The sequence below is a fragment of the Taklimakanibacter lacteus genome (genome assembly GCA_003576695.1).
GTDB lineage: Bacteria > Pseudomonadota > Alphaproteobacteria > Rhizobiales > Aestuariivirgaceae > Taklimakanibacter > Taklimakanibacter lacteus.
In genome coordinates, this window is record QOZQ01000014.1 from 1 (window position 1) to 178,942 (window position 178,942).

A 178,942-nucleotide genomic window follows, 5' to 3' on the forward strand; every position below is an offset into this window, starting at 1 on the left:
AGGTCAAGACTGCACCACAGGCCGTAGACATGACTGCATCCTGCGCACTGCCCACAAAAATCGCTTCGCAAACCTCTTGCCAACAGGGCGCCGTCCAGACATGACAGTGCATTTAATTCCGAGCGGTTTCGTGACAGCGCACTTGACATCTCTCCGACCACATAACCTCGCGATCTATGATCGCCTTCGCTCCTGTTGGCGTGCTCTGCCTGCTGCGTCGATATTTTGTGCACCGAAATCCTCCAACAAGAGCAGTGGCGTCTTGGTCCACGGTGAGCTTGACGTTCGTCAGGTCGTTCGTACTATGGCGGCCAGTCAGTGGCCGACGGCGACGAACGAGGGTGACCCGCGACTGACTTCCGATCCGGGCACCCATTGCCCAAGGGGTAACTGCGCTCGAGACGCAAGGGTCTGCGACGGAGGACATTGTTTTGGCAGGCGACCCACTTCCAATTGTTTTCAAGGGGACGTCGCGCCTCAAGCTGATTTTGCTCGCCTTTGGTATCGCGCTGATCGGGATTGGGATCATGATGATCTTCGATCAGGACGGCGGCTTGGTGGGTCCAGCAGGTCCATTCCGCCAGCAAACGCATCCGTCGGCGGTCGGGTGGATGGTCTGTGGCACCGGCCTCGCCTTTACGGTCCTCGCACTAGTGTACCTGGCGCGAGATTGCCCGCGGTTGGAACTCAACGACGAAGGCATTCTCTACAGTCGGTGTCTAGGCACCACACGCATTGCGTGGGGCGAACTCGACCGGGCCGAACTCCGGCGGCATACCGAGACGCGGGGGATCGGAGCCGAGATCGACTACCTGATGCTGGTGGCCACCGATGGCCGGGAGGTTGTGATTTCGGGACCGGTCGCTCCAACTAATGCTCAGGTTGCGCAGCTGCACGAGACTATCACCCGTCTCGCGGCAGGTTTCTGCCCGACGCGCCCGGTGCGTTGACCGCCACGCCGCCCGATTGCGGTGTGAGCGCATATTTTTCCGACGCTTTGAAGATAATGGACTCAAGCGGGAGTCCGAGAATGCGCGGATTTCACGCGCGACTCAGCGTTCCAAAGCGTGCCAGCCCGTCGCTTCGCAGTCTCCCGCTGCTCTTGACATTGCGTGCGCAAATGGCGTTTGGGAAATACCACGGTCGGAAACTGCGTCGGCTGCCGTGGACTATGACAACGCCTGGTCCAGAACAGTCGACAGGATCGGGCAAGCATCGAATTCCCTGATATTCCCTGCTCGGTCTGCTAAGTCATTGAAATAGCCGAGGCGAGATCTTTTTTGCGAAAATTCCCTGTAATTCCCTGTAAATTCCCTGTATCCGTTCAACGGCTCAAATCGCCGTCCCGTCAGGCCTGAAGCGGGAAATACCGGCTGTTCACCGGTGAAAAAATCGAACTTTTGCCAGGCCGATCAAGAAAATAAACGCCCCTGCTCTCTCCGAAGCCGATTGTGTGGATGATCCATCTTGATGATCGATCTTTTCCACCGCCTGCGCCTTCCTCTCCCCGTTGTCATCTGATCTTCATCCGCGCCTTCTCTAACTTCCCTTGGACGATTCCAACGGCACATCCATGGGGACATTCATGCTCACACCGATTATCCGCACGACACTCGCGGCGGCCCTGCTTTCCGGCACGGCGCTCGCTTCCAATGCCGCCGAGGTCTTCAACCGCATCGCCACCTTCCATGTGGTCGACAACCTGCCCAGGGACGCCGATCCGAAGAAATCGACCGTGGCCGAGATCATCACCGCCACCGCCGACGGCAATACGCTCGTCTATACCGACAGCCCGGGCGAGCGCATCGGCCTCATCGACATCACCGACCCCAAGTCGCCCAAGCCCTTGGGGACCGTGGCGCTGGGCGGCGAGCCCACCTCGACCGTCGTCATGGGCAATTATGCCCTCGTCGGCGTCGTCACCTCGAAATCGAAAGCCGAGCCCTCGGGCCATCTGGCGGTCGTCGATCTCGCCACGAAGGCGGTCGCCGGAACTTGCGATCTCGGCGGCCAGCCCGATTCGCTGGCCAGGAGCGCCGACGGCAAATTTCTCGCCATCGCCATCGAGAATGAGCGCGACGAGGACGTGAACGAGGGCAAGATGCCGCAGCTTCCCGGCGGCTTCCTGGTGAGCTTCGGCGTCGGCGCCGACGGCATGGTCGATTGCGCCGGCAGGAAGGTGATCGATGTCTCGGGCCTCGCCCGGATCGCGCCCGAGGACCCCGAGCCCGAATTCGTCGACATCAACGGCAGGAACGAAGTGGTGCTGAGCCTCCAGGAGAACAACCACATCGTCATCGCCGATCTTAACGTCGGCAAGGTCACGCAGAATTTCAGCGCCGCCGCCGTCGACCTGACAGGGATCGATATCAAGAAGGACGGTGTGATTTCGCTGACCAGCAAGATGGAAGCTGTCAAGCGCGAGCCCGATGCCGTGGGCTGGATCGATGACGAGCGTTTCGTCACCGCCAATGAGGGCGATCTCGAAGGCGGCAGCCGCGGCTTCACCATCTTCAGGAAGGACGGCACGGTCGATTATGACAGCGGCAATTCCTTCGAGCATGAGGTGGTGCGCCTCGGCCATTACCCCGACAAGCGCAACAAGAAGGGCAGCGAGCCGGAGGGCGCGGAAGTCGCGAGCTTCGGCGCCGACAAGCTGCTGTTCATCGGTTCGGAGCGCGGCTCGCTGGTTCTCGTCTACAAGGATGAAGGTGCGGGCAAGGCGCCGACCCTCCTGCAGGCTTTGCCGGGCGGCATCGGGCCCGAGGGCCTGCTGGCGATCCCTCAGCGCAAGCTCTTCGTCACCGCCGCCGAGACCGATCTGCGCGAGGATGGCCTGATCGGTTCCGTCGTCACCCTCTATGAACGCGGTGAAGGCGCCCTCGCCTATCCGACCCTCATCTCGGCCGATGACGCCAATGGCCTGCCGCTGCCCTGGGCGGCGATCTCCGGCACCGTTGCCGATGCGAAGGAGCCCGGCAAGCTCTTTGCGGTGACCGACAGCGCCTTCTCGCAAGGCCAGATCTACACGATCGATGCCACGAAGAAGCCTGCCGTCATCTCGGGCCGGATGATCGTCACCAAGGGCGGAGAGCCGGCGAAGCTCCTCGATCTCGAGGGCATCGCGCTCTCATCCGATGGCGGCTTCTGGCTTGCTTCCGAAGGCAATCCCGAGCGCGAGAAGGACAAGACCCGCTCCATGCTGGTCAGGACCGATGCAAAGGGCGCCATTCTCGAGGAGATCGCCATCCCCGAGACGCTCGCCGCTGAGGCGACGCGCTTCGGCTTCGAAGGTGTCACCGTCACGGGCTCGGGCGCCGAGGAGACCATCTGGCTCGCCGTCCAGCGCGAATGGAAGGACGATCCCAAGGGGCTGACCAAGCTTCTGGCCTACAAGCCTTCCGACAAGAGCTGGGGTGCCGTGCATTATCCGCTCGACAAGGCGGAAAAGGGCTGGGTCGGCCTGTCGGAAATCACCTCAGGCCCGGGCGGCCTCGTGGTGATCGAGCGCGACAACCAGGTCGGCCGCGATGCCAGGATCAAGAAGCTGGTCTTCATTCCCCAGGACAGCCTCAAGCCCGCTCCGCTTGGCGGCCCGCTGCCGGTCGTCGCCAAGAAGGAGCTGCGTGACCTCCTGCCCGATCTCGAAGCACCCAAGGGCTTCGTCCTCGACAAGGTGGAGAGCTTCGCCATCGACGCGGCCGGCGATGCCTATATCATCACCGACAATGACGGCATCGATGACCATTCCGGCGAAACCCAGTTCATCGGCCTGGGCAAGCTGAATCTTCCGATGTAGGGGGCAGCTCTCCTCTCCAAGACACTTCCCCTCTCCCGTCCGAAGGATGGGAGAGGGTGCCCGAGAGGGCGGGTGAGGGCTCTTTGGCTCAAGATGTTGGCCCACTTCGCGGGAAAAGAGCCCTCATCCGGCCTATCGGACGAGCGCTGTTTACCCTCCCCCTTGCGGGGAGGGTCGACGCGAAGCGGCGGGGTGGGGGTCGGGTGGTCTTTCAAGATCACCGGATAGCGATGCAGCAGATAGAACTCGTTTCTGCAAGACCACCCGACCCCCACCCCTAACCCCTCCCCGCAAGGGGGAGGGGAACTGTGCTTACGGCCCTCTCCTCGCTTCGCCGCGCGCCAGGGTGACGCCTTCGAGCTGGCCCTTGGCCTGCTTGATCTTGAGCTTGTTGAGCGCCGACACATAGGCCTTGGCCGAGGCGACCAGCGTGTCGGGATCCGCCCCCTTGGCGGTCACCGACTTGCCCTGCGCCTCGTCATCGAGCCTGATCGACACTTCGGCCTGCGCATCGGTGCCCTCGGTCACCGCATGCACCTGATAGAGGGCGAGCTTCACCTCATGCGGCACCAGCGCCTTGATGGCGTTGAAGATCGCATCGACCGGGCCGTTGCCGGTCGCCTGCCTGGTCACATGATGGCCGTCGATGTCGAGGGTGAGCGTCGCCGTCTGCGGTCCCATCGTGCCGGCGATCACGGTGAGCGACAGAACCTTGATGCGCTCATGCTGCTGCGCGATCTCGCCATCGACCAGCGCCTCGATATCCTCGTCATAGACATGCTTCTTGCGGTCGGCCAGCGCCTTGAAGCGCGCAAAGGCGTCCTCGAGCTGGTTCTCGCCCAATTCATAGCCCAGCTCCTTGAGCTTCTCCTTGAAGGCATGGCGGCCGGAATGCTTGCCCATGACCAGCGAGGTCTTGGTCACGCCGACCGAGGCCGGCGTCATGATCTCATAGGTTTCGGTGTTCTTGAGCATGCCGTCCTGGTGGATGCCCGATTCATGCGCGAAGGCGTTGCGCCCGACGATCGCCTTGTTGTACTGCACCGGGAAGGACGTCACCGCGGCGACAAGCTTCGAGATGCGGTTGAACACGGTGCTGTCGACGCCGGTATGGTAGGGCAGCACATCGCCCCGCGTCTTGATCGCCATCACCACTTCTTCGAGGGCCGCATTGCCGGCGCGCTCGCCGATGCCGTTGATGGTGCATTCGATCTGGCGCGCCCCGCCATGGACGCCCGCCAGCGAATTGGCCACCGCGAGACCGAGGTCGTCGTGGCAGTGGACCGAGAACACCGCCTTGCCGGCATTGGGCACGCGCTCGCGAATATCCTCGAACATCTTCTGATATTCCTGCGGAGTCGCATAGCCCACCGTGTCCGGCAGGTTGATGGTCGTCGCTCCCGCCTTGATCGCCGTCTCCACGCAGCGGCAGAGATACTCGATCGGCGTGCGCGTCGCGTCCATCGCCGACCATTCGACATTGTCGACGAGATTGCGGGCTCTCGCCACCGTCGTCGAGATGATGTCGAGCACCTCCTCCTGCGTCTTCTTCATCTGGTGCGCCAGATGGATCGGCGAGGTCGACACGAAAGTGTGGATGCGGGGCTGCCTGGCATGCTTCACCGCCTCGCCGCAGCGGTCGATGTCCTTGTTGATCGCCCGCGCGAGGCCGGCGATCACCGCCTTCTTGGCGCGCTTTGCGATGGCCGAGACCGCCTCGAAATCGCCGTCCGAGGCGATCGGGAAGCCGGCCTCGATGATGTCGACCCCCATCTCGTCGAGGATGTCGGCGACCGCGAGCTTCTCGTCATGGGTCATGGTGGCGCCGGGGGCTTGCTCGCCGTCGCGCAAGGTGGTGTCGAAGATGACGACCTGGTCGGAATTCATGGGTTTTGTCCTGTCATGGCGCCGGAATTATCCGGCTTGCGGCCTTAAGATCTGGTTTGGAAAACTGGCATCCCCTGAAGACCCGCCCGTGACAGGGCTGCCGGCATTCAGGGGCATCTAAGAAGAAGGCCAAGACCGAGCAGGCCGGCGCCGAGGCAGCCGGTCGGGGCAAGGGTCTGGGTGGATGCATGAGCCATGTCGGGGCTGTTGATAGCCTAAGCGCGGGCCCCGCGCAACCTCGCCTCTTCATCCCACCATTTCCCTTCTCCCGTCCGGAGGATGGGAGAAGGTGCCCAAAGGGCGGATGAGGGCTCTTTCTCGAAGCGTTCAAGAGTCCTGCATTTTGCAGGCAAAGAGCCCTCACCCGGCCTTCGGCCACCCTCTCCCATTGCTTCGCAACGGGCGAGGGGAAGACGGTAAGGAATACCCCTCCCCCGCCCGGCGTAGCTTGTAAGGGAGTGCAGTCCGGATGGACCGGGCAAAAAGGAGGATCCCATGAAGAAAGCCCTGATAATCGCCTCGTTCCTGGCTCTGGCGACGCCCGCTTTCGCCAGCCAGTGCCCTGCTTTGATGAACAAGATCAATGAAGCCATGAAGACGGCCCAGCTCGATGACGCCAAGAAGGCTGAGGTCATGGACCTCTACAACAAGGGCAAGGCCGCCCATGATGCGGGCGATCATCCCGCCTCCGAAGCGAGCCTGAATGAAGCGCTGAAGCTTCTCGGCATGTAATTTCTTCCGCTCCAGCCAGAGGCCCGGGCCCGTTCCCGGGCCTTTTGCTTGTGCGCCAGCTATCGGCTAAAAGCCTGCAAAGTTCCGACATGTTTGTCGGGCATCGTGCTGTCCAGTTGCTTTCCGGGGATATCGATCATGAGGCTGTCTCTTCTTGCGCTCGCTTTGCTGGCCGCCGCCGCGGCGCCGGCCTTTGCCGATCAATGCCAGGACGAGGTCAGGAAGATCGAGGCGGCGCTCGCCTCCAAGGATGTATCGAGCGACGATCGCGCCCAGCTCGAGGACATGAAGAAGCAGGCGGCCCAGCTCTGCGCCGCCGGCAACACCCAGGAAAGCCTGGACGTCTCGGCCGAAGCCAAGGCGATGCTCGATATCGATTGATCTCTTACGAACCCTCTCAGAATATCCCCCCTCGCCCGTTGCGAAGCAATGGGAGAGGGTGGCCGAAGGCCGGGTGAGGGCTCTTTGGCTACAAAGGGCATCGTGTTGGGATGTTTATAAGGTGTCGAGCAAGAGCCCTCATCCGCCCTCTTGCCTTCGCGAAGCCGAGGTTCCTCCCCGACAGAGCAGATAACGTCCGCTTCGGCGAAGCAAGGTCGGGCACCTTCTCCCATCCTCCGGACGGGAGAAGGGAAGAGAAGGAAATACCGTCACACCGTAATCACGCCGGCGCAGACGCGCACCGCCTGGCCGCCTACCCGCACCTCCGTGAGATCGCCTTCAGCGACATCGGCTTCGAGCACGAGGTCGCTTGGCCGCTTCATCTCATAGCCCTGCTCGATGACGAAACGGTGCTTGCCGTCCTTGAGCCTGTCGGAGATCAGGAGCTGGCGCGCCAGCAGCGCCGTCGCCGATCCGGTGGCGGGATCCTCGGGGATGCCGCCGCCCGGCGCGAACATGCGCGAGCGGAAGGAGGTCTCCTTGCCGTCGCCGCCCCTGGTATAGACATAGGCCGCATCGACCGCGGCTTCATGCTTGCCGAGGACGGACATGAGGGCGCCCCAGGCCGGCTCGCAGGGCCGCGACTTTTCGAGGATCTTGCGTGACGGCACCGGCACGAAGAAGAAGGTCGGTCCGCCTCTGAGCATGATCGGCGCATGATCGTCGAAGCCGATCTCGTCCGCCGCAATGCCGAGCGCCGCCGCGATATCAGCTTTCGCCGGACCGTCGGCCACTTTAACCGGCACGACGGGCGCCTTGAACATGCCATGCGGCACATCGCCGATGCGCGTGACCTTGACCGGCACCAGCCCCGCCACTTCCTCGAGCCTGATCTCGGTCTCGAACGAGCAGCCCGGCTTGTTCTTCATCTCGGCGAGCAGGATGGCGCAGCCCAGCGTCGGATGGCCGGCAAAGGGCATCTCGCCGCCGGGGAAGAAGATCCTGACCCGCGCGGTGTTGTTGGCATCGCTGGGCTTCATCACGAAGATCGTTTCCGAGAGATTGAACTCGCGCGTGATCGCCTGCATTTGCTCCGTCGACAGAGCATCGGCGTCATGCACGACGGCCAGCGGATTGCCGCCGAAGCGCCGGTTGGTGAAGACATCGAGGGTGTTGAATTTGAGATCCATGGGCGCGATTGGTAATCGCGGATTTGGGCCGCGGCAAGAGAAGTATTGCACCCTGACGAATTGTCGGGGTGCAATCCGTCAGGGCGCGCAGACCGTCACGACCGCGGGCTCGCCGGGCTTGCTGCCGATCGCCGCGCATTTGCCTGACGCGCACAGGGTCCAGCCGCCTCCCGTCGCGCCTGACGCGGCCAGCACCAGCTGGCGCTGCGGTTTGACCTGCGGAACATAGGACCACCAGCCGTCTTTCAGGATGGCGCCTTCAGGCGGCTCCATGCCGGCGCCCGAGCCCATGACGCGCGCCGCGACGACCTCGAGGCCGGAAGGCGTCGCTTTCCAGTCCTCCTCCCAGCGCGTCTTCTCCACCGAATGCGTCCAGCTCAGCGTGAAGGCGGCGCCGGCCAGCAGCGTGGTCGTCCCGCCGGCGAGGATGCAGATGCTCACAGCCCCGCCGTCGGTGTCGGAGCGGTGGCAGCACCTCGCATGCGGTACCAGTGGAGGGCGAATACGATCACGGCCAGCACGAAACCGATCTCGTCGGTCATCGGCAGTGTGGCGACGAGCGTGAAGGCCGACGCTGCCGCAAGCAGCCTTTCCCACCACGTCATCCGCCCCTTGAGGAAGCCGATGACGGCCGTGCCCCACAGGCCGATCGCCAGCGTGGTCTTGACCAGGACATAGGCCACGGCCGGCCAATAGCCGATCGTCGCGGCCAGCGGCCCGCCATCCTGAAGCATGAGCACCGGATTATAGACCGCCATGAACGGCACCACGAAACCGGCGGCAGCGACCTTGATGGCCTCGAACGAGATTCTGAGCCCGCTTTCCCTGGCGATGGGCGCGGCGGCGAAACAGGCCAGCGCCACCGGCGGCGTCAGATCCGCCAGGATGCCGAAATAGAAGACGAACATATGGCTGACGAGCAAGGGCACGCCGAGTTGCAGCAGCGCCGGTCCCGCGATCGACGATGTGATGATGTAGTTCGGGATGGTCGGTATGCCCATGCCGAGGACGATGCAGGTCACCATCGTCAGGAGCAGCGACAGGAGGAGGCTCGATTCCCCGACCGACACGATGAAGGCGCCGAAGGTAGTGGCGGCGCCGGTGAGCGTCAGGGTGCCGATGATGATGCCGACGACGGCGCAGGCTATGCCTACGGGCAGCGCGGTGCGCGCGCCTTCCGCCAGCGAGTCGCGGCAGTCGATCAGGGTCCGGCGTCCGCCGCTGACGAAGATGTTGATGAGTATCAGCGCCGCGCCGGCCACCAGAATGACATTGATGCCAAATCGGAAGAAGCTGGCGGCGATGAGGCCGAGGCCGATCCAGAAGATGACGCGCAGCACCGTCGACGGCAGGCCGAGCGCCACCGAGCCGCCGAGGATCAGGAGCACCGTGAGCGCAAGGCCGATCGTGCCGGCATAAAGCGGCGTGTAGCCGGAGAACAGGAGATAGACCAGCACGGCGAGCGGCAGGATCAGGTACCAGCCCCCGCGCAGCGCTTTGATGGGCGACGGCAGGTCGGCTTTCGCCATGCCGGTCAGATTGTGCTTGCCCGCCTCGAGATGCACCATCCAGAAAGCCGCGGCGAAATAAAGCAGGGCCGGGATCACCGCCGCCTTCACCACTTCATAGTATTCGACGCCCAGCGTCTCGGCCATGATGAAGGCGACCGCGCCCATGACCGGCGGCATGATCTGTCCGCCCATCGAGGCCGTCGCCTCGACGCCGCCGGCGAAGGCCGGGCGATAGCCGAAGCGCTTCATCAGCGGAATGGTGAACTGGCCGGTGGTCACGACATTGGCCACGCCGGAACCTGAGATCGTGCCCATCAGGGCCGACGCGATGACCGCGACCTTGGCGGCGCCGCCGCGCGCATGGCCGACGCAGCCGAGCGAGACATCGGTGAACAGCTTGATCATCCCGGCGCGCTCCAGGAACGAGCCGAACAGGATGAAGAGGAAGATATAGGTGGCGGAGACATAGATCGGGATGCCGTAGATGCCTTCGGTCCCGTAAGCCATCTGGTCGATGATCTGCGCGAAGTCGTAGCCGCGATGGTTCAGCGGCGCCGGCAGATACTGGCCGAGCAGCGCATAGGCCAGGAAGCCGCCGGAAATGATCGGCAGGGCAGCCCCCATCAGCGCATAGCCGGCGGCGAAGACGGTGATGAGCGCCACCACGCCGAAGACGATATCGAGCGTCGTCGGATCGCCCGCCCTGAGGATCAGCGGCTGATACTCGACATACTGATAGAGCGCGACGGCGAGGCCTGCGAACGCCAGCAGCCAGGCGCCGGCCTTTGCCGGCCGCGAAAGGCCATAGGCGCCGGCGACCAGCGGAAAGGTCAGCAACATCAGGAAGCCGAGATGAAAGGCCCTGAGGATCTGGCTCGGCACGCTGAGGATATGGGCTGCGGTCGCGATCTGGAAGAGCGCGAAGGCGACCGCGATCCAGAACAGCACACGGCCCTCGATCGTCGGCGCGAACCCGCCGCCGGTCGGGTCATGCGAAATATCGGTGGCCGGCGCGGTCGCCGCTTTGTCGGTGGTTGTCATGTGAGCTTCCGGAGAGAAGCGTCAATCACCTAAAGCAGGCCTTTTTCCTTGTAGTAGCGCTCGGCGCCCGGATGCAGCGGTATCGGAAGTCCCTTGGCCGCGCCCTCGGGCTTGATCGCCTTCGCCGCATTGTGCGCCGCGACCATCGTGTCGAGATGCGCGAACAGCTGGCTGGTCATCTGATAGGCCTGCTCGTCCGCGACATCGGCACGCGTCACCAGGATGTTGGTGATCGACAGCGTCGGCACGTCCTCCTTCTGGCCTTCATAGGTGCCCGCCGGAATGACGGCCGCCTGGAACGGCGCGCCAAGCTTCTGGGCGACCTCGGCCGGAACCGCGACGACCGTGATCGGCACCGATGTCGCCAGGTCCTTGATGGAAGCGACGCCGAGGCCGGCCGATTGCAATGTGGCATCGAGCTGCCGGTTCTTGATGAGCTCGACCGACTCGCCGAATGGCAGGTATTCGGTCTTGCCGAGATCGTCATAGCTCATGCCGAGCGCGCCGAAGATCGCGCGCGCATTGAGTTCGGTGCCCGATTTCGGCGCGCCGACCGACAGGCTCTTGCCCTTGAGGTCGGCGAAGGATTTGATCCCCGAGTCCTGGCTGGCGACGACCTGCACGAAATTCGGATAGATCGCGCCGATGGCCCGCAGCTTGTCGAGCTTCTTGGGGAAGCCCGCTTCCGCATCGCCGTCGGCCGCGGCCTTGACCGAGTCGCCCAATGCGAAGGCGATCTCGCCCTTGCCCTGCTGCAGCAGATTGAGATTCTCGACCGACGCCTTGGTCACCTGCACCTGCGTGCGCACACCCGCGATGTTCTTGCCATAGATCTCCGACAGGGCCACGCCAAGCGGGTAATACACACCGCTGGTGCCGCCGGTCAGGATATTGATGAATTCTTCCGCGCTGGCCGGCGTTCCGAGCCCTGGCGCGACGACAGCGCCGCCCATCAGCGCAAGGAGACTGCGGCGCGAGACTTGTGTCATGAGGTTCCTCCCTGTCGGTGTCTTCTGTTTAGTCCTGAGACTGTTCTCTCAAGGACAGCCCGTCAAGCGCAATCCTACTTTCGCCAGACATGTTTCCGTCACGGCGGCTTGATCAAATATCGTGCAAGCGCAACGGCATAGGGTGGGATTGCTGAATCGATTTGTGAGGACGACCGGATGACCTCTATGTCGCTGAGCTCGTCCTCATGGGCGCCGGGCAGATAGCTTCGCACGCGCTGCGCCAGCGCCGCGGCATCGCTGGCGAAATGAAAGACCTGGGCCACCGACAGACGCGGCCCATCGAAGATGGCCAGCAGCTCGCCGCGCTCGGCTTCTTCGGCCTTGAGGCCGGTCTCCTCTTCGAGCTCGCGGGTGATCGAGCCCATGATGTCGACCTCGCCGTCGGCGCCGACATCCTTCATTTCGAGCGATCCTCCCGGAGGATAGACCTTGCCCGCATTCAGCGTATGGCTCGCCATGCGCCCATAGAGCACCGCCCCATCGGCGCTCAGCACCGCCGCCGACCCGAAGACATTGCACACATCCTTGTCGGGCCAGCCCCAGTCGCGCCAGGCGACGAAGCTCGCATAGTCGGTCTTGATGAATTGTCCGGTGAGCGCTTCGCCCGTGATCGCGGCGCCGGAGCAGATCAGCACATCGCCATTCCAGATCCTGGGATTGCCATCGGCAAGCTTGCGCCAATGCGCGCCGATGCGTTGCTTTTCCGCCTCGGCAAAGGCCCAGCTGCCCGATTTCAGCCGGAGATCGAGGGATTTGATGGCAACGGGCTTGATCAGTTGGGGTGATTTGTCGTGCATCGGTGGGAATTGGTCCAGGGCTGGCGGAATTGGTTCGTCATTGGTACACAGTTGCTCCCTTCTTATCGAGACCACCATGACCCGCGATCCCCGCTACGACATCCTTTTCGAGCCCATCCGCATTGGCCCGGTCACCGCGCGCAACCGCTTCTATCAGGTGCCGCATTGCAATGGCATGGGCTATCGTGACGCTTCGGCGCTGGCCGCCATGCGCGGCATGAAGGCGGAAGGCGGCTGGGCGGTCGTCTGCACCGAGATGGTGGAGGTCCATTCCGGCAGCGACGTGGCGCCCTATGTCGAATTGCGCAACTGGGACGATCAGGACATCCCCACCCTCGCCCGCATCGCCGACAGGATCCACGAGCACAAGTCGCTCGCCGGCATCGAGCTCTGCCATTCGGGCTATACCGCCGCCAATCTCTATTCGCGCGAGACGCCGATGGCGCCTATGGCGATGAACGTCTCGACCTATCATTTCGACCCCGTTCATGCGCGCGCCATGGACAAGGACGACATAAGCAACTTGCGCAAGATCCACCGCGCCGCGGCATTGCGCGGCAAGAAAGCGGGCTACGACCTCATCTATGTCTATGCCGGCCACGGGCTTGGCATCTTCCAGCAATTCCTATCGCGCGCCACCAATGACCGCATCGATGAATATGGCGGCTCGCTCGCCAACCGCGCGCGCCTGCTGCGCGAGGTGATCGAGGATACCAAGGACGCGGTCGGCGACACCTGTGCCGTGCCGGTGCGTATCGCCATGAGCGAGTTTCTGGGCGCCGACGGTCTCGAGCCCAACGAGGTCGAGGATGCGATCGGCATGATGGCCGAGTTGCCCGATCTCTGGGACCTGTCGCTTGCCGCCTGGCCCAAGGATTCGCAGACCTCGCGCTTTTCGGAGGAAGGCTTCCAGGAGCCCTATATCAAGGGCGTCAAGAAGCTGACGACGAAGCCCGTCGTCGGCGTCGGGCGCTACACCTCGCCCGATACGATGGTGCGCGTCATCCGCCAGGGCATCATGGACATGATCGGCGCGGCCCGTCCCTCGATCGCCGATCCCTATCTGCCGAAGAAGATCGAGGAAGGCCGCATCGACGACATTCGCGAATGCATCGGCTGCAATATCTGCGTCACCGGCGACTATACCAAGACGCCGTTGCGCTGCACCCAGAACCCCTCCATGGGCGAGGAATGGCGCAAGGGCTGGCATCCCGAGCGCATCCGCCAGAAGGAGAAGGACGCGCAGATCCTCATCATCGGTGCGGGACCTGCGGGCCTCGAGGCCGGCCGCGCGCTGGGCCAGCGCGGCTATCAGGTGACGATCGCCGATGCCGCGCGCGAGGCCGGCGGCCGCGTGGCGCTTGAATGCCGCCTGCCCGGCCTTGCCGCCTGGGGCCGGGTGCGCGACTGGCGCCTCCTCCAGATCGGCAAGATGCCGAACGTCAATCTCTATCTCGAAAGCGAGCTCACCGCCGACACCGCCCTCGAATTCGGCGCCGATCATATCGTCTGCGCCACGGGCGCCCGGTGGCGGCGCGACGGCGCCGGCCATCACCAATATCTGCCGGTTCCGGTCGCTGCGGCGATCGAGGTCTTAACTCCCGACGATCTCATGTCGGGAATGAGGCCGCGCGGCAAGGAAGCCGTCATCTTCGACGACGATCATTATTACATGGCGAGCGTGCTCTGCGAGCTTCTGGTGAAGGAGGGCATCACGGTGACCTATGTCACCCCGGCATCGGTCGCCGCCGCCTATACCGTCAACACCATGGAGCAGAAGATCATCCAGGCGCGCCTGCTCGACATCGGCGTGAAGATCATCGCCGGACAGGCTTTGTCGGCAATCGAGGCGTCGGGCCCCGTCACCTCTTGCATCTATACCGGCAAGGAAGAGCGGCACGAGACGGCAAGCCTTGTCCTCGTCACCTCGCGCAAGGCCGATGACGCCCTCTATCAGGGCCTCAAGCAGATGGGCGCGCCGGTGACCGCGATTGGCGATGCCTGGGCGCCGGCGGCCATCGCCCATGCCGTCTATGCCGGGCGAAGGTTTGCCGAGGAATTCGAGGCAAAACCGACGGATGTGCTGGAAGTTCCCTTCCGCCGCGAAATGATCGCCTTGTCGGTCTAGAGCAAATCCCGCCAAAGTTGCAGACTTTGGCGATAAGGATTTGCTCAAAGATATTAATTTGGCGCGCGATCGGACGGAAAACCGGCTTCCACTTTTCCTGATCGCGCGCCGAATTAATCCTCGGTTTACCAAGATCGCCGAGTCTCAGGTTAAGACCTGGGACAGCTCCGATCATGACACGGCCTATCATCACTCTCGCTTTCCTCCTTTCCGCTGGATTTGCGGCACCCGCTTTTGCCCAGTCCAACGACTATACGGGCTCCATCGCCTCGCTCACCCGCCAGGCGCCGACGGGCAAGCTCGCCACCCAGACCGAGGTGCTGGCGGGCGAGGCCCAGGCGGCCCTGCTGACGCCCTCCTCGCCCCAGGCGATGGATGCGGCAGTCGCCATGTATGACCACATCACCCGCAATGGCGGCTGGCCGCGGATCACCGAGCGCAATCTCGAAAAGGGTGATTTCAGCGACCAGGTCGTGCGCCTGCGCCGGCGCCTGGTGGCCGAGGGTTATCTGCCACCCCACAGTCTCGAGGTCGACGAGCCGGAGAAATTTTCGCTCGAGATCCGCAATGCGGTGAAGGCCTTCCAGTCCAATCATGGCCTCGCCACGACCGGCAAGGTCGATGACCGCACCTTGGCCGAGCTCAATATCCCGGCCGGCGCCCGCTTGCGCCAGCTGCAGATCAACCAGCCGCGCGTCGCTGCCTATTCGGCCAGGCTCGGCCCCCGCTACATCCTCGTCAACATCCCCTCGGCCCAACTCGAGGCGGTGAATTTCGGCGCCGTCTATTCGCGCCACAATATCGTGGCCGGCAAGCTCGACCGTCCTTCGCCGGTGCTGATGAGCCGCATCAGCGACATCAATTTCAATCCCTATTGGACGGCACCCGATTCGATCGTCCAGCGCGACCTTCTGCCCAAGCTCGCCAAGGATCCCGACGTGCTGAGCAAGATGCGCATCCGCGTCATCGAGAAGGCGAGCGGCCGCGTGATCGACCCGCGCTATGTCGACTGGCAGGCGACGCCGAGCAATCTCTACCTGTTCCGCCAGGACCCCGGCGACCAGAATGCCATGGCGACCGTCAAGATCAACTTCCCCAACAAATATGCGGTCTATCTGCATGACACGCCGACCCGCGAATTGTTCGGCCAGAATGCCCGCTATCTGAGCTCGGGCTGCATCCGCGTCGATCGCGTCGATGTGCTGGTGAACTGGATCCTGTCCGGCCAGGATGGCTTCGATGCCGGCATGATCGAGACCATTGCCCATACCGGCGAGCGCCTCGACAAGCGGGTGAAGAACGGCCCCGATCTCAGGATCATGTATCTGACCGCCTGGGCGACCGAGGACGGCCGCATCCATTTCCGGCCCGACATCTATCATCTCGACGGCAGCGGCTTCGTCACCGGCCAGCCGCAGCCGCGCAGCGAATTCTAGCAAAATCCTCGTGCTGAGGTGCGAGCGCAGCGAGCCTCGAAGCACGATCCAGGAACACAGGTCGTGCCGCTCGCCACCCTTCGAGGGCCGCTACGCGGCCACCTCAGGGTGAGGGTCTAGTTAAGCGGCTTGCTGCTTCGATCCGCTGTCTCTAGCATCCGCTCGACTGTCACGGAGGCTTCGATGCGCGGTTCATTTCACATGCTGACTCGCTATGGCGTTTTCGCCCTGGTAATGATGGCTGCCTCGATCACCGCGCATGCCGACGGCGAGATCGGCAAGCTCATGACCGCTGCCGACAAGCAGCGTCTGGCCGCCTTTGACAAGACGAGGGCCGAAGCAATTGCCGAAGCGAAGAAAGGCGGCGCGCCGGAAGATGTCGCGACATTGGAGAAGATCCTCGCCGGCAAGGATCTCAGCTTTTCGGAAAGTTTTGATTTTACCGGCAATTGGCGCTGCCGTACGGTGAAGCTCGGCGGCAACCTGCCGCTCATCGTCTATGGTTGGTTCAAATGCCGGGTGACTGATGATGGCTCCGGCTGGAAGCTCGAGAAGCTGACCGGCTCGCAGCGCACTTCAGGCGCCTTCTATACCGACAGCGGCACAAGGCTCATCTATATCGGCGCGGCGCATTACGCAGACGAGAAGCCGAAGCGCTATGCGAGCGATCCCGACCGCGACGAGGTCGCCTATGTGCTGCGACCGGACGAGAACCGCGTCCGTCTCGAATTCCCCTTGCCCAAATATGAATCGAAGCTCGATATCATCGAGCTCATCAGGTGAGGCTGGAAAACCCGCTGGCTTTCTTCCGCCGGCACATGGCCGAGCTGCGCCATGCCTTGCGTGTCGTCATCGCCGTCGTCGCCGCTTTCGCGGTGGTGAAGCTTGCCGGACTTCCACAGGGCTGGTGGGCCGTCATCACCGCTCTCCTCGTCGTCCAGACCAGTGTCGGCGGCTCACTCAAGGCGGCGCTGGATCGTTTGTGGGGCACGATCGCCGGCGCGCTCTATGGCGCCCTCATCGCCATCATCGTCCCGCACGCGACCGACATTGGCCTGGCGCTGGCGATCGCGGTGGCGATCCTGCCGCTGGCCTATCTCGCCGCCGTGAACCCGATCTTTCGCGTCGCCCCGGTGACCGCCCTCATCGTCATGCTGCCGATCTACGGGCCGTCGTCCGATCCCATGCTGTCGGCCTTCGATCGCGTTCTCGAGATCGTCATCGGCAATATCGTGGCGCTGGCCGTCACTTTCGTGGTCCTGCCCACCCGCGCCCACAGCCAGCTGCGCGAAGCCGCCGCCAGGGTAGCGAGCCTCAATGCCGATCTCTTGGACAATCTGGTGGGCGGTCTCCTGAATGATGCGGGCCGCCAGGGCACCCCGCCCATCCATGCCAGGATCCGCGCCGCCCTGAAGCAGACCGAGACCGCCGCCGAGGAAGCAGCGCGCGAGCGTAAGATGCGGGTGAGCGACGAGCGCGATCCCGAGCCCGTGGTGCGCACGCTCTATCGCGTGCGCCATGACCTGGTGATGGTGGGACGCGCCGCGGTGAAGCCCCTCCCCACCGCCATTCTCGGCGATTTCAGCCCGCTTCTGACGACGCTGCGCAACGATGCGGGCGCCGTGCTCAGGGGAATATCGACGAGCCTTCTCGCCCGCACCGCGGCGCCGGCACTCGACAATTATCAGGCGAGCGCCCGCGCTTTGGCACAGGCGATCGAAGCTCTGGGCGAGGACCGGAAGCGGCTGCCGCGTGAGGAGACGGCGCGGCTCTTCACCTTGCGTTTCGCCCTGGAGCAGTTGGGCGATGACATGCGCGATCTCGCCTCACGGACGAGCGAGATGTCAAAAGGTCATTCTGGCCCGAGCGCCAGCCCCTCCAGCGGCTGATCGAGGACACCTGCCAGCGCCTCGACCACCAGATTATGGTCCTCGCGCTGCGGCAGGCCGGAGACCGTGATGGCGCCAATGATCCCGGCCCCCTCGACATGAATGGGGAAGCTGCCGCCATGCGGCGCGAAGTCCATGGGCGACACGCCGCGATGCGTATCGAGTGTGTCGTTCTTGGCGCTAAGCTCGCGCCCCACCCGGTATGAGCTCTTGAGATAGCGCAGCACCACATTGCTCTTGCGCCGCACCCAGTCGGGATTGTCGGGCGTGCTGCCAGCAAAGGCGCAATAGAACAGCTGCCGGCCGGCGAGGCGGATATCGATGACGATCGGCAGCTTGCGGGCCTCGCCCAGCTCGCGCAGTCTGGTTCCGATCTGCCAGGCGGTGTCTTCATCGAAGCGTTTGAAGCGCAGGCGCTGCTCCTGCACAACGATCTTCTCGATATCCTCATTGATGGCCACTGGAAACTCCTGCCCGGTCGAAAGACACCCGTGCCTTGCGCACCTTGTCGTGATTGCGGTCGGACCATTGCACGAGATGCTCGAGCGGGTCCATGAGCGATGTGCCGAGCTTGGTCAGCCGGTAGTCGACCGAGGGCGGCACGGTCGGATAGACGGTGCGCAGAATGAGCCCGTCGCGCTGCAGGTCACGCAAGGTCTGGGTGAGCATGCGCTGCGAGATGTCGCCGATCAGGCGCTTGAGCGCGCCGAAGCGCTGCGGCCCGTCCTCCAGGTTCTTGAGGATCAGCACGCTCCATTTGTCACCGATGCGGTCGAGCACGTCGCGCACCGGGCATTTGGCGATGAGTGCAGCCCCGGCACCCGCCGGCATGGGCGGAATACGGATGATGCCTTCGGCAGATCGCATGGGTGGTTACCTCCACATAACCAGGCGCGGGAAAAGTGCCGTCTTTCGCACCCACCCGGAACGCCCTATCTGAATGCAAGTCTCAAAAAGAGACTAGCACTCTACGCATCGGACCGAAAAGTGCCAAGCGGTTTTCGGATAATCCGATGCGAAACAAGGAACAGATCGCACGTTCCGATTCTGTCGGAACGGGCGATCGAACAGCATGATGGAGATTTCCATGTATTTCGTCACCGGCGCCTCCGGCAAGCTTGGCCAGCTTGTCGCCCATGAACTCGCGAAACTCACGGCACCGGGCAATGTGACACTGGGCTCTCGCGATCCGGCCAAGCTCGCAGCCTTTGCCGGCCAGGGCTTTCACACGGCAGCTTTCGACTTCGACAAGCCCGCGACCATGCAAGCGGCCCTCAAGGGCAGCAAGCGCCTGCTCCTGATCTCGGGTGACGCGCCGGTCGATGAGCGCATCCGCCAGCACAAGGCGGCCATCGATGCGGCCAAGGCGGCCGGCGTTGCGACCATCATCTATACGAGCTTCACCAATGCGCGGCCCGAAAGCCTGTTCACTTTCGGCAAGATCCACGCCGAGACCGAGGCCTGTATCAAGGCGTCCGGCCTCGCTTACATTTTCCTGCGCAACAACCAGTATGCCGAGAACATCGCCAGCGCCATCGCGCATGCCAGGGAGACCGGCGCCTATGCCGTCCATGGCGGCAAGGGCAAGGTCGCCTATATTCCGCGCGCCGACATCGCCTTCGCCGCAGCGACAGCCCTTCTCGCCGGCCCCGAGGCCAATGGCACCTATGAGATCACCGGACCTGAGGCCTATGACGCGGCTGCGGTCGCCCGGATCCTCTCCCGCAAATGGGGCAAGGAGATCAAGGTCGCCGAATTGCCACGCGAGGTTCTGGCATCCATCCTGACCGGCGCAAAGCTGCCAGCCTTCATGGTCGAGGCCCTGATCAGCATCCACGAAGCCAATGCCGCCGGTGAAATGGCTGGCATGACCGGTGATTATGAGAAGCTCACCGGCCGCAAGCCCGAAAGCCTGGAAAGCTTCCTCAACCGCACTGCGTAAACGACAAAGCCGCTGGATCAAACCAGCGGCTTTTCCATCTTCGGCAGTTTTCTTCCCGGAATGGAGCCGGAGGGCGACCAGCCGATGATCCGGCATCCCATCTTCTCATAGAAGCCGACGGCATGGGGGTCGGAATCGAGGCCGATGGCGCGGGCACCCGCGGCGCGGGCGCGTTCTTCGAGCTTGCGCCACAGAGCACGTCCGACACCGCCCTGCTGGAGATCGGGCTCGACAAAGATCGGATTGACCACCGACACGCCGTCTTCTGGCGCTTCGAGACCGAAGAAGCCGACGATGGTCCCCTCGATCTCCGCCACCCAGACATCGCGCTGGCTGAGCGTGCGCTCGGCGATGGCAAGCTCCTCGCGGCACATCGCCATGAAGGCTTCATCGTAGCCATGCGATGCCTTGGATCACATGGCCAGATCGGTCAGGATTTCGACATCGGACCACGCCGCCGGCCTTATGACAAGCGGCGCGGTCATGCCTGTTCAGTTCCGGGTCTTGTCGACGAGCTTGTTCTTGGCGATCCACGGCATCATGGCGCGGAGTTTCTCGCCGACCTCTTCGATCGGATGCGCGTCGTTGACGCGGCGGATCGCCTTGAAGCTCGGCTGGCCGGCCTTGCATTCGCGGATCCATTCCGAGGTGAATTTGCCGGTCTGAATATCCTTCAGCACACGGCGCATTTCCTGCTTGGTCTCGTCAGTGATGATGCGCGGGCCCGTCTGGTATTCGCCGAACTCGGCCGTGTTCGAGATCGAATAGTTCATATTGGCGATGCCGCCCTCATAGATGAGGTCGACGATCAGCTTCACTTCGTGCAGGCATTCGAAATAGGCCATTTCCGGCGCATAGCCCGCTTCCACCAGCGTCTCGAAGCCGCCGCGGATCAGCTCGACCAGGCCGCCGCACAGGACCACCTGCTCGCCGAAGAGATCGGTCTCGCATTCTTCCTTGAAGGTCGTCTCGATCACGCCGGAGCGTCCACCGCCGATGGCCGAGGCATAGGAGAGCGCCAGATCATGCGCATTGCCCGAGGCATCCTGGTGGATGGCGATGAGGCACGGCACGCCGCCGCCCTTCTGATATTCGCCGCGCACCGTGTGGCCGGGGCCTTTGGGGGCGATCATCAGCACATCGATCGTCTTCTTGGGCTCGATCAGGTTGAAATGGATGTTGAGGCCATGGGCAAAGGCGATCGCGGCGCCATCGCGGATATTGGGGGCGATCTCGTCCTTCCAGATATCGGCCTGGAGCTCGTCCGGGGTGGCCATCATCAGCATGTCGGCCCATTTGGCGGCCTCGGCGACCGTCATCACCTTGAGACCGTCAGCTTCCGCCTTCTTGGCGGTCTCGGAGCCCTTGCGCAACGCCACCGCGAGGTTCTTGGCGCCGGAATCCTTGAGATTGAGAGCATGCGCCCGGCCCTGGCTGCCATAGCCCACAATGACGACCTTCTTGCCCTTGATCAGATTAACATCGGCATCCCGGTCATAATAAACGCGCATGAGAACTTCCCTCGTTGCTGAAAATGAGAACGGGCTTGAAAAGCCCGCAAATCCGGGGCGCACAATAGACATCGGGGTTCCAAAGGCAAGCGCGTTCGGTGCATAGGTCGATCCCGCCCGGATTTGAGATCCGGCCTGAACCGACCCGGCTAAGAGACTCAAAACCTTAAGTTTTCAAGGGCTTCGGCTGAAGTCTCCAGCGACGATGCGGGCCAGGCCCTTGGCCGCCAGGGGCACCCGGCTCATGGGCGCGACGAGCCAGTCGCGCAAGCCGGGCAGGATCAGGCTGTCCGACTGGTAGAATGGCGTGAAGACGGCGCTCATGAGCTGATAGAGCCGGACATGGCACCGGCGCTTCTTCGCATAGAGGGCGAGGGCCTCGTCGAGCCCGGTCCGTTCGGTGAAAGCCTCCGCCAGGGCTTTGACATCGAGCAGCGCCATATTGGCGCCCTGCCCCAGCTGCGGGCTGGTCGAATGGGCGCTGTCGCCCAGGAAGGCGATGCGAGGACCAAAGGGCAAGGGCAGAGTGTGGTGGCCATAGCCGGCCAGGATCATCTGGCCGGGGTCGATGATCTGCCGGAGCAAATTCTCTGTATCCGGCCACAGACGCGCAACCCGGTCGCGCCAAGGCCCGAGCCCTTGCGCCTTCCACAGCGGATAATCCCCGGTCTTGAGGCTCCAGAAGAAGGTCGTCTGCAGGTCATCGCCCGAAAAGCGCCGGCCGACCGGCAGCACGCCGATCATGACGGAGGCCTTCTCATAGCGCTGCTCGAGCGCTCGCGCATCGAAAGGACCGTCGCACCAGGGCAGCGTCGTCCATAGCGCGCCATAGGCGAGGCTTGTGCGCCGCACAGGTGCCGCCGCTTCGCCCAGCAGCGGTGAGCGGCTGCCCAGCGCGTCGACGACGAGATCGAAGGCGCCGAATTGTCGTCCCTTCTCCGCAATAAGGAGCGGGCGCCGGTCCGCGGCACGAACGAGCGCCGCGATCTTCACACCGGTCTCGATCGGCAGGCCGACGGCCTGCACCTCATCGAAGAGCACGTTGAACAATGCCGCGCGATGCACCGCCAGACCGCGCCGGCCATTGCCGAGCGCCGCGTAGCGCACATCGAGCACGATGCGGTTGGAACGGATCTCGCGGCCATAGAGCCGGTCGATCGGCGCGCCGAGCTCGCGCAGGCGGTCACCGAGGCCGAGCCAGTCCAGCGCATCGAGACCGGCCGGCTGCATCATCAGGCCCGAGCCGAGCGGCTTGGGCGCATCGAACTGATCGAAGAGCGTGACCCTATGGCCGATCCGCGTCAGCGCCAGGGCTGCGGCGAGCCCTGCTGGCCCACATCCGGCTATCGCGATGTCGAGGCTCTTCACGCTGTTCCTCATGGGCGAAGCGCAGAACCCTCGCCATCTCGATCAGACCAGGGAGGAGCGAATCCGCGGTCATCCCATGGCCAATAGAAATTTCGCGCAAATCTGGCAATGGCATCTTCGTCATAGCGCGCCATTTACGGGCGCCCGGGCATTCCTATTCCCGAGATCAGGCGGCGTCGCGGGCCTGCCAGAGGATCCTGAGGCTCAAGGCGCCGAGGAAAATACCGGTCACGCGATCGATCCATGCCTTGGCGCCGAGATAAAAGCGCCGAACCGGACCTGAGCCAAAGCACAGCGACACCAGCGTGTACCAGACGACCTCATTGGTGGTGACGATGGCGACAAGGGCCATCATCATCCAGCCGGGCACATCCTGCGGCAGCATCGCCACGAAGATGGAGCCGAAGAAAACCGCGACCTTGGGATTGGAAATCTGCGTGAGGAAGCCGCGCAGGAACGGATTGCGCCGCGCCGCCTCGCCATTCTGCTCGCTCATGTCGATGGGCTGCCGGGCATGGCGGAAGATCTGGATGGCGATCCACAACAGGAAGACAGCACCCGCCACCTTCATGCCGACGAACAGCCAGTGATGCAGCCGGAACAAGGCATTGAGTCCGAGCAGAGCGGCGCTCGCCCACACCACGGTGCCGGCGCCGAGCCCGAAGGCGATCTTGATGCCATCGAGGCGCGAGCGCGCCACGGCTGTCTGGGCGGTGATGAGGAAGCTCGGTCCCGGGCTGATGACGGCGAGAAGCTGCACGAAACCGATCGTCACCAGCGTGATCAGGCTTGCTGTCATGATGTTCCCCAGGTCGGATGCGTCGATCTTAGGCAGCTTCGCTGCGCAAGTCACCACAGGCCTGACGGAACAAGCGCACCGTCTCGGCCATGCCGAAGACGAGCGCATCGGCGGTGATCGCATGGCCGATCGACACTTCGCGCAAGTTGGGCAGCGCCGCCACCAGTCGCGGCAGGTTTTCGCGTGTCAGGTCATGGCCGGCATTGAGGCCGATGCCCGCCTTCTCCGCCGCCTTGCCGGTCGCCACCACCTTGCGGAATTCGCGCTCCATCGCCAAAGGCTCGAGCGCGCCGCCATAGGGACCGGTATAGATCTCGACGCGGTCCACGCCGACCTCTCTGGCGAGATGCGCAAGCTCGGGCTCGGGATCGATGAAGACCGACACCCTTATGCCCTGACTTTTGAAGCGGCTGGTCACATCGGTGAGGAAGCCCCGATGCGCCGCGATGTCCCAGCCATGGTCGGACGTCGCCTGGCCGATATCGTCGGGCACCAGGGTGACCTGGTCGGGCTTCGCGGCGCTCACCAGCTTGATGAAGTCGGGATCGGGATTGCCTTCGATATTATATTCGCGGCCGGGAAACTCCTTGCGGATCATGTCGCGCAAGATACCGACATCGCTCCTGCGGATATGGCGCTCATCGGGCCGGGGATGGACAGTCAGCCCATAGGCGCCCGCCTGGAGCGCGATGCGTCCGAGGCCTTCGACGCTCGGCCACGGCACATGGCGGCGGTTGCGCAGGAAAGCGATGGCATTCACATTGACGGAGAGCTTGGCAGACAAGGCACACCTCGAAGGTCTGAAGACAGCCTTGTCTACCAATGGAGTGGACGGTCAAAAATGTCCGCTTTAGGACGATTTTTTCAGACCACTTGGCGGTAAAGTCCTAACCTGCTTTCGCCCCGGCGCGCGCGAGTCCGTGCGCCACCAGCCGATCGATGATTTCGGAATAGCCGACACCGCTTGCGGCCATCGCCTTGGAATACATGCTGATATCGGTGAAGCCGGGAATGGTGTTGAGTTCATTGATGAGCAACCGCATGTCCGGCGTCATGAAGAAATCAACCCGCGCCATGGCATCGCAGCCGAGCGCCCGGAAGGCTCTCGCAGCCATCGCGCGGATACTGCCCTCTGTCTCTTCCGGCAACTCCGCCGGCACTTTCAGAACCGCTCCATCCTTGTCGATATATTTGGCGTCGTAGCTGTAGAAGCCATGGCTTTCCGCCGGCACGATCTCGCCGGGTCGGGAAACAAAGAGACCGCCTCCCGCATCCTCCAGCACGCTGCATTCGATCTCCCGGCCGCGAACGAATTCTTCGGCCAGCAGTTTGCTGTCGTGCCTGAAGCCTTCGGCAAGCGCCGCCGCATAGTCTTGTTCGGTTGCGACTTTACTCACGCCGACGGAAGAGCCCTGTCGGGCCGGCTTGAGGAAAAGCGGAAGACCGAGGACGCCCTCGAGTTCCGCAAAGGCCGGCGCCGCATCAGGGCGGATCGTGACGGATCGCGCGGTAGGCAGGCCCGCTTCATTCAGCAGACGCTTGGCAATATCCTTGTCGAGCGCGGTCGCGGAACCGAGGATGCCGCAGCCGGCGAGTGGTACGCGCGCCACCTCGGCAAGCCCCTGCACCGAGCCGTCTTCGCCATGGAGTCCATGCAGCACAGGGAAGAGGATTCCGATGGCCGGCAACTCCTAAGGCGCGCCATTTGCCGGAACCGCCGTCATGCGCCCCTGCCCGCCCGGCACAAGGCAGACTTCTATGCCGCTCGACGGCTGCGCCAGGGCGCCATCCGTGACGCCGCTCAACAGCCACTGTCCTTCGCGAGTGATGAAGATCGGAACGGCATCGTATTTCGCCGGATCCAGCGCGCGCACGACATTGGTTGCCGAGAGAACCGAAACATCATGCTCGGCGGAGCGCCCGCCGAAAAGCACGGCGACGCGCAGTCTGTTCGAGGAAGTGTCCATTTCGCGCTATATCTTCATTCCCTCCGGCCCGCGTGAGATGGCGGCAATGCCGGTGCGCGATACTTCCACAAGTCCCAAAGGCTGCATCAACGAGATGAACTGATCGACCTTGCTGGTCTTGCCGGTGAGCTCGAAGACGAAGCTCTCGGTCGTCGCGTCGATGACGCGGGCGCGGAAGGCATCGGCGAGGCGCAACGCCTCCATGCGCTTCTCGCCCTTGCCCGCCACCTTGATGAGGGCCAGCTCGCGTTCGATGGCGTTGCCCTGCACGGTGAGATCGGCCACCGAATGCACCGGCACCATGCGGTCGAGCTGCGTCCTGATCTGCTCGATCACGTTGCGCGTGCCCGATGTCACGATGGTGATGCGCGAGACATGCGCCTCGTGCTCGGTCTCGGAGACGGTGAGCGAGTCGATATTGTAGCCGCGGCCCGAGAAAAGGCCGATGACGCGCGCCAGCACGCCCGGCTCGTTGTCGACCACGATGCACAAAGTATGCGTCTCGATCGCCTGCTTGCGGTCGTCGAGGAAATAGGCGGAAGCCGGTTGCGCTTGCATGTTCATTTTCTCTCTCCTCAGACCAGGACTTTGCCTTCGGCGCCGATCGCCTTCTCGATTTCCTCATCCGGCACGTCTTCGCCGAGCAGCATCTCATTATGCGCCTTGCCGGAGGGGATCATCGGGAAGCAATTGGCGAGGCTCGCCACGCGGCAATCGAAGATCACCGGCCAGTTGACCTCGATCATCGCCTTGATCGCGCCGTCGAGCTCGGCCGGCTTTTCGGCCCGCATGCCGACCGCGCCATAGGCTTCCGCCAGCTTGACGAAATCGGGCAGCGCCTCGGAATAGCTCTCCGACAGGCGGTTGCCATGCAGCAACTGCTGCCACTGCCTTACCATGCCCATATACTGGTTGTTGAGGATGAAGATCTTGACCGGCAGACGGTACTGCACCGCGGTCGAGATCTCCTGCATCGTCATCAGCACCGAGGCGTCGCCGGCAATGTCGATGACCAGGCTCTTGGGATGCGCCATCTGCACGCCGATCGTGGCGGGAAGCCCATAGCCCATCGTGCCGAGCCCGCCCGAGGTCATCCAGCGGTTCGGTTCCTCGAACTTGAAGAACTGCGCCGCCCACATCTGGTGCTGGCCGACTTCGGTGGTGATATAGACATCCTTGCCGCGGGTCAGCGCATAGAGCCGCTCGATCGCATATTGCGGCATGATGACTTCCTTGCGCGGCTTGTATTTGAGGCTGTCCTTCGCCCGCCACTGGTCGATCTGCTTCCACCACTGGGCGAGCGCTGCCTTGTCGACCTGGTTCTGCTTGGCCTTCCACACCCGAATGAAGTCTTCCAGCACATGGGCGCAGTCGCCGATGACCGGCAAATCGACGCGGACATTCTTGTTGACCGACGAGGGATCGATATCAACATGGATCTTGCGCGAGTGGGGCGAGAAGGCGTCGACACGGCCGGTGATGCGGTCATCGAAGCGCGCACCGATATTGATCATCACGTCGCAACCATGCATCGCCATATTGGCTTCGTAGGTGCCGTGCATGCCGAGCATGCCGACCCAGCGCTTGTCGGAAGCGGGAAAGGCGCCAAGCCCCATCAAGGTGGAGGTCACCGGGAATCCGGTGAGCTTGACGAATTCGCGCAAGAGCTTCGAAGCCGCCGGGCCCGAATTGATGACGCCGCCGCCGGTATAGAAGATCGGCCGCTTGGCGCCGGCGATCATGTCGATCGCGGCGCGCACGGCATTCTGGTCGGGCTTCACCTTGGGCCGGTAGGTCTTGTGCTGGATGTTGCTCGGGCCGACATAGGTGCCCTTGGCGAACTGGACGTCCTTCGGCACGTCGACCACGACCGGACCCGGGCGGCCATTGGTCGCCACATAGAAGGCCTCGTGCAGGATGCGCGCCAGGTCGTTGACGTTCTTCACCAGATAATTGTGCTTGGTGCAGGGCCTGGTGATGCCGACCGTGTCGCATTCCTGGAAGGCGTCATTGCCGATGAGATGGGTCGGCACCTGGCCGGTGATGCAGACGAGCGGGATGGAATCCATGAGCGCATCGGTGAGGCCGGTCACCGCATTGGTGGCGCCGGGGCCAGAGGTGACGAGGACGACGCCGGGCTTGCCGGTCGAGCGGGCATAGCCTTCCGCCGCATGGGTGGCGCCCTGCTCGTGGCGCACCAATATGTGCTTCACCTTGTCCTGCTGGAAGATCTCGTCATAGATCGGGAGCACGGCGCCGCCCGGATAGCCGAATATGTGCTCGACCCCCTGGTCTGCCAGCGCCTTGAGAATGATCTCGGCGCCCGTCATCTGCTCATCGCTTCGGCCAGCCATCGTCCAGTTCCTTCCTTGTCCTTGTCTCACGTCTTCGTTCCATCGCAGGCAATAAAAAAGGCCCCCGAGGGAGCCCTTTGCGCGTCAGCCAGTATCGCGGCAGCTTAGGCTGCCCCGGCGACGCGCATTCCTACGATAAGAACGAGAGATTGGTTCATGGCGAGCCTTGTAGTGGGCGAGGAGGAAAACGTCAAGCGCGTCTCTCTTCCCAGCCCGGCATCTGGTGCCGCCACCAGGTGAGCTGGCGCTTGATATACTGCCTGGTCGCCGTCTGGCCTGCCTTGACGGCCTCCTCCAGCGGGGTCTGGCCGGCAAGATAGGCCGCCATCTGCTTGACGCCGATCGCCTTCATGACCGGCATATTGGGACCGAGCCCCTGCTCCAGGAGCGACCTTGCCTCTTCTATCCCGCCTTCCTTAACCATGCGCTCGAAACGCGCATTCGCCCGGGCATGGAGGGTCTTGCGGTCGGGATTGAGGAAGATGCGCCGGGCCTCGACCCCGGCCAGCACGGCGGAACCCTGGGCCGCCCTTTGCCAGTGATCGAGCGGCTTGCCGGTCCCTTCGAAGACCTCGATGGCCCTGATGATGCGCTGGCGGTCATTGGGGTTGAGCCTGGCCGCGGCCCCCTTGTCACGCTTGGCGAGCTCGGCATGGAGATCGCCCTTGGCGGCCCGCCATTTCTCGGTGATGTCGGGCGGGATCAGCGGGATATCGGCCAGTCCCTGCTCCAGCGCCTTGAAATAGAGCCCGGTGCCGCCCACGATCACCGGCACACGGCCCGAGCGCCAGACGGCGTCGATCTCGGCTGACGCGTCCGCCAGCCAGCGCGCCACCGAATAGGCGCTCGCCCCCGGAACATGGCCATAAAGCCGGTGTGGAACCTGGGATTCGTCCTCTTCGCTGGGCCTGGCGGTGAGGATGCGCAGGTCGCGATAGACCTGCATCGCATCGGCATTGACGATGACGCCGCCCTCCTCCAGCGCCAACGCAATGGCGAGCGCCGACTTGCCGCTGGCGGTCGGTCCTGCGATAAGCACCGCTCGTTTTTCCGAAGGCATGGCCTCATGGACTCCGTTGTCATTCTCATAGCAGCCCCGGGCTCGCGCGCAATCGGTCCGGCGATGGTGAGCCGTCTGCGTGACCTTACGGGACATCCGCCGCAATGGCTGAGCAAGGGTGAGGTGCTTGAGACATTCGTCGCCACGGCCACCCCTGAGCTCCGCGCCGAGCTTGGCCTCCTCGTGAAGGACCATCCGATCGATGTCGCCATCGTACCGGCGCAGCATCGCAGCCAGCGCCGCAAGCGCCTGCTGATCGCCGATATGGATTCGACCATGATCGGCCAGGAATGCATCGATGAGCTGGGGGCGCTTGCCGGTGTCGGCGATCGCATCAAGGCGATCACCTTGAGCGCCATGCGGGGCGAGCTCGATTTCGAGCAGGCACTCAAGGCGCGCCTCGCTCTGATGAAGGACCTTCCCGAAGCCGCAATTGGCCGGGTCCTGAAGGAGCGCATCACCTTCACGCCGGGCGGCAGGACGTTGATCGCGACGATGAGGGCCCATGGCGCCTATGCCGCCCTCGTCTCCGGCGGCTTCGTCCAGTTCACCGGCCATGTGGCGACGGAACTCGGCTTCGACGAGCATCGCGCCAATGAGCTCCTCATCGAGGACGGAAAGCTCACCGGCGGTGTGCGCGAGCCGATCCTCGGCAAGGATGCCAAGGTTCAGGCGCTCACCGACCTGACCCACAGGCTGGGCCTCTCTCTCGAAGACACGATCGCGGTCGGCGACGGCGCCAATGACATCCCCATGCTGCAGGCCTCAGGCCTGGGCGTGGCGCTCCACGCCAAGCCCAAGGTGCGCGAAGCGGCCGCCGTCAGCATTGTCCATGGCGACCTCACTGCCCTCCTCTATCTGCAAGGCTACTGGCAGGAGGAGTTCGCATCTTAACCTTGCTTGCCAACGCCCTATCCCCAAGGGCAACAAGGCTTTTTTCGTCATCACCTTTTTGTTAAGTTGGGCCACTGATGCCTTGGCATCGATGGAGGCCTCTATGAATATGATTCGTCTCACCGCCCTGGCGGGTATCGCCTTGGCGGCCGCGTGCTTTGCTGCTGGTCCTGCCAGCGCTCTCACCACCAAGGAATGCAGCGCCAAATACCAGGCGGCCAAGGAAGCGGGCACGCTCGGCGACATGAAATGGAACGACTTCCGCAAGGCGCAGTGCGGACCGGACGCCTCTGCCGAGATCGACCAGCCGACGGCGAAGACAAAGACCAAGAAGACGGCGGCCAGCGACGATGATGAGGCGAAAGGCCTGACCTCGAAGCAGTGCGGCGCCAAATACCAGGCGGCCAAGGAAGCCGGAACGCTCGGCGACATGAAGTGGAACGACTTCCGCAAGGCGCAGTGCGGACCAGGCGCCTCGGCCGAGATCGACCAGCCTGCGGCGAAGAAAAAGACCAAGAAGGCGGCGGCCGGCAATGATGATGACGCGAAAGGCCTGACCTCGAAGCAATGCAGCGCCAAATACCAGGCGGCCAAGGAAGCCGACGCGCTCGGCGGCATGAAGTGGAACGACTTCCGCAAGGAGCAATGCGGCCCGGGCGCATCGGCCAAGTTCGAGGCGCCCAAGGTCACCAAGGCCTCGACCGCCTCGGGCGGCGGCCTGTCGATGAAGGAATGCAGCGCCAGATACCAGGCGGCCAAGGCTGACAATTCGCTCGGCAGCCTGAAGTGGAACGACTTCCGCAAGGCCAAATGCAGCGCCGATGCGGCGGACGATGAGACAGTGCCGGCCGAGGACGAGGCGACCTACACCAACGAGCCGGATCGCCCGACCACGGCCGCGCCCAAGGGCGTCAAGTTCCCGCGCGGCATTTCAAGCAAGTTCTCCAAAGAGCCGGAAGGCAAGGCGCGCATGCATACCTGCCTCCAGCAGTATTACGCCAACAAGGAGAGCAACGCGTTGGGCGGCCTCAAATGGATCCAGAAGGGCGGCGGCTATTACAGCCTCTGCAATTCGAGGCTCAAGGGCGAGACGAGCTAACCAATTCTCTTTACACGAACGAATAGAGCGCCTTTCGGCGCTCTATTTTTTGCTCGACCACTCCCTTGGGTAGGGAGTGCTCCGCTCGATCAGTCCTTCTTGATCCTGACGGCGATGAAGCGCATCTCGCTCTGCTTGCCGCCCTTGGCGACGAACAGCAGCACCGACTTCTTTTGCGCGCTCTCGGCATCCTTGACGCGCGCCGTCACGTCGCCCGGATTGGCGACCGTCTTCTGGCCGGCTTCGGTGATGACATCGCCCGGCTCGATGCGCTTTTCCGCCGCCGGCCCGTTGGGATCGACCTCGGTGACGATGGCGCCCTGCAGGCCCTCATCGATGTTGAAGCGCTTGCGCTGGTCGTCGGTGATGATCGAAAGCTTCATGCCGAGCGTGTCGGCCGTATCGGTCTGTGGGCTGCTCTCGGGATTGGCGGAGGCGACGATCTTCTCGCCATCCTCCAGCCGTCCGACTTCGGCGGTGATCTCGACCGGCTTGCCTTCGCGCATGACCTTGACGGTCACCTTCTTTCCGATCGGCGTGTCGGCGACGACGCGCGGCAGGTCCTTCATCTCGCGGATCGGCTTGCCGTCGAATTCGGTGATGACGTCACGCGGCTTGAGGCCGGCCTTCTCGGCAGGTCCCGTCGGCGTCACTTCGGCGATGAGTGCGCCTTGCGTCTTGCCGAGATCGAGCCCTTCGGCGAGATCATCGGTCAGCGACTGGATGCGCACGCCGAGCCAGCCGCGCCGCGTCTCGCCATATTGCTTGAGCTGGTCGACCACGCCCCTGACCGTGGCGGCGGGAACCGAGAAGCCGATGCCGACCGAGCCGCCCGACGGCGAATAGATGGCGGTGTTCACGCCCACCACTTCGCCCTGCAGGTTGAATAAGGGGCCGCCCGAATTGCCCTTGTTGATGGCGGCATCGGTCTGGATGAAGTCGTCATAGGGGCCGGCATTGATGTCGCGGTTGCGTGCCGAGACGATGCCCAGCGACACTGAGCCGCCGAGGCCGAAGGGATTGCCGATGGCGAGCACCCAGTCGCCGACCCTGAGCTTGTCCGAATCGCCGAAGCTGACCGCGGTCAGCGGCTTCACCGGCTTCACTCTGAGAACCGCGATATCGGTCTTGGCGTCGCGGCCCACCAGTTCCGCCTTGAGGTTCGTGCCGTCGGTGAACACGACGGTGATGTCTTCCGACTGCTCGATCACGTGGTTGTTGGTCACGATGATGCCGGAGGCATCGACCACGAAGCCCGAGCCTTGCGAATTGACGGTGCGCGGCTCAGGCCGCCCGCCCGGGCGCTGGCGCTTGAAGAAATCCTCGAACATGTCGCGGAAGGGAACATCGGGCGGCAGATCGGGAATCTGCAGCTGCACCCCGCCCGCGACCTTCTGTGTCGTGGCGATCGAGACCACCGAGGGCGAGAGCTTCTCGGCCAGGTCGGCGATCGAGGGAAGCTGTTGAATTTGTTGGGCTTGTGCAGGCGCCTGCGGCACGAAACCGTCGAAAGCCGCGAAAGCCAGCGGGGCGGCAACCGCCGCGGCCAGAACCCGTTTCACCGTTCCACTCATAATCCGAAATCTCCGTCAGTTCTTGGCTTGAGTAAGCGTCCAACGCACGTCACCTGCAAGCGATGCGCGATCACGATTTCATGATCCGAGCACCGAGCGGGCAAGCCAGACGAGCCCCACGCCGAAGGCGGCTGCGATGAGCCCGCCAAGCCGCAGGCTGTCATTCGGGGTGGTCTGCATCAGCGCGATCACCGTCTTCAGATGGCCCGGAACAAAGGCATAAACAAGGCCCTCGATCACGAAGACGAGACCGAGGGCCGTGATGAAATCGCTCATGGCCTGGCTCAGGGCACCGGCGGCTTGGCCTTGTCCATGCCGAGATATTTGAAGAAGTCCGAATCCGGCTTCAGCACCAGCGTGGTGCCGCTGCTCGACAGGCTCTTCGCATAGGCCTGCATCGACCTGTAGAAGGCGAAGAATTCGGGATCCTGCTGGAAGGCATCGGCGAATACCTTGTTGCGTTCGCCTTCGCCCTCGCCGCGGATGACCTCCGACTGGCGGCGGGCATCGGCAAGCTTCTCGGTATAGGCACGGTCGGCCTGCGCCATGATCTCGATCTTGCGCGCCTCGCCGCGACCGCGCAGGTCCTTGGCTTCGGCGATGCGTTCCGAGCTCATCCGCTCATAGGTGTTCTTCAGCACTTCATCCATGAGGTCGGTGCGCACGATGCGGACATCGACGATCTCGATACCGTTGTTGAGCGCTTCGGACCGAACCTGGTCACGGATCTCGCGCATCATGACGGCGCGATCCTTGGACAACGCCGCATCGAAGGTGCGCTTGCCGTATGTCTGGCGCAGCGCCGCATCGAGACGGGTCCTGATGCGGTCCCAGGCGCGCGAGATGTCGGCCGAGACGGTCTCGCGGAAGCGCTGGGCATTGACGATGCGCGCCATGGTCACGGCATCGACGAGATAACGCCGCCCGTCGACCACCTGGACGCTCATATTGTCGCTGGTCCACACGATCATGCGGTCTTCGATCGGCACCACGTCGTCGGCAACCGGGATCTTGAAATAGAGTCCGGGCTTCTCGACGATCCGGTTGATCTCGCCGAAACGCAGGACCAGCGCCTTCTCGCGCTCATCGACGATGAAGGTCGACGACCAGACGATCAGGCCGAGGACGGCAAGGACGATGATACCGGTTGATCTGAACAGGCTCATTGGTTGGCTCCCTGCGCCGGCGGCGGCGTCATGTCTTGGCGTTTCTGGATCTCGGGCAACGGCAGGTAGGGAACCACCCCCTGGCCTTCGCCGCCCTCGATGATCACCTTGTTCGACTGCGCGAGGATGTCTTCGAGAGTTTCGAGGAAGATGCGCTGGCGGGTCACGTCCTTGGCATTCTTGTACTGCTCATAGACCGAGAGGAAGCGCTGCGCCTCGCCCTGCGCTTCCAGCACGACGCGTGCCTTGTAGCCCTTGGCGTCCTCGATGACTTTCGCCGCCTCGCCTTCCACCAGGCGGCGGCGTTGATTGGCATACTGATCCGCTTCGTTGATCGAGCGCGCCTGATCCTGCTCGGCGCGCTGCACTTCCTCGAAAGCGTCGAGCACTTCCGCCGGCGGATCGGCCTTCTCGAGCTTGAGGCCGGTGACGAGAATGCCGGCCGAATAGCTGTCGAGTGTCGTCTGGGTGATCTCCATGACCTGGTCCTGCGCGGCAAGGCGGCCCGTGGTGCGCACCTCTTCGGCGGGCGTGCGACCGACGATCTCGCGCATGGCGCTTTCGGCCACCACTTTGACCAGCTTTTCCTGCTCGCTCACATTGAACAGATATTCTTCCGGATTCTTGATCTTCCACAGGACGGTGAAGCGGATATCGACCAGGTTCTGGTCGCCCGCCAGCATCAGCCCTTCATTGGCGACGGCACCGATCGAGGTCTGCCGCTCCGACTCGACCTGCACGGTTTCCAGCGTCTCGACCGGCCAGATGGCGAAATGCAGGCCCGGATTGACGGTGCGCGAATAGCTGCCGAGTCTCAGCACGACGCCGCGCTCGTCGGCCTGCACCTGATAGACGCTGTTGAAGGCGATGAGGGCGAGGGCGGCGAGGACAAAGATGACCCAGGTGCTGCGACCGCCGGTTCCGCCGGGAAGGATGTTCTTGAGGCTGTCCTGCCCCTTGCGGATCAGCTCGTCGAGATCGGGTGGCGTCGGGCCGCGATTGCCGCCACCCGACGGACCGCCTGGCCCCTGCCCCCAGGGTCCTTGTCCCCATGGGCCTTTACCGCCTCCGCCACCCCCATCCTTATTCCACGGCATCGACTCTCACCCTTGATTGTTGGTCGCGCTCATATAGGAATTTGCAGCGCGGAAGTCCAATCCGCTGATTTAAGCGGGAAGCGTTCGCTTCGCGCCTGTCGTCATGTGTCCCAGCGCCATTATAGCCTTTTCGGCGGCGAAGAGTCCGGTCTCGAAAGCCCCGTGCGCCGTCGCCTGGAACGTTGGATGCACATGCTCACCCGCGAGGAAGATACGTTCCTGGATCGGCGCCGCAAAAGCCTTGCGGGCAGCACCTTTGCCAGGCCTGGCGCAGGAATAGGCGCCATTGATGAAAATGTCGGAAGACCAATGGGTTGTAGTCGCTTTCTTGATTCGCTTTCTCAAGTCGGAACCGAACGCCCTGACGAGGGCTGAGACAGCGAAATCGATCATGCCCGCCTCGCCTTCCCGCTCCATGTCGCGGGCGAAGTTCCCGGCAATATGAGTCACGGCAATGGGCCTTCCGAAGGGATGCAGCTCGAAATTGAGCGGATGCGTCGTGGCGGCTACCGGATCGAAGATATCGGCATAGGGCACATCGAAACCATCGAACACTTTTCCGTCAAATGCGACGGCGATCTTCTCGTAATAGCCCATCGGCGCATCGGCAAAGGCCTGGGCGATCTCTGACGGCAGACCGTCGATGCCGAGCCTCCCCGTCTCGAGCATCCGGGCCGGGGTGGCGACGATCGCCGCCTTGGCCGTGATCGTGCCGTGATTGGTCTCGACCAGCACTTCCTTGCCGCGGGCACTTATTCTCGTGGCGGCGATACTGGTCCTGATCGGCAGGCCAGCCGCCAGCCTGGCGATCAACGCGCCATAGCCGTCCTCGACCGGCAGATTGAGACCGGTGTCGTCATAATTGCCGGCATCACGGGTGGAAATCTCCTCGGGCTCGACCGAATACATGAGGGCCAGCCAATGCTTCGCCATCGGATACCAGGGATGGTTCTGATCGAGCAGTGCTGCGGCCGGAATGTCTCGGCCGTCACGGCCCGCCTCCGCCACATCGCCGAGAACCCCCCAGACAAAATCCTCGCGCAGCCGGTCGTTCTTCCATTGGCCATCCATAAAGGCCCGCATCACGCCGGTACGCGGCTCGCTGCGGTATTTGTGGCCAACCTCCTCGGCGAGGTTGCGCAGGACGTTCTTGTCCGCCGAATGGAACCAATGGCAGCCATGATCCCACAAATGGCCAAGGCTCGTCGTGTCGGTGAAGGCCCGACCGCCGATGCGATCCTTCGCCTCGATGATAATGAAGGGGATTTTCGCCTTGGCCAAGGCACGTCCGGCGCCGATGCCGGCGGCACCGGCGCCGATGATGACGACATCAGGATTGAGGGGATATTGAATCATCATTCAATACTGCGGCGCGGCAGACTTCCGGTCAAGCACGCGCAGCACGAAGCCCGCATCATCGCCTTCCGCACGCTCATGGACTTCCCGCGACGTTTCCTGCCATTGCGCGGCATCAAGGGGAGGAAAGAACACATCGCCTTCCGGGACCAGATCGACCTCGGTGAGATAGAGGCGATCCGCCATGGGCAGGAACAGGTTGAAGATATCGCTGCCGCCGATGACGCAGATTTCCTCGGGCCGGACCTCACGCGCGCGCATGATCGCCTCATCGGCGCTCGCCACGACGATGGCGCCATCTGCCACATAATCGCGATGCCGCGTGATGACGATATTGAGCCGACCGGGCAAGGGACGCTTCGGCAGGCTCTCCCAGGTCTTGCGTCCCATGATCACCGGCTTGCCCATGGTGATCTGCTTGAAGCGCTTGAGGTCGGAGGAGACCCGCCACGGCAATCCGCCCTTGCGCCCGATCACGCCGTTGCGCGCTACCGCGACCACGAAGGCAATGCGCGGCGTCTTCATGCGGAGCTCTCCGCCAGCCGGACCAGCGCGTCATCCGCCAGGCGATAATAGCACAGGCCCTCATCGCATTCGGCCCCGGCTTCGGCATAGAGCGCCTTTGCCCGGTCATTCCATCCCTTCATCAGCCAGTAGATGCTGGGAAAACCGCGCTGGCGCGCTTCCACCGCCAATGCCTTCAGAAGCGCCCGCCCGATCCCTTTGCGCCGATGCTCGGGCAGCACCGAGAGGTCCTCGAGATACATCACCTCGCGCCCGCGCGATGTCGTGAAGCTCCGATGCCAGAAGGCGCAGCCTGCCGGCTCATCATTGTCGAAAGCCAGCAGACAGCCGACGATCGGATGCGGCGCGAACAGCGCCCGCTCCAGATCGGCTGCGGTGGCCGTGTATTTGTCGAGAAAGCCATGCGACTCCGCCAGCGCTCGCGTCATCTTCAGCAGCGCCTCGCCTTCGCCCGGCCGGATCGGCCTCACCTCGATCGTCATTGTTGTGCCAACAGATAGAGGGCAATTGCCTGGACGGAATTCCATGCCGCATGACAGGCAATCGTCACCCACAGGCTGCCGAAACGGACCAACAGCCAGCACAATACCAGGCCCATCAGGAACAACAGGCCGATGACATATGGTGGCGGTTGAGTCGTAGCATGCATAGCCGCCCACAGGGCGGAGGTTAGGACGGACGTGCCAACAATGCCTATCGGTGTTTGCGACAGCGCCGCGAAGATCTGTCCGCGAAAAATCAGCTCCTCGGCAAGGGGAGCACCGATGATGAGCCCGCCGGCGATCAGGAGGTAGAGTGGATCATCGCTCATTTGCATGACCATCTGCTCGACCATTCCGGTCGAAGTGAGATCCAGTCCAAACACCCAAACCAGAACATTGATCAGGAAATTCATTGTGATGAGAAATCCGGCGATGATCGCGGCCCAGCCGATGAGGCCCAGGGCCGGAACATGCAACGCCAGAACTTTTTTGGGATCGGCGCCGCGCTGGCGCGCCAAGAACCAGGCGAGACACGCCGTCAAGAGTCCTGCCGGAAGGATCGACAACAACGCACCGCGCGGCCGTCCCTCCTGAAAGGAAAGGTAATCAGAGGCACCGAAAGCCGCTATGGCGGCACCAAAGATACCCTGCAGGACAAGCTGATTGACAAGCACGAGCACGATGAAAATGCCGGTGGCCCGCCAAGGGCCTGTTGGATTGGAAGGCTGGTAAAGCAGGTGACGCAGCCCTGCGCTGAAGTCTGCCCCGAGCAAAACCATTGCGGGTTAGACCGCGACCGGTGCCGCGATATGCGGATGCGACTGATAGCCGGCGATCTCGAAATCTTCAAACCTGAACGCGTCGATCTCCTTCACGTCGCGCTTGATGACGAGACGCGGCAGCGGCAACGGCGTGCGCTTGAGCTGCTCGTTCGCCTGGTCGAGATGATTGAGATAGAGATGCGCATCGCCCAGCGTATGCACGAAATCGCCGGCCTTAAGCCCGGTCACATGCGCGATCATGTGGGTGAGCAGCGCATAGGAAGTGATGTTGAACGGAACGCCGATGAAGATATCGGCGGAACGCTGATAGAGCTGGCATGACAGCTTGCCGTTGCTGACATAGAACTGGAACAGGCAGTGACAGGGCGGCAGCGCCATCTTGTCCACATCGGCCGGATTCCACGCGGTCACGATCAGGCGGCGCGAATCGGGATTCTTGCGGATGCGGGTGATGACATCGGCGATCTGATCGATGGTCGACCCATCGCGTGCCGGCCAGGAGCGCCACTGGGCACCATAAACCGGCCCAAGATTGCCGTCCGCGTCGGCCCATTCGTCCCAGATGGTGACGCCGTTGTCGCGCAGATATCCGATGTTGGTGTCGCCCTTCAGGAACCACAGCAGCTCATGGATGATCGAGCGCAGATGCAGTTTCTTGGTGGTGAGCACCGGAAAGCCGCGCGCCAGATCGAAGCGCATCTGGTGGCCGAACACCGAGAGCGTGCCGGTTCCGGTCCGGTCATCCTTGCGCGCGCCATGGTCGCGCACATGGCGCATGAGGTCGAGATATTGCTGCATGGGGCGAATCTAGCCGATTCCGGTCCCCAATCTCAACGAAAACGGCGGGGCTGCCGCCCCGCCGTCAACAACATGGAAAATCAGGCAAGCTTGCCGAGCGTGCCGGTGTGCTCGGCCACCAGGTAATAGACCGTGACGCGGTGCTTGGTCTTGTCGGCTTTCATCTTCTCACCGACCGCCTTCACTGCGGCTTCGGCCGTCTTGGGGTCGAGGTCGAGCTTCTTGGCGCAGAAACCGTTCACCACGCGCTGGACCTCGGCGTCGTCCGTCATCGACACCCACTTGGAATCGGCGCCGCGCAACGCGATGCCGCAGAACTTCACGATGGCCGCCACGGCCTGGTCATCGACTTTGGCAGTGTATTTCCGGATGTCGGCAGCGTAGTCGTCACTCATGGTGCTTCCCCCAGGGTCCAGCGTTCCCGCCCAATGCGGTCTGTCATTAGGGTTCCGATTCGTGGCTATTTTGCGGAAAACTATGGCAAAAGCCACTTACCTCGACGTAATGAGCACCCTTTTCATCCGCCGCCCATGCGCCTATATTGAAGCCGCTACCCGCAAGGGCGGCTATGGCGATAAACGGCCATCGTAATAAACCCATCGGACCCGGGGGCGGTACCCGGCGCCTCCACCACGGACCGCGATGAGCTTCGCGGCCCCTGCTGGGGGCGAAATAGGATCGACGAGGGCGTAAAGGGTGTGCTTTTGCCCGAGATGGTACCGACGTAACGGGCCATTTTATAGTTGCCAATGACAACTATGCTCCGGCCGCTCTCGCTGCTTAATGCAGCGCGATAAGCCGAAATCAAAGCCCTTGGCCTTTGCCGGCTGAGGCGGGGTTCGCAGGCACCTGGCAACAGAAGCCTGCACTTCCATCCCCTTCAATTTAATGACTTCCGCCAGCGCCACCTTGTATATGATAGCCATGAATCGTTTGTGCTGCAGGAATCCGGGCAATGGCTGAAGATTTGATGCGTTACGACCTTCTGGCGCAGGAAGCGCTGCGTGGGGTCGTGCGCGCGTCATTGCGCAAGGTCATGAAGACGGGACTGCCCGGTGAGCACCATTTCTACATTGCCTTCGATACTCGCTATCCCGGCGTGCGCCTGTCGGAACGCCTCGACAAGAAATATCCGCGCGAGATGACCATCGTGCTCCAGCATCAATACTGGAACCTGCAGGTGCGCGATGATGAATTCGAGGTCGAGCTCTCCTTCGACAATGTCCCCGAGAAGCTTGTCGTGCCGTTCAACGCCATCAAGGGTTTCCTCGATCCCCATATCCAGTTCGGCCTGCAATTCGAGACCGTGAAAGTCGAGGATCAGGCCAGGGAGCCGGAAGCCGCCGCCGCAAAGCCGGCGGCGACAGTGGAGCCTGCTATTGCCGCGGCGGAAACCGCGCCCGTCGGCGAGGTTGATTCCGGACGCGTGATTTCCCTCGATTCATTCAGAAAGAAGTGAAGCCGTGCACCGATTGGCCGCCATCCTTCTGCTCCTGCTCGTCCCTTTCACCGCGGCGCTCGCCCAGAGCAAGGACTCAGCGACGCTCGCGGCAATCGCCAACCAGGCGATCAACGAGATTCCGGCCAAGAAGCTGTTCGGCGCGCAGAAGACGCCGGCGGCCAGCATGGCGGCGCGCTCTTTCGGCACCTATGCGAGGGGCTGCCTGGCAGGTGCGGCAGCGCTGCCGGTGAACGGACCGGCCTGGCAGGTCATGCGGCTGTCGCGCAACCGCAATTGGGGGCATCCGAAGCTCATCGCCCTGCTCGAGAAGCTGGCCGAGGACGCCAAGGAGAAGGACGGCTGGAACGGACTGATGGTGGGCGACATTTCGCAGCCGCGCGGCGGCCCGATGCTCACCGGCCATGCCAGCCACCAGATCGGCCTCGATGCCGATGTGTGGCTGATGCAGATGCCCGACCGCACGCTCTCCAACAAGGAGCGCGAGACGATCAGCCCCAAGCTGGTGGTCAAGGACCGCAAGACCATGGACTTCAGCGTGTGGACGCAAGCGCATGCCCGCCTCATCCGGCGCGCCGCCTCCAATCCCGAAGTGGCGCGCATCTTCGTCCACCCGCCGATCAAGAAGGAGCTGTGCCGCTGGGCCACGGGCGACCGCTCCTGGCTTGCCAAGGTGCGTCCCTATTATGGGCACAACTACCACTTCCACATCCGCATCAAATGCCAGAACGGCGGATGCAAGGACCAGTGGACGCCCAACCCCAAGGACGGCACGGGCTGCGGCGAAGAACTGGCCTATTGGTATAGCGACGCGCCCTGGAAGCCGCCCAAGACCAAGCCTGACGCGCCGCCGCCCAAGCCGCCCAAGCCCTTGACCATTACAGGCCTTCCTGCTGAATGCCGCTCCGTCGTAACGGTGGAGTGACCGGGCAGTGGCTATCGCCGGGGCAGGCCCTGACAGGGGCAAAGCATGAGTGACACACAATTGGCCGGCGATGAAAGCGGGCGGGCGGAATTCCGTCGCAAGCTGAAGCTCGCCTTTGCCAGCATCGGGGTGGTGTTCGGGGATATCGGAACGAGCCCTCTCTACGCCATGCGGGAGTCGCTCGCCCATATCGCGGGCAAGGGGGGCGATGTTCGCGAGGAAATCCTCTCCGTCGCATCACTCCTGATCTGGGCGCTCATCCTCATCGTCACCATCAAATATGTGCTGATTCTGATGCGTGCCGACAATAAGGGCGAAGGCGGCATCCTCACCCTTGTCGTCCTGGCCGAGCAGGCGCTCAGGCGGCGCCGCGGCTTCGTTCTCATCCTGGGAGTAGTCGGCGCCGCCTTCTTCTTCGGTGACGCAATGATCACCCCCGCCATTTCGGTGCTCTCCGCCGTCGAGGGCCTGGCCGTCATCAATCCGGCCTTCGAAACTTTTGTCGTCCCGGTCACCCTCTTCATACTGGCAACGCTGTTCGCCTTCCAGTTCCGCGGCACCGGCAGCGTCGCCTCCCTCTTCGCGCCCATCACCACGATCTGGTTCATCACAATCGCGGTGCTGGGTCTTATGCATATCGGCGATGATCTGACGGTCTTCCAGGCATTCAACCCGGTCTTTGGGGTGAGGCTGCTGGTCAGCGAGCCCGGCATGGCGCTTGTCATCCTTGGCGGCGTGTTCCTGGCCATAACCGGAGGTGAGGCGCTCTATGCCGATCTCGGTCATTTCGGCCGCACGCCCATCCGCATGGCCTGGGTTTTCATCGTGCTGCCGGCGCTGATCTTGAACTATCTGGGCCAGGGCGCCTTCATGCACGCCAATCCGGAGGCGGTCAGCAACCCGTTCTTCCTGATGGCGCCGTCCTGGGGGCTGATCCCGCTCGTCATACTCGCCACGATGGTAACGGTGATCGCCAGCCAGGCTGTCATCACCGGCGCCTTCTCCATCGCCCAGCAGGCCATATCGCTCGGCCTCCTGCCGCGCATGAACATCACCCATACAAGCGACACCGAGCAGGGCCAGATCTATATCGGCCAGATCAACTGGCTGATCTTCGCCGGCGTCATCCTGCTCGTCCTCCTGTTCGGGTCCTCCGCCAGCCTCGCTTCCGCCTATGGCATCGCCGTCAATATCTCGATGATCATCGATACCGCCCTCGCCCTCATCGTCTTCTGGCATGCACGGCATTTCCCGCCGGCGGTTGTGCTGCCCGTCCTCCTCATCATCCTGGTGATCGAGTTCACTTTCTTTGCCGCCAACAGCGCCAAGCTCATTGCCGGCGGCTATGTGCCCGTGCTGATCGGCCTCACCATCATCGTGACCATGCTGACCTGGCTGCGCGGCCGCTCTCTGCTGGCGGAGAAGCTGCGTCGCGACAGCGTCGAGCTGGAGGGATTGCTCGAGACGCTGGAGCGGCGCCCACCGACCCGCGTCGCCGGCGCCGCGGTCTTCCTGCAGACCGATCCGATCTACGCGCCCAGCGCGCTCATGCACAACCTGAAGCACAATCGCGTGCTGCACGATATACTGGTATTCATCTCGGTCGAGACGATGGAAGTGCCGCGCGTGCCCCGCGAAGATCGAGTCTCGGTAAGGAAGCTCGCTTTGGGTGCCTTCCTGGTCGAGGCGCGCTTCGGCTATATGGAGCAGCCCGACGTTCCCGCGGCATTGCGCATGTGCGAGCCCTTTGGCCTGTCGATCGACCCGCGCCAGGCTTCCTATTTCCTCGGCCGCCGCGCCATCCGCACCTCGCCCAAGGCGCGCATGCCTTTCTGGCAGCAACGGCTCTTCATCATGCTCGCCAACCAATCGGCCCGCGCCATCGAATTCTTCCGCATCCCGCCGGAACGCGTGGTCGAGCTCGGCATGCAGATGTCGGTTTAGCTCGCTTCAATCGAAGAACCAGCCCATGATCTTCATCGAGTGACGCTCGAACAACGGCTCTAGTTCGGCATCAATCGCGCGGGAATGTGCATCGTCCAGGACAAAAACTGCAGGGCCATAGGCTCTGCTTTCGATAAATTTGATGCGCGATCCAGTCGGCGGGTGCGATGAATCGACCCGCGATCTTTCCTTCTCATTGGTACGCCGGATACGCTCCAACTCGCGCTCGGGTACACTTTTGACAAAAGCACCGAAGGCATGGATTAACGATCGGCCGTCGGTATCGCCACCATAGTAGACTCGATCGACGACGGCCCTCAGATTGCTGCCGAGGCCGAGCTTGTGTAGTGATTTCACAGCCGCTTGCTGCCCTGCGATTTTCGCTTCCAGGTGGTCGGCGAGATATTCGGCGCGCTGGCTGTCGAGATAGAGGAGGCTGGCCAGGAGCGTGCGCAAGGCTCCCGTCACGCCGCCGAGCAGACCCATCATGAAATGAACAATGATCTCGAAGAAGCTTTGCGGGACCTGGTCCGTCGGATCCAGAAGATAGCACCAGCGATCAAGCGTCGCGACTCCACAAGCGACTACGGCGCCACGAGCTGGATCGTGGTTGGCGCGATGGGCCAGCTCATGCGCGACTAGGGACACGCGTTCCGTACTCGTGAGGCTGACCCAAAGGAGAAGTCCAATCGTCAGGATTGGTGTCCGCGACAGACCGACTTCGGCCATGGATGCATTGAATTCGGGGGTAATCCTGATCCGTTCAACAGGTTCGATCGCAAGCTTCGCAGCTATCGCATCGGTCATTTCGAAGAGTTTTGGAAACTCGCCGCGGTCGAGGCAATCTTTTGGCAGCGAGCCCAACCGCGGGCGCAGGAACCAGGCGACCACGAGCAGGATGATGCCGCCTATGATGAAGAAGGCATGGGGCCAGCCCGAAATGAGAAGATAAAGCCCTGCAAGCCCGATCAGGAGCGTGAGGCCGACGATCACCGCAGAAAGAGCATAGGCGATCAGGGTCGACAGCGAAGTTCGCGGGCGGAGTTCGGCTTCCGTTGCCTGAGAGATACGTTTGAGCAGCCATTCCCCATGAATCTCACCAAGAACATCCATCTTCCGGTCGAGCAGTCCACGTGGCCCTTCCGAAATTTCGCTGATATTCCAACCGCAAACGTCGCACCACGGCCGAATTAGATCGTGAACAGGCACTTGCGCGCCGCAGTCATCGCAGCTTCGCCAGCGCTCATGCGTTCCGCTCATGCGCCCCTCCCCCGACCGCCCTATTATGCATATTGAGCCTCCCTTGCGAATGGGATAGCGAGGATGTCCCATCCCGAGGCATCCATGACCGATCTCTCCCCCTTCTCGCTCCCCGGCCGCTTCTGGCGCGGTAATCTGCACACGCATTCAACCCTGTCGGACGGGGCGCTCGCGCCCGACAAGGTCGTCCAGGCCTACAAGGATGCGGGCTACGACTTCATGATGCTGTCGGATCATTTCATCGACCATTTTGGCTGGCCGGTCGCCGACACGAGGAGCTTCCGCTCCAACGACTTCACCACCATCATCGGGTCCGAATTGCACGCGCCGGAAACCTCGGCCGGCGAGCTCTGGCATATCGTGGCGGCCGGGCTGCCGCTCGACTTCGAGCCCTGTGCGCCGGAAGAGACCGGAGCCCAGGTCGCCCGCCGTGCCGCTGACGCCGGCGCCTTCATCGGCATCGCACACCCCGCCTGGTCGCAGCTCACCATCGAGGATGGGCGCGCCATCGATGTCGCCCATGCGGTCGAGATCTACAACCACGGCTGCGCCGTCGAATGCGACCGCGGCGAAGGCTTCTACCTGCTCGACCAGTTGCTGAATGAAGGCAGGCGGCTCTCGGCCTTTGCCACCGATGACGCGCATTTCCACCATGACGATCATTTCGGCGGCTGGGTGCATGTGAAGGCCGAGGCGAACGACCCCGACCTGCTGCTGGAAGCGCTGAAACAGGGGCACTATTATTCGAGCCAGGGCCCGCTCATCCATGAAGTGTCGCTCGACCGCAAGGAGCTCAGCGTCACCTCATCGCCGGTCAACACCATTGTCGTGGTCTGCGGTCATTCGCGCACCGTCATGCGCATCGGCAAGTCCATCACCTCGGCGACGCTTGATCTCAGCAAGCTGGAAAGAGGCTGGCTCCTCAACAAGCAGAGCCCGTGGTTCCGCGCCGTCGTCATCGACCAGGCCGGCAAGCGCGCCTGGAGCAACCCGATCTGGAAAGATGATCTCTAGGCATCGCCAGCCGATGCGCAATGCATAATGCCATTGTGGCGCGTCATAACGGCTCTCGGCATCACCCAGATCATCGGCTGGGGCACCACCTATTATGCCCTGGGCGCGCTTTCGATCGACATCGCCGCCGAGCGTGGCTGGTCGAAACTCCTCATCTTCGGCGCCTTCTCGCTGGCCCTTCTGATCAGCGGCTTCATCTCGCGCGCCGCCGGGCGCGCCATCGACATCCATGGCGGCAGGCGCGTGATGGCGGCGGGATCGGCTCTTGCCGCGCTCGGCTGCCTGATCCTCTCTTTCGCGACGCAACCATGGATCTATGTCTCGGGCTGGCTGGTGCTCGGTCCGGCGATGCGGCTCATTCTCTATGATGCCGCCTTTCCCTCGCTGGCCCAGGTGGCGCGCGAAAAATCGCGCCGCTCGATCTCCTATCTCACCCTCTTCGGCGGCCTTGCCTCCACCGTCTTCTGGCCGGTGTCGCATTATCTCTCGCAGGCGATCGGCTGGCAGAACACGTTCCTTGTCTATGCCCTGCTGCATCTCGTGATCTGCCTGCCCTTTCATCTGCTCGCGCTCGGACGCGGCGACGAGCATCTGGCTCTCGAGGAGGATGGCGCCACAAAGCCCACAGTCACCCCCATCCTTTCCGGCCCCGACCGCAACCGCGCGATGATCGCCTTTGCCGCCGTCCTGGCCCTCAACGGCATTGTCTTCTCGTCGATCTCGGCCCATGTGGTGCCGCTTTTCGAAGGCTTGGGTTTCAACGCGGGCAGCGCGGTGCTGCTCGCGGCCCTCATCGGCCCTTCCCAGGTCGCGAGCCGCATCGGCGACATTCTCGCCGGCCACCATGTAAAGACCATGACGCTCGGCCTCATCGCCGTGGGCTTGCTGCCCCTGGCCCTCCTCATCTTCGCCGGCGGCAGCTTCGCGCTGTGGGCGGCACTCGTCTTTGCCCTGCTCTACGGCATGTCGAACGGCCTCATGTCGATCATCAAGGGCATCGTTCCCTTGAGCCTCTTCGGCCGCCAGGGCTATGGCCTCGTCCTCGGCACGCTCACCACGCCGCAGCTGATCCTCAACGCCATCGCCCCCACCCTGTTCGCTCTCGTCCTCGGCGAGGTCGGCCCGCAAAACGGGTTGCTGGTCGGCTTGTTCTTCGGCCTCGCTTCATTTGCAGCGATGCTCTGGCTTGCCCGCAAATATCCACGTTAAATCCCTAATCGCTCCATTACCCAAGACTGAGAGCTGAGACAGACCTTCTCACTTCTTGCCGAGGAACAGCTTCTCGCAATCGGCAAGGGCCGCCATGGCGACGCCGGCGCCGCCGATCGAATATCGCGCTTCGACCTTGTCCTTGCCGCCGCCGAGCAGGACTTCCGAACCCTTGGCGATGCTAGCGATGAATTTGCGTCCACGCCGGACATCCGGCAGGACCAGCAGCATCAGATCCTTGACGCGCTGCACATGGGTGAATTTCCACGCCACTTTCTGGTCGACACGCAGCACGAGCCTGTCCGCATAGCCATTGCCGAAGGACCAGGCTCTGTCGCTGAAATTGACCCTGATCAATGTTTCGGCGACCTCGATGCTGAAGGCCTGCGTGTCCGTCTTCGCCTCGGCGATGCACCATTTCTCGCCGCCCTCGGTTTCCCAGCTGCGCACCTGCCAGTCCCTATAGGAGATGAGCGTTTCACGGACCTCGCAATGGGCGACGGAGGAAGGAGCGAGCAGCGCGGCCCACCAGACGGCTCCCATACGCATCGCCAGGCTGGATGTTCTGGCCATTGCTCATGCCCCCTTCAGCAATCCATGCGGCTGCTCCGATCTAGCAGCCGCCGGGAACCCATGCTAGACCGCCCACGCAATCCACAAGGCAGGACCAGATGAGCAAGACCCGCACCGAGACCGACACTTTTGGCCCCATAGAGGTCAGGGCCGACCGCTATTGGGGGGCCCAGGCGGAGCGGTCTCTGGGCAATTTCAAGATCGGCTGGGAGAAGCAGCCGAAGCCCGTCATCAGGGCGCTCGGCATCGTCAAGCTCGCCGCGGCGGAAGTGAACATGTCGCTGGGCAAGCTCGACCGCAAGATCGGCAAGACCATTGTCGCCGCCGCCCGCGAGGTCGTGGACGGCAAGCTCGACGAGCATTTCCCTCTCGCTGTCTGGCAGACGGGCTCCGGCACCCAGTCCAACATGAATGCCAATGAGGTGATCTCCAACCGCGCCATCGAGATGCTGGGCGGCACGCTGGGCTCGAAATCACCGGTACATCCGAACGACCATGTCAATATGAGCCAGTCGTCGAACGACACCTACCCGACCGCCATGCATATCGCCTGCGCCGAGCAGATCCACCACGATTTGCTCCCGGCGCTGCGTCACCTGCACAAGGCGCTCAACAAGAAGGCGAAGCTCTGGGCCAGGATCATCAAGATCGGTCGCACCCACACCCAGGATGCGACGCCCCTCACGCTCGGCCAGGAATTCTCCGGCTATGCCCAGCAGGTGAAGAACGGCATTGCCCGCATCGAAGAGACGATGCCGGCGCTGATGGAGCTCGCCCAGGGCGGCACCGCGGTCGGCACCGGCCTCAACGCGCCCAAGGGCTTCGACAGGAAGGTCGCGGCGCGCATTGCCGCCATCACCGGGCTTCCCTTCACCTCCGCCCCCAACAAGTTCGAAGCGCTCGCCGCCCATGACGCGATGGTGATGAGCCATGGCGCCATCAATACGGTGGCGGCCTCGCTGTTCAAGATCGCCAACGACATCCGCTTCCTGGGCTCCGGTCCCCGCTCAGGGCTAGGCGAGCTGTCGCTGCCCGAGAACGAGCCCGGCTCATCGATCATGCCGGGCAAGGTCAATCCGACCCAGTGCGAGGCGCTGACCATGGTCTGCACCCAGGTCTTCGGCAACCAGGCGACCATCACCTTTGCCGGCAGCCAGGGCCATTTCGAGCTCAATGTGTTCAACCCGGTGATGGCCTATAATTTCCTGCAGTCGGTCCGCCTTCTCGCCGACGCCGCCGTGAGCTTCACCGATCACTGCGTTGCGGGCATCATCGCGCGCGAGGACAATATCAAGGCGGCGCTCGACCGCTCCTTGATGCTGGTGACGGCGCTTGCCCCCAAGATCGGCTATGACCGGGCGGCCGAGATCGCCAAGACAGCGCATAAGCGCGGTACCACCTTGCGCGAGGAAGCCTTGCGCCTCAAATATGTGACGGCCGAGGAATTCGACAGCATCGTGCGGCCGGAGGACATGATCGGCCCCAAATGAGCGAGATCGTCAATCTCAAGCGCCACCGCAAGCGCCTGGCGCGGGCGGAAAAGGAGACCCAGGCGGAGGCCAACCGTCGCCAGTTCGGCCGCTCGAGGCTCGAACGCGAAAAGCAGGAAGCGGAAGCCAGGCGCGCCGGGCAGCACCTGGACAATCACAAGCGCGAGACCTGATGCCCAAGGAGTTCAAGCGCTCGCTCACCATTTCGGGGCATCGCACCTCGCTCTCGCTCGAGCCTGAATTCTGGACCGTGTTGAAGGACGCCGCCAAGACCGAGCACAAGTCGCTGGCCGCCCTCGTGGGCGAGATCGACCGAGGCCGGGGCGACCGCAACCTCTCGAGCGCCCTCAGAGTCTGGGTGCTGAACCGCCTTACCCGCCCACCATCAATTTGACGACCTCGTCATGGTTCGTCTCGGCGATCCGGCGCTCACCCGCCGGCGCTCTATGGCAGCTGTGCAATATTTTTAAGCAACCAGGCGCGAAACGATTCCGCTTTCGTGTTGCGCTCTCTTTCGGGGCTGACCAGATAGAACCGAAAGACGGGCCGGATGCCACGTTCCTCGCCAAACGGGCAACAGAGCTCGCCGGTAGCAAGCTCGCGCCCGATATGGGCGCGATGCACCAGCGAGAGTCCCTGGCCATCGATCGCGGCTCTGATGGCGAGCGCCTCGAAGGAGACGCTGGTGCGTCGACGGCGCTTGCCCGCCTCCATCCCGTTCAGCCTGAGCCAATTGTCCCAGCTTGGCACGTTGGGATCTTCGATCGGCCACTCGACATCGAAGACCGGCAGATCGCGCCATGTGTCGTCGCGAAACACGCCTGTCGCCGCGAGCGCGGGCGCGCAGACCACGACATAAAGATCATCCAGCAGAAGCTGCGAATGGCAGCCCTCATACACGCCCAGCCCCTGGCGTACCGCGAAGTCGACAGCCTCGACCTCGAAATCCACCAGATGGTTTGACGCCAGAACCCGCACCTCGGTCTGCGGAAACTCGGCATTGAACTGCGCCAGCAGCGGCAGCAGGCATTGCTCAGCAAAGGTTGTCGTCGTGCTGATCGTCAGCGCGCGCCCGCTGCGCGTCCGGTCGAGATCGGCGACGCCCTTGGCGATGATCCTAAGCGCCTCATCGACCTTCTGCGCCAGGGCTCTGCCATCCTCGGTGAGCAGCACTTTGCGGGTGAGGCGCTCGAACAAGCGCACCCCAAGCAAAGTCTCGAGCGCACGTACCCGCTGGCTGACGGCGGCCGGGGTGACATGCAGATCCGCCGCCGCGGCCTGGAAGCTCAGATGCTTCGCGGCGGAATGGAAATATCTGAGATGGTCAAGCGGCGGCAGACGGAGGGCCATGGCTCATGAAATAGTTTTTCTTATCTGTCGTCAATGAAATGATCGCTTGTCCACTCTGTCCCGCGCAGGCAAATTTCCCATGAAACTGCGGAAAGATATAAGAAATGACCGACACGACCGGATCCCTGAACTTCCTGTCCCCTGGTACAGAAAAGCCAGCCTTCATCGTTCAACCCCTGGGCACGCCTTCGGTTCGCAAAGGCGAGTATCAGGCCGTAAGCGTGCCGATCAGCGATGGCAGGCTTGCGCGACAGCCCTTCGCCCTCGACCGGAATGGCTTCGCGCTGCTCGCCCAGCCGACATCCCTTGCCGCCTTCGACAATGACGATGCCATAGCCGAGACCTACTATCCGGAGATCAGAAGCCTCGTCGGCTCCCTTCTCGGTCCGGCCGAAGTGCATGTCATCGATCACACGATCAGGACGAGCGAGACCGGCGCCAAGTCGCGTGGCGTCGTCACCCATGTCCATAATGACTACACGCGCAAATCCTGTGTGGCGCATGCTGTCCGCCTCACCGGCAACCCGGACATCGAGCGTGACACGCGCATCGTCCAGCTCAACATATGGCGGCCCTTGTCAGATCCCGTCCTTGTCGCGCCGCTTGCCATTGCCGACGCCTCGACGATCGCGCCGGCCGACCTCATCGCCTGCGACATCGTCTATCCCGATCGGGTCGGCGAGATCTATGAGTTGCGTCATCATCCCCGCCAGCGCTGGTACTATTTCCCCAAGATGAGGCCCTTCGAGGCGCTGGTCTTCAAGGGATATGATTCGGGTCTGGACGCCGCCGCGCGTTTCACGCCGCACACGTCATTCGCACATCCCGAGACCAGGCCCGATGACCCGCCGCGGCGCAGCATCGAGGTCCGGACCATCTCGTTCCTGCCGAAGGAGACCGTGCAATGACCGCGGTAAAGACGGGCGGGTGCCTGTGCGGCAGCATCACCTATCGCATCAGCGGCCCTTTGCGCCCGATCGTGGCATGCCACTGCAATCAATGCCGCAAGACCAGCGGGCATTATGTGGCGGCAACCCAGTGCCGGTCTTCGGACCTCGCTATATCCGGTTCGACGCTGACCTGGTTCAGATCATCCGAGGCCGCCGAGCGCGGCTTCTGCGGCCGCTGCGGCAGCAACCTGTTCTGGCGGCGTTTCGCCAGCGAGTTCACCTCTATCTTCGCGGGAACGCTCGACGGCGACACGGAGCTTGCCATGACATCGCAGATCCACACCGACTCGAAGGGCGATTACTACGCCCTCCCCGAGATTCCGGTGATCGCGCAGAACTCGCTTCGCTATTAGTCAGTCGAACAGCCGTTTGATACGCTGGATGAGATCGGGCTCCCGCCGGCGCGGTGGTGGCGCAACCTTCTGGGGCGGCACCAGAACCACGGGCGCGCCGGGATCCACCTTCGCTTGCGTCTTCGCCGGCTGGCGCTTCGGCTTCGGCTTGGGTGTCGGCGGCGTGATGATGCCGACATCCTGCTGCTCCGGCTGCGCCTTGATTGCCTCAGTCTGATCGGGCGGCGACAGCGGCTCTGCGCCGTCAGTGCCGGACTGATCGGGAGCTTGTGGACCGAAGATGGTATTGTCCGGCTGTATCGCGGGCAGTTGCGGGGCCAGGGGCTCAGGCTGACTTGCCTGCGCGGGATCGGCGCGCGCCGCCTTCGCATCTTGCTCGGCCTGGCGCGCCATATCCTCCAACGCCTTGCGATCCGCGTCCTCCTGCGCCTTGCGCTCGGCTTCCTCTTGCGCCTTGCGCTCGGCCTCCTGCTGGGCCTTCAGTATCGCTTCGGCCCGCGCCTTGCGCTCGGCCTCTTCTTTCGCCTGGCGTTCCGCCTCTTCTTGCGCCAGGCGTTCGGCCTCTTCCTTAGCTTGACGCTCGGCCTCTTGCTGAGCCTTCAATATCGCGTCTTCCCGCGCCTTCCGCTCGGCTTCTTCCTGAGCCTCTCGCGCCGCTTCTTCCTTCGCCTTGCGCTCGGCCTCTTCCTGAGCCTGACGCGCCGCCTCTTCCTTTGCCTGGCGTTCAGCCTCTTCTTGCGCCTTGCGGGCGGCTTCTTCCTGTGCCTGGCGCTCGGCCTCTTCCTTCGCCTTGCGCTCCGCTTCTTCTTGCGCCTGCCGGTCGGCTTCTTCCTTCGCCTTGCGTTCGGCCTCTTCCCGCGCCAGACGCGCCTTCTCCTCCTGGCGCCGGATGACCCGATGGACCTGCCGCTCGCGCACCCGGCGCAGCAGCTCTTCGCGGTTCAGTCCCCGCCCTTCGGCGACCGCCTGATCGAGCTCGATCTTCTTCTGCGCGGCTTCCGCCTCGCGCATCCGCTCATGCACATTCACCTCGCGCAGACGGCGCTGCAGCTCACGGCGCTGCTCATTGTAGGCTTCAAGCCGCGCCTCGTCCTCGCGCCGCGCCCGGTCTTCTTCGTCCATCGCCTTCTGTTGTTCGGCCTGCAGCCTCTCGAGCTCCTTGAGGGTGCGCTCGACCACCTTGAAGCCGAGCTCCGATTCGAGTGCGGCGATATCGACGAAGCGGGTGAGCGCATTGGGATGCCCGCTATAGGTGACGGCGAATTGCGGTTGGTCGTCGAGAGTCTTGAGCGTGACGCGCATCATCGCATCGAGCCGGCCGTCGGGCAGATCGATCTTGGGCGCCAGCGTCACATCCGCGACCGGTGAGACCTTGGCGAAATCAGGCAAGGTCACCGTGCCGTTCTCGACCTTGAGGACGCCCCGCGCGGGCGCGAAATCGAGCCCGCCATCCGCGGCGAGCGCCGTGAAGGCCGTCTTGAGCTCCTCGCCGGAATTCGCCGTCTTGACCAGCTCGACGAAACGCTCGGGGTTCAGATGCGCGATCCTGAGGCCGGCAACATCATAGCTGCCTGATCCGGCGAGGCTCGCCAGCACGGCACCTGGCGTGCGGCCGCTGCCCGCCGCCTTGACCGACAGCTTGACCAGGCCCTCCGCCACCCCCTCGCCATTGCCGTTCTTGAGGCTGTGGCCGAGATCGACCGGCAACACCAGCCGCCCGTCGAGCGCCTTGCCGCCGCCTTGCGGCTTGGCGGCGATCTCGATGGCGACATCGCCGCCCTGATCGCTCTTGCCGAAGGCGGCGAGACGGACCTCCTCAGGCGTGGCGCTGATGCCGATCTGCGTTTCCCTGACTCGCAAGCCGTCGAATACTTCGAGATATTCGGGCTTGATCCACAATTCGCCGGTGACGCCGCGCGGCGGTGTGACGGCGAAAGGCAGCTCGACATCGAGCGGCCGGCCGTCCCATGGCATGAAGGCGAGGCCGAACAGCCGAGTGAAGGACACCGGCCCCGTGGCGAATTCGCCCTTGAGGCGATTGCCGCTGTCGAGGGTGATCGAGCCGGAAAGCGGGGCTCCGGCCAGGAAGCCCTGCACATTCGGCAGGATCACCTTCGGCAGGGCGATTTCCACATCGGACTCGGCCGACAGCGTGCCGCCGGCATAATCGCTGATGCCTGCCGCCAGAAGCAGTTCGTTCGGGCGCTCGGCGAATATGCCGAGCCGGCCCGTTCCTGTAACGGCACCGTTGCTGCCCAGGAACTTGCCCTGGAACTGTCCCTTGGCGCCGAAGACATCGGCCTCAAGATCGGCCACCAGGCCATTGGCCAGCGATCCATTGAGGCTCACCGCGAGCCGCGCCGGGCCGCTCTGGTCGTTCACCGGGCTCATCCCGGCAAGCTTGGCGAGGCCGGTGCCGTTGGCGCTGCGCAAAGTGAAGCTTCCGCTCATCTCGCTGGCGAGCAGATCGCCCTGCCCCGCTGTCGCCAGCGTGCCTTCGATATCGAGATCGCCGCTCTTGCCGGTCACCCGGAAATTCGCCGCCTGGCCTTCTTCGTCGGGCTTGAGATCGGCCGCGATGATAAGATCGGTCTTGCCCAGGGCATCGGCCCAGATCGGGCTGCTATCCTTCGGATAGAAGCCGAGCAGCTGCAGGAGGCTCCTCGGATCATCCGCCGTCACGCTGGTCGAGATGGCCCCCTTATTGCCGGTCGGCGTCGGCGACAGGAGGCCCGCAATCTCGAGGTGCGCATTGCCGACATTGCCGATCTCGATCGTCTTGAGATCGATATTGCCGCCGATCGCCGCGATGTCGATCGCAACATCGCGCGCTCCGACGCCATTGAGCAAGGTTTCCCCCGACTGAACGGTAAGGCGCAGATCGTGGCTCGTCGCCCATTGCGAGATCATTTCCGCGGTTCCGATCCAGCTGCCGCTGCCGAAGCCATTGGGCGCGAACCGGTCGATATCGAGGGCCGTGGCATCGAGCCTCAGATCGAGCGTCGGCCGCTCGGCGAAGCCGATCGAGAGCCCGCCGCTGCCCAGCGATTCATCGATCTGGTAGTTCATGTCCTGCAGGCGCAGCTGGCCGTCGGTCGCATCGAGGCGGGTCTGCAGCTTGAAGCGGCCGCGGCTGCCGGTCCAGATCCTGGCGATATCGTTGCGCCCTTCGGGCCACGCCCAGGACACGAAATCGCGCAGGCTCCCGGCTTCGCCGGCCAGATCGCCGGCCAGCTGCGGACCGGAATCGGTGACCACGAAAGTGCCGGTAAACAGGCCGCGCGCCTGGCCCGGCATGCCGGCCGACAGCTCGGTAATGCGGATCTGGTCCTGGTTGAGCTCGAAGGCGAGCTTGGCATTGTCGAGCGCTTCGCCGCCCACCACCAGCGACGTGATGCCCAGCGATGCGCTGACATCCACATCGCCAGGCATGATCGCCATGGCGTTTTCGAGCAGCCCCAGGCCGCCCCCCTCCCGGATCAGGCCCTTCGCCTTGGCGCCGGCGACGGCATCGAGATCGAAGCGCGTCGCCTTGAGATTGGCCTTGAGCGCGACGCTGGTGCCGAGCTTCACTTCGGCGCTGCCGGTGAGCAGATTGGCGCCCTCGCTCGTTCCGTCGCGCGGCGTTATCTCGATCTTGTCGAGCGCCACCGTGTCGAAATCGGAGGTCACTTGCGCGGTCAAGACCAGGGGCCGCAACTGGCCTTCCGCATCGCTGCGCCCATCGACGCTTGCCGCCGGCTGAACGCGCAGATTGCCGGTCACGTGATTGCCGTCATTGGCGCCGTCGAACTGGTAGACGATGCCCGAGCCATCTCCGGAGCTGATCCGGAAGCCGAATTTGAACGGCGAATCGGGTGTCCAGCTGCCGGTATTGATGCTGAGCTCGACCGGCCGGTCGTGATAGTCGGCGGTCGCGCGCACCCGCCAGGGCCCGGCGAAATTCTGCGCCGCCAGCGTGGCATTGACGCCCGCGATCGTAGCGCGCCCGGCCCGGCGGTTGTCGACAAGGTGCACCACGCCGTCGGTCACCGATATTTGATCGAGGCGGATACGGTCGAGAAACCCGGTTTCCCGCTCGCTGAGCTCAGGCTTGAGATGCCAGCTGCCCTGCCCGCTCGCCAACCTTTCGAAAGACGCCACCGGGCGCACGACATCGATGCCCTCGACCCTGATCTCGCCGCCGAGCAGCCCGGCGAGCGTCATGCGCACATCCACTTGCTCGGCGGTGATGAAGTCCGGCACGAAGGCGCCCGGCGGATTGGCTACTTTCACATCGCGGATCGTAAGCTTGGGCCAGGGAAACAGGCGTCCGGATATGTCGCCCGCCACCGTCACCGGGCGGCCGGTGAGCTGGCGGCCATATTTCTCGATCGCCATGCGGTAGCTGCCCCAGTCGATGACATAGGGGGCGATAAAGGCCGCCACCACAGCCATGACGAGCGCTATCCCGAAATAGAGTACGGGCGATTTCCAGAGCTTCATACCGTTACCGGTCCAACCTGTCGCTGGGGTCCCCATGCCAGACAGACACGGCGATCATAAGGCGACAATCTTGCCTGGGTTAAGGATATTCTTGGGGTCGAGGGCCTGCTTGATCTGCCGCATCATGGCCACCCCCTGGGCGCCATGTTCCAATTCGAGAAAGGGCATCTTGCCGATGCCGACACCATGTTCGCCGGTGCAGGTTCCTTCCATGGCGATGGCCCGCCGGATGAGCCGGTCATAGAACCCCTTCACTCGGGCGAGCTCGGCCGCATCGCTGCGGTCGCAATAGAGCACGACATGGAAATTGCCGTCCCCGACATGGCCGACGATGGGCCCATAGAGATTGTTGGCCTTCAGGTCGTCCTGCGTTTCGTTCACGCATTGGGCGAGCCTCGAGATCGGCACGCAGACATCGGTGGCGAAGGATTCCTTGCCCGGCATCAGCGACTTGGTGGCCCAGAAGGCGTCATGCCGGGCCTGCCACAGCCGCTGGCGCTCCTCTTCCTTCCTGGCCCAGGTGAAGGGCCCGCCGCCCAACTCCTCGGCAATGCCGCCGAACAGCAGCGATTGCTCCTCGGTCCCGGCCTCGGTGCCGTGGAATTCGAGGAACAGGGTCGGCGCAATCTTGAGGTCGATCTTGGAATAGGCGTTGAACGCCTTAACATGCTCTTCATCGACGAGCTCGATCCGCGCCACCGGTATGCCGAGCTGGATGGTCTGGATCACCGCCTGGCAGGCGGCATCGACCGAGGGAAAGGGGCACACGCCGGCGGCGATCGATTCGGGGATGCCATAAAGCCTCACTCCCACCTCGGTGATGATGCCGAGCGTGCCTTCGGAGCCCACCAGCAGGCGGGTCAGGTCATAGCCGGCCGAGGACTTCTTCGCCCGCCTGGCGGTCTTGACCACCTCGCCATTGGCCATCACCGCGGTGAGGCTCAGCACATTCTCGCGCATCGTGCCGTAGCGCACCGCATTGGTGCCCGATGCGCGCGTCGCCGCCATGCCGCCCAGGCTCGCATCGGCCCCCGGATCGATGGGGAAGAACAGTCCCTTGTCGCGCAGATAGGTGTTGAGCGCCTTGCGCGTCACCCCCGCTTCGACCCTCGCATCAAGGTCCTCGGCATTAACCTCGAGCACATTGTTCATCGCCGAGACATCGACCGAGATGCCCCCGAAGGGCGCGGTAAAGTGCCCTTCGAGCGAGGTGCCGGTGCCATAGGCGATGACCGGCGTCTCGTAATTGGCGCAGATCCTGACGATACGCTGGACTTCGTCGGTTGATCTCACAAAGGCGACCGCATCGGGCGGCGCGCCCGGCGCCCAGGTCTGGTCCTTGCCATGCTGCTCGCGCACCGCCGGTGCGGTCGACAGCCGGTCGCCCAGGATGTCCCTGACCTCGGCCACCGCCTGCGCCACGCTGTTCTTGTTTCTGTTCGTCATTTCATCTGCCCTAGCGTTTCCCGGCGAGGTGGAAACACTTCGCCGATCGGGATTCGCGCAAAACCAATATATTGGAGCAAACCCTTATCGCCAAAGCCTTCAACTTTGGCGGTGTTTGCTCTAAGTGTCTGCTATTCCACCTTAACTAGCCAGATTTCACGGAAAAGACGATGGCTTTCCCCGCCCCTTTCGTAAGCTCTGTCCATAAGATCGAGGACCAGTGGATCGACTATAATGGCCACTTCAACATGGCTTACTACAATGTGCTCTTCGACCGGGCCGGCGATGAGGCCTTCGAGGCCATTGGCCTTGGCGCCGACTATGTGAAGAGAGCCAACTGCTCCTTCTTCACGCTCGAGGCCCATGTCACCTATCTACGCGAGCTGCAGGCCAGCGATACGGTCAGGGTCGATATCCAGTTTCTCGACTACGACGCCAAGCGCATCCACTATTTCGAGCAGATGCGCCATGCCGTCGACGGCTGGATCGCCTGCACCACCGAGCTCATCGTCATCCATGTCGATATGAGCGCGCGCAAATCCTCGCCTTTTCCGCCTGACGTGCTCGCCAACATCAAGGCCATGCATGAAGCACATGCTGGTTTGCCGATTCCGCCCCAGGTCGGACATCGGATCGGCATCCAAAAAAAGTAACTCTTCCCGCCAAATAAATTATCCGCGCCGCCACATTCTGCGCGCATTTCACCTTGATTCTTCGGCCCTTCCAGGGACGGCGCATTATTGATGGAGGCACAGCAATGCAAGCTCTCGAAATCCTGGACTATGCGCGTCAATTGCACGAAGTGCGCGGCGAACGGGCCGTTCTCGAAGCCGCCCAGCGCGCCACACAATGCGAGGCCAAGGGCGACAGTGAGGCGGCCGCCAATTGGCGCCGGATCCAGTCAGCCTTGACCACGATACAATCGCCCCACGCCAGCTAGCCCACCTCTTCCTTTGACGATATCAAAGCGTGCTGCAGTGCAGCGCGCTTTAATTTTGTCGATGCTGTCATCGCGGTCGGTAACATGTTGCTAAAATCTGAAGCATTAAAAATCGTCTCGCCTTCCGGCTGCAATATTATCGACTCATTCGCCCGGCATAAGTCGTCCCATCAACCGCAAACAGGGAGGTCGGCATGCAGCAGAACGCAACCATCATCGAATTCGCGCGCCAGCTTCTCGTCATTCATGGCGGGAAGGCGTGTGAAGAGGCAGAGCTCCATGAGCGCATTTGCGTGAAATATGGCGCCGAGCGCACCGCCGAGACCTGGCGCCATGTCCAGACCGCCCTCAGGGACATGAAGGGCAATTGCCTGCATTAACCTGTCCGAGTTGCTATATAGGGTGCGAAACCTTCAAGATTCGCACCCTATAATATGACGTCGCGTCCCGTTGATATTGGCGATTTTGATGAAATCCCCGCCCCGCAGAAGCCTGGCGGCCTGTCCCAGCGCGCGCTCGCCGGCGCCGAAGCCCCCTATCTCAAGGGCCTGAATCCCGAGCAGCGTGCCGCCGTCGAGACGACGGATGGCCCCCTCCTGGTGCTGGCCGGCGCCGGCACCGGCAAGACAAGGGTGCTGACCACGCGGCTCGCCCATATCCTCGCCACCGGCCGCGCCTGGCCCGGCCAGATCCTCTGCGTCACCTTCACCAACAAGGCGGCGCGCGAGATGAAGGAGCGCATCGGCCACCTGATCGGCGGCGTGGTCGAGGGCATGACCTGGCTCGGCACCTTTCATGCCATCGGGGTCAAGATCCTGCGCACCCATGCCGAATTGGCGGGGCTCAAATCCGGCTTCTCTATCCTCGACACCGACGACCAGATCCGCCTCCTGAAGCAGATCCTCGATGCCTCCGACATCGACGAGAAACGCTGGCCGGCCCGCCAACTCGCTTCCCTCATCGACAACTGGAAGAATCGCGGCCTGTTGCCGGCCAAGGTCCCGGCGGGCGAGGCGCACTCCTTCGCCAATGGCCGCGGGGCCGAGCTCTATGCCGAATACCAGGCGCGGCTGCGCGTGGTGAATGCGGTCGATTTCGGCGACCTCCTGCTCGAGGTCCTGCACATCTTCCAGGACCATCCCGACGTGCTGAAGGAATATCAGCGCCGCTTCAAATACATGCTGGTCGATGAATACCAGGACACCAATGTGGCGCAGTATCTGTGGCTCAGGCTCCTTGCCCAGGGCCACAAGAACATCTGCTGCGTCGGCGATGACGACCAGTCGATCTATGGCTGGCGCGGTGCCGAGGTCGACAACATCCTGCGCTTCGAGAAGGATTTTCCGGGCGCCAGGGTGATCCGGCTCGAGCGCAACTACCGTTCCACCCCGCAGATACTCGGCGCCGCCTCGGGACTGATCGCCAAGAACGAAAGCCGCCTCGGCAAGACGCTGAAGACCGAGCGCGAGGATGGCGAGCAGCTCACCCTGCGCTCGCACTGGGATGGCGATGAGGAAGCCCGCGCCATTGGCGAGGACATCGAGCAGCTGCAGCGCAAGGGCGAGAAGCTCAACGACATGGCGATCCTGGTGCGCGCGTCCTTCCAGATGCGCGCCTTCGAAGATCGTTTCATCACCCTGGGCATCCCCTATCGCGTCGTCGGCGGCCCGCGCTTCTATGAGCGCCAGGAAGTGCGCGACGCGCTCGCTTATTTCAAGGTGACCGCGTCACCCGACAACGACCTTGCTTTCGAGCGCATCATCAATGTGCCGAAGCGCGGCATCGGCGACACTTCCGTCAAGCGCATGCATGAACATGCCCGCAAGGAAGGCGTTTCGCTCTATCGCGCCGCCGAATTGCTGAGCCTGACCGACGAGCTGCCGGCCAAGACCCGCTCCGCCCTGCGCTCGCTGCTCGAGTCCTTCGGCCGCTGGCGCCAGCAGCTGACCGGCCTGCCCCATGTCGACCTCGCCGAGATCATCCTCGATGAATCGGGCTACACCACCATGTGGCAGAACGACAAGAGCCCGGAGGCGCAAGGACGGCTCGAGAACCTGAAGGAGCTGGTGCGCTCTATGGGCGAGTTCGAGACCATGGCGGGTTTTCTCGAGCACATCGCCCTCGTCATGGACACCGATGCCGGCGCCAGCGAGGACAAGGTCAACATCATGACCTTGCATTCCGCCAAGGGGCTTGAATTCGGCACCGTCTTCCTGCCCGGCTGGGAGGAAGGCCTGTTCCCGCATCAGCGCTCGCTCGACGAGAAGGGCCGCGCCGGCCTCGAGGAGGAGCGCCGCCTCGCCTATGTCGGCATCACCCGCGCCAAGCGCCGCGCCACCATTTCCTTCGCCCAGAATCGCCGCGTCCATAATCTGTGGCAGTCGAGCCTGCCGTCACGTTTCATCGACGAATTGCCGGAGGCCCATGTCGAGGTGGCGCCGATGGCGAATTCCTATGGCGGCTATGGCCTCGGCTCCTATGGCCAGAGCCGCTTCGAGGAGCGCACCACGCCCTTCTCCAACACCTATGACACGCCCGGCTGGCAGCGTGCCCAAAAGGCCTATGCGAGGGGCGATGCAATGCGCTCGGCGCCCCATATCATCGAAGGGCAGCTGGTGGCGCGCGAGACCGAGGGCCAGAATATCGAGCGCGGCGCGCGCGTCTTCCACCAGAAATTCGGCTATGGCCGCGTCACCCATGTCGACGGCAACAAGCTCACCATCGACTTCGACAAGGCCGGCGAGAAGCGCGTGCTCGATTCATTCGTCGAGCGGAGTTGATCTCACCACATCAGCTGCAGGCCGAGATTGCCTTCGACCGCTTCCTTCTTCTCGCCGCCGACATCGAAGAGATAATCGCCGGTGGCGAAGAAGCGAACATCTTCGGTGAGCGCGGCAACGACACCGCCGCCGACCTCGACCGCCGTCGTGCCGATCTCGGTCTCGACGTCATCGGCATCGAAGCTGATCTTGTCGGTCTCGGACGGCGAATACCAGAGATTGGCCTTGAGATAAGGCTGCCATGACGCGCCGCCATCGGCACCGAAGGTCCCGGTCAGGCGGGCGCCGATACGGCCGCTGAACGTATCGGGCGTGTCATAGCGGATCTCGGCGAAATCATCTTCGCCGTCGTCGATATCGACATGCTGCCAGATGACCTGGGCTTGCGGCTCGAGCGCGAATCCTTCACCGAGCGGGATGGGAAATCCGCCCTCCAGCGACGCGGTGACGACATCGCCATCCAGGTCGGAGGAAACACCGCGATCCGAATGCGGCTTGCCGTCGAGCAGCGTCCCCATGAGGACGCCGTCGAGATACCAGCCAGAAGGACCGATATGCACCACATTGGCGCCGATGCTGTAGCCGTCGACGGGCGCCCGGCCCGCGTCGAAATTCTCGATCGCCTGGGCGAAGCCTTCGACATCGCCATTGAGCCGGCCATAGCCGATGAACAGGCCGAAGGCCGTCACATGCCCGCTTTCGGTTTTCTTGCGATAGAGATCGGCGCCGGCCTGGAAGCCGAAGACCGAGCCTTCGAAGGAGGGATCGACCGTTCCGCTCCATGACATGTCGAGATACTGCGCGAAGCCGCGCATCCAGAAGCGGTTGTCCTTGCCGTCAGCGAACAGCGCCTGCTCGCCGCGCCGCTCATGGAACGTGCCGAGGATGGTCGTGGTGAGCTCGCGCACCAGGGGCGGCACCGCCGAGTGGACCGCCACTTCCGGCCGGAAGAGCGGGATAGGTGGTTCGGCATTGGGACCGGTATCGATGAGCTGCGAGCGCAGATACCAGTTGTTGGGCTCATCGCCCGCCAGATTGCCCTGATAGAGCAGATAGTCGAAAGCACCGGCGGCGGCCGGGCTTGCGAGATAGAAGGCAGCGCCGGCGGAAGCGCCGCCCTGCTCCTCGACGACCAGGATGCCGTCCGCGGTGGTGAGCGCACCCGGCCCGCCGAGATTGCGTATCTCGAGCCCGGTGGTGCCCGTCGCCGGCAGGGTTGCGAGAATGAGCCTGTCCGATGCCGAGCCATCGCTGCCCAGCACGGTGTCGAGAACGACACGACCGCCATTGCCGGTATATTGCCCGTTGACGGTGAAGGTGTCGGTGGCGCCGGCGCCATTGGTGAGGTCGATGGCGCCGGCATTGATGAGCATCGCCGGCGTCGCGGGATTCAATGCCGAGAAACTCGCATTGGCGGCGAAAAGCGTGCTCGATGAATCAATCTGCAGCGTACCGGTTCCGGTGCCGGCATCGCCGAGGGTGATGACGCCGGTCGCGGTCAGCGCCGTGCCGTCGTTGAGATTCACATTCTCCCAGTTCAGGAACCGCGCCGCCGTCCAGGTTGCCGTGGTCGCCTCGAAGGTGAGCGTATCGATGCCGGTCTGCCCATCGACAACCGTGGCGCCGATCATCGCATCGGTGAGGTTACGCAAGACGCCCATATCGTCGTTGTCGCCCAGCGTCACGCTGCCGCCGATCGTGCCGCCGCCATCCCATGTGAAGCTGTCGGTGCCCGTGCCGCTCTGCACATCGCCGCCGATGCTGCCGCCGGTGACCAAGAAAATATTGTTGCCGTTTCTGAAGTTCACCGTGCCGCCGATTGATCCGCCTGACATGATCAGCGTATCGGCGCCCTGTTGGGCGAGAACATCGGTGTCGATGGTGCCGCCCGACAGGCGCAGGATATTGTTGGCCTGTTCGAGATCGACGGTACCGATCTGCCCACCGGTCATGGTGACGTCATCGCCGGCGAAGAACAGACCTACGATGCGCCCGCCGCTGATCTGCGCCACATCGAGGCCCGATCCCTGATTGAGAGCGGCGATCTGCCCACCCGACATGACGAATGTGTCTATGTCGGCGCCCTGGATGACCGCACCCTGCACGGTCCCGCCGCTGATCTCGAACCGGTCGGCGCCGTCTTCCTGCCTGACGCTGACCGCGCCTATTCCAGGCTGACCGTCAATATCGCCGGCATCGACCGTGATCGTGCCGCCGGTGATCGTGACGCTGTCGGCACCGGCTCCCGTATTGAAGAACGCCGTGGGGTCGGGCGCATTGCCGTCGCAGACAATCGTATCCGGTCCCGCCGTTCCCGGCAGGCCCGAGCAGGCTGCCTCGGCTCTTTTCGACACACCTGGACCGAGCGCTACGAGCGCCGCTGCCGACACGCCCATCAGCAGGAATAGCTTCATTTGAGCCCCCTCAAATATCCACCGCTGCCCCACCCTACCCGCAATGTTCGTCGATTCACAGCGCACGGGCACACCGTCCTTAACGAAAACGCGGCGCGATGACGCTTTTTTGAAGTAGCAGCCGAACTACAGGGAAAATTCTGTACGGGAATGAAACAGTGTGACCTAAGGAAAACTCAAGTCGTCTCCTGCGCCTTCACGACGCCGCGGCCGGAAACTTCCGCGCCGGCATCGGGCGCAAGTTGCAGATGCGAGAACAGCGAGAAGGCGCTGATCAGCGCCACGGTGAAGAACGCGAAGGAGAAATCCGCCACCGTCAGCGTGAGATCGCCTCTCACATGCTGGGCAATCTCGAGCACCGAGGCCGCACAGACCACGCCCGCCGCGAGCGAGAGCTGCTGCGCCACGATGTAGAAGCTCGTCGCCGAGCCCATGTCGCGCGGCGGGATATCGGAATAGGCCAGCGCATTGAGCGATGTGAATTGCAACGAGCGGAAGAAGCCGCCGGCGAGCAGGACGGCAAGAATCAGGAGATGCGGCGTTTCCGGCGTGAACAGTCCCTGTATGGCGAGGAAGGCGGCCGCCACCACCGCATTGAACACCAGCACGCTGCGGAAGCCGAAGCGCTTCAGTATCCGTGCCGCCGAGAACTTCATGGCGAGCGCGCCGAGCGCCGCCGCGCAGGTGAGGCTGCCCGACTGGAACGGTGTCAGCTTGAAGCCGAGCTGCAGCATCAGCGGCAGGAGAAAGGGGATGGCGCCGACGCCGATGCGGAACAGGCTTCCGCCTATCACGCCGGAGCGGAAAGTCGGGAATTTGAGGAGATTCAGGTCGAGGATGGGTTTCGTCCTGCGTCTCGCATGCAGGATGTAGAGGCCGGTCATCACGACGCCGGTCGCGATCAGCGCCGGCGCGCCATAGACGGGCAGGATATCGCGCCCCACGATCGTCGCGCCGAAGACCAGCGTCGAAAGCCCGAGGCCGGAGAGGACGAAGCCGAGTGCGTCGAGCGGCGCCACCCCCTCCTCGCGGATATCGGGCATATGGATGGTCGCCAGCACGATGCCGAGCACGCCGAACGGCACATTGATCCAGAAGATCCAGCGCCAGTGGAAATAGGTGGTGATGAAGCCGCCGAGCGGCGGCCCGAGCACCGGCCCGAGCAGCGCCGGAATCGTGAGTGTCGCCAGCGCTGTCACCATCTCGCTCTTCGACACGGTCCTGAGAATGATGAGACGGCCGACCGGCACCATCATGGCGCCGCCGAGGCCCTGGAGGGCGCGCGCCGCGATCAACCCTTCGAGCGAGGTCGAGAGTCCGCAGGCGATCGAACCCAAAGTGAACACGGCGATGGCGGCACGGAACACGTTGCGCGCGCCAAACCGGTCGGCGCACCAGCCGCTGATCGGGATGAAGACGGTGAGCGCCAGAAGATAGGTGGTGAAAGCAAGCTTGAGGACGACGGGATCCTCGCCGAGATCGGCCGCCATGGCGGGCAGCGACGTCGCAATCACCGTTGAATCGGTGTTTTCCATGAAAAGGGCGGACGCGACGACGAGCGGGATGATACGCTTGTAGGAAGCCATGGCGAGTGCCTCGTTAGCATGGGTGCAAAAATCGAGGCACGCATTTATCCATGATCGGCCATGCCTATGTGACCGGCTTGCGACGGCTGGCCAATAATGATTTATGCTTATGATATAACTGGATTTTTTAATTCCATGAAAAGGGAACCTTACGTCGCCGGCGACGTTATCGGGGCATCGTCCATTTGATGGGAGACGAGAATGGATACGAATCCTCAATATCGGCAGAAGGACAAGGTCGATCCGAATCTGCAGTATAATGAAATCCGTTCCAGCAGCTCGAGCAGCACCGGCTGGATCATTGGCGGTCTGGTGGTTCTGGCCTTGATTGCAGCCTTCTTCCTGTGGGGCGGCAGTGGCACCCCGCCGTCGCCGACGACCGGCACGACCACGGAACAGCCGGCCACACCGGCGCCCGAGGAGCCGGCAACACCGACACCGACTCAGCCGCAGGGCAGCAGCGAGCAGCCGGCCCCACAGGGCAGCAGTGAGCAGCCCGCGACGCCGACGCCCGAACAGCCGGCCAACCCGGCCCCGCAGGACGGCACAGGAACCACCAACCAGTAATACGGTCGGTTCCGAGTTAGTTGAGTTACTTTGAGGAACCCCGTCGCTTCCTGCGGCGGGGTTCCTTCATGTGGCCGGGCCTGACCCGGCCATCCAGGCTTCCCGGATATGCCGATGGGGCAGCAAGCCCCGCTTCCCTCCCGATGTCCGCTCGGCTATAAGACCGCCACGAGTTTCCGGAGGGTGCAGCCTCCGGCTTGAACGCTTCTGGAGCCTTGGAGTGATCGCGCACTCTGAGGCGAAGCGTTTGTTTTTGGAGCAAAACCGTGTTCGAGCGTATTTTCAGCTGGCTGGAAAGCCGGACCGATACGTTTCCGCCTGTGAAACCCGAAAAGCCCGGCGACACGCTGTGGGGCTTCGTCTGGCATTACACAAGGCCGTTCTGGCCGATGATCCTGATCTGCTCGGCGCTCGCATCGGCCGTCGCCCTGATCGAGGTCGCGCTGTTCTCCTTCCTCGGCAGCCTCGTCGACTGGCTGAGCACCGCCAATCGCGAGACCTTCTGGCAAGACCATGGTTCGCGGCTGATCGTCATGGCCGTCCTCGTGCTCGTCGTTCTGCCGGTCCTGAAATTCTGGTATGAAGCCGTCGTCCATCAGGGGCTCATCGGCAACTTCGCCATGCGCATCCGCTGGCTGGCGCACCGCTATGTGCTGCGCCAGAGCGTCGACTTCTTCCAGAACGATTTTGCCGGCCGCATCGCCACCAAGGTCATGCAGGCGGCCATGGGCACGCGCGACACGGTGATGAAGATCACCGAAGTGCTGGTCTATGTCGGCGTCTACTTCACCGGCGCGGTCGTCGCCTTCGCCGCCAGCGACTGGCGCCTCGCGGTGCCGCTGGTCCTGTGGTTCGTGGCCTATCTTCTGATCATGCGCCATTTCGTGCCGTTGCTCGGCAAGGCGTCGAAGGCGCAGGCCGATGCGCGCTCCATGGTCACCGGCCGCATCGTCGACAGCTACACGAATATCGCCACCGTCAAGCTCTTCGCCCATGCCGACCGCGAGGATCTCTATGCCAAAGACGGCCTGAGCCACATGCTCGATACCGTCTACAATTCGCTGCGCACCACGACGCGCATGACGGTGGCGCTCAATGTCATGAACGCGCTGCTGCTGTTCTCGACCGGGACGCTCGCCATCTGGCTGTGGACGCTCGATGCGGTGACCACCGGCGTGCTCGCCTTCACCGTCAGCCTCATCTTGCGCATGCAAGGCATGGCCCACTGGATCCTGTGGGAAGTTGCCGGCCTCTTCGAGGATATCGGCACCGTGCAGGACGGCATCGAGACCATCGCGCGCGAGCGCAGCCTCGTCGATGCTCCTGACGCCAGGCCCTTGCAGGTGACCTCGGGCAGGATCAGCTTCGATGATGTGAGCTTCAACTACGGCAAGGCCGTCGAGGCGGATGGCCGCGGTGTGGTCGACGACCTCACCTTGACCATAGCGCCTGGTGAGAAGGTCGGCCTTGTCGGCCGTTCCGGCGCCGGCAAATCGACGCTCGTCAATCTCCTGCTGCGCTTCTACGACCTGCGCCAGGGACGCATCCTGATCGACGGCCAGGATATTTCCAGGGTCACCCAGGAGAGCCTGCGCGAGCAGATCGGCCTGGTCACCCAGGACACCTCCCTGCTGCACCGCTCGGTCAAGGACAACATCGCCTATGGCAAGCCGGAAGCGACGATGGACGAGATCGTCGATGCGGCGAGGCGCGCCCATGCCGATGAGTTCATCCCGCATCTCCTCGACCCGAAGGGCCGGCGCGCTTACGAGGCGCATGTCGGCGAGCGCGGCGTCAAATTGTCGGGCGGCCAGCGCCAGCGCGTCGCCATCGCCCGCGTGCTGCTCAAGGACGCGCCCATCCTCATCCTCGATGAGGCGACGAGCGCGCTTGATTCGGAGATCGAGGCGGCCATCCAGGAAAGCCTCTACAGCCTGATGGAAGGCAAGACCGTCATCGCCGTGGCGCATCGCCTGTCGACCATTGCCGCCATGGACCGCCTGATCATCATGGACAAGGGCCGCATCGTCGAGGAAGGCTCGCATGACATGCTCTTGCGCCAGGGCGGGCTTTATGCCGATCTGTGGCGGCGCCAGTCCGGCGGCTTCCTCGCCCGCGAGGCGGCTGAATAGTCAACGGGCGATAAGGAACATTTGCGTGCGCAAGGCTGATTTTCCTTCCTTCGGAGCATCGCCGCCAGCCGCCCCCAGGTCTGCGCCCAAACCAAACCTCGCAGCCGAGAATGCGCCCGAGGTCCTGCAGGCGCTGCAGCGCGGCGTCGATCTGCAGCGCCAGCGGAAATTCATCGAGGCCGAGCGCATCTATCAGGGCATCCTGCACCGTCTGCCCGAACATCCCGATGCGCTCCATCTCATGGGCACGCTGGCGGTCGAGGCCAACCAGATGGATGTCGCCGTCGACTATTTCGAGCGCGCCGTGAAGCGGCGGCCCAGGCATCCGCATTATCTCGGCAATCTCGGCACCGCCTATCTCGACAGCGGCAATATGGACGAGGCCATCGCGACCTTGCGCAAGGCTGTCGAGGCGGCACCCAGCCTCATCGAAGCCTTGTGCAATCTCGCCCGCGCCTATCGCCGCAACAGCAAGGCATCGAACGGCCTGCCCTTCCTCGAGCGCGCCGAACGCATCGCCGCCGATCATCCCCTCGTGGCGGTGGGCTTCGGCGAGACATTGCGTGATCTCGGCCGCATGGACGAGGCGGCGGCGCATTTCCGCCGCGCCATCGCGGCCGGCCATTCATTGCCCCGCGCCTATCAGGGCCTGTCCTCGACCCGGAAATTCAATGACGGCGATCCGGAACTGGCCGAGCTCGCGGCCATCATCACGCGCACCGGTCTTTCCGATGGCGAGCGCGAGAGCTTCCATCACGCGCTGGGCAAGATGTGCAATGACGCCAGGCGCTATGACGACGCCATGATGCATTTCCGCACCGCCAAGGAAATCAGCGGCCGGCGCTTCAACATCGTCCAGTACCGCAAGGCGATCGATACGCTCGCCGGCCTGTTCACCCCCCTCTTCTTCCATGAGCGGAAAGGTTTCGGCGATCCCTCCGAGCTGCCGGTCTTCATCATCGGCATGCCGCGCTCGGGCACCACGCTCACCGAGCAGATCGCCGCCAGCCACCCTGAGGTCCATGGCGCGGGCGAATTGTCCGACATCCGCCAGATCGCCAGCATGCTGGGCTTCGCCTATGCGCATCCGGAGAACTTCGTTGCCGGCCTGAAGGCGATGACCGCCGGACAGTCGCGCGAGATCGCGGGCCGGTATCTGCGCCGCCTCCGCAAGCAGTCGGTCCAGGCCGCGCGCGTCACCGACAAGATGCCGCATAATTTCGAGATGCTCGGGCTGATCGCACTCTTGTTTCCGAAAGCGCGCATCGTCCATTGCCGCCGCGACGCCATCGACACCTGCGTGTCGTGCTTCATGAACCAGTTCTCCGAGACGCATGGCTATAATGCCGATCTCACCAATGTCGGCCTCTATTACCGCGAATATGACCGGCTCATGGGCCATTGGCGCCGCGTCCTGCCGCTGCCGATCCTTGAGCATTCCTATGAAGAGCTGACCGACGCGCAGGAGCCCGCCTCGCGCCGGCTCATCGCGCATCTGGGCCTCGATTGGAATGACGCCTGCTTGAACTATCACGAGACCGACCGCACTGTCGGCACCATCAGCCGCTGGCAGGTGCGTCAGCCGATCTACAAGTCATCCGTCAGGCGCTGGGCCAATTACGAAGCGCATCTGGCGCCCCTCTTCACGGCGCTCGGCGATCTGGCGGTCCGCTAGCTCCTCCATGGGGACGCTGTGTCTCGGCGGCCTTCAGAAACCGAAGGTCACACCCGCCTGCACGTTGTGGGAATAGAGATCGCCGCCCTCGAAGTCTTGTGGCGCCCCAATGCCATTGTCGAAGTCGATGTCGAGAACGCCCTTGAACCGATAGCCGACATCCAGGCTGAGCTGGTCCGTGACGGCAAGCGCGATGCCGCCGCCCAGCTGGAAGGCGAAGCCCAGCTCGCCATCGGCATAACGGATATCCTCGCCCTCAAATCTCGTATCGCCGTCGGCCCAGGCGACACCGGCGCCGCCCCCGACATAGGGTGTGAAGGCCGAATCGGTCGGGATGTCGATCCATAGATTGCCGAGCAGGTAAGTGGCGCTCAGATGACCGCTCGCATCATAGGTCAGCGTGTTTTCATATTCGAAGCTCTTGGCCTTCCATCGCGCATGGGAAATCTCGACCTCGGCGCGCAACGGATCCCATATCCGCAGGCCGATGGCGCCGCCCAGCAGGTAGCCGGTCCTGGTGTCGACGCTGTAGCCACGGTCATAGGTGCCGAAATCGACTTTCGTGTCGACATCGTCAAGAATGCTCGCGCCGGCAAACAGACTGACATAGAAGACGGTCCTTTCCGCCTCGGCCACATCGGCGGCGCGCGCATTCACCACGAAGAGATTGAGCGCGAGGATCGCCGTCGCCGCAAGCAGGGACTTTTTCATGACGCTGGACCTTCAGTCTGCATGAGAGTGGATTGCCTGCAGTTTGCCTCATTATCCTTGCAGCAGCAGCGGACAATGGCCTGTCATTGCCGATTTCTCGTCCACTGCGGCAGGAGTGCCACAGATATCTTGGCGTAAGACAGGCACCTGCCTGCCTGAAATTTATGCGCGGGGCACGCCGATCGACCTGGGCTTTTTCTTTCCGGCGCGTCGCGCTACTTAGCCCTCATGCAGTTTACCTTGACCATAGAGAATCTCAGCGAGGGCCGGGCCAGTGAGCTGGCGTCACTCGTGGAAGATTTCGAGCCGGCGCCGCTTGCCGTCACGCTCAACGAGACGGATGAAGATCTCAAAATATGGAATGTCGTGGCCTATTTCGCCGAGGAGGCTGAAGCCGAGAGCGCGGCGGGCCGTCTCTCCGCTTTGCCCGGCCGGGTGAAAGGCTCGATCGCTCCCCTGCCAGATGTCGACTGGGTGCGCCGCTCGCTCGAAGGCCTGGCGCCGGTCGTCGCCGGGCGTTTCTTCCTCTATGGCTCGCATGACCGGGCGCGGCGCCGCGATGGCGGCATCGCGCTTGAGATCGATGCCGGGACCGCCTTCGGCACGGGCCACCACGGCACCACCTCGGGCTGCCTCCTGGCGCTCGACGATGTGCTCAAGCGCCGGCTGCCGCGGCGCATTCTCGATGTCGGCTGCGGCACGGGCGTGCTGGCGCTGGCGGCGGCAAAGGCGCTGCGCCGCGCCGTGACGGCAAGCGACATCGATCCGGAAGCGGTGAATGTCACGCTGGCGAATGCGCGCATCAACGGCGCCACGAATCTCGTCGCCGGCCTGACCGCGGCGGGTCTGCGGCATCGCCGCATCGCCGAGAAGGCGCCCTATGACCTGATCTTCGCCAATATCCTGGCACGGCCTTTGATCGCGCTCGCCGGCGATCTGAGTCTCAGCCTGGCTGTGGGCGGCGCGTTGATTCTGTCCGGCCTGACGCGCGACCAGGAACAGGCGGTGCGCGCTGCCTATCGCAATCGCGGCCTCGTTCCGCGCCCGCCCATACGCATCGGCAACTGGTCGACCCTCGTTTTCGAGAGGGCCGGAAAGACAAAACGCCCGCGGCGCAATCGCCACGGGCGTCTGGTTGGTACAACCGTTGGAGGCGGCTGGGAGCTTGGCTAGAGAAACTCCGGGGAGTTGCTCCGGAAAGTCCTTAGTTGCCCCAGACCATCCGGTGGATTTCCGAACGGCGCATGCCGATATCGGCCAGGAGACGGTCATCGAGGGCCTGCAGCTGGCGCTCGGCGCGGCTGCGCGAGACGTAGCTGACGACGCGGCTCGAAACGCGGGTCAGGAAGTCGGGGACAACGCGAGCGCCATTGCGGCTGGTTTCGCGGGTGAGAGTGGTCGTGGTCATGGTCTGCTCCTTGTTCGTCACACCGGACCAACGGCCCCTCGGCAATCGCACCCGGTGAGGTGTTAACTGATCTTGTGCACCGCACAAGCACGGGCCTTATATGTGAGGCCCCAGGTTCCACACCAGTGGCATCCTGTGAATGCAGGCATGCATAAAACTCATATCACCATTCATGTCTCGTTAATCACCCCCTTCCGGGTGTCGAAACAGAACGTATAATATTGAAAATACTAGATTTACCGTAAATAAGACACAGTCCGGACACAAATGGAAAGGGACAGTAAAGATACCGATCCGGCGCTTCTCAGGCGCAAATGAAGTCGTTGTGAAGAAAACGTCATGCCTATAGCGCATAAAGTCAGCTGGCTTGATCTTTTGCAGCGCACAATAACCCAAAGACACATGCCCTGGGTGCAGGATCGCTCATCTTGACAATCTGAGGTGGCGATTCAGTCCGCTTTGCCCTGCTCGTACCAGTATTCGACCGCCCTTATATGGGCGTTCATCGCCTGCCAGGCCCGCTCCGGCGCGTGATCCGCAATCGCTGCATAAATGGCCTCGTGATGCTTGAGCGCATCGGGCAGCGCCTCCGGCACCTTCAGCGACACACGCCGCTGCAGCGCCAGCCAGCCCACGATGGCGCGATGCATGGCGCTGAACACCTGGTTGCCGCCGATCTCGGCGATCGCCAGATGGAAGGCGACATCCGTTACCTCGAAGTCTTCGAGCGCCACAAGCGCCCGGCGGTTGGCTTCGAGCGCCCGCCCCAGCCCCGCAATCTCCTCTGCCGTCGCGACTTCCGCCGCATGGCGGGCAATGGCCGATTCGAACACCCGGCGGGCTTCCTGCAGCGAGCGCTCGCCCGCCGATGTCGCCAGGAAGTGGCGGGCCGAAGCCGATATCTGGTCGACGAGCCCGTCGATGGTGGGATGCACGACCCGCGCCCGCTCGCCGGCCGAAAGCTGCACCACACCGCTGCGCTCGAGCAGCAGCAGGGCTTCCCGCACCGCGGGCCTGCCGACCCCGAAGCGCTCCATCAGCTCGCGCTCGGGCGGCAGCTGGTCGCCTTCGGCATAGGTGCCCGAGATGATCGCCTGCTCGATCTGGGCGGCGACATCTTCATGGATCTTGCGGCGGCGGATGACGGTGAACGACATGGCGGCTGGACCTTTAGCGCTTGCCGGCTTCGGATACCACCGCATCGGCCTTGGCCTCGCTTGTCGCGCGGGCCCGGTAGCGGACGCGCTGCGCGTCGATGAACATGGCGAGCATGATGATGAGCCCCTGGATGACCTTGATCCAGAAGACCGACACCTTCATCAGATTGAGGCCACGGTCGATGGTCGAGAGCAGCAGGACGCCACCCAGCGCGCCCAGCATGGTGCCGCGTCCGCCCTGCAGGCTGACGCCGCCGATGACGGCTGCCGCCATCACCGTGAAGATATAGCCCTCGCCGAGATTGACCTGGATCGAGGCGACGCGCCCGGCCAGCATCCAGCCCCCTAAGGCGGCGAGCATGCCGCTGATGACATAGACCTGCCTGATGCGCTTGTCGGCGTCGATGCCGGAGGCGATGGCGGCGGCCTTGTTGCCGCCGATCGCATAGAGCTCGCGGCCGAAGCGGCGGTGGTTCAGCACCACATGGCCGGTGACGAACACCAGCGCGGTGGCGAGCACAGCGACCGGGATCTTGACGACGCCCGGAATGTCGATCGCGGCCGCGTGTCCCAGCCAGTAGAAGATGTCGGCGGGCGGGAAATTGAGACCGCTTGTCGCATTGCCCTGGGTGAAGGCCAGCATCGTGCCGCGCAGGATCAGAAGCATCGCCAGCGTCACGATGAAATTGTTCATCTTGCCCACCGTGATGAGAAGCCCGATCACCCAGCCGATGAGGGCGCCCATCGCGAGGATGATGACGATCGACAGATAGGGATTGAGCAGGAGGCCGCCGCCCCAGTTGGGTGCCAGCGCCGGCACGATCAGCCAGATTCCGAACAGCGCCGCGAGGCCGAGCGTCGATTCCGACGACAGGTCGAAATTCCCGGTGATGAGCACGAAGGTCTGCCCCACCACCAATATGCCCAGCACCGCCGCCGCCGAAAGGATGTTGGTGATGTTGACGGAGGTGAGGAAGAAGGGCGACTGGAAGATGAAGAACAGGAACACCGCCACCAGGATGAACCAGATCAGGTTCTCCAGGATGGCCGGGACATAATCGCGCTTCATTGCTGAGCCTCCATGAGATCGCCCTCGATTGCGGCCAGGAGCTTGCCGGTGGTGATCTCGTCCTTGCCTTTTCTGAATTCCCGCGCGATGCGGCCGCGATAGAACACGATGATGCGGTCACATATGTCCATGAGCTCACTGAGCTCGTCGGAGACGACGCCCACGGCGACCCCGCGCTTGCTCAGATCGTCGATGATGCGCAGGATCTCGACCTTGGCTTCGACATCGACGCCTTGCGTCGGCTCGTCGAGGAACAGCATGCGGGGTTCCGTCGCCGCGAGCTTTGCCACCACGACTTTCTGCTGGTTGCCGCCGCTGAGATTTTCCACATGCGTGCGGGCCGACGGGGTCTTGATGCCGAGATGGGCGATATAATCCCTGACCAGCGCGTCCTCGCGTCTTGCATCGATCAGGCCCAGCATGGATTGGAGCTTGGCGAGGATCGAGAGCGAGATATTGTCCCTGACCGAGCGGATGCCGATGATGCCGAGCCCATGCCGGTCGCGCGGCAGATAGGCAAGCCGCTGGCGCAGCGCCGCGACCGGGCTTTCCGCCGCATAGGGCCTGCCATCGATCGACATGCGGCCCTGCCCCTGAGGCTCCAGGCCGAACAGGCCGCGCACCAGGGCGCCCGGGCCGCTGCCTTCGAGGCCTGTCAGGCCCACGATCTCGCCCGAACGGAAGCTGATGTCGATATCGCTGTAGTGTCCCGGACGGCTCAAGCCCCGAAGCTCCAGCACCGCGGCGCCCGCGGCAGCGGGCGGCCTGCGGTAGCGCTCGACATCGACGCCGCTGATGAGCCGGATCAGCTCCGCTTGGGTGATATCGGCGATATTGGCGGTGCCGGTGACGCGGCCATTGCGCATCACCGTGACCCGATCCGCCACATCGAATATTTCCTCGAGATAGTGCGAGATATAGATGAAGGAGGCACCCTCGTCCCGGAGGCGCCGCACGAAGCCGAACAGCCTCGTCACGTCATGCTTGGGCAAGGGTGCCGTCGGCTCATCGAGGATGACGACGCGCGCATCGGCGAACAGCGCCCGGGCGATCTCGATCATCTGCCGCTCGGCGACGGAGGTCTCCTCCATGCGCCTCGTGACGTCGAGATCGAGGCCGAAACGCTCAAGCCGCATGGCGGCTTCGCGCTTCATGCGCGCCCAGTCGACGAAGCCGCCGCGCTTCAGCGGCAGGGCCCCGGCAAAGATGTTTTCCGCGATGGAAAGGCCCGGCACATATTTCGCATGCTGGGAAACGATGGCGATGCCGGCAGCCTTGGCCGCCGCCGTGGTGAGCCGGTCATGCGGCTTGCCGCGGAACAGGATCTCGCCCGAATCCGGCGCATAGAGGCCGGTCAGTATATGCATCAGTGTCGATTTGCCGGCGCCGTTCTTGCCGACCAGCGCATGGATCTCGCCGGGAGCGACCGTGAAGGACACATCGTCCAGCGCCCGCACGCCCGGAAAGTCTTTGATGATCCCGCGAAGCTCGACCTCTGGCGTGTCGCTCATGTCGCCGCCCTGTCTTGTGCGCTTGAGAAATCTGTATTCGATAAGCCGGCCGCGGTTCGGTGCAATTGGTCCATCCCGCTAGGTTTCGCAACGTTTCCCCCTCGCCCGTTGCGAAGCAATGGGAGAGGGTGGCCGAAGGCCGGGTGAGGGTTCTTCTTTGTATCTCTCAAGCAACGTAAAAGGTATACTGCATGCATCTGAATATTGCATTGATCCCGATCTGCAACGCGCAGCAGAAGAAAGAGCCCTCATCCGCCCTTCGGGCACCTTCTCCCACGCTACGCGCGGGAGAAGGGGAACGATTTTGAAGGCTTCAGTCGGTGGAGATTACTGCGCGCCCATCTTCTTCTCGATATTGCCCCACAGTCTTTCGTCATCGACATTCGCCTTGCCGACCGATGTGGTGGCGAGGAAGAGCTGCAGGCCGACATCGGCCTTCTCGAGGCGGGCCGGCGACCACAAGGCGCCTTCCTTCTCGATGGTCGAGGGGGCGACCGCCTCGCCCTTGAGCTTCTTCTCTATGAAGTCGGCGGCGAGCACGCCGAAATCGGGAATGGGCTGGTTGGAGGACTGATCGAACGAGCCTGAGCGGATGAGGTCGAGCGTGCCGAGGCAGCCATCGACGCCGGCCAGATAGATATGGGCCTTGTCGCCCGCCGCCGCGTCCTTGCCGACTTCCTTCAGCGTCTGCACCGTGCCCGCCGCATAGACGCAGTCCGAATGCATGTAGACCGCATCGAGATCGGCTTCGGTCGAGGCCACGTCGCGCACGATGTCGACGCCCTTGGCGGAATCCCAGTCGCCCACCTTGGTGATGACCTGGATATCGGGATATTGCTTCAGCACGTCATTGAAGCCGCCGCCGCGCAATTGCGCCACGTTCTGTGCCAGATTGCCGGTGATCTCCAGCACCTTGCCCTTGGCCGCGCCGTGCTTGCTCTTGAGATAGTCGACCGTCGCCTCGCCCGACTGCTTGCCGGCGAGATAATTGTCCGACAGCACCACCATGTCGATCTCGCAGCCCTGCGGCGCCCGGTCGATGGTGTAGAAGGGAATATTGGCTTCCTTCGCCGCCTTGACCGCCTGGCAGACGCCGGCGGAATCATCGGGAACGGCGACGATCGCGGCGACCTTCTGCGCGATGAAATCATTGATGTCATTGAGCTGCTTCTGGGCATCGCCGCCTGAGGTGGTGGTGATGACTTCCCAGCTCTTGGCCTTGCCGGCATTCACCAGCCCGGCCTGGATCTGCGCCTGGGCGCCGACGAGGCCCGGCGCCGAATAGCCGATGGTGACCTTGTCCTGGGCGAAGGCCGACATGGTCACTGCCGTCCCCAGCAAAAGGGCCGCGGCCGCTGCACGCGTCACGATTTTCATGGATTTCCTCCCAATTCGCCTATTTTGGCGTTCACCGGGATGTCCCCGGACCTGCAAAGCCTAGTTGACTTGGGGGTGTCTGGCAATCAGCATGTTAGGCTGTCATACCGCGGAAGAGGAGATCGGGCTGATGGGAGAGCGGAAAAATGTGGCTGTGGGCATTGTCGGCTGCGGCTTCTATGCCCAGAACCATCTCCATGCCTGGTCCGACCTCAGGCCGGAGGGCGCTCTCCTCAGCGCCGTCTGCGACCGCGATCCCGCCAGGGCGAAAGCGGCAGGCAGCCAGTTCGGCGTACCCTGGTTCACCGACATGGCGAAGATGCTGGATGAGGTGAGGATCGAGCTTGTCGACATCGCCACCCGCATGGACACCCATCAGGCGCTGGCCGCCATCGCGGCCGAGCGCGGTATCGGCGCCATCGTGCAGAAGCCGCTGGCGCCCAGCTGGGAAGAATGCGTCGCCATCGTCGACACGGCACGCCGGCACAAGGCCTGGCTCGCCATTCACGAGAATTTCCGCTTCGCCACCAGCATGCGCCAGGTGAAGAAGGTGCTGGATCAGGGAACGATCGGCCGGCCGACCTGGGCCAGGCTCTCCTGGCGCACCGGCTTCGACGTCTATCGCGGCCAGCCCTATCTCGCCGAGGAGGACAGGCTGGTGATCCAGGATGTCGGCATCCATGTCCTCGATCTGGCGCGCTATTTTCTCGGCGAAGTGGATCATCTGAGCTGCGAGACGCAGAAGCGCAACCCCAAGATCAAGGCCGAGGACACCGCCACCATCATGATGCGCCATGCATCGGGCGCTGTCTCGGTCGTCGAGGCGACCTATGCCGCCAGACGCGGCGATGATCCCTTTCCCGAAACGCTGCTCGAGATCGAAGGCGATGGCGGCTCGATCATCGTGACCAGGGGCGAGAAGATGACGGTCACCACCCATGGGCTGAGCTTTGAGGAAGCGATCGGCGGCCCCCTCCTCGCCTGGACCTCGAGGCCCTGGCACGTGTCGCAGGAAGCGGTGCTCCACACCAGCCGCCACATGTTCGAGCGCTTCCGCGACGGGCTGGCCGCCGATACGTCGGGCGAGGACAACCTCAAGACCTATGCTTTGGTCGAGGCGGCCTATGAATCCGCCAGGTCGCACAGATCAGTGAAGCCGGCGACCTGGACGTAACTCATGTGCTTTACTCCTTCGTCACGCCCGCTTTGGCCGAGATGTCCTTATAGGCCACTTCGGCATCGGCGACGAGCTTCGCCGTGTCGGCAGCATCGCGATAGGCATAGCCGATGCCGGCTTTGGCATAGCCCGCCTTGATGTCGGGATCCGCCATGGTCTGCGCCAGGATATTGCGCCACCCGGCCAGTATCTCCTCAGGCGTATCCTGAGGCATGACCAAGGCCCGCCAGATCTCAAGATTCACGGCAAGCCCGAAGGATGTGAAGCTTGGCACATCGGGCCAGCTTTCGAGCGGCGCACTGCCATTATGGGCCAGCATCTTGAGGGCGCCGGCGCTCACTTGCGCCTTGATCTCGGATGGATAGAGGGCGCCGGCATGCACATCGCCCGACAGCATAGACAGCACGATCTGACTCCCGCCCTTGATCGGCACGCGCAGGAACTTGGCGCCTGAGGCTTCCTCGATCTGAAAACGCGTATAGTCGTGATTGGTCCAGTTGCCGGAGACGCCGAAGGCGATCGCGTCGGGATTTTCCTTTGCCGCAGCAAGGAACTGCCGCACATCCATCTTGCCATATGGACCATCGGCCTTCACCACAAGGACATTCTGGTCGGCCGAAATCTGACCCAGATAGGCATAGGTGTCCTTGTTGTAGATGACGCCATTGATGCGGAACTGATCGGAGACGATCGAGACCGACACCTGACCGATCGTCAGACCGTCGGGCTTCGCCTTCATCATGTCATTATAGGCGACGACGCCGGCGCCCGCCGGCTGGTTGATGATCGTGATCACCTGCCCGGCATATTTCTCCATGACGCTCGCCAGGATGCGCGCATTGTTGTCATGGCCGCCGCCGGGAGCGGAGGGAACGATCAGCGTCACCGGGCGATCCGGCTTCCAGTCCTGCGCCTGGGCACCGCCCGCGGCCAGGGTCAGGAAGAATGTTCCCAGCATCGCGCTCGCATGGCGACGGGTGACTGGCAGTTTTTTGGCAATACTCATCTCATATCCTCCCTTGGATCGATCTTTGATGGTTCTCAGCCCGCCGCTGGCCTTCAGCCTTCCTGAAACGCTTCCCTTCTTTTGCGGCGGATGGTGGGAATGACGGCGATCAGGAGAAGCCCCGCCGCCAGGAACAGCATGAAGGCGCAAAGCGGCCGGGTTACGAAGACCGACGGATCGCCATGCGAGAGTAGCATCGCCCGACGCAGATTCTCTTCCAGCATCGGCCCCAGGATGAAGCCGAGCAGGAAGGGAACGGTCTCGCATCTGAGCTTGGCGAAAGCATAGCCCAGAAGCGCGAAGACGATGGCGAAGAAGATGTCGAAGACGGTGGTCTGGACGCTGTAGAGGCCGATGCAGCAGAACAGCACGATGGCCGGAAACAGGATGCGATAGGGAACGCGCAGCAGCCTGACCCAGATTCCGATCAGCGGCAGGTTGAGGATGACCAGGATGAGGTTGCCGAGCCACATCGAGGCGATGAGCCCCCAGAACAGGTCGGGCGACAGTGTCATCACCTGCGGGCCGGGCTGGATATTGTGGATGAGCATGGCGCTCATCATCATGGCCATGACGCCATTCGAGGGAATGCCGAGCGTCAGCAGCGGGATGAAGGAGGTTTGCGCCGCCGCATTGTTGGCGGATTCGGGCCCGGCGACGCCCTCGATCGCACCATGGCCGAAGCGGCCCGGATTGGTTGCGACTTTCTTCTCGACCGCATAGGAAGCGAATGACGCCATCGTCACGCCGCCGCCGGGAAGGACACCAAGCACGGATCCGAGCGCCGAGCCGCGCAGCATCGCTGGCGCCGCCTGCCGCAGCACCGCCCAGTCGGGCCACAGGCCGGTCAGTTTGTCCGACACCAGCCGCCGCTCTTCCGGATTTTCGAGATTGGTGAGGATCTCGGCGATGCCGAACAGGCCGAGCGCCACGACGACGAAATTGATGCCGCCGGACAATTCCGGCAAGCCGAAGGTGAAGCGGTCGACGCTCGAATTGATGTCGGCGCCGACAAGACCGAACAGCATGCCGAGGACGACCATCGACAAGGCGCGCAGCAAAGGTCCGGAGGACAGCACGATCGCCGCCACGAGTCCGAGAATCATCAGCGAGAAATATTCCGCTGCGCCGAACTGCACCGCGACCTTGGCGAGAAGCGGCGCGAAGGCGGCGAGCAGCAAGGTACCGACCGTGCCGGCGAAGAACGAGCCGATGGCGGCAATCGACAAGGCATGCCCGGCCTGCCCCTTCCTCGCCATCTGGTAACCGTCGAGCGTGGTGATGACGGCGGAAGATTCGCCCGGCAGCTTGAGCAGGATGGCGCCGGTCGATCCGCCATATTGGGCGCCATAATAGATGCCGGCGAGCATGATCAGCGCCGAGACCGGATCGAGCGCGAAAGTGATGGGCAGCAGCATCGCCATGGTGGCGATGGGACCGATACCGGGCAGGATTCCGACCAGCGTGCCCACCGTTACGCCGAACAGGCAGTAGAGAAGATTGATGGGCGAGACGGCGACGCTGAATCCGGTCGCGAGGTGGGAGAACAGATCCAACTAGAAACCCTCCGGCCACAGAGGCATCTGGACGCCCAGCGCCTTCACGAAGACGAGCGCGCTGAAGGCAGCCAAGACAACGGCGGTGATGGCAATCTCGAGCCGCCGCCCGGGAACCGCCAAGCCTGCTGCCACGACCAGCGCCAGGGTGGCGAGGATGAGACCTAGGCTGTTGAGCATCAGCGCGAACAGCGCCATGCCGCCAAGCACTAGGAGCGCGGGCCGCCAATGGAAATTGAGCCTCCCGGCAGCCTCGCGGCCTTGCGATTTTGCCGTGGCATGGATGATCTGCGCCAGGCCGAGGACGATCACCACGATGCTGAGCAGCCGAGGAAAATAGCCGGGGCCCATTTCGCGCGCAGTTCCGGCCTCATAGCCGGCCGAAACGGCTAGGAAGGCGCTGCCCAGAATGATGAACAGCAAGCCGGCCAGGACTTCCGGATGGCGCAAAAGTCTCATCATCTTCCGTTGTCCTTCAAACATGCGGGCGGCTGGCGCGCGGCCCGCCGCCGGCTCGGCCTCACGAATAGCGCTTACGATAGAGCGGGCGCAGCTCATCGAGCGGGCGCCTGGAGTTGATGAGATCGCGCATCGTCGCCTCCTCGGCCTCGACGGACTTCACTTTGGCGAGAACGGTCTCGACATGTTCGAGCGGAATGAAGCAGACGCCGGAATCATCGGCGACGACTAGATCTCCCGGATAGACCGCCACGTCATGGACCGTGACCGGGCCATTGAGCTCGACCGCTTCCATACGGAACTTGCCGGTGATCGGCGTCACCCCCGAGGACCAGACGGGATATTCGAGCGAGCGAATGGTGGAGACATCGCGCACCGCGCCATTGACCACCGCGCCGACGAAACCCATGGATTTCGCCACGGTGCAGGACTGGCCGCCCATGTTCGACACATCGAGATTGCCGCCGAAATCGCAGATGAGCACGTCGCCGGGCTCACCCAGATAATAGGATTCGCGCGTCGACATCTTGATGAAGTCCTTGTCGGCATAGCCCTGCGTCGGCGTCTTGCGTTCGGGAATGCTGCGCACGGTGACGGCGGTTCCAACCATGGTCTTGCCGCTCTGCAGCGGCTTCATGAAGGAACCCGCGACCGCGGCCCTCAGGCCAAGTGAATCGAGGATGTCGGAAACCGTCGTTGTCAGGTCATCGATCGCCTTGAATTCCTCGATGGCTTTCTTCGAGGCGCGCTCCAGCTTGATCTTGCTGATCCGTTCGAGCGGCACCTGCCCCCAGATGCGGCCGGCCTTCTTGTATTCTTCATATTCCTGCTCGAGGGGCTTCGACATTCTGCTGTCTCCATTGTTTGTCTGTTTCAGTCGATCTCGGAAATGATTCCGATATTCGCGATCAGCGGCTCCATCAGCAGCCCTTCTTCGCGCAGAAGGGCGACATGGCTTTCTGCCAGCGTGCCGGTCAGCTTGGTGAGCGGGCCTGCGATCGAAAGTGCACCCATCAGATTGCCGCCGACGATCACGGGCACGGACACCGCAAAGCCATGCGCCGTGGCCTCGCCGCGGCTGACCGCGAAGCCTGCGGCGGCAATGTCCTTCAGATCCGTTGCCAGCTTTTCGACATCGATCGATTTCGGCGTGGCAAGACGCGCCAGGACGGTCGCATCCAGTATTTGCCGGCGCAGGCTTTCCGGTCCGAAGGCCAGCAGCACCTTCCCCGTCGCGCCGGCATAGAGCGGCCGCACCTGTCCTTCCGGGATGACGAAGCGAACCCCTTCGGTCGATTCGCAATGCGCCAGCACCAGCCGGTCGAGGCCCTGCACCACCGAATAGAAGGCCGTGTCGCCGCTCGCTTGCGCGAGCCGGGTCAGGGACGGGCGAACCAGGTTGGCGATCTCGGCATAGCGGCTCTGCACCAGCCGGCCGAGACCGAACACCTTGGGGCCGAGCGTATAGCGGCCTACCGCCTCGCTGAACTCCAGATAGCCCTGCGCCTGCAAAGTGCCCCCGAAGCGCAAGATTCGGCTGCGGTTGAGGCCCGTGCGCTCATACAGATCTTTCAGCGTCAGCCCCTGATCGCGGTCGAACGCCTCGAGGATGCGCAGGGCCGAAGCCACCGACTGGACGTGACGTTCTGCTTCTTTTCCCATTTTCTACTCAGTAGAAATTATTTTCTATTTTTATGATAGTATCTTCAATGGCTTGCCGGGTCAAGCGCAAGCGTCGTTCCCGCTTCATCTGAGTGATGAAACCTGCCAGAAATGGGGACCGACCCGTTCATTGCACGGCCCAACTCACCCGGAGTCCCCCATGCGATCCCTGTCCAAGCTTGTATGTGCCATGGCGCTGATGTGTCTGGCCTCGATGACCGCCTTCGCCGAGCAGGTCACCATCACCTTCATCCAGACCAATGACATCGACAAATTCGAAGGCTCGGGCGAGCGCGGCGGCTTTGCCCGCCTCAATGCGGTGGTCAGCGCCGAGCGCGCCAAGGGCGGTCATGTCGTCTATGGCCATGCCGGCGACATGATCTCGCCCTCCCTCCTCTCCGGCCTCGACAAGGGCGAGCATACGATCATGCTCACCAATCTGGTGCCGCCCGACGCCTTCACGCCCGGCAACCATGAATATGATTTCGGCCCCGATATCTTCCTCAAGCGCATGAGCGAGGCGAAATTCCCGCTCATCGCCGCCAATTTGCGCGATGCCGAGGGCAAGCCCGTCAAGGACTTCACCGACACGCTGATGATCGAGCGCGGGCCGGTGAAGATCGGCATCGTCGGCTTGACGTCGGATGAGAGCTATCACGCCTCGAGCCCCGGCAATCTCAAGATCGCCAATGCGCTCGAGACAGGCCTCGCCAAGGCCAGGGAGTTGCGCGACCAGGGCGCCGATTTCGTCGTCGCCCTCACCCATTCGGGTCACGCCGAGGACCGCGCGATGTATGACAGCCGCCTCTTCGATCTGATCATGACCGGCCATGACCAGGATCTGCTCATCAACTACGACGGCCGCACCGCCATGATGGAATCCTATGAGCAGGCCGATTTCGTAACCATCGCCGATATCGCCTTCGACATCTCCGAGAAGGACGGCAAGCGGACCGTCAAATGGCGTCCGAGCTTCCGGGTGATCGATACCAGGGACGTGACGCCCGATCCCGAGACCAAGGCCAGGACGGATGAGCTCGCCGCGATGCTGGCGAAGGAGCTCGATGTCGCCATCGGCACCACGACGACGGCGCTCGATTCGCGCCGCGCCACGGTGCGCACCGGCGAAGCCGCCATGGGCAATCTCGTCGCCGATGCGCTGCGCGAAGCCGTCAATGCCGATGTCGCCATCACCAATGGCGGCGGCTTGCGCGGCAACAAGGAATATCCGGCGGGCCACGCCTTGACGCGCAAGGATGTGCTGACCGAGCTTCCCTTCGGCAACCGCACGATGAAGCTGCAGGTCTCCGGTGCCACCCTTCTCGCGGCCCTCGAGAACGGCTTCAGCGAGATCGAGGATGGCGGCGGCCGCTTTCCGCAGGTCTCGGGCCTCAAGGTCGAATATGATGCGGGCAAGCCTAAAGGCCAACGCGTCGTCGCGGTCGAGGCCAATGGCAAGCCGCTCGACGTCAATGCGAAATACACCCTCGCCACCAATGATTTCATGGCCAATGGCGGCGACGGCTATGTGGTGTTCCGGGAAGCAAAGCCCCTGCTCACCGTGCGTGACGCCAAGCTGATGGCCAATGACCTGATGGCCTATGTCACCGCCCGCAAGACGATCTCACCCTCTGTCGAAGGCCGCATCGTGAAGAAGTAACTACTTACCCTCGCCCCGCTTCAGCGGGGAGAGGGAGGGGCCCATTGCACAGCAATGGGAGGGTGAGGGGCCTATCGCAGATTAGAAACAAGTATTCGATCAAGAGGATGAGGCAGCTTTGCACCGTCCGTTGCCCCTCACCCTTCCCGCCGCTGCGCGGCGGGCCCCTTCCCTCTCCCCGCTGCGCTTCGCTTGCAGGGCGAGGGTAAAACGTCCCGATCGCCTTACTTGTCCGCCGCCCGGCTCCACAGCCTGATCTTGCCGGTGCGGCCGCGCAATTCATGCTCGCCGCGGTCGGTGAATTCCTTGATCGCCGCCTCGCCGGCTTCGGCGCGGGCCGCCTGGACCACGCCGTCGCTCGCCAGGATGGCGATGTCGAGGGCGCGCGTCATTTCCTGGATGCGGCTCGCCACATTGACCGTGTCGCCGATGACCGCGAATTCCATGCGCCGCTCGCTGCCGATATCGCCCAGCACCACATCGCCGTGATGCAGCCCGATGCCGAGATAGAGCGGCTTGAGGCCGTTCTCGCGCCGCTTGGCGTTCCAGCGCGAGATCGCATCCGCCATCGCCGCCGCACAGGCCAGCGCATTGGCGGCATCGCGCTCGCCGGTCCGCGGCGTGCCGAAGGTCGCCATCAGCCCGTCGCCTAAGAATTTGTCGAGCGTCCCGCCATGGGCGAAGATCGCCTTCTCGAACATCCTGAGCAATTCGCGCAACAGCGCCATCACCTGCATCGGCGGCATGGCCGCGCTGATCGACGTATAGCCCCAGATATCGGCGAACAGCACGGTCACGCGCTGGGTGCGCGCCTCATCGAGCCTGCCGCCCGACTGCATCAGGCCGTCCACCATATTGGGCGAGAAATAGCGCGCCAGATTGGCGCGCTTGCGCTCGGCTTCGCTCAAGCGCTTCTGCACTTCCATCTGCCGCGTCACGTCGCGCAGGCCCCCCACCACGCGCCGCGGCCCCTCCTTGCCATAGACGATGAGGCCGCGCATGACGATCCACTGGGTGGCGCCGGGACGCGGCTCATGCCGGCATTCGAGATCGAAGGTCTCCTCACGCCGCTCGAATTTATGCCGCAAGGTGGCGCGCAGGAAATCGCCGTCCGACTTCACGAAGCGGTTGATCAGCGCATCGAACCCCTCGCCCAGGCTTTCGGGCGCCAGCCCCAGCACCTCATGCAGGCGGGGCGAGAAGAACGTCTTGTCCGTCGCGATGTCCCAGTCGAACAGCCCGTCATTGGCGCCGCGCGCGGCCAGCGCATAGCGCTCTTCCGACAGCCTCACCTTCTCGTCAGACTGCTCGCGCTCGATGGCGCCGGCGATGAGGGCGGCGGCGGTCTTCAGCACATGGATGTCTTCCTTGCTCCATCGCCGCTCCTCCTTGCAGTCGTCGAAGCCGAGGAAGCCCCACCATTTGCGCCGCACCATGATCGGCACGGAGATGAAGGACAAGGTGCCATGCTCGAGAAACACCTGCCGCGTATAGCCGGTCGTGTCGCTGAGGCGCGCCTGCACGATCTCGCCGCGCTCGCGCTTCTGCGCCCATTCGCCCAGATGCGCCGGGTCATCGCCATCCGAGATCGGCATGCCCTGGTAGCGCGGATCCTCGCTGAGCGGGGAAAGACCGTGATCGGCCCAGTCGAAGCGGCAGGATTGCACCCTGTGGCCCTCAGGTCCCTGATGCAGCTCGAACAGGGTCACCCGGCTCACTTCGGTCGCCCGGCCGAGACGCTTGAGGAAGTCCTTGACATGGTCGCGCCAGCCGCCCGGCACCACCAGCGTCGCCGCATAGGCGATCGTGTCGAGCATCGCCAGCCGCCTCTTGGCCTCGATGATCGCATCGGGCCCGATGACGGCCAGCAGGTCCTGGTCGACCGGCGGTCTTGTCTTCATATCTGCCGCTATCCCGAAATGTGAGTCGCGTGCCCCGCGGCTTTTCCGCTCTACAGGATCGCGGCGCAGAAGGAAACGGGCCTCGCATCAGTGGTACGGCCCGGCGCCGGCCTGCTTTGACAGATCCCTGCCCTTTCCCTTAGATGCGCCCATGTTTCAGTCATTCGACGACGTTTCCGAAGGTCATCTCTCGCCCGAGCGCGTGACGCGCCTGCGCGAGGAGCTCAACCGCCGCCATCTCGACGGCTTCATCATCCCCCGCCAGGACGAGTTCCAGGGCGAATATGTGGCGCCCTATGCCGAAAGGCTGCGCTGGCTGACGGGCTTCGCCGGCTCCTGGGGCCTTGCCATCCTGATGAAGGACCGGGGCGCCATTTTCGTCGATGGCCGCTACACGATCCAGGTGCGCAAGCAGGTCGATACCGGGATCTTCGCCCCGCGCCATCTCGTCGAGGAGCCGCCGGCCGACTGGCTGGAGAAGGAACTGAAGCCCGGCGAAGTCCTGGGCTATGACCCGTGGCTGATGACCGCCGACCAGGTCTCCCGCTTCGAGAAGGCCGTCGCCAAAGCGGGCGCCAGGCTCGTCGCCCTCGACAGCAACCCGCTCGATGCGATCTGGACCGACCAGCCGAAGCGGCCGATGAAGCCGGTCTCGGTGCAGCCGACGCAGTTCTCCGGCAGGAGCTCCAGGGACAAGCTCGCCGATGTGGCGAAGAGCCTCGAAAAGTCAGGCGCCGATGCGGTGGTGCTGACGCAGCCCGATTCCGTCGCCTGGGCCTTCAATATCCGCGGCGGCGATGTCGCCTATACGCCGGTGGTGCTGAGCTATGCCATCCTGCGCCGCGACGGCGAGGCCGAACTGTTCATCGACCAGACCAAACTGCCGGAAGATGTGGCCGCCCATCTCAAGGGCATCGTGCGCCTGCGCGCGCCGCAGGAGATCGAAGCCTCGCTCGCCCAACTGGGCGAGAAGAAAGCGCGCGTCCAGATCGATCCCGACTGGGCGCCGGAGCGCATTCGCGCCGTGCTGGCGGGCGCCGGCGCCGAGATCGTCCCCGCCAAGGACCCATGCATGCTGCCCAAGGCGCGCAAGAACGCGGTCGAGCAGGAAGGCGCCCGCGCCGCGCAGAAGCGCGACGGCGTCGCCATGTCGCGCTTCCTGTGCTGGCTCGATCAGGCAGCGCCCAAAGGCGGCGAGGACGAGGTCAGCGTCGCCACCAGGCTCGCCTGGTTCCGCAATGAAGGCGGCATGCTGAAGGACCTGTCCTTCGATTCGATATCGGGCGTCGGCCCCAATGCCGCCATTCCGCATTATCGCGTGTCGAAGGCGACGGCGCTGCCCTTGAAGAAAGGCGATATCTATCTCATCGACTCGGGCGCCCAGTATCAGGACGGCACCACCGACATCACCCGCACCATCATTGTCGGCGAGCCCACGGCAGAAATGAAGGATCGCTTCACCCGCGTGCTCAAGGGCATGATCGCTCTGTCGCGCATCCGCTTTCCCAAGGGGACCTGCGGCAGCCAGCTCGATGTGCTGGCGCGCCAGCCGCAATGGATGGCGGGCCTCGATTTCGATCACGGCACCGGCCATGGCGTCGGAAGCTACCTCTCTGTGCATGAGGGCCCTGCCCGCATCAACAAGTCGGACAGGACGCCGCTCGAGCCCGGCATGATCCTCTCCAACGAGCCCGGCTATTACAAGGAAGGCCAGTATGGCATCCGCATCGAGAATCTCATTCTCGTGCGCGAGGCCGAGGCCATTCAGGGCGGCGAGCGCCCAATGATGTCCTTCGAGACCCTCACTTTGTGCCCGATCGACCGAAGGCTCATCGAACCCGGCTTGCTCAGTCCCGAAGAGCTCGCCTGGCTCAACGCCTATCACGCCCGCGTCGAGCGCGAGATCGGCGCCTTCCTGGAGGGCGCCGATCTGGCCTGGCTGAAACAGGCCTGCGGGCCGGTTGGTTGATAGAGAGCCACCCCTCCGGCTTTCCCTTTCTCCCGTGCGAAGCATGGGAGAAGATGGCCGTCCTTGCTCCGCCAAAGCGAAGTTCTCAGCTTCGCGAAGGCGAGAGGCCGGATGAGAGCTCTCGTCCCACCCACCGAAATTCGAAATTACGTGTTTCGCTCTCGGGAAGCTGTCGATTTTTTAGTCCGGTCTTGGGCGCTGTATATATTTTGGGGCCTCAAGGAACTTGCCGCAGATGAACAATACTCTGAATGACGAACTTCCTGTCTTTTTTCTTGAGCCAAACGATGAAATGCTCGCCCTCGTCTCCGCTTTCTTGGAAGGGCTACCTATAACTTCAGAATCCGAGGTCATGAAAGATCGACGGAAAGAGAAGCCAGAAGTCGGCGACAAGGAGCGGACCATTGCGTCCGTTGGGACTCTACTCAAACGGTATCACGCAGAACATATGACCGAAGTCGGCAGTGTACCGTGGAGCTTTGACTACATGATCGGTGACTATCGGACGTCCAATCGACCCGAACTTCAGGGGATGTGTATACTTACCAGGTTAATTTCACCCAATCCGGAAGACGGAAAGATCCTATATGGGTCGACTGTTTTTCGAACAGGTCTGGATCGCTTTGTGTATTGGCTGGAGTAATTTCCCCTACCTTTTTCGCAATTTCGGTGATGTGGTGGACGGCGCCCGCCAGCGGCATCTGATGTGCCAAGATGGGTCCGTTGTAAGATCCATCTGAGGAGCCATCCACCATGACGAAGATTACCACCATTGGCAATTTCGGTGACAGTGCACTTAATTAGAATTTCGGTGACAGTGCTGGACTGCACCCCTTGAGTGAGACACGGTAATTTCGGTTACAGGTATCCCAAAGGAGGACGGCCTGTGCTGAAGAGAAGCAGCAAATCGAAGAGCGGCCAATATCCGCTAGCGTTCAAGGTCAAGGCGATTAAACGGGTCGAACGCGGTGAGGGCGTTTGGCCAGTGGCGCGCGATCTGGGGGTGACGCGCAAGGCTTTGTACGGCTGGATCAGGGCTTTCAAGGCGCATGGAATTTCGGTGACAGTGCATTTAATTTAAGTGCGCTGTCATCGACAGCTGCCGTCAGCTCAAGATCCTTGGGAGTCAACCGAAATCGATGGGAGTTAAATGCACTGTCACCGAAATCGCCGATTGATGAAACCTCTCACGAGCTAACAAGAAAAAAGAACGTGAAAACGCCACATAGAACGCCAACGGAGGACGCGATCTGTATGGAAGACTTCCATCCAGTGAACGCTACTCCGCCGAAAACATACAAAGCAAAGAGAAAAATAGACTGGAGCGGATAGTTCTTCCAAAGGAAGGCGGCTATCGTATAGGTAAGTATCGCAGCGACTAGGGCGATAGCGACATAAAAAAACATGGATCTCGAGCGTTCAATTTTCGGAAGGCCGTTATGCTCCTCTTTCACTTTGGCGCCCCAATCACTCCGTGCTTTAACAAATACACTGCAGCCTCTTTCGGATGATTAATCACGAGGTCGCGAGCATCTTCGACAGCACGTGTCGTACTACCAATTATAGCTGCAGGTCCTAATCGGGTAATAGTCCCCATAACAGCTCGGCCACCCAAAAAGTAATAGAGCTCCTGATTTTCCGTCTCGAAAGCATCATAGCCCACTCTCAGTTTCGACATAACCTCCTCGCGGAACTTTGGATCCTCAGCCATTTGCTTCGCAATATAATCGACTGCTTTTCCTTCTTGTTCCCATTTCAGCCTTTCTTCGGCTCCAAAGAGTCCTATACCTCGCGCCATGAAACGCAGCGCATTGCCTACACCGGGGAATATCGAATAGGCACCATTCACAATCGCGTTAGCCTTCTCACCAATTGTACATTGCTGCGCAGCGCATTTATTCCATAGATTTGCAAAAGCTGCGGTAATCGCGCCATTAGCAAACTTACCCCCTGTAAGTACGGATGCAGTTCCGCCAGCGATACCCACTATCAATGTGTCAGCAATTATGTTCCCTTGCGAGATCGCATTTGATACCATACCCGATGCAGCACCGACGGCATTGGAAATGAAGCCATTGAGGAAGCTACCAGAATTTCGGTGACAGTGCATTTTATTAAGTGCGCCATCACCTAAATTTCTGCTTCTCTTCGGCGCGGGTCATCCTCCTTGGGATACCTGTAACCGAAATTACCGTGTCTCATTCAAGGGGTGCAGTCCAGCACTGTTACCGAAATCCCTGTCACCGAAATTTGTGATTCCCGGGCGCAGTCCAACACAGCCACCGAAAATCCCATCTAACCTATTCAGCACGAGATCCCATTATCTGCATTGTAGCTCTAGAAATCTGCACCTGTATCATCAGCTGTTCATCAGTCGAACGCCCACTCGCCGTAGAATTCAGCTCATTGGGCGAAAAGAGCACATAGAAATACTTTACTGAACGCGAAACATGGACACTGCGATATTTTTCGAACGAAACCTCGTATTTTTCAAGTTCTTTGAGCGCAATTTTGATGACATCGAGTGCTTGCGGCGTAATTCCACCTTCGCCCCAGTTGGGCTCATATAAATCACCAACATCAAATCCCTTCGTAATAGCTTGTCGTGCGGAAAGATCACTAATATCACCGATCGCAGCAAGCAGAACCATTATCGATGGTACCAAATATCTGATCCTCATCGCACCCTCGTCAGCCTCTTACCTGATGTTTGGGAGCTATTCGTCTCCTTTGAATAGACCCTGCCATAGGATGTTCCATAGTACCCAAAGTAGCTTTTAGGATTGCTTACAGCTGATTGCGCGGCCGACGCAACTTCATCACCATCTCCTGGAATGTCCAAGTCCACGCCAGGATCATCAGTCGGCAATTTCGGATGAGGGCAGTCCAAGCGCAACTCATACATGATCACAAACGACCAAGAAAGAGCCTTCGAACTATTTCCCAACATCATTGTCACCGACGAAATTTTCCTGAGCGCGAGCCCTCATCAGCGATGCCTTATTCAGCTCGGGAACTCTGAACCTTCATGGCTTTTTCTTTCAATTTGCACCTCAATACCCATCTGGTCAGTCGGCAAACGTCCATGCATGGTCGAATGCAATTCGTTGGGTGAAAAATCTACGTAATAGTATCTATCTGTTTGCCAGACGTGGATGCTGCGGTGCTTCTCCAACGAAACTGGATATTTTTTCAGCTCTTCCAGCGCGATTGCGACAAGGAAGTATCCAGTTACCGTGATCGATCCATCGCTCTGCGACGGGGAGAAGAGGTCACCAATATCAAAGCCTTCTCTGAAAGTCTGCGATGCTCGAGCACCTTCAATGCTTGATGCCGCGCCAATAAAGGCAAGGGCAATCAGGATATCACGCTTCTTCATTGGACCTGTCGTAAGCCTCTTTTAGAGTTTCCACGAGAGTCGACTTCCTTTGAGTATACATGACCGTCGATAGTCCCATAATACCCATGCCGGATGATCTGCCACTGAAGTTTCATCCAGTGGCTATGGGGCCTGTCTTCGTTGTAATATCTGCGCCAGTGGGCGTTGATGAAGGCGTTATCGGTAGGCATCCGGCCACCCCGTGAGTTGGAATCAGCTCGCGGTTACGGATTCACTGGTGCGTGGGAGATCAGCCACGCATGCAGGGGCGAAGCCCCTCACATCGCCATGCGCAGCAGCACCACGCTCACCATGCCGATGAGGACGGTCACGATCATCGGCAGGCGCAGCATGGCGGAGCCCGCGGTGATCGCCGCGGCGATGGTCTCGGCGATGCCGGTGGCGAGGATGGTGGGTGCGATGACCGCCATCAGGATGGCGGGCGGCAGAGCGTCGAAGGCGGCCTTGGTGCGGCCCTTCACATTCACATGGCGCATCAGGAAGAGGCCGGCGACACGCGTCGCGTAGGTGGCGAGCGCCATGCCGATGATGGCGAGCAGGGTCGAGAGATGAAGCGTCATGACGTGGCCTTGGCCTCCTCTTCCTCCGCATGCAGCAGCACCGCGACGAGGACACCCGCGAGGCCCCCCAGCACGATATACCAGGCGCCCGGAATGGTGAGCTTGGCGACGGCCGCAATGACGGCGCTCGCCGCCAGCACGGCGCCGGTCTTCGGCCCCTTCCAGAAGCCGGCCAATATGCCGATGAACAGCGCCGAGAAGGCGAAATCGAATCCATAGAGGGCGGGATCCTTGAGCCAGGCGCCGGCCAGCGCGCCGATGACGCTCGTCACCGTCCAGGTGATCACCATGGGCAGGCCGAGGCCCAGATAATAGGCCATGGTCAGAGGCCGGGTCAGCGCCCGCCTTTCGGAAAAGGCCCAGTTCTCATCCGCCATCATGTAAAGAAGCGGCGCCTGCCAGCCCGGGGGAATATTGCCCATGTGCCGCGACAGGGATGCGCCCATCAGCACGTGCCTGACATTCACGATGAGCACTGTCACCGTGAGAAAGAACCACGGTGCCGGGTCCTGCCACAGCTCGATGGCGACGAACTGCGCAGCACCGGCGAAGATGCTGGCGCTCATTAGCCCGGTCTCGAGCGGCGACAACCCTTTGCCGGCGGCAAGCGTGCCCCACAAAAGGCCAATCACGCTGGCGGCGGCGATCACCGGGAAGATATCGATCACGCCCTGTCTGAATTCGACGGCAGTCTTTGACATGGTTCGCTCCAGGAGAGCGGTATCTAGTGAGTCCGTTGCAGCCGGTCTTGAAGGAATTTGCGCCCCACGCATCGGCCCGAAAAGTGTGTAGCGGTTTTCGGACAAGCCGATGCGCAAACAAAGCCTTAATTCAGGAGCGCCCGATATTGCCCCGGCGTCACGCCGAGCCTCGCTTTGAAGCTGCGCGTCAGATGCGCCTGGTCGGCGAAACCGCATTGCACCGCGATATGGCTGGGGCTTTCCCCTGCCCTGAGCAATTCGCGCGCCTGGTGCACCCGCCGGTCGACCAGCCAGGCATGCGGCGTGAGACCCGTCGCCTTGCGGAACACGCGGATGAGATGCCAGGCGCTGAGGCCCGCCTGCTCGGCCAAGGTCTGGAAATCCGTGGCCTCGGCCAGATGCGCCATCAGGTAGTCCTTGATGCGTGCCACGGCGTCCGGCTCCTGCCCCGCGGCAATCATGCCCGGCAGGCCGCCGGCATAACGCTCGATCGCCGTCAGATAGAAGCCGATCAGCTTCTCATCGGCGAGAAGTGCTTCGTCCTTGCCTTCAAGCGCCCGATGCGCGGCGCAGAACATCTGCGCCAATTCCGGGTCATGGACGCCCGGCGTCCTGAAGCGCGGCGCGCCGACCGGTCTTCCGGTTTCCGCGCGCAACAAAGCGGTCAGGAATTCCGGGCTCGGATAGGTCATCCGGTAGGAATAGCCGTGGCTGTCGGGCGATCCGTCATGCACCTCGGCGGGATTGATGAAGCAGATCGTGCCCGCCTCGCAGCGCACCCTGACCCCTTTGTGCATATAGCTGTGCACGCCCTCGAGCGTGACGCCGATCACATAGGTCTCGTGTGTATGCGGGGGAAAGATGTGCTTGCGGAAGGTAGCGGTGAAGCAGTCGAGATCGCCATGCCGCGAGACACGCCAGAAATAGGTCTCGTCCTCCGGCGCAAGCGGGCCAGGACCGACCGAGTCACGGGGCGAGATCTGCAGCATGGGCCGAATATAGCATTCCGCTCCGGCAGGGCTTGAAGAAAATTGCGGTGCCGCTATCGCCCCTCGAGTGCTTTGAGCACCGCATAAGCGGCCGTGATGCGGGCCGGAATGGGAAAGCTGCGATTGGCCAGCATCACGATGCCGATCTTCCTCTCGGGCACGAAAGCCACATAGGAGCTGAAGCCATTGGTCGAGCCGGTCTTGTTGAAGAACATCGGGCCGGACGGCGCCCGCGGCGGCACGAACGGCGTCGCCTCATGGGACTCGCGCGACATCCGGCTCGAATTGCCGGCAAGCAGCCGGTCGAGCGTGACCGGATAAGGATATTGCTCCCAGCCCAGCCCCTGCGTCATTTCCCCAACCTCGAAATAGGCGATGTGGGTGTCCTCGATGGCCCGCTTCATCGGCGCGTCCAGCATATCAGGCCCGATATTGGCCTCGACATAGTGGATCATGTCGGCGCTCGAGGATTTGACGCCATAGGCCTCGGCGCCGAAGACGCCCGGATTGACCCTGACCGGCTTGTTGGCCTTGTTGTAGCCCCAGGCATAGTCAGCCATCGCCGCTTTCGGCACGTTGATATAGCTGTGCCGCAGGCCGAGCCCGGGAAGGATTTCGCTTTCGACGAGGCTCGCATAGTCGCCCTTTAACGCCCGCGCCGTGACATATCCGAAAAGGCCGATGCTGGGATTGGAATAGCGCCGCGCCGTGCCGGGCGCGGTCGCGGGTTTCCATTGCTTGAAATAGGCCGCCATCTTGGTGTTGTCGGTGACTGAGTTAGGGATCTGCAGCGGCAGCCCGCCCGCAGTATAGGTGCCGAAATGGAGCAGGCTCGCTTTGTCGGCAGCTGCGCCTCGCAATTGCGGCATATGCCGGCTCGGATGATCGTCGAGCGACATCTTGCCTTGTATCACCGCATAGGTACCGAGCGTCGCCGTGAATGTCTTGCTGACGGAACCGAGCTCGAAGAGCGTGTCCTTCGTCACCGGCTTCCTGGTATCTTTGGCGGCCACGCCGTAATTGAAGAAATAGCGCTCACCATCGACGGTCACGGCGACCGCGATGCCCGGCACGTCATATTCCTGCATCAGCGGTCGAAAGGCCTGGTCCACGGCCGCCGAGATCTTGTCGGAATCACCGGCGGCTTGACCGGTCCCCGAAAGGCATGAAAGGGCGAACGCGAATGCTCCGCTTGTCCTTGCGACACTGATCAATGGAATTCCCCCGATGATGTTGAGAGGCGAGAAAGCAGGCCCAATGCGGCGAGAGTGAGACGGGCTACGCGCCTACCCTGTTGAACCACTCATTCTCGTCGATCACCTCGACGCCGTGCTTCTGCGCATCCTTGAGCTTGGAGCCGGCGCCTGGCCCCGCAACCAGAAGATCGGTCTTCTTCGAGACGGAGCCCGCCACCTTGGCGCCAAGACGTTCAGCCATCGCTTTCGCCTCTTCACGCGTCATGCGCTCGAGCGCGCCGGTGAAGACCACCGTCTTGCCCGAGACCGGGCTCTGCCGCACCGCTTCGAGCGGCGTCGCGGTGACATGGGACAGGAGCTTGTCGAACACCTCGACATTATGCGGCTCGGCGAAGAAATCGACGATCGCTTCCGCCACGATCGGGCCGATGCCGTCATGCGACATGAGCTCCTGATGCGCTTCCTCCTCCTTGCCCCTGGCGGCGAGGCGCATCGCATCGCGCAAGGCTTCGGCCGATCCATAGGCCCGCGCCAGGAGCCTGGCATTGGTCTCGCCGATATGCGGGATGCCGAGCGCGTAGATGAAGCGGTCGAGCGCGATCGTGCGGCGCGCATTGATCGCATCGAAGAGATTGCGGGCACTGGTCTCGCCCCAACCCTCCAATTCGTCGATCGGAACCTTGCGCTTCTCCAGGGTGAAGATGTCGGGCGGCGAGGCGATGAGATCGAGGCTGAGGAACTCCTCGATCACCTTGTCGCCCATGCCGTCGATGTCGAAGGCGTTGCGCGACACGAAATGCTTGAGGCGCTCGGCGCGCTGCGCCGCGCAGATGAGGCCGCCGGTGCAGCGCCTTACCGCATCGACCTTGCCGGTCTTCTCATTGACCTCGCGCACCGCATGGCTGCCGCAGACCGGGCATTTGTCCGGGAACTTGTAGGCCTTCGCACCCTTTGGCCGCTTCTCCGGAACGAACCCCAGGATCTGCGGGATGACATCGCCGGCGCGCTGCACGATCACCGTGTCGCCGATGCGGATGTCCTTGCGCCCGATCTCGTCCTCATTGTGCAGCGTCGCATTGGAGACGACGACGCCCCCGACGGTCACCGGCTTGAGCCGCGCCACCGGCGTCATCGCCCCGGTGCGGCCGACCTGGATGTCGATATCCTCGAGAATGGTCATCGCCTTCTCGGCGGTGAATTTATGGGCGAGGCCCCAGCGCGGCGCCCGGCTGACGAAGCCGAGCCGCTCCTGCCAGTCGAGCCGGTTCACCTTGTAGACGACGCCATCGATGTCATAGCCGAGATTGGCCCGCTCGGCCTCGATCCCGTGATAATGGCTGAGTAGCTCGTCCGCCGAGCGGCACAGTTTCATCAGCGGATTGACCGGAAAGCCCCAGCGCTTGAAGGCCTGGATGACATCCCATTGCGTGGCGCCGGGGAGCTTCGCGACCTCGCCCCAGCCATAGGCGAAGAAATGCAACGGCCGGCTGGCGGTGATCGCCGGATCGAGCTGGCGCAGCGAGCCCGCCGCGACATTGCGCGGATTGGCATAGACCTTCTGCCCGGCTTGAATCTGTTTCTCATTGATCCGCGCGAAGTCCTTGTGGGTCATATAGATTTCGCCCCTGACCTCGAACACTTCGGGGAAATCTTTCGCGCTGATGTGATTGGGGATGTCCTTCACCATGCGGACATTGGCGGTGACATTCTCGCCCTCCGCCCCATCGCCGCGCGTGGCGCCCTGCGCCAGCCTGCCCTTCTCATAGCGCAGCGACAGCGACAGCCCGTCGATCTTGGGCTCGGCGGTGACGGCGACCTCGGTCTCTTCGCCCAGATTGAGGAAGCGGCGGATGCGGCCGAGATATTCCCGGACATCTTCCTCGGAGAAACCGTTGCCGAGCGAGAGCATGGGCACGCGGTGGCGGATCTTGCCGAACCTGGCCTGCGGCGTCGAGCCCACCCGGCGCGACGGCGAGTCATCGCGCACCAGGTCGGGGAACCGCGCCTCGATCGCCTCGTTGCGCAGCCGCAGCTTGTCGTAATCGGCATCCGAGATCTCGGGCGCGTCCTCGCCATGATAGCGCTCGTCGTGATGGGCGATTTCGGCGGCGAGGCGCTGCAATTCGCTCGCCGCCTCTTTGGCATTCAGCTTTTCGACGGGTTTCTCAGCCACGGCAGTCATGCTTCAACGATTGATCTGTCTCCGCTTAGAGCAAATCCCGCCAAAGTTGAAGACTTTGGCGATAAGGATTTGCTCCAAGATATTGATTTGGCGCGAATCCTTTCGGCGAAGTGATTCCACTTCGCCGGGATGCGCGCTAGCATGACCTCTATTACGTGGCGAAGCGCTAAACTGTCAGCATCAATTCTCAGGACCGCCGACGATCTGCCGCGCCGTCGCTTCGATGAGCTTGCGCACCCGTTCGGCCTCTTCGGCCGTCCAGGGACCGCGGCGCATATGGAGCGCCTGCTTCAGGGTCCTTATGGATTCGCGCACGATCTCGGGCGTCGAATGGACCGAGAAGGCATGCGCGGCAAGATCCATGCGCGACTGGATGCCCTTGAGGGCAACCGCATTCTCCTCGAGGAAGGCGCGGCCGGCATCGGTCGCCTGGTAAAGCTTCTTGGTGCCGCTCTGGGCTTCGGCGGCGATGTAGTCCTGCTCTTCCAGCAGCGTCAGCGTCGGATAGACGGCGCCGGGGCTCGGCGCATAGGCGCCGCCGAACTTCTCTTCGATGGCGCGGATGAGGTCATAGCCGTGGCGCGGCTTTTCGGCGATCAGCGCCAAGAGAACCAGCCTGAGATCGCCATGGCCGAACATCCGGCCGCCACGCCCTCCGAAACCGCCGCGGCCAAAGCCGCCCTCCTCGTCGTCGCCGGACCGCCGGCGGCCCCAGCGCCCGCCCGGCGCGCAATCATGCCGCCTCTCATGGCGGCCCCAATGATCATGATGATGACGTCCAAACATGGATATATCCTTTGATAGTATTTAAGATTAGTACTTAAGATATATCTTAAGACTGGATCTGTCAAGCCACTCCATGGTCGGTCACGTTTTTCGGGTTCTCCCTGTATTTTCCCAGTATTTATCAGGTGCCCGCTTTGAGCAGCCGGTCGGCCTGGGCGCGCGCTTCCTCGGTCACCTTGGCGCCCGACAGCATCCGGGCGATCTCCTCGCGCCGGCTGGCCGAGCTCAGCTCCTGCACGCGCGTGACCATGCGTTTCTTGCCGACTTCTTCCATCTTGCTGATCAGCATGTGCTGGCCGGCTTGCGCCGCGACCTGCGGCGAATGGGTCACCGCCAGTACCTGCAGGCCCTTCGCGAGTCTCGCGAGCCTGACGCCGATGGCATCGGCGACGGCGCCCCCTACCCCGGTATCGATCTCGTCGAACACCAGTGTCGGCGCCGAGCCCTTGGCGGCGAGGATGACCTTGAGCGCCAGCATGAAGCGCGCCAGCTCGCCGCCGGAAGCCACCTTCATCAAGGGCGACAGCGGCGTGCCGGGATTGGCGGCGACCAGGAACTCGACCCTGTCGAAGCCATGCGATCCGCCGCGCCCGAGATCGGCCTCAACCCGCGTCTCGAAGCGCGCCCGCTCCAGCTTGAGCGGCGCCAGCTCCGCCACCACCGCATCATCGAGCTTGCGCGCCACCTTCTTGCGCTTCTCGCTCAATTTGCGCGCCGCTTCATCGAAAGCATCGCCATGCGCCTTGAAGGCAGCCTCGAGGCGCGCCAGCTCGGCGCCGCCATCGGCGATCGCCTGCAATTCGCCTTCCATCCGCTCGCGTACCTGCGCCAGCGTGTCGACCGGGCATTTGTACTTGCGCGCCGCCGCCCTCAGCGCAAACAGGCGCTCTTCCGATTGCTCCAGCTCGCGCGGATCGAAGGCGAAAGCCCGCAAGGCTTCCGCTGAAGCGCGATGGGCCTCTCCCATTTCCTGCAAGACGCGATCAAGCGCCTCGCAGATGCGATCGAGCCGCCCCTGCGCCTGATCCTTGCGCCGCTCGAGCTTGCGCAAGGCGGCATTGAGGCGCGCCTCGACCGCGCCGTCTCCCGACAGCGCATCTTCCGCCTCGGTGAGCGCCGATGCGAATTGCTCGGCATTCATCATCATCTGCCGCATATCGGCGAGCTTGGTTTCCTCATCCGGCTGCGGATCGAGCTTGCGCAACTCATCGACCGCATGGGTGAGGAAGTCGCGCTCGGCCTCCGAACGGGCGAGCAGCGCCCGGTGCTCCGTGAGCCTGGTCTCGGCGGCGCTCAGCGTTTCCCACAGCCGGCGCACCTGATCGGCATCGGCATCGAGCCCGCCAAAGGCATCGAGAAGCCGGCGGTGATTGGCGGGATTGACCAGCGCGCGGTCATCATGCTGGCCGTGGATCTCGGTCAATGTGCCGGCGATCTGGCGCAGCAGGTTGAGGCTCACCGGCTGGTCGTTCACGCTGGCGCGGCTCGGCCCGTCGGCGCTCTGGATGCGGCGGATGACGAGCTCGCCATCGGCCTCGATATCCTGGCCTTCCAGCAGGGCGAAGGCGGCATGCGTCCTGGGCAGCGCGAAAGCGGCGGTCACGACGCCCTTCTCCGCTCCGCTGCGGACGAGCCCGCTGTCGCCACGGGCGCCCAGCGCCAGGCCCAGCGCATCGAGAAGGATGGATTTGCCGGCGCCGGTTTCGCCGGTGAGCACGGTCAGGCCGCGCTCCAGGGCAAGGTCGAGCTTTTCGATGAGGACAATGTCGCGGATGGAGAGCGCCGTCAGCATGGCGCCCTTATAGCTGAGTCTCTCAGGGGCAGGCTAGTTCGCCCACAGCGCGAAAGCCAGGAAGCCGGTCCGGCCGAACTGCTGCTGCAGGGCCCACCATTCCTCGCTGGTCAGCATCGGCCCTTTTTCGAGGTAAGGCGCGATGCCGGGGCCGGTGATCGACAGCACGAGGTCGAAATTCCGCGGCTCCTCGAAGAAGCGCTTCATGTTGACGCCCTTGTCGGCGAAGCGGAAATGCGGCAGGAGCTTGCGGCCTTCAAGCAGGTCCTCGGCCATCTGCAGCGCGCCGTGCCATGCCTGCACCAGCTCCTCGCTGACCTCGAGGCCGGTGAGCTGGTTGGCGCCGACCTGCTGCGGGCCGGGCAGCCATTCGCGGTCATTGTCGGTCTCGGCGCGGATCGCCTTCCAGTCTTCGCGCGACAGCCTGATCATTTCGAGGAGCTCGGCGCGGGCGGTCTTGCGGCGTTCCGGCTCGACGACCGGCCAGTTGATCAGGTGGACGAAAGAGACGAAATCGGCAAGCCGCCACTCGGCAAAGCTGTCGCGGCTGTTGTCGAGCGGCACCAATATGTCCTGCATCGGCAGCTTGGCCCGCGGGAACAGCATGTGGAAGCTCTGGTCGAAGGCCAGGCGGAAGTCATGCGCCAGCCAGAAATCGGCCTGCGCCATCAGGAAATTGGCATAGCCCTGCAGCCAGTAGCCATCGGCACGGTCGAAGCGGAAGACGAGCGGTGGCGATGCGGCGGGCGGGGCGCCAGCCCGGTTGGACAGCGCTGCGATGATGGCGGCACTCTCCTCAGGCGCGATATTGCCGTCCTCGTTGAGGTCGATGCCGAGATCGGCAAGATCGACCACGATGCCGATATCGGCATCGGCCGGCACCAGGGCCAGACCTGCCGCCGACTGGGCCATGACATGCGGAAATCCACCAACAGCTGGCGGAAGCTTTCATAGGTCAGCGGCTCGGGTTTGGGATTTTCCGGCACAGGCAGCCGCATCAGCGGCAGCATCATGGTTCGCGGCCCCTCGAAGCCATGGCGATGCAGCCCGGCGCCGAGCTTCTCGATCGCGACAAAGAATTTGACGGCGCCTGCTGCGTAGGCGGCATGCGGGTCCTCGGCCTTCTTCGCTTCCAGATTGGCGAGCGCCGTGCTGCGAGCCGCAACCGTATCGGCCGAGAAAGCGGCTGCAATATCGTCGGAAACATCGGCACGCGCCTCGGGCACAAGCGCCAGCATGACCAGCGGCGCCAACAGAACCAGCAACTTTCGCATCATATCGTTCTCCGGGTATGTCGGCTTTGACTCCCGGCTCCGCCCGACGGCTTAGAACGGATTGACCGAGCTCACGGCCCTGCTGATCCAGGATTGCTTGTCCTCGGCGGGCAGGATCCCGTCATTCTGCAGGATCGAATAGGCGTCCTTGTACCACTGGCTGTTCGGGTAATTGTGGCCGAGCACGGCAGCGGCGGTTTGCGCTTCCGACCTGATACCGAGCGCAAGATAGCCTTCCGTCAGGCGGTAGAGGGCCTCCGGCGTATGCGATGTATTCTGGTATTCGGTGATGACGCGCTTGAAGCGGTTGATGCCGGCGAGATACGAGCCCTTCTTCAGGTAATAGCGCCCGACTTCCATTTCCTTGCCCGCCAGGTGATCGCGCGCCAGCGTCGCCTTGGCGGTGGCATCCTGGGCATAGGCGGTGTTGGGGAAGCGCCGGCTCACCTCTTCGAGCGAGGCAAGCGCCTTTTGCGTGTTGGTCTGATCGCGCCTCACATCGATGATCTGCTCGTAATTGCAGAGCGCGATCAGATAATACGCGTAAGAGGCATCCTTGTGGCCCGGATGCAAGGTGATGAAGCGCTGCGCCGCATTGATCGCCTCGTCATAGGCATTGCGCTGATATTGCGCATAGGCCTGCATGAGCTGCGCCTTGGTGGCCCAGGAGGAATAAGGATGCTGGCGTTCGACCTCGCCGAAAGTCTTGGCGGCCGTGCGGTATTCGCCCGACTGCATCTGCTCGAGCCCCTTGTTGTAGAGAGGCCCGACGGGCTCGGTCTGGTCGGCGGCGACCAGGTCAGGCGAGATGGATTCGCCCGTGGGCGAGGCCGATGCGCTCGATGTCGATGAATCCCCCTTGTCGAGGAGCTTCGACATGCTCGAGCAGGCGCCAAGCGCCAACGCAATCGCAATCACAGAACCAAGGCGTAGCCCTGCTGCAAACCGACCGCCACGCGAAAAAACAGAAATCAATCGTCGAATTCCCGATGTCTGATTGGCCGCCTTTTACCCCTCCACGACCCGGGATTCCAGCGGCCCTCGCCTGTTAGATGCAGAAAACCCGGCGGAAGTGTGACCGCCGGGCTTTTTGCCAGATAGTGTAGTAACTTAAGACTAGTTCGCCTGGCGGCGCAGAAACGCCGGAATCTCAAGCTGATCATCATCATAGGCGGGCTGCGCGGCGCTCGTCACCGGCATCTGGGCCACTTGCGGGCGCTGGGCCTCGCTGGCCTGGATGCGCGGCTCATGCCGGGCCCTGGGGTCGGTTTCCGCCGGGACGGCATCACCCTTACGGCTCAGGCCCACCCCGGCCAGCCTTTCGAACAGGCCGCGCTTCTTCTTGGCGGCATGCTCGGCGATGTTCTCGATGCGGTTCTGCTGGGCGGCGATCTGGCGCTGCGCGATCGGCGGGAAATCCTCAGGCGCCGGCATACGCGGCGTTGCCTGTTGCTGGGCGCGTGCCTGATGGATCACTTGCTGCGTCGCCTCGATCTCCTCATGCTCATCCTCGACCTCGTGCTGCTGCACGGGCTGCGGCTGGGGTTGAGGCTGCGGGGCCGGGGCGGCGCGCCTGACTTGCGCCATCGGCGGCGCGGCAGGCATCGGCGCGATCGGCTTCTTCACCGGGATCGGCTGCTTGCCGGTATAGCCGAAGACCGGACGCGCCGGGGCTTCCTGTTCGTCCACCGCACCGTCGTCTTCGTGCGTCTCGGACTCGATCGCAAGGCCGGTGGCCACGACCGACACGCGCATCGTGCCTTCGAGCGAGTCATCGAATGTGGCGCCGAGGATGATATTGGCCTCCGCATCGACCTCTTCGCGGATGCGGGTCGCGGCTTCATCGACTTCATAGAGGGTGAGGTCGGGACCGCCGGTGATCGAGATCAGGAGGCCGCGGGCGCCGCGCATCGACACATCGTCGAGCAGCGGGTTGGAGATCGCCGCTTCCGCCGCTTCGATGGCGCGCTTTTCGCCGGAGGCTTCGCCGGTGCCCATCATCGCCTTGCCCATCTCGCTCATGATGGCGCGCACGTCGGCGAAATCGAGATTGATGAGGCCTTCCTTGGTCATGAGTTCGGTGATCGAGGCGACGCCCGAATAGAGCACCTGGTCGGCCATGGCGAAGGCGGCCGCGAAGGTCGTCTTCTCATTGGCGACGCGGAACAGGTTCTGGTTCGGGATGACGATCAGCGTATCGACATTCTTGGCGAGCAGCTCGATGCCGCGCTCCGCCGTCTGCATACGTCGCACGCCCTCGAAGTGGAACGGCTTGGTGACGACGCCGACGGTCAGGATGCCCTGCTCTTTCGCCGCCCTGGCGATGACCGGCGCAGCACCGGTGCCGGTGCCGCCGCCCATGCCGGCGGTGATGAAGCACATATGAGCGCCCGCCAGGTGATCGAGGATCTCGGGCAGCGCCTCTTCGGCGGCAGCAGCGCCGATCTGCGGCTGCGAGCCTGCGCCCAAGCCTTGCGTCAGGGCGGTGCCCATCTGGATGCGCCTTTCGGCGACATTCTGGGTCAGCGCCTGCGCGTCGGTATTGGCGACGACGAACTCGACACCGTCGAGACGGCTCTCGATCATGTTGTTGACGGCATTCCCGCCGGCGCCGCCCACGCCGAAAACGGTGATGCGTGGTTTAAGTTCGGCCAAGCTCGGCACGGTGAGATTTATCGTCATATTGAGCACCTGGAACTGAATTTTCCCCAGTAGGAATCTTTCTTACCCATTCGATAACAAATGGTTAACAAACGCTAACCACCGCCAGATTTTTTGAATCAAAATTGACTCAGAATGGAGCACAGGGAGGGTAATTCCTTGACCAGTGGCAGCAGCATTACGCCCCGAAAGCTGAATCACATTCTGAGCAGAACAGCATAACCGATTGATAAAAGACCACATTCGAGCCAGCCGCACGCCCCCGACGGTTGCTTGCCTCAGGGTGACTGGTCGCTTCGTTTTTTCAGGTCAGAAACTGTCGGCGATCCACTTGCCGACGCGGCGGAAGTAACCGGTTTGCGCTTCCTTCATCGCCTGGCGGGCGATGCCCGCGGCGTGGTGCACGTCGGGCCTGAGCGCGTAGTTGATGAGGCCGAAGGCCGTGGCGAAGGCGGGCGAGCGGGCCGCTTCCGGCATGCCGGCGACCGGCATGGGGGCGCCGAGCCGGATCTGCCGGTTGAGCCACTGGCCGGCGATCTCCCTCACCCCGGTGAGCTCGCTGCCGCCGCCGGTCAGCACGACGCGGCTGCCGGCGAGCCTGGCGAAGCTCGCCTGGTCCAGGCGCTCGCGCACCATTTCCAGGATTTCCTCGAGGCGCGGCCGGATGATGCCGGTCAGCATCGATTTGGGCGCGTGATAGATCGTATCGACGCCGCGCTCGCCGAGCAGCGGCACCGCGATGGTCTCGCGATCGTCGATGACGGTCGCCATCGCGCTGCCGAACAGCGTCTTCATGCGCTCGGCATGGGCGACGGTCGTCGAAAGCCCGCGCGCGATGTCATGGGTGATGTGCATGCCGCCGATCGGGATCACATCGGCGAAGACGAGCTGGTCGTCATGGAAGGAGGCGACGCCGGTGGTGGCGCCGCCCATGTCGATCAAGGTGACGCCGAGCTTGATTTCGTCCTCCGCGAGCACCGAGCGCGCCGCGGCATAGGGCGCCACGACATAATCGGCGACCGAGAGATGGCAGCGCTCGATCACCAGCGCCAGGTTGCGCAGGGCCGCCGGCTCGGCGGAAACCACATTGACCTCGGCGGTCAGCGTCTTGCCGAACATGCCCAAGGGTGCCGCGATGCCGCGCGCGTCATCGAGATGAAACTGTGCCGGGGCCGTATGCAAGGTGCGCCGGCCGGGCTGATGGCCTTGCGCCAGCGCGGCGCGGGTCGCCGCTTCGATGTCGCGCGTCGTGACCTGGCCCGTCTCGGTTTCGACCGACGCGGCATAGGAATTGGACTGCGGCTTGCCGCCCGCCACATTGACGAAGACCTGCGTGATGGTGCGCTTCGCCATCTTCTCGGCCGCATCGACCGCGAGCCTGATGGCGCGCTCGGCCTGGTCGAGATCGACGATCGTCCCGTTGCGCGTGCCGCGCGAGGCCTGGCAGCCGAAGCCGAGCACCCGCAGGGCTGAAGCTTCCTTGCCGTCGGCGGTGCGGCGGTTCTGGCTCACCACTTCGCCGATGAGGCAGCTGATCTTGGTGCTGCCGATATCGAGCGCGGCAACCAGGCTGCCGCGGCTGGCGGCGGGGCCTTTTGCATCACCCTTCACGGGCAGTTCAATCACAGCCATGCAAAAGTCCCTCTCCCACGCATAGATCACGATGACTTTGGAATTGACTTCAATCCAAAGTCATAAACGTGATCGAACCTTGAACTGGAGCGGGATTTAGCGAAAAAACCGGACACCACTTTTTCGCTCCCGCTCCATCACTCCGAAGCTACTGCTTCTGACTTACCTTGAAGTTCTTAATATCCTTTTCCGGCGCCACCGGCTCGGCGAGGTCGACCACGAGCTCGCCAGGGAATCTGAGATCGAGCGACTTGATGCCTTTGCCGAGCAGGCCCTGGCTGCGATCAAGATCGGCGAGCGTCCTGAGCGCCTTGGCGGAGTCGATCTCCGGCAGCGCCACCGTCACGCCATTGTCCATATAGAGCGTCCACCGCCTCTGGCCCACGCGCGCCGCGGCCGTGACACGCGCCTTCACCTTCGGCACCGTATCGAGCTCGCTCACCAGATCGGCGACCGCGCGATGGGCGCCTTCGCCGGTGATCAGCAGCAGTGAGGAAAGCCGTCTGGGATCGAGCGTGCTCATCGCCGTGCCGGTCTGGTCGATCACATAATGCGCGCCGTCGCGCTGCCAGATGGCGAAAGGCCGGCGTTCGGTGACGACGATATCGAGTCGGTTCGGATATTTGCGCATGACCCGGGCGGCCGCGACCCAGTCGAGATTCTCGAGCAGCGAACGCGCGCGCGACGCGTCGAAGCCGACCAGCGAGCCGCCGGGCTGGACGCCGATGGCCGAAAGCAGCGTCTCGGGCTCCTGATGCACGAGGCCGGTGATGCGGATGTCGTCTGCCGCGAAGCCGAGCGAGCTGGCGAGCTTGCCCGGCAGCTTGCGCCACGGGCTGCCGTCATAATCGAGATGCCCGCCGATGACGAGACCATGGACAAGCGCGCCGAACAGCAGCGCCACGGCACCGCTACGGGCGAAGAAGCGGCTCCGCCGGCTCGGCTCGCCGCGCGGCAGGCGGCGCAGCAGCATGAAGAAGCGATGGCGGAAACGATCGAGAGTGTTCATCTGTTCACCGACGCGTCATTGACCATCCAGGTCACCAGTTCCTCGAAACTGTGGCCGGCATGCTTGGCGAGCTCGGGGACGAGCGATGTGCCCGTCATGCCAGGCTGAGTGTTGATCTCGAGCAGGATCAGCTCGCCATCGCTGCCGGGTGTATCGTCATAGCGGAAGTCGCAGCGGCTTATTCCCCTGCAGCCGATCGCCTGATGCGCCGCGAGCGAGTATTGCTGCACCTTGCGATAGACATCGCGCGGGATCTCGGCCGGCAGCACATGCACCGAACCGCCGGGCGCATATTTGGCGCGGTAGTCATAGAAACCGGCCGCCGGCAGGATGTCGATGACGCCGAGCGCCACATCGCCCATCACTGCGCAGGTAAGTTCCTTGCCCGGGATGAAGCGCTCCGCCAGCACCTGATCGCCGAAGAGCTCGCGCTCCTCCAGGATCATCGTGGCCGGGCCATTGGAGCTGTGATCGACGATATGGACGCCGACGCTTGAGCCCTGCGCCGGCGGCTTCAGCACATAGGGCAAAGGCAAGGGATGCTGGGCGGCAGCGAGTTCGATATCGACGACACGGCTCTCGGCGACCGGAATGCCGGCGGCGGCGAACAGGATCTTGGACCTCACCTTGTCCATGGCGATGGCCGAGGCGCGTACGCCCGAATGCGTATAGGGAATCTCCATCGTCTCGAGGATCGCCGCCATGCAGCCATCCTCGCCCCATTTGCCGTGCAGCCCGTTGAACACGACATCGGGCCTGAGATCCGAAAGAACGTGGGCGATATTGCGCTTCACGTCGATGGAGGTCACCTGGAAGCCGGCGCGACGCAGCGCATCGGCGCAGGCCTCGCCACTGGCCAGGCTCACTTCGCGTTCGGCCGACCAGCCACCCATCAGGACGGCGACATGGGTGAAGCGAGGATCGCGCTCAGGCATGCCTGGTCTCCGCCGGAATGCCGATGCGCTTGATCTCCCAGTCGAGCTCGATGCCGGACGTGTCCTTGACGCGATGGCGGATGGTTTCGCCCAGCTCTTCGATCTGGGCCGCGGTGGCGCCACCCTCGTTGATCAGGAAATTGCAGTGGAGTTCCGACACCTTGGCCGGACCGATGGAAAATCCCCGCAGGCCCGCCTGGTCGATGAGCTGCCAGGATTTGTGCCCGGGCGGGTTCTTGAAGGTCGAGCCGCCGGTGCGGCTCTTGATCGGCTGGGTGGCCTCGCGCCGTTCGGTGACCTCGTCCATGGCAAGCGCAATGGCGTCCTTGTCCCCCGCTTCGCCCTGCAGCAGGGCTTGCGTGAAGATAAGGTCCTCCGGCGCACCGCAATGGCGGTACGTATACTGCATGTCGGCATTCGACAGCACGTGCAGCGATCCCCTCCGGTCAACGGCCCGCACCTCGACCAGAACGTCCTTGGTCTCGCGACCATAGGCTCCACCATTCATCCGAAGCGCGCCGCCAATCGTGCCGGGTATACCTCTCAGAAAGGTTAATCCTCCGATACTGTGATCGAGGGCGAAGCGGGCGACCCTTACGTCAGGAACCGATGTCCCGGTCCTGATCCGATACCCGGCCTCGAGCGCCGTCTCGCCGAAGCCCTTGCCCAGCCTGATCACCATGCCGGGAACGCCGCCATCACGCACCAGGAGGTTCGATCCCACCCCGATCACATAGACAGGGACATCCTCCGGCGTTTCCTTGAGCACTTGGGCAAGATCGGCCTCGTCGGCCGGGGAGAACAGCACTTCCGCCGGACCGCCGACGCGGAACCAGGTCAGGTCGGCAAGCGGCATATTGGCCTCGAGCCGGCCGCGCGGCCTGGGCAGCCGCTTGAGCAGCTTCTCGCCGTCAAGCTTGACCATCACGCCGCTCCCGCTTTGCCGGCGAGCGCCGCCAGTTGCTGCGGCAGGGCATAGGCCCATTGCGTGATCGTCCCGGCGCCGAGGCAGACGACGATGTCGCCCGGCTTCACCAGTTCCTTGACCAATGGCGCCAGCTCTTCCGGCGCGTCGATCTTGCGCGCGCCGCGATGGCCGCGGTCACGCAGGCCCTCGAGCAGCGCATCATGCGTGGCGCCCTCGATCGGCGCCTCGCCCGCCGCATAGACCGGCGCCACGATCACCGCATCGGCATTGTTGAAGCAGGAACAGAATTCCGGGAACAGCGAGGAGAGGCGCGTATAGCGGTGCGGCTGCATCACCGCGATCACCTTGCCCTTGGTGACGCCGCGCGCCGCCTTCAGCACGGCGGCGATCTCCACCGGATGGTGTCCGTAATCGTCGAATACCGCCACGCCATCATGCTCGCCGGTGCGGGTGAAACGCCGCTTGACGCCGGTGAAGCTCTTGAAGCCGGCTCGAATTTTGTCTTCCGACATGCCGAGCTCGCGCGCCACCGCGAAAGCCGCCGTCGCATTGAGCGCATTGTGGTCGCCCGGCATCTGCAGCGAGAGATCGCTCACATCATGCACGGCGCCGCTGCGCCGGTCGGTTACCCTGACCGTGAAGTGCATCTCGCCATCGCTGTAGGAGGGATCGACGAGACGCAGATCGGCCTGCGGGCTGCGTCCATAGGTGATGATGCGCCGGTCGCGCACCCGTCCGATCAGCGCCTGCACTTCCGGATGATCGATGCACATCACCGCGAAACCGTAGAACGGGATGTTCTCGACAAAAGCGAGGAAGGCCTCCTTGGCCTTGTCGAAGGAGCCATAGTGATCGAGATGCTCGGGATCGATATTGGTGACGATCACCACATCGGCGGGCAGCTTGACGAAGGTGCCGTCAGATTCATCCGACTCGACCACCATCCAGTCGCCCTTGCCGAGGCGCGCATTGGTGCCATAGGCATTGATGATGCCGCCATTGATGACGGTCGGGTCGAGTCCGCCCGCATCGAGGAGTGCGGCCACCAGCGAGGTCGTCGTCGTCTTGCCATGCGTGCCGCCGACCGCGACGCAGGATTTGAAGCGCATCAGCTCGGCCAGCATCTCGGCGCGCCGGACGATCGGCAGGAAGCGGCGCCGCGCCTCGGCGAGCTCGGGGTTCTCGGGCTTCACCGCCGACGACACGACGACCACTTGCGCATCGCCCAGATTGGCCGCGTCATGGCCGATCGAAACCTGGATGCCGCTCTTGCGCAGGCGCGCGGTATTGTAGTTGTCGCTGAGGTCCGAGCCCTGCACCTTGTAGCCCAGCGTCGCCATGACCTCGGCAATGCCGCTCATGCCGATGCCGCCAATCCCGATGAAATGGATCGGTCCGACGTCGCGCGGGAGTTTCATTTCTCTGTCATCTCCGTGATCTTGGGTCGGTGCGCCAGCTCCTCGACCACATCGGCGAGGCGCTCTGCGGCATCCGGCATGCCCAGCGCCAGGGCGGCACGCGCCGCCCCGGCAAGTTCGTCGTCTTGATACCTGAGACGGGTCAGAAATGCAGCGAATTCTTGCGGGGTGAGGTCGGCCTGCGGCATGACCCAGCCGCCGCCTTTCTGGGCCAGGAATTCGGCATTGGCGAGCTGGTCGTTGTCGAGCGCGTGCGGCAGGGGCACCATGACGGCGGGTCGGCCGATGACACCGAGCTCGGCGATGGTGGAAGCGCCCGACCGGCAGATGACGAGCTGGGCATCGGCGATGCGCTGCGGCATGTCGGCGAAGAAGGACGCGAGCTCGAAGGACAGTTCGAGCCCTCCATAAGCGGCCTTCACCCGCTCGATGTCCTCCGGCCGGCATTGCTGGACCACTTTGAGATTGCGCAAGACCGCCTTGGGCAGGAGCTTCAGCACTTCCGGCATGAACTCGGCGAAGAAGCGTGCGCCCTGGCTGCCGCCGAAAACGAGCAGATTGAAGGGCTGGTCGGCGGCCGAGGACTGGTAGGGATCGCCCTGCTTGGTGAGCACGATGCCGCGCACCGGATTGCCGGTGTAGCGCAGCTTGCTCTTGCACTCCTCCGGCAGCTTTCCGAGTGTCGGGAAGGAGGACGCGACCGCATCGGCATAGCGCGACAGCACCCGGTTGGCGCGCCCCATCACCGCATTCTGGTCGTGGATGCAGCACGGAATGCCGAGCCGCGATGCCGCGATCACCGGCGGGAAGGACGGATAGCCGCCGAAGCCGGCCAGGGCCACGGGCTTCAGCCGCGCGAGAACGGCGCGCGCGGCTCTGTAGCCCCTGTAGAGCTTGAGAAGCTGCAGGGGCAATAGGAAAGGCTTTGACGGCGTGATCGTCGCCGCCGGCACCAGATGCGTCTCGAGCGCCGGGAAGGCGCGGCCATAGTCGCGCACCCGTTCATCCGTCATCAGATGGATGGCATAGCCCCGCCGGACCAGCGCTTCGGCCAGTGCCTGGGCGGGAAACAGATGTCCGCCGGTGCCGCCCGCGGCGAGCACGACAAGCCGGCTGTTGGTCCCCTGCTCTCGCATGCAGCGTCCCTAGGCCGTGACCGACCGCCAGGCGGAATCGGCGGCGGCCACGCCCATGCGCGCGCGCGCGAAGGCGAGCACCAGGCCCATCGCGAAAGCCATGCCCATGAGCGATGACCCGCCATAGGAAATGAACGGCAAGGTCATGCCCTTGGCCGGCAGCAGCGAGACATTGACGCCCATATTGATCACCGCCTGCAGGCCGAAGATGACGGCGAGGCCGCTCATCGCGAGCGTCGCGAACGGATCGGGATCGGCCTTGGCGCGGCCCAATATGCGGATGACGATGAAGGCGAAGAGGATGATGAGCCCCATGCAGGCGATGAAGCCGAATTCCTCGCCGACCACGGCGAAGGTGAAGTCGGTATGCGAGTCGGGCAGGATCTGCTTGGCCTCGCCGCCGCCGGGACCCGTGCCGAACAGGCCGCCATTCTGGAAGGCCTGGGTCGCGGTGTCGACCTGGAACGTGTCGCCCTTCTCCGGGTTGAGGAAGCGGTCGATGCGCGACGCCACATGCGGGATCATCGAATAAGCCAAGAACACGCCGGCGCCCGCAAGCGCGCTCAGGCCGAAGACGAGTATCCATGGAATACCGTAGATCAGGAGCATGGCGATGAAGGTGATGACGACCAGCGCCGACTGGCCGAAATCCGGCTGCAGCACCAGGAGTCCGACAAACGCGCCGGCGAGCACCATCGCGATCAAAAGGCCGGGCATTTCGGGCCTGCGCACATTCTCGCCCAGGAACCAGGCCGCCATGACGATGAAGGCTGGCTTGGCGAGCTCCGATGGCTGCAGGCCGACGGGCCCGATATCGATCCAGCGATGGGCACCCTTGATCTCGGGCCCATAGAAGAGAGCCACCACCATCAGCGCCAGCGAGCCCAGGAAGACGACGAAGGCCGCGCGGCGCGCCTGCAGCGGTTCGAGCAGGCTGGTGGCGATCAGGATGATGACCGCGAAGCCCAGATAGAACAGCTGGTTCTTGAAGAAATGGAAGGAGTCGAGGCCGAGTCTTTCGGCGACCGGCGGGCTCGCGGCCATGCTGATCAGCACGCCCGCCGCCATCAGGAGCAGGACCGCGCTCAACAGCAGCCGGTCGACGGTGAACCACCAGGAGGCGAACAGCCCCCGGTCACTGCGGCTTATCAGCATGTCCGTTCCCCTTCACGGTCATTCGGATGCCGGGCAGAGCGGCGACCGCTTTGCCGAAGGCATCCCCCCTCACTTCGAAATTCGGATAGTGGTCGAAGGATGCGCAGGCCGGCGACAGGAGCACGACAGCTCCCGGGCGCCCATCCCTGACGGCATCGCGCGCCGCCGCCTCGACCGCCTTGTCGAGCGTGCCGGTCTTGATGAAAGGCGCCTTGTCGCCGATCGTGCGGGCGAATTCATCCGCCGCCTCGCCGATGAGATAGGCCCGCTTGATCTTCGGGAAGAAGCCGCTGAGCGGCGTGATGCCGCCGGCCTTGGCGATGCCGCCGGCGATCCAGTAGATCTCGTCGAAGGATGACAGCGCCTTGGCGGCCGCATCGGCATTGGTCGCCTTGCTGTCATTGACGAAGGCGACGCCATTGAGCCGACCGATCTCCTGCATGCGATGCGCAAGGCCGGCGAAGCTCATGAAGCCTTTGCGGATCTCATCCAGCGAAAGACCAAGGGCGCGGCCGGCCGCATAGGCCATGGCGGCGTTCTGCCAATTGTGCCTTCCCTTGAGCGCCGGCAGGTTACGGAGATCGAGATCGGCGACCTGCTTGCCGGTCCGGCACTCGATCAGAATGCCGTCGGGCGCCGACAGGCCCTCAGCGAGCGCGCGCTCCACCGACACTGGAATGACCGTGGCGCCTGTCGTGATCTTCTCTGCGATCGCTTGGCCCCAGTCCTCATCCACCCCGATGATGGCGCTGTCGCCCTTGCCTTGCCGCGTGAACATCCGCGCCTTCACCTCGGCATAGTGCTCGGTCGTGCCGTGCCGGTCGAGATGATCCGGCGTGATGTTGGTGAGGATGCCGGCATCGGGCTTGAGGCTCGGCATCAGATCGATCTGGAAGGAGGACAGCTCCAGCACATAGACGCGGTCCCTGACCGGCTGGCGCAGCAGGAACACCGCTTTGCCGATATTGCCGCCGACATCCACATCGCGGCCGGCTGAGGCGAAGAGATGGCCGGTCAGCGCCGTCGTCGTCGATTTGCCATTGGTGCCGGTGATGGCGACGAGCCTGGCGCCGCTGCCTGTGAGCTCGCGCTGGAAGACTTCCGTGTCGCCGATGATCTCGATCCCGGCCGCCTTCGCCTTTTCCACCGTCCAATGCGGTTTCGGATGCGTGAGCGGCACGCCGGGGCTGAGAACGAGGGAATCGAGCGTCGCGAAATCGAGCGCCTTGAGGTCGCCGACCGGCAATCCGTCCTGCTTCGCCTTCTCGACGGACTGGGCCTGATCGTCCCAGGCAAGGACCTCAGCGCCACCGAGCCGCAGCGCTTCCGCGCAGGCGGTGCCCGAGCGGGCAAGGCCGAAGACGCCGACCTTCTTCCTCGCGAATGTCCTGGCGGGGAACATTGCCGGGCCTATCTGAGCTTGAGGGTCGAGAGCCCGATCAGCGCCAGCACGAAGGCGATGATCCAGAAGCGGATGACGATGGTCGGCTCCTTCCACCCCTTCTGCTCGAAATGATGATGCAGCGGCGCCATGGCGAAGACGCGCTTGCCGGTGAGCTTGAAGGAGGCGACCTGGACGATGACCGATGCCGTCTCGAGCACGAACAGGCCGCCGATGATGGCGAGCACGATCTCGTGCTTGACCGCGACCGCTATGGCGCCGAGCGCGCCGCCGAGCGACAGCGAGCCCGTATCGCCCATGAAGATCATGGCCGGCGGCGCGTTGAACCACAGGAAGCCGAGGCCGGCACCCAGTATGGCGCCGCACAGCACGGCGAGCTCGCCGGTGCCCTTCACATTGTGGAGCTGCAGATACTCGGCGAACACCGCATTGCCGACCAGATAGGCGATGAGCCCATAGCTGCCGGCCGCGATCATCACCGGCACGATGGCGAGGCCGTCGAGCCCGTCGGTGATATTGACGGCATTGCCGGCGCCCACCACGATGAAGACGCCGACGAGCAGGAAGAGCGCGCCGAACTGGATGAGCACGTCCTTGAAGAACGGCACGGCGAGCGCGCTCGACACCGTCTTGTCGCCGATGCTCATGAAGATGCCGACCGCAACCGCCGCGATCATGATTTCGATCAGAAGCCGGATCTTGCCCGAGAAGCCATGCGTCGACGACTTCGTCACCTTGAGGAAGTCGTCATAGAAGCCGATGGCGCCGAAGCCCAGCGTGACGAACAGCACCGCCCAGACATAATAATTGGTGAGGTCGGCCCACAGCAGGGTCGCCACGAAGATGCCGGACAGGATCATGAGCCCGCCCATGGTCGGCGTGCCCTGCTTCTCGATGATATGGCGCTGCGGGCCGTCGCTGCGGATCGGCTGGCCCCTGCCCTGCTTCACCTTGAGCAGCGAGATGATGGTCGGGCCGAACAGCCAGATGAACAGGAGCGCCGTCAGGACCGCCGAGCCGGTGCGTGTCGTCTGGTAGCGAAACACATTGAGCACCGAAACTTCATCGGTCAGGCTGACGAGCAGGTGATAGAGCATTAGCGGCCGTCCTTCTCGGCTGGTGAGAACTGCCCCTTGATGGCATCGACCAGCGGCCCCATGCGGCTGCCGAGCGATCCCTTGACCATCACCACATCGCCGGCCTTGAGCCCGCCGAGAAGGGCTGGCGCCAGACCGTCCGATTTGTCGGCATAGGCTCCGCGCCGATATGGCGGGGTCTTGTCCCAGAGATGGGCCATGAGAGGTCCGCTGGCGTATAGGACATCGACCTTGGCCTCGTCTACTGCGCCCGCAAGCTCGGCATGGAGCGTTGCCGCCTGGTCGCCGAGCTCCAGCATGTCGCCCAGGACCGCGATCCGCCGCCCGCTTTTGCCGGGTTCGGCCCGCTTGAGCAGAGCTAGCGCCGCGCGCACCGAGACCGGATTGGCATTGTAGCTCTCGTCGATGAGAAGGATGCGCCCGCCCGGCGCCCTGAGCAGCGACTGTACGCCCCGCCCCTTGGCCGGCAGCGCCCCGGCAAGCGCCAGACCGGCCCGCGCCAGGTCGGCGCCGGCGAGCTTGACGGCAGTCAGCGCCGCCAGGCTGTTGAGCACCATATGCTCGCCCGGCATGCCGAGCTTGTAGATGACGGGCTCGCCCAGGATCGTCGCGGTGATGCAGGAGCAATCGGCATGGAGGGCCGATTTCTCGAGCCTTGCCTCCGCCGCCGCGGCACGCCCGAAGCCTACAACCGTCTCTATGCCGGCGGCAACCGCCGCGGCGCTCAGCCGCTCGAAATACTCATTGTCGCGATTGAGGACGGCCCGCCCGTCCGGCTCGACGCCCAGGAAGATCTCGGCCTTGGCATCGGCGATTTCGGCGACCGAGCCGAAATGGCCCAGATGGCTCGCAACCACGGTGGTGATGACGGCGATATGCGGGCGCACCATCTTGACCAGTGGCGTGATCTCGCCCGCATGGTTCATGCCGATCTCGAATACGCCATAGGCCGTGTCCGCCGGCATGCGCGCCAGAGTAAGCGGCACGCCCCAATGGTTGTTGAAGGAGGCGACCGAGGCATGGGTGTAGCCTGAGGCCGAGAGCGCAAGCCGCAGCATTTCCTTGGTGCTGGTCTTGCCGACGCTGCCGGTGACGGCGATGATCCTGGCCTTCGAGCGCGCCCGCGCCCAAAGCCCCATTTTCTCAAGCGCTTTGAGCACGTCATCGACGATGAGCAGCGGCCCAGCGGCCTGCATCGCTTCCGTTGGACGCGATACGATCGCCAGACCAGCGCCGCCGGCGAGCGCCACATGCGCATAGTCATGACCATCGACCCGGTCGCCCTTGATCGCGGCGAAGATGTCGCCTTTCGTAACGCTGCGGCTGTCGATCGAGACGCCGGTCAGCGGCGCGGCGACATGGCCGCGCAAGGCCCCGCCGGTCGCGGCGACCAGCTCATCGATGGTCCACAATGCCTGCTCAGCCATGATAGTCCCGCCCGGCGACTGCCGCCTCGACCGCCTCGTGATCGCTGAACGGCAGCACCTTGGTGCCGATGGTTTGTCCCGGCTCGTGGCCCTTGCCGGCGACCAGCAGGATATCGCCTTCCTGCAGCGCCTCGACCGCGGTACGGATGGCGAGCGCCCGGTCGCCGATCTCGATTCCGCCGGGGCATGCCGCCATCACCGCGGCGCGGATGACGGCAGGATCTTCCGTACGCGGATTATCGTCGGTCACATAGGGGATGTCGGCGAGCCTGGCGACAACGGCGCCCATCAGCGGGCGCTTGCCCTTGTCGCGGTCGCCGCCGCAGCCGAAGACGACGGCGAGCTTGCGCTTCACATAGGGGCGCAGAGCTAGGATCGCTTTCTCGAGCGCGTCCGGTGTATGGGCGAAGTCGACGAAGATCGGCGCGCCGCGGGCCGAGTTGGCGACGAGATCGAGACGGCCCTTCGCCCCCTTGAGCGATTCGAGCGCATGCAGCACGAGCGCCTCTTCGCCGCCCGTGGCGATGACGAGGCCGGCCGCGACCAGCGCATTGGAGACCTGGAAATCACCGACCAGCGGCAGATAGATTTCATGCTGGCCGTTCTTCGTCGCGAGCACGAGGCGCTGGCCGAAACCATCGCGCACGCAGGAGACGAGCTTGAGATCGCCGCCCTTCTCGCCGACGGTGAAGATGTCGAGGCCGTGCGCCTTCGATCGCGCCACCACATCCTTGGCGATCTCGACATCGGCATTGATGACCGCGGGCGCGCCTTGGGGCAGCAATTCGGAGAACAGCCGCATCTTGGCGGCGAAGTAGTCCTCGAATGTCGGGTGATAGTCGAGATGATCGCGCGTCAGATTGGTGAAGCCGGCCGCCGCCAGGCGCACGCCGTCGAGCCTGAACTGGGCGAGGCCATGGCTCGATGCCTCCATGGCGAGATGCGTGACATGGTCCTGCGCCAGGCCGGCGAGGGCATGATGCAGCTTCACCGGATCGGGTGTCGTATGGGCGAGATACTCCTCGCCTTCCGGACCGACGATGCCGATCGTTCCGATGCTCGCGGCGCGAAAGCCCATCGACTGCCACATCTGGCGCACGAAGGCGGCGACCGAGGTCTTGCCGTTGGTGCCGGTGACGGCAACCACGATGTCGGGCTGGCTGCCGGCGAAGCGCGAGGCGATGCGGGCGAAGAGCTGATGCGGGTTGGCCGACTTGATGAGGATCGAGCTGGCAGGCGCGGCGGCGGCCGAGGCGCCCGCGATCACCGCGGCCGCCCCCGCCTCGACGGCCTGCGGGATGAACTGTGCGCCATCGACCCTGCTGCCCGGCAGCGCCGCGAAGAGATAGCCGGGTTTCACCTGCCGGCTGTCGGCGGTGAGGCCGGAGATCGCAGCATCCTTGGCGTCCTTGGGCAAGGCCGCATCATCCGCGAGAAGCCGTGAGAGAAGGACGCTCATCGTCAGGTCCTGCCCTCCTTCTGCGCCTGCTTGGCAATGGCCTTGCGCTCGTCATCGGTGAGGATGGGCTCGACGCCGAGCAAGGGCGCGATGCGCGCGACGATGTTGCCCCCCGTCGGCACCGCGTTCCAGCCGGAGGTCGAGAAGCCATAGGTCTCGGGTGTCGCCTGCGGCTCGTCCAGCAGCACCATGACGACATATTGCGGATTTTCCATCGGGAAGGCGCCGGTAAAGACCGTCAGGTTCCTGCTTTTGTCGTAACGCCCGTTCACGACTTTTTCGGCCGTGCCGGTCTTGCCGCCGATGCGATAGCCGGGGGCTTTGGCATTGGCCGAGCGGGCGCTGCCCTCCAGACCGTTGAGGCGGAACAGATAGCGCAGCGTCTCGCTGGTCTTGGGCTTCACCACGCGCTTCGCCATCGCCCGCGCGTCAGCCGCGTCACGCTTGAGGAAGGTCACCGGAAGCATATTTCCATCGTTGAGCAAACCCGCTACCACCTGTGCTCCTTGCAGGGGCTGTACGGCGAAACCGTGGCCGAAGGCGATGGTCGCCTGAACCAGCCTGCCCCAGCGTTTTGGCAGGATTGGCTTGGCGTTCTCCGGAAGCTCGGTCACCAGCCGGTCCATCAGCCCGACCCGGCGCAGGAACGCCTGATGCCGTTCCGCATCGACGCCCAGGACCATGCGCGCCGTGCCGATATTGGACGAGTTGGTGAAAACCTCGGGCAATGACAGGATGCGCCGCGTCGGCTGGAAGTCGTGGATGACGGCGCGTCCGATCACCAGGGGCGCGCGCGCATCGAACCGGCTCGTCAGATCGGCGACGCCATAGTCGAGCGCCATCGCAAAGGACACCGCCTTGATGACCGAGCCCAGCTCGAAGACGCCGCTCGTCATCCGGTTGGCCTGGTCGAAGGTGAAATTCTTGTCCGGCTGATTGGGGTTGAAATCGGGCAGCGAGACGAGACCCAGCACCTCGCCGGAGCGCACATCGAGCACGATGGCGCCGCCCGCCTTGGCACGGAACTTGGCGATCCCCTTGGCGAGCTCATCGGCAAGGGCGTGCTGCACCCGGATATCGATCGAGAGCACCGCCGGCATGGCCCGGCTGTTGTCCTCGCCGAGCGAGGCGGTATAGAGCGCACCCTGGTCATCGAGGAATTTCTCGATGCCGGCGATGCCTTTCGAATCGACATCGACATAGCCCAGCACATGGCTGGCGAGCCGCCCCATCGGATAGACCCGCTTGGTTTCCGCCCGGAAGCCGATACCGGGTATGCCCAGATTGTGGATGGCATCGCGCTCGCTCGGGCTGACTTCGCGCTTGAGATAGACGAAGGCGCGATTGGGCTGCGCGAGCTTCTGGCGCAGCGTCTTGGCATCGAGATCGGGCACCGTGGCGGTCAGCAGCTCGACCGCCTCGTCGACATCGAGAATCTTGCGCGGATCGGCATAGAGCGAGAAGAACGACACGTCGGTGGCGAGCACGACGCCGTTGCGGTCGACGATATCGGGCCTTGGCACTCTTTCACTGTATTCGGCGGCGGGCTTCTCCGGCCGGCCCTGCCATACAGTGAGATAGCCGAGCTGCGCGCTGATCGTCGTGAAGAACACGATGAATCCGAAAGAGACGAGCCGCAGCCGGTTGCGTCCGGGAAGGCTGCCATTTTTTCGCGGCGAAACCAGCATATTAGCCTTACTCCATCGCCTTGAGAATGTCGCCGATCGCATCCTTGCCCGCTTCCTCCAGCTTGACGGGAGGTTCGGCCGGCACGCGTGCCGCGAGCTCGTCGATCCTGACGAATTGATCGGGCGAGATGCGCTTGAGTGTCAGATGCTGCTCGGCCAGGCGCTGCAGCCGCTCGGGCCGGATCAGGCTGGACCATTCGGCACCGAGAAGCCCGATGGTCTCCTTCTCATTGGCGATGGCGCCCTGCGACCGCGCGATCTGGCGCTCGACGCCGCGGATCGAATGTTCCAGCGAATAGAGCACATAGGCGGCGCACAGAACCGCCAGCACCAGACACGCGTTGAAAGTCCTGATCCACATTTCAGTTGCGCTGCCCTTCGATGTGCGGAACCGCGATATCGTCGAGATTGAGAGGCAGTGGCGAGGCGGCGGTGCGTTCCCCGGCACGTAATTTGGCCGACCGGGCGCGCGGATTCTCCGCGATCTCCGCGCTTCCCGCCTCCTGATGGCCGCGGAACAGCGGCACGAAGCGTGCCGCCATCTCGGCCTCACGGCCCGGCATATGGCGCGACGCTGCCGGCAGCTTGCCGCTCCGTTCGGCGAAAAAGCGTTTCACGATCCGGTCCTCGAGCGAATGAAAGGTCACGACGGTGAGACGGCCGCCGGGCTTGAGCAGGCGTTCGGCCGCCGCCAGCGCATGGGCGAGCTCATCGAGCTCGCGGTTCACATAGATGCGCAGCGCCTGGAAGGTGCGCGTGGCGGGATGGATGCGGTCCTGCGGACGCTGGCGCCCGGTCGCTCTCTCGATGGCGCGGACCAGCGCCTGGGTGGTGAGAATGGGCTCGGCGCCCCGCGCCTTGACGATCGCCTGGGCGATCGCGCGGGCTTTGCGCTCCTCGCCCAATATGCCAATGATGCGCGACAGGTGCTCGGGCTCGGCGGCATTGACCACATCGGCCGCCGACGGCCCCGCCTGCTCCATGCGCATGTCGAGCGGACCGTCCTTGGCGAAGGAGAAGCCGCGGGCGCCATCGTCGATCTGCATCGAGGAGACGCCGATATCGAGTGCCGCCCCGTCGATCATCGTGATGCCGAAGCGGCCGGCAAGCTCCTCCATGTCGCTGAACCGGCCTTCGACCAGGGTGAGACGGTCGGGAAAATCGGCCAGCATGGCCGCACCGCCGGCGATCGCTTCGGGGTCGCGATCGATGGCGAGGACCTTGCAGCGGGCGGCGGTGAGGATGGCGCGCGTATAGCCGCCGGCGCCGAAGGTTCCATCGACATAGATGCCGCCATCGCGCGGCGCCAGTGCCGACAGCACTTCCGCGAGCATCACCGGTTTGTGCCGGGCATCTGTGCTGGGCGGCGTCATGGTTTTCGGTACGGTGAACAGATTACTAATGCAAAGGCGACAATGCTCCGTACCGCCTTAACAAATCGTTTCGACAACGCCTTGTCAGCGCGCTTCCCGGCGAGGTGGAATCACTTCGCCGAAAAGGATTCGCGCCAAATCAATATTCTGGAGCAAATCCCAAAGTCTTCTAACTTTGGCGGGATTTGCTCCGACAGGAAATAAAGGTGCCAGCCGGCCTGTAAGCCGGGTTCTGTTCACGCCCCGAGGGGCGCTCGATGACCATTCATCTGGAGCGCGTGTCGCCACGCGCTTCGCGCGACCAACCCGGGCGGCGGGCTGAAAACGACCCTGGGCCCGAAGGCCCATGCCGCCCCTATTCGGTCTTGCTCCCGGTGGGGTTTACCGTGCCGCGCCCGTTGCCGGCCGCGCGGTGCGCTCTTGCCGCACCGTTTCACCCTTGCTTCGGACTGATCTGAAGCGGTCTGTTCTCTGTGGCACTATCCCTGGGGTTACCCCCGCCGGGCGTTACCCGGCACCGTATTTCCATGGAGCCCGGACTTTCCTCCCGGGAGGCGCAAGGCCTCCCCGGCGGCCATCCGGCCAGCTGGCGGACTCACAGTTAGGAGTCCGGGGACACAACGTCAACCCTCGCGAGAGGCCTTGAAAAACCAATTGAATCGGGGCGCCGCTTACCCATCTATGGCCCGTTCAAAAGGAACCTCTCGATGACGACTTTCGCCGCTGCCGCCCCCTTCGACCTCGCAGACCAGGCTCGCCGGCTGGCGCGGCTGAGGCAGCTGGCCCGTATCATGGACACGGCTTTGCGCATTCCCGGCACGCGCATCCGCTTCGGCGCCGATTCGGCGCTCGGTCTGATCCCGGGCGCCGGCGATGTCATCGGCCTCGGCATTTCACTCTTCGCCTTCACCGAGGCCGTGCGCTTGGGCGTCCCGCCCCGCCTGCTGGCTCGGATGATCGGCAATATCGCCATCGACACCGGGCTTGGCACCATCCCCGTCGCCGGTGACATTTTTGACTTGTTCTTCAAGTCGAATACGCGGAATCTTAAACTGCTGCTTGAGCATCTGGAGCGGGAGACGAAGATGTGAGGGGGCTCGTATGGTTCGTTGCCTGGCTTTGCGTCGGCCTCTGGAGCGCGATCGCGGTCGCAGGCTACTGGCTGATCGATGTCCTGACCGGCATTGCCGCCAACAATGCAGACAAGATTGGCGGTGATCCCGAGACAGCCGAATTCATCAACTGGCTGGCCCTCCTCTTGCAGAGCATCGGCAGTATCACCGCCGTGATCCTCTGGGCGGTGATTGCGATCGCGATACTGGGTATCGCCTGGCTCATCACCCGATTGATCGGTAGGCCTTCGGGGGCACAACCCCCGGCCCCGACCTGAACGCCACTTACCGCTAACCCGCAACTCGGCTATGAGTCGGTTTCCGGGTTGCGGCCCGCCTGCGATGCAGAGGCGCCGCGTGAGAGAGGGTGGATATGTGGACGCGCTGTCTGCTGGCCGCGATATTGGCCTGCGCTGCTTTGCCGGCCTGGGCGCAGGAACGCGAATGGATTTTCGATACTGGCGATGAGGACGCCTATCTCGTCTTTGGCGTGCCTGATTCGGATGATGCCGGCATCAGCTTCGGCTGCACCTTGCAATCGGGCGAGATCCGCATCTTTGTCCCGGAAGCCGGCGAAGACCTCAAGCCGGACGACAAGATCAACTTGGTGGTGACGGTCGGCGGCAAGGACTTCAGCTTTGCCGGCGTGACGACCCCCAATGAAATGTCGGGGACAACCAGCGCCGAAGCTGTCATGCGGGCGGACGATCCCATTTTCCCCGAACTGCGCAAGGCAGACCGCTTCACGGTCAAGACCGGCAGGGAAGAGAACACCTTTCCGCTCGAGGGCTCCGATTTCGAGAGCCTGGTGCACGCCTGCACCAAGGGCTGACCTCTATCTTCCAGATCGCGATCAGGTCAGGTCGGGGCGACCGCCACTTCCGGCAACGCATCCAGCAGATGCCGTAAGGTCTCGATCGTCGAGCGGTCGGCAATGCCGTCGATGCGAACGGGGCGGAAATGCCGCTGGAAGGCGCTCACCACGGATTTGGTCTCGGGCCCGAACGCACCGGTGATCTCGATGCCATAGCCATAGAGCGCCAGCATCGCCTGCAGCGCCTCGACCGCCTCTCCGCTGTCGCCCTGCTGCAGGAACTGACCACCGCCCAGCCGGTGCGGCGGCACCCAATGGCCGAGCCCCTGCTCATGGAGCCTCTTCCAGTCGAATTTCTCGCCCGGATCGATCTTGCGGCCGGGCGCCACGTCGGAATGCGCCAGCACATGCTCGGGCCTGATCGCATGACGGGCAACGATGTCGCGTCCGAGCGCCACGACGGCCGCCATCTGCTTTTCGGGGAAATCCGCATAGCCGCGATCATGTCCAGGATTATGGATCTCGATGCCGATCGAGCATGAATTGATGTCGCGCTCACCCTTCCAGAGCGACCGCCCGGCATGCCAGGCACGCAGATCCTCATCGACCATCTGCGTGATGCGGCCGTCGCAATCGACCAGATAGTGGCACGAGACTTTCGAGGCCGGGTTGCACAGCCAGGCGCAAGCCGTCTCGGCGCTCTCCATGCCGGTATAGTGGAGCAGCAATATGCGCGCCGTCTTGCCCTTCTGGCGTGGCTCGACATTGGGCGACGGCATGACATGGTGCCGGAGGCTGGTTCCCTTCACAGATTGCGCTCCCGGGCAATCTGCTCATAGGCGGCATTGATGCGCGCCAGTCGCTCGGTCGCGACCTCGATCATCTCGGGCGGCATGCCGGCGGCAATATGCTTGTCGGGGTGGTGATCGCGCACCAGCTTGCGGTAGTGCTTGCGTACCTCATCGTCGCTGGCGAAATCCTCGATGCCGAGGATGATATAGGGGTCGTCCTTCGCCGGCACCAGATGTCGGGCCTTGATGCGGGCAAAGTCGCGCGCGGTGAAGCCGAAGATCTCCGCCACGCTTTCTAGATAGACAAGCTCGCGCTCATGCACGGCGCCGTCCGCCTTGGCGATGTGGAACAGGCTGTCGATGACATCCTCGAGGACCTGCGGTTGGTCGGCGAACAGCCGTGCGAGCTGGCGCGCATAGGCGTCGTAGCCTGCCACATCCTGCTTGGCGAGATTGAACACCCGTGCCACCCCGCCCAGTTCGCGGTCGGGGACCCGGAAGACCTGTTTGAAGGCGGTGATCTCATCGCCGGTCACGATCCCGTCGGCCTTCGCCATCTTGGCACCGAGCGCGATGACGCCGATGGTGAAGGTGATCGACATTTCCGGATTGGACCGCGGCTGGGTGATCTTCGCGAGGAAGGTCGAGACCGAGTCACCGATGGCGGAAATAACCTGACTTATGCGGGACCAGATGGACATGTGCGGTGCAGCATAATGGATTCGGCGGCAAGCGCCAGCCAGCCTCCGGCCTGGCCGGGCAGCTCCGGCCGAAGCGTCTGAATTTCCCCGCAATTGACGGGAAGACTTCCCCCATGACAGGAAGGGTTCCATGAAACTTGCAGCGACAGCCCTATCGGCCCTGGTCCTCGGCCTCTCCGCGCCTCTTTGCCCGGCCTGGTCGGAGGAAAAATTCGATTGCAAGAAGTCCGAGAATGTCGAGGTCGCCGAGACCCTCAAGCCGCTGATCGAAAAGGCCAGGCTGTGCAAGGGTCTCAAGAAGAAGGTCGATGCCGGCCTGTTCAAGGTGAAGATCAAGGTCGACCAGACCCGCTCGGTCGAGGTCGAGCACATCGACTATTGCACCTCGGATGCCAGCCGCAAGATCGAAGGCACCGTCGCCGTCGAATGCTCGAGCGATGACGATGCCGAAGTCCATATCACGCTGGCCGAAAGCTTCGATGTCGCCATCGCGATCAGCAACAAGACCTGCGCGGTCACCGATTTCAGGATCGAGCCGCAAGGCGATATTGGCCGGCTGATCGCCAAGAACTCGGATTTCGAGGACAAGGTGCGCAAGGCGGTCGAGAAGGAGATCGCCAAGGCCTGCGACAGCGCTAGCTGAACAGCCTCAGGAGATCTGCCGTGAGACGCTCCCGCGGTTCTTCCTCGTAAGGAGCACGCACGCCCTGCCCCCAGACAGGTCCCGGCCATGCGGCATCGCTCTCGAACCGGGCGATGACATGCACATGCATCTGGCGCACGATATTGCCGAGCGCGCCGACATTGAGCTTGCGAGGCGAGAACCTTTGGGCGAGCCCGCGCCCGGCGCGTGCGATCTCGATGGAAAGCACGGATTGGTCCTCGGGGCTGAGCTCGGTCCACTCTTCGAGCCCGTCGCGCCGCGGCACCAGGATGAGCCACGGAAAGCGCGCATCATCCATGAGCCGCACCTGGCACAACGGCCAGTCGACAAGGAATATGCTGTCGGCTGCGAGGCGCGGTGAAAGCTGGAAGCCGGTCACGGGGTCCGGACGGCTCAGCGCTTCTTCCAGTAGTAGAAGGCCTGGAATACGGGGCGATCGACGTCACGGCCGGTCTCGAGCAGCTGCTCCACATGCCAGGCACGGCCGGCGACCCAGATCGTCGACCAGATGACCGGGATAAGCCCGAGCGCCATCAGTACATACATCACCATGTCCGGCAGGCCGAGCAGCTTGGAGAAGGCCCAGATGATGGCGGCGAAGGCGGCGCCCAGCTTGGTCACCGACAAGAGCACGACGCCCGCCGCCGACAGGAAGCTGTTCAGGAATCCCATCGAATGGGACGCCGGCGCAGGTGTGGCCTTGGGGGTGATGATTTCCTGTTCCATGGCGGGAGAGATAGTCTGCCTCGGCTGAAAATGCAAATTTCGCCGGAGGCGGAATGGCATGCCGGGCGGGCGGATCCGGGGGCGGCAATCATGCCATGGGCGATCTCCCGATCCGAATCCGGATTGTGGCCTACGGGGACGGACCCGGAACAAGCAAACCAGTTGCGTGACAACAAGGAGTTGTGTGAAAAGCCCGTTGCCAATTTCGGAATCGGGGAACCCAGCCCCGACGATGCCACATTCAGGCGGTTAGACTGCGCCCATCCCAATGATCGGCTCTTGATTTCATGAAGCTCTCAAAGCTTGCAAGCCTGCTTTGTCTGTTCTGTAGCACAAGTCTCGCCCAGGCCGCCGATCTCCCCGCATCGGCGGATGAGCTGTCGGTCTATGCAGGCAAATATCCTTTCGACGTGGTCGACGGCTTTTCCTTCTTCGAGCATCCCAAGGTGATCGCCGCGATCGATGCCGCGGCCGGGCCCGGTACCGCCGACTGGATCGAGGATCTCGATGTCGGCACGCCGATAAAGCTGCAGGAGGATGGACTCATCGCCGCGGTCTGCGAGGCGCATAATTGCGGCGGCAACAACGCGGCTGTCGCCGTATCGGCCTCAGGCCGGCTGATCGCGCTTTGCCTGTTCTCGAAATCGGGCGATGTCGGCATGGTGGCGGGCCAGGTGCACTGGATCGGGCTTAATCTCGACCGCTATGTCGAGCCGCCGGAGGACGGCGGCGGCTGCCCGCGCGACGCCGATGAATTTCTGGAGGCCTATACGCGGGTGATCCACTAGGTCTCGCCAATTGACGAATGGTCACCAGTGGCCAGGATGATTCGATTTATGAAGTATCTCGGTTAAGATCATGATTGGAATCGGGAGTTTGGCAATGCGCTGGACGAGGCTGTTGATCTGCGGAGCCGGGATTCTCATCCCGTCGGCGCCGCTCTTTGCCCAGACCGCTGCTGAAAGCAGCGACGCAACTCTCCTGCACGGTTGCCAGTGGAAGGAGCAGACCGTTCTCATCCACGGCAAGCCCCATCAGCAGCTGAGCTTCCGCTATCAGGAATGCACGAGCAAGGACTTGCCGAAAGTCGTCTATGCCTTGAATGAGCGCGAGGAGCTCATCCAGTCCTGGGGCGGCGACCATGGCGGTCCGGTCGCCCAGTTCTGGCCGCTCAACGATGTCAAACCATCCGTGCTCATCGAGGACGTCGCATCGCCTTCTATCAAGGAGAAGGAGAAGGGCCGCTGCCTCGTGCATCTCGACTTCGCCTCGGGCACTTACAACTACGAGCCCAATGTCTCCTATATGGAAGAGCTTCTCGCGACCGACGAGGTCTTCGCCGCCTGCGGCAATTACGGCACCACCAACGATGCGATCCAGTATTTCACCGTCATCGACGGCGCCCTGCTCGCTTATGTGTGGCTGGGCCAGGACACGCCGTTCTTCGATCCGGCGAGCTTCAAATATGTCAACACCGAGAAACCGGGTGTTGTCGAGTAGCGCATCGGCCCGTCTGGGCGACGATAGGCTCTCCCTCCACCGCCGCCCTTGCTCCGCCGAAGCGAAGCCTCAGCTTCGCGAAGGCGAGAGGCGGGGAGGGTGGCGCGCGGAATGCGCGTCGGGTGGGGTGTATCCACAAGGAAAATCTCTCAAGCAAAATATTTGCAAGCCATTCAGGCCAGTCATCGAATATTTTCCGGTGGAAAGACCCCACCCGGCGCTTCGCGCCACCCTCCCCGCGCTTCGCGCGGCGGAGGGAGAGCCCTACTTGCAATAGGCCTTGCCGCTGCGCCGGTTGGCGAGATCGAGATGGAAATGATCGCCGTGATGGCGGTCTGACCCGGGGCCCAGCACGGTCATGAACTCGCCGCAGGCATCGTGGCGGATCTCGCGCAGGAAGTCGCGCTCATCGCCGCCGCCGCGCCAGCCCTGCTTGACGGTGATCTTGCGTCCGTCGGCGAGGGTGAAGCTCGATATGTCGATGGCATTGCCGAAGCCGTGCTCGCTCATGCGGGCGCCGCGCTTGTTGTTGCGCGCCCGGCAGGAATAGGACGCGGCAACCGTGATCGCCGTCACATTCTCGCCGAAGGCGGTCTGTGCGGCCGGCTGCACCGTGCCGTTCATCCAGTCATGCAGCGGCTGGGTGACGCTGCAATTGAGCGTCGCCGGCTGGGTGAACCGGACGCTGGCGACCGAATACATCTTCCACGGATTGGGCACCTGGCAGCCATTGCCCTCATCGATCGGATCGAGCCTCTCGGCTTCGCCCAGGATGCGCGGATCGGTCAGGCAGTGGATCGGGGGCGCGATGAGCCCTTCGGTGGTGAACTGCTTGGAGCCGTCGCCACAGGCTGAAAGCATGGCGAGCAAGGCTGCGCCGAAGCCCAGCCCGACAGCTTTGTGGAAACGCATGAAGCAACTCCGGAACGCGACCGACCCGTCCGGACGTTAAAATTTTAAGATTAATGGAGGCTTAGCAGGCGAGTGCGCGCCTATCCTTCGAGCGCGTTCATCAGCTGGACGAGGTCACCTTTGCGCTTCGACAGATAGGACGTGAAGATGCCGCGCTGCATATAGACCATCGAGAAGCCGAGCACCTTGGCATCGGCGACCTTGTAGCCCTTGTTGCGCCACACCAGCCGCCAGGTGACATTGTAGGTCTGGCCCGACAGCAGATAGATGCGGCTCGAGACCATCACATCCTTGCCGTCCTGCGTCGCCTCGCCCACTTCGTATTTGGCGATCGGATATTCGCGCGACTGGTCGGCAAAATACCGCGACATGAACACGGCGACGCCGCGGAAATAGCGCGGCCGCTGGCCCGCCCCCAGATTGGCCTTGTACTGGCCGAGCGAGTAGAGCGCGATATCGGGCACATCGGCATAGCGCTGGATGACGCCGAGGAAGCTGGCGACGGTGCCTTGCCGGTGGGCTTCGAGCAGGTCCTTGCCGACCTTCTTCATGAAGGCCACCGAAGGATGGTTCTTGTCGCCGGCCTGCACCGCCGGGGCGCCCGCGATCGCCAATGCGACGGCGCCACTCGCCTTGATGAAGGCGCGCCGTGACAGGCCCTTTGGAACATCAGTCATGATTCGACCTGGTTGGCTTGCTCAAATGCTGAGACGTAACGGAACGGGCATCGTTTCGTCAACTGCCCGCCCTCACCAGCTTTCGGCGCTCTTCAGCTCGGCGAACAGCGCGTCGAAATCGCCTTTCGAGCGCTTGAGCACATCGGTGAAGCGCTTCTTGAGCTGCAGCGACAGCCAGACGCCGCGGACGTTGATGTCGCCGACCTGACCGGCGCCCAGGATGCGCCAGCGCACCTGCGTGGTCGAGCCGTTCTTGAAGCGCACCAACGAGTTGACGAGCGTCGCGTTGCCCTGCTTGCTCGATGAATCGATCTCGATCTTGGAGCCCTGGAACTCGTCGATATAGTAGACGAAGAACGCCGCCATATAGAACGACACGAGCTTGACGAATTCTCCGGCCTTGCCGGGCGGCAGGTTCTTGCGATAGGGCCCGAGCGCCACGAGGCCGACCGAGCGCACATTGGCGTTCTGGTTGATGAGGTTCGACAGGCGCTGCCGCATGGCGGCCTTGCCGGCGCCGCTATTGGCGACCCTGAGCACGTTGGTGCCGACCGTGGTGACATATCGTTCGGCGGGCGAAAGGGCCAGGGCCTTGTGGCCCGCCAGGCTGGTTGAGGCGAGCAGCGCGCCAAGGCCCAGGAGTCCGCGGCGGCTCAAACGGCTATTGAAAACAGAATCGCTCATCCCTGATCCGTCAGTTGGTTGCCTGCCCTCTCTGGCCGGGTTTTTGCCAGAGGTCGCGGGTCTTATGCAAGCCGGGAAGTGAAAATCGTGTGACGCTTCATTGCCTGAGATAGGCGAGAAGCGCCGATATCTGGCCGTTGTTCTTCTTCAGGACCGACACGAAATTCGTCTTCTGGGTGGAGGCGAGCCAGATCCCGTCGACATTCACATCGAATATCCGGAAGCCGCCGCCGCGCTTGACCAGCCGCCATGTCACCGGCACCGATCCGCCGCCGCCGAAATTGAGCACGCTCTTCACCAGGACGCTGTCGCCGGCATCGGACGTGCCCTTCACCTCGAGGCCCTGCCCGGCAAGCTTCTTGGCATTCTGCTGGAAGACCTTGGCGATATAGTTCTCGACAAGGCCATAATACTCGGACTTCACGTCGTTGGTGAGCGACTTGCGATAGGGGCCGAGCGAATAGATGGCGATGGCCGCAATATCGGCATTCGACCTCAGCAGCGAGCGGAACTGGCTCACCGAATTGTTGCGGGCGGCGGCGATGACGCCATTCCCGACTTTCGACACATAGCTCTCGGCCGGCGAGGCGGCGTATGCCAGGGAGGGTAGGAGCGCCATCGAGGCAGCCAAAGACATGAAAAAGCGACGGCTGAGAGGCCGGACGATGTCAGTCATCTTGAGTTCCTCAATATGGGTTGAGGGTTTGCGGGAGAGCGGAGGGCGGCAGGCTGTTGACGCCGGAACCCGGATTATATCCGGCCGCTTCATTGGCGATCTCGGCTTGCCGCTTTTGAGCATAGAGATCGCGGACACTGGCGTACAAATCGGGCGAATTTTTGCGCAGGTTCTCGTAATCGTCGAGGATGGCCTCGCGGCTCACGACGATCTGGGTGCCGACCGGGATCGATTTCTGCCACAGCGGCGCATCGTAAAGTATCCAGGTCATCGGATTGACCGCCGTATCGACGACCATGCCGCCGGCGTCACGCGGATTGCTGGGCCCCAGGATCGGCAGGACCAGATAGGGACCGCTGCCCACCCCCCAGGTGCCGAGCGTCTGGCCGAAATCCTCGCGGTGCAGCGGCTCGCCGAGACCGGTCGCATGATCGAATATGCCGCCGATACCGAGCGTGCTGTTCACCATGAAGCGCTTGATCGTGTTGGCGGCCGCTTCCGGATTGCCCTGCAGGATGTCGTTGCTGAGGGTGATCGGCGTGGCGAGATTGTTCAGCACATTCGTCACGCCGGTGCGGACGGGGCGCGGAATGACGGCCCGATAGATGCGCGCCGACGGCTCGAGCACCAGGCGATCGACGACCTGGTTGAAGCCGAACACCACGCGGTTCACGCCCTCGAACGGATCATCTGCGGCCTCGACGAGATCGCCGGGAATGTCGCCTTCATCACCGCTGCTCTCGGTGCCGGTCTCGTTCAGATCCTTCGGCACCTGGACGCCATCGACGACGTCAACGCCGGGAACGGTCGCCGCGGGCTCGATGATGACCCGCATCGCCGGATCCGCCTTGAAGGCTTTGGCAACTTTGGCGGATTTCTTCTTGCCGGGCTCTTCAGCCGGCTTGACCGTCAGGGCTACGCCCTTGAAAGCGGACTTATTGGCCTGACGTTCAGCCGAGGCCGTGCCGGGCAGCAATGCGAACAGCGCGGCAACGCAGACGCATGCAAGCATGCGGCGCATTTGAACGCTCTTTCGATTGCGCACCACCCGGATCATTCTCGCTCCTGTTCGGCCACTTTATCTGATTTTCCCGAAATCACGATCACAAATTATGTGACGCTTCATGTCTCTGCTTGGACCGCGAGTTAGGCCTTTTTTAGGTTAAGAACAGGCTAACATTGATTTTGACATAAAGATATGTTTATGTGAGCATGTCAAACTCCATGGCTGGGCTTGACCCGGCCATCATGCAGGTTTTCATGGACGAACTTCTTGCCGGAATGCGGGCCATTGCCGAGACGACGCGGCTCAGGCTGCTGTTTGTCCTGTCCCATGGCGAGTTCAATGTCAGCGAGTTGACCCAGATCCTGGGCCAGAGCCAGCCGCGCGTCAGCCGCCACCTTAAGTTGATGGCCGAGGCCGGGCTGCTCTCGCGCTACAAGGAAGGCAGCTGGGTGCTGTTCCGCCTGAGCGAGCAGACGCGCGGCGCCGCCTTGGCGCGCGCCGTCGTCGATCTCCTCCCCGGTTCGGACCAAGTGCTGGTGAGCGACATTGCCCGCATGGAAGAGATTCGCCGCCAGCGCGCCGAGAACGCCTTGAGCTATTTCCGCACCAACGCGCCCAACTGGGAGAGGCTGCGCTCGCTGCATGTGAGCGAGGCCGATGTCGAGACCGCGATGCTCGACATGGCGGGGGCTGGCGATCTCGGGAATTTCTTCGATCTCGGCACCGGCACCGGCCGCATCCTGGCGCTGTTCGCAGGGCGCGCCGCGCAGGCGACCGGCATCGACCAGAGCCGCGAGATGCTGATCGTCGCCCGCGCCAATCTCGAAGCGGCGGGTCTGCGCCAGGCGCAGGTGCGCCAGGGCGATATCTATGCCCTGCCCTTCCCTTCGGCGGCTGCCGATTTCGTGACCGTCCACCAGGTCCTGCATTACCTCGATGACCCCGGACGCGCTTTGACCGAGGCCGCCCGCGTCCTGAAGCCCGGCGGCCGGCTTCTCATCGTCGATTTCGCGCCGCATGAGCTTGAGCATCTGCGCGACCAGCATGCCCATCGCCGTCTCGGCATCGCCCCGGACCTCATGTCCTCATGGCTGAAGCGCGCCGATTTACGATTGATCAAGGAACGGACCTTGCCGCCGCCCAGGAGCAATGGCGCGGCAGGCCTCACTGTGTCGCTGTGGCTCGCCCAACGGCCGGCCGATGACATATCGCGCACTGCGCGCGGCGCAAGAAATCGCGTGGAAGGAAACCTGGCGTGAACAGCAAGCCTGAACTGAGAGTCTCTTTCGAATTCTTCCCGCCCAAGCCCGGCGAGGCCTCGGAGAATTTCTGGAAGGTGATCAAGCGGCTCGAGGAGATGAAGCCGCATTTCGTCTCGGTGACCTATGGCGCCGGCGGCACCACGCAGGAGCGCACGCTGGGCACGGTCAATTCGATCCTCGAACGCACCTCGCTCAAGCCGGCAGCGCACCTCACCTGCGTCGGCGCCCCCCGCGAGGACGTCGACAAGGTGGTGCGCGGCTACTGGGAAGCCGGCATCCGCCATATCGTCGCCTTGCGCGGCGACCCGCCGGGCGGTGTGGGCACGCGTTTCTCTCCCCATCCGCAGGGCTACCGCAATGCCGCCGATCTGGTGCGCGGCATCCGCGAGATCGCGCCCTTCGAGGTCTCCGTCTCCGCCTATCCAGAAAAGCATCCCGAGGCCGTTTCGATCGAGGAGGACCTGGCCTTTCTCGCCGACAAGGCCGAGCATGGCGCGACGCGCGCTCTGTCGCAGTTCTTCTTCAACAATGCCGCCTTCCTGCGCTTCCGCGACCGCGTGATGGCGCGCGGCATCAAGATCGAGCTGGTGCCCGGCATATTGCCGATCACCAATTTTGCCAGGGTCAGGGAGTTCGCCGAGAAATGCGGCGCCTTCCTGCCCCCTGCCCTCGCCCAGCGCTTCCACGGCCTCGACGCCGATCCCGAGACGCGCAATCTGGTGGCGGCGATGGTGGCGGCCGAGCAGATCGACTTCCTGCGCCGCGAAGGCGTCGACAGCTTCCACTTCTATACGCTGAACCGCGCCGATCTCGTCTATGCGATCTGCCGCGTCGTCGGCCTCGGCGAGAAGGCCGAAGCGGCCTGAAGGCCGTGCTGCCAGAGCCAAACCCTCCATAGCCGCCCTGCGCCCACTCCTATTTGGGAGTGGCCGATGCCGTGCCGAGCCTTACAGGCTCACGCGTCGGCGATTGCGAATTCACCGATCCCGGCAAGGCGTTTCCGAGCGCCGCAAAAATGCTCCATCGAATTGTTCGGGAAGCTCAATTCTTCCAGTCTTCCATTTCATTGCGGGCCCACACTTTCGTGATGGCCGGATGCGCGGTCACGCGGTCATACATCGCGCGCATATTGGGATGCTTCTTGAAGAAGGCGGGCACGTCGAGATTCCATGTCGCCAGCATGGCGGCATAGATGTCCGCCACGCACATTTTCTCGCCCAGTATGTAGACATTTCGGTGATGTGGTGTCACCGAAATCCTTACTCATCAAACCCGTGTGCCGCGAAGCTGTTCTTTGCAATATCAAGACCAGTGGTGGTAATCTTCGTCATGGTGGATGGCTCCTCAGATGGACTTTACAACGGACCCATCTTGGCACATCAGATGCCGATGGCGGGCGCCGTCCACCACATCACCGAAATTCCTGTAATCAAAATTCGAAAATCCGGCACGATCACTGGCAGATCGGCGCTTGCCTAGCCAATGCAGCGCAATTCGCAGAACCTTGTTTTGAAATCATAACGTCTTCCCAACATCGCTGTACCACTAGCCAGCATTGAGCTATCTTTTCATTCTTCGCAAATTGCAGCCCGCCGCTACCAACCGCCATACCTAAAACCTCAGCGGAACCTGCCGCAAGCTCTGGATTCTTTCCGTCCTGCACAAGCTCGAGAAGCCAGTTATGGGATTTTTTCTCCCAATCGGATTGTTCAGGATACGATTTGCCCTGACCTCGCACAACCACTACATAAAAGGCAAATCGCAACCTTGCCAACGCATTCGAACGAACAGCAAGTGGATAAACCTCTGTAGCAGCCTTAAAGGGTTCCCCAGCATTCCACAACTCGTGAGCCGTCTTCAGTGAATCCGCCATAGAATGGCTAGAGACCACAAATAGGACGAGTAGAGCAGAAACGAAGTGTCCATATCTTTTCATGCTCGCATTCACCTTCATCAATATCTCATGCCAGCGTTGTATCGATCCTCGATAACTTGTCCTTGCGCTTCAAGTGTCAAGTCCTCAAGTCTGGTATTATTAGACATTTCGACATTTCGGTGACAGTGCATTTAACTTTGCACAGGACATTTCGGTGAGTGCACTTAACTTTGCACAAGCTGCGATCACCGCCACGGCTAGTTCTTCCAGTCTTCCATTTCATTGCGGGCCCACACTTTCGCGATGGCCGGATGCGCGGTCACGCGGTCATACATCGCGCGCATATTGGGATGCTTCTTGAAGAAGGCGGGCACGTCGAGATTCCAGGTCGCCAGCATGGCGGCATAGATGTCCGCCACGCACATTTTCTCGCCCAGTATGTAGGGCTTCTCGCCCAGCGCCTCGGCATAGATTTCCCATTCCCGCGCCATGCGCGTGAGCGCCGCCGATTTCACGCATTTACCGCCATTCTGGTCGGTGGTGTAGCGGTCGGGATAATAGGCCCTGAGATCGGTCATATAGATATTGGTGGCGAGATAGACGATCCAGCGCAGATAGCGCGACCGGGCAGGATCGGCGACGGGCGGCGCCAGGTCGATCTTCGGATATTTGTCGGCCAGATAGATCGATATGGCCGCGGACTCGGTCATGATCTCCCCATCCGGCAGACGCAGCGCCGGCACCTGCCCCAGCGGATTGACGCGGGCGAGCTTTTCCGGCACCTGACCGTCCGGCGACCGTTCGACGAGTTCGACTTCATAGGGCGTCCCCGCCGTTTCAAGAATGGCCTCGACCACGACTGAGCCCGAACCCGGACGCCCGTAAAGCCTGTACATGCACATACCTCTCATCAAGTCTTCGCTGGCTCTTTTTTCCACCTCCTGCGGGAAAAGTCACTTGCTTGTGGCGCATGGGCGTCTGAAACTGCTGCGGGGGACTGACCAATGACGACCAAACGCGGGGGCCGGGGAAAGGACCAGGCGCCGGACGGTGAGCCGGTGCGCTTCTCCTATTCGACCGCCGACCAGCCCCTCTTGCAGCGCACCGTCATCCAGGCGATCGAGAAGATCGGCGGACAGGCCAAGCTCAAGAGGCTCTATGACCGGCGCAACCAGGAGCGTCAGCCGGGCGAAAGCTTCTTTGCTACCGCCTTGCGGCTGCTGAGAATCGCCGTCGATTTCGACCGCTCCCCGCTCGATCTATGCCCGACGGAGGGCCCGGTCATCTTCATCGCCAACCATCCTTACGGCGTGCTCGACGGCATCAGCCTCGCCTGGCTGTCGACGCTGGTCCGGCCCGACACCAAGGTGCTCGCCAATTCCGTGCTCTGCCAGATTCCGGAAGCGCAGGACAATCTGCTGCCCGTCGACTTCGCCGGCACGCGCGCGGCGCGCGAGACCAATGTGCGCTCGCGGCTCACGGCGCAATCCTGGCTGCGCACCGGCCATGCCATCGGCATATTCCCCGGCGGCGGCGTGTCGACCAGCGAGCGCCCGCATAAGGGTCCCGCCGTCGAATTGCCCTGGGCGCCTTTCACCGCGAAGCTCATCCGCGCCTCGCGCGCGGTGGTCATTCCGGTCTTCTTCGTCGGGCAGAACAGCCGCCTGTTCCAGCTCGCCAGCCACATCAGCGATACGCTGCGCCTGTCGCTGGTCTTCCGCGAGACGGCGCGCCGCATGGGCACGAAGCTCACCATGCGGGTGGGATCGCCCATTCCCTTCAGCGAGATCGCCCATATCGAGGACCGCGCCGAGCTGGTGAAGGAATTGCGCCGGCGCACTTTCGCTTTGGCCCGGCCCGGCGACATCAAGGGCGCCAGGCCCGATCATCATTTGCGCGAGATCCGCAAATGGGTGCCCAAGGAAGAAGACTGATCTCCGGCAGGAGAATTACCTGATGCAGACGATGAAGAGACGCGGGAACCGCAGCAGCACCTTCCCGTCGCTCGCGCGCGGATAGGCCCTGGCGATGCGCTCGAGATAGAGCGCCAGGAAGCCCTTGCGCTCGGCCTCATCAAGGGGATCGAGATAGGGTCTGAGACCCGTGCCCTTCACCCATTCGACGATGCCCTCCGGCCCGTCGAGGGGATGGTTGTAGATCGTGTGCCAGATGTCGATCCGCGCCGCCTCAGGCTTAAGCTCATTATAATAGGAATGGGGTGTGGGAAGCAGATCGCGTACCCGGCTGAGGGTCTTGAGCTTGTCGGCCCAGCTGCCGGCAAGTGCGGTCTCGCGCATCGCCACATGCGAAGGCTCGTTGAGATTGTCCGGCATCTGCACCGCCAGCACGCCCCCTTTGGGCAGTCCGCGCAACAGCCGCTGCAGCACCCGCACATGATCCGGCACCCATTGGAAGACGGCATTGGCGAACAGGAGATCGGCCTTCCCATCCGGTTGCCAGGTCGCGAGATCGCCGTCCATGAACTCGGCCCGCGGATAGGTTTTCCGCGCCTTGGCCAGCATGTCGGACGAGGAATCGAGCCCGATGATGCGCGCCCTGGGGTAGCAATCGATCAGCAGCTCTGTGGAGTTGCCCGGCCCGCAGCCAAGGTCATAGACGAGATGCGGGGCACTGAGCGGCACCTGCGCCAGGAGATCGCGCGCCGCACGCGTGCGCTCATCGGTGAATTTGAGATACTGCTCTGAGGACCAGTCAGCCATGGCTTCCTATGCCATGGCTGACCTTGAAGTTCACGCCGACTTTTCACAGGGCCGGTCAGAGTCGCGAATGTGACTCGCGCTATTGACTTAGAAAATGCTGTCGATCGGCTGCCCGAGCGCCATGGCGCCGGCATATTCGGCCTGCGGGCCGCTCTGCAGCGGATGGTAGCGCGCAGCCTGGATGTCGCGGAAATGCTTCTCGAGCTTCTGCGCCCGGTAGAAGCCGGCGCCACCCGCCGCTTCCATGGCAAGCTCGACCGCGCGGATCGCGTTCTCGGCCGTGAGTTGGCGGCCGATCATCACTTCATTGATCGTATCCGCCGAGGGCGCGTTGCGCCTGACCTGCGCCAGCATGGACGCATGGGCCATCTGCGCGGCCCGCAAATGGGTGTCCATCTGGCCGACCAGCATCATGACATTGCGGTCCGGACGCCGCTTCCTGGCAAGATCGACCGCGATGTCGCGCGCACTTTCGGCGACCCCGACATAGACGGAATAGACCAGCGGGAAGGCGATGGTGGCGATGATCTGGAACAGCGGGTGCCATTCGCCGGCCTTGCGCTTGACCGCGATGGCCGCATCGGGAACGACATGCCCGTCGATCACCACGTCATGCGAGCCCGTGCCGCGCATGCCGAGCGTGCGCCAGTTGTCCATCACCTTCACATTGGGCGAATTCATCGGAATGCCGAAATGCAGCACCTCGCCGTCGCAGACGGCTCCGGTCATCAGGAGATCGCCGATGGGGGCGGCCGAGGTGAAGACCTTGCGCGCCGTGATGCGATAGCCACCCTCGACCTTCTCGGCCTTGCCCGATCCCGCGATCCAGTCCGATCCGCCGCTCGACAACAGGATGATGCGCTCGGCCGCGATCCGCTTGAGCAAGGGCTCGACCGCGGCGACCTTCTGATGCGTATAGCGCCAGGCCGGGATGGCGACCTGATGCGTATGCATCGAGAAGGCCAGCGCCGTCGAGGCGCAATGGTGGGCCAGGATGCGCAGCATCTCGGACAGCTCGTCGACCGACGCGCCACCGCCGCCCAGCGCGCGCGGCACGCCGGCTTCGACAAGCCCCGCTTCCTTGAGCGCTTTGAGATTGTGGCCGACGAATTGGTCTTCGTCCTGAGGCGCCGCGGCGGCGAAGAGCTGACCGAGCCGATGGGCGGTCTCGGTAATGTCGACGTCGAAGGCTGCCGCCTTGGCGGTCGGGATGGGGTGAATTTGGGCCATGAAAATACCTCGGGGTCGGAAACGCCTCTCCGCCAGCATCATCCCATTGACCCCGTCCCTTCTCCAGTCCCGGAAGTGTACCGGCCGTCCCCGGGAGGGTGCCGCCATACGGGTCGCCGGTCTCAAAACTGTACTGGACTCGCGGCAGGTCCTTGCGTAGCGTCCACTTCGAGGGCCTGACCACAGGAGTTGATTGTGGAACACGGCAGTTATGGGCAGTTTTGCCCGGTCGCGATGGCGGCCGAGGTCTTTTGCACAAGATGGACGGCGCTGGTGCTGCGCGAGATCTTGTGCGGCAGCACGCGCTTCAACGACATCCGCCGCGGCGTGCCGCGCATGTCGCCGACCCTTTTGTCCAAACGCCTGAAAGACCTCAAGAAAACCGGTATCATCTATACCAGGCAGGGGCGCCAGGCGGGCGGCGTCGAATATGTGCTGACGGAGGCCGGCGAGGAATTGCGCCCGCTTGTGATGTCGCTCGGCATCTGGGGCCAGCGCTGGGTCGAATCGAAGCTTTCGCTCAAGAATCTCGACCCCTCTCTCCTCATGTGGGACATGCGCCGCCATCTCGATCCCAGGCCCCTGCCAGAAAAGCGCTGCACCATCCATTTCGAATATCCCGAGCTCGAAGACCCGCGGCGCAACTGGTGGCTGGTGATCGACAAGGGCATGGTCGATCTTTGCCTCGTCGATCCGGGGCATGAGATCGATCTCTCCGTGACGGGATCGCTCAGGGCGATGACGGCGATCTGGATGGGCCTTTCGACCGTCGACAAGGAAGTGGACCAGGGCGCGCTCGACCTCACCGGCGATCCGGCCATCGCGCGCGCGATGCAGAAATGGCTGGGCCTCAGCCCCTTCGCCAAGGAAAAGAGCCGGATCGACGCCCGCGCCGCATAGCATCGGCCCGAAAAGTTGCAGACTTTTCGGATAAGCCGATGCGAATGGAGAGATCTACCCTGCCCGGTATCCGCGCCGCATGCGCCTTTCGAAATGGCGCGCCAGCAGCGACATGGGCCAGGCGAGCAGGAAATAGAGGGCGCCCGCCAGCACGAAGAGATGCATGGGCAGGAACGACATCATCGCCAGGTCTTTCGCGCGCAGCATCAGTTCGGGGGCGGTGATCAGCGAGCACAGCGATGTATCCTTCAGCAGGCTGATGAACAGGTTCATCATCGGCGGCAGGATCACGCGCATCGCCTGCGGCAGGATGATCCAGCGGAAGCTCGTGAACGGCGTCATGCCGACCGAAGCCGCCGCTTCGCGCTGGCCCTTATGGACGGCGAGGATTCCGGCCCGGAACACTTCGGCGAAATAGCCGCCTCCGCTCATGCCGAGGCCGATGAAGCCGGCGACGAAGGCATCGAGCACGATGCCGACCGGCAGCAGGCCGAAATAGAGGATGAAGAGGATGGCAAGTGCCGGAATGCCGCGCGCCAGCTCGACATAGCCGGTGGCGAAAGCCCTGAGCAACCTGTTGCGCGACAGCTTGCCCAGCGCCAGGAGGAAACCGATCGCCAGAGCCAGCAGGAAGGAAGCGGCGGTGAGCTTGATGGTGACCCATATGGCGGGCAGCAGCTGCGGCCACCAGCTGGCCCAGTTCTCCTCATAGGTGGCGAAGAAGCTGGCAAGGTCCGAGATCATAGCCATGCCCTCTGCTGGCGTTCCAGCCGGTCGACGAGCCGCGCCATGGGAAAGGCGAGCACGAAATAGATGAGCGCGACGAGGAGATAGATGAAAGCGGTCTCGAAGGTCGAGGCCACCAGCGTTCGCGCATAGAACATGATCTCGGGCGCGGCGATCGCCGAGACCACGGCCGTGTCCTTGAAGAGGGCAATGGCGTAATTGCCGGTCGGCGGCAGCGTCATCCGCCAGGTTTGCGGCAGAATGATGTAGCGCATCGCCATCCAGGGCGTCATGCCGACCGACAGCGAGGCCTCGCGCTGCCCCACATGGATGGCGGCGATCCCGGCGCGGAACACTTCGGCGAGCACCGCTCCGCCATTGAGGCCGAGCCCGATGACGGCGGCAAGGAAGGACGGGATCTTGTAGCCGAGATAGGGCAGGCCGAAATAGATGATGAAGAGCTGGGCCAGCACCGGCGTATTGCGGAAAAGCTCGATATAGGCGGCGATGATCCAGTTGAGCCAGGTGATGCGCGCCCGCTGGATAAGAGCCAGCGTGAGCCCCAGGATGATCGCGATGATGAGGGAAACGAGCGTGATCGTGACGGTGGTGACGGCGCCGAGCAGCAGCGGGGGCCCGAGCGTTGCGATCTTGCCGAGGATCACATCCATGAAGCTCAGTGCTCCAGGATCTGCTTGAGGAAGCTGCGCAGCCGCTCATGCTTCGGCGCCCCGATGACCTGGTCGGGCGCCCCCTCCTCCACCACGACGCCATCGCCGAGGAAGATCACATGGTCGGCCACCTGGCGGGCGAAGCGCACTTCATGGGTGACGAGCACCATCGATATGCCTTCGGCGGCAAGCTCCTGGATGACCTTGAGCACCTCGCCGACCAGCTCGGGGTCGAGCGCCGAGGTCGGCTCGTCGAACAGCATGAGCTTCGGCTGCTGCGCCAGCGCGCGGGCAATGGCGACACGCTGCTGCTGGCCGCCTGACAATCGTTCCGGGAATTCGTCCCGTTTATGCGACATGTGGACCTTTTCCAGCATGGCATCGGCGAGTTCATAGGCTGCGCGCTTTTCCATGCCGCGCACCTTCATTGGCGCGATGGCGACATTGTCGCGCGCATTGAGATGCGGCCACAGATAGAAGCCCTGAAAGACCATGCCGACCTGCGAGCGCTGGCGGGCGAGCTGCTTCTCGCTCATGCGCTGGTATTTTCCGCCATTCTGCGTCTCGCCGAAAAGCTCGCCATCGAGATGGATATGGCCGGCGGTCGGCGTCTCCATGTAATTGATGCAGCGCAGGAGCGTTGACTTGCCGCAACCGGACGGGCCGATGATCGCGGTCTTGTGGCCGCGCTCCAACGTCATCGAGACGCCCTTCAGGACCTTCAGCCCCGCGAAATCCTTGTACAGATCGTCGACGCGCAGCAATGCGGCCATGCCCACCCCTCATGGTCATGATCAAGGAAAACGGCCGGGCAGATCATACCCGGCCGCGTCGATGGATGTCAGGCCTTGCAGGCGTCCGTGAGGACCGGCTGCTTCCAGTCGGCCGGGCGATCCTTGCCGGCCCGCTCATTGACCGCGCCGGGCTCGAACCAGGACAAATCGCCGAGCCCGTATTTGGCGGCGGTCTTGCGGTTGAGGCAGCCGGCCCAGGCCTCGGCGATCTTGGCATTGACCGCCGCCAGCAGATTGGGCGCCTCCTTGGACAGGCCGAAGACGATATTGTACTTGCCGGTGATGGTCGAATATTTCGGGTCGAATTCCTGGTTGATCGGCACCGCATGGATGTCCCAATCGGGATTCTGCGAGATCGTATATTGCACCAGCGGCGGATCGGCGAAGAGCCCGTCGATGCGCCCCGCCAGCATGTCGCGCATGGCGGCATCGCTGGTTTCATAGAGCTTGAGCTCGGTATTGGGGATGGCTTTCAGCTGGTCGATCCAGCCGAAGCCCTGGATCGTGGCGATCGTCTTGCCTTCCAGGTCCTTGATGGTGCTCCAGTTGTTCGACTTCTTCTGGGTGATGTTGGCGCCGCCATAATAGATGGGGTCGGTGATGTTGATCACCTTGGTGCGCGGCTCATTCCACCCCATCATGCCATGCATCGCATCGACGCGGCGCGATTTGACGGATTCGATCTCGGCCGCCCATTCCATCAGCACCGGCTCGACGGTGAGGCCGAGCTGCTCGCCCACCCACTGCATGATCTCGCCATCGAGGCCGATCAGCTTGCCGTCCTTGGCGCTCGTTCCCGGCATGTCGCCATTATAGGCGACGGTGAGGACACCCGGCTTCACCAGTTCGAGATCGGCCGCATGAGCGCGCTTCGGCAATCCGCCGGCAAGCGCCGTTGCTGCCGCGGCACCGGCCACCTGCAATGCCCGGCGTCTGTTCATCATATCAGTCATCGTCAACCTCCCTATGTTTCTTGATCTTGAGAAGACGCGTTCCATAGGGTACCCTATGGTGAAATGACGCTAACTCAGCTTAAGCCAAGTTGCAAGCCCACTGGGCCGGGCCCGTCGCGATGAGGAAATCTCCCGCAGGCGCCCTGTCGCGCGCCGATTGGATCGCTGGGGCGCGCAAGCTCCTGATCAAATCCGGCATAGCGGCGGTGAAGGTCGAGCCTCTGGCGCTCCGGCTGAAAGTGACGCCCGGCAGTTTCTACTGGCATTTCAAGGGCCGCGACGATCTGCACAATGCCCTGCTCGACGACTGGTATGAAGCCAATACCGCCTCGCTCCATCATGCGGTCGAAGCGGCGGGACCGGATCCGCGCAGGCAATATATGGCTTTCTTCGGCGTCTGGGTTCTCGAGATCGGCTTCGATCCGGCCTATGACAGCGCCATTCGCGACTGGGCGAAGACATCACGCAAAGTCGCTTCACGCGTTCAGGCGGTGGACGCCAATGTCATCGCCCTGCTCACCGGAATTTTCGAGCGTTTCGGCTATCAGGGTCTCGAGGCTGCAATCCGCGCCCGCATCACCTATTACCACCAGATCGGCTATTACGCCCTTGATGTGAAAGAGGAGCAGGACCGCCGGCTCGAACTCGGCCCCTACTACGCCGAAGTCCTGACCGGCCTGTCTTGGAGGCAGGACTATTCGACGACGGAAGACGTGCGCATGGCAATGCTGGCGGGGCAGCCCAAGACTGCCGCATGATCCGGAAAAGTGGATACCGGTATCCCGAAAGGATCATGCGTCAGTGACAGAGCTGGCGCGCGATCACCAACACGCTTTACCTTGTGAACTGCTTGTACTTGATGCGCTTGGGCATCACCGAGTCCTCGCCGAGGCGGCGCTTCTTGTCTTCCTCATAATCCTGGAAGTTGCCCTCGAACCACTCGACATGACTGTCGCCCTCGAAGGCCAGCATATGGGTGGCGAGCCGGTCGAGGAACATGCGGTCGTGGCTGATGATGACGGCGCAGCCGGCGAAGTCTTCCAGCGCCTCTTCCAGCGCCGCTAGCGTCTCGGTATCGAGATCGTTGGTCGGCTCGTCGAGGAGCAGCACATTGGCGCCCGATTTGAGCATCTTGGCCAGATGCACGCGGTTGCGCTGGCCACCCGAGAGCGTGCCCACCTTCTGCTGCTGGTCTGAGCCCTTGAAATTGAAGGCGCCGGTATAGGCGCGGGAATTGAGCTCGCGCTTGCCCAGATAGATGATGTCGTTGCCGCCCGAGATTTCCTCCCACACCGTCTTGTTGGCATCGAGCGCGTCGCGGCTCTGGTCGACATAGCCCATATGCACGGTTTCGGCGATCTTGATGGTGCCTGAATCCGGCTGCTCCTGGCCGGTCAGCATGCGGAACAAGGTGGTCTTGCCGGCGCCATTCGGACCGATGACGCCGACAATGCCGCCGGGCGGCAGCCTGAAATTGAGATCGTCGATGAGAAGACGGTCGCCATAGGCTTTTGACAGGCCCGTGACGTCGATGACATTGCTGCCCAGGCGCTCGCCGGGCGGGATGATGATTTGCGCCGTCGTCGATTTGAGCCGGTTCTCATTCGCGGCGACGAGCTCGTCATAGGCCTTGAAGCGCGCCTTGGACTTGGCCTGCCGCGCCTTGGGCGATGAGGCGATCCACGCCTGCTCGCGCTCCAGCACCTTCTGGCGTGCCGCATCCTCGCGCGCTTCCTGCGCGAAGCGCTTGGCCTTCTGGCCGAGATAGGCGGAATAGTTGCCCTCATAGGGAATGCCGCGGCCGCGATCGAGCTCGAGGATCCAGCCCGTCACATTGTCGAGGAAGTAGCGGTCATGGGTGACGATCAGGATGGCGCCCGGATATTCGCGCAAATGATGCTCGAGCCAGTTGACGCTTTCGGCGTCGAGATGGTTGGTCGGCTCGTCGAGAAGCAAAAGGTCGGGCTTGGCCAGCAGAAGCTTGGTCAGCGCCACGCGCCGGCGCTCGCCGCCCGAGAGATTGTCGATCGAGGCATCGCCCGGCGGGCAGCGCATGGCGTCCATCGCCTGCTCGACCTGGCTTTCCAGGTCCCACAGATTCTGGGCATCGATCTTGTCTTGCAGCACCGCGGCCTTCTCGGCATTCTCGTCCGAATAGTCAGCCATGAGGGCGTTGTATTCATCGAGGATCGCCTTCTTGCCGGCGACCCCTTCCATGACGTTGCCCAGCACATTGAGCTGCGGGTCGAGCTCGGGCTCCTGCTGGAGGTAGCCGACGGTAGCCCCTTCCGCGACCCAGGCTTCGCCGGTGAATTCGGTGTCGAGCCCCGCCATGACGCGCAGAAGCGTCGATTTGCCGGAGCCATTGGGGCCGAGCACGCCGATCTTGGCGTCCGGGTAGAAGGACAGGTTGATATTGTCGAGCACTTTCTTGCCGCCCGCATAGGCTTTGGACAGGCCGTGCATATGATAGATGAACTGACGCGCCATCAGGGTTCCGTTTGGAGATGAATGGAATGGAGCCGGCTTCTAACCGATGCTTGCGCTTCGCGCAACGTTTGTGGATGAGCGACCACCCGACCCCCCACCCCGGCGCTATGCGCCGACCCTCCCCGCAAGGGGGAGGGTAAACGAAGCCGTTCCACCACTCTCTCATTTCCCCTCCCCCTTGTGGGGAGGGGTTAGGGGTGGGGGGTCTCTCAGTGATCGCCCTTTTCGGCCAGGAGCTTCTTCTGGTAGCGGCTCTGGATGATGTCGACGATCACGAGGGCCGCGACCACGAAATAGAAGGTGCTCTTCGCCATCGCCTCGATCGCATAGCCGAAGAAGCTGAGATGGGCGATATGGCCGCCTTCCGACATCAGCATGACGCCGACGAGCAGCAGCACGAACAGGCCCAGCACCTCATACATGCGGTTCCTGGCGAGGAAGCTCGCTACCCGTTCGGCGAGCATGACCATCAGCACGCCCGAGACGACGATGGCGAGCGCCATCACCCAGAAATGCTTGGTCAGCGCCACCGCCGAGAGCACCGTGTCGAAGGAGAACACGATATTCATGATCGCGATCCATACCAGCGCCGAGGCGACACTGCGCATCGCCCTGCCATTGCCCTCGCCATGGCCGAGCTCGGGCGCCGCCAGCATGTGGTAGATTTCCTTGAGTGCCGTATAGAGAAGGAAAACGCCGCCCAGCAGCACGATCAGGCTGTGGCCGTTGACGGAACCGGAAGCCACGGGCGACAGGTCGAAGCTGAACAGCGGATCCTGGAACATGTTGATCAGCTGCAGCACGACGAACAGCAGCGCGATGCGCAATCCGATGGCGAGCACGATGCCGACCTGGCGCACATATTTCTGCTTGTCGGGAGAAACCCGCTTCGCCTCGATCGAGATGTAGAGCAGATTGTCGAAACCGAGCACTGTTTCCAGCGCTGTCAGCACCAGAAACGTCATCAGATTTTCAGGCGTGAAGAAATCGGCCATGAGATGCGCCCCCCGCTGGAACCGGCATCTTGTTGCCAGTCCGGAGCCGGTGACGCAAGAGCGGAATGATCAGACGGCGCGACGCAACACCGGCAAGGCGATCCAGGCGAACAGCAATATGGCGACGAAGAACAAGGTCGATGCGATTGCCGTGATCGGTTCGGCGCCCGGATTTCCGGCAAAAAGGAAATAAAGCGACACCAGCATGACAGCGCCGCTCGCCGCCGTCAGCCAGAAATGCGCCATCGCCAGGCGTGACCGGTTGATGTCCGGAAACAGATGGTAGAAGAAGGCGAAGAACCCCGACATCAGCCATCCGGCCACCATTATATGGGCATGGGTCGGCATCTGGCTGTGGCTGCCCGATATGCCCATCACAAGCCCCAGGATCATGCCGCAAATGGCATAGATGATCGCCAGGGTGAGGAAATTTCGCGCTGCGCCCGTCATGATTGGCCTCGTTCCAGGAGCCCCCTCTTGAACGCGAGGCATAGCAGAAAAGCGATTCGCGTCACAGCGCGCCGCGATCCCTGCCGGTTTCCCGTGGCCTCAGATGAACGCCCAGGCCGCGAGCAGCGCGACCAGCGCCCCGGCGATGCCGAAGCCCAGCACGAAGCGCATCCGATGCAGGACAATGCCGGCGCGGGCGCGATCGGTATCGATTTCATCGTCATGCATGATGAGGTCTCCTCTTCCTGCCAGGTTGAGCGGAGTCCTTCCGGCGCTTTGGTGCCGCCGAACCGGGGCATAGAACACAAAGAGCGTTGGGGATGATCTTAGCCCTTAATGGGGTCGGAAGATAGTCCAGCTCGCCGTCGATCGAGACCCTGAGCCGCTTGCGTTCGGCAGCGATGCTGATCGCTTTTCCCTCCAGGAAGTCGAGCTTGCTGTTGCTTTCCCATTTACCGAGGCTCGCTTGCGCCGACATGGCGAGAAGCTCCCGCCAGTCGCGCGTCCGGGCGATATAGAGAGCCAGCTTGCCCTGGTCGGGAACCTCGCTGTGCGGCAACCCGCCCATCCCTTCGACGAAGGGATTGTTGGCGATGACGAGCGAGGCTGTCTTGAGCTTCAGGCGCTCCTTGTCGATGGTAAGCACGAGGCGCAGGCGCGGCGCCCGGCGCACCAGCTTCCACCATATTTTGATCCCGGCCAGCGTCTTGCCGAGGCGCGAGCGGTAATCCTGCTTCTCGCGACCGGCGACGATGCGCGGATGCAGGCCGAGCGTCACATGGTGCACGAAGATGCGGCCATTGACCTCGCCGACATCGATCGGCTGGCGCGCCCCGCCCACCAGCATTTCGACCGCCTGATCGAGAGCGAGCGGAATGCCGAGCGCCCGGGCGAAGAGATTCATCGTGCCGAGCGGCAGGATGCCGAGTGTGGTTTTCTTTCCGGCAAAGACGGCAGCCGCGGTCGAGATCGTCCCGTCCCCACCCCCGACAAGGACGGCCGAATGGCCCTTGGCCGCTTGCTTGAGCGCGGTCTCGATCTCCCTTGCCCTGACCAGCCTCACATCCGGCCTGTGGCGCCGGGATTTTATGACATCTGTGATCGTGCGGACCATCTCATCGGCATCGCCGTCGCGCAGCGTTCCGCTGTCCAGATTGAGAACCACGCCGATCTTCAGCTCGCCGTCCTCCGCCCGTTACGTGGACTCTTTGAACGGTGCTGGAGGGTAGAAAGTTCCCTATCGCGTATCCGGCCGGCCGATCGCTTCCGCCGTGATCTCGGCCTTGAGCAGGCCATTATCGTCGACCGCATCGGGCAGATAGCTCTTGGCGACGCTGACCTTGACCTCGGCGCGCCCGGCGCCCATTTCGGCCACCGCCTTGAGCGCCGTCTGGCGAGCCAGCTTTTCGCCCTCCGCCAGGGCCGCTGCGCCGGAGCCGAGGCTTTGGGTGCCTTGCGGCCCGTGCAGGCGGAACAACCCGCTGCCATCGCCTTCGACCGTGATCACCACATTGCGCGAGACGACACCGGTCGCCGCCCCCACCGCATTGGCGACATCGCAGAAGTCGGGGAAGACGACCTCGGCCGCAAGCCTGCGCCCCACTTCGCCATAATAGATCCTGACCGGCCCGCCGACCGCCACCACCGGCACGGAAGGGCTGAAGCCGATGCGGGCCAGGCCGATACCGCCGCGCCCGGAGCACGCCGCATCGAGCAAGGCGTCGCCGCCGGTCTTCTGGCCGAGCGCCGTGTCGAGGATGGCCCGGCCGGTCAGCCGCACCACATCCGACCACACTTCCTCGCAGAATATCTTCACCCGCTCGGGCGAGGGCATCTTCATCTCGCGGAAGCGCACCAGCAGCTGCGCCGCCTTCTCTGCCGCAGGCTTCGACCAGTTGTCCTGGAGACCCAGCACATGCGCGGCATCGGACGGCGTGAAGCCGCAGATCTGCACCAGGCCCTTGCGCTTGAGGGCCGCAAGGGCGCGCTGCGCGCCGGACGAGACGGCGACCTTGCGCACCGGCTTCGGCCGGCCGGTGACGAGGTCGAGGATTTCCTTCTCGCGTGCCGACAATCCGGACGCCGTCATCGCTCCGGTCGCCCCGAAAGGCTGGACCACGAAGCGGCCATGCATCGACCCGCCCTCGGTATCGGCAATATCGCTGTCGAGCATCGCCAGCACTTCGGGGAAGCGCTGGGCGATCAGCGCCACCGGCACGATGCGACCGGGGCCCACGGTGAGCGTGCCATTGGCCTCGAAATGGATCTCGGAATCGCCGCCAAGTCCGATGGTGCGCACATCGATGGCCTTCACCATGGTACGCCAGCCGCCGACTTCCGCCCCCTCCTCGCTCACTTGCGGCCGTCCGCCTTTGAGGATGCCGAGATCGGTGGTGGTGCCGCCCATATCCGACATGATGAAATCATCGAGACCCGACAGCCAGCGGGCGCCGACCAGGCTCGCCGCCGGCCCCGACAGAACCGTCTCGATCGGCCGCTTCGCGACTGTCTCGGCCAGCGCCAGCGTGCCGTCGCCCTTCACGATCATCAATGGGCAGACGATCTTGAGCGATGCCATGGCGCGCCCGACCGCTTCGATAAGGAGCGAGATGCGCGAGATGAGCCTGGCATTGAGCGCCGCGGTCAGCGCCCGGCGCGGGGCGTCGAGCGAGGATGAGAGCTCCGTCGAGAGCGTCACCGGCTTGCCGGTGCGCCCGGTGATGGTCTCGCGGATGCGATGCTCATGCGCCGGGTTGCGCACCGCGAAGGCGGACGCCACGGCGAAGGCATCGCATTTGCCGCCGATGCGCTCGAGCGCTGTTTCGAGGGCCGCAGCGTCGAGCGCCACCCGCTCGTCGCCATTATGGTCATGCCCGCCGGCGATCATTTCCACCGGCATGCCGGGAAAGGCCTTGCCGATGCCGGTGCGCTCGGCCATGGCCGCATCGAAGCCCGACAGGATGACGCCGACCGCGCTGCCATGACCCTCGACCACGGCATTGGTGGCGAGCGTCGTCGAGACCGAGACGAGCGAGATGTCTTCGGGCTTGAGCCCCATGGGCAGGCTCGCCACCGCCTTTGTGATGGCCTCGGTCACGCCGATGGCGAGATCGCCCTTGGTGGTGATCGCCTTGGCCGACGCGATGACCCGGTGGTCGCGCGCGGCGATGACTGCGGCATCGGTATAGGTGCCGCCGGTATCGACACCGATGAAATAGGAGTCTTGCGCCTGGGACATGGACACTTGGGCTGGCATCAACGGGAGCAAGGCCGCTAACAAGCGGGGACCGGCCTGTCAATGGACGCTGCCGCACGGCTCAGATGTGGCTTTATCGGATGCGCTCAAGTGATTCAGCCGATTCAGGAATCCCTGGCCGCCCTTGCGCCCTCACAGGGGCTTTCCGGGTGGAGGCTGGGGCTGCGGGTTGGGGATCGGATCATGCGGCGGGATAGGCGCCGGCTCGGGTCCGGGCGGCTCAGGCTGGGGAGGTGTCGGAATGGTTGCCATGCCAACTCAACGCCTTCGAAGCGCGTAAGTTCCGGCGGTCAGCTCACTAGGCGATGCGCCCTTACCGTCTCGAAGAGGAGCCGGAGCCCAAGTCCGCCAATGACGAGTGATGTCACCCGGTCGATCCAGGCCTTGGCTTTCACATAGAGAGCGCGCGGGCGCTGCGATGAGAAGGCGACGGAGACGACCGCGTACCAGGACGTCTCGACGAGGAAGATCGAAGGCGGCAGCGCCATGATCATCCAGGCCGGCACCTGGGGCGGCAGGAGGGCGGCGAAGACGCTGGCATAGGCGACGGCGGTCTTGGGATTGCTGAGTTGGGTCATCAGCGCCATCGAGAAGGACCGCCTGAGCGTCGTGGATCTGAAGGCCGCCGTCTCGGGGATCGCCAGAGCCTTGCCGGCGCCGCGCCAGATACGGATCGCGAGATAGATCAGATAGGCGCCGCCCGCGAGCTTGAGCACCATATAGAGCCAGTCGACCTGGGCAAGCAGCGCCGTCAGGCCGAGCAGCGCCAGCGTGCCGAAGAAGGCGCCGCCGAGCCCCATGCCAAGCGCCGCGGCCAGACCGTCGGCGCGGGACAGCGCGATCGATGTGCGCAGCACCATGACGAAGCTCGGACCCGGGCTGATCGCCCCGATCAGCACGGCGCCGAGAATGGCCGCTATGATCCCAGGCTCGCTCATCACATCGTCGCCCCGATCTGCCAGGGCACATATTCATTGTCGCCATAGCCGAGCAGCTCCGACTTCGTCCGCTCGCCCGAGGCGACCTTCAGCATCTTGTCGAAGATCTCCTGCCCCTTGGCCTCGATCGGAACACCGTCGAGGATATCGCCGCAATTGATGTCCATGTCGTCGATCATGCGCTCATAGATCGGCGTGTTGGTGGCGAGCTTGATCGAGGGCGTCGGCTTGCAGCCATAGGCGGAGCCGCGCCCGGTGGTGAAGCACAGGATATTGGCACCGCCCGCCACCTGCCCGGTCGCCGCGACCGGGTCATAGCCCGGCGTGTCCATGAACACGAAGCCCTTGGCGGTCACGGGCTCGGCATAGCGATAGACCGCCGTCATGGTCGTCGAGCCACCCTTGGCGGCCGCCCCCAGCGACTTCTCCAGGATGGTGGTGAGCCCGCCCAGCTTGTTGCCGGGTGATGGATTGTTGTTCATCTCCATCTGGTTGCGCTTGGTGTAGTCCTCCCACCAATGGATGATGTCGACGAGCTTCTCGCCCACCTCGCGGTTGGCGGCGCGCCTCGTGAGCAGATGCTCGGCGCCATAGATCTCCGGCGTCTCGGACAGGATCGCCGTGCCGCCATGGCGCACCAGGATATCGACCGCCGCCCCCAGCGCCGGATTGGCGGTGATGCCGGAATAGCCGTCCGATCCGCCGCATTGCAGCGCCAGCAGCAGCTCGGAAGCCGGGATGGTCTCGCGCCTCACCGCATTGACGATGGGCAGCATCTCCTTGATCGCGGCGACCCCGGCATCCACCGTCTTCCTGGTGCCGCCGGTCTCCTGGATGGTCATGCTGCGGAACGTGTCGCTTTCCTTGACATTATAGGCTTCCTTGAAGCGCGGGATCTGGAAGCCCTCGCAGCCCAGCCCCACCATCACGACGCCGCCCATATTGGGATTGGTCGCATAGCCCCAGCTGGTGCGTTTCAGCGTGTCGAAGATGACACCGCGATAATCGATGACGCAGCCATTGGCCTGGGTCAGCGCCACGATGCCGTCGATATTGGGGTAGTCCTTGAGGATGCCGCAGCGGTCGATCTCCTCCGCCATGAATTTCGACGCCGAGGCCGAGCAGTTCACGCTGGTGAGGATGCCGATATAGTTGCGCGTGCCGGCCTTGCCATTGGCGCGGCGATAGCCCTCGAAGGTCGCCTGCTGGCTCACCGGCAGGATCTTCTGCGGCTTCGCATCGACGCAATAGGCATAGTCGCGCGCGAATTCATGCATCTCGACATTATGCTCATGCACCCAGTCGCCGGGCACGATCGGCGCTTTGGCGAAGCCGATGATCTGGCCGAATTTGCGGATCGGCTCGCCTTGCGCGATCGGCTGCACCGCCATCTTGTGGCCGCGCGGCACACGCGCGCTCGCAACCACGCCCTGGGCCCGGGCTCCCTTCTCGACATTGTCGACGGCAACGACGATATTGTCGGCGCTATTGAGTCTGATGACGCGCGGATCTTTGCTGGGGGTCTCGACGATTTTCATGGACGGGCACTCTATCACGGGGGAAGATTTGAAAAGGCTTTGACTTCCCGTTACCGCAGCCATACTAACATGTTAGAATGATTGCCAAAGGAAAATCCTACGATTTTCTGGTGAATATCCGGGGGGAAAAGCGTGGCGGCGCCACGGCCCGGGTGACCGATGCCCTGCGCCACGCCATTGTCGTGCACGCTTTCGAACCGGGCGCCACCCTGGACAAGGCGAAGTTGTGCGAAAGGCTGGGCGTATCGCGTTTTCCCGTGTCCGAAGCCCTCGCCCGCCTCAAGGCCGAGGGGCTTGTCGACATCCAGCCGCAGCGCGGCAGCACCGTTTCGCTGATCCGCCTGTCCGATGTCCGCGAGAACATGTTTCTGCGCAAGGCGCTCGAAGTGGAGGCGATCCGCAGCATCGCCCCCAATGTCGATGCCGCCATATTGGAGCGTCTCGACGGCAATGTCGCCGCCCAGAAGCAGGCGGCCGCGAAAGGCGACAAGCAACACTTCCACGCGCTCGACCTTTCCTTCCACGACGTGCTCCTCACCGCTTTGGGCTTTCCGCGCGTCAAGGCGGCGGCTGAATCCGCCAGGCTCGCCCTCGACCGGGTCCGGATGCTTCTCGCCTCGCCCGTCCGCAATGCCCAGACCATTTCCGAGCATGAGCGGATCGTCGCGGCTCTGGCGCAGCACGACAGCACCCGCGCCGCCATCGCCATGGCCGAGCATCTCGATACGGTGATGACCGAACTCATGTCCTTCGCGCGGCGCGAGCCCGAACTGTTCACCGATTGGCAGCAACTTAAAACCGACAGGATGTGACGATGCGTTCACGCACGTTCAGGGCACCCTCGGGCGCCACGATCAAGCTGACCGAAATGGGCTGCGGCATGGCCCCGCTCGGCAATCTGTTTCGCGCCGTCTCCGAGAAGGATGCGCAGGACACGCTGGCCGAGGCATGGAAGGCCGGCATGCGCTATTTCGATACGGCGCCGCTTTATGGTGCCGGCCTGTCCGAGACGCGCCTCAACCATTTCCTGCGCGGCAAGCCCCGCAGCCAGTATGTCGTCTCGACCAAGGTCGGCCGCCTGCTCCAGGTTTCGAAGCCCTCGGAGCGCCTCGGCATCGGCAAGTTCTTCGACATCCCCTCGCGCCGCGAGATCTATGACTACAGCTATGACGGCATCATGCGCTCGCTGGAATTTTCCCTCGAGCGCCTGGGGTTGGATTCCGTCGAGATCCTGTTCGTGCATGATATCGACATCTTCAACCACGGCACGGCCGCAGCGCGCGATGCCCATGTCGAGACCCTGATGTCATCGGGCTACAAGGCGCTGGTCAAATTGCGCGACGAGAAGGTCATCAAGGCCTTTGGCGGCGGCATCAATGAATGGGAAGTGGCCGAAACCCTGACGCGGCGCGGCGATTTCGACATCTTCCTGCTCGCCGGGCGCTACACTTTGCTCGAGCAGAAGGCGCTCGACAGCTTCCTGCCGCTGTGCGAGGAACGCGGCGTCGGCATCGTGCTGGGCGGCCCTTACAATTCCGGCATTCTGGCGGTCGGCGCCAGGCCCGACGCCACCTACAACTATACGAAAGCGCCGAAGGACATTCTCGATCGCGTGCGCCGCATCGAGGCCGTGTGCAAGCGCCACAAGGTGAAACTGCCGGAAGCCGCTCTGCGCTTCCCCTTGGCCCATCCTTCCGTCGTCTCGGTCATTCCGGGCGGCGTCACGCCGGCCCAGGTCAAGCTCAATGTGAAGACGCTTGGCGCCAAGATTCCCAAAGGCCTGTGGCGTGATCTCAAGGCAGAGGGCTTGCTGGATCAGCGGGCGCCCACGCCAAAGTAGCTACATCTGCCCGCTTTCTATCAGCGACTTCACCAGCACCGCTTCCATCTCATGCGAGGCCGTGAGCCTGCGCCAGCGGTCATCATCCATCGCTTCCGAGCGCCAGGCGATGAAGGTGAGCACTGACTGGTCATCGCCCAGTCCCACCTGCCCGCCCGGCACGACACGCAGCTGGATGCGCGGCACGAGCTTCTTCGAATCAGCGCCCAGATGAAAGTCGATCAGGAGCCTCACCGCATCCGCATCTATGTGCACATAGATCTGGCTGCCGTCGAACAGGCTGGTGCCGAGCACCAGCCCGTCGGGCGATATCTCGGTCTTCCAGGTGCCGAAGGACCAGCGGTGGAGGTTCTTCGCATCCGCCATGCGCGTGAAGACGTCCCGCGCCGAAGCGTTCACCACTGCCGAAGTGATATGCGACTGGCCCGCCTTCACGTGGCGTATCCGTAATCTTTCTCGGCCGCCGTCTCGCTGATGAGGCCTGAAGCAAGATCGGACTTGATGGCCTCGGCACTTCGCGCCTGCGGCCGGCCGAAGCCGCCGCCGCCCGGCAATTCCACGATGAGGCTGTCGCCCGCAGGCACGACATGATTGCCCTTGTCCTTGAGGGCCGGGCCGCTGCCGAGCCGGGCATTGCCGCGGCGCCCCGGACTGCCGCCTTCGCGTCCTTTCGCCGGATTATGGATGCGGTCGAAGGTCGCCGCCGAAATGACGAAGGGCGCATTCTCGCGATTGGCGATCTCGATGATCTGGCCAAGGCCGCCGCGATATTCGCCGGCGCCGCCGGAATCGGGCAGATACTGCTTGCGCTTGAAATAAAGCGGGCATTGCGCCTCGGTGATCTCGGCCGGGATGGCGCCGATACCGGAAGGGAACGCGGTGGTCGAGAGCCCGTCCTTGCCGGGCCGGCCGCCAATGCCGCCGAGTCCCACATTGGTCACCTGGAAGCGCCTCGCCCCTTCCATCACCCTGGCCGATACCTGCTCATGCGCGCTCGACAGCGACAGGATCCAGATGCTGCCCGCACTTTCCGCCTGCACCTTGCCGGGCAGCGCCTGCGCCAGGCAGCCGAAGGTCGCATCCGCCAGCATCTGGCCGATGACATGGCGCGCCGTGACCGGACTCGGCCTTGTCGGATCGACGCAGGTGCCGGCCTCGGTCACGAGATCGAAGCAGGAGAGCGAGCCGATATTGTTCGGCACATGGGGGGCAATCACCGCCTTGAGGCCGAAGACCGAATAGGCATGCGTATAGGTGCGCGGGCTGTTGATGCCGCGCACCGAGGCCGGCGATGAGCCGGTGAAATCGATGGTGATCTTGCCCCCCTTGGTGGTGAGCTTCGATTTGATCACGATGGGCGCCTCATAGCCGTCGAGCGGCATCTCATAGGACCACTCGCCCTGCGGCAGCGCCTTGATCGCCTCGCGCGTCGCCTTCTCCGATTGCGTGAGGATGTGCTCGGCGAGCCTGTCGATATCCTTGAGGCCGAATTCGGTCATCATGTCGATGAGACGCCTAGCACCCGTGTCATTGGCGCTCACCAGCGACAGGAGATCGCCCCTGACTTCGATCGGGTTGCGCGAATTGGCGAGGATGACCGACATCAGCTCCTCATTGATCTCGCCCGCTTTGCGCAGCTTCATATGCGGGATGAGCGTGCCTTCTTCGAAAGACGAATAGGCCCGCGCCGACATGCCGACACCGCCGACATCGATCACGTGGCATGTGGAGGCGAAGATCGCGACCGGCTTCCTGCCGAGGAAGACCGGCGTCATCATCACATAGTCGAAGAGATGTCCGGTGCCGAGCCAGGGATCATTGGTGATATAGACATCGCCCGGCTGCATCTCGCTCACCGGGAAATGCGGGAAGAAATGCTCGACCGCCGTCGCCATGGTGTTGACATGGCCGGGTGTACCGGTCATCGCCTGCGCCAGCATGCGGCCCTTGGTGTCATAGACGCCGGCCGACAGGTCCCCCGCCTCGCGCGTAATGGTGCCGAAGGCGGTGCGCAGCAACGATTGCGCCTGCTCCTCGACCACCGCGATGAGACGGTTCCACATCACTTGCGTGCGGATCGCGGCGAGCGCCTGTTTGGACATCAGCGGTTTCCCTTCACGCGGTCGAGGACGATATAGCCGAGGCTGTCGATATGGGCGCGGAAATTGGCGGCCACCAGCGTCGAGGTCTCGTTCTCGGCGATGATGGCAGGCCCGTTGATCTTCGCCCCCGGCGTCATGTCGAAGCGCCAATAGACCGGCATCGAGACGAGCTTGCCGAGATCGGGGTCATAGACCTGCCGCTGCTTGCGCGCCTTGGGCGCTTTGCCGCCTCTCGGCTTGCCGGCGCGTTTCACCTTGGGCGGCGTCGAGGAAACCGTCACCGACCAGGTCACCGCCTCGATCTCCATGCTGGGGATGGTGAGGCCATAGAGCACTTTGTAGAGCTTCTCGAAGGCCTGGCGCAGCTTTGGTCCATCGCTCGCCTTGAGCGCGCCATCCGGCAAGGTGACCCTTATTTCATGGCCCTGCCCGACATAGCGGAAATCGGCGATGCGGATCACCTTGAGCTTCTCTCTTCCCACCGCCGGCTCCACCACCGCGCGCGCATCGCGCTCCATCGCCTTGAGCAATCCATTGGCGCGTGCCGCATCGAATTTGGCGAGGGCGATGGCGGCGCTGCGGGTGATCTCATAGGCGATCGGCGCCTGCAGGAAGCCGATCGCCGAGCCGACACCGGCGCCGCTCGGCACGATGATCTGCGCGACGCCGAGCTTCTCGGCCAGATGGCAGGCATGCAGGGGCGCCGCTCCGCCGAAGGCGATCATGGTGGTGGCCCCGATATCCTTGCCGCGCTCGATCGCATGGACGCGCGCCGCATTGGCCATGTTCTCCTCGACGATCTCGGTGACGCCGGCCGCCGGCCAGATGCCGTCGAGCTTGAGCGGATCGCCGATCGCCTTCTGCAGCGCCTGCCTGGCGCCCGTTTCATCGAGCGGAATCTTGCCCCCGGCGAAGAAGGCGGGATCGATCTTGCCCAGGACCACATTGGCGTCGGTCACCGCGGGTTCCGTTCCACCCCTTCCATAGCTGGCCGGTCCCGGCGTCGAGCCGGCGCTGTCGGGCCCGACCGTGATGCGGCCAAGCTTGTCGACGCGCGCGATCGATCCGCCACCGGCGCCGATCTCCACCATCTCGATGACCGGGATGCGCACCGGCAGGCCCGATCCCTTCATGTCGCGATAGGCACGCGCGATCTCGAATTTGCGCGCCCGCTCGGGCTCGCCGTCGCTGAGCAGGCAGATCTTCGCCGTCGTGCCGCCCATGTCGAAGGAAAGCACTTCATCGAGCCCGCATTGCCGCGCAATGGTGCTGGCGAGGATAGCGCCGCCCGCCGGCCCCGACTCGACCAGGCGGATCGGGAAGCGCGCCGCGGTTTCGAGCGTGGTGAGGCCGCCACCCGACATCATCAGGAACAACGGCGCCTTGAGGCCGCGGCGCGACAGCTCATCGCGCAGCCGCATGAGATAGCCCGCCATCAGCGGGCGCACATAGGCATTGGCGCAGGTGGTCGAGAAGCGTTCATATTCGCGGATCTCGGGCGTCACCTCGCTCGAAAGGCAGATGGTGACATGATCGCCGAGCTTCGAGCGCAGCATGTCGCGCACCCGCTTCTCATGCGCGTCATGCGCATAGGCATGCAGGAAGCCGATAGCGACGGCACCGACCTGGTCGGCGTTCAGTTTCTCGGCCAGCGCCGGCACTGAGGCCTCGTCCAGCGGCACCAGCACTTCGCCTTCGACCGAAAGCCTTTCGCGCAGCGTGTAGCGTCTGGTGCGCGGCACCAGCGGCTGCGGCCGGTCGATCATCAGGTCGTAATGGTCGAAGCGCTTTTCATACCCGGTCTCGATCACGTCGCGGAATCCTTCCGTCGTGATGAAGGCGGTCTTCGCTCCCTTGCGCTCGATCAGCGCATTGGTGGCCAGTGTCGTGCCATGGATGAAGACATCGACGGCCGATGCGGCGAGCTTCGCGTCCTTGAGCACGATCTCGATGCCTTCCAGAACGCCGAGCTCGGGCGCCGCCGTCGTCGTCAGCACCTTGCAGCTATAGCGGCGGGCGGGGGTTTCGAGAACGATGTCGGTGAAGGTGCCCCCGATATCGGCGGCGAGCTTGTTGGTGCTTTCGGCCATTCACTTTCCTATGCCCGCCCCACAATCCGTCATCCCGGCGAAAGCCGGGATCCCTTGAACAGGCGCCATGCGGGCAGCGCCGATCGCATTCAGAGGCTTTTATGGGTCCCGGCTTTCGCCGGGATGACGAATGGGTAGTGCGGGGATCTCACCTTTAACAGTTGATGCTCGGACTACTAGCTTGGCCCTCGCGATTTTCGCAAGTCCAAATGCCCGTTGCCGCATTATTTTAGTTATGAAATAATATTCCGATGCTCGCCAAGCCGCTCACCCTCAAGGATGCCCTGGACCGCGACGCCGCCGATCCGCTGGCGTCCCTGCGCGATCTGTTCGAGCTCAAGCCCGGCACGATCTTCATGGATGCCAATTCCATTGGCCCGATGCCGAAAGCGGTCCGCCAGTCGGCCTCAGGCCTGCTCGACGACTGGGTCGCCTTGCGCCGCCGCGGCTGGAGCAACCGGCAATGGCTCGACATGCCCTCGAAGCTGGGCGATGCCCTGGCCCCGATGCTGGGCGCGGGGCCAGGCGAGGTCGTCGTCTGCGACTCGACCACCGTCAATCAGTTCAAGGCGGTCAGCCACTGCCTGGCGATCAACGCATCGCGCGGTGTGATCCTCAGCCAGAACGGCAATTTCCCCACCGACGTGCATGTCCTGCAGGCCCTGGTCGAGGCCTCGCGCGGACGCCTCACCCTTCGCTTCATCGACACCGAGGACGAGGCTGTGGCCGCCATGGACGAGACCGTCGCGGTCGCGGCCTTGAGCCATGTCGATTACCGCTCGGGCGAGCGCTGGGACATGACGCGGGTGACGGATGCCGCCCATGCCAAGGGTATCCTCACCGTGTGGGACACATCGCATTCGGCCGGCGCCGTGCCGGTCGATCTGAACGGCAGCCAAACCGACATGGCGATCGGCTGCGGCTATAAATATCTGTGCACCGGACCGGGCGGCCCGGCTTATATGTATGCGAGGAAGGAGATCGCCGATGCGGTATGGCCGGCACTTGCCGGCTGGATGGGCCATGCCGATGTCTTCGCCTTCGCGCGCGACTACGCCCCGCATCCCGGCGTCAAGCGCTTCATCGCCGGCACACCGGCGGTCGCCGCCAATGAGCTGGCGGCTCCCCTGCTCGACATCTGGCCCAGGATCGAACCGTCTAAACTCTGGGCTCGGCATAAATCGCTGACCGATTTCCTCATCGCTCTGCTCGAGCAGGAATGCGCCTCCCTCGGCGTCGAGGTCACCTCGCCCCGCGATCATTCACGCCGCGGCGGCAATGTCAGCTTCCGTTCGCCAGGTGCCGGATCCGTCGTCGAGGCCCTGATCGACCTTGGCGTCGTGTCGTCCTTCCGCAAGCCCGATGCCATTCGCTTCGGCGTCAGCCCACTGGTCATCTCGCATCAGGACATTCACGAAGCCGTCGCCCGGCTCAAGCGCATCCTCGCTGAAGAGACCTGGAAGCAACCCAAATACAAGAAAGTGTCGGTGTGAGCGTGCATCCGGTCTATGGGCCCAATCCATTCAAGCTCGGCATCTTCTCGGCCAATGCCGATGGCGGCCTGACTTTGACGACTGTGCCGGAGCGCTGGCAGGCGCGCTGGAACGACGTCGCCAGACTGTGCCGGATGGCGGATGAAGCCGGCTTCGAGTTCTTTCTGCCGATCGCGCGCTGGAAGGGCTTCGGCGGCGCCACCAATTCGCGCGAGCATTCTTTCGAGACCTTCACTTTCGCTTCGGCCCTGGCCGCCATCACCGAGAGGATCGGCATCTTCTCGACCATTCATGTGCCGATGATCCATCCGGTCTATGCGGCCAAGGCGCTGGCGACCGTCGATCATGTGAGCAATGGCCGCGCCGGCCTCAATATCGTGGCGGGGTGGAATCCGGATGAATTTGCCATGTTCGGCATCCATGCCGAGGCCGAGCGCTATGCCCAGGCGCTGGAATGGTATGAGGTGATCAGCCGTATCTATGGCGAAGATGCGCCTTTCGATTTCGCCGGCAAATATTATCAGCTCAGGAATGTCTCAGGCAGGCCACAGCCGGTGCAGCGCCCGCGCCCCGTCACCTTCAATGCCGCCTTCGGGCCGCCGGGCCGTGATTTCGCCGCCCAGGCCAGCGACTTCCTGCTCACCACCTTTTCCGATATCGATGCCGGCAAGGCCCATATCGACGACATCAATGAGCGGGCGCGGAAATTCGGCCGCAAGCTCGGCGTCTTCACCACAGCCCACGTCGTCTGCCGGCCCTCGCAGGACGAGGCGGAAGCCTATTACGAACGCTATGCCGTCACCGAAGCCGACAAGGGTGCCGTCGACTACCATATGACGCAGAAGCAGAAATTCGCGGGCTCCCATGACGAGGCGACCTTCCGCCTGCATGCCAAACGCTTCGCCGGCGGGGCGGGCACCTATCCGCTCATCGGCACGCCGCAGAAGATCGCCGGCGAGATGATGCGGATGCACAAGGCCGGCTTCGCCGGCACGACCGTGTCTTTCGTCGACTATCTCGGCGAGCTGCCTTACTTCGCAAGCGAGGTCCTGCCGCTGCTGCGCGATGCGGGACTGAGAGTGGCGTGATGAAATACCCGATCTCCCTCTCTTCTTATCCCTCCCCCTTGCGGGGAGGGTCCGCCCAGAGGGCGGGGGTGGGGGGCGCTCGACGCCAGTCGAGCGCCCTTCATGTGTGCTTGCACCATCCATCCCCCATCCGGCGCTTCGCGCCACCTTCCCCGCAAGGGGGAAGGAGAACTTGATGACCACCCTCCCCCACGCCTATTTCAACCCACCGCGCCGGCTGCCTTTCGTCCTGCCGACGCCGCCGGAGGGCAAGAAGCTCATCTCGCTCGCCATCAATGAGAGCCCCTATGGCTGCTCGCGCAAGGCCTGGACGGCGGCGGAAGCGCGCTTCGGCGATCCCAACCGCTATCCCGATCCATCGAGCGCCGATCTGCGCCGTGCCATCGCCCGGCAGTTCGCGCTCGACCCTGAGCGCATCGTCTGCGGCAATGGCTCGGAAGAGCTTCTCGATGTGGTGGCCCGCATGTTCGTGCGCGCCGGCGATCAGATCATCATGTCGCAGTCGGGTTTCTTCCAGTTTGCGGTGATTGCCGCGCGCCTCGGCGCCGAGCTGCTCCGGGCGCCCGAGCAGGACGACATCACCGATGTCGATGCCCTGCTCGCTCTGGTCAGTGAGAAGACGAAGCTCGTCTTTCTCGCCGTGCCCAACAACCCGACCGGCACATTGCTCCCGGTCGATGATGTCATCCGCCTGCACGAAAAGCTGCCGCCTCATGTCGTGCTGGTGCTCGACCTCGCTTATGGCGAATATATGGAGAAGAGCGACCTCGCCCGGCTCATGCGCCATGGTGGGGCCCAGTCCAACATCGTCATCACCCGAACCTTTTCGAAGGCCTATGGGCTGGCGGCGCTCAGGGTCGGCTGGGCGCTGGCCCCCGACTGGATGACGCCCGGCCTCAATCTCATCAGGGGTGTCGGCAATATCAATGCCATTGCCCAGGCCGCGGCCGCGGCTGCCGTCCAGGACCAGGTCTTTGTCGACCGGGTCGTCGCCGAAACGGCGGCGGAGCGGGCCTTCATGGCCCGGCACTATGGCCGGCTTGGCCTTCGGTTCGTGCCGGGTTTCGGCAATTTCCTGCTCACCCGCTTTCCCGATGACGAGACGAAATCGGCCGGCAAATTCATCGACTTCGCCATGCGGGAGGCAGGGCTATGGCTGCGTCCGGTAGGCGAGCCGGGCTTTGCGAATTGGAGCCGTATGGGCCTCGGAAACCGGGCCGAAAACGAGCTCCTTGTCAGGCTGCTGGAGGAGTTCCTGAAATGAGCTTTGAGGCTCCGGACGGCCAAAGTAGTATGGGTCAATCTATAAACCAGGGAGGAACTAAATGAGAAAATCAGTTGTGATGGTGGCTGTTGCGGGCTTGCTCGCGGGGACCGCCATGGCGCAGGCCGCCGACACCAAGATCGGCGCGCTGATGGACGTGACGGGCCCTCTGGCGAGCTTCATCCCGCCTTTGATGAATGCCGCCAATTTCGCCATCAAGAATGTCAATGACGGCGGCGGCCTGCTCGACGGCAAGGCCGTGCTCGTGGTCGGTGACAGCCAGGCCGCCTCGCAGCCTGCGGTCGACGCGGCGACCAAGCTCGTCAATGTCGAGAACGTGCCGATCATCATGGGAGCGCTTGCCTCGGGCTCCACCATCGCGGCGGCAACCGCCGTGACCATCCCCGCCGGCGTAGTGCAGATCTCGCCGACCGCGACATCGCCCGCCATGACGGAAATGAATGACGGCGATCATCTCTACAGGCTGGTGCCCAGCGACAACTATCAGGGCGACGTGCTCGCCAAGATCGTGCTCGCCGAAGGCATCAAGAAGGTCGCCATCACCTATGTGAACAACGACTATGGCGTGGGCATCGCCAACACTTTCAACGCCGCCTTCAAGAAGGCCGGCGGCGAGGTGACCGCATTCGAGAAGCATGAGGACAAGAAGAACTCCTACCGTTCCGAGATCGCGACGCTGGCCAAGAGCTCCCCCGAAGCCCTGGTGGTGATCGCCTATGCCTCGGGTTCGGGCTCCAAGATCGTCAAGCAGGCGATCGAGGGCGGCTTCTTCTCGCGCTTCATCGGCACGGACGGTCTGCGCGACGACCAGCTCATCAAGGAAGTGGGCGCCGATGCGCTGAAGGACTCATTCTTCTCGGCCCCGACCTCGCCCGACAAGAACGATGCCTCGGCCAAGCTGCATGAGGCGTTCAACGCCGAATACAAGGAAGGCGCCGACAAGCCCTTCGTCGACCAGACCTATGATGCGACTTTCCTCGCAGCCCTTGCCGTCGAGAAGGCCGGCTCGGCCGACAAGACCAAGATGATCCAGGCGCTGCGCGAGGTGGCGTCGGCGCCGGGCGAGGTCGTGGGTCCCCTCGACTGGGCCAAGGCCAAGGAGCTCATCAAAGCCGGCAAGGACATCAACTATGAAGGCGCCGGCGGCTCTTATGAGTTCGACGCCAATGGCGATGTGACGGGCTATATCGGCAAGTTCATCGTCGACGGCGACACCTACAAGCAGATCGAAATCTTCCAGTAAGACAACCCATGTTGAGAAGGGCTCCGGCTTGTCCGGAGCCCTTCGCATATCGATCAGACGGCTCGTGATCACTCTCGAAAACATCATCATGCGTTTCGGCGGCCTCTCCGCCGTCGACGATGTGAGCTTTGCCATCAACAAGGGCGAGATCACCGGCCTCATCGGCCCCAATGGCGCCGGCAAGACGACGCTCTTCAATATCATTGCCGGCCGCATCTTCCCGACATCGGGCCGGGTGCTGCTCGAAGACGAGGACATCACCTCCCTTCCGCCACATGAGCGCAGCCGCAAGGGCCTCGCCCGCACCTTCCAGATCCCGCATGAATTCGGCGCTTTGACGGTGCTCGAGAACCTAATGGTCGCGGGTGATACAAGCCGGGGCGAGAGCGCTTTCAACGCCGTTTTGCGCCGCAGCCTGTTCCAGCGCGAGGAGCGCGCCGTCTATGAGCGCGCTTGCGATACGCTGGATTTCCTCGAGCTTGCCCATGTGAGGGCCGAGAAGGCCGGCAATCTTTCCGGCGGCCAGAAGAAGCTTCTCGAGCTTGGCCGCACCTTGATGCGCGAGCCACGCCTCATCCTGCTCGACGAGATCGGCGCCGGCATCAACCGGACCCTTCTCGGCAAGATCGCCGAGAAGATCAAGCGCCTCAATGCCGAGCGCGGCTATACTTTCTGCCTCATCGAGCACGATCTCGACTATGTCTCCAGGCTGTGCGGCGATGTCATCGTGATGGCGCAGGGCAAGGTGCTGACGCGCGGCACCATCGATCAGGTGCGCCATGACGAGCGGGTCATCGAGGCCTATTTCGGCGGCGGCAAATACGAGGTCGGCGCATGAGCCCCCTCCTCGCCATCGACGGCCTCACCGCCGGCTATGGCGGCCTGCCGATCATCGACAATATCGGCCTCAATGTGGCGCCGGGCGAGATCATCCTCATCATTGGCCCCAACGGCGCCGGCAAGTCGACCGTTCTCAAATCCGTCTTCGCGCTCACCAGCATCATTGCAGGCTCGATCCGTTTCGCCGACAGTGAGATTTCACGGCTGGCCACCCAGAAGCTCGTGCCGATGGGCATCGCCGCGGTGCCGCAGACGCGCAATATCTTCCCTTCCCTCACGGTGAGCGAGAATCTCGACATCGGCACCTATGCGGCCCCGCCGCGCAACCGCGCCGAAGTCGAGGAAAAGGTCCTGACCCTGTTCCCCGATCTGAAGGCCAAGCTCAACCAGCCGGCGGGTGAATTGTCGGGCGGCCAGCGTCAGATGGTGACCTTGGGCCGCGCGCTGATGAGCGAGCCACGGCTCCTGCTGCTCGATGAGCCGACCGCCGGCCTGTCGCCCGCCTATCTCGAGCGCATTTTCGATCTCATTCTCGATATCCGCAAGGCCGGCATCACCATTCTGATGGTCGAGCAGAATGCCAGGCAGGCGCTCTCGATCGCCGATCGCGCCTATGTGCTGGTCAATGGCCGCAATTTCGCCTCCGACACCGGCGCCAACCTGCTCGCCAATGACGAGATCCGCCGCTCCTTCCTAGGAGGCACACGCCCCTCATGATGGAGTTCATCAAGCCGCGTAAGCTGTCTCAAGTTTTCCCCCTCGCCCGTTGCGAAGCAATGGGAGAGGGTGCCCGAAGGGCGGGTGAGGGCTCTTTGGCCCAGCAGTGCATGCTCGTTGAGATCACGGGAATTTTCGCGAAAGAGCCCTCATCCGGCCTTCGGCCACCTTGTCCCATCCTTCGGACGGGAGAAGGAGAAGGATGGAAAGCCTCATGATGGAGTTCATCAACTTCTACCTGATCCCCGGCCTGGCGCTGGGCTCCGTCTATGCCCTGGGCGCCATCGGCATCTCGATGATCTTCGGCATATTGCGCTTCGCCCATTTCGCCCATGGCGATGTGATGACGCTCGGCGCCTATGGCACTCTGACCGCGGTGTGGATGTCGGGCCTCCACCCGCTTCTGGCGCTGCCAGCCGGCATTGCCTTCGCCATATTGGCGGCGCTTGCGGTCGACAAGGTCTTCTACAAGCCCTTGCGCGACCTGCCGACCATCTACACCGTGATCGCCTCCTTCGGCGTCGCGCTGATCTTCCGCTCCCTCGTCCAGCTCATCTGGGGCACGCAGAACGAGGTGTTCATCCGCGGTGTCCAGAAGCCGATCGTACTCTTTGATTTGATTCGCGTTTCGGTGCTTCACCTCGAATCGATCGCGGTCATCGTGCTGGCCGCCATTGCGCTGCATTATTTCCTGACGCGCACGAGGACCGGCCGCTCCATGCGCGCCGTCTCGGACAATCCGGAGCTTGCCCGCGTCGCCGGCCTCGACACCGAGAAGGTGGTGCGCTCGACCTGGATCATTGGCGCCAGTCTCGCCGCCATTGCCGGCGTCCTTTCCGGCCTCGACACCAATATCCATCCCAATCTCGGCTGGAACCTGATCCTGCCGATGTTCGCCGCCGCCATATTGGGGGGTATCGGCAAGCCGATGGGCGCCCTGCTCGGCGGCATGGTCATCGGGCTGATCGAGGAACTCTCCTCCTATACCTGGTTCACCGACGAGCCGCTGATCAATCCCGGCTACAAGACCGCCACCGCCTTCCTCATCATGGTGATCCTGCTCATCTTCCGCCCACAGGGCCTGCTCAAGGGGAGGCTCTTCTGATGGATCCGGTGGGTCTTTTCTTCTACCTGGTCGCCTTCCTCATCTTCGGCGGCATCTATGCCATTCTGTGCCTGGCGCTCAATGTGCAATGGGGTTATGGGGGCCTGTTCAATGCCGGCATTGCCGGCTTCTTTGCCGTCGGCGCCTATACATCGGCACTGCTGACCGCTGCTCCAGCTCAAACTCATCTCGGCGGCTATGAGCTTCCCGTCCCGGTCGGCATCCTTGCCGCAGCGGTAACGGCCGGCCTCACCGGCTGGGCGGTGGCGAAGATCTGCATAAGGCTCAAGAGCGATTATCTCGCCATGGCCTCGATCGGCATTGCCGAGATCCTGCGCATGGTGATCGTCAATGAGGACTGGCTCACCAATGGCAGCCTCGGCATCACCAACATACCGCGTCCCTTCGATGGCTTCGTCCAGGGCCGCGCCGCCGATATCCTCTTCCTCCTCGTCGTCTGGGCGGTGGTCATCATCGTCTATCTCATCTGCAACCGCCTCTATGACAGCCCCTGGGGCCGCACCTTGCGCGCGGTGCGCGACAATGAGGATGCGGCCCGCGCCGTCGGCAAGGATGTCGATGCCTTCCGCCTCCAGACCTTCGTCATCGGTGCGGCACTCATGGGCGTCGCCGGCGCGCTCAGCGCGCATTATTTCCGTTTCCTCTCGCCCGAGGCGACCGAGCCTCTCCTCATCACCTTCCTGGTCTGGGTGATGCTGATGGCGGGCGGCAGCGGCAACAACAAAGGCGCCATTGTCGGCGCCTTGTCGGTCTGGGCCATCTGGTCGATGACCGAGATCTTCGCCAACCGCCTGCCGGCCGAGTTTGCCACACGATCGTCCTATATCCGGATGCTGCTGATCGGCCTACTCTTGCAGTTCGTTCTGCAGAGATACCGCTCGGGTCTGCTGCCCGAACGCTCGCCCGGCAATGCCTTCGACAAGGACACCGACAAGACAAATGGCTGATTGGATCAAACGCTTCTCACTCACCGGCAAGGTGGCGCTCGTCACAGGCGCCACCAAGGGCATCGGCTACGACATCTGCAAAGTGCTGGCGGATGCCGGCGCCGATATCGCAGCCGTCGGGCGCGATCTAGCCGGCCTCGCCGACGTCAGGCAGGCGGTCGAGGCCCTGGGCCGCAAATGTGTGACTATTTCCGCTGAGCTCGCGACGCCTGAGGGGCCGGTCCAGGCAGCACGTGAGGCGCTCAAATCCTTCGGCACCATCGACATCCTGGTCAACAGTGCCGGCATCGCGCTGGTCGCCTCCTTGCTCGAGGCAACGGTCGAGGACTGGGACAGGGTCATGGCGGTCAATTTGCGCGCCCCCTTCCTTCTCGCCCGGGAACTCGCGCCGAAGATGATCGCCCAGCGTTCCGGCAAGATCATCAATATCTCATCGCAGGCCGGCGTCATCGCCATCGACGATCATGCCGCCTATTCCGCCTCCAAGGGCGGCCTCAATATGCTGACCAAGGCCATGACGGCGGAATGGGCGAAGCACAATATCCAGGCCAACGCCATCTGCCCGACCATCATCCTCACCCCGATGGGCGAGCAGGTCTGGGGCGATCCGGCCAAGGGCAAGCCGATGCTCGACAAGACTCCGCTCGGCCGTTTCGGCAAGCCGCAGGAAGTTGCGGACATGGTGCTCTATCTCGCTTCGCCTGCGTCCGACCTCGTCTGCGGCGAGACGCTGCTGATCGATGGCGGGTTCACGTCGCTTTAGTTCATGCTCAGTCCAAGCTTCGCCAGCGCGCGCTTGCGCGCCAGCCCCCGATCCAGGTCGGTGACATGGATCAGCCCGGCGATCCGGCGCAGCAGCATGTCCTCATGCGGATCGAGGACTCCGTCCGAGTAGGCGACTTTCCACAGCATCTCGATGATACGGACTTTCTCTTCTTCGCTAAGGCGGTCATTGATCTGGCGGGTAAAGGAATAATACTGCGTCGAGCGCTGCACCGCCTGTTCGGCCGCCTCGACCAGCGACTTGACCGCCTGAGGCTTGAGATCGAACCTGTCGGCGAGGAGGCGCTCGATGGTGGTCCGCTCGGCACCATCGAAATTGTCATCCATGCGCGCCGCCTCGACCAGAAGGGCCGCGACCGCGTGCGCGAGATCATCCTTTCTGTCGGCCAGAACCGGCGCGTCGCGGCCGCTGAGAAAATCAATCAGGCGATCGATCATGAAGGTCTCCGAAATGCGCTACAGGACGGTAGACATATCGGGATGAGCCGGGCTTTGGTCAACCACCCTTCACGGCGCCGGCCGTCAGCCCGGCCACGATCTGCCTCTGCGCGAGCATGGTGAGCACCAGCACCGGCAGCGTCACCACCAGGGCCGCGGCGGCCAGCGGCCCCCAGCTCACCTGCTCATAGGACAGCATGTTATAGACCGCGACCGGCAGGGTTCGCGTCTCGCGGCTGGCGAGCACCACGCCGAAGACGAAGTTGTTCCACGAGAAGATCACGGCGAGGATCAGCGCCACGACGATGCCGGGCCTGGCGATCGGCAGCGCCACCATGCTGAACACCTGCCAGGCGCTGGCGCCGTCGATGCTGGCCGCCTCCTCGAGCTCGATCGGCGTCGTCTCGAAATAGCCGATCATGACCCACACCACGATGGGCACGGTGACGACCAGATGGATGATGATCTGCGGCCAGATCGTGCCGACGAGCCCTACCCACTGGAACAGCAGATAGAGCGGGATGAGATAGGAAAGGCCGGGCGTCATGCGGGCGATCATCACCACCACCGCGGCTTTCTCGGCCTTGAGCCGGGCGATCCCGTAGCCGGCCGGCACACCGATCAGCAGCGCGAGCGCCGTCGCGGTTCCGGTGACCAGGATCGAGTTCCACAGATAGAGCAGGAAATTGTTCTCGCGGAACACCTGCGCGTAGTTCGACCAGGCGAAGCGTTCCGGAATGAAGATCGGCGGATAGGCGCCATTGTCGATCTCGAATTTGAGCGACAGCGAGAGCATCCAGAGGAAGAACAGGATGGCCGGCGACACGACGACGAATGCCAGGAAAAGCAGCCCGATGCGGTTGAGAAGCCGGCTTTTCATTTCCCTTCCGCCTCCGACCATTGCAGGCGCTGGCGCAGCATCAGGAGAATGAGGGACAGCGCCACGATGATGACGAAGAAGATGATCGCCATCGCCGATGAATAGCCGATGTCGTAATAGGCGAAGGCGGTGTTGTAGAGATAGATGTTGATCGTCTCCGACGCCGTTCCAGGCCCGCCTTGCGTCATCGCATAGATGATGTCGAAGCTCTTGAGCGCATCGATGCTGCGGATGATTGCCGCGACCATGATGAAGGGCGCGATCATCGGCAGGGTCAGGTGATAGAATTTCTGCCAGCCATTGGCGCCGTCGATCTCCGCACTCTCGTAAGGGTCGCGCGGCAGGGAGGCGAGGCCGCCCAGCACGATCAGCATGACGAGCGGTGTCCACTGCCATGTCTCGACCGCGACCAGCGACGGGATGACGGTCGAGGGATTGAAGATCCACTCCTGCGCCGGGATGCCCACCAGCGACAGCAGGTAGTTGAGGACGCCGAGCTGGGGATGGAACATCATCGTCCAGACCAGGGCTATGGCGACGGGCGTCGCCATCATCGGCATCACGAAGATGCCGCGCAGGAAGCCGCGCCACGGAAACCGGGCATCGAAGATGAGGGCGGCCAGCGTGCCGAGGATCAGCGGCATGACGACCGACAGCAGCGTGTACCACAGCGTGTGGCCGAGCGACTCCCAGAATCTCGGATCGGCCCAGAGCCTCAGGTAATTGGCAAAGCCGACGAAGCTGCGCGGGCTGCCGAGCGTCCATTCATTGCCGCTCATCCAGATGGTGAAGGCCCAGGGAAAGACGATGACCGCCAGTACGACGATGAGCGCCGGCAGCACGAAAAGCCAGTAATTGGGCGCCAGCCGCAAAGGCCGGCGCCCGGCTTGGACAGTTGCCGCCATCAGGCCTTTTCGCTCTTCTCGAGCACCGGCTTGAACGCTTCGGTCGCCTTCTTGAGCTCCGCCGCCGGATCGCCGCCCGAGATGAGATTGGTCAGCGCCACGCCGAACGTGTCGCGGAATTCGGTCACCGGCACGATCACCGGCAAAGCCAGCCGGCTGATATCGCCCGAGCCCGCCACCGCATCGACCCATTGGCCCGGCATGGTGACGCCGGAGCGGACCTTCTCATCGCCGAGCACCGATTTGCGGAACGGCACGCCGGCGCCCGCCTGCAGCAGCCGCGCCCCCATGACCGGCGAGACGGCCCACTGGCAGAAGAGATAGGCGGCCTCCTTCTTCTCGCTGGCGGCGGTGACGCCGATACCGTCGCCGAAAGTGCCGGAGGCATGCGCCTTGGGGCCCTTCGGCATGATGCCATAGCCGACCTTTCCGACCACGCGCGACTTGTTGGGGTCTTCCAGCGGCGGCGCGAAGCCGACGCCGTCGAGCCACATGCCGATCTTGCCTTGCAGGAAAGCCGATTGCGATTCGGCCCAGTTGAAGCCGGCGACGCCGGGAGGCGCCGATGTCGTCATCAGCCGCTTGTAGAGGGCGGCCGCTTCCACGGCTTCTGGCGTTTCCGTCTGCAGCGTGCCGTTCTCGACCGTATATTTGTCGAAGCCCAGCAGAAGCGATGTCCATACCGGGACGTTGGCATTCTTGAGGCCGCGCGCCACAAATCCGAAAGTGCCGGCATCCTTGTCGGTCAAGGCCTCCGCGGCCTTGACCAGGTCGTCGAAGGTCGCCGGATAGTCGAGGCCCTTCGCCTGGAAGAGATCCTTGTTCCAGTAGATGATCCAGTAGTCGACCGAGAACGGCAGCGAGTGCAGCGTTCCATCGGCATTCTTGGCATAGGCGAGGCCGGCATCGGCAAAGTCGCCTTCGGTGTTGGCCGCCTCGGTCAGCGAGGGATCCTTGAGGAAGCCGCCGATATCGGCAAGCCAGCCGCCCTTTTCGAACTGCCGCTTCTGCACGTGATAGGAAAGATGCACGACATCGAAGCTGGGCTTGCCGGAGGAAAGCTCGATGACCGTCTTCTGGCGCTGCTGCTGCTCGGGCGTCGCCTCGGCATTGACCTTGATGCCGGTCATCTCCTCGAACTCGGAGAGATATTTGAGGATCGTGTCGCTGCGCGGGCTCTTGACGAGATTGACCTCGAGCGTCTGGCCGGAAAACTTCTTCCAGTCGACCTCGGCTGAAAAAGCCGGACGAGCGCCGATGACACCTGCCGCGCCGAGGCCCGCTGCGCCGGCGAGGAAATCGCGTCTGGTGATTGTTCTGCTGGTCATCTGTTCCTCCATCTGTTTAAGCAATTGCATCGAAGATAGCACCATCACTGCCCCAGGAAATAGTTCGGCAGCGCCGTCGTCAATGGCGGCCACAGCGAGACCGCGACCAGCACCACCAGCAGCGGGATGAGCCAGGGCACGATCGCCCGCGACATCGCCTCGAAGCTGATGCCGGCGATCTTGGACGTGATGAACAGCACGACGCCGACCGGCGGCGTGATCGTGCCTATCATCAGGTTAAGGACGAAGATCAGCCCGAACTGGACCGGATCGATGCCGAGCTGGGCCGCGACCGGCGTCAGGATCGGGATCAGGATCAGCATCGCTGCCAGCGCCTCCATGAAGCAGCCGATGAACAGCAGCAGGACATTGACCATGAGCAGGAACAGCAGCGGATGGCCGAGATTGTCGGCGATCAGCGGCGTGACCAGCTGCGGAATCCTTGCGATCGACAGGCACCAGGCCATGGCCGCCGCGGTCATCACCAGCGCCAGCACCGTCCCCGTCGTCTCGACCGTGTCGATGACGAGCTTCGGCAATTGGCGGATGTCGAATTCGCGATAGACGAAGAGACCGAGGACGAGCGCATAGACGGTGGCGATGGCGGCGGCTTCGGTCGGCGTCATGATGCCGGCCATCATGCCGCCGAACAGGATGACCGGCGTCATCAGGGCCCAGTGGGCGCGGCGATAGGCGGCCCACAGGTCGCCGAAACCGGGAAAGGCATGCTTCGGCAGATCGCGCCGGATCGCCACGACGCTGATCATCCCGGCGAGCGTGAGCGCCATCAGCAGGCCCGGAATGACGCCGGCCAGGAACAGGCCGCCGATCGAGACATCGGCACTGACGCCATAGATGACCATCGGCAGCGATGGCGGAATGATCGGGCCGATGGTCGCCGAGGCCGCGGTGACGGCGGCAGCCGTCTCGGCGTCATAGCCTTCCTTCTTCATGGCACGGATCTCGAGCGAGCCCACCCCGCCCGCATCCGCCACCGCCGAGCCCGACATGCCGGCGAAGATGACGCTCGCCAGGATATTGGCGTGGCACAGGCCGCCCCGCACCCAGCCGACGCAGGCCGTGGCGAAGGCGAAGATGCGGTCGGTGATGCCGGCCGAATTCATGATGTTGCCCATGAGCACGAAGAGCGGCGCCGCCAGCAGCGGAAAGGAATTGACCGATTGCGCGATCTTCTGCGGCACGATGTCGACCGGCATGCCGGCGATCGCCACGAAGGCGAAGGCGGCGAGCCCCATCGAGGCGAACATCGGCAGGCCGAGCAGCAAGGCTGCCAGCCACACCGCGAGGATCGCCAGCATGAGCTCGGTCATAGCGGCAGCTCCGTCGCGACGGCACGGCTGTCCTTGCCCTTGATCACTTCCATGATCTGAACGATGGCCTGAAGGATGACGGCAAGCCCTGCGATCGGCATGGGGATATAGACGAGCGATACCGAGAGCGGCAGGCTCACCCATTCGACATCGACATTGCGCTGGATAAGCCCGAAGCTCTTGACCAGCAGGATCACGCCCAGCAGCGCCACCAGCAGCTGCGCGGCGATCTCGGCCAGCCGCCGCGGCCAGCCCTTGAGACGGTCGATGATCAGCCCGATGCGGATATGGGCGCGGCTGCGGCTGGCGATGATCCAGCCGGTGAAGGCCGTCCACACCAGGAGATATTGCGCAAGCTCGTCCGACCAGGTGAGCGGCTCGCCCATCAGGCGGCAGACGACGCCAAGGAAGACGCAGGCCAGCATGGCCAGCAGCAATAGCGTGGCTGCAGCGCCCACCAGACGATCGGACCATTTCGATAGAATGTGCAGCAAGCCCTTCTCCGCCCGCTCGAGGAACCGCCTGCCGGATGCAGGAACCGGCAGGCAACACGAAGACGGTTCAGAGGGCGGCGAGCGCGTCCCAGGTTCCCTTGCCCCACTTCTCCTCGAATTTGGCCGGCACCTGCTCCAGCACCGGCTTGCGGAAGCTTTCGACGTCGGGCTCGATCACGGTCATGCCGGCGGTCTTGAGCTTGTCGACCAGTGCGGCCTCCTGCGCCGACAATTCTGTGTCCTGCCACTTGACCCCTTCGGCAATGGCCTCATCGAGGATGGCGCGGTCGGCCGCATCGATCGCCTTGAGCGCCGCCTCATTCGCGAGGATGAGCCGCGGCGTGATGATATGGCCGGTGAGGACCAGGTATTTCTGCACCTCGTTGAGTTTCGCCGTGGCGATCGTCGGCAGCGGATTCTCCTGGCCATCGACCGCCCCCTGGCTCAGCGCCAGATAGAGCTCGTTGAAGTTGATCGGCGTCGCCTTGGCGCCCCAGGCTTCCGCCATGGCCCGGAAGGTGTCGACCGGCGGCACGCGCAATTTGAAGCCTTCCATGTCGGCGGCGGACTTCACTTCCTTCTTGCCGGTGGTGAGATGGCGCTTGCCGTAATAGGTGACGGCCAGCATCCTCAAGCCCCGCTTGCTGACGAGCTCGTCATTCATCGCGGCGAATTGCGGCGAGGCGCCGACCTTGGCCATGTGGGCGGCGTCCTTCCACAGATAGGGCGCCTCGATGACCGAGAGCTGCGGCAGCAACGCGCCGATGGCGGCCGCGCCGTCCGTCGTGAAGGTGAGCGCGCCCGAGACGACCGCATCCATCATGTCCTTGCCGGAGCCCAACTGGCCATTGGGAAAGGACTGGATGTCGATGCGGCCGGAAGATTTCTCCTTGGCGATGGCGGCGATCTTGTCGATCATCTGCACTTGCGGATGCGTGGTGGCCAGCATCTCGCCCCAGCGGATGACCGTTCCCTCGGCGCGCAGCACCGAAGGCGCAAAGATGGCGGAAGCAGCGACCGCGCTGCCCGCCACAAATCCACGTCTTGTCACTTTACGCATGTTGATATCCTCCCATTTGGCTTCACATTTATTCTTGGATGCTCAGGGCGCGCTGGCGGGCAATGCCGATATGCTCCGCCATGGCGCGCGCCGCGGCGTCTTCGTCGCGCCGTTCGATGGTTTCGATGATCTTCAGGTGCTCGCCCATCACTTGCGGGATCATCGGCACATAGAGCCTGGTCTCGGCCAGCCGGATGAGCTTGATCTTGATCCAGTTGACCCGGTAGGCATTAGTGATGATCTCATTGTTGAGATGATCGATCACCGCTTCATGCAGCATGAGGTCGGTGGCTTCCGCCTCCTCCATCAGGCCCTGGTCTTCACTCGCATTGTGGCGGGCGATGATCGCTTCATGGCGCTGCCTGATGGCGGCGACGAGGTCGGCCGGGGCGCTGCGGGCAAAGATGCGCACCGCCGACTCTTCGAGAAACAGCCTGAGTTGGAAGGCATTGCGCACCAGTTGGATGTCGACCTGCGGCACCTGCATGCCGCGATGCGGCGCGGTACGGATCAGCCCTTCGGCCTCGAGCCGCGGCACCAGTTCGCGGATGGCGCCGAGGGGCAAACCGGTTATGGCGACGAGCTCCCGCTGGGTGATGAATTGGCCGGGCTTTATCTTGTTGGCGAGCAGGCTTCGCGTATAGCCGACATAGGCCTGCTCGCGCAGTTTCAGCGCTTCATGAGCGGCTTCGCTCATGCCCGTTTCCGGTCCTGCCCGGGGGCGAGGACCGCCTCATAGGCGCGCACCAGGGCGCTACGTTCTGCGGCCGGCAGGTCGACGAGCGGTGCCCGCATGCGGGCATATTCGTCATCGCCATGCACATGCGCGACAAGCGCCTTCACCGCCGGCAGCACCGGATAGGAGGTGATGAGATTGACCACAGGCACGATCAGCGGATTGTCGGCGCCCTTGTGGATGACATCCCGAAGCAGCCACGGCGCCAGATTGGCAAGACCGCAGATCGAGCCCTGCGCGCCCTTGCGCATTGCTTCGCCCAGATAGCGCTCCTCGCCGACGAGGATCGCAAGCTCGCCATGCGCGGCGAGGAAAGCTTCGGTCGTGGCCTTGTCGCCGGAGGAATCCTTGACCCCCGCGATCACGCCCGGAAAGGCCTGTTTCAATTTACCGACAAGATCGACCGAGAGCGGAACGGCCGTCTGGCCCGGAATATGATAGAGAATGATGCCGCGCGCCACGGCGCCCATGCCTTCGATCACGCGCGCGAACCAGGCATAGAGGCCCTCGTCGCTGATCCCCTTGAAATAATAGGGCGGCGCCAGCAGCAGGCCGCGCGCCCCGAAATCGAGCGCGAGGCGCGCCTGCTCGACCGCATCGACGACGGTTGTCGCCGAAACGCCGGCATTGAGCTTGTGGCCCCCTATTCCGCTCCCGGTCACCGCCCCCAGCATCCGGGCCCGGTCCTTGAGGCCGAGCGAGAAGCCTTCGCCGGTCGTTCCGAAGAGCGTGATGCCGTCCGCCCCTTCGGCCAGCACATGCTGGGCATGGCGTAGGAGACGCGCCAGGTCGACCGCCCCGTCGGCGGTGAAGGGGGTGATGAGGGCGGCGGAAAGACCGAAGATTTCTTGCTTGTTCATATGAGACTACTTAGCAACATTTAGGTAACATGTTGCTCAGTTTTCAGACAACGTCAAGTGCCACCTGGCAAATATCGGCAGGTGCATAGTGGATCTTTGTCTCTGCTGTGGAAAAGCGGGTTTCGCGCCCCTCGGCCGGACGGGCGCGGCCGCGCTACCCGACCTTGACCGGCTTGCCGCTCTTCCAGGATTCGGTGGCGGCATCGGCGAGCATTTGCGCCTTGAGGCCATCGACGCCATTGGGCCTCGGATCGCGATTGCCGGATTCGACCGCGGCGATGAAGCTGTTGAGCTCATTCGCATAGGCCTGGGCATAGCGCTCGAGGAAGAAGTTCTGGATCGGATCGGCCTGCGTGCCCTGGCCATTATGCAGCTCGACCGTGGTGTTGTGCACATTGCGCGCCGACAGCATGCCCCTGGAGCCGTGCACTTCCATGCGCTGGTCATAGCCATAGGTGGCGCGGCGCGAATTGGTGATGACCGCGATCCGTCCCGTCGCCGTCTGCATCTGCACCGCTGCCGTGTCGACATCGCCCGCTTCGCCGATGGCGTGATCCACCAGCGCGGCGCCCAGCGCCTGCACCACCACGAATTCCTCAGCCATCAGGAAGCGCGCCATGTCGAAATCATGGATCATCATGTCGCGAAAGAGGCCGCCCGAGCCTTTGACATATTCGGCTGGTGGCGGGGCGGGATCGCGCGAGATGACGGTGACGATCTCGACATCGCCGACGGCACCCTTGCGGATGCGCGCTTCCAGCTCGGCGAAACTGGGATCGAACCGGCGGTTGAAGCCGATCATCAGGGTCGACTTGTTCTTCTCCACCACTTTCAGCGTCTCATGGATGGTCTTCACCTCGAGCGACACCGGCTTCTCGCACATGATGGCCTTGCCGGCGCTGGAGGCGGCCTGGATCTGCTCGGCATGGAAGCCGGTGGGCGAGCCGATGAGGACGGCGTCCACGTCTTTCGCCCGCATGATCTCATCGACGCTCGCGACCTTGGCGCCATGGAGCCCGGCGAGGTCCCCTGCCGCCTTGGCATTCACATCCGCGATATAGGCCAATGCCGCCTTGGGGTTCTGGGCAATGGTCTTCGCATGCACCTTGCCGATGCGCCCCGCGCCAATCACGCCAAATCTGATCATGGAGTCTCTCCGTTTGAAATTTTCACGCGCCGTCATCCCTTGATGAGCGGCCTCAGCTGTTGGCCCGGGTCGGCCAGCACGTCGGCTGGCGGCTTTATTCCCTTGGCGATCATCATCTCGGCGAGCTTGATGTCGCGTGCAATGGCGTTGCCCGGGCCGATGCCGCTCGCCCCGGCAAGCGTGCCGTCCTCGGCGAGATGGAAGAGAATGAGAGTATCCTCATTCGGCTTGCGGGCGACGGTCACCGGCCCCATTTCCGCAAAGCCCGCAATCTGCAGGCCGAGCTCATACTGATCGGACCAGAACCACGGAACCGTAATATGCTCTTTTGCACCGCCCAGCATGTTCTCCACCGCCGTCGCCGCCTGGTCCTGGGCCGAGCGCCAGGCTTCAAGCCTTATGCGGCGGTTGGCGAGCCTGGCATGCAGGAATGACGCGCAATCCCCTGCCGCATAGATGTCGGGAGCCGATGTGCGCATATGCTGGTCGCAGGCGATGCCATTGTCGATGGCAAGCCCCGCGGAAGCGGCAAGCGTCGTTTCGGGCACGGCACCTACGCCGGAGATGATGGTGTCGGCCGGCAGCACGCGTCCGTCGGCGAGATGGACCGCATCCTGGCTCAAATGCGACAGGCCAACACCCGTCAGCACCGTGACCCCTGCTTTTTCATGGCGCGCATGGACAATCGCGGCAATCGCTTCCGGCACGCCGCGCATGAGGATGCGGGGCTGGGCCTCGATGAGCGTCACATGGCAGCCACGCTTCGCGGCCGACGAGGCCAGCTCCAGACCGATGAACCCGCCGCCGATGACGACGATATTTCGTCCCGCGACGAAACGCTGGCGCAGGGCGAGGGAATCCTCATGATTGCGCAAGGTCAGCGCATGCTCGATGCCTGGAATGGGCAAAGTGCGGGGCTTGGCCCCGGTGGCGATCAGGAGCTTGTCATAGCTGACGCTTGATCCATCGCTCAGCGCAACGACCTTTTCACGGGGATCGATGCCGGTCGCGGCGATCCCCTTGCGGACATCGACCTTGAGCTCGCGGGCGATCGTCTCATCCATGAGCCAGACCGGCTGCGGTTCATCTTCCTGCGTGATCGAGGCTTTGGACAGAGGCGGGCGGTCATAGGGCAGCAGATATTCATCGCCGAGGAGAGTGATGGCTTCGGTGTAGCCGTTCGCGCGCAAATTGATGCAGGCGCGCGCCCCCGCCATGCCGGCGCCAATGATGACGATGGAATTCATTCGACGCACCTTCCTGTCCCGGACGCTTGTGGATTCTATCCGGACAGTCTTCTAGCGCATCGCGCCGAAAAGTGCGAAGCGACTTTTTCTTGCATAAAAACAATCATATAGGGCGCCGAGGCATCGGAGCCTGCGGTATCAATAGGTCGCCCTGCCTCCCGAGACGTCGAACACCGCACCCGTCGAAAAGGAGCACTCCTCGCTGGCGAGCCAGGTGACGAGGCTCGTCACTTCGTCGACGAGGCCGAAGCGTCCCATCGGGATCTTCGACAGCATGAAGTCGATATGGGTCTGGCTCATCTGGTCGAAGATCGGGGTCTTGACCGCGGCCGGCGTCACGCAATTGACCGTGATCTTCGACTTGGCCAGCTCCTTTCCGAGCGACTTGGTGAGGCCGATCACCGCCGCCTTCGAGGTCGAATAGGCGGAGGCATTCGGATTGCCCTCCTTGCCGGCGACGGAGGCGATATTGACGATGCGCCCATAGCCGCTCTTCTGCATCTCGGGCACGATGGCGCGGCAGCAATAGAAGACGCCATTCACATTGATGTCGATCACCTGGCGCCATTTGTCCGGCGGATAATCCCACATCGTTGCATTGGGCCCGGTGATGGCAGCGCTCGTCACCAGGATGTCGATCTGCCGGAAGGCCTTCACCGTCTCGGCGACCGCCCTCGTGACGCTCGTCTCATCGCTGACATCGACCGTCACGCTGTGTGCTTGGCTGCCGATCGCATCCGCCGCCTTGGCGCCGGCCTCCGCATTGAGGTCCCAGATGCAGGCCTTGCCGCCTTCCGCCACGATGCGGTGGGCGACCGCGACACCGATCCCGGATGCTCCCCCGGTAATGACGGCGACCCGCCCCTTGAATCTCTCGGCAAACTGCATGGCGTCCTCTGTCTTGTCCAGGTGGCCGGGACAATTTCATGCGAACGCCTTGAGTGCAAGCGATTAAACGCGTGACCGGCATTCCGGAATATGAGAGACTTCCCGATAAAGTATGACAATTGGGAGGACCACCATGAACAAGCCCGTTCAGCCCACGCCCGCCGGCGATGCCGCCGTCATCCGCGTGCAGCAATTCGAATCTCCGGCCGGCGTGCCGCTGCTCTCGACGCAGATGCTTGCCACCGCCGATGGCGAGCTCAATCGCGAGCTCAATCATTTTCTGTTCGACCCGCCCTCCAACCCGAACCTGCTCAAGGGCAGGAAGATCGCCATCTGTTGCACCAATGGCGTCGAAGAGGTGGAGATCCTCGGCGCCCATCGCTGGTTGAGCGAGCACGGCGCCACCGTCCATGTCGTGGCGCCCAAGGCCGGTCCCCTGCCGCCGGGCTATGGCGTGAAGATGCCGCCGATTGCCGAGACGCATGTGCTCGCCATCAGGCTCATGGAGAATGGCGGCTGGCTCAAGATCGACCAGTATGTCGAGACCGCCAAGGCGTCTGATTATGACGCGATCATCCTGCCCGGCGGTTGCTGGAACCCGGATTTCCTGCGCGCCGACAAGAACGCCATCGCCTTCGTTCAGGACATGTACAAGGCCGGCAAGCCGGTCTGCGGCATCTGCCATGGCCCCTGGGTGCTGATCAGCGCCAGGCTGCTCAAGGGCAAGAAGGCGACGGCGGTATGGAACATCCACATCGATCTCGAAAATGCCGGCGCCACCGTGATCGACGAGCCGGTGGTCGTCGACGGCAACCTCATCACCGCCCGCTTCCCCTATGACCTGCCGCGCATGGTGCAGGCACTGGTGAAACAGCTGGTGGGATAGTTCACCTCATCATCCCGCGAAAGAACGTCATCCCGGCGAAAGCCGGGACCCCTTGAATAGTCGCCCGTGAAGAAGCTGATTTCAAGCTGGGATAAGCCGGGGCCGGGGATTGTGGAGCGTGTCAGTCTCCCCATCAGCTTGGGCAAAGCCGATCAGCCGGGCGAGGCATAGGCACC

At 63.1% G+C, this 178,942-nt stretch carries 171 protein-coding genes, 2 other RNA genes and 1 pseudogene; 59 read left to right on the forward strand and 115 right to left on the reverse strand.

Annotation, left to right across the window (positions count from 1 at the left end):
• Window positions 1-431 precede the first annotated feature (431 nt).
• Window positions 432-950 (forward strand): PH domain-containing protein, encoded by a 519-nt coding sequence (locus DT068_RS24230; protein WP_119392480.1) that lies wholly within the window; start codon window positions 432-434, stop codon window positions 948-950.
• 635 nt (window positions 951-1,585) lie between these two features.
• Window positions 1,586-3,799 carry an esterase-like activity of phytase family protein gene (locus DT068_RS24235; protein ID WP_119392631.1) on the forward strand — a complete coding sequence of 738 codons (2,214 nt, stop codon included), beginning with the start codon at window positions 1,586-1,588 and terminating at the stop codon, window positions 3,797-3,799.
• Between the two features lie 312 nt (window positions 3,800-4,111).
• Here DT068_RS24235 and DT068_RS24240 read toward each other — a convergent pair whose 3' ends face one another.
• The gene (locus tag DT068_RS24240; RefSeq protein WP_119392481.1) at window positions 4,112-5,686 is read right to left on the reverse strand and encodes a 2-isopropylmalate synthase; all 1,575 of its coding nucleotides are present in this window, start codon (window positions 5,684-5,686) and stop codon (window positions 4,112-4,114) included.
• Window positions 5,687-6,181: 495 nt separating this feature from the next.
• Between DT068_RS24240 and DT068_RS24245 the strand changes: the two genes are divergently transcribed.
• Entirely contained in the window at window positions 6,182-6,418 is a 237-nt protein-coding gene (locus DT068_RS24245; RefSeq protein ID WP_119392482.1) for a PA2433 domain-containing protein, read from the forward strand.
• A 138-nt stretch (window positions 6,419-6,556) separates the two neighbouring features.
• A complete protein-coding gene (locus DT068_RS24250; protein ID WP_162914420.1) occupies window positions 6,557-6,799 on the forward strand; it encodes a hypothetical protein in 243 nt (80 codons plus the stop codon).
• 269 nt (window positions 6,800-7,068) lie between these two features.
• Here DT068_RS24250 and DT068_RS24255 read toward each other — a convergent pair whose 3' ends face one another.
• The 5 genes from DT068_RS24255 to DT068_RS24275 form a co-directional block, all read right to left on the reverse strand.
• Entirely contained in the window at window positions 7,069-7,989 is a 921-nt protein-coding gene (locus DT068_RS24255; RefSeq protein ID WP_119392484.1) for a PhzF family phenazine biosynthesis protein, read from the reverse strand.
• 78 nt (window positions 7,990-8,067) lie between these two features.
• On the reverse strand, window positions 8,068-8,430 hold the full coding sequence (locus DT068_RS24260; RefSeq protein ID WP_119392485.1) for a DUF1850 domain-containing protein: 363 nt from the start codon (window positions 8,428-8,430) through the stop codon (window positions 8,068-8,070).
• Entirely contained in the window at window positions 8,427-10,541 is a 2,115-nt protein-coding gene (locus tag DT068_RS24265; RefSeq protein ID WP_119392486.1) for a TRAP transporter permease, read from the reverse strand. Before DT068_RS24265 ends, DT068_RS24260 begins: the two co-directional genes overlap by 4 nt.
• 29 nt (window positions 10,542-10,570) lie before the next feature.
• Window positions 10,571-11,494 (reverse strand): TAXI family TRAP transporter solute-binding subunit, encoded by a 924-nt coding sequence (locus DT068_RS24270; protein ID WP_119392632.1) that lies wholly within the window; start codon window positions 11,492-11,494, stop codon window positions 10,571-10,573.
• 134 nt (window positions 11,495-11,628) lie between these two features.
• Window positions 11,629-12,348 carry an NUDIX hydrolase gene (locus DT068_RS24275; RefSeq protein ID WP_119392487.1) on the reverse strand — a complete coding sequence of 240 codons (720 nt, stop codon included), beginning with the start codon at window positions 12,346-12,348 and terminating at the stop codon, window positions 11,629-11,631.
• Between the two features lie 76 nt (window positions 12,349-12,424).
• Between DT068_RS24275 and DT068_RS24280 the strand changes: the two genes are divergently transcribed.
• The 4 genes from DT068_RS24280 (at window position 12,425) to DT068_RS24295 (ending at window position 17,801) form a co-directional block, all read left to right on the forward strand.
• On the forward strand, window positions 12,425-14,476 hold the full coding sequence (locus DT068_RS24280; RefSeq protein WP_119392488.1) for an oxidoreductase: 2,052 nt from the start codon (window positions 12,425-12,427) through the stop codon (window positions 14,474-14,476).
• 173 nt (window positions 14,477-14,649) lie between these two features.
• Entirely contained in the window at window positions 14,650-15,912 is a 1,263-nt protein-coding gene (locus tag DT068_RS24285) for a L,D-transpeptidase family protein (RefSeq protein WP_119392489.1), read from the forward strand.
• Between the two features lie 183 nt (window positions 15,913-16,095).
• A complete protein-coding gene (locus tag DT068_RS24290; protein ID WP_368905117.1) occupies window positions 16,096-16,695 on the forward strand; it encodes a DUF4893 domain-containing protein in 600 nt (199 codons plus the stop codon).
• Complete coding sequence (locus DT068_RS24295; protein WP_162914421.1) at window positions 16,692-17,801, forward strand: FUSC family protein; 1,110 nt, start codon at window positions 16,692-16,694, stop codon at window positions 17,799-17,801. The genes DT068_RS24290 and DT068_RS24295 overlap by 4 nt, the downstream gene beginning before the upstream one ends.
• Here DT068_RS24295 and DT068_RS24300 read toward each other — a convergent pair.
• A complete protein-coding gene (locus DT068_RS24300; protein WP_119392492.1) occupies window positions 17,765-18,262 on the reverse strand; it encodes a heme-degrading domain-containing protein in 498 nt (165 codons plus the stop codon). The two genes, DT068_RS24295 and DT068_RS24300, sit on opposite strands and share 37 nt — an antisense overlap.
• Window positions 18,249-18,668, reverse strand: a complete 420-nt coding sequence (locus DT068_RS24305; protein WP_119392493.1) for a winged helix-turn-helix transcriptional regulator — start codon at window positions 18,666-18,668, stop codon at window positions 18,249-18,251. The genes DT068_RS24300 and DT068_RS24305 overlap by 14 nt, the downstream gene beginning before the upstream one ends.
• A gap of 220 nt (window positions 18,669-18,888) precedes the next feature.
• Between DT068_RS24305 and DT068_RS24310 the strand changes: the two genes are divergently transcribed.
• Window positions 18,889-19,743, forward strand: a complete 855-nt coding sequence (locus DT068_RS24310; RefSeq protein WP_162914422.1) for an NmrA family NAD(P)-binding protein — start codon at window positions 18,889-18,891, stop codon at window positions 19,741-19,743.
• A gap of 17 nt (window positions 19,744-19,760) precedes the next feature.
• On the opposite strand, the gene DT068_RS24315 is transcribed toward DT068_RS24310, so the two are convergent.
• The 9 genes and pseudogenes from DT068_RS24315 to miaA form a co-directional block, all read right to left on the reverse strand.
• A complete protein-coding gene (locus tag DT068_RS24315; RefSeq protein ID WP_119392495.1) occupies window positions 19,761-20,123 on the reverse strand; it encodes a GNAT family N-acetyltransferase in 363 nt (120 codons plus the stop codon).
• A 111-nt stretch (window positions 20,124-20,234) separates the two neighbouring features.
• Complete coding sequence (gene ilvC, locus DT068_RS24320; protein ID WP_119392496.1) at window positions 20,235-21,254, reverse strand: ketol-acid reductoisomerase; 1,020 nt, start codon at window positions 21,252-21,254, stop codon at window positions 20,235-20,237.
• A 174-nt stretch (window positions 21,255-21,428) separates the two neighbouring features.
• On the reverse strand, window positions 21,429-22,622 hold the full coding sequence (locus DT068_RS24325) for an FAD-dependent oxidoreductase (protein ID WP_119392497.1): 1,194 nt from the start codon (window positions 22,620-22,622) through the stop codon (window positions 21,429-21,431).
• A 166-nt stretch (window positions 22,623-22,788) separates the two neighbouring features.
• Window positions 22,789-23,421 carry a LysE family translocator gene (locus DT068_RS24330; protein WP_119392498.1) on the reverse strand — a complete coding sequence of 211 codons (633 nt, stop codon included), beginning with the start codon at window positions 23,419-23,421 and terminating at the stop codon, window positions 22,789-22,791.
• A 28-nt stretch (window positions 23,422-23,449) separates the two neighbouring features.
• The gene (locus DT068_RS24335; RefSeq protein WP_119392499.1) at window positions 23,450-24,205 is read right to left on the reverse strand and encodes a pyridoxine 5'-phosphate synthase; all 756 of its coding nucleotides are present in this window, start codon (window positions 24,203-24,205) and stop codon (window positions 23,450-23,452) included.
• 103 nt (window positions 24,206-24,308) lie between these two features.
• Window positions 24,309-25,388, reverse strand: a pseudogene (locus DT068_RS24340) (D-alanine--D-alanine ligase family protein).
• Window positions 25,389-25,394: 6 nt separating this feature from the next.
• Entirely contained in the window at window positions 25,395-25,952 is a 558-nt protein-coding gene (ilvN, locus tag DT068_RS24345) for an acetolactate synthase small subunit (RefSeq protein ID WP_119392500.1), read from the reverse strand.
• Between the two features lie 11 nt (window positions 25,953-25,963).
• Complete coding sequence (locus tag DT068_RS24350) at window positions 25,964-27,742, reverse strand: acetolactate synthase 3 large subunit (protein WP_119392501.1); 1,779 nt, start codon at window positions 27,740-27,742, stop codon at window positions 25,964-25,966.
• Window positions 27,743-27,932: 190 nt separating this feature from the next.
• Window positions 27,933-28,781 carry a tRNA (adenosine(37)-N6)-dimethylallyltransferase MiaA gene (miaA, locus tag DT068_RS24355; protein ID WP_368905119.1) on the reverse strand — a complete coding sequence of 283 codons (849 nt, stop codon included), beginning with the start codon at window positions 28,779-28,781 and terminating at the stop codon, window positions 27,933-27,935.
• 27 nt (window positions 28,782-28,808) lie between these two features.
• On the opposite strand from miaA, the gene serB reads away from it, so the two are divergent.
• Together serB and DT068_RS24365 are read left to right on the forward strand one after the other, a co-directional pair.
• Entirely contained in the window at window positions 28,809-29,696 is an 888-nt protein-coding gene (gene serB / locus DT068_RS24360; protein ID WP_119392503.1) for a phosphoserine phosphatase SerB, read from the forward strand.
• Window positions 29,697-29,799: 103 nt separating this feature from the next.
• Entirely contained in the window at window positions 29,800-30,795 is a 996-nt protein-coding gene (locus DT068_RS24365) for a hypothetical protein (protein ID WP_119392504.1), read from the forward strand.
• 89 nt (window positions 30,796-30,884) lie between these two features.
• On the opposite strand, the gene DT068_RS24370 is transcribed toward DT068_RS24365, so the two are convergent.
• The 10 genes from DT068_RS24370 to DT068_RS24415 form a co-directional block, all read right to left on the reverse strand.
• Window positions 30,885-32,369, reverse strand: a complete 1,485-nt coding sequence (locus DT068_RS24370; protein ID WP_119392505.1) for a DegQ family serine endoprotease — start codon at window positions 32,367-32,369, stop codon at window positions 30,885-30,887.
• 78 nt (window positions 32,370-32,447) lie between these two features.
• On the reverse strand, window positions 32,448-32,645 hold the full coding sequence (locus DT068_RS24375) for a DUF2065 domain-containing protein (protein ID WP_119392506.1): 198 nt from the start codon (window positions 32,643-32,645) through the stop codon (window positions 32,448-32,450).
• A gap of 8 nt (window positions 32,646-32,653) precedes the next feature.
• Complete coding sequence (hflC, locus tag DT068_RS24380; protein ID WP_119392507.1) at window positions 32,654-33,535, reverse strand: protease modulator HflC; 882 nt, start codon at window positions 33,533-33,535, stop codon at window positions 32,654-32,656.
• Window positions 33,532-34,632, reverse strand: coding sequence for an FtsH protease activity modulator HflK (gene hflK / locus DT068_RS24385; protein ID WP_119392508.1), 1,101 nt, complete (start codon window positions 34,630-34,632; stop codon window positions 33,532-33,534). Before hflK ends, hflC begins: the two co-directional genes overlap by 4 nt.
• Before the next feature lie 69 nt (window positions 34,633-34,701).
• On the reverse strand, window positions 34,702-35,991 hold the full coding sequence (locus tag DT068_RS24390; protein ID WP_119392509.1) for a flavin monoamine oxidase family protein: 1,290 nt from the start codon (window positions 35,989-35,991) through the stop codon (window positions 34,702-34,704).
• Window positions 35,992-36,513, reverse strand: coding sequence for a dihydrofolate reductase (locus tag DT068_RS24395; protein ID WP_119392510.1), 522 nt, complete (start codon window positions 36,511-36,513; stop codon window positions 35,992-35,994).
• Window positions 36,510-36,995: a GNAT family N-acetyltransferase gene (locus DT068_RS24400; RefSeq protein ID WP_162914423.1), complete on the reverse strand. Its 486-nt coding sequence runs from the start codon at window positions 36,993-36,995 to the stop codon at window positions 36,510-36,512. Before DT068_RS24400 ends, DT068_RS24395 begins: the two co-directional genes overlap by 4 nt.
• Entirely contained in the window at window positions 36,992-37,774 is a 783-nt protein-coding gene (locus DT068_RS24405; RefSeq protein ID WP_119392512.1) for a CPBP family intramembrane glutamic endopeptidase, read from the reverse strand. The genes DT068_RS24400 and DT068_RS24405 overlap by 4 nt, the downstream gene beginning before the upstream one ends.
• A 6-nt stretch (window positions 37,775-37,780) precedes the next feature.
• Window positions 37,781-38,575 (reverse strand): thymidylate synthase, encoded by a 795-nt coding sequence (locus DT068_RS24410; RefSeq protein ID WP_119392513.1) that lies wholly within the window; start codon window positions 38,573-38,575, stop codon window positions 37,781-37,783.
• A gap of 80 nt (window positions 38,576-38,655) precedes the next feature.
• Window positions 38,656-38,970 (reverse strand): DUF2853 family protein, encoded by a 315-nt coding sequence (locus tag DT068_RS24415; protein ID WP_119392514.1) that lies wholly within the window; start codon window positions 38,968-38,970, stop codon window positions 38,656-38,658.
• Between the two features lie 115 nt (window positions 38,971-39,085).
• Between DT068_RS24415 and ssrA the strand changes: the two genes are divergently transcribed.
• From ssrA to DT068_RS24435, 4 genes are all read left to right on the forward strand, one after another.
• Window positions 39,086-39,445: a transfer-messenger RNA gene (gene ssrA, locus DT068_RS24420) on the forward strand.
• A gap of 85 nt (window positions 39,446-39,530) precedes the next feature.
• A complete protein-coding gene (locus DT068_RS24425; protein ID WP_119392515.1) occupies window positions 39,531-40,034 on the forward strand; it encodes an SspB family protein in 504 nt (167 codons plus the stop codon).
• Window positions 40,035-40,038: 4 nt separating this feature from the next.
• Window positions 40,039-40,959 (forward strand): penicillin-insensitive murein endopeptidase, encoded by a 921-nt coding sequence (gene mepA, locus DT068_RS24430; protein ID WP_119392516.1) that lies wholly within the window; start codon window positions 40,039-40,041, stop codon window positions 40,957-40,959.
• A gap of 45 nt (window positions 40,960-41,004) precedes the next feature.
• Window positions 41,005-42,903, forward strand: a complete 1,899-nt coding sequence (locus DT068_RS24435) for a potassium transporter Kup (protein WP_119392517.1) — start codon at window positions 41,005-41,007, stop codon at window positions 42,901-42,903.
• A gap of 6 nt (window positions 42,904-42,909) precedes the next feature.
• Here the strand turns inward: DT068_RS24435 and DT068_RS24440 are convergent, their stop codons facing one another.
• On the reverse strand, window positions 42,910-44,163 hold the full coding sequence (locus DT068_RS24440; RefSeq protein WP_162914424.1) for a M48 family metalloprotease: 1,254 nt from the start codon (window positions 44,161-44,163) through the stop codon (window positions 42,910-42,912).
• Between the two features lie 84 nt (window positions 44,164-44,247).
• Between DT068_RS24440 and DT068_RS24445 the strand changes: the two genes are divergently transcribed.
• Both DT068_RS24445 and DT068_RS24450 read left to right on the forward strand, forming a co-directional pair.
• Entirely contained in the window at window positions 44,248-45,177 is a 930-nt protein-coding gene (locus tag DT068_RS24445) for a CehA/McbA family metallohydrolase (RefSeq protein ID WP_119392634.1), read from the forward strand.
• A 27-nt stretch (window positions 45,178-45,204) separates the two neighbouring features.
• Complete coding sequence (locus tag DT068_RS24450) at window positions 45,205-46,386, forward strand: MFS transporter (protein WP_119392518.1); 1,182 nt, start codon at window positions 45,205-45,207, stop codon at window positions 46,384-46,386.
• Between the two features lie 48 nt (window positions 46,387-46,434).
• Here the strand turns inward: DT068_RS24450 and DT068_RS24455 are convergent, their stop codons facing one another.
• Entirely contained in the window at window positions 46,435-46,959 is a 525-nt protein-coding gene (locus DT068_RS24455) for a hypothetical protein (protein WP_162914425.1), read from the reverse strand.
• Window positions 46,960-47,057: 98 nt separating this feature from the next.
• Here DT068_RS24455 and fumC point away from each other — a divergent pair, with 98 nt between their 5' ends.
• The 3 genes from fumC to DT068_RS24470 are packed head-to-tail and all read left to right on the forward strand — an operon-like array spanning window position 47,058 to window position 48,843.
• Window positions 47,058-48,449: a class II fumarate hydratase gene (fumC, locus tag DT068_RS24460; protein WP_119392520.1), complete on the forward strand. Its 1,392-nt coding sequence runs from the start codon at window positions 47,058-47,060 to the stop codon at window positions 48,447-48,449.
• A complete protein-coding gene (locus DT068_RS24465) occupies window positions 48,446-48,622 on the forward strand; it encodes a DUF4169 family protein (protein ID WP_119392521.1) in 177 nt (58 codons plus the stop codon). The genes fumC and DT068_RS24465 overlap by 4 nt, the downstream gene beginning before the upstream one ends.
• Window positions 48,622-48,843, forward strand: a complete 222-nt coding sequence (locus DT068_RS24470) for a ribbon-helix-helix domain-containing protein (protein ID WP_119392522.1) — start codon at window positions 48,622-48,624, stop codon at window positions 48,841-48,843. The genes DT068_RS24465 and DT068_RS24470 overlap by 1 nt, the downstream gene beginning before the upstream one ends.
• A gap of 50 nt (window positions 48,844-48,893) precedes the next feature.
• On the opposite strand, the gene DT068_RS24475 is transcribed toward DT068_RS24470, so the two are convergent.
• A complete protein-coding gene (locus tag DT068_RS24475; RefSeq protein WP_119392523.1) occupies window positions 48,894-49,799 on the reverse strand; it encodes a LysR substrate-binding domain-containing protein in 906 nt (301 codons plus the stop codon).
• Between the two features lie 104 nt (window positions 49,800-49,903).
• Here DT068_RS24475 and DT068_RS24480 point away from each other — a divergent pair, with 104 nt between their 5' ends.
• Both DT068_RS24480 and DT068_RS24485 read left to right on the forward strand, forming a co-directional pair.
• On the forward strand, window positions 49,904-50,707 hold the full coding sequence (locus DT068_RS24480) for a CmcJ/NvfI family oxidoreductase (RefSeq protein WP_119392524.1): 804 nt from the start codon (window positions 49,904-49,906) through the stop codon (window positions 50,705-50,707).
• Window positions 50,704-51,102: a GFA family protein gene (locus tag DT068_RS24485; RefSeq protein ID WP_119392525.1), complete on the forward strand. Its 399-nt coding sequence runs from the start codon at window positions 50,704-50,706 to the stop codon at window positions 51,100-51,102. The genes DT068_RS24480 and DT068_RS24485 overlap by 4 nt, the downstream gene beginning before the upstream one ends.
• Here the strand turns inward: DT068_RS24485 and DT068_RS24490 are convergent, their stop codons facing one another.
• Together DT068_RS24490 and DT068_RS24495 are read right to left on the reverse strand one after the other, a co-directional pair.
• Window positions 51,103-55,587, reverse strand: a complete 4,485-nt coding sequence (locus tag DT068_RS24490) for an AsmA family protein (protein WP_162914426.1) — start codon at window positions 55,585-55,587, stop codon at window positions 51,103-51,105. It lies immediately after the preceding gene.
• A gap of 54 nt (window positions 55,588-55,641) precedes the next feature.
• Entirely contained in the window at window positions 55,642-57,033 is a 1,392-nt protein-coding gene (locus DT068_RS24495; protein ID WP_119392527.1) for an FAD-binding oxidoreductase, read from the reverse strand.
• 170 nt (window positions 57,034-57,203) lie between these two features.
• On the opposite strand from DT068_RS24495, the gene DT068_RS24500 reads away from it, so the two are divergent.
• The 4 genes from DT068_RS24500 (at window position 57,204) to DT068_RS24515 (ending at window position 60,753) form a co-directional block, all read left to right on the forward strand.
• The gene (locus DT068_RS24500) at window positions 57,204-57,686 is read left to right on the forward strand and encodes a thioesterase family protein (protein ID WP_119392528.1); all 483 of its coding nucleotides are present in this window, start codon (window positions 57,204-57,206) and stop codon (window positions 57,684-57,686) included.
• A 104-nt stretch (window positions 57,687-57,790) separates the two neighbouring features.
• On the forward strand, window positions 57,791-57,973 hold the full coding sequence (locus tag DT068_RS24505) for a hypothetical protein (RefSeq protein WP_119392529.1): 183 nt from the start codon (window positions 57,791-57,793) through the stop codon (window positions 57,971-57,973).
• Window positions 57,974-58,167: 194 nt separating this feature from the next.
• Window positions 58,168-58,353, forward strand: a complete 186-nt coding sequence (locus DT068_RS24510; protein ID WP_119392530.1) for a hypothetical protein — start codon at window positions 58,168-58,170, stop codon at window positions 58,351-58,353.
• A 54-nt stretch (window positions 58,354-58,407) separates the two neighbouring features.
• A complete protein-coding gene (locus DT068_RS24515) occupies window positions 58,408-60,753 on the forward strand; it encodes an ATP-dependent helicase (RefSeq protein WP_119392531.1) in 2,346 nt (781 codons plus the stop codon).
• Between the two features lie 2 nt (window positions 60,754-60,755).
• Here DT068_RS24515 and DT068_RS24520 read toward each other — a convergent pair whose 3' ends face one another.
• Window positions 60,756-63,167, reverse strand: a complete 2,412-nt coding sequence (locus DT068_RS24520; RefSeq protein WP_119392532.1) for an autotransporter family protein — start codon at window positions 63,165-63,167, stop codon at window positions 60,756-60,758.
• A gap of 176 nt (window positions 63,168-63,343) precedes the next feature.
• Window positions 63,344-64,753: an MFS transporter gene (locus tag DT068_RS24525; RefSeq protein ID WP_119392533.1), complete on the reverse strand. Its 1,410-nt coding sequence runs from the start codon at window positions 64,751-64,753 to the stop codon at window positions 63,344-63,346.
• A 201-nt stretch (window positions 64,754-64,954) separates the two neighbouring features.
• On the opposite strand from DT068_RS24525, the gene DT068_RS24530 reads away from it, so the two are divergent.
• The 3 genes from DT068_RS24530 (at window position 64,955) to DT068_RS24540 (ending at window position 69,127) form a co-directional block, all read left to right on the forward strand.
• Entirely contained in the window at window positions 64,955-65,320 is a 366-nt protein-coding gene (locus DT068_RS24530; protein WP_119392534.1) for a hypothetical protein, read from the forward strand.
• 266 nt (window positions 65,321-65,586) lie between these two features.
• On the forward strand, window positions 65,587-67,452 hold the full coding sequence (locus tag DT068_RS24535; RefSeq protein WP_368905123.1) for an ABC transporter ATP-binding protein: 1,866 nt from the start codon (window positions 65,587-65,589) through the stop codon (window positions 67,450-67,452).
• Window positions 67,453-67,477: 25 nt separating this feature from the next.
• Window positions 67,478-69,127: a tetratricopeptide repeat-containing sulfotransferase family protein gene (locus DT068_RS24540; protein WP_162914427.1), complete on the forward strand. Its 1,650-nt coding sequence runs from the start codon at window positions 67,478-67,480 to the stop codon at window positions 69,125-69,127.
• A gap of 33 nt (window positions 69,128-69,160) precedes the next feature.
• Here the strand turns inward: DT068_RS24540 and DT068_RS24545 are convergent, their stop codons facing one another.
• Entirely contained in the window at window positions 69,161-69,838 is a 678-nt protein-coding gene (locus DT068_RS24545; RefSeq protein WP_119392536.1) for an outer membrane protein, read from the reverse strand.
• Between the two features lie 240 nt (window positions 69,839-70,078).
• Here DT068_RS24545 and DT068_RS24550 point away from each other — a divergent pair, with 240 nt between their 5' ends.
• Window positions 70,079-71,011, forward strand: a complete 933-nt coding sequence (locus tag DT068_RS24550; RefSeq protein ID WP_368905125.1) for a 50S ribosomal protein L11 methyltransferase — start codon at window positions 70,079-70,081, stop codon at window positions 71,009-71,011.
• A gap of 31 nt (window positions 71,012-71,042) precedes the next feature.
• Here the strand turns inward: DT068_RS24550 and DT068_RS24555 are convergent, their stop codons facing one another.
• The 5 genes from DT068_RS24555 to DT068_RS24575 all read right to left on the reverse strand — a co-directional run bounded on the left by DT068_RS24555 (window position 71,043) and on the right by DT068_RS24575 (window position 76,360).
• Complete coding sequence (locus DT068_RS24555; RefSeq protein WP_119392636.1) at window positions 71,043-71,246, reverse strand: DUF1127 domain-containing protein; 204 nt, start codon at window positions 71,244-71,246, stop codon at window positions 71,043-71,045.
• A 449-nt stretch (window positions 71,247-71,695) separates the two neighbouring features.
• Window positions 71,696-72,403: an FCD domain-containing protein gene (locus DT068_RS24560; RefSeq protein WP_119392538.1), complete on the reverse strand. Its 708-nt coding sequence runs from the start codon at window positions 72,401-72,403 to the stop codon at window positions 71,696-71,698.
• 13 nt (window positions 72,404-72,416) lie between these two features.
• Entirely contained in the window at window positions 72,417-73,472 is a 1,056-nt protein-coding gene (locus DT068_RS24565) for an ABC transporter permease (RefSeq protein ID WP_119392539.1), read from the reverse strand.
• Window positions 73,469-74,983 (reverse strand): sugar ABC transporter ATP-binding protein, encoded by a 1,515-nt coding sequence (locus tag DT068_RS24570; protein ID WP_119392540.1) that lies wholly within the window; start codon window positions 74,981-74,983, stop codon window positions 73,469-73,471. The genes DT068_RS24565 and DT068_RS24570 overlap by 4 nt, the downstream gene beginning before the upstream one ends.
• 327 nt (window positions 74,984-75,310) lie before the next feature.
• A complete protein-coding gene (locus DT068_RS24575) occupies window positions 75,311-76,360 on the reverse strand; it encodes a sugar ABC transporter substrate-binding protein (RefSeq protein WP_119392541.1) in 1,050 nt (349 codons plus the stop codon).
• Window positions 76,361-76,490: 130 nt separating this feature from the next.
• Here DT068_RS24575 and DT068_RS24580 point away from each other — a divergent pair, with 130 nt between their 5' ends.
• Window positions 76,491-77,534: a Gfo/Idh/MocA family protein gene (locus tag DT068_RS24580; RefSeq protein ID WP_119392542.1), complete on the forward strand. Its 1,044-nt coding sequence runs from the start codon at window positions 76,491-76,493 to the stop codon at window positions 77,532-77,534.
• Between the two features lie 10 nt (window positions 77,535-77,544).
• Here the strand turns inward: DT068_RS24580 and DT068_RS24585 are convergent, their stop codons facing one another.
• Genes DT068_RS24585 through DT068_RS24605 form a run of 5 tightly spaced genes read right to left on the reverse strand, consistent with a single transcriptional unit; the run spans window position 77,545 to window position 82,220 of the window.
• Entirely contained in the window at window positions 77,545-78,543 is a 999-nt protein-coding gene (locus DT068_RS24585) for a Bug family tripartite tricarboxylate transporter substrate binding protein (RefSeq protein WP_119392543.1), read from the reverse strand.
• 53 nt (window positions 78,544-78,596) lie between these two features.
• Window positions 78,597-80,099, reverse strand: coding sequence for a tripartite tricarboxylate transporter permease (locus tag DT068_RS24590; protein ID WP_119392544.1), 1,503 nt, complete (start codon window positions 80,097-80,099; stop codon window positions 78,597-78,599).
• Entirely contained in the window at window positions 80,100-80,561 is a 462-nt protein-coding gene (locus tag DT068_RS24595) for a tripartite tricarboxylate transporter TctB family protein (protein ID WP_162914428.1), read from the reverse strand.
• A 58-nt stretch (window positions 80,562-80,619) separates the two neighbouring features.
• Complete coding sequence (locus DT068_RS24600; RefSeq protein WP_119392546.1) at window positions 80,620-81,405, reverse strand: RraA family protein; 786 nt, start codon at window positions 81,403-81,405, stop codon at window positions 80,620-80,622.
• Window positions 81,406-81,431: 26 nt separating this feature from the next.
• Complete coding sequence (locus tag DT068_RS24605; protein ID WP_119392547.1) at window positions 81,432-82,220, reverse strand: IclR family transcriptional regulator; 789 nt, start codon at window positions 82,218-82,220, stop codon at window positions 81,432-81,434.
• 160 nt (window positions 82,221-82,380) lie between these two features.
• Here DT068_RS24605 and DT068_RS24610 point away from each other — a divergent pair, with 160 nt between their 5' ends.
• Window positions 82,381-83,880 carry a bifunctional metallophosphatase/5'-nucleotidase gene (locus tag DT068_RS24610; protein WP_368905129.1) on the forward strand — a complete coding sequence of 500 codons (1,500 nt, stop codon included), beginning with the start codon at window positions 82,381-82,383 and terminating at the stop codon, window positions 83,878-83,880.
• A gap of 224 nt (window positions 83,881-84,104) precedes the next feature.
• Here DT068_RS24610 and DT068_RS24615 read toward each other — a convergent pair whose 3' ends face one another.
• Window positions 84,105-85,781 (reverse strand): adenylate/guanylate cyclase domain-containing protein, encoded by a 1,677-nt coding sequence (locus tag DT068_RS24615; protein ID WP_119392549.1) that lies wholly within the window; start codon window positions 85,779-85,781, stop codon window positions 84,105-84,107.
• A gap of 151 nt (window positions 85,782-85,932) precedes the next feature.
• Between DT068_RS24615 and DT068_RS24620 the strand changes: the two genes are divergently transcribed.
• The 3 genes from DT068_RS24620 (at window position 85,933) to DT068_RS24630 (ending at window position 88,831) form a co-directional block, all read left to right on the forward strand.
• Entirely contained in the window at window positions 85,933-87,750 is a 1,818-nt protein-coding gene (locus tag DT068_RS24620) for an aminopeptidase P family protein (protein ID WP_119392550.1), read from the forward strand.
• A gap of 235 nt (window positions 87,751-87,985) precedes the next feature.
• Entirely contained in the window at window positions 87,986-88,393 is a 408-nt protein-coding gene (locus tag DT068_RS24625) for a hypothetical protein (RefSeq protein WP_119392551.1), read from the forward strand.
• Between the two features lie 243 nt (window positions 88,394-88,636).
• The gene (locus tag DT068_RS24630; RefSeq protein ID WP_368905131.1) at window positions 88,637-88,831 is read left to right on the forward strand and encodes a transposase; all 195 of its coding nucleotides are present in this window, start codon (window positions 88,637-88,639) and stop codon (window positions 88,829-88,831) included.
• A 369-nt stretch (window positions 88,832-89,200) separates the two neighbouring features.
• Here the strand turns inward: DT068_RS24630 and DT068_RS28195 are convergent, their stop codons facing one another.
• From DT068_RS28195 to DT068_RS24685, 11 genes are all read right to left on the reverse strand, one after another.
• Window positions 89,201-89,860 (reverse strand): hypothetical protein, encoded by a 660-nt coding sequence (locus DT068_RS28195; RefSeq protein WP_162914429.1) that lies wholly within the window; start codon window positions 89,858-89,860, stop codon window positions 89,201-89,203.
• Between the two features lie 190 nt (window positions 89,861-90,050).
• Window positions 90,051-90,401, reverse strand: coding sequence for a hypothetical protein (locus tag DT068_RS28200; protein ID WP_162914430.1), 351 nt, complete (start codon window positions 90,399-90,401; stop codon window positions 90,051-90,053).
• Window positions 90,402-90,754: 353 nt separating this feature from the next.
• The gene (locus tag DT068_RS24645; protein ID WP_119392554.1) at window positions 90,755-91,129 is read right to left on the reverse strand and encodes a hypothetical protein; all 375 of its coding nucleotides are present in this window, start codon (window positions 91,127-91,129) and stop codon (window positions 90,755-90,757) included.
• 278 nt (window positions 91,130-91,407) lie between these two features.
• Complete coding sequence (locus DT068_RS24650; RefSeq protein ID WP_119392555.1) at window positions 91,408-91,710, reverse strand: AzlD family protein; 303 nt, start codon at window positions 91,708-91,710, stop codon at window positions 91,408-91,410.
• On the reverse strand, window positions 91,707-92,411 hold the full coding sequence (locus DT068_RS24655; protein ID WP_119392556.1) for an AzlC family ABC transporter permease: 705 nt from the start codon (window positions 92,409-92,411) through the stop codon (window positions 91,707-91,709). Before DT068_RS24655 ends, DT068_RS24650 begins: the two co-directional genes overlap by 4 nt.
• A gap of 125 nt (window positions 92,412-92,536) precedes the next feature.
• Entirely contained in the window at window positions 92,537-93,400 is an 864-nt protein-coding gene (locus DT068_RS24660; protein WP_119392557.1) for an AraC family transcriptional regulator, read from the reverse strand.
• A gap of 53 nt (window positions 93,401-93,453) precedes the next feature.
• Entirely contained in the window at window positions 93,454-94,614 is a 1,161-nt protein-coding gene (ampC, locus tag DT068_RS24665) for a class C beta-lactamase (protein WP_162914431.1), read from the reverse strand.
• 64 nt (window positions 94,615-94,678) lie between these two features.
• Window positions 94,679-96,778, reverse strand: coding sequence for an NAD-dependent DNA ligase LigA (gene ligA / locus DT068_RS24670; protein WP_119392559.1), 2,100 nt, complete (start codon window positions 96,776-96,778; stop codon window positions 94,679-94,681).
• Between the two features lie 180 nt (window positions 96,779-96,958).
• Window positions 96,959-97,564 (reverse strand): PadR family transcriptional regulator, encoded by a 606-nt coding sequence (locus tag DT068_RS24675; RefSeq protein WP_119392560.1) that lies wholly within the window; start codon window positions 97,562-97,564, stop codon window positions 96,959-96,961.
• 121 nt (window positions 97,565-97,685) lie between these two features.
• The gene (gene recN, locus DT068_RS24680) at window positions 97,686-99,356 is read right to left on the reverse strand and encodes a DNA repair protein RecN (protein WP_119392561.1); all 1,671 of its coding nucleotides are present in this window, start codon (window positions 99,354-99,356) and stop codon (window positions 97,686-97,688) included.
• Between the two features lie 33 nt (window positions 99,357-99,389).
• Window positions 99,390-100,268 (reverse strand): hypothetical protein, encoded by an 879-nt coding sequence (locus DT068_RS24685; protein ID WP_368905133.1) that lies wholly within the window; start codon window positions 100,266-100,268, stop codon window positions 99,390-99,392.
• Window positions 100,269-100,396: 128 nt separating this feature from the next.
• Between DT068_RS24685 and DT068_RS28445 the strand changes: the two genes are divergently transcribed.
• On the forward strand, window positions 100,397-100,660 hold the full coding sequence (locus tag DT068_RS28445) for a hypothetical protein (protein ID WP_368905134.1): 264 nt from the start codon (window positions 100,397-100,399) through the stop codon (window positions 100,658-100,660).
• A gap of 21 nt (window positions 100,661-100,681) precedes the next feature.
• Here the strand turns inward: DT068_RS28445 and DT068_RS24690 are convergent, their stop codons facing one another.
• The 17 genes from DT068_RS24690 to rnpB all read right to left on the reverse strand — a co-directional run bounded on the left by DT068_RS24690 (window position 100,682) and on the right by rnpB (window position 120,540).
• On the reverse strand, window positions 100,682-101,602 hold the full coding sequence (locus DT068_RS24690) for an outer membrane protein assembly factor BamD (protein ID WP_438816455.1): 921 nt from the start codon (window positions 101,600-101,602) through the stop codon (window positions 100,682-100,684).
• Between the two features lie 144 nt (window positions 101,603-101,746).
• Window positions 101,747-103,312, reverse strand: coding sequence for a cell division protein FtsZ (gene ftsZ / locus DT068_RS24695; RefSeq protein WP_119392562.1), 1,566 nt, complete (start codon window positions 103,310-103,312; stop codon window positions 101,747-101,749).
• Window positions 103,313-103,600: 288 nt separating this feature from the next.
• The gene (ftsA, locus tag DT068_RS24700) at window positions 103,601-104,923 is read right to left on the reverse strand and encodes a cell division protein FtsA (RefSeq protein WP_119392563.1); all 1,323 of its coding nucleotides are present in this window, start codon (window positions 104,921-104,923) and stop codon (window positions 103,601-103,603) included.
• A 148-nt stretch (window positions 104,924-105,071) separates the two neighbouring features.
• The gene (locus DT068_RS24705; protein WP_119392564.1) at window positions 105,072-105,932 is read right to left on the reverse strand and encodes a cell division protein FtsQ/DivIB; all 861 of its coding nucleotides are present in this window, start codon (window positions 105,930-105,932) and stop codon (window positions 105,072-105,074) included.
• Entirely contained in the window at window positions 105,929-106,867 is a 939-nt protein-coding gene (locus DT068_RS24710) for a D-alanine--D-alanine ligase (protein ID WP_119392565.1), read from the reverse strand. The genes DT068_RS24705 and DT068_RS24710 overlap by 4 nt, the downstream gene beginning before the upstream one ends.
• The gene (gene murB / locus DT068_RS24715; RefSeq protein WP_119392566.1) at window positions 106,860-107,792 is read right to left on the reverse strand and encodes a UDP-N-acetylmuramate dehydrogenase; all 933 of its coding nucleotides are present in this window, start codon (window positions 107,790-107,792) and stop codon (window positions 106,860-106,862) included. The genes DT068_RS24710 and murB overlap by 8 nt, the downstream gene beginning before the upstream one ends.
• Window positions 107,792-109,213: a UDP-N-acetylmuramate--L-alanine ligase gene (gene murC, locus DT068_RS24720; RefSeq protein WP_119392567.1), complete on the reverse strand. Its 1,422-nt coding sequence runs from the start codon at window positions 109,211-109,213 to the stop codon at window positions 107,792-107,794. Before murC ends, murB begins: the two co-directional genes overlap by 1 nt.
• The gene (gene murG, locus DT068_RS24725) at window positions 109,210-110,349 is read right to left on the reverse strand and encodes an undecaprenyldiphospho-muramoylpentapeptide beta-N-acetylglucosaminyltransferase (protein WP_119392568.1); all 1,140 of its coding nucleotides are present in this window, start codon (window positions 110,347-110,349) and stop codon (window positions 109,210-109,212) included. Before murG ends, murC begins: the two co-directional genes overlap by 4 nt.
• Before the next feature lie 9 nt (window positions 110,350-110,358).
• On the reverse strand, window positions 110,359-111,501 hold the full coding sequence (ftsW, locus tag DT068_RS24730; RefSeq protein ID WP_438816456.1) for a putative lipid II flippase FtsW: 1,143 nt from the start codon (window positions 111,499-111,501) through the stop codon (window positions 110,359-110,361).
• Entirely contained in the window at window positions 111,485-112,906 is a 1,422-nt protein-coding gene (gene murD / locus DT068_RS24735; protein ID WP_119392570.1) for a UDP-N-acetylmuramoyl-L-alanine--D-glutamate ligase, read from the reverse strand. The genes ftsW and murD overlap by 17 nt, the downstream gene beginning before the upstream one ends.
• 8 nt (window positions 112,907-112,914) lie before the next feature.
• Complete coding sequence (gene mraY / locus DT068_RS24740; protein WP_119392571.1) at window positions 112,915-114,003, reverse strand: phospho-N-acetylmuramoyl-pentapeptide-transferase; 1,089 nt, start codon at window positions 114,001-114,003, stop codon at window positions 112,915-112,917.
• Window positions 114,003-115,430, reverse strand: a complete 1,428-nt coding sequence (locus DT068_RS24745) for a UDP-N-acetylmuramoylalanyl-D-glutamyl-2,6-diaminopimelate--D-alanyl-D-alanine ligase (RefSeq protein WP_119392572.1) — start codon at window positions 115,428-115,430, stop codon at window positions 114,003-114,005. Before DT068_RS24745 ends, mraY begins: the two co-directional genes overlap by 1 nt.
• Complete coding sequence (locus DT068_RS24750) at window positions 115,423-116,889, reverse strand: UDP-N-acetylmuramoyl-L-alanyl-D-glutamate--2,6-diaminopimelate ligase (RefSeq protein ID WP_119392573.1); 1,467 nt, start codon at window positions 116,887-116,889, stop codon at window positions 115,423-115,425. The genes DT068_RS24745 and DT068_RS24750 overlap by 8 nt, the downstream gene beginning before the upstream one ends.
• A 2-nt stretch (window positions 116,890-116,891) precedes the next feature.
• Window positions 116,892-118,577: a peptidoglycan D,D-transpeptidase FtsI family protein gene (locus DT068_RS24755; protein ID WP_368905138.1), complete on the reverse strand. Its 1,686-nt coding sequence runs from the start codon at window positions 118,575-118,577 to the stop codon at window positions 116,892-116,894.
• Window positions 118,578-118,584: 7 nt separating this feature from the next.
• The gene (gene ftsL / locus DT068_RS24760) at window positions 118,585-118,938 is read right to left on the reverse strand and encodes a cell division protein FtsL (RefSeq protein WP_119392575.1); all 354 of its coding nucleotides are present in this window, start codon (window positions 118,936-118,938) and stop codon (window positions 118,585-118,587) included.
• 1 nt (window position 118,939) lies between these two features.
• On the reverse strand, window positions 118,940-119,950 hold the full coding sequence (gene rsmH / locus DT068_RS24765) for a 16S rRNA (cytosine(1402)-N(4))-methyltransferase RsmH (RefSeq protein WP_119392576.1): 1,011 nt from the start codon (window positions 119,948-119,950) through the stop codon (window positions 118,940-118,942).
• Between the two features lie 205 nt (window positions 119,951-120,155).
• An RNA gene (gene rnpB / locus DT068_RS24770) (RNase P RNA component class A) lies at window positions 120,156-120,540 on the reverse strand.
• Window positions 120,541-120,657: 117 nt separating this feature from the next.
• Between rnpB and DT068_RS24775 the strand changes: the two genes are divergently transcribed.
• From DT068_RS24775 to DT068_RS24785, 3 genes are all read left to right on the forward strand, one after another.
• A complete protein-coding gene (locus DT068_RS24775; RefSeq protein WP_119392577.1) occupies window positions 120,658-121,041 on the forward strand; it encodes a DUF4112 domain-containing protein in 384 nt (127 codons plus the stop codon).
• Window positions 121,038-121,340: a hypothetical protein gene (locus tag DT068_RS24780; protein WP_119392578.1), complete on the forward strand. Its 303-nt coding sequence runs from the start codon at window positions 121,038-121,040 to the stop codon at window positions 121,338-121,340. Before DT068_RS24775 ends, DT068_RS24780 begins: the two co-directional genes overlap by 4 nt.
• A 95-nt stretch (window positions 121,341-121,435) precedes the next feature.
• Window positions 121,436-121,894, forward strand: coding sequence for a hypothetical protein (locus DT068_RS24785; RefSeq protein ID WP_119392579.1), 459 nt, complete (start codon window positions 121,436-121,438; stop codon window positions 121,892-121,894).
• 26 nt (window positions 121,895-121,920) lie between these two features.
• Here the strand turns inward: DT068_RS24785 and DT068_RS24790 are convergent, their stop codons facing one another.
• The gene (locus DT068_RS24790) at window positions 121,921-122,655 is read right to left on the reverse strand and encodes a peptidoglycan recognition protein family protein (RefSeq protein WP_119392580.1); all 735 of its coding nucleotides are present in this window, start codon (window positions 122,653-122,655) and stop codon (window positions 121,921-121,923) included.
• A 26-nt stretch (window positions 122,656-122,681) separates the two neighbouring features.
• Window positions 122,682-123,368, reverse strand: coding sequence for a TerB family tellurite resistance protein (locus DT068_RS24795; RefSeq protein ID WP_119392581.1), 687 nt, complete (start codon window positions 123,366-123,368; stop codon window positions 122,682-122,684).
• Between the two features lie 130 nt (window positions 123,369-123,498).
• Here DT068_RS24795 and DT068_RS24800 point away from each other — a divergent pair, with 130 nt between their 5' ends.
• Complete coding sequence (locus DT068_RS24800) at window positions 123,499-124,011, forward strand: hypothetical protein (protein ID WP_119392582.1); 513 nt, start codon at window positions 123,499-123,501, stop codon at window positions 124,009-124,011.
• On the opposite strand, the gene DT068_RS24805 is transcribed toward DT068_RS24800, so the two are convergent.
• Together DT068_RS24805 and DT068_RS24810 are read right to left on the reverse strand one after the other, a co-directional pair.
• Complete coding sequence (locus DT068_RS24805) at window positions 124,004-124,411, reverse strand: HIT domain-containing protein (protein WP_119392583.1); 408 nt, start codon at window positions 124,409-124,411, stop codon at window positions 124,004-124,006. The two genes, DT068_RS24800 and DT068_RS24805, sit on opposite strands and share 8 nt — an antisense overlap.
• A gap of 14 nt (window positions 124,412-124,425) precedes the next feature.
• Window positions 124,426-124,758, reverse strand: coding sequence for a hypothetical protein (locus DT068_RS24810; RefSeq protein ID WP_119392584.1), 333 nt, complete (start codon window positions 124,756-124,758; stop codon window positions 124,426-124,428).
• A 287-nt stretch (window positions 124,759-125,045) separates the two neighbouring features.
• Between DT068_RS24810 and DT068_RS24815 the strand changes: the two genes are divergently transcribed.
• Together DT068_RS24815 and DT068_RS24820 are read left to right on the forward strand one after the other, a co-directional pair.
• Entirely contained in the window at window positions 125,046-125,546 is a 501-nt protein-coding gene (locus tag DT068_RS24815) for an Ivy family c-type lysozyme inhibitor (RefSeq protein ID WP_119392585.1), read from the forward strand.
• Window positions 125,547-125,640: 94 nt separating this feature from the next.
• A complete protein-coding gene (locus DT068_RS24820; protein WP_119392586.1) occupies window positions 125,641-126,258 on the forward strand; it encodes a hypothetical protein in 618 nt (205 codons plus the stop codon).
• A gap of 264 nt (window positions 126,259-126,522) precedes the next feature.
• Here the strand turns inward: DT068_RS24820 and DT068_RS24825 are convergent, their stop codons facing one another.
• From DT068_RS24825 to DT068_RS24845, 5 genes are all read right to left on the reverse strand, one after another.
• Window positions 126,523-127,170, reverse strand: a complete 648-nt coding sequence (locus DT068_RS24825) for an extensin-like domain-containing protein (protein WP_368905142.1) — start codon at window positions 127,168-127,170, stop codon at window positions 126,523-126,525.
• Between the two features lie 80 nt (window positions 127,171-127,250).
• Window positions 127,251-127,847 (reverse strand): ABC transporter substrate-binding protein, encoded by a 597-nt coding sequence (locus tag DT068_RS24830; protein ID WP_119392587.1) that lies wholly within the window; start codon window positions 127,845-127,847, stop codon window positions 127,251-127,253.
• Window positions 127,848-127,919: 72 nt separating this feature from the next.
• A complete protein-coding gene (locus tag DT068_RS24835; RefSeq protein ID WP_119392588.1) occupies window positions 127,920-128,531 on the reverse strand; it encodes an ABC transporter substrate-binding protein in 612 nt (203 codons plus the stop codon).
• Between the two features lie 97 nt (window positions 128,532-128,628).
• Complete coding sequence (locus tag DT068_RS24840; RefSeq protein WP_162914432.1) at window positions 128,629-129,207, reverse strand: MlaC/ttg2D family ABC transporter substrate-binding protein; 579 nt, start codon at window positions 129,205-129,207, stop codon at window positions 128,629-128,631.
• Between the two features lie 10 nt (window positions 129,208-129,217).
• Window positions 129,218-130,228, reverse strand: coding sequence for an MlaA family lipoprotein (locus tag DT068_RS24845; RefSeq protein ID WP_162914433.1), 1,011 nt, complete (start codon window positions 130,226-130,228; stop codon window positions 129,218-129,220).
• A gap of 203 nt (window positions 130,229-130,431) precedes the next feature.
• On the opposite strand from DT068_RS24845, the gene DT068_RS24850 reads away from it, so the two are divergent.
• Together DT068_RS24850 and metF are read left to right on the forward strand one after the other, a co-directional pair.
• Window positions 130,432-131,472, forward strand: coding sequence for an ArsR/SmtB family transcription factor (locus tag DT068_RS24850; RefSeq protein ID WP_368905143.1), 1,041 nt, complete (start codon window positions 130,432-130,434; stop codon window positions 131,470-131,472).
• The gene (gene metF / locus DT068_RS24855) at window positions 131,469-132,341 is read left to right on the forward strand and encodes a methylenetetrahydrofolate reductase [NAD(P)H] (protein ID WP_368905144.1); all 873 of its coding nucleotides are present in this window, start codon (window positions 131,469-131,471) and stop codon (window positions 132,339-132,341) included. The genes DT068_RS24850 and metF overlap by 4 nt, the downstream gene beginning before the upstream one ends.
• Window positions 132,342-132,516: 175 nt before the next feature.
• Here the strand turns inward: metF and DT068_RS24860 are convergent, their stop codons facing one another.
• From DT068_RS24860 to DT068_RS24865, 3 genes are all read right to left on the reverse strand, one after another.
• Window positions 132,517-132,726 carry a glutathione binding-like protein gene (locus DT068_RS24860; RefSeq protein ID WP_368905145.1) on the reverse strand — a complete coding sequence of 70 codons (210 nt, stop codon included), beginning with the start codon at window positions 132,724-132,726 and terminating at the stop codon, window positions 132,517-132,519.
• 202 nt (window positions 132,727-132,928) lie between these two features.
• A complete protein-coding gene (locus tag DT068_RS28205; RefSeq protein ID WP_162914435.1) occupies window positions 132,929-133,429 on the reverse strand; it encodes a hypothetical protein in 501 nt (166 codons plus the stop codon).
• 179 nt (window positions 133,430-133,608) lie between these two features.
• A complete protein-coding gene (locus DT068_RS24865; protein ID WP_162914436.1) occupies window positions 133,609-134,247 on the reverse strand; it encodes a glutathione S-transferase family protein in 639 nt (212 codons plus the stop codon).
• A gap of 108 nt (window positions 134,248-134,355) precedes the next feature.
• Here DT068_RS24865 and DT068_RS24870 point away from each other — a divergent pair, with 108 nt between their 5' ends.
• A complete protein-coding gene (locus DT068_RS24870; RefSeq protein ID WP_119392593.1) occupies window positions 134,356-135,285 on the forward strand; it encodes a lysophospholipid acyltransferase family protein in 930 nt (309 codons plus the stop codon).
• Between the two features lie 15 nt (window positions 135,286-135,300).
• Here the strand turns inward: DT068_RS24870 and tam are convergent, their stop codons facing one another.
• Both tam and DT068_RS24880 read right to left on the reverse strand, forming a co-directional pair.
• Window positions 135,301-136,071 (reverse strand): trans-aconitate 2-methyltransferase, encoded by a 771-nt coding sequence (gene tam / locus DT068_RS24875; protein ID WP_119392594.1) that lies wholly within the window; start codon window positions 136,069-136,071, stop codon window positions 135,301-135,303.
• An 87-nt stretch (window positions 136,072-136,158) separates the two neighbouring features.
• Window positions 136,159-137,301 carry an acyl-CoA dehydrogenase family protein gene (locus DT068_RS24880; RefSeq protein ID WP_119392595.1) on the reverse strand — a complete coding sequence of 381 codons (1,143 nt, stop codon included), beginning with the start codon at window positions 137,299-137,301 and terminating at the stop codon, window positions 136,159-136,161.
• A 192-nt stretch (window positions 137,302-137,493) separates the two neighbouring features.
• Between DT068_RS24880 and DT068_RS24885 the strand changes: the two genes are divergently transcribed.
• The gene (locus tag DT068_RS24885) at window positions 137,494-138,201 is read left to right on the forward strand and encodes a winged helix-turn-helix transcriptional regulator (RefSeq protein ID WP_119392642.1); all 708 of its coding nucleotides are present in this window, start codon (window positions 137,494-137,496) and stop codon (window positions 138,199-138,201) included.
• 54 nt (window positions 138,202-138,255) lie between these two features.
• On the opposite strand, the gene DT068_RS24890 is transcribed toward DT068_RS24885, so the two are convergent.
• From DT068_RS24890 to DT068_RS24905, 4 genes are all read right to left on the reverse strand, one after another.
• Window positions 138,256-138,951, reverse strand: a complete 696-nt coding sequence (locus DT068_RS24890; RefSeq protein ID WP_119392596.1) for an amino acid ABC transporter permease — start codon at window positions 138,949-138,951, stop codon at window positions 138,256-138,258.
• Window positions 138,942-139,598, reverse strand: coding sequence for an amino acid ABC transporter permease (locus DT068_RS24895; RefSeq protein ID WP_119392597.1), 657 nt, complete (start codon window positions 139,596-139,598; stop codon window positions 138,942-138,944). Before DT068_RS24895 ends, DT068_RS24890 begins: the two co-directional genes overlap by 10 nt.
• 5 nt (window positions 139,599-139,603) lie before the next feature.
• The gene (locus tag DT068_RS24900; RefSeq protein WP_119392598.1) at window positions 139,604-140,371 is read right to left on the reverse strand and encodes an amino acid ABC transporter ATP-binding protein; all 768 of its coding nucleotides are present in this window, start codon (window positions 140,369-140,371) and stop codon (window positions 139,604-139,606) included.
• Window positions 140,372-140,439: 68 nt separating this feature from the next.
• A complete protein-coding gene (locus tag DT068_RS24905; protein WP_368905147.1) occupies window positions 140,440-141,345 on the reverse strand; it encodes a substrate-binding periplasmic protein in 906 nt (301 codons plus the stop codon).
• Window positions 141,346-141,464: 119 nt separating this feature from the next.
• On the opposite strand from DT068_RS24905, the gene DT068_RS24910 reads away from it, so the two are divergent.
• Window positions 141,465-142,103, forward strand: a complete 639-nt coding sequence (locus tag DT068_RS24910) for a TetR/AcrR family transcriptional regulator (protein WP_119392599.1) — start codon at window positions 141,465-141,467, stop codon at window positions 142,101-142,103.
• Window positions 142,104-142,179: 76 nt separating this feature from the next.
• On the opposite strand, the gene ettA is transcribed toward DT068_RS24910, so the two are convergent.
• From ettA to DT068_RS24945, 8 genes are all read right to left on the reverse strand, one after another.
• The gene (gene ettA / locus DT068_RS24915; protein WP_119392600.1) at window positions 142,180-143,835 is read right to left on the reverse strand and encodes an energy-dependent translational throttle protein EttA; all 1,656 of its coding nucleotides are present in this window, start codon (window positions 143,833-143,835) and stop codon (window positions 142,180-142,182) included.
• A 209-nt stretch (window positions 143,836-144,044) separates the two neighbouring features.
• Window positions 144,045-144,830: a TerC family protein gene (locus DT068_RS24920; protein WP_119392601.1), complete on the reverse strand. Its 786-nt coding sequence runs from the start codon at window positions 144,828-144,830 to the stop codon at window positions 144,045-144,047.
• 69 nt (window positions 144,831-144,899) lie between these two features.
• Window positions 144,900-145,280: a hypothetical protein gene (locus DT068_RS24925; RefSeq protein ID WP_119392602.1), complete on the reverse strand. Its 381-nt coding sequence runs from the start codon at window positions 145,278-145,280 to the stop codon at window positions 144,900-144,902.
• Window positions 145,281-145,379: 99 nt separating this feature from the next.
• The gene (locus tag DT068_RS28450) at window positions 145,380-145,508 is read right to left on the reverse strand and encodes a hypothetical protein (protein ID WP_368905150.1); all 129 of its coding nucleotides are present in this window, start codon (window positions 145,506-145,508) and stop codon (window positions 145,380-145,382) included.
• The gene (locus DT068_RS24930; RefSeq protein WP_162914437.1) at window positions 145,501-146,445 is read right to left on the reverse strand and encodes a diacylglycerol/lipid kinase family protein; all 945 of its coding nucleotides are present in this window, start codon (window positions 146,443-146,445) and stop codon (window positions 145,501-145,503) included. Before DT068_RS24930 ends, DT068_RS28450 begins: the two co-directional genes overlap by 8 nt.
• Window positions 146,446-146,517: 72 nt before the next feature.
• The gene (locus DT068_RS24935) at window positions 146,518-148,518 is read right to left on the reverse strand and encodes a hydantoinase/oxoprolinase family protein (protein ID WP_368905165.1); all 2,001 of its coding nucleotides are present in this window, start codon (window positions 148,516-148,518) and stop codon (window positions 146,518-146,520) included.
• A gap of 308 nt (window positions 148,519-148,826) precedes the next feature.
• Entirely contained in the window at window positions 148,827-149,474 is a 648-nt protein-coding gene (locus DT068_RS24940; RefSeq protein WP_119392605.1) for a LysE family translocator, read from the reverse strand.
• Window positions 149,474-151,012 carry a UxaA family hydrolase gene (locus DT068_RS24945; protein WP_119392606.1) on the reverse strand — a complete coding sequence of 513 codons (1,539 nt, stop codon included), beginning with the start codon at window positions 151,010-151,012 and terminating at the stop codon, window positions 149,474-149,476. Before DT068_RS24945 ends, DT068_RS24940 begins: the two co-directional genes overlap by 1 nt.
• Window positions 151,013-151,089: 77 nt before the next feature.
• Between DT068_RS24945 and DT068_RS24950 the strand changes: the two genes are divergently transcribed.
• Window positions 151,090-151,824 (forward strand): GntR family transcriptional regulator, encoded by a 735-nt coding sequence (locus DT068_RS24950; RefSeq protein WP_119392607.1) that lies wholly within the window; start codon window positions 151,090-151,092, stop codon window positions 151,822-151,824.
• A gap of 2 nt (window positions 151,825-151,826) precedes the next feature.
• Window positions 151,827-152,852: an aldo/keto reductase gene (locus DT068_RS24955; RefSeq protein ID WP_119392608.1), complete on the forward strand. Its 1,026-nt coding sequence runs from the start codon at window positions 151,827-151,829 to the stop codon at window positions 152,850-152,852.
• On the opposite strand, the gene DT068_RS24960 is transcribed toward DT068_RS24955, so the two are convergent.
• From DT068_RS24960 to DT068_RS24970, 3 genes are read right to left on the reverse strand one after another with little or no spacing between them, the layout of a single operon-like run.
• Window positions 152,853-153,287, reverse strand: coding sequence for a hypothetical protein (locus tag DT068_RS24960; RefSeq protein WP_119392609.1), 435 nt, complete (start codon window positions 153,285-153,287; stop codon window positions 152,853-152,855).
• On the reverse strand, window positions 153,284-154,954 hold the full coding sequence (locus DT068_RS24965) for a hydantoinase B/oxoprolinase family protein (protein WP_119392610.1): 1,671 nt from the start codon (window positions 154,952-154,954) through the stop codon (window positions 153,284-153,286). The genes DT068_RS24960 and DT068_RS24965 overlap by 4 nt, the downstream gene beginning before the upstream one ends.
• Window positions 154,954-157,044 (reverse strand): hydantoinase/oxoprolinase family protein, encoded by a 2,091-nt coding sequence (locus tag DT068_RS24970; protein WP_119392611.1) that lies wholly within the window; start codon window positions 157,042-157,044, stop codon window positions 154,954-154,956. Before DT068_RS24970 ends, DT068_RS24965 begins: the two co-directional genes overlap by 1 nt.
• 251 nt (window positions 157,045-157,295) lie before the next feature.
• Between DT068_RS24970 and DT068_RS24975 the strand changes: the two genes are divergently transcribed.
• From DT068_RS24975 to DT068_RS25015, 9 genes are all read left to right on the forward strand, one after another.
• Window positions 157,296-158,537: a kynureninase gene (locus tag DT068_RS24975; protein WP_119392612.1), complete on the forward strand. Its 1,242-nt coding sequence runs from the start codon at window positions 157,296-157,298 to the stop codon at window positions 158,535-158,537.
• The gene (locus tag DT068_RS24980; RefSeq protein ID WP_119392613.1) at window positions 158,534-159,625 is read left to right on the forward strand and encodes an LLM class flavin-dependent oxidoreductase; all 1,092 of its coding nucleotides are present in this window, start codon (window positions 158,534-158,536) and stop codon (window positions 159,623-159,625) included. The genes DT068_RS24975 and DT068_RS24980 overlap by 4 nt, the downstream gene beginning before the upstream one ends.
• A gap of 175 nt (window positions 159,626-159,800) precedes the next feature.
• Entirely contained in the window at window positions 159,801-160,889 is a 1,089-nt protein-coding gene (locus tag DT068_RS24985; protein WP_119392614.1) for a pyridoxal phosphate-dependent aminotransferase, read from the forward strand.
• A gap of 61 nt (window positions 160,890-160,950) precedes the next feature.
• Window positions 160,951-162,153, forward strand: a complete 1,203-nt coding sequence (locus DT068_RS24990; RefSeq protein ID WP_368905154.1) for an ABC transporter substrate-binding protein — start codon at window positions 160,951-160,953, stop codon at window positions 162,151-162,153.
• A gap of 64 nt (window positions 162,154-162,217) precedes the next feature.
• The gene (locus DT068_RS24995; RefSeq protein WP_119392644.1) at window positions 162,218-162,991 is read left to right on the forward strand and encodes an ABC transporter ATP-binding protein; all 774 of its coding nucleotides are present in this window, start codon (window positions 162,218-162,220) and stop codon (window positions 162,989-162,991) included.
• Window positions 162,988-163,710 (forward strand): ABC transporter ATP-binding protein, encoded by a 723-nt coding sequence (locus tag DT068_RS25000; RefSeq protein WP_119392616.1) that lies wholly within the window; start codon window positions 162,988-162,990, stop codon window positions 163,708-163,710. Before DT068_RS24995 ends, DT068_RS25000 begins: the two co-directional genes overlap by 4 nt.
• Before the next feature lie 214 nt (window positions 163,711-163,924).
• Complete coding sequence (locus DT068_RS25005) at window positions 163,925-164,815, forward strand: branched-chain amino acid ABC transporter permease (protein WP_119392645.1); 891 nt, start codon at window positions 163,925-163,927, stop codon at window positions 164,813-164,815.
• Window positions 164,815-165,783, forward strand: coding sequence for a branched-chain amino acid ABC transporter permease (locus DT068_RS25010; RefSeq protein WP_119392617.1), 969 nt, complete (start codon window positions 164,815-164,817; stop codon window positions 165,781-165,783). Before DT068_RS25005 ends, DT068_RS25010 begins: the two co-directional genes overlap by 1 nt.
• Complete coding sequence (locus DT068_RS25015) at window positions 165,776-166,546, forward strand: SDR family NAD(P)-dependent oxidoreductase (protein WP_119392618.1); 771 nt, start codon at window positions 165,776-165,778, stop codon at window positions 166,544-166,546. The genes DT068_RS25010 and DT068_RS25015 overlap by 8 nt, the downstream gene beginning before the upstream one ends.
• Here the strand turns inward: DT068_RS25015 and DT068_RS25020 are convergent.
• From DT068_RS25020 to DT068_RS25075, 12 genes are all read right to left on the reverse strand, one after another.
• Complete coding sequence (locus DT068_RS25020; RefSeq protein WP_119392619.1) at window positions 166,543-167,004, reverse strand: tellurite resistance TerB family protein; 462 nt, start codon at window positions 167,002-167,004, stop codon at window positions 166,543-166,545. The two genes, DT068_RS25015 and DT068_RS25020, sit on opposite strands and share 4 nt — an antisense overlap.
• Before the next feature lie 58 nt (window positions 167,005-167,062).
• Entirely contained in the window at window positions 167,063-167,884 is an 822-nt protein-coding gene (locus DT068_RS25025; protein WP_119392620.1) for a carbohydrate ABC transporter permease, read from the reverse strand.
• Window positions 167,881-168,789: a carbohydrate ABC transporter permease gene (locus tag DT068_RS25030; protein WP_119392621.1), complete on the reverse strand. Its 909-nt coding sequence runs from the start codon at window positions 168,787-168,789 to the stop codon at window positions 167,881-167,883. The genes DT068_RS25025 and DT068_RS25030 overlap by 4 nt, the downstream gene beginning before the upstream one ends.
• Window positions 168,789-170,117 carry an ABC transporter substrate-binding protein gene (locus DT068_RS25035; RefSeq protein WP_119392622.1) on the reverse strand — a complete coding sequence of 443 codons (1,329 nt, stop codon included), beginning with the start codon at window positions 170,115-170,117 and terminating at the stop codon, window positions 168,789-168,791. Before DT068_RS25035 ends, DT068_RS25030 begins: the two co-directional genes overlap by 1 nt.
• Window positions 170,118-170,161: 44 nt before the next feature.
• On the reverse strand, window positions 170,162-171,448 hold the full coding sequence (locus tag DT068_RS25040) for a TRAP transporter large permease (protein WP_119392623.1): 1,287 nt from the start codon (window positions 171,446-171,448) through the stop codon (window positions 170,162-170,164).
• Window positions 171,445-171,942, reverse strand: a complete 498-nt coding sequence (locus DT068_RS25045) for a TRAP transporter small permease (RefSeq protein ID WP_119392624.1) — start codon at window positions 171,940-171,942, stop codon at window positions 171,445-171,447. The genes DT068_RS25040 and DT068_RS25045 overlap by 4 nt, the downstream gene beginning before the upstream one ends.
• Window positions 171,943-172,009: 67 nt before the next feature.
• Window positions 172,010-173,002, reverse strand: coding sequence for a sialic acid TRAP transporter substrate-binding protein SiaP (locus DT068_RS25050; RefSeq protein WP_119392625.1), 993 nt, complete (start codon window positions 173,000-173,002; stop codon window positions 172,010-172,012).
• Between the two features lie 28 nt (window positions 173,003-173,030).
• The gene (locus DT068_RS25055; protein ID WP_119392626.1) at window positions 173,031-173,699 is read right to left on the reverse strand and encodes a GntR family transcriptional regulator; all 669 of its coding nucleotides are present in this window, start codon (window positions 173,697-173,699) and stop codon (window positions 173,031-173,033) included.
• On the reverse strand, window positions 173,696-174,598 hold the full coding sequence (locus tag DT068_RS25060; RefSeq protein WP_119392627.1) for a dihydrodipicolinate synthase family protein: 903 nt from the start codon (window positions 174,596-174,598) through the stop codon (window positions 173,696-173,698). Before DT068_RS25060 ends, DT068_RS25055 begins: the two co-directional genes overlap by 4 nt.
• 154 nt (window positions 174,599-174,752) lie before the next feature.
• Window positions 174,753-175,745, reverse strand: coding sequence for an inositol 2-dehydrogenase (gene iolG / locus DT068_RS25065; RefSeq protein WP_119392628.1), 993 nt, complete (start codon window positions 175,743-175,745; stop codon window positions 174,753-174,755).
• Window positions 175,746-175,777: 32 nt separating this feature from the next.
• Window positions 175,778-176,992, reverse strand: coding sequence for an NAD(P)/FAD-dependent oxidoreductase (locus DT068_RS25070; protein WP_119392629.1), 1,215 nt, complete (start codon window positions 176,990-176,992; stop codon window positions 175,778-175,780).
• A gap of 138 nt (window positions 176,993-177,130) precedes the next feature.
• The gene (locus tag DT068_RS25075) at window positions 177,131-177,880 is read right to left on the reverse strand and encodes an SDR family NAD(P)-dependent oxidoreductase (protein ID WP_119392630.1); all 750 of its coding nucleotides are present in this window, start codon (window positions 177,878-177,880) and stop codon (window positions 177,131-177,133) included.
• Between the two features lie 133 nt (window positions 177,881-178,013).
• On the opposite strand from DT068_RS25075, the gene DT068_RS25080 reads away from it, so the two are divergent.
• A complete protein-coding gene (locus DT068_RS25080; RefSeq protein WP_368905160.1) occupies window positions 178,014-178,766 on the forward strand; it encodes a DJ-1/PfpI family protein in 753 nt (250 codons plus the stop codon).
• The last annotated feature ends 176 nt before the right edge of the window (window positions 178,767-178,942 follow it).

Bases quoted from the DNA above. Each gene is read 5' to 3' on its own strand.
- DT068_RS24235 (WP_119392631.1), top strand. From the start codon at position 1,586: ATGCTCACACCGATTATCCGCACGACACTCGCGGCGGCCCTGCTTTCC.
- DT068_RS24240 (WP_119392481.1), bottom strand. From the start codon at position 5,686: ATGAATTCCGACCAGGTCGTCATCTTCGACACCACCTTGCGCGACGGC.
- DT068_RS24245 (WP_119392482.1), top strand. From the start codon at position 6,182: ATGAAGAAAGCCCTGATAATCGCCTCGTTCCTGGCTCTGGCGACGCCC.
- DT068_RS24250 (WP_162914420.1), top strand. From the start codon at position 6,557: ATGAGGCTGTCTCTTCTTGCGCTCGCTTTGCTGGCCGCCGCCGCGGCG.
- DT068_RS24255 (WP_119392484.1), bottom strand. From the start codon at position 7,989: ATGGATCTCAAATTCAACACCCTCGATGTCTTCACCAACCGGCGCTTC.
- DT068_RS24265 (WP_119392486.1), bottom strand. From the start codon at position 10,541: ATGACAACCACCGACAAAGCGGCGACCGCGCCGGCCACCGATATTTCG.
- DT068_RS24270 (WP_119392632.1), bottom strand. From the start codon at position 11,494: ATGGGCGGCGCTGTCGTCGCGCCAGGGCTCGGAACGCCGGCCAGCGCG.
- DT068_RS24275 (WP_119392487.1), bottom strand. From the start codon at position 12,348: ATGCACGACAAATCACCCCAACTGATCAAGCCCGTTGCCATCAAATCC.
- DT068_RS24280 (WP_119392488.1), top strand. From the start codon at position 12,425: ATGACCCGCGATCCCCGCTACGACATCCTTTTCGAGCCCATCCGCATT.
- DT068_RS24285 (WP_119392489.1), top strand. From the start codon at position 14,650: ATGACACGGCCTATCATCACTCTCGCTTTCCTCCTTTCCGCTGGATTT.
- DT068_RS24290 (WP_368905117.1), top strand. From the start codon at position 16,096: ATGCGCGGTTCATTTCACATGCTGACTCGCTATGGCGTTTTCGCCCTG.
- DT068_RS24305 (WP_119392493.1), bottom strand. From the start codon at position 18,668: ATGCGATCTGCCGAAGGCATCATCCGTATTCCGCCCATGCCGGCGGGT.
- DT068_RS24310 (WP_162914422.1), top strand. From the start codon at position 18,889: ATGTATTTCGTCACCGGCGCCTCCGGCAAGCTTGGCCAGCTTGTCGCC.
- DT068_RS24315 (WP_119392495.1), bottom strand. From the start codon at position 20,123: ATGGCGATGTGCCGCGAGGAGCTTGCCATCGCCGAGCGCACGCTCAGC.
- ilvC (WP_119392496.1), bottom strand. From the start codon at position 21,254: ATGCGCGTTTATTATGACCGGGATGCCGATGTTAATCTGATCAAGGGC.
- DT068_RS24330 (WP_119392498.1), bottom strand. From the start codon at position 23,421: ATGACAGCAAGCCTGATCACGCTGGTGACGATCGGTTTCGTGCAGCTT.
- ilvN (WP_119392500.1), bottom strand. From the start codon at position 25,952: ATGAACATGCAAGCGCAACCGGCTTCCGCCTATTTCCTCGACGACCGC.
- DT068_RS24350 (WP_119392501.1), bottom strand. From the start codon at position 27,742: ATGGCTGGCCGAAGCGATGAGCAGATGACGGGCGCCGAGATCATTCTC.
- serB (WP_119392503.1), top strand. From the start codon at position 28,809: ATGGACTCCGTTGTCATTCTCATAGCAGCCCCGGGCTCGCGCGCAATC.
- DT068_RS24365 (WP_119392504.1), top strand. From the start codon at position 29,800: ATGAATATGATTCGTCTCACCGCCCTGGCGGGTATCGCCTTGGCGGCC.
- DT068_RS24370 (WP_119392505.1), bottom strand. From the start codon at position 32,369: ATGAGTGGAACGGTGAAACGGGTTCTGGCCGCGGCGGTTGCCGCCCCG.
- DT068_RS24375 (WP_119392506.1), bottom strand. From the start codon at position 32,645: ATGAGCGATTTCATCACGGCCCTCGGTCTCGTCTTCGTGATCGAGGGC.
- hflC (WP_119392507.1), bottom strand. From the start codon at position 33,535: ATGAGCCTGTTCAGATCAACCGGTATCATCGTCCTTGCCGTCCTCGGC.
- hflK (WP_119392508.1), bottom strand. From the start codon at position 34,632: ATGCCGTGGAATAAGGATGGGGGTGGCGGAGGCGGTAAAGGCCCATGG.
- DT068_RS24390 (WP_119392509.1), bottom strand. From the start codon at position 35,991: ATGATGATTCAATATCCCCTCAATCCTGATGTCGTCATCATCGGCGCC.
- DT068_RS24395 (WP_119392510.1), bottom strand. From the start codon at position 36,513: ATGAAGACGCCGCGCATTGCCTTCGTGGTCGCGGTAGCGCGCAACGGC.
- DT068_RS24400 (WP_162914423.1), bottom strand. From the start codon at position 36,995: ATGACGATCGAGGTGAGGCCGATCCGGCCGGGCGAAGGCGAGGCGCTG.
- DT068_RS24405 (WP_119392512.1), bottom strand. From the start codon at position 37,774: ATGGTTTTGCTCGGGGCAGACTTCAGCGCAGGGCTGCGTCACCTGCTT.
- DT068_RS24410 (WP_119392513.1), bottom strand. From the start codon at position 38,575: ATGCAGCAATATCTCGACCTCATGCGCCATGTGCGCGACCATGGCGCG.
- DT068_RS24415 (WP_119392514.1), bottom strand. From the start codon at position 38,970: ATGAGTGACGACTACGCTGCCGACATCCGGAAATACACTGCCAAAGTC.
- DT068_RS24425 (WP_119392515.1), top strand. From the start codon at position 39,531: ATGGCTGAAGATTTGATGCGTTACGACCTTCTGGCGCAGGAAGCGCTG.
- DT068_RS24435 (WP_119392517.1), top strand. From the start codon at position 41,005: ATGAGTGACACACAATTGGCCGGCGATGAAAGCGGGCGGGCGGAATTC.
- DT068_RS24440 (WP_162914424.1), bottom strand. From the start codon at position 44,163: ATGAGCGGAACGCATGAGCGCTGGCGAAGCTGCGATGACTGCGGCGCG.
- DT068_RS24445 (WP_119392634.1), top strand. From the start codon at position 44,248: ATGACCGATCTCTCCCCCTTCTCGCTCCCCGGCCGCTTCTGGCGCGGT.
- DT068_RS24450 (WP_119392518.1), top strand. From the start codon at position 45,205: ATGCCATTGTGGCGCGTCATAACGGCTCTCGGCATCACCCAGATCATC.
- DT068_RS24455 (WP_162914425.1), bottom strand. From the start codon at position 46,959: ATGGCCAGAACATCCAGCCTGGCGATGCGTATGGGAGCCGTCTGGTGG.
- fumC (WP_119392520.1), top strand. From the start codon at position 47,058: ATGAGCAAGACCCGCACCGAGACCGACACTTTTGGCCCCATAGAGGTC.
- DT068_RS24465 (WP_119392521.1), top strand. From the start codon at position 48,446: ATGAGCGAGATCGTCAATCTCAAGCGCCACCGCAAGCGCCTGGCGCGG.
- DT068_RS24470 (WP_119392522.1), top strand. From the start codon at position 48,622: ATGCCCAAGGAGTTCAAGCGCTCGCTCACCATTTCGGGGCATCGCACC.
- DT068_RS24475 (WP_119392523.1), bottom strand. From the start codon at position 49,799: ATGGCCCTCCGTCTGCCGCCGCTTGACCATCTCAGATATTTCCATTCC.
- DT068_RS24480 (WP_119392524.1), top strand. From the start codon at position 49,904: ATGACCGACACGACCGGATCCCTGAACTTCCTGTCCCCTGGTACAGAA.
- DT068_RS24485 (WP_119392525.1), top strand. From the start codon at position 50,704: ATGACCGCGGTAAAGACGGGCGGGTGCCTGTGCGGCAGCATCACCTAT.
- DT068_RS24490 (WP_162914426.1), bottom strand. From the start codon at position 55,587: ATGAAGCTCTGGAAATCGCCCGTACTCTATTTCGGGATAGCGCTCGTC.
- DT068_RS24495 (WP_119392527.1), bottom strand. From the start codon at position 57,033: ATGACGAACAGAAACAAGAACAGCGTGGCGCAGGCGGTGGCCGAGGTC.
- DT068_RS24500 (WP_119392528.1), top strand. From the start codon at position 57,204: ATGGCTTTCCCCGCCCCTTTCGTAAGCTCTGTCCATAAGATCGAGGAC.
- DT068_RS24505 (WP_119392529.1), top strand. From the start codon at position 57,791: ATGCAAGCTCTCGAAATCCTGGACTATGCGCGTCAATTGCACGAAGTG.
- DT068_RS24510 (WP_119392530.1), top strand. From the start codon at position 58,168: ATGCAGCAGAACGCAACCATCATCGAATTCGCGCGCCAGCTTCTCGTC.
- DT068_RS24515 (WP_119392531.1), top strand. From the start codon at position 58,408: ATGACGTCGCGTCCCGTTGATATTGGCGATTTTGATGAAATCCCCGCC.
- DT068_RS24520 (WP_119392532.1), bottom strand. From the start codon at position 63,167: ATGAAGCTATTCCTGCTGATGGGCGTGTCGGCAGCGGCGCTCGTAGCG.
- DT068_RS24525 (WP_119392533.1), bottom strand. From the start codon at position 64,753: ATGGCTTCCTACAAGCGTATCATCCCGCTCGTCGTCGCGTCCGCCCTT.
- DT068_RS24530 (WP_119392534.1), top strand. From the start codon at position 64,955: ATGGATACGAATCCTCAATATCGGCAGAAGGACAAGGTCGATCCGAAT.
- DT068_RS24545 (WP_119392536.1), bottom strand. From the start codon at position 69,838: ATGAAAAAGTCCCTGCTTGCGGCGACGGCGATCCTCGCGCTCAATCTC.
- DT068_RS24555 (WP_119392636.1), bottom strand. From the start codon at position 71,246: ATGACCACGACCACTCTCACCCGCGAAACCAGCCGCAATGGCGCTCGC.
- DT068_RS24560 (WP_119392538.1), bottom strand. From the start codon at position 72,403: ATGTCGTTCACCGTCATCCGCCGCCGCAAGATCCATGAAGATGTCGCC.
- DT068_RS24565 (WP_119392539.1), bottom strand. From the start codon at position 73,472: ATGAAGCGCGATTATGTCCCGGCCATCCTGGAGAACCTGATCTGGTTC.
- DT068_RS24570 (WP_119392540.1), bottom strand. From the start codon at position 74,983: ATGAGCGACACGCCAGAGGTCGAGCTTCGCGGGATCATCAAAGACTTT.
- DT068_RS24575 (WP_119392541.1), bottom strand. From the start codon at position 76,360: ATGAAAATCGTGACGCGTGCAGCGGCCGCGGCCCTTTTGCTGGGGACG.
- DT068_RS24580 (WP_119392542.1), top strand. From the start codon at position 76,491: ATGGGAGAGCGGAAAAATGTGGCTGTGGGCATTGTCGGCTGCGGCTTC.
- DT068_RS24585 (WP_119392543.1), bottom strand. From the start codon at position 78,543: ATGAGTATTGCCAAAAAACTGCCAGTCACCCGTCGCCATGCGAGCGCG.
- DT068_RS24595 (WP_162914428.1), bottom strand. From the start codon at position 80,561: ATGATGAGACTTTTGCGCCATCCGGAAGTCCTGGCCGGCTTGCTGTTC.
- DT068_RS24600 (WP_119392546.1), bottom strand. From the start codon at position 81,405: ATGTCGAAGCCCCTCGAGCAGGAATATGAAGAATACAAGAAGGCCGGC.
- DT068_RS24605 (WP_119392547.1), bottom strand. From the start codon at position 82,220: ATGGGAAAAGAAGCAGAACGTCACGTCCAGTCGGTGGCTTCGGCCCTG.
- DT068_RS24610 (WP_368905129.1), top strand. From the start codon at position 82,381: ATGCGATCCCTGTCCAAGCTTGTATGTGCCATGGCGCTGATGTGTCTG.
- DT068_RS24615 (WP_119392549.1), bottom strand. From the start codon at position 85,781: ATGAAGACAAGACCGCCGGTCGACCAGGACCTGCTGGCCGTCATCGGG.
- DT068_RS24620 (WP_119392550.1), top strand. From the start codon at position 85,933: ATGTTTCAGTCATTCGACGACGTTTCCGAAGGTCATCTCTCGCCCGAG.
- DT068_RS24625 (WP_119392551.1), top strand. From the start codon at position 87,986: ATGAACAATACTCTGAATGACGAACTTCCTGTCTTTTTTCTTGAGCCA.
- DT068_RS28195 (WP_162914429.1), bottom strand. From the start codon at position 89,860: ATGCACTGTCACCGAAATTCTGGTAGCTTCCTCAATGGCTTCATTTCC.
- DT068_RS28200 (WP_162914430.1), bottom strand. From the start codon at position 90,401: ATGGTTCTGCTTGCTGCGATCGGTGATATTAGTGATCTTTCCGCACGA.
- DT068_RS24645 (WP_119392554.1), bottom strand. From the start codon at position 91,129: ATGAAGAAGCGTGATATCCTGATTGCCCTTGCCTTTATTGGCGCGGCA.
- DT068_RS24650 (WP_119392555.1), bottom strand. From the start codon at position 91,710: ATGACGCTTCATCTCTCGACCCTGCTCGCCATCATCGGCATGGCGCTC.
- DT068_RS24655 (WP_119392556.1), bottom strand. From the start codon at position 92,411: ATGTCAAAGACTGCCGTCGAATTCAGACAGGGCGTGATCGATATCTTC.
- DT068_RS24660 (WP_119392557.1), bottom strand. From the start codon at position 93,400: ATGCTGCAGATCTCGCCCCGTGACTCGGTCGGTCCTGGCCCGCTTGCG.
- ligA (WP_119392559.1), bottom strand. From the start codon at position 96,778: ATGACTGCCGTGGCTGAGAAACCCGTCGAAAAGCTGAATGCCAAAGAG.
- DT068_RS24675 (WP_119392560.1), bottom strand. From the start codon at position 97,564: ATGTTTGGACGTCATCATCATGATCATTGGGGCCGCCATGAGAGGCGG.
- recN (WP_119392561.1), bottom strand. From the start codon at position 99,356: ATGCTGACGGCGCTCTCCATCCGCGACATTGTCCTCATCGAAAAGCTC.
- DT068_RS24685 (WP_368905133.1), bottom strand. From the start codon at position 100,268: ATGGCCCAGTCGGCGGCAGGTCTGGCCCTGGTGCCGGCCGATGCCGAT.
- DT068_RS28445 (WP_368905134.1), top strand. From the start codon at position 100,397: ATGCAGCCCGGCGCCGAGCTTCTCGATCGCGACAAAGAATTTGACGGC.
- ftsZ (WP_119392562.1), bottom strand. From the start codon at position 103,312: ATGACGATAAATCTCACCGTGCCGAGCTTGGCCGAACTTAAACCACGC.
- ftsA (WP_119392563.1), bottom strand. From the start codon at position 104,923: ATGGCTGTGATTGAACTGCCCGTGAAGGGTGATGCAAAAGGCCCCGCC.
- DT068_RS24705 (WP_119392564.1), bottom strand. From the start codon at position 105,932: ATGAACACTCTCGATCGTTTCCGCCATCGCTTCTTCATGCTGCTGCGC.
- DT068_RS24710 (WP_119392565.1), bottom strand. From the start codon at position 106,867: ATGCCTGAGCGCGATCCTCGCTTCACCCATGTCGCCGTCCTGATGGGT.
- murB (WP_119392566.1), bottom strand. From the start codon at position 107,792: ATGGTCAAGCTTGACGGCGAGAAGCTGCTCAAGCGGCTGCCCAGGCCG.
- murC (WP_119392567.1), bottom strand. From the start codon at position 109,213: ATGAAACTCCCGCGCGACGTCGGACCGATCCATTTCATCGGGATTGGC.
- murG (WP_119392568.1), bottom strand. From the start codon at position 110,349: ATGCGAGAGCAGGGGACCAACAGCCGGCTTGTCGTGCTCGCCGCGGGC.
- murD (WP_119392570.1), bottom strand. From the start codon at position 112,906: ATGTTCCCCGCCAGGACATTCGCGAGGAAGAAGGTCGGCGTCTTCGGC.
- mraY (WP_119392571.1), bottom strand. From the start codon at position 114,003: ATGCTCTATCACCTGCTCGTCAGCCTGACCGATGAAGTTTCGGTGCTC.
- DT068_RS24745 (WP_119392572.1), bottom strand. From the start codon at position 115,430: ATGGCTGAGCAGGCATTGTGGACCATCGATGAGCTGGTCGCCGCGACC.
- DT068_RS24750 (WP_119392573.1), bottom strand. From the start codon at position 116,889: ATGAGCGTCCTTCTCTCACGGCTTCTCGCGGATGATGCGGCCTTGCCC.
- DT068_RS24755 (WP_368905138.1), bottom strand. From the start codon at position 118,577: ATGCTGGTTTCGCCGCGAAAAAATGGCAGCCTTCCCGGACGCAACCGG.
- ftsL (WP_119392575.1), bottom strand. From the start codon at position 118,938: ATGTGGATCAGGACTTTCAACGCGTGTCTGGTGCTGGCGGTTCTGTGC.
- rsmH (WP_119392576.1), bottom strand. From the start codon at position 119,950: ATGACGCCGCCCAGCACAGATGCCCGGCACAAACCGGTGATGCTCGCG.
- DT068_RS24775 (WP_119392577.1), top strand. From the start codon at position 120,658: ATGACGACTTTCGCCGCTGCCGCCCCCTTCGACCTCGCAGACCAGGCT.
- DT068_RS24785 (WP_119392579.1), top strand. From the start codon at position 121,436: ATGTGGACGCGCTGTCTGCTGGCCGCGATATTGGCCTGCGCTGCTTTG.
- DT068_RS24790 (WP_119392580.1), bottom strand. From the start codon at position 122,655: ATGCCGTCGCCCAATGTCGAGCCACGCCAGAAGGGCAAGACGGCGCGC.
- DT068_RS24795 (WP_119392581.1), bottom strand. From the start codon at position 123,368: ATGTCCATCTGGTCCCGCATAAGTCAGGTTATTTCCGCCATCGGTGAC.
- DT068_RS24800 (WP_119392582.1), top strand. From the start codon at position 123,499: ATGAAACTTGCAGCGACAGCCCTATCGGCCCTGGTCCTCGGCCTCTCC.
- DT068_RS24810 (WP_119392584.1), bottom strand. From the start codon at position 124,758: ATGGAACAGGAAATCATCACCCCCAAGGCCACACCTGCGCCGGCGTCC.
- DT068_RS24815 (WP_119392585.1), top strand. From the start codon at position 125,046: ATGAAGCTCTCAAAGCTTGCAAGCCTGCTTTGTCTGTTCTGTAGCACA.
- DT068_RS24820 (WP_119392586.1), top strand. From the start codon at position 125,641: ATGCGCTGGACGAGGCTGTTGATCTGCGGAGCCGGGATTCTCATCCCG.
- DT068_RS24825 (WP_368905142.1), bottom strand. From the start codon at position 127,170: ATGCGTTTCCACAAAGCTGTCGGGCTGGGCTTCGGCGCAGCCTTGCTC.
- DT068_RS24830 (WP_119392587.1), bottom strand. From the start codon at position 127,847: ATGACTGATGTTCCAAAGGGCCTGTCACGGCGCGCCTTCATCAAGGCG.
- DT068_RS24835 (WP_119392588.1), bottom strand. From the start codon at position 128,531: ATGAGCGATTCTGTTTTCAATAGCCGTTTGAGCCGCCGCGGACTCCTG.
- DT068_RS24840 (WP_162914432.1), bottom strand. From the start codon at position 129,207: ATGACTGACATCGTCCGGCCTCTCAGCCGTCGCTTTTTCATGTCTTTG.
- DT068_RS24845 (WP_162914433.1), bottom strand. From the start codon at position 130,228: ATGCGCCGCATGCTTGCATGCGTCTGCGTTGCCGCGCTGTTCGCATTG.
- DT068_RS24850 (WP_368905143.1), top strand. From the start codon at position 130,432: ATGGCTGGGCTTGACCCGGCCATCATGCAGGTTTTCATGGACGAACTT.
- DT068_RS28205 (WP_162914435.1), bottom strand. From the start codon at position 133,429: ATGAAGGTGAATGCGAGCATGAAAAGATATGGACACTTCGTTTCTGCT.
- DT068_RS24865 (WP_162914436.1), bottom strand. From the start codon at position 134,247: ATGTACAGGCTTTACGGGCGTCCGGGTTCGGGCTCAGTCGTGGTCGAG.
- DT068_RS24870 (WP_119392593.1), top strand. From the start codon at position 134,356: ATGACGACCAAACGCGGGGGCCGGGGAAAGGACCAGGCGCCGGACGGT.
- tam (WP_119392594.1), bottom strand. From the start codon at position 136,071: ATGGCTGACTGGTCCTCAGAGCAGTATCTCAAATTCACCGATGAGCGC.
- DT068_RS24880 (WP_119392595.1), bottom strand. From the start codon at position 137,301: ATGGCCCAAATTCACCCCATCCCGACCGCCAAGGCGGCAGCCTTCGAC.
- DT068_RS24890 (WP_119392596.1), bottom strand. From the start codon at position 138,951: ATGGCTATGATCTCGGACCTTGCCAGCTTCTTCGCCACCTATGAGGAG.
- DT068_RS24895 (WP_119392597.1), bottom strand. From the start codon at position 139,598: ATGGATGTGATCCTCGGCAAGATCGCAACGCTCGGGCCCCCGCTGCTG.
- DT068_RS24900 (WP_119392598.1), bottom strand. From the start codon at position 140,371: ATGGCCGCATTGCTGCGCGTCGACGATCTGTACAAGGATTTCGCGGGG.
- DT068_RS24905 (WP_368905147.1), bottom strand. From the start codon at position 141,345: ATGACTGATATGATGAACAGACGCCGGGCATTGCAGGTGGCCGGTGCC.
- DT068_RS24910 (WP_119392599.1), top strand. From the start codon at position 141,465: ATGAGGAAATCTCCCGCAGGCGCCCTGTCGCGCGCCGATTGGATCGCT.
- ettA (WP_119392600.1), bottom strand. From the start codon at position 143,835: ATGGCGCGTCAGTTCATCTATCATATGCACGGCCTGTCCAAAGCCTAT.
- DT068_RS24920 (WP_119392601.1), bottom strand. From the start codon at position 144,830: ATGGCCGATTTCTTCACGCCTGAAAATCTGATGACGTTTCTGGTGCTG.
- DT068_RS24925 (WP_119392602.1), bottom strand. From the start codon at position 145,280: ATGACGGGCGCAGCGCGAAATTTCCTCACCCTGGCGATCATCTATGCC.
- DT068_RS28450 (WP_368905150.1), bottom strand. From the start codon at position 145,508: ATGCATGACGATGAAATCGATACCGATCGCGCCCGCGCCGGCATTGTC.
- DT068_RS24935 (WP_368905165.1), bottom strand. From the start codon at position 148,518: ATGTCCCAGGCGCAAGACTCCTATTTCATCGGTGTCGATACCGGCGGC.
- DT068_RS24940 (WP_119392605.1), bottom strand. From the start codon at position 149,474: ATGAGCGAGCCTGGGATCATAGCGGCCATTCTCGGCGCCGTGCTGATC.
- DT068_RS24945 (WP_119392606.1), bottom strand. From the start codon at position 151,012: ATGAAAATCGTCGAGACCCCCAGCAAAGATCCGCGCGTCATCAGACTC.
- DT068_RS24950 (WP_119392607.1), top strand. From the start codon at position 151,090: ATGATTGCCAAAGGAAAATCCTACGATTTTCTGGTGAATATCCGGGGG.
- DT068_RS24955 (WP_119392608.1), top strand. From the start codon at position 151,827: ATGCGTTCACGCACGTTCAGGGCACCCTCGGGCGCCACGATCAAGCTG.
- DT068_RS24965 (WP_119392610.1), bottom strand. From the start codon at position 154,954: ATGTCCAAACAGGCGCTCGCCGCGATCCGCACGCAAGTGATGTGGAAC.
- DT068_RS24970 (WP_119392611.1), bottom strand. From the start codon at position 157,044: ATGGCCGAAAGCACCAACAAGCTCGCCGCCGATATCGGGGGCACCTTC.
- DT068_RS24975 (WP_119392612.1), top strand. From the start codon at position 157,296: ATGCTCGCCAAGCCGCTCACCCTCAAGGATGCCCTGGACCGCGACGCC.
- DT068_RS24985 (WP_119392614.1), top strand. From the start codon at position 159,801: ATGACCACCCTCCCCCACGCCTATTTCAACCCACCGCGCCGGCTGCCT.
- DT068_RS24990 (WP_368905154.1), top strand. From the start codon at position 160,951: ATGAGAAAATCAGTTGTGATGGTGGCTGTTGCGGGCTTGCTCGCGGGG.
- DT068_RS25000 (WP_119392616.1), top strand. From the start codon at position 162,988: ATGAGCCCCCTCCTCGCCATCGACGGCCTCACCGCCGGCTATGGCGGC.
- DT068_RS25005 (WP_119392645.1), top strand. From the start codon at position 163,925: ATGATGGAGTTCATCAACTTCTACCTGATCCCCGGCCTGGCGCTGGGC.
- DT068_RS25010 (WP_119392617.1), top strand. From the start codon at position 164,815: ATGGATCCGGTGGGTCTTTTCTTCTACCTGGTCGCCTTCCTCATCTTC.
- DT068_RS25015 (WP_119392618.1), top strand. From the start codon at position 165,776: ATGGCTGATTGGATCAAACGCTTCTCACTCACCGGCAAGGTGGCGCTC.
- DT068_RS25020 (WP_119392619.1), bottom strand. From the start codon at position 167,004: ATGATCGATCGCCTGATTGATTTTCTCAGCGGCCGCGACGCGCCGGTT.
- DT068_RS25025 (WP_119392620.1), bottom strand. From the start codon at position 167,884: ATGAAAAGCCGGCTTCTCAACCGCATCGGGCTGCTTTTCCTGGCATTC.
- DT068_RS25030 (WP_119392621.1), bottom strand. From the start codon at position 168,789: ATGGCGGCAACTGTCCAAGCCGGGCGCCGGCCTTTGCGGCTGGCGCCC.
- DT068_RS25035 (WP_119392622.1), bottom strand. From the start codon at position 170,117: ATGACCAGCAGAACAATCACCAGACGCGATTTCCTCGCCGGCGCAGCG.
- DT068_RS25040 (WP_119392623.1), bottom strand. From the start codon at position 171,448: ATGACCGAGCTCATGCTGGCGATCCTCGCGGTGTGGCTGGCAGCCTTG.
- DT068_RS25050 (WP_119392625.1), bottom strand. From the start codon at position 173,002: ATGCGTAAAGTGACAAGACGTGGATTTGTGGCGGGCAGCGCGGTCGCT.
- DT068_RS25055 (WP_119392626.1), bottom strand. From the start codon at position 173,699: ATGAGCGAAGCCGCTCATGAAGCGCTGAAACTGCGCGAGCAGGCCTAT.
- DT068_RS25060 (WP_119392627.1), bottom strand. From the start codon at position 174,598: ATGAACAAGCAAGAAATCTTCGGTCTTTCCGCCGCCCTCATCACCCCC.
- iolG (WP_119392628.1), bottom strand. From the start codon at position 175,745: ATGATCAGATTTGGCGTGATTGGCGCGGGGCGCATCGGCAAGGTGCAT.
- DT068_RS25070 (WP_119392629.1), bottom strand. From the start codon at position 176,992: ATGAATTCCATCGTCATCATTGGCGCCGGCATGGCGGGGGCGCGCGCC.
- DT068_RS25075 (WP_119392630.1), bottom strand. From the start codon at position 177,880: ATGCAGTTTGCCGAGAGATTCAAGGGGCGGGTCGCCGTCATTACCGGG.
- DT068_RS25080 (WP_368905160.1), top strand. From the start codon at position 178,014: ATGAACAAGCCCGTTCAGCCCACGCCCGCCGGCGATGCCGCCGTCATC.